General features: G+C 72.6%; 208 protein-coding genes and 4 pseudogenes (2 of these 212 running past the window's edge). 99 read left to right on the top strand and 113 right to left on the bottom strand.

Translation table 11 applies throughout. The annotated features are described in order from the left end of the window. From EJC51_RS04860 to EJC51_RS04845, 4 genes are all read left to right on the top strand, one after another. Positions 1-440, top strand: the end of a protein-coding gene (locus EJC51_RS04860) for an alpha/beta hydrolase (RefSeq protein WP_244362497.1). Its footprint begins 1,048 nt before the window's first position; 440 of the gene's 1,488 nt are visible here — the last part of the coding sequence; its start codon lies off the left edge, out of view; its stop codon occupies positions 438-440. Positions 441-607: 167 nt separating this feature from the next. Then, positions 608-1,420 (top strand): SDR family NAD(P)-dependent oxidoreductase, encoded by an 813-nt coding sequence (locus EJC51_RS04855; protein ID WP_126269864.1) that lies wholly within the window; start codon positions 608-610, stop codon positions 1,418-1,420. A gap of 120 nt (positions 1,421-1,540) precedes the next feature. Then, positions 1,541-1,981, top strand: a complete 441-nt coding sequence (locus EJC51_RS04850; RefSeq protein ID WP_126269863.1) for a pyridoxamine 5'-phosphate oxidase family protein — start codon at positions 1,541-1,543, stop codon at positions 1,979-1,981. A 121-nt stretch (positions 1,982-2,102) separates the two neighbouring features. Then, positions 2,103-2,933 (top strand): universal stress protein, encoded by an 831-nt coding sequence (locus tag EJC51_RS04845; RefSeq protein ID WP_126269862.1) that lies wholly within the window; start codon positions 2,103-2,105, stop codon positions 2,931-2,933. Positions 2,934-3,003: 70 nt separating this feature from the next. On the opposite strand, the gene EJC51_RS04840 is transcribed toward EJC51_RS04845, so the two are convergent. Then, a complete protein-coding gene (locus EJC51_RS04840) occupies positions 3,004-3,378 on the bottom strand; it encodes a hypothetical protein (protein WP_244362495.1) in 375 nt (124 codons plus the stop codon). A 177-nt stretch (positions 3,379-3,555) separates the two neighbouring features. Here EJC51_RS04840 and gap (EJC51_RS04835) point away from each other — a divergent pair, with 177 nt between their 5' ends. Further along, complete coding sequence (gap, locus tag EJC51_RS04835; protein ID WP_126269861.1) at positions 3,556-4,584, top strand: type I glyceraldehyde-3-phosphate dehydrogenase; 1,029 nt, start codon at positions 3,556-3,558, stop codon at positions 4,582-4,584. Positions 4,585-4,708: 124 nt separating this feature from the next. Continuing rightward, positions 4,709-6,439 (top strand): sensor histidine kinase, encoded by a 1,731-nt coding sequence (locus tag EJC51_RS04830; RefSeq protein ID WP_126269860.1) that lies wholly within the window; start codon positions 4,709-4,711, stop codon positions 6,437-6,439. Positions 6,440-6,460: 21 nt separating this feature from the next. On the opposite strand, the gene EJC51_RS04825 is transcribed toward EJC51_RS04830, so the two are convergent. The 5 genes from EJC51_RS04825 to EJC51_RS04805 form a co-directional block, all read right to left on the bottom strand. Next, positions 6,461-8,086 carry an NAD(P)-binding protein gene (locus EJC51_RS04825; protein ID WP_126269859.1) on the bottom strand — a complete coding sequence of 542 codons (1,626 nt, stop codon included), beginning with the start codon at positions 8,084-8,086 and terminating at the stop codon, positions 6,461-6,463. Next, positions 8,083-9,087 carry a thiamine pyrophosphate-dependent enzyme gene (locus tag EJC51_RS04820; RefSeq protein WP_126269858.1) on the bottom strand — a complete coding sequence of 335 codons (1,005 nt, stop codon included), beginning with the start codon at positions 9,085-9,087 and terminating at the stop codon, positions 8,083-8,085. Before EJC51_RS04820 ends, EJC51_RS04825 begins: the two co-directional genes overlap by 4 nt. Beyond that, positions 9,084-10,325 carry a pyruvate ferredoxin oxidoreductase gene (porA, locus tag EJC51_RS04815; protein ID WP_126269857.1) on the bottom strand — a complete coding sequence of 414 codons (1,242 nt, stop codon included), beginning with the start codon at positions 10,323-10,325 and terminating at the stop codon, positions 9,084-9,086. The genes EJC51_RS04820 and porA overlap by 4 nt, the downstream gene beginning before the upstream one ends. Continuing rightward, on the bottom strand, positions 10,309-10,884 hold the full coding sequence (locus EJC51_RS04810; protein ID WP_126269856.1) for a 2-oxoacid:acceptor oxidoreductase family protein: 576 nt from the start codon (positions 10,882-10,884) through the stop codon (positions 10,309-10,311). Before EJC51_RS04810 ends, porA begins: the two co-directional genes overlap by 17 nt. A 237-nt stretch (positions 10,885-11,121) precedes the next feature. Further along, positions 11,122-12,015 carry a universal stress protein gene (locus tag EJC51_RS04805; RefSeq protein WP_126269855.1) on the bottom strand — a complete coding sequence of 298 codons (894 nt, stop codon included), beginning with the start codon at positions 12,013-12,015 and terminating at the stop codon, positions 11,122-11,124. Positions 12,016-12,291: 276 nt separating this feature from the next. Here EJC51_RS04805 and EJC51_RS04800 point away from each other — a divergent pair, with 276 nt between their 5' ends. From EJC51_RS04800 to EJC51_RS04790, 3 genes are all read left to right on the top strand, one after another. Beyond that, on the top strand, positions 12,292-12,978 hold the full coding sequence (locus EJC51_RS04800; RefSeq protein ID WP_126269854.1) for a CBS domain-containing protein: 687 nt from the start codon (positions 12,292-12,294) through the stop codon (positions 12,976-12,978). Positions 12,979-13,183: 205 nt separating this feature from the next. Beyond that, a complete protein-coding gene (locus tag EJC51_RS04795; protein ID WP_126269853.1) occupies positions 13,184-14,620 on the top strand; it encodes an MBL fold metallo-hydrolase RNA specificity domain-containing protein in 1,437 nt (478 codons plus the stop codon). Positions 14,621-15,021: 401 nt separating this feature from the next. Further along, a complete protein-coding gene (locus tag EJC51_RS04790; protein ID WP_126269852.1) occupies positions 15,022-15,228 on the top strand; it encodes a hypothetical protein in 207 nt (68 codons plus the stop codon). Positions 15,229-15,270: 42 nt separating this feature from the next. On the opposite strand, the gene EJC51_RS04785 is transcribed toward EJC51_RS04790, so the two are convergent. Both EJC51_RS04785 and EJC51_RS04780 read right to left on the bottom strand, forming a co-directional pair. After that, the gene (locus EJC51_RS04785) at positions 15,271-15,549 is read right to left on the bottom strand and encodes a hypothetical protein (RefSeq protein ID WP_126269851.1); all 279 of its coding nucleotides are present in this window, start codon (positions 15,547-15,549) and stop codon (positions 15,271-15,273) included. 86 nt (positions 15,550-15,635) lie between these two features. Next, complete coding sequence (locus EJC51_RS04780; protein WP_126269850.1) at positions 15,636-15,857, bottom strand: hypothetical protein; 222 nt, start codon at positions 15,855-15,857, stop codon at positions 15,636-15,638. Between the two features lie 218 nt (positions 15,858-16,075). Between EJC51_RS04780 and EJC51_RS04775 the strand changes: the two genes are divergently transcribed. The 3 genes from EJC51_RS04775 to EJC51_RS04765 are packed head-to-tail and all read left to right on the top strand — an operon-like array spanning position 16,076 to position 20,093. Continuing rightward, positions 16,076-16,951, top strand: a complete 876-nt coding sequence (locus EJC51_RS04775) for a universal stress protein (RefSeq protein WP_126269849.1) — start codon at positions 16,076-16,078, stop codon at positions 16,949-16,951. 2 nt (positions 16,952-16,953) lie between these two features. Further along, positions 16,954-17,727 (top strand): HAD family hydrolase, encoded by a 774-nt coding sequence (locus tag EJC51_RS04770; RefSeq protein WP_126269848.1) that lies wholly within the window; start codon positions 16,954-16,956, stop codon positions 17,725-17,727. Next, positions 17,724-20,093: a glycoside hydrolase family 65 protein gene (locus tag EJC51_RS04765; RefSeq protein ID WP_126269847.1), complete on the top strand. Its 2,370-nt coding sequence runs from the start codon at positions 17,724-17,726 to the stop codon at positions 20,091-20,093. Before EJC51_RS04770 ends, EJC51_RS04765 begins: the two co-directional genes overlap by 4 nt. Before the next feature lie 42 nt (positions 20,094-20,135). Here the strand turns inward: EJC51_RS04765 and EJC51_RS04760 are convergent, their stop codons facing one another. From EJC51_RS04760 to EJC51_RS04735, 6 genes are all read right to left on the bottom strand, one after another. Beyond that, a complete protein-coding gene (locus EJC51_RS04760) occupies positions 20,136-20,633 on the bottom strand; it encodes a hypothetical protein (protein WP_244362493.1) in 498 nt (165 codons plus the stop codon). Positions 20,634-20,746: 113 nt separating this feature from the next. Further along, positions 20,747-21,922 carry an ABC transporter permease gene (locus EJC51_RS04755; protein ID WP_126269846.1) on the bottom strand — a complete coding sequence of 392 codons (1,176 nt, stop codon included), beginning with the start codon at positions 21,920-21,922 and terminating at the stop codon, positions 20,747-20,749. After that, positions 21,919-23,088, bottom strand: coding sequence for an ABC transporter permease (locus EJC51_RS04750; protein WP_126269845.1), 1,170 nt, complete (start codon positions 23,086-23,088; stop codon positions 21,919-21,921). Before EJC51_RS04750 ends, EJC51_RS04755 begins: the two co-directional genes overlap by 4 nt. A gap of 6 nt (positions 23,089-23,094) precedes the next feature. Further along, positions 23,095-24,063, bottom strand: coding sequence for an ABC transporter ATP-binding protein (locus EJC51_RS04745; RefSeq protein ID WP_126269844.1), 969 nt, complete (start codon positions 24,061-24,063; stop codon positions 23,095-23,097). Positions 24,064-24,094: 31 nt separating this feature from the next. Next, positions 24,095-26,428 carry a heavy metal translocating P-type ATPase gene (locus EJC51_RS04740; protein ID WP_208870687.1) on the bottom strand — a complete coding sequence of 778 codons (2,334 nt, stop codon included), beginning with the start codon at positions 26,426-26,428 and terminating at the stop codon, positions 24,095-24,097. A gap of 27 nt (positions 26,429-26,455) precedes the next feature. Then, a complete protein-coding gene (locus tag EJC51_RS04735) occupies positions 26,456-27,340 on the bottom strand; it encodes a universal stress protein (RefSeq protein ID WP_126269843.1) in 885 nt (294 codons plus the stop codon). Positions 27,341-27,611: 271 nt separating this feature from the next. On the opposite strand from EJC51_RS04735, the gene EJC51_RS04730 reads away from it, so the two are divergent. Together EJC51_RS04730 and EJC51_RS04725 are read left to right on the top strand one after the other, a co-directional pair. Further along, on the top strand, positions 27,612-28,499 hold the full coding sequence (locus EJC51_RS04730; protein WP_126269842.1) for a universal stress protein: 888 nt from the start codon (positions 27,612-27,614) through the stop codon (positions 28,497-28,499). Beyond that, positions 28,496-31,156, top strand: a complete 2,661-nt coding sequence (locus EJC51_RS04725) for a cation-translocating P-type ATPase (protein ID WP_126269841.1) — start codon at positions 28,496-28,498, stop codon at positions 31,154-31,156. Before EJC51_RS04730 ends, EJC51_RS04725 begins: the two co-directional genes overlap by 4 nt. Before the next feature lie 12 nt (positions 31,157-31,168). Here the strand turns inward: EJC51_RS04725 and EJC51_RS04720 are convergent, their stop codons facing one another. The 3 genes from EJC51_RS04720 to EJC51_RS04710 form a co-directional block, all read right to left on the bottom strand. After that, positions 31,169-31,873, bottom strand: a complete 705-nt coding sequence (locus EJC51_RS04720; RefSeq protein ID WP_126269840.1) for a response regulator — start codon at positions 31,871-31,873, stop codon at positions 31,169-31,171. Positions 31,874-31,985: 112 nt separating this feature from the next. Beyond that, complete coding sequence (locus EJC51_RS04715) at positions 31,986-32,648, bottom strand: CBS domain-containing protein (RefSeq protein ID WP_126269839.1); 663 nt, start codon at positions 32,646-32,648, stop codon at positions 31,986-31,988. A 37-nt stretch (positions 32,649-32,685) separates the two neighbouring features. Then, entirely contained in the window at positions 32,686-33,150 is a 465-nt protein-coding gene (locus EJC51_RS04710; protein WP_126269838.1) for a cyclic nucleotide-binding domain-containing protein, read from the bottom strand. A gap of 244 nt (positions 33,151-33,394) precedes the next feature. On the opposite strand from EJC51_RS04710, the gene EJC51_RS04705 reads away from it, so the two are divergent. Then, the gene (locus EJC51_RS04705) at positions 33,395-34,318 is read left to right on the top strand and encodes a carbamate kinase (protein ID WP_126269837.1); all 924 of its coding nucleotides are present in this window, start codon (positions 33,395-33,397) and stop codon (positions 34,316-34,318) included. 7 nt (positions 34,319-34,325) lie between these two features. Here EJC51_RS04705 and EJC51_RS04700 read toward each other — a convergent pair whose 3' ends face one another. Next, positions 34,326-36,038 carry a SulP family inorganic anion transporter gene (locus EJC51_RS04700; protein ID WP_126269836.1) on the bottom strand — a complete coding sequence of 571 codons (1,713 nt, stop codon included), beginning with the start codon at positions 36,036-36,038 and terminating at the stop codon, positions 34,326-34,328. Between the two features lie 177 nt (positions 36,039-36,215). Here EJC51_RS04700 and EJC51_RS04695 point away from each other — a divergent pair, with 177 nt between their 5' ends. From EJC51_RS04695 to EJC51_RS04685, 3 genes are read left to right on the top strand one after another with little or no spacing between them, the layout of a single operon-like run. Further along, a complete protein-coding gene (locus EJC51_RS04695) occupies positions 36,216-37,121 on the top strand; it encodes a universal stress protein (protein WP_126269835.1) in 906 nt (301 codons plus the stop codon). Between the two features lie 25 nt (positions 37,122-37,146). Continuing rightward, a complete protein-coding gene (locus tag EJC51_RS04690; protein ID WP_126269834.1) occupies positions 37,147-38,169 on the top strand; it encodes a zinc-dependent alcohol dehydrogenase in 1,023 nt (340 codons plus the stop codon). A gap of 5 nt (positions 38,170-38,174) precedes the next feature. After that, entirely contained in the window at positions 38,175-39,050 is an 876-nt protein-coding gene (locus tag EJC51_RS04685) for a universal stress protein (RefSeq protein ID WP_126269833.1), read from the top strand. A 61-nt stretch (positions 39,051-39,111) separates the two neighbouring features. Here the strand turns inward: EJC51_RS04685 and EJC51_RS04680 are convergent, their stop codons facing one another. Together EJC51_RS04680 and EJC51_RS04675 are read right to left on the bottom strand one after the other, a co-directional pair. Further along, positions 39,112-39,357 carry a hypothetical protein gene (locus EJC51_RS04680; protein WP_126269832.1) on the bottom strand — a complete coding sequence of 82 codons (246 nt, stop codon included), beginning with the start codon at positions 39,355-39,357 and terminating at the stop codon, positions 39,112-39,114. Then, a complete protein-coding gene (locus tag EJC51_RS04675; protein ID WP_126269831.1) occupies positions 39,348-39,680 on the bottom strand; it encodes a hypothetical protein in 333 nt (110 codons plus the stop codon). Before EJC51_RS04675 ends, EJC51_RS04680 begins: the two co-directional genes overlap by 10 nt. 185 nt (positions 39,681-39,865) lie before the next feature. Here EJC51_RS04675 and EJC51_RS04670 point away from each other — a divergent pair, with 185 nt between their 5' ends. The 11 genes from EJC51_RS04670 (at position 39,866) to EJC51_RS04620 (ending at position 51,210) form a co-directional block, all read left to right on the top strand. Next, complete coding sequence (locus tag EJC51_RS04670) at positions 39,866-42,571, top strand: bifunctional acetate--CoA ligase family protein/GNAT family N-acetyltransferase (RefSeq protein ID WP_126269830.1); 2,706 nt, start codon at positions 39,866-39,868, stop codon at positions 42,569-42,571. A 12-nt stretch (positions 42,572-42,583) separates the two neighbouring features. Then, entirely contained in the window at positions 42,584-43,315 is a 732-nt protein-coding gene (locus tag EJC51_RS04665; protein ID WP_126269829.1) for a CBS domain-containing protein, read from the top strand. Between the two features lie 37 nt (positions 43,316-43,352). Then, positions 43,353-43,862 (top strand): flavodoxin domain-containing protein, encoded by a 510-nt coding sequence (locus tag EJC51_RS04660; RefSeq protein ID WP_126269828.1) that lies wholly within the window; start codon positions 43,353-43,355, stop codon positions 43,860-43,862. 41 nt (positions 43,863-43,903) lie between these two features. Further along, complete coding sequence (locus EJC51_RS04655; protein ID WP_341870637.1) at positions 43,904-44,323, top strand: Hsp20/alpha crystallin family protein; 420 nt, start codon at positions 43,904-43,906, stop codon at positions 44,321-44,323. Positions 44,324-44,490: 167 nt separating this feature from the next. Further along, positions 44,491-45,561, top strand: coding sequence for a zinc-dependent alcohol dehydrogenase family protein (locus EJC51_RS04650; protein WP_126269827.1), 1,071 nt, complete (start codon positions 44,491-44,493; stop codon positions 45,559-45,561). Positions 45,562-45,878: 317 nt separating this feature from the next. Next, complete coding sequence (locus EJC51_RS04645) at positions 45,879-46,994, top strand: NAD(P) transhydrogenase subunit alpha (RefSeq protein ID WP_126269826.1); 1,116 nt, start codon at positions 45,879-45,881, stop codon at positions 46,992-46,994. Next, positions 46,991-47,302: an NAD(P) transhydrogenase subunit alpha part 2 gene (locus EJC51_RS04640; protein ID WP_126269825.1), complete on the top strand. Its 312-nt coding sequence runs from the start codon at positions 46,991-46,993 to the stop codon at positions 47,300-47,302. Before EJC51_RS04645 ends, EJC51_RS04640 begins: the two co-directional genes overlap by 4 nt. Positions 47,303-47,308: 6 nt before the next feature. Further along, on the top strand, positions 47,309-48,724 hold the full coding sequence (locus EJC51_RS04635) for an NAD(P)(+) transhydrogenase (Re/Si-specific) subunit beta (protein ID WP_126269824.1): 1,416 nt from the start codon (positions 47,309-47,311) through the stop codon (positions 48,722-48,724). A 118-nt stretch (positions 48,725-48,842) separates the two neighbouring features. Continuing rightward, the gene (locus EJC51_RS04630; RefSeq protein ID WP_126269823.1) at positions 48,843-49,265 is read left to right on the top strand and encodes an Hsp20/alpha crystallin family protein; all 423 of its coding nucleotides are present in this window, start codon (positions 48,843-48,845) and stop codon (positions 49,263-49,265) included. Positions 49,266-49,454: 189 nt separating this feature from the next. Continuing rightward, complete coding sequence (locus EJC51_RS04625; protein ID WP_126269822.1) at positions 49,455-49,901, top strand: DUF1579 family protein; 447 nt, start codon at positions 49,455-49,457, stop codon at positions 49,899-49,901. Between the two features lie 295 nt (positions 49,902-50,196). After that, entirely contained in the window at positions 50,197-51,210 is a 1,014-nt protein-coding gene (locus EJC51_RS04620) for a GerMN domain-containing protein (protein ID WP_244362491.1), read from the top strand. 113 nt (positions 51,211-51,323) lie between these two features. Here EJC51_RS04620 and EJC51_RS04615 read toward each other — a convergent pair whose 3' ends face one another. Beyond that, positions 51,324-51,593, bottom strand: a complete 270-nt coding sequence (locus EJC51_RS04615) for a DUF1876 domain-containing protein (RefSeq protein ID WP_126269821.1) — start codon at positions 51,591-51,593, stop codon at positions 51,324-51,326. Between the two features lie 94 nt (positions 51,594-51,687). Continuing rightward, on the bottom strand, positions 51,688-52,140 hold the full coding sequence (locus EJC51_RS04610) for an OsmC family protein (RefSeq protein WP_207924918.1): 453 nt from the start codon (positions 52,138-52,140) through the stop codon (positions 51,688-51,690). 163 nt (positions 52,141-52,303) lie between these two features. On the opposite strand from EJC51_RS04610, the gene sqr reads away from it, so the two are divergent. From sqr to EJC51_RS04595, 3 genes are read left to right on the top strand one after another with little or no spacing between them, the layout of a single operon-like run. Next, positions 52,304-53,545: a type III sulfide quinone reductase, selenoprotein subtype gene (gene sqr, locus EJC51_RS04605; protein ID WP_126269820.1), complete on the top strand. Its 1,242-nt coding sequence runs from the start codon at positions 52,304-52,306 to the stop codon at positions 53,543-53,545. Between the two features lie 31 nt (positions 53,546-53,576). Further along, the gene (locus tag EJC51_RS04600; protein ID WP_126269819.1) at positions 53,577-53,894 is read left to right on the top strand and encodes a TusE/DsrC/DsvC family sulfur relay protein; all 318 of its coding nucleotides are present in this window, start codon (positions 53,577-53,579) and stop codon (positions 53,892-53,894) included. A gap of 13 nt (positions 53,895-53,907) precedes the next feature. Further along, the gene (locus tag EJC51_RS04595; RefSeq protein ID WP_126269818.1) at positions 53,908-54,381 is read left to right on the top strand and encodes a DsrE/DsrF/DrsH-like family protein; all 474 of its coding nucleotides are present in this window, start codon (positions 53,908-53,910) and stop codon (positions 54,379-54,381) included. Here EJC51_RS04595 and EJC51_RS04590 read toward each other — a convergent pair. Both EJC51_RS04590 and EJC51_RS04585 read right to left on the bottom strand, forming a co-directional pair. Continuing rightward, the gene (locus tag EJC51_RS04590) at positions 54,372-54,641 is read right to left on the bottom strand and encodes a hypothetical protein (RefSeq protein WP_126269817.1); all 270 of its coding nucleotides are present in this window, start codon (positions 54,639-54,641) and stop codon (positions 54,372-54,374) included. The genes EJC51_RS04595 and EJC51_RS04590 overlap by 10 nt on opposite strands. A gap of 221 nt (positions 54,642-54,862) precedes the next feature. Then, complete coding sequence (locus EJC51_RS04585) at positions 54,863-55,525, bottom strand: CBS domain-containing protein (RefSeq protein ID WP_126269816.1); 663 nt, start codon at positions 55,523-55,525, stop codon at positions 54,863-54,865. 226 nt (positions 55,526-55,751) lie between these two features. On the opposite strand from EJC51_RS04585, the pseudogene EJC51_RS04580 reads away from it, so the two are divergent. Then, a pseudogene (locus EJC51_RS04580) lies at positions 55,752-55,940 on the top strand (DUF1918 domain-containing protein); the annotation flags it as partial. 131 nt (positions 55,941-56,071) lie between these two features. Here EJC51_RS04580 and EJC51_RS04575 read toward each other — a convergent pair. Next, positions 56,072-57,124 (bottom strand): class I fructose-bisphosphate aldolase, encoded by a 1,053-nt coding sequence (locus EJC51_RS04575; RefSeq protein ID WP_126269814.1) that lies wholly within the window; start codon positions 57,122-57,124, stop codon positions 56,072-56,074. Between the two features lie 645 nt (positions 57,125-57,769). Between EJC51_RS04575 and EJC51_RS04570 the strand changes: the two genes are divergently transcribed. Both EJC51_RS04570 and EJC51_RS04565 read left to right on the top strand, forming a co-directional pair. Then, positions 57,770-58,753, top strand: a complete 984-nt coding sequence (locus EJC51_RS04570; protein WP_166682825.1) for an ABC transporter ATP-binding protein — start codon at positions 57,770-57,772, stop codon at positions 58,751-58,753. After that, positions 58,750-60,345, top strand: coding sequence for an ABC transporter permease (locus EJC51_RS04565; protein WP_126269813.1), 1,596 nt, complete (start codon positions 58,750-58,752; stop codon positions 60,343-60,345). The genes EJC51_RS04570 and EJC51_RS04565 overlap by 4 nt, the downstream gene beginning before the upstream one ends. Positions 60,346-60,442: 97 nt before the next feature. On the opposite strand, the gene EJC51_RS04560 is transcribed toward EJC51_RS04565, so the two are convergent. From EJC51_RS04560 to EJC51_RS48575, 5 genes and pseudogenes are all read right to left on the bottom strand, one after another. Beyond that, positions 60,443-60,952, bottom strand: a complete 510-nt coding sequence (locus tag EJC51_RS04560) for a flavodoxin domain-containing protein (protein ID WP_126269812.1) — start codon at positions 60,950-60,952, stop codon at positions 60,443-60,445. A 95-nt stretch (positions 60,953-61,047) separates the two neighbouring features. After that, entirely contained in the window at positions 61,048-61,560 is a 513-nt protein-coding gene (locus EJC51_RS47640; RefSeq protein WP_166682824.1) for a universal stress protein, read from the bottom strand. Between the two features lie 727 nt (positions 61,561-62,287). Next, positions 62,288-63,622, bottom strand: a complete 1,335-nt coding sequence (locus EJC51_RS04550; protein ID WP_126269810.1) for a glycoside hydrolase domain-containing protein — start codon at positions 63,620-63,622, stop codon at positions 62,288-62,290. A gap of 97 nt (positions 63,623-63,719) precedes the next feature. Further along, positions 63,720-64,805, bottom strand: a pseudogene (locus EJC51_RS48580) (acyltransferase family protein); the annotation flags it as partial. A 141-nt stretch (positions 64,806-64,946) separates the two neighbouring features. Continuing rightward, positions 64,947-67,157, bottom strand: a pseudogene (locus tag EJC51_RS48575) (bifunctional polysaccharide deacetylase/glycosyltransferase family 2 protein); the annotation flags it as partial. 30 nt (positions 67,158-67,187) lie between these two features. On the opposite strand from EJC51_RS48575, the gene EJC51_RS04540 reads away from it, so the two are divergent. After that, a complete protein-coding gene (locus EJC51_RS04540; protein ID WP_126269809.1) occupies positions 67,188-67,556 on the top strand; it encodes a hypothetical protein in 369 nt (122 codons plus the stop codon). Between the two features lie 452 nt (positions 67,557-68,008). Next, a pseudogene (locus EJC51_RS04535) lies at positions 68,009-69,109 on the top strand (ABC transporter ATP-binding protein); the annotation flags it as partial. Between the two features lie 267 nt (positions 69,110-69,376). On the opposite strand, the gene EJC51_RS04530 reads toward EJC51_RS04535, so the two are convergent. The 4 genes from EJC51_RS04530 to EJC51_RS04515 form a co-directional block, all read right to left on the bottom strand. After that, the gene (locus EJC51_RS04530; RefSeq protein WP_126269807.1) at positions 69,377-70,033 is read right to left on the bottom strand and encodes a potassium channel family protein; all 657 of its coding nucleotides are present in this window, start codon (positions 70,031-70,033) and stop codon (positions 69,377-69,379) included. Then, positions 70,030-70,689, bottom strand: a complete 660-nt coding sequence (locus EJC51_RS04525) for a potassium channel family protein (protein WP_126269806.1) — start codon at positions 70,687-70,689, stop codon at positions 70,030-70,032. Before EJC51_RS04525 ends, EJC51_RS04530 begins: the two co-directional genes overlap by 4 nt. Then, positions 70,686-73,532 (bottom strand): cation-translocating P-type ATPase, encoded by a 2,847-nt coding sequence (locus EJC51_RS04520; protein ID WP_244362486.1) that lies wholly within the window; start codon positions 73,530-73,532, stop codon positions 70,686-70,688. The genes EJC51_RS04525 and EJC51_RS04520 overlap by 4 nt, the downstream gene beginning before the upstream one ends. 149 nt (positions 73,533-73,681) lie before the next feature. Continuing rightward, positions 73,682-74,548, bottom strand: a complete 867-nt coding sequence (locus EJC51_RS04515) for a CBS domain-containing protein (RefSeq protein WP_165951376.1) — start codon at positions 74,546-74,548, stop codon at positions 73,682-73,684. A gap of 184 nt (positions 74,549-74,732) precedes the next feature. Between EJC51_RS04515 and EJC51_RS04510 the strand changes: the two genes are divergently transcribed. Genes EJC51_RS04510 through EJC51_RS04470 form a run of 9 tightly spaced genes read left to right on the top strand, consistent with a single transcriptional unit; the run spans position 74,733 to position 82,471 of the window. Continuing rightward, complete coding sequence (locus tag EJC51_RS04510; RefSeq protein ID WP_126269804.1) at positions 74,733-75,227, top strand: hypothetical protein; 495 nt, start codon at positions 74,733-74,735, stop codon at positions 75,225-75,227. Further along, positions 75,200-76,126, top strand: coding sequence for a V-type ATPase subunit (locus EJC51_RS04505; RefSeq protein ID WP_126269803.1), 927 nt, complete (start codon positions 75,200-75,202; stop codon positions 76,124-76,126). The genes EJC51_RS04510 and EJC51_RS04505 overlap by 28 nt, the downstream gene beginning before the upstream one ends. Next, positions 76,110-77,549 carry a V-type ATPase 116kDa subunit family protein gene (locus EJC51_RS04500; RefSeq protein ID WP_208870685.1) on the top strand — a complete coding sequence of 480 codons (1,440 nt, stop codon included), beginning with the start codon at positions 76,110-76,112 and terminating at the stop codon, positions 77,547-77,549. The genes EJC51_RS04505 and EJC51_RS04500 overlap by 17 nt, the downstream gene beginning before the upstream one ends. After that, complete coding sequence (locus EJC51_RS04495; RefSeq protein ID WP_126269802.1) at positions 77,546-77,971, top strand: ATP synthase subunit C; 426 nt, start codon at positions 77,546-77,548, stop codon at positions 77,969-77,971. The genes EJC51_RS04500 and EJC51_RS04495 overlap by 4 nt, the downstream gene beginning before the upstream one ends. A gap of 2 nt (positions 77,972-77,973) precedes the next feature. Next, positions 77,974-78,195 (top strand): V-type proton ATPase subunit F family protein, encoded by a 222-nt coding sequence (locus EJC51_RS04490; protein WP_207924915.1) that lies wholly within the window; start codon positions 77,974-77,976, stop codon positions 78,193-78,195. Continuing rightward, positions 78,192-78,719 (top strand): V-type ATP synthase subunit E family protein, encoded by a 528-nt coding sequence (locus tag EJC51_RS04485; RefSeq protein WP_126269800.1) that lies wholly within the window; start codon positions 78,192-78,194, stop codon positions 78,717-78,719. Before EJC51_RS04490 ends, EJC51_RS04485 begins: the two co-directional genes overlap by 4 nt. After that, positions 78,707-80,455: a V-type ATP synthase subunit A gene (locus tag EJC51_RS04480; protein ID WP_126269799.1), complete on the top strand. Its 1,749-nt coding sequence runs from the start codon at positions 78,707-78,709 to the stop codon at positions 80,453-80,455. The genes EJC51_RS04485 and EJC51_RS04480 overlap by 13 nt, the downstream gene beginning before the upstream one ends. Next, on the top strand, positions 80,452-81,846 hold the full coding sequence (locus EJC51_RS04475) for a V-type ATP synthase subunit B (RefSeq protein ID WP_126269798.1): 1,395 nt from the start codon (positions 80,452-80,454) through the stop codon (positions 81,844-81,846). The genes EJC51_RS04480 and EJC51_RS04475 overlap by 4 nt, the downstream gene beginning before the upstream one ends. 4 nt (positions 81,847-81,850) lie before the next feature. Then, positions 81,851-82,471, top strand: a complete 621-nt coding sequence (locus EJC51_RS04470) for a V-type ATP synthase subunit D (RefSeq protein ID WP_126269797.1) — start codon at positions 81,851-81,853, stop codon at positions 82,469-82,471. Positions 82,472-82,637: 166 nt separating this feature from the next. Here the strand turns inward: EJC51_RS04470 and EJC51_RS04465 are convergent, their stop codons facing one another. Beyond that, positions 82,638-83,075 carry a universal stress protein gene (locus tag EJC51_RS04465; protein WP_126269796.1) on the bottom strand — a complete coding sequence of 146 codons (438 nt, stop codon included), beginning with the start codon at positions 83,073-83,075 and terminating at the stop codon, positions 82,638-82,640. A 160-nt stretch (positions 83,076-83,235) separates the two neighbouring features. Here EJC51_RS04465 and EJC51_RS04460 point away from each other — a divergent pair, with 160 nt between their 5' ends. The 3 genes from EJC51_RS04460 (at position 83,236) to EJC51_RS04450 (ending at position 85,769) form a co-directional block, all read left to right on the top strand. Then, complete coding sequence (locus EJC51_RS04460; protein WP_126269795.1) at positions 83,236-83,643, top strand: hypothetical protein; 408 nt, start codon at positions 83,236-83,238, stop codon at positions 83,641-83,643. 162 nt (positions 83,644-83,805) lie between these two features. Then, entirely contained in the window at positions 83,806-84,675 is an 870-nt protein-coding gene (locus tag EJC51_RS04455) for a CBS domain-containing protein (RefSeq protein ID WP_126269794.1), read from the top strand. Positions 84,676-84,773: 98 nt separating this feature from the next. Continuing rightward, positions 84,774-85,769: an Acg family FMN-binding oxidoreductase gene (locus EJC51_RS04450; RefSeq protein WP_126269793.1), complete on the top strand. Its 996-nt coding sequence runs from the start codon at positions 84,774-84,776 to the stop codon at positions 85,767-85,769. A 54-nt stretch (positions 85,770-85,823) separates the two neighbouring features. Here EJC51_RS04450 and EJC51_RS04445 read toward each other — a convergent pair whose 3' ends face one another. After that, positions 85,824-86,819: an Acg family FMN-binding oxidoreductase gene (locus EJC51_RS04445; RefSeq protein WP_126269792.1), complete on the bottom strand. Its 996-nt coding sequence runs from the start codon at positions 86,817-86,819 to the stop codon at positions 85,824-85,826. Positions 86,820-87,163: 344 nt separating this feature from the next. Between EJC51_RS04445 and EJC51_RS04440 the strand changes: the two genes are divergently transcribed. The 3 genes from EJC51_RS04440 to EJC51_RS04430 all read left to right on the top strand — a co-directional run bounded on the left by EJC51_RS04440 (position 87,164) and on the right by EJC51_RS04430 (position 90,011). Further along, positions 87,164-88,069, top strand: a complete 906-nt coding sequence (locus EJC51_RS04440; RefSeq protein WP_126269791.1) for a universal stress protein — start codon at positions 87,164-87,166, stop codon at positions 88,067-88,069. Between the two features lie 156 nt (positions 88,070-88,225). Continuing rightward, complete coding sequence (locus EJC51_RS04435) at positions 88,226-89,278, top strand: Acg family FMN-binding oxidoreductase (RefSeq protein WP_126269790.1); 1,053 nt, start codon at positions 88,226-88,228, stop codon at positions 89,276-89,278. Positions 89,279-89,420: 142 nt separating this feature from the next. Next, positions 89,421-90,011, top strand: a complete 591-nt coding sequence (locus EJC51_RS04430) for an Rv1733c family protein (RefSeq protein WP_126269789.1) — start codon at positions 89,421-89,423, stop codon at positions 90,009-90,011. Between the two features lie 58 nt (positions 90,012-90,069). On the opposite strand, the gene hypE is transcribed toward EJC51_RS04430, so the two are convergent. The 12 genes from hypE to EJC51_RS04370 form a co-directional block, all read right to left on the bottom strand. Next, positions 90,070-91,104, bottom strand: coding sequence for a hydrogenase expression/formation protein HypE (gene hypE / locus EJC51_RS04425; RefSeq protein ID WP_126269788.1), 1,035 nt, complete (start codon positions 91,102-91,104; stop codon positions 90,070-90,072). Further along, positions 91,101-92,198 carry a hydrogenase formation protein HypD gene (hypD, locus tag EJC51_RS04420; RefSeq protein WP_126269787.1) on the bottom strand — a complete coding sequence of 366 codons (1,098 nt, stop codon included), beginning with the start codon at positions 92,196-92,198 and terminating at the stop codon, positions 91,101-91,103. The genes hypE and hypD overlap by 4 nt, the downstream gene beginning before the upstream one ends. After that, positions 92,195-92,821: a CBS domain-containing protein gene (locus EJC51_RS04415; protein WP_126269786.1), complete on the bottom strand. Its 627-nt coding sequence runs from the start codon at positions 92,819-92,821 to the stop codon at positions 92,195-92,197. Before EJC51_RS04415 ends, hypD begins: the two co-directional genes overlap by 4 nt. Beyond that, complete coding sequence (locus tag EJC51_RS04410) at positions 92,814-94,175, bottom strand: Ni/Fe hydrogenase subunit alpha (RefSeq protein ID WP_126269785.1); 1,362 nt, start codon at positions 94,173-94,175, stop codon at positions 92,814-92,816. The genes EJC51_RS04415 and EJC51_RS04410 overlap by 8 nt, the downstream gene beginning before the upstream one ends. Continuing rightward, the gene (locus tag EJC51_RS04405) at positions 94,172-94,924 is read right to left on the bottom strand and encodes an NADH-quinone oxidoreductase subunit B family protein (RefSeq protein ID WP_126269784.1); all 753 of its coding nucleotides are present in this window, start codon (positions 94,922-94,924) and stop codon (positions 94,172-94,174) included. Before EJC51_RS04405 ends, EJC51_RS04410 begins: the two co-directional genes overlap by 4 nt. Continuing rightward, the gene (locus EJC51_RS04400) at positions 94,924-95,730 is read right to left on the bottom strand and encodes an FAD/NAD(P)-binding protein (protein ID WP_126269783.1); all 807 of its coding nucleotides are present in this window, start codon (positions 95,728-95,730) and stop codon (positions 94,924-94,926) included. Before EJC51_RS04400 ends, EJC51_RS04405 begins: the two co-directional genes overlap by 1 nt. Further along, positions 95,727-96,191: a Crp/Fnr family transcriptional regulator gene (locus EJC51_RS04395; RefSeq protein WP_126269782.1), complete on the bottom strand. Its 465-nt coding sequence runs from the start codon at positions 96,189-96,191 to the stop codon at positions 95,727-95,729. Before EJC51_RS04395 ends, EJC51_RS04400 begins: the two co-directional genes overlap by 4 nt. Further along, the gene (locus tag EJC51_RS04390; protein WP_126269781.1) at positions 96,191-97,324 is read right to left on the bottom strand and encodes a 4Fe-4S dicluster domain-containing protein; all 1,134 of its coding nucleotides are present in this window, start codon (positions 97,322-97,324) and stop codon (positions 96,191-96,193) included. Before EJC51_RS04390 ends, EJC51_RS04395 begins: the two co-directional genes overlap by 1 nt. A 118-nt stretch (positions 97,325-97,442) precedes the next feature. Continuing rightward, entirely contained in the window at positions 97,443-97,700 is a 258-nt protein-coding gene (locus tag EJC51_RS04385; RefSeq protein ID WP_126269780.1) for a HypC/HybG/HupF family hydrogenase formation chaperone, read from the bottom strand. A 6-nt stretch (positions 97,701-97,706) separates the two neighbouring features. After that, positions 97,707-99,998 (bottom strand): carbamoyltransferase HypF, encoded by a 2,292-nt coding sequence (hypF, locus tag EJC51_RS04380; protein ID WP_126269779.1) that lies wholly within the window; start codon positions 99,996-99,998, stop codon positions 97,707-97,709. Next, on the bottom strand, positions 99,995-100,483 hold the full coding sequence (locus EJC51_RS04375) for a hydrogenase maturation protease (RefSeq protein ID WP_126269778.1): 489 nt from the start codon (positions 100,481-100,483) through the stop codon (positions 99,995-99,997). The genes hypF and EJC51_RS04375 overlap by 4 nt, the downstream gene beginning before the upstream one ends. A 154-nt stretch (positions 100,484-100,637) precedes the next feature. Beyond that, entirely contained in the window at positions 100,638-101,435 is a 798-nt protein-coding gene (locus EJC51_RS04370) for a universal stress protein (protein ID WP_244362483.1), read from the bottom strand. Positions 101,436-101,608: 173 nt separating this feature from the next. On the opposite strand from EJC51_RS04370, the gene EJC51_RS04365 reads away from it, so the two are divergent. Together EJC51_RS04365 and ppdK are read left to right on the top strand one after the other, a co-directional pair. After that, positions 101,609-102,508, top strand: a complete 900-nt coding sequence (locus tag EJC51_RS04365) for a universal stress protein (RefSeq protein ID WP_126269776.1) — start codon at positions 101,609-101,611, stop codon at positions 102,506-102,508. Positions 102,509-102,517: 9 nt separating this feature from the next. Then, entirely contained in the window at positions 102,518-105,205 is a 2,688-nt protein-coding gene (gene ppdK, locus EJC51_RS04360; protein WP_126269775.1) for a pyruvate, phosphate dikinase, read from the top strand. A gap of 19 nt (positions 105,206-105,224) precedes the next feature. On the opposite strand, the gene EJC51_RS04355 is transcribed toward ppdK, so the two are convergent. After that, positions 105,225-105,911, bottom strand: a complete 687-nt coding sequence (locus EJC51_RS04355) for a GNAT family N-acetyltransferase (RefSeq protein WP_126269774.1) — start codon at positions 105,909-105,911, stop codon at positions 105,225-105,227. Positions 105,912-106,027: 116 nt separating this feature from the next. Next, the gene (locus EJC51_RS04350) at positions 106,028-106,873 is read right to left on the bottom strand and encodes a class I SAM-dependent methyltransferase (protein WP_126269773.1); all 846 of its coding nucleotides are present in this window, start codon (positions 106,871-106,873) and stop codon (positions 106,028-106,030) included. 95 nt (positions 106,874-106,968) lie between these two features. Here EJC51_RS04350 and EJC51_RS04345 point away from each other — a divergent pair, with 95 nt between their 5' ends. Then, positions 106,969-107,400, top strand: coding sequence for a helix-turn-helix domain-containing protein (locus EJC51_RS04345; protein WP_126269772.1), 432 nt, complete (start codon positions 106,969-106,971; stop codon positions 107,398-107,400). A gap of 11 nt (positions 107,401-107,411) precedes the next feature. Here EJC51_RS04345 and EJC51_RS04340 read toward each other — a convergent pair whose 3' ends face one another. Together EJC51_RS04340 and EJC51_RS04335 are read right to left on the bottom strand one after the other, a co-directional pair. Further along, entirely contained in the window at positions 107,412-108,008 is a 597-nt protein-coding gene (locus EJC51_RS04340) for a phosphatase PAP2 family protein (RefSeq protein WP_126269771.1), read from the bottom strand. Beyond that, the gene (locus EJC51_RS04335) at positions 108,001-109,371 is read right to left on the bottom strand and encodes a diacylglycerol/lipid kinase family protein (RefSeq protein WP_126269770.1); all 1,371 of its coding nucleotides are present in this window, start codon (positions 109,369-109,371) and stop codon (positions 108,001-108,003) included. Before EJC51_RS04335 ends, EJC51_RS04340 begins: the two co-directional genes overlap by 8 nt. Before the next feature lie 444 nt (positions 109,372-109,815). Between EJC51_RS04335 and EJC51_RS04330 the strand changes: the two genes are divergently transcribed. After that, positions 109,816-110,640 (top strand): hypothetical protein, encoded by an 825-nt coding sequence (locus EJC51_RS04330; RefSeq protein ID WP_126269769.1) that lies wholly within the window; start codon positions 109,816-109,818, stop codon positions 110,638-110,640. A 30-nt stretch (positions 110,641-110,670) separates the two neighbouring features. Here the strand turns inward: EJC51_RS04330 and EJC51_RS04325 are convergent, their stop codons facing one another. Further along, complete coding sequence (locus EJC51_RS04325) at positions 110,671-111,369, bottom strand: 2-phosphosulfolactate phosphatase (protein WP_126269768.1); 699 nt, start codon at positions 111,367-111,369, stop codon at positions 110,671-110,673. 147 nt (positions 111,370-111,516) lie between these two features. Between EJC51_RS04325 and lexA the strand changes: the two genes are divergently transcribed. Next, entirely contained in the window at positions 111,517-112,188 is a 672-nt protein-coding gene (gene lexA / locus EJC51_RS04320; protein ID WP_126269767.1) for a transcriptional repressor LexA, read from the top strand. A gap of 69 nt (positions 112,189-112,257) precedes the next feature. On the opposite strand, the gene EJC51_RS04315 is transcribed toward lexA, so the two are convergent. Beyond that, on the bottom strand, positions 112,258-112,749 hold the full coding sequence (locus tag EJC51_RS04315; RefSeq protein WP_126269766.1) for a MarR family winged helix-turn-helix transcriptional regulator: 492 nt from the start codon (positions 112,747-112,749) through the stop codon (positions 112,258-112,260). Between the two features lie 118 nt (positions 112,750-112,867). On the opposite strand from EJC51_RS04315, the gene EJC51_RS04310 reads away from it, so the two are divergent. Beyond that, entirely contained in the window at positions 112,868-114,232 is a 1,365-nt protein-coding gene (locus EJC51_RS04310) for a pyridoxal phosphate-dependent decarboxylase family protein (RefSeq protein WP_126269765.1), read from the top strand. 440 nt (positions 114,233-114,672) lie between these two features. On the opposite strand, the gene EJC51_RS04300 is transcribed toward EJC51_RS04310, so the two are convergent. The 3 genes from EJC51_RS04300 to EJC51_RS04290 all read right to left on the bottom strand — a co-directional run bounded on the left by EJC51_RS04300 (position 114,673) and on the right by EJC51_RS04290 (position 116,365). Further along, positions 114,673-114,894, bottom strand: coding sequence for a hypothetical protein (locus EJC51_RS04300; protein ID WP_126269764.1), 222 nt, complete (start codon positions 114,892-114,894; stop codon positions 114,673-114,675). A 169-nt stretch (positions 114,895-115,063) separates the two neighbouring features. Continuing rightward, positions 115,064-115,570, bottom strand: coding sequence for a cupin domain-containing protein (locus tag EJC51_RS04295; protein WP_126269763.1), 507 nt, complete (start codon positions 115,568-115,570; stop codon positions 115,064-115,066). A gap of 147 nt (positions 115,571-115,717) precedes the next feature. After that, a complete protein-coding gene (locus EJC51_RS04290; protein WP_126269762.1) occupies positions 115,718-116,365 on the bottom strand; it encodes a class I SAM-dependent methyltransferase in 648 nt (215 codons plus the stop codon). A 146-nt stretch (positions 116,366-116,511) separates the two neighbouring features. Between EJC51_RS04290 and pgm the strand changes: the two genes are divergently transcribed. After that, a complete protein-coding gene (pgm, locus tag EJC51_RS04285) occupies positions 116,512-118,152 on the top strand; it encodes a phosphoglucomutase (alpha-D-glucose-1,6-bisphosphate-dependent) (RefSeq protein ID WP_126269761.1) in 1,641 nt (546 codons plus the stop codon). 27 nt (positions 118,153-118,179) lie between these two features. Here the strand turns inward: pgm and EJC51_RS04280 are convergent, their stop codons facing one another. Beyond that, on the bottom strand, positions 118,180-118,821 hold the full coding sequence (locus EJC51_RS04280) for a dihydrofolate reductase family protein (RefSeq protein WP_126269760.1): 642 nt from the start codon (positions 118,819-118,821) through the stop codon (positions 118,180-118,182). A gap of 315 nt (positions 118,822-119,136) precedes the next feature. On the opposite strand from EJC51_RS04280, the gene EJC51_RS04275 reads away from it, so the two are divergent. Then, entirely contained in the window at positions 119,137-119,664 is a 528-nt protein-coding gene (locus tag EJC51_RS04275) for a DUF1062 domain-containing protein (RefSeq protein WP_166682823.1), read from the top strand. 141 nt (positions 119,665-119,805) lie between these two features. Here EJC51_RS04275 and EJC51_RS04270 read toward each other — a convergent pair whose 3' ends face one another. From EJC51_RS04270 to EJC51_RS04245, 6 genes are all read right to left on the bottom strand, one after another. Next, positions 119,806-120,522 (bottom strand): alpha/beta fold hydrolase, encoded by a 717-nt coding sequence (locus EJC51_RS04270; RefSeq protein ID WP_126269758.1) that lies wholly within the window; start codon positions 120,520-120,522, stop codon positions 119,806-119,808. Between the two features lie 20 nt (positions 120,523-120,542). Further along, entirely contained in the window at positions 120,543-121,511 is a 969-nt protein-coding gene (locus tag EJC51_RS04265; RefSeq protein ID WP_126269757.1) for an alpha/beta hydrolase, read from the bottom strand. A gap of 125 nt (positions 121,512-121,636) precedes the next feature. Beyond that, entirely contained in the window at positions 121,637-122,578 is a 942-nt protein-coding gene (locus EJC51_RS04260) for a helix-turn-helix domain-containing protein (RefSeq protein WP_244362481.1), read from the bottom strand. After that, the gene (locus EJC51_RS04255; protein WP_126269756.1) at positions 122,575-123,585 is read right to left on the bottom strand and encodes an AraC-like ligand-binding domain-containing protein; all 1,011 of its coding nucleotides are present in this window, start codon (positions 123,583-123,585) and stop codon (positions 122,575-122,577) included. Before EJC51_RS04255 ends, EJC51_RS04260 begins: the two co-directional genes overlap by 4 nt. Before the next feature lie 36 nt (positions 123,586-123,621). After that, the gene (locus EJC51_RS04250; protein ID WP_126269755.1) at positions 123,622-124,611 is read right to left on the bottom strand and encodes an alpha/beta hydrolase; all 990 of its coding nucleotides are present in this window, start codon (positions 124,609-124,611) and stop codon (positions 123,622-123,624) included. Positions 124,612-124,633: 22 nt separating this feature from the next. Beyond that, a complete protein-coding gene (locus tag EJC51_RS04245; protein ID WP_126269754.1) occupies positions 124,634-127,183 on the bottom strand; it encodes a helix-turn-helix transcriptional regulator in 2,550 nt (849 codons plus the stop codon). Between the two features lie 110 nt (positions 127,184-127,293). On the opposite strand from EJC51_RS04245, the gene EJC51_RS04240 reads away from it, so the two are divergent. Continuing rightward, complete coding sequence (locus EJC51_RS04240; RefSeq protein ID WP_341870636.1) at positions 127,294-130,140, top strand: helix-turn-helix transcriptional regulator; 2,847 nt, start codon at positions 127,294-127,296, stop codon at positions 130,138-130,140. Positions 130,141-130,154: 14 nt separating this feature from the next. Here EJC51_RS04240 and EJC51_RS04235 read toward each other — a convergent pair whose 3' ends face one another. Further along, complete coding sequence (locus EJC51_RS04235) at positions 130,155-130,466, bottom strand: hypothetical protein (RefSeq protein ID WP_126269753.1); 312 nt, start codon at positions 130,464-130,466, stop codon at positions 130,155-130,157. Next, positions 130,463-131,281 carry a phytanoyl-CoA dioxygenase family protein gene (locus EJC51_RS04230; protein ID WP_208870684.1) on the bottom strand — a complete coding sequence of 273 codons (819 nt, stop codon included), beginning with the start codon at positions 131,279-131,281 and terminating at the stop codon, positions 130,463-130,465. Before EJC51_RS04230 ends, EJC51_RS04235 begins: the two co-directional genes overlap by 4 nt. 70 nt (positions 131,282-131,351) lie before the next feature. Between EJC51_RS04230 and EJC51_RS04225 the strand changes: the two genes are divergently transcribed. Further along, positions 131,352-132,167 carry an AraC family transcriptional regulator gene (locus EJC51_RS04225; protein WP_126269752.1) on the top strand — a complete coding sequence of 272 codons (816 nt, stop codon included), beginning with the start codon at positions 131,352-131,354 and terminating at the stop codon, positions 132,165-132,167. On the opposite strand, the gene EJC51_RS04220 is transcribed toward EJC51_RS04225, so the two are convergent. Together EJC51_RS04220 and EJC51_RS04215 are read right to left on the bottom strand one after the other, a co-directional pair. Beyond that, on the bottom strand, positions 132,151-133,695 hold the full coding sequence (locus EJC51_RS04220) for a serine hydrolase (RefSeq protein ID WP_126269751.1): 1,545 nt from the start codon (positions 133,693-133,695) through the stop codon (positions 132,151-132,153). The genes EJC51_RS04225 and EJC51_RS04220 overlap by 17 nt on opposite strands. Before the next feature lie 45 nt (positions 133,696-133,740). Then, positions 133,741-134,937 (bottom strand): serine hydrolase domain-containing protein, encoded by a 1,197-nt coding sequence (locus tag EJC51_RS04215; protein ID WP_244362479.1) that lies wholly within the window; start codon positions 134,935-134,937, stop codon positions 133,741-133,743. A gap of 214 nt (positions 134,938-135,151) precedes the next feature. On the opposite strand from EJC51_RS04215, the gene denD reads away from it, so the two are divergent. After that, complete coding sequence (gene denD, locus EJC51_RS04210) at positions 135,152-136,183, top strand: D-erythronate dehydrogenase (RefSeq protein ID WP_126269749.1); 1,032 nt, start codon at positions 135,152-135,154, stop codon at positions 136,181-136,183. A gap of 74 nt (positions 136,184-136,257) precedes the next feature. Here the strand turns inward: denD and EJC51_RS04205 are convergent, their stop codons facing one another. Beyond that, complete coding sequence (locus EJC51_RS04205; RefSeq protein ID WP_126269748.1) at positions 136,258-136,725, bottom strand: nuclear transport factor 2 family protein; 468 nt, start codon at positions 136,723-136,725, stop codon at positions 136,258-136,260. A 104-nt stretch (positions 136,726-136,829) separates the two neighbouring features. Here EJC51_RS04205 and EJC51_RS04200 point away from each other — a divergent pair, with 104 nt between their 5' ends. Continuing rightward, complete coding sequence (locus EJC51_RS04200; RefSeq protein ID WP_126269747.1) at positions 136,830-137,402, top strand: TetR/AcrR family transcriptional regulator; 573 nt, start codon at positions 136,830-136,832, stop codon at positions 137,400-137,402. Positions 137,403-137,445: 43 nt separating this feature from the next. On the opposite strand, the gene EJC51_RS04195 is transcribed toward EJC51_RS04200, so the two are convergent. After that, complete coding sequence (locus EJC51_RS04195) at positions 137,446-137,964, bottom strand: P-loop NTPase family protein (RefSeq protein WP_126269746.1); 519 nt, start codon at positions 137,962-137,964, stop codon at positions 137,446-137,448. A gap of 204 nt (positions 137,965-138,168) precedes the next feature. Between EJC51_RS04195 and EJC51_RS04190 the strand changes: the two genes are divergently transcribed. From EJC51_RS04190 to EJC51_RS04180, 3 genes are all read left to right on the top strand, one after another. Then, a complete protein-coding gene (locus EJC51_RS04190; protein ID WP_126276805.1) occupies positions 138,169-139,101 on the top strand; it encodes an alpha/beta hydrolase in 933 nt (310 codons plus the stop codon). Positions 139,102-139,218: 117 nt separating this feature from the next. After that, positions 139,219-140,277 carry a beta propeller repeat protein gene (locus EJC51_RS04185; protein WP_126269745.1) on the top strand — a complete coding sequence of 353 codons (1,059 nt, stop codon included), beginning with the start codon at positions 139,219-139,221 and terminating at the stop codon, positions 140,275-140,277. A 2-nt stretch (positions 140,278-140,279) separates the two neighbouring features. Continuing rightward, positions 140,280-141,389: a beta propeller repeat protein gene (locus tag EJC51_RS04180; protein WP_126269744.1), complete on the top strand. Its 1,110-nt coding sequence runs from the start codon at positions 140,280-140,282 to the stop codon at positions 141,387-141,389. A gap of 92 nt (positions 141,390-141,481) precedes the next feature. On the opposite strand, the gene EJC51_RS04175 is transcribed toward EJC51_RS04180, so the two are convergent. The 3 genes from EJC51_RS04175 to EJC51_RS04170 form a co-directional block, all read right to left on the bottom strand. Then, positions 141,482-142,975, bottom strand: a complete 1,494-nt coding sequence (locus tag EJC51_RS04175) for an FG-GAP repeat protein (RefSeq protein WP_126269743.1) — start codon at positions 142,973-142,975, stop codon at positions 141,482-141,484. Positions 142,976-143,148: 173 nt separating this feature from the next. Further along, complete coding sequence (locus EJC51_RS47630) at positions 143,149-143,292, bottom strand: hypothetical protein (protein ID WP_165951325.1); 144 nt, start codon at positions 143,290-143,292, stop codon at positions 143,149-143,151. A 75-nt stretch (positions 143,293-143,367) separates the two neighbouring features. Beyond that, the gene (locus tag EJC51_RS04170; protein WP_244362477.1) at positions 143,368-144,363 is read right to left on the bottom strand and encodes a helix-turn-helix domain-containing protein; all 996 of its coding nucleotides are present in this window, start codon (positions 144,361-144,363) and stop codon (positions 143,368-143,370) included. Positions 144,364-144,573: 210 nt separating this feature from the next. Here EJC51_RS04170 and EJC51_RS04165 point away from each other — a divergent pair, with 210 nt between their 5' ends. Then, a complete protein-coding gene (locus tag EJC51_RS04165) occupies positions 144,574-145,563 on the top strand; it encodes a LysR family transcriptional regulator (RefSeq protein WP_126269742.1) in 990 nt (329 codons plus the stop codon). Here the strand turns inward: EJC51_RS04165 and EJC51_RS04160 are convergent. Together EJC51_RS04160 and EJC51_RS04155 are read right to left on the bottom strand one after the other, a co-directional pair. Further along, on the bottom strand, positions 145,529-146,536 hold the full coding sequence (locus tag EJC51_RS04160) for a threonine ammonia-lyase (RefSeq protein ID WP_126269741.1): 1,008 nt from the start codon (positions 146,534-146,536) through the stop codon (positions 145,529-145,531). The two genes, EJC51_RS04165 and EJC51_RS04160, sit on opposite strands and share 35 nt — an antisense overlap. A 94-nt stretch (positions 146,537-146,630) precedes the next feature. Continuing rightward, positions 146,631-147,200 carry a peptidase inhibitor family I36 protein gene (locus tag EJC51_RS04155; protein ID WP_244362475.1) on the bottom strand — a complete coding sequence of 190 codons (570 nt, stop codon included), beginning with the start codon at positions 147,198-147,200 and terminating at the stop codon, positions 146,631-146,633. 86 nt (positions 147,201-147,286) lie between these two features. Here EJC51_RS04155 and EJC51_RS04150 point away from each other — a divergent pair, with 86 nt between their 5' ends. Continuing rightward, on the top strand, positions 147,287-148,321 hold the full coding sequence (locus EJC51_RS04150) for a DUF5937 family protein (RefSeq protein WP_126269740.1): 1,035 nt from the start codon (positions 147,287-147,289) through the stop codon (positions 148,319-148,321). 7 nt (positions 148,322-148,328) lie between these two features. Here the strand turns inward: EJC51_RS04150 and EJC51_RS04145 are convergent, their stop codons facing one another. Then, the gene (locus tag EJC51_RS04145; protein WP_126269739.1) at positions 148,329-149,420 is read right to left on the bottom strand and encodes a sensor histidine kinase; all 1,092 of its coding nucleotides are present in this window, start codon (positions 149,418-149,420) and stop codon (positions 148,329-148,331) included. Between the two features lie 10 nt (positions 149,421-149,430). Further along, positions 149,431-150,126, bottom strand: a complete 696-nt coding sequence (locus EJC51_RS04140; RefSeq protein ID WP_126269738.1) for a response regulator transcription factor — start codon at positions 150,124-150,126, stop codon at positions 149,431-149,433. Positions 150,127-150,213: 87 nt separating this feature from the next. On the opposite strand from EJC51_RS04140, the gene EJC51_RS04135 reads away from it, so the two are divergent. The 5 genes from EJC51_RS04135 (at position 150,214) to EJC51_RS04115 (ending at position 157,841) form a co-directional block, all read left to right on the top strand. Then, positions 150,214-151,326 (top strand): endonuclease/exonuclease/phosphatase family protein, encoded by a 1,113-nt coding sequence (locus EJC51_RS04135; RefSeq protein WP_126269737.1) that lies wholly within the window; start codon positions 150,214-150,216, stop codon positions 151,324-151,326. A 122-nt stretch (positions 151,327-151,448) separates the two neighbouring features. Next, positions 151,449-152,768, top strand: coding sequence for an AMP-binding protein (locus tag EJC51_RS04130; protein ID WP_126269736.1), 1,320 nt, complete (start codon positions 151,449-151,451; stop codon positions 152,766-152,768). 856 nt (positions 152,769-153,624) lie between these two features. After that, the gene (locus EJC51_RS04125) at positions 153,625-154,671 is read left to right on the top strand and encodes a C40 family peptidase (RefSeq protein ID WP_244362473.1); all 1,047 of its coding nucleotides are present in this window, start codon (positions 153,625-153,627) and stop codon (positions 154,669-154,671) included. Between the two features lie 195 nt (positions 154,672-154,866). Then, positions 154,867-156,858: a hypothetical protein gene (locus tag EJC51_RS04120; protein ID WP_244362471.1), complete on the top strand. Its 1,992-nt coding sequence runs from the start codon at positions 154,867-154,869 to the stop codon at positions 156,856-156,858. Between the two features lie 182 nt (positions 156,859-157,040). Next, a complete protein-coding gene (locus EJC51_RS04115; RefSeq protein WP_126276801.1) occupies positions 157,041-157,841 on the top strand; it encodes an endonuclease/exonuclease/phosphatase family protein in 801 nt (266 codons plus the stop codon). A 44-nt stretch (positions 157,842-157,885) separates the two neighbouring features. On the opposite strand, the gene EJC51_RS04110 is transcribed toward EJC51_RS04115, so the two are convergent. The 9 genes from EJC51_RS04110 to EJC51_RS04070 form a co-directional block, all read right to left on the bottom strand. Next, positions 157,886-158,626, bottom strand: a complete 741-nt coding sequence (locus EJC51_RS04110) for a dienelactone hydrolase family protein (RefSeq protein ID WP_126269734.1) — start codon at positions 158,624-158,626, stop codon at positions 157,886-157,888. A 232-nt stretch (positions 158,627-158,858) separates the two neighbouring features. Then, a complete protein-coding gene (locus EJC51_RS04105; protein WP_126269733.1) occupies positions 158,859-159,500 on the bottom strand; it encodes a cutinase family protein in 642 nt (213 codons plus the stop codon). A gap of 135 nt (positions 159,501-159,635) precedes the next feature. Beyond that, positions 159,636-160,856 (bottom strand): PucR family transcriptional regulator, encoded by a 1,221-nt coding sequence (locus tag EJC51_RS04100; RefSeq protein WP_126269732.1) that lies wholly within the window; start codon positions 160,854-160,856, stop codon positions 159,636-159,638. 122 nt (positions 160,857-160,978) lie between these two features. Next, positions 160,979-161,923, bottom strand: coding sequence for an alpha/beta hydrolase (locus EJC51_RS04095; RefSeq protein ID WP_126269731.1), 945 nt, complete (start codon positions 161,921-161,923; stop codon positions 160,979-160,981). Positions 161,924-161,948: 25 nt separating this feature from the next. Beyond that, positions 161,949-165,986: a type I polyketide synthase gene (locus tag EJC51_RS04090; protein ID WP_126269730.1), complete on the bottom strand. Its 4,038-nt coding sequence runs from the start codon at positions 165,984-165,986 to the stop codon at positions 161,949-161,951. Continuing rightward, positions 165,983-167,851: a fatty acyl-AMP ligase gene (locus EJC51_RS04085; protein ID WP_126269729.1), complete on the bottom strand. Its 1,869-nt coding sequence runs from the start codon at positions 167,849-167,851 to the stop codon at positions 165,983-165,985. The genes EJC51_RS04090 and EJC51_RS04085 overlap by 4 nt, the downstream gene beginning before the upstream one ends. Before the next feature lie 69 nt (positions 167,852-167,920). Continuing rightward, entirely contained in the window at positions 167,921-169,450 is a 1,530-nt protein-coding gene (locus EJC51_RS04080; RefSeq protein ID WP_126269728.1) for an acyl-CoA carboxylase subunit beta, read from the bottom strand. Between the two features lie 246 nt (positions 169,451-169,696). After that, positions 169,697-170,695, bottom strand: coding sequence for a type I glyceraldehyde-3-phosphate dehydrogenase (gap, locus tag EJC51_RS04075; RefSeq protein ID WP_126269727.1), 999 nt, complete (start codon positions 170,693-170,695; stop codon positions 169,697-169,699). A 121-nt stretch (positions 170,696-170,816) separates the two neighbouring features. Continuing rightward, on the bottom strand, positions 170,817-171,773 hold the full coding sequence (locus EJC51_RS04070) for a GlxA family transcriptional regulator (protein ID WP_126269726.1): 957 nt from the start codon (positions 171,771-171,773) through the stop codon (positions 170,817-170,819). Between the two features lie 95 nt (positions 171,774-171,868). On the opposite strand from EJC51_RS04070, the gene EJC51_RS04065 reads away from it, so the two are divergent. Beyond that, the gene (locus EJC51_RS04065; protein ID WP_126269725.1) at positions 171,869-172,639 is read left to right on the top strand and encodes an aminoglycoside adenylyltransferase family protein; all 771 of its coding nucleotides are present in this window, start codon (positions 171,869-171,871) and stop codon (positions 172,637-172,639) included. A 27-nt stretch (positions 172,640-172,666) separates the two neighbouring features. On the opposite strand, the gene EJC51_RS04060 is transcribed toward EJC51_RS04065, so the two are convergent. Further along, positions 172,667-174,271, bottom strand: coding sequence for a M48 family metallopeptidase (locus EJC51_RS04060; RefSeq protein WP_126269724.1), 1,605 nt, complete (start codon positions 174,269-174,271; stop codon positions 172,667-172,669). Positions 174,272-174,459: 188 nt separating this feature from the next. Between EJC51_RS04060 and EJC51_RS04055 the strand changes: the two genes are divergently transcribed. Further along, on the top strand, positions 174,460-175,041 hold the full coding sequence (locus EJC51_RS04055; RefSeq protein WP_126269723.1) for a dihydrofolate reductase family protein: 582 nt from the start codon (positions 174,460-174,462) through the stop codon (positions 175,039-175,041). Positions 175,042-175,068: 27 nt separating this feature from the next. Here the strand turns inward: EJC51_RS04055 and EJC51_RS04050 are convergent, their stop codons facing one another. The 4 genes from EJC51_RS04050 to EJC51_RS04035 all read right to left on the bottom strand — a co-directional run bounded on the left by EJC51_RS04050 (position 175,069) and on the right by EJC51_RS04035 (position 178,331). After that, positions 175,069-175,455 (bottom strand): hypothetical protein, encoded by a 387-nt coding sequence (locus tag EJC51_RS04050; RefSeq protein ID WP_126269722.1) that lies wholly within the window; start codon positions 175,453-175,455, stop codon positions 175,069-175,071. Between the two features lie 73 nt (positions 175,456-175,528). Next, positions 175,529-176,674, bottom strand: a complete 1,146-nt coding sequence (locus EJC51_RS04045; RefSeq protein ID WP_126276800.1) for an RNA polymerase sigma factor — start codon at positions 176,672-176,674, stop codon at positions 175,529-175,531. 8 nt (positions 176,675-176,682) lie between these two features. Then, positions 176,683-177,090, bottom strand: coding sequence for a YciI family protein (locus EJC51_RS04040; protein ID WP_126269721.1), 408 nt, complete (start codon positions 177,088-177,090; stop codon positions 176,683-176,685). 107 nt (positions 177,091-177,197) lie between these two features. Then, entirely contained in the window at positions 177,198-178,331 is a 1,134-nt protein-coding gene (locus EJC51_RS04035; RefSeq protein ID WP_126269720.1) for an FAD-dependent oxidoreductase, read from the bottom strand. Positions 178,332-178,465: 134 nt separating this feature from the next. Here EJC51_RS04035 and EJC51_RS04025 point away from each other — a divergent pair, with 134 nt between their 5' ends. After that, positions 178,466-178,948 carry a hypothetical protein gene (locus EJC51_RS04025; RefSeq protein WP_244362469.1) on the top strand — a complete coding sequence of 161 codons (483 nt, stop codon included), beginning with the start codon at positions 178,466-178,468 and terminating at the stop codon, positions 178,946-178,948. Here EJC51_RS04025 and EJC51_RS04020 read toward each other — a convergent pair. From EJC51_RS04020 to EJC51_RS04000, 5 genes are all read right to left on the bottom strand, one after another. After that, positions 178,932-180,971 carry an RICIN domain-containing protein gene (locus tag EJC51_RS04020; protein ID WP_126269719.1) on the bottom strand — a complete coding sequence of 680 codons (2,040 nt, stop codon included), beginning with the start codon at positions 180,969-180,971 and terminating at the stop codon, positions 178,932-178,934. The two genes, EJC51_RS04025 and EJC51_RS04020, sit on opposite strands and share 17 nt — an antisense overlap. 114 nt (positions 180,972-181,085) lie before the next feature. Then, a complete protein-coding gene (locus EJC51_RS04015; RefSeq protein WP_126269718.1) occupies positions 181,086-183,125 on the bottom strand; it encodes a beta-galactosidase in 2,040 nt (679 codons plus the stop codon). 82 nt (positions 183,126-183,207) lie between these two features. Then, positions 183,208-184,545, bottom strand: a complete 1,338-nt coding sequence (locus tag EJC51_RS04010; protein WP_126269717.1) for an ABC transporter substrate-binding protein — start codon at positions 184,543-184,545, stop codon at positions 183,208-183,210. 102 nt (positions 184,546-184,647) lie between these two features. Further along, positions 184,648-185,568 (bottom strand): carbohydrate ABC transporter permease, encoded by a 921-nt coding sequence (locus EJC51_RS04005; RefSeq protein WP_126269716.1) that lies wholly within the window; start codon positions 185,566-185,568, stop codon positions 184,648-184,650. Between the two features lie 4 nt (positions 185,569-185,572). Continuing rightward, positions 185,573-186,499: a carbohydrate ABC transporter permease gene (locus tag EJC51_RS04000; protein WP_126269715.1), complete on the bottom strand. Its 927-nt coding sequence runs from the start codon at positions 186,497-186,499 to the stop codon at positions 185,573-185,575. Between the two features lie 230 nt (positions 186,500-186,729). Between EJC51_RS04000 and EJC51_RS03995 the strand changes: the two genes are divergently transcribed. Further along, a complete protein-coding gene (locus EJC51_RS03995; RefSeq protein WP_126269714.1) occupies positions 186,730-187,791 on the top strand; it encodes a LacI family DNA-binding transcriptional regulator in 1,062 nt (353 codons plus the stop codon). Between the two features lie 60 nt (positions 187,792-187,851). Here the strand turns inward: EJC51_RS03995 and EJC51_RS03990 are convergent, their stop codons facing one another. The 3 genes from EJC51_RS03990 to EJC51_RS03980 are packed head-to-tail and all read right to left on the bottom strand — an operon-like array spanning position 187,852 to position 192,041. Next, positions 187,852-188,532, bottom strand: coding sequence for a response regulator transcription factor (locus tag EJC51_RS03990; RefSeq protein WP_126269713.1), 681 nt, complete (start codon positions 188,530-188,532; stop codon positions 187,852-187,854). Further along, complete coding sequence (locus EJC51_RS03985) at positions 188,529-189,794, bottom strand: sensor histidine kinase (protein ID WP_126269712.1); 1,266 nt, start codon at positions 189,792-189,794, stop codon at positions 188,529-188,531. Before EJC51_RS03985 ends, EJC51_RS03990 begins: the two co-directional genes overlap by 4 nt. Before the next feature lie 6 nt (positions 189,795-189,800). Then, positions 189,801-192,041: an MMPL family transporter gene (locus EJC51_RS03980; protein ID WP_126269711.1), complete on the bottom strand. Its 2,241-nt coding sequence runs from the start codon at positions 192,039-192,041 to the stop codon at positions 189,801-189,803. A 260-nt stretch (positions 192,042-192,301) separates the two neighbouring features. Between EJC51_RS03980 and EJC51_RS03975 the strand changes: the two genes are divergently transcribed. From EJC51_RS03975 to EJC51_RS03965, 3 genes are all read left to right on the top strand, one after another. Next, complete coding sequence (locus tag EJC51_RS03975) at positions 192,302-193,525, top strand: serine hydrolase domain-containing protein (protein ID WP_126269710.1); 1,224 nt, start codon at positions 192,302-192,304, stop codon at positions 193,523-193,525. Further along, the gene (locus tag EJC51_RS03970) at positions 193,522-195,090 is read left to right on the top strand and encodes an alpha/beta hydrolase (RefSeq protein ID WP_126269709.1); all 1,569 of its coding nucleotides are present in this window, start codon (positions 193,522-193,524) and stop codon (positions 195,088-195,090) included. Before EJC51_RS03975 ends, EJC51_RS03970 begins: the two co-directional genes overlap by 4 nt. A 68-nt stretch (positions 195,091-195,158) precedes the next feature. Further along, positions 195,159-196,091 (top strand): amidohydrolase family protein, encoded by a 933-nt coding sequence (locus EJC51_RS03965; protein ID WP_126269708.1) that lies wholly within the window; start codon positions 195,159-195,161, stop codon positions 196,089-196,091. Between the two features lie 48 nt (positions 196,092-196,139). On the opposite strand, the gene EJC51_RS03960 is transcribed toward EJC51_RS03965, so the two are convergent. Continuing rightward, the gene (locus EJC51_RS03960) at positions 196,140-197,519 is read right to left on the bottom strand and encodes a DEAD/DEAH box helicase (protein WP_126269707.1); all 1,380 of its coding nucleotides are present in this window, start codon (positions 197,517-197,519) and stop codon (positions 196,140-196,142) included. Positions 197,520-197,748: 229 nt separating this feature from the next. Here EJC51_RS03960 and EJC51_RS03955 point away from each other — a divergent pair, with 229 nt between their 5' ends. Beyond that, positions 197,749-198,627: a PfkB family carbohydrate kinase gene (locus tag EJC51_RS03955; RefSeq protein WP_126269706.1), complete on the top strand. Its 879-nt coding sequence runs from the start codon at positions 197,749-197,751 to the stop codon at positions 198,625-198,627. A gap of 20 nt (positions 198,628-198,647) precedes the next feature. Here the strand turns inward: EJC51_RS03955 and EJC51_RS03950 are convergent, their stop codons facing one another. Both EJC51_RS03950 and EJC51_RS03945 read right to left on the bottom strand, forming a co-directional pair. Then, positions 198,648-199,754: a hypothetical protein gene (locus EJC51_RS03950; RefSeq protein WP_126269705.1), complete on the bottom strand. Its 1,107-nt coding sequence runs from the start codon at positions 199,752-199,754 to the stop codon at positions 198,648-198,650. 27 nt (positions 199,755-199,781) lie between these two features. Continuing rightward, the gene (locus EJC51_RS03945; protein ID WP_166682822.1) at positions 199,782-200,369 is read right to left on the bottom strand and encodes a TetR/AcrR family transcriptional regulator; all 588 of its coding nucleotides are present in this window, start codon (positions 200,367-200,369) and stop codon (positions 199,782-199,784) included. Positions 200,370-200,519: 150 nt separating this feature from the next. Here EJC51_RS03945 and EJC51_RS03940 point away from each other — a divergent pair, with 150 nt between their 5' ends. The 7 genes from EJC51_RS03940 (at position 200,520) to EJC51_RS03910 (ending at position 206,981) form a co-directional block, all read left to right on the top strand. Further along, entirely contained in the window at positions 200,520-201,398 is an 879-nt protein-coding gene (locus tag EJC51_RS03940) for an NAD(P)-dependent oxidoreductase (RefSeq protein ID WP_126269704.1), read from the top strand. A 47-nt stretch (positions 201,399-201,445) separates the two neighbouring features. Next, positions 201,446-202,402, top strand: a complete 957-nt coding sequence (locus EJC51_RS03935; protein ID WP_425276837.1) for an aminoglycoside phosphotransferase family protein — start codon at positions 201,446-201,448, stop codon at positions 202,400-202,402. Positions 202,403-202,488: 86 nt separating this feature from the next. After that, positions 202,489-203,055, top strand: a complete 567-nt coding sequence (locus EJC51_RS03930) for a hypothetical protein (protein ID WP_341870635.1) — start codon at positions 202,489-202,491, stop codon at positions 203,053-203,055. A gap of 40 nt (positions 203,056-203,095) precedes the next feature. Beyond that, the gene (locus EJC51_RS03925; RefSeq protein WP_126269702.1) at positions 203,096-203,824 is read left to right on the top strand and encodes a YcnI family copper-binding membrane protein; all 729 of its coding nucleotides are present in this window, start codon (positions 203,096-203,098) and stop codon (positions 203,822-203,824) included. A 108-nt stretch (positions 203,825-203,932) separates the two neighbouring features. Beyond that, a complete protein-coding gene (locus EJC51_RS03920; RefSeq protein ID WP_126269701.1) occupies positions 203,933-204,178 on the top strand; it encodes a hypothetical protein in 246 nt (81 codons plus the stop codon). Next, positions 204,175-206,442, top strand: a complete 2,268-nt coding sequence (locus EJC51_RS03915; protein ID WP_341870634.1) for a heavy metal translocating P-type ATPase — start codon at positions 204,175-204,177, stop codon at positions 206,440-206,442. The genes EJC51_RS03920 and EJC51_RS03915 overlap by 4 nt, the downstream gene beginning before the upstream one ends. Then, a complete protein-coding gene (locus tag EJC51_RS03910) occupies positions 206,439-206,981 on the top strand; it encodes a copper chaperone PCu(A)C (RefSeq protein ID WP_126269700.1) in 543 nt (180 codons plus the stop codon). Before EJC51_RS03915 ends, EJC51_RS03910 begins: the two co-directional genes overlap by 4 nt. Here the strand turns inward: EJC51_RS03910 and EJC51_RS03905 are convergent. The 6 genes from EJC51_RS03905 to EJC51_RS03880 form a co-directional block, all read right to left on the bottom strand. Further along, positions 206,962-208,200: a patatin-like phospholipase family protein gene (locus EJC51_RS03905; protein WP_126269699.1), complete on the bottom strand. Its 1,239-nt coding sequence runs from the start codon at positions 208,198-208,200 to the stop codon at positions 206,962-206,964. The two genes, EJC51_RS03910 and EJC51_RS03905, sit on opposite strands and share 20 nt — an antisense overlap. Beyond that, on the bottom strand, positions 208,197-209,273 hold the full coding sequence (locus EJC51_RS03900; RefSeq protein ID WP_126269698.1) for a ComEC/Rec2 family competence protein: 1,077 nt from the start codon (positions 209,271-209,273) through the stop codon (positions 208,197-208,199). Before EJC51_RS03900 ends, EJC51_RS03905 begins: the two co-directional genes overlap by 4 nt. Positions 209,274-209,301: 28 nt before the next feature. Further along, the gene (locus EJC51_RS03895; RefSeq protein ID WP_126269697.1) at positions 209,302-211,125 is read right to left on the bottom strand and encodes a S8 family serine peptidase; all 1,824 of its coding nucleotides are present in this window, start codon (positions 211,123-211,125) and stop codon (positions 209,302-209,304) included. A gap of 18 nt (positions 211,126-211,143) precedes the next feature. Beyond that, positions 211,144-213,042 carry a M6 family metalloprotease domain-containing protein gene (locus tag EJC51_RS47625; RefSeq protein ID WP_166682820.1) on the bottom strand — a complete coding sequence of 633 codons (1,899 nt, stop codon included), beginning with the start codon at positions 213,040-213,042 and terminating at the stop codon, positions 211,144-211,146. Between the two features lie 105 nt (positions 213,043-213,147). Then, positions 213,148-213,771, bottom strand: coding sequence for a response regulator transcription factor (locus EJC51_RS03885; RefSeq protein WP_126269696.1), 624 nt, complete (start codon positions 213,769-213,771; stop codon positions 213,148-213,150). Between the two features lie 131 nt (positions 213,772-213,902). Next, positions 213,903-215,162 (bottom strand): MFS transporter, encoded by a 1,260-nt coding sequence (locus EJC51_RS03880; RefSeq protein WP_126269695.1) that lies wholly within the window; start codon positions 215,160-215,162, stop codon positions 213,903-213,905. A gap of 123 nt (positions 215,163-215,285) precedes the next feature. On the opposite strand from EJC51_RS03880, the gene EJC51_RS03875 reads away from it, so the two are divergent. Further along, positions 215,286-216,170, top strand: a complete 885-nt coding sequence (locus tag EJC51_RS03875; protein ID WP_126269694.1) for a LysR family transcriptional regulator — start codon at positions 215,286-215,288, stop codon at positions 216,168-216,170. Between the two features lie 414 nt (positions 216,171-216,584). Here the strand turns inward: EJC51_RS03875 and EJC51_RS03870 are convergent, their stop codons facing one another. Both EJC51_RS03870 and EJC51_RS03865 read right to left on the bottom strand, forming a co-directional pair. Next, the gene (locus tag EJC51_RS03870; protein ID WP_244362467.1) at positions 216,585-216,875 is read right to left on the bottom strand and encodes a hypothetical protein; all 291 of its coding nucleotides are present in this window, start codon (positions 216,873-216,875) and stop codon (positions 216,585-216,587) included. Between the two features lie 104 nt (positions 216,876-216,979). Beyond that, the gene (locus tag EJC51_RS03865; protein WP_126269692.1) at positions 216,980-217,795 is read right to left on the bottom strand and encodes an SAM-dependent methyltransferase; all 816 of its coding nucleotides are present in this window, start codon (positions 217,793-217,795) and stop codon (positions 216,980-216,982) included. Between the two features lie 219 nt (positions 217,796-218,014). On the opposite strand from EJC51_RS03865, the gene EJC51_RS03860 reads away from it, so the two are divergent. Further along, complete coding sequence (locus tag EJC51_RS03860) at positions 218,015-218,926, top strand: phytoene/squalene synthase family protein (protein ID WP_126269691.1); 912 nt, start codon at positions 218,015-218,017, stop codon at positions 218,924-218,926. A 19-nt stretch (positions 218,927-218,945) separates the two neighbouring features. On the opposite strand, the gene EJC51_RS03855 is transcribed toward EJC51_RS03860, so the two are convergent. Beyond that, a complete protein-coding gene (locus tag EJC51_RS03855) occupies positions 218,946-219,404 on the bottom strand; it encodes a MarR family winged helix-turn-helix transcriptional regulator (RefSeq protein WP_126269690.1) in 459 nt (152 codons plus the stop codon). A gap of 149 nt (positions 219,405-219,553) precedes the next feature. Between EJC51_RS03855 and EJC51_RS03850 the strand changes: the two genes are divergently transcribed. From EJC51_RS03850 to ykgO, 7 genes are all read left to right on the top strand, one after another. Then, positions 219,554-220,120 carry a DUF4291 domain-containing protein gene (locus EJC51_RS03850; protein WP_126269689.1) on the top strand — a complete coding sequence of 189 codons (567 nt, stop codon included), beginning with the start codon at positions 219,554-219,556 and terminating at the stop codon, positions 220,118-220,120. 417 nt (positions 220,121-220,537) lie between these two features. Beyond that, positions 220,538-221,371: a PIG-L family deacetylase gene (locus tag EJC51_RS03845; protein ID WP_126269688.1), complete on the top strand. Its 834-nt coding sequence runs from the start codon at positions 220,538-220,540 to the stop codon at positions 221,369-221,371. A gap of 102 nt (positions 221,372-221,473) precedes the next feature. Continuing rightward, entirely contained in the window at positions 221,474-221,911 is a 438-nt protein-coding gene (locus tag EJC51_RS03840; protein WP_126269687.1) for an NfeD family protein, read from the top strand. Positions 221,912-221,940: 29 nt separating this feature from the next. Further along, positions 221,941-223,023, top strand: coding sequence for an SPFH domain-containing protein (locus EJC51_RS03835; RefSeq protein ID WP_126269686.1), 1,083 nt, complete (start codon positions 221,941-221,943; stop codon positions 223,021-223,023). A 113-nt stretch (positions 223,024-223,136) separates the two neighbouring features. Next, positions 223,137-223,301 carry a 50S ribosomal protein L33 gene (gene rpmG / locus EJC51_RS03830; RefSeq protein WP_059193627.1) on the top strand — a complete coding sequence of 55 codons (165 nt, stop codon included), beginning with the start codon at positions 223,137-223,139 and terminating at the stop codon, positions 223,299-223,301. Between the two features lie 46 nt (positions 223,302-223,347). Next, positions 223,348-223,608, top strand: a complete 261-nt coding sequence (locus EJC51_RS03825) for a type B 50S ribosomal protein L31 (protein ID WP_126269685.1) — start codon at positions 223,348-223,350, stop codon at positions 223,606-223,608. 39 nt (positions 223,609-223,647) lie between these two features. Then, complete coding sequence (ykgO, locus tag EJC51_RS03820; protein ID WP_014669332.1) at positions 223,648-223,770, top strand: type B 50S ribosomal protein L36; 123 nt, start codon at positions 223,648-223,650, stop codon at positions 223,768-223,770. Positions 223,771-223,865: 95 nt separating this feature from the next. Here the strand turns inward: ykgO and EJC51_RS03815 are convergent, their stop codons facing one another. Next, a complete protein-coding gene (locus EJC51_RS03815; RefSeq protein WP_126269684.1) occupies positions 223,866-224,765 on the bottom strand; it encodes an aminoglycoside phosphotransferase family protein in 900 nt (299 codons plus the stop codon). A gap of 177 nt (positions 224,766-224,942) precedes the next feature. Here EJC51_RS03815 and EJC51_RS03810 point away from each other — a divergent pair, with 177 nt between their 5' ends. After that, complete coding sequence (locus EJC51_RS03810; protein WP_126269683.1) at positions 224,943-225,383, top strand: VOC family protein; 441 nt, start codon at positions 224,943-224,945, stop codon at positions 225,381-225,383. A gap of 18 nt (positions 225,384-225,401) precedes the next feature. Here the strand turns inward: EJC51_RS03810 and EJC51_RS03805 are convergent, their stop codons facing one another. Continuing rightward, positions 225,402-225,882: the 3' portion of an alpha/beta hydrolase gene (locus tag EJC51_RS03805; RefSeq protein WP_126269682.1), read on the bottom strand. It continues 368 nt past the right edge of the window; the window shows 481 of its 849 coding nt (coding positions 369-849); its start codon lies off the right edge, out of view; the stop codon is at positions 225,402-225,404.

The raw sequence follows: 225,882 nt of genomic DNA, 5'->3' as shown, positions 1-225,882 counted from the left end.
CACGCACCTACGAGGCCGCCAACCGCCTCACCAAATGCGCGGACGGCCCCGGCCCCACCCCCCAGCGCATCCTGGCCGACATCCACGAGACCCGGCGCGCGGACCCCCATCCCGTCCTGACCGGCATGGAGGCGTCCACCTGCGCCTACTGGCACCACCGCCCCGCCCACCGCACCCCGCTCGGCAGCCCTGACGCCCCGCCCCTCCTCCTGGTGGCCTCCGCGCACGACCCGGTCACCCCCATCGAGGGAGCCCGACAACTGCGTCACCTCCTGCCCGGCTCCCGTCTGATCACCCTCGACGACGACTATTCGCACGGCGTCTTCGCCAGCCGCGGCAACACCTGCGTGGACCAGACCGCGGCCGCCTACTTGATCGACGGGACGGTGCCGACGACGGACGTCCACTGCACGGGCCCCGGGCTGCCAGGAGTGTCGTGACAACACCACGCGGCGGCCCGGCCCACCCGAGCCGCCGCCAACGGCTCAACCTCGTCTCCGCGCTGTGGTGTTGGCGGCGTTGACCGCCGCGGCGCAGGCGAGGATTCTTCTGCGGGGCCGAGGTATGTCGCCTACGAACCCCCGCGAGCCATTCCCCGGGAGTCGACGTGACCGGAAGCAGGCAGGGCGGCACCACCGCGCACACCGTTCTCGTGACGGGGGCCGCCAGCGGCATCGGCAGACATGCGGCCCTCACCTACGCCCGCCGCGGCCATCCGGTGGCGGCCGTGGACATCGACGCCGGGCGCCTCGCCCAACTGCCCCAGCGGACAGGCCTGCACACCTTCGTCTGTGATGTCGCGGACGCCGATGCCCTGGAGCGAACCGTTGAGGACGTCGAGGCCGCAGTAGGAACACCGACGCGTGTCGTCCACAGTGCCGGCATCGCCCGCGTGGGGCGGCTCCTTGACCAACCCCTTGCCGACATCGAGCAGTTGGTGCGCGTCAACTACCTCGGCAGCGTCCAGGTGGCCCGAGCCGTCGTGCCCCGCATGGCCGCCGGCGGTGGCGGCGCCCTGATCCTCGTGGCGTCCATCGCCGGATGGGTGCCGATGACATCGGTGGGGGCCTACTCCGCGTCCAAGGCCGCCGTCGTCGCGATGGCCGAGGTGCTCGCCCGGGAGTGCGCCGACAGTGGCGTGCGGGTGGTGTGCGTCTGTCCGCCCGCCGTGGAGACACCGATGCTCACCGCGATGCAGCGCGACCACCCCGACCTCATCAGCGACGCACCGGGCATCCACCCCGACGTCGTGCTGCGCGCCGCCGAGCGGGCCCTGGCCAGGCGGCGCATCCTGGCGTTCCCCGGCCGCGGCACGACCACCCTGTGGCGGGCCCGGCGACTGGCCCCGCTGCGGGTCACCAGCCTGCTGGAGGCGGTCCTGCTCAAACAGCTGAGCAAGGAGCGCCGGGCAGCCGAGTGACAGGGCCGTTGTCCGGAACATCCGGGACTGACGGCCCTTCGCGCTCGATGCCCGTTCGCCGACCATGGATGGACGACGTGCGGCGCACGCCCGCCGTTTCCGGCGAAAGACGGTCTGGCCATGTACCCCAACGACGGATTCCGCGAACTCGAACGGCAGGAATGCCTGCGGCTGCTGGCCGAGGTGCCCGTGGGCCGGATCGTCCACACCCGCCAGGCCCTGCCCGCCGTGCTGCCGGTCAACTTCTGTCTGGACGGCGACGGCGCCGTGCTGCTGCGCACCGCGGCCGCGTCGGAGCTGGTGCGCGCCATCGACGGCGCGGTCGTGGCCTTCGAGGCCGACCAGGTCGACGCCGGCACGCACTCCGGCTGGAGCGTCGTCGTCACCGGCGCCGCCTCGGTCGTCAGGGACCCGGCCGAGCACGACCGTCTGACCCGCACCGGTCCGCGCTCCTGGGTGCCCTCGCCCGAGGAGGTCTTCGTCCGGATCGAGCCCGACCTCGTCACCGGCCGCGCACTCGTCGGCGGCCGCACGCTCTACGGCCTCCCCCTGGCGGACTGACACCGGCCCGTATGGCCTTGCGAAGGGGGCCGAACGGGCGCCCCACCGGGTGCGCGTGGCCCCTGCCGGGGACGCTGCGGGCGGACCAGCATCGGGACCACAGAGCAGAGGAGGAGAGGACATGACCCCCCAGCAAGTAGTCGTGGGAACGGACGGATCATTGATCGCCGTACGGGCGCTGGACTGGGCCTCGGACGAAGCGGTGCGGCGCGGTGCCGAGCTGCGGATCGTCTACGCCGTGCCCGACCGCGACGAGGCCGGACCGGTCCTCGCCTCGGCCGTCGCCCGCATACGTGAACGCCACCCGGGCCTGACGGTGACGTCCCGGGCCGTCGCGGGCAGCCCCGTGCGGGCGCTCGCGCAGGAAAGCGAGGGCGCGGCCCTCACGGTCGTGGGCACTCGCGATCACAACGGCCTCAGCGGCCTCATGGCCGGTTCCGTGAGCATGCGGCTGGCCGCACGGGTGCGGGGCCCGCTGCTCGTCGTACGCGGTGACCACCCGTGCGACGGCGAGCGGGAGGTGCTGCTGGGCCTGGCGGACGACTCCGACGCCGAGGCCGCCGCGTACGCCTTCGACGAGGCGGAGCGACGCGCCGTCCGGCTGCGCGTCGTGCACGCCCGCATCCACCGGCACATCACACCCGAGCTGCCCTCGCCGATCCCCGCCACCAGCCCCGGGCAACGGCGCCGCGAGCGCGAGGACCGGGCCGAGGAAGCCGTACCCCGCTTCAGCCTGGCCCGGCTGGAGGAGCAGCACCCCGGCGTGGGTGTGGAGGCCCGCACGGTGCGCACCGGACCGGCGCATGCCTTGCTGGCGGCCACGGGCGACTCGGCCGTCGTCGTCATCGGCGTCCACCGCCGTGCCGGTCACCTCGGTCCCCGGCTCGGCCCGGTGGCCCACACCCTGCTGCACCGATCGCACTGCCCGGTGGTGCTGGTGCCGACGACCTGACGACCGTCCGCACGACGTGGAAGGGGTGAGGCCCATCCGGCCTCACCCCTTCTCCACCCCTTCTTCCCCGTCACTCAGCCGCGTCGGTCTCCGTGCCCGGCCCCCCGCGCCACGGCGGCGGCGTCGCCGCCTTGCGCGCCTCGTCGCCGCGATGGGCCACACGGTCGGCGCGCCCACGCAGCCGGTCCTGCAACCGGTCGGCGAGCTCGGTCGCGCTGGCCTCCTGGGCGTGTACGACGACGAGGGCGTCGCCCACCCGGATCTCGGCCGCCGCCGACCAGGGCTGCGCCACGTGCTGTGCCGTCGCGTGGGCGACCCGCACCTCGCCACTGACGTCCGGGAGCCCGGGCCGCTCGAAGGCCGCGACGACCTTCGCCCGCACGTACCCGAGCGCCTCGGCGTCGACATCGCCCGTCGCCCGCACCTGGATGCCGCTGAAAGCCATGTGCCCCATCTCCCTCTGATCTTTTGCCACGGCTCCACCCTCCCGCCCACGGGCGCCCGCTCCCAGGGCCGGGTGGCCCGGACCTCGTCCCCGTACGGCCCCTCCCGCCGCGGGCGGCCGGGTCGGAGGCTGGCAGCGCACCGCAACCAGCGGACACCGATCGGGAGGACGACGGACATGAGCGTGCGCGTGGGCATCAACGGATTCGGCCGTATCGGCCGCAACTACCTGCGCCTCGTGCTGGAGCGCGCGGAGCGGGCGGCCGGCACGCCCGTGGAGGTCGTGGCGGTCAACGACATCACCTCCCCGGCGGCACTGGCGCACCTGCTGGCGTACGACTCGACGTACGGCCGTATCGGCCGCACCGTCGAACACGACGAGCACTCCCTCACGGTGGACGGCCGGCGGATCGTGGTGACCGCCGAGCGGGACCCGGCCGCGCTGGCCTGGGGCGACCTGGGCGTCGACATCGTCATCGAGTCCACCGGACGCTTCCGCACCCGCGAGGACGCCGGCCTGCACCTGAAGTCGGGCGCCCGCAAGGTGCTGCTCTCCGTACCGGGCAAGGGCGTCGACGCCACCGTCGTGATGGGGGTCAACGAGGGTACCTACGACCCGGAGAGCGACCACGTCGTCTCCAACGCCTCCTGCACCACCAACTGCGTGGCCCCCATGGTGAAGGTGCTGGACGAGTCCTTCGGTATCGACAAGGGACTCATGACGACCATCCACGGCTACACCAACGACCAGGTCGTCCTCGACGGACCGCACAAGGACCCGCGCCGCGGCCGCAGCGCCGCCGTCAACATCATCCCGACCAGCACCGGGGCCGCCCGCGCCGTCGGCCTGGTGCTGCCGGAACTGGCGGGCACCCTGGACGGCATCGCCGTGCGCGTGCCGGTGGAGGACGGCTCGCTGACCGACCTGACCGTGGTGCTGGAGCGGCCGGTGACCGCGGACGAGGTCAACGCGGCGTTCCGGGAGGCGGCCGACGGGGCCCTGAAGGGCGTGCTGCGGGTCTCCGACGCGCCGATCGTCTCCCGGGACATCGTGGGCGACCCCGCCTCCTGCGTCCTGGACGCGCCGCTCACCCAGGCACACGGCGAGCTGGTCAAGGTGTTCGGCTGGTACGACAACGAGTGGGGGTACACCAACCGCCTCCTGGACCTGACCGAGTACGTCGCCGCACGCCTGCCCCGCGACTGACGGGAGTCTTCCTGGTCGCTTCCACCTGGCCGGATCCCGTATCGCTCTGCGCGCCGGAGCATTACCGTGGCACTTGACCGCGATGGTCGCCCGGGACGTGCCGAGCAGACGTGGAGGAGCACGGGTGGGAAGCCATGAGCGGGCCGGGGAGGCCCGCGTCCGGCTGCCGCAGCTCAAGCTCGACGAGTTGCTGGAAGAGCTGCAGGCCCGGCTGGACGCGGCCCGAGGCACGCGCGACCGGGTGCACAGCCTCCTGGAGGCGGTGCTCTCGGTCGGCCGGGAACTCGACCTCGAACAGGCCCTGCACAGCATCGTGGAGGCCGCGGCGGTGCTGGTGGACGCGCGGTACGCGGCGCTGGGCGTGATCGGCTCCGACGGCAAGCGCTTGTCGGCCTTCCACACGGTCGGTGTGGACGAGGAGCAGATCGCCCGGATCGGGCCGTATCCGGAGGGCCACGGCATCCTCGGTGAGCTCATCACCCATCCGGAGCCGCTGCGGCTGGTGAAGATCTCCGGGCATCCCGCGTCCTACGGGTTCCCGGCCCACCATCCGCCGATGAACACCTTCCTCGGCGTCCCGATCCGGGTGCGTGACCAGGTGTTCGGCAATCTGTACCTGACGGAGAAGCGGGGCGGGGTGCAGTTCGACGAGGAGGACGAGTCGGTCCTGTCGACGCTCGCCGTCGCCGCGGGCGTAGCCATCGACAACGCCCGGCTCTACGAGGAGTCCCGGCTCAGGGAGCGCTGGCTGCGGGCCACCGCGGACATCACCCAGAGCCTGATGTCCGGCAGCGAACGCGGCACGGCCCTCGCCCTGATCGCCGAGAGCGCCCGGGAGATCACCGGCGCGGCCCTCGCCGTGATCGCCATGCCCCTGGAGGGCACCGACTCACTGCGGGTGGAGCTGGCCGTCGGGACGGGCGCCGAGGCGCATCGCGGGCTCGTCCTCCCCGTGGACGACAGCCTGATCGGGCAGGCTTTCGCCGATGGCGCCCCGGTGACCAGCCCGGACGTCTCCCGCGATCAGCGGGTGCCGAACGCCGAGCCGCGCTTCGCCGGTCTCGGCGCGGCCGTGGCCGTGCCCATCGGCGCGGGGGAGGGCCTGCGGGGTGTGCTGCTGCTGGTGCGGGAGGCGGGCCGTACGGTGTTCTCCGAGAAGGAGACCGAACCTCTGCACGGATTCGCCGCACAGGCCGCGATCGCGCTGGAGCTGGCCGAGCGCCGCCAGGACGCCGAGCAGATCGCCCTGCTGAAGGACCGCGACCGGATCGCCCGCGACCTGCACGACCTGGCCATCCAGCGGCTCTTCGCCACCGGTATGACCCTGCAGAGCGCGGGCCGCTTCATCGACCACCGGGAGGCCTCCGAGCGGGTGGTCCGGGCCGTCGACGACCTCGACGAGACCATCAAGATCATCCGGTCGACCATCTTCGGTCTGCGGGCCCGCGACGGCGCCTCTGGCACCGGCCTGCGTGCCCGTGTCGTCCGGGCGGCGGGCGAGGCCGCCACCGTGCTGGGTTTCGCGCCCAGCGTCCGCATGGTCGGCCTCGTCGACACCGACGTCCCGCGCGAGATCGCCGACCAGGTCGCTGCCGTCCTGACCGAGGCACTGACCAACGTCGCCCGGCACGCCAAGGCCGACCGTGCCGAGGTGTCCCTGGAGACCGACGGGCGCATGGTGCGGCTGACGGTCACGGACAACGGGGTGGGTGTCCCGCCCGGCGGGCGGCGCAGCGGCCTCGGGAACATGGCCGAGCGGGCCCGCCAGTTGGGCGGCGCGTTCGAGATCCGCACGCCGGAGGGTGGGGGAACCAGGCTGGAATGGCGGGTGCCGGTGCCCCGCGACGAGGACTAGGCACTCCCGTCCGCACCACCGCTACTCCTCCGGAACCATCTCCATGGACCCGGAGGGGCACTCGGTCACGCACAGCCCGCACCCCTTGCAGTAGTCCAGGTCGATCGCGAACCCCTTCCCCGGGCCCAGCTTCGTGATCGCGTTGTCCGGGCAGACGCCGTAGCAGTTGTCGCACTCGAAGCAGTTCCCGCACGACATGCAGCGGCGCGCCTCGAACAGCGCCGTGGACTCGTCGAGCCCCTGCACCACCTCGTCGAACGTGGAGACGCGGCGGGCGAGTTCGAGGCGCGGGCGCACCGAGGCGGGGGCGTCGGCGTAGTACCAGGTGTTGAGCCGGTCGAAGGCGGCCGGCGCGTGTTTCGGGTCCGGCTGGTACGAGGTGCCCCGCAGATAGGCGTCGATGTGCCGTGCAGCCTTCTTGCCGTGCCCCACGGCCACGGTCGCGGTGCGCTCGGCGGGCACCATGTCGCCTCCGGCGAAGATGCCCGGACGGCCCGTCATCAGCCCGTCGGCGACCTGGACCGTGCCGTGGTCCACGGCGAGCTCCGGGACGCCCTCCACCAGGGACAGGTCGGAGTCCTGGCCGAGGGCGAGCACCACCGTGTCGGCGTCCAGTTCCTCGAACTCGCCGGTGGGCTGCGGGAATCCGGTCTCGTCGAGCGCCATCCGCTCGATGGTGATCCGTCCGCCGTCGGCGTGCTTGATGGTCGACAGCCATTTCATCCGCACGCCCTCCTCCAGGGCCTCCGTCACCTCCTCGTCGTGAGCCGGCATCCGGTCACGGGTGCGCCGGTAGACCACCACGGCGTCGGTGGCGCCGAGCCTGCGGGCGGTACGTGCCGCGTCCATCGCCGTGTTGCCGCCGCCGTAGACGGCGACCCTGCGGCCCAGCAGCGGCGGGCCTTCGCCCTCCACGCCGCCCAGCAGCGTCACGGCGTCGAGGACGCGGGCGGTGTCGCCCGCCGGGATGTAGGCGCGACGGCCGATGCCGGCGCCCACGGCCAGGAACACGGCGTCGAAGCCGCCGTCCCGCTGCGCCGCGAGGACGTCCTCCACGCGGGTACCGAGCTCCAGGGTGACGCCGAGCGCCAGGACGCGGTCGATCTCCGCGTCCAGCACCTCGCGCGGCAGCCGGTAGCGCGGGATGCCGTAGCGCATCATGCCGCCGGGCCGGTCCTGGGCCTCACGGATCGTCACCTCGTGGCCCAGCAGCCGCAGATGGTACGCGGCGGACAGGCCGGCGGGACCGGAGCCGACGACCAGGATGCGCTTGCCGGAGGTGACCGGCGGGGCCTCGACCGTCCAGCCGTGCCGGATCGCCTCGTCGCCCAGGAAGCGTTCGACGGCGTTGATGCCGACCGCGTCGTCGACCTGGACGCGGTTGCAGGCCGTCTCGCAGGGGTGGTAACAGATCCGGCCCATCACGGCGGGCAGCGGGTTGTCCCGCATCAACTCCCGCCACGCGGACTCGTAGTCGCCGCTCTCCGCGTGGAACAGCCACTGCTGGATGTTCTCGCCGGCCGGGCAGGCCCCGTTGCACGGCGGCAACCGGTGGACGTACTCGGGGCGTTCGGAGCGCCAGGCGCCGGTCCGGTTGGCCAGACTGGAGCCCACGTCCAGGGTGATCGCGAACGGTTTCTCCTTCACGACACGACCTCCTCGGCCAGGTCGAAGCGCGCGATATTGCGGTCGGCCGCCCGCTGGAGGCGGGCGATGACGTCCGTGCGAACCTCCGGGGTGAACAGATGCGCGTACCGCTTCTGCGGGCGCAGGTACTCCTCGACCGGGACGCGTCGCCGGATCTTCGTCACCTCGGTGACCTCACCGCCGGCGGCCTCGAAGACCGGGAAGAGACCGCTCTGTTCGGCCAGCCGCGCGATGCGGACCGTGTCGCAGGACGCCGTGCCCCAGCCGAGCGGGCAGGGCACCAGGACGTGCAGATAGCGGGCGCCGCGCAGGCCCATCGCCCGGTGCACCTTGGCCTCCAGGTCGCGCAGTCCCGCGACGGTGGCGGTGGCGACGTACGGGATCTCGTGCGCCATCGCGATCAACGGCAGGCTCTTGCCCTGGCCGAAGGGGGCGCCGGGCTCCTCGCCGACCGCCTGGGTGGTCGCCGTGCGCGCGGTCGGGGGAGTGGCCCCGGAGCGCTGCACGCCGGTGTTCATGTACGCCTCGTTGTCGTAACACACGTACAGGACATCGTCGTTGCGCTCGAACATGCCGGACAGACAGCCCAGGCCGATGTCGACCGTGCCGCCGTCCCCGCCCTGCCCGACCACGCGGATGTCCGTGCGGCCCTTGGCGCGCAGCGCCGCCGCGACACCCGAGGCGACGGCCGGGGCGTTGCCGAACAGGGAATGCAGCCAGGGCAGTTGCCAGGACGTCTGCGGGTAGGGCGTCGAGAACACCTCCAGGCAGCCGGTCGCGTTGACGGCGATCACTTTGCCGCCGCTCGCCCGCTGTGCCGCGTCCAGGACGTACCGGGCGCCCAGCGCCTCGCCGCAGCCCTGGCAGGCGCGGTGGCCGCAGGTGAGCGCGTTGGAACGGGCCGGGTCGGCCTGGTCGGACCGCAACTCCGGGTCCAGCAGCCGGTTTCCGGCGGCGAGACTGCCCACCTGGTAGAACTTCACCTGCTGAGCGGCGTTCATCGGTTGCTCCCCACATCGCGCAGGATGTTCTCCGCCGACGGCCCCGACCTGCGGGACTGCGCCATCCGCGCCAACTCCCGCTCCACCAGACCGGTGTCGAGGTCCAGGAACTCCAGATGCCCGAGCCGCCCCGCGATCGCGTCGGCGAACAGCCGGTGCAGTGACTCCTTGGTGATCGGGCGCCCGCCCAGCCCGGCGACCACGGTGTGTCCGTCCAGCCGGATACCGGACAGCGCGGTGCGCACGTTCTGCGAGACGATCCCGCCGACACCGACGGCGAGCGCGCGCTCCAGGACCACCACCCGGCGGGCGTGGCCGAGCACGGTCCGTACCGCCTCCAGCGGGAACGGCCGGAAGGAGGTGATCCCCAGCGCGCCGATCCGCACCCCGTCCGCGCGCATCTCGTCGACGACGTCGCAGACCGTGCCCAGCACCGAGCCGAGGGCCACGACGATCGTGTCCGCGAACTCGCACGCGTACGGATGGATCAGGCCCCCGGAATCCCTCGCGAACGCCTGCCGGAACTCCCGCGCGATGTCCGGGATCGCCTCCAGCGCCTGCATCTGCTTGGCGTGCGCGAGATACCTGACCTCGGTGAACGCCTCCGGGCCGACCATCGCGCCGATCGACACCGGCTCGTCGGGGTCGAGCACCTGCCGGGGCTCGTACGGCGCCAGGAACGCGTCGACCTGCGCCTGCTCCGGCACCTCGATCCGCTCCCAGGCGTGCGTCAGCACGAAGCCGTCCATGCACACCATCACCGGCAGCGACAGCTCCTCCGCCAGCCGGAAGGCCTGCGGATGCAGATCGGCGGCCTCCTGGTTGTCGCGGGCATAGAGCTGAATCCAGCCGGAGTCGCGCTGGGACATGGAGTCGCTGTGGTCGTTCCAGATGTTGATGGGCGCGCCGATCGCCCGGTTGGCGACCGTCATCACGATCGGCAGCCCGAGCCCCGCGGCGTTGTAGAGGGCCTCCACCATGTACAGCAGGCCCTGGCTCGCCGTCGCCGTGTAGGTACGGGCGCCGGCCGCCGAGGCGCCGATGCACAGCGACATCGCCGCGAACTCCGACTCGACGTTGACGTACTCGCACGGCTTCAGCGCACCGGACTTCACCAGGCGGCTGAGTTCCTCGACGATGTGGGTCTGCGGGGAGATCGGGTAGGCGGCGATCACTTCCGGGCGGCAGTACGCGACGGTCTCGGCGACCGCGCGCGAGCCCTCAGTCTGCTTCAGCATGAGCGCGCTCCTTGCACAGCACCTCGACGTAGTCGTAGGCCTCTCGGGCGGCCGCCGCGTTGTTCGTGCCCAGCACGCCGGGGAACCGGCCGCGGATCGCGGCCTCCAGCGACTCGACGCGCACACAGCCCGTCAGCGCGGCCAGGCCGCCGAGCAGGACCGCGCTCGGCACCGGGCGGCCCACGTGGCGCAGGGCGAGCGCGGTGGCGGGGACGGTGAGGACCGGGCCGGTCAGGGTCTCCAGGCCCAGATCCTCGGCCCCGCGCGGGGAGTTGACCAGGACCGGGCCGCCAGGGCGCAGCCCCTCGAAGACGTTCACCTGGTGCAGCAGTGTCGCGTCCTGGATCACCAGGGCGTCAGGACGGGTGACCGGCTCACGCACCCGGATCGGCCGGTCGTCGATCCGGCAGAACGCCATGACCGGCGCCCCCGTCCGCTCCGATCCGAAACTCGGGAACGCCTGCGCGTGGCGGCCCTCGACGAACGCCGCGACCGACAGCAACTCCGCCGCCGTGACGGCCCCCTGGCCGCCCCGGCCGTGGATACGTACCTGGAACACGGCACCCTCCTCATGTACGGGCCTGAGATCCGTCGTAGTGCTCTCGGGGGTGTTTCCGGAGGGGCCGAACGTCCCTCGGGCGAGGCCGAGGGTCTCCGGGTGCGGTCCTTTCGGTGTGGACCGCGCTGCCCCGGGTGCGATCCTCTCGGTGCCGACCCCGCCGCCGTGGGTGCGGCCCTTCCCGGTCCGGCCTCCTGCTGTCCGGACCGGGAAGGACGATCTCTGCCGCCCCGTGACTCACGTGTGGGGCACGACAGCGACCGGGCAGCGGACGTGGTGCATGACCGCGTGCGCCACGGGCCCGGTGTGCGTACCGATGCGGGCCGACCGGGCCTTGCGGCCGACGACCAGCAGACCGGCGTCCCCGGCGGCCTGCGTCAGCTGCACGGCTGGACGGCCTTCCAGCGCCAGCGCGTGCACCTCCACGGTGGGGAACTTCTCCCGCCACCGCTCCAGCACCGTCCGCAGAGCGTGCTCCGCGGCTCCGCCCACGGCCTTGCGGGCCTTGGCCTCGGCCGCGGCGGGCAGGAACGGAAGCTGCCAGGTGTACACCGCCCGCAGCGGAGCGGCACGCAGCATCGCGCTCTCGAAGGCGAAGGCGAGCAACTCCTCACAACGGTGCGCGGGATCGACGCCGACCACCACCTCGCGGTACGGCGTGCCGACCGAGGGCCGGCCCTCGGCGTCCGGCAGGTGCTCGGACTCGGGGCGCTGATGGGCTCGTACGAGCACCACCGGCCGGGTCGCCCGGGCCACCGTCGCCAGTGCCACCGAACCGGCCATGAAACCGCCGAAGCCGCTGAACGCGCGGCTGCCCAGCACCAGCAGCTCCGCCTCGTCGGCCACGGCCACCAAGGCCTCGGGCGCCGAGTTGGGCACCTGATCGGCGCTGAGCTGCACCTGCGGGTAGCTCTCACCGAGCCGGTCCAGGCCACCGCGGAGAATCCGCTGCGACCAGTAGCGGGGCGCCGCCAGTTCGGGCAACCCCGGCTCGCCGGCCGACGTCCCGCCCTCCCACGCGTGCACCAGGCGCAACGGCAGGCCGCGCCGCAGTGCTTCCCGGGCCGCCCAGTCGGCGGCGGCGAGACTCTCGCGCGATCCGTCCAGTCCTACGACAACGGGGCGAGGCACGGACCTCACCTCCCCGCATCAGTGGCCGCGCGCCGGTGCGCGGATCCCTTCGTCACCAGCCTCGCCGGGCCGACACGGTGCGGGCAGGGGCTGACCCGGCCCGGCAGGGGGCCGAACGGCCCCTGTGGGCAGCGCCGGAGCGGCCACGCCGGGGAGATTGCCCTGTCGGGGCCCTTGACGAGGGCCGGTCGGCCCAAGCCCGCGGACGGTCGCTCGCCCCAGTCTGGAGACAGACGTCGTCCCCGCGACGACGGCCGAGCTCCGCCGGAGGCCCCCATGCACAGCACCCCCAGCCTCGTGAGCGACGTGATGACCCGCACCGTCGTCGCCCTCGGGAGCACCGTGACGTTCAAGGACATCGTGAAGGCCATGCGGCTCCGGCAGATCAGCGCGCTGCCCGTGGTCGACGACGGGCACCGGGTCGTGGGTGTGGTGTCCGAGGCCGACCTGCTGCCCAAGGAGGAGTTCCGTGCGCACGACCCCGACGCGGACGTCCGCCGGCGCCGTCCCGAAGCCCTCGCACGGGCCCAGGCGCGCACCGCGAGCGAGCTCATGACGGCACCCGCCATCACCGTCGGCGCGGACGCGAGCCTCGCCCGGGCCGCCCGGATCATGGCACGGCACCAGGTCAAGCATCTGCCGGTCGTCGACGACGCCGGTGTCCTGACGGGCATCGTCAGCCGCACCGACCTGCTCAAGGTCTTTCTGCGCACGGACGCCGACCTCGCGGAGGAAGTGCGCCGCGAGGTCGTCGAGCCGCTCTTCCCCGACCCGCTGGAACCGGTCAGGGTGGACGTGCGCGACGGCGTCGTCACCCTGACCGGCCGCGTCTGGGACACCGGGCTCGTCCCCATCGCCGTACGGCTCACGCGGGCCGTGGAGGGCGTGGTGGACGTGGACAGTGCGCTCATGGGCCCGCCGCGGCGGCCGGTCCTCGACCCGGATCTCGCGGAGGAGACCTGAGCACGAGGGACCCGCGGGAGGGGGCGAGACCCGAGCACGACAGAGCGGAAAGGACCCATCCGCTTCTCGCGGATCCAGATTGCGCGGTGCGCGGCTCAGGGCCGCTTCCCCGCGTCTTCGTCGGGTCCTTTCCTGCCTTCAGCAGACCACACCGTTCGCAGTGTCAACAGGGCCGAACGGCCCAGTCCCGAAGGAGAGCGACCTCATGATCACAGTGGTGCCAGGACCGGAGGAGACCACCCCGACGCGCTCGCGGCCGGCGCTGCTGACGTTCCTGGGCGGAGTGGGCACGGTCACCGGCAGCAAGTTCCTCGTCGAGAGCGACCACGCCCGGGTCCTCGTCGACTGCGGCCTCTTCCAGGGCGTGGCCGACCTGCGCCGGCGCAACTGGCGCGAGCTGCCCTGCGACGGGGCCGACATCGAGTCGGTGGTCGTCACGCACGCCCACCTGGACCACTGCGGCTACCTGCCGCGGCTGGTCCGGCACGGCTTCCGCGGCCGGATCGTGACGACGGAGTTCACCGCACGCCTGATGGAGATCGTGCTGCGCGACAGCGCCAAGCTCCAGCTGGAGGCCGCGCACCACGCCAACGAGCACGGCTGGTCCAAGCACCACCCCGCCCAGCCCCTGTACGACGACTCGGACGTGGACCGCACCCTGAAGCTGATCGACCCCGTCCCCGTGCACACCCCGGTCGACATCGCCCCCGGCACCCGGCTGACCCTGCACCCCGCCGGGCACATCCTCGGCTCGGCCTGGGCCCACCTCACCCTGGAGGACGGGCACACCCTCGCCGTCAGCGGCGACCTCGGCCGTCCCGGCCATCCGCTGCTGCTGCCGCCGGAGCCGTTCTCCGGGGCGGACGTCCTGCTCATGGAGTCCACCTACGGCAACCGGTGGCACGAGGAGGAGGCGGGCCGGACGCGCTTCGCCGAGGTGCTGGGCCGCACCCTCGCCCGCGGCGGAACCGTCGTCATCCCGGCGTTCGCCCTGGACCGCACCGAGGTGCTCCTGCACGAGCTCGCCGAGCTGCGACGCGCCGGGGCGCTCCCGACCGCCGTACCGGTCTACGTCGACAGCCCGATGGCCCTGGCCGCCCTCGACGTCTACCGGGACGCCGTCCTCGCCAAGGCGCCCGAACTCCGCCCCGAGGTGATCCTGGCGGGCACGTCGGCGCTCGGCCCGGAGCCGTTCCGCCCGGTCCGCTCCCTCCAGGAGTCCGTCGAGCTCAGCCGCACGGGCGGACCGGCCGTCATCGTCTCCGCGTCCGGCATGGCCACCGGCGGGCGGGTCCTGCACCATCTGCGGCGGCTGCTGCCCGACCCGCGCAACGCGGTCGTCGTGGTCGGCTTCGCCGCGCAGGGCACGCGGGCCCGGGACCTCGTCGAGGGCGCTCAGGTGCTGAAGATGTTCGGGGAGTACGTTCCGGTGCGGGCCCAGGTCGCGAACCTGCCGCATTTCTCGGCCCACGCCGATGCCGGGCAGATCGTCGACTGGCTGCGGGACGCTCCCGCCCCGCACGCCACCTACCTGGTGCACGGGGAGCCGGACGCGGCCACCGCCCTGCGGGACCGGATCGACCGGATGCTGGGCTGGACGGCGGTCGTACCGCGGTCGGGGGAGCGGGTGCTCGTCCGCTGACCCTGCCGGGGGCCGTTCAGTAGGGCATGGGGCGCCCGGAAGGGGTGCGCAGGTCCTGCGGCTCCGGCCGACGCGGAGTCCGGGGGCGCCTGGCCTCTTGTATCCGCTTCATGATCGTCGCCTCCTGGAGCGTCACCCGCGATGTTCCGGCTGCGCCGGCACCGCGCGTACCAGGAATCCTCGTCGTCCTGCGGCGCGGGGACCATGAGGCCACCGACCCCCGATCAGGGGCCGGGCGGTACCGGGCGCAAGGGGCCGATCGGCCTTTCGACACGCATCGTCCGGGAGCAAGGGACGCGCGGACCCCGGGTCCGGGCCGGTCGGCTCATGTGCCCGGTGTCGTGACGGAGTTTGCTGGAGGCGTGAGGGAAACGACGCCGACCGAGGAGGGGGCGAGGACAGTGGGTACGAGTCTGACACCGGAGTTCTGGGAGAGGTTCACCCTGTTGCTGTTCGCGGCGATGGGCCTGACCTTCGCGCTCGCCGCGCTCTTCGACGAGCTGTGGCTGCGCCGTATCAACCGCCGCACCCACCGCCCGCCGACGGCACCGCGGCCGACCCCGCCGCGTACCGGCACCACGGACCACCGCACCTCTGTCTCCTGCTGACCGACCGGGGCGCCGCACCCGCCTCGGCCCTCGCGGCCCGGCTCAACGCCACTGCTCGGGGATGTTCGCCAGCTGGCTCAGCAGGTCCCAGCCCCGGCTCTTGTGCCGGCGTTCCGCGCTCGGACTGCGCCACGGGGCGCCCTGCCCGACCCAGTAACCGCGGTAGGTGCGCAGGCCCATGACGCTTTCGTCACCGACATCCGACTCGTTGCCGCAGCAGGAACAGATCTCCGCCGTCGGCCAGCCGTCCGCCCAGAAGACGTCATCGTCGTCGTACCCGCACACCCTGCAGACGGTCTCCCAGGTCTCGGTGTCGTCCATACGGTCAGTCTATGAGCCGGTCAGGGACGCGGCCTCGGCTTTTGCGTGTCCGGGCAGGGCCGCCACGGGGATGGAGCCGTGGGTGGTCACGCGCGGTAGTTGCGGTGATCGTCGTGGTTGCCCATGTAGCGCCGCTCGACGACCGTTTCCCGATCGCCCGGACGCCGGACCGCGCCCGGCGTGGACATGAAGGCCGTGAGGCCGATGAGGCCGGCGAGCATCAGCACCAGGCCGACGATGACGGAGCTGTAGCCGAAGACCATGCCCGCGCCCAGTACGACCGCGCCGATCAGGATGAGCGGAATCATGACCGTCCCCCTTGATTGCCCGGACGAGCCTTCTCCACGGTGGAGAGCACTCTCTCCGGTTCTCACCTTCAGTTTCTCGGGCCGGCGGAGCCCGGCCCAGGGGCCGATCGGCCCCGGCCAGGGCCGATCCACCCCTCCTGTCGTGCGCCCGCGCATGGGACGGTGAGAGTGGAGTTCCGCGCTGCAACGGTGCGGCCCGACACAAGGCGGTGGAAGCCATGGAGCTGCCCCTGGTCGTGGGCGTAGACGGATCGGAATCGAGTCTGCTGGCGGTCGACTGGGCCGCGGACGAGGCGGCCCGGCACGGCCTGCCGCTGCGCCTGGTGTACGCCTCCCTGTGGGAGCGCTACGAGGGCGCCCTGCCGTCGACGAGCCCGGACCGGCCGTCGGAGCAGGTGATGGCCGACAACATCGTCGCCGGCGCGGCGGAACGGGCCGGCCGGCGCAACCCCGAGGTCAAGGTGTCCACCGAGGTGATCGCCGACGAGGCCGCCGATGCGCTGCTGCGCGAGGGCTACGGCGCCTCCGCCCTGGTCACGGGCAACCGTGGCCGCGGTGAGCTCCAGGGCCTGCTCCTCGGCTCGGTCGGGCTGACCGTCGCGGCCCGCGCCCACTGCCCGGTGATCGTCGTCCGCGGCGACCGCGCGGGCCGGGAGGGCACCCACGAGCGGATCCTCCTGGGCGCCGGTGAACCCGCCACGTCCGGCGAGGCCGTCCGCTTCGCCTTCCGCGAGGCGGAGGCACGCCGGTGCACCCTGGACGTCGTGCGCGCCTGGCGCTGCCCCGAGCACGAGACGGCCGATCATCCGCTGCTGGCCGGACACACCGTCCACGAGCACTCCGAACAGGCCTCCGCCCTGCTGGACGCGGTGCTCCACGACGCCGCCGCCGACCATCCGGGAGTCCCCGTGCGCCGGGCCACCGTGGAAGGGCCGGCCCGCAAGGTGCTGCTGAACCGGTCGGCCGCCGCGGATCTGGTGATCATCGGGGCGCGCCGCAGGACCGGTCACTTCGGTCTCCAGCTGGGCCGCGTCGGACACACGCTGCTGCACCACGCGGACTGCCCGGTCGCCATCGTCCCGCAGCAGGTGTGACCGTGCGCCGCCCCGGCACCCGCGCGGACCTCGGCGAGGAACTCGCGCCCGCCCTGCATGACATCCGGGCCGTCGTCTTCGACACCGACGGCGTGATCACCGACTCGGCCCGGGTGCACGCCGCGGCGTGGAAGACGGCCTTCGACGCCTTCCTGCGCGCGCACCCGCCCGACGACCCCGCCCTGCGGCGCCCGTTCGACGTCCGCGACGACTATCTGCGCCACGTGGACGGAAAGTCCCGCCTCGACGGCGCCGCCGCCTTCCTCGCCTCCCGTGGCCTCGACACCTCGGACGCCACCGTGCGGGCCGTCGCCGCCGACAAGGAGCGACTGTTCACCGAGCGGCTGCGCGCGCACGGCGTCGACGCCTACCCGGGCACGGTCCGCCTGGTGCGCGCCCTGCGCCGTGCGCAGGTGCCCGTCGCGGCGGCCTCCGCGTCCCGTCACGCCGGTGAACTGCTCGACCACGCCGGGGTGTCGGACCTCTTCGACGTCCTCGTGGACGGCGGCGAGGCCGCGCGGCTCCGACTGCCCGGCAAACCCCGGCCCGACCTGTTCCTGGAGGCGGTACGACGCCTCGGCGTCCCCGCCGCTCGCGCCGCCGTCGTGGAGGACGCCCTGGCCGGTGTGTCGGCGGGCCGCAACGGCGGATTCGCCCTGGTGGTCGGTGTGGACCGCGCCGCCACGGGGGACTCGGGTGACCGGCTGCTGCACAGCGGTGCCGACATCGTCGTACGGGATCTCGCGGAACTGGTCGGGGCAGGGGAGACGCAGTGACGGGCTGGACCTGGGAGTACGAGGGCTACGCGCCCGCCGACGAGCGGCTCCGCGAGTCGCTGTGCACGCTGGGCAACGGCTACTTCGCCACCCGGGGCGCGCTGCCGGAGTGCGCTGCCGACGACGTGCACTACCCGGGCACCTATGTCGCCGGCTGTTACAACCGGCTCACCTCCGAGGTGGCGGGCCGCAGCGTCGAGAACGAGGACATGGTCAACGTCCCCAACTGGCTTCCGCTGCGCTTCCGTCTCCCCGGCGGGCCCTGGCTGACCCCGGAGAGCACCAAGGTGCTCGACCACCGGCTCACCCTGCATACGGCCTCCGGCATGCTGGAGCGGCGCACCCGCTACGACCTGGGTGGAGAACGGGTATTGACGGTGCGTCAGCAGCGGGTCGTGCACATGGCAGACCCTCATCTGGCCGCCCTGCGCACCGAGTTCACGGCCGAGGGCTTCGCCGGGCCGCTGGAGGTCGAGGCGGCGCTCGACGGGGGTGTCACCAACGCGGGCGTGCCGCGCTACCGCGACCTCGACGGCCGCCATCTCACGCATGTGCACACCGGCACCGCCGATCCGGACACCGTGTGGCTGCGCTGCCGCACCCGCACCTCGGACATCCGCATCGGCATGGCGGCCCGGCTGACCGCCGACGCGCACGTCACCGTACGGCACGCATCGCCGTATGCGATCCAGGAGTTGAGCCTCGACCTGGAACCCGGACGTCCCGCGACCGTCGACAAGACCGTCGCCCTGCACACCTCCCGCGACCCGGCGATCAGTGACCCCCTCTACGCCGCGGTCGACCGGGTGGGCCGGGCACCGGGCTTCGACGACCTCCTGGAGTCACACCTCACCGCCTGGGACCAGCTGTGGCGCCGGGCCGCGCTGGACGTGGCGGGCGAGGCGGGCCGCATCCTGCGGCTGCACCTCTTCCACGTCCTGCAGACCCTCTCCCCGCACACCGCCGACCTCGACGTCGGCGTGCCCGCCCGCGGGCTGCACGGCGAGGCCTATCGCGGCCATGTCTTCTGGGACGAGCTGTTCGTCCTGCCCTACCTCAACCTGCACTTCCCCGAGGTCTCCCGCGCCCTGCTGCGCTACCGCCACCGCCGCCTGGAACAGGCCTGCACGGCCGCGCGCGAGGCGGGCCGCAAGGGGGCGATGTACCCCTGGCAGAGCGGCAGCGACGGACGCGAGGAGACCCAGCAGCTCCACCTCAACCCGCGCTCCGGGCGCTGGCTGCCCGACCACTCCCGGCTCCAGCACCACGTCGGCTCGGCCGTCGCCTACAACGTCTGGCAGTACTGCCAGGCCAGCGGCGACACGGAGTTCCTGCACACCAAGGGCGCCGAGACGCTGCTCCAGATCGCCCGCTTCTGGGCCGACTCCGCCGTCTACGACGACAGTCTCGGCCGGCACCGCATCAAGGGCGTGGTCGGCCCCGACGAGTACCACGAGGCCTACCCCGACGCGAGCACACCCGGCCTCGACGACAACGCCTACACCAATGTCACCGCCGCCTGGGTCCTCACCCGCACCCTGGAACTGCTGCGCACCCTGCCCGAACCACGTCGCCGCGAACTCGTCGAGCGCACCGGCCTGGACGGGGGCGAGCTGGAGCTGTGGGAGGACGTCTCGCGCACCCTGCACGTGCCCTTCCATGCCGGAGTCATCAGCCAGTTCGAGGGCTACGGCGACCTCGAAGAGCTCGACTGGGACGGCTACCGCGGGCGCTACGGCGACATCAGGCGCCTGGACCGGATCCTGGAGGCCGAGGGGGACAGCGTCAACCGCTACCAGGCGTCCAAGCAGGCCGACGTGCTGATGCTCGGCTACCTCTTCTCGCCGGCCGAACTGCACGGCCTGTTCGACCGGTTGGGGCTGCGGCTCGACGACGAGACGTGGCGCCGTACCGTCGACCACTACCTGCACCGCACCAGCCACGGCTCCACCCTCAGCGGCCTGGTGCACGGCTGGGTGCTGGCCCGGGCGAGGCGGGCCGAGGCCTGGAAGTACTGCCAGGAGGCCCTCCAGGGCGACATCGCCGACATCCAGGGCGGCACCACCGGCGAGGGCATCCACCTCGGTGCCATGGCCGGCACGCTCGACCTGGTCCAGCGCGGACTGACCGGCCTGGAGACACGGCGCGGGGCTTTGTGGCTCGACCCGGTGCCGCTGCCGGAGCTCTCCTCGTACGGCTTCAACCTCCGCTACCAGGGCCACTGGGGCGTACGGCTGCACCTGGAGCGCGGCCGACTGGAGATCTCGGTGCCGTCGTCCGACGCCACCCCCATCGATGTGAGGCTGCCGGACCGTGCGGTGCGTCTCGCGCCGGGGGAGACGGGGCAACTGGACCTGCCGGACTGAATCCCGGCCCACCGGCCCCCTTCGCCCGGGGGCCGTGTGCCGTCACGAGGCGATCCGGATACCGGAGATCAGCTGCGTATCGAGGTCGGAGCGGACCAGCAGCCGCATGTGGTGGACCCGGTTGCCGGAGTCCTCCCAGGTGAGCGTGACCCTGGTCCAGCAGTGGCCCATCCCGCTGTCGTTGTAGACGACCTTCCAGGCTGCCGGGACACCCTTGCCGCGCAGCACGCCGTCCTTGTGGTGCGCCTTCTCCCAGCGAGCCAGGTCCTCGCGCAGCCGCGCGGTGAGATAGTGCCCGCGCAGCGCTTCGGCCAGCTTGTCGCGGCCGGAGTCGGCCAGCACGTCGATGTAGGCGCCGTAGAAGTCGGCGACCCGGTCGACCGTCGACCTCGGACTCCCGCTGCGGACGGGGTCGTTGACGGTCGAGACCTTGGCCGTGGGGTGGGTACGGATGCCGGTCGCGGTCGTCGGCAGTGTGGCGCCGACGGCCAGTACCGCACCGACGAGTGCGATGCGCCGCAGTGTGCGGGTCGGTGTCATGCCCTGACTCCTCTCCGGAGTTGAGGAACCGGCGGTTCCTCAACTCCAGTACACCGCAAATCGGTTGACGCTCGCGGGGGCCGGTCGGCCCGAGGTTCCGGGCCGGTCGGGGGTCAACTGCCGGGGCTCGTCACGAGCCTGTGGCGCAGGGCCAGGGAAGCCAGCGTGACGAGCGCGACGGCGAAGCCGGCCAGGACGGTGAGGTCGCCCAGAATGGCGGGCAGGTCCCCGTCGCGGGACAGCAGCGTCGTCCACGCGTCGACGGCCCATGCCTGCGGCACCGCGTGCCCGGCGGTGCGCAGCCAGTCCGGCACCAGCGCCAGCGGCCACATGCAACCGCCCAGCATGCCCATCCCGATTCCGAGGGCGGGACCGATCGCGTGCACCTGCTCCGGCGTGCGGAACAGGGCCCCGGCCAGCACCCCCGCCCCGGTGCCCACCAGCGCCCACACCGCGATCAGGACACCGGCGGCCAACGGGTCGCCCCACGCGACGTCGAAGGCCACCGCCCCGATCCCGACGATCAGCAGGGACTGCAGGACGGCGAGCAGGAAGTAGGCCAGCGTCTCGCCGAGAACGAGCGTGCGGGCGGGGACGGGCGCCGCCAGTGCCCGCGCGTACACGCCCGTGCGGCGGGTCGCCACGATGGCCGCGCCACCCGCCAGCGCGTTGATGAACACGAACAGCACCAGCATGGTCGGGGTGCTGTAGCTGTAACCGAGCGGCAGATAGTCGCTTTCGCCGTTGACGGTCTGTGCCTGGACGACGAGTGGTGAGGACGCCCGCTCGGCGCCGCGGGCGAGCGCGAGGTTCTCGTCGAAGGTGCCGCCCGCCTGATCGCCGGCGAAGGCGGCGGCCTGAAGCCGCGCCCCGTGCCCCGCCACCACCGCCGACACCGAGGACACGGCCCCGTGCCCGGCGCTCCCGGTCGGTTCCACCAACACCCGCACGCCGACGGTGCGTCCGGCCCGCACATCGGCGTCGAGACCCGCCGGCACCAGCACGACCGCGTCCAGTTCGGCGCGGCGCAGCGCGGTACGGGCGTCCTCAGCGGACTCGTACGTACGGGTCCGCAGGCCGGGCGCGCTCCGGAGCTCCGAGACCAGCTCCTGGGCCACGGGGCCGCTGCGGGCGGCGGGGACCAGGCCGATCCGGAACTGGTCGAAGCCGCTGACGGTCACCCCGATGACGACGATGATGGCGACCGGCAGCAGCACCATGAAGAACAGGGCGGTGCGGTCGCGCAGGACGCGGGTCAGCGTCGCCCGGGTCACCGCGAGTGCGGTCATGCCGTCCTCCTCAGCCGAAGGAGCAGAGCGGTCACCAGGGCCACGGCCGCCGAGAACGCGGCGATGCCCAGCAGCGGGGCGCCGACCGCCGCCCAGCCGCGTACCCCGGTGCCCAGGTCGGTGAAGCCGCGCAGGGCCCAGCCGTTCGGCGTGAACAGGGCGAGGCGGCGGATCAGCGGCGTGCTGCCGGAGGCGAAGACGAAGTTGCCGCCGAGCAGCACCAGCGCGAAGACGAGGATCGAGGCGAGCCCCTGAGCCTGCTGCTCGGTCCGTACCAGCGCGATGACCAGTGCGGTCAGACACACCACGCACACGGCCATCGCCACGCTCAGGGCCGCCACGCCGAGCGGGTCCGCCCAGCTCGCCCCGAACGCGAGCCACGACACGAGCGTGACGGTGGCGAGCCCGGCCAGGCTGTACACGAACGTCGACACCGACTTGCCGAGCAACAGCGCGCCCCGCCCGACAGGCGCCGCCGCGATCCGGTCGAGGGTGCCCTGCTGCTGCTCGATGAAGTAGCCGCGTGCGCCGAAGCCGACCGTGAACAGCACGAAGAACATGCCCATGCTCGGCCCGAAGTAGCTGATCACCTTCAGCGCGTCGTCGGGCAGTCCCTCAGCCCGCACCTCTTCGGGCAGCCGCAGCAGGGCGGCCTTCGCGGCGAGTTCCGGGACGTCCCGCTGCGGGGCACCCGCGGCGACGGCCGTGGCGACGGACAGCCGGTCGGCGTTGACCTGGGCGACGTAGGACTCGGTGACCGCCCGGGCGAGCTGGGCCTGCAGCCCGAAGTCGACGCTGTCCAGGACCTTCACGGGCGCGGCGGTGCCACCGTGCAGGGCCTGGGTGAAGCCCCTGGGCACGACGATCGCGGCATGCACGCCGCCGGCGTCCACCGCCCGGCGGGCGGCGCTCTCGTCGTCGTAGGACCGCACGTGGACGGTGCCTTCGAGCTCCGGGCTCGTCAGCACCCGCGTGAGCCCGGCGGCGGCCGGGCCGCGGTCCAGGTCGACGACGCCGATGTTCGCGCGGAACTCGGAGTTGTTGTTGAACGCCAGGGCCATCAGCGCGGAGATGAGGACCGGGGCCAGGAACACGATCACCCAGGCCGACCGGTCCCGCAGCCGCTGCCGCAGGTCCTTGGCGGCGATGGCGAGGACGACGCCCACGGCTCCTCACTCCCTCAGCGCGGTGCCGGTCAGATGGAGGAAGACCGCCTCCAGGTCGGGTTCGTCGATCTCCACGCTGCGGATGTCGACGTGCTGCGCGTGGGCGAGGTCGAGGAGGTCGGGCAACAGGCTGCGCGCGTCCTTGACGACCAGTTCCACCACCTCGCCGTGGTCGCCGGTGCGGGCAGCGCCCTCGACGCGGCCCAGCCGGCCGCAGGCCGCCGCGTACGCGGCGAGGTTGCCGGCGGCGGACAGCCGGACCCGGTCGCGTTCGGCGACCAGCGCCACCAGTGCCCGGGGACTGCCCTCGGCGACGAGCCGGCCGCGGTCGATGATGCCGACCCGGTCGCAGAGCCGCTCGGCCTCCTCCATGTAGTGCGTGGTGTAGAGGACGGCCATGCCCTCCTCGCCGAACCGCGTGACGCTCTCCAGGATCGCGTGCCGGCTCTGCGGGTCGACGCCGACGGTCGGCTCGTCCAGCACCAGCAGCGTCGGTGAATGCACAAGGCCGGCACCGATGTTGAGGCGTCGGCGCATGCCGCCGGACAGCGAGTCCACCCGGTCGCCCGCGCGGTCGCGGAGTTCGATGAGGTCGAGGACCTCGTCGACGCGACGCTCCAGGGCGCGGCGGGAGAGCCGGTACAGACGTCCGAAGAATCGGAGGTTCTCCCGGACGCTGAGGTCCGGGTAGAGGGCCACGTCCTGCGGGACGAAGCCGATGAGCTTCTTGGCCGGTCCGGCGGCCGTGGTCACCGCCAGGCCCGCGACGCGCACCGTCCCGGCGTCGGGGCGCAGCAGCCCGCAGGCCATCCTGATCGTCGTCGTCTTCCCCGCGCCGTTGGGTCCGAGCAGGCCGTACGTCTCGCCGGGCGCGATGCGCAGGCTCACGTCGTCGACGGCGGTGCGCTCGCCGAACCGCCGCACCAGGTGCGCGCAGTCGAGCACGGCGTCCGGGTTGCCCACGGGGGCGTTCATGGCATCACCTCGGGGGACAGAGCGGGATGGGTCAGGGGGCGAGGGAGAAGTAGTTCTCCTCCTCCTGCGTGAAGTGCAGCCGCAGGACGGTGTGCAGCCCGTACAGACAGGCCCGCAGGTCGTCCAGCTGCTCCGGCGTCAGGCGGCCGTCGGGTTCCGCCAGGGCCAGATGCGTGGCGATGCGGTGGGCGAGGCGGTCGATCTCGGCATGGGCACGGCTCATCGGGGCCGTGGCCTCCAGGCCGCCGAGCGTCGGCGCGAGCGCCGGATAGAGCTGGTGCTCCTCGGCGTGCTCGTGCGGCAGCAGCCGCTCGGTGAGCAGCCGGTGCACCTCGGCCACCGCGGCCAGGGACTGCGGGCCCGGGCCGTCGGAAAGACGGTCGGCGGCGGCGCGTACGGCCTCCAGCACGTCCTGGAGGTCGTCGTGTTCGGCGGCGAAGCGATGGATCAGCGTCTCCGCGGACGGGGTGAGCGCCGGCCTGGCCGATCTGTCGTCGCCCAGGGCGCGCAGCGCGTTGAGGATCACCGCGGCGTCGATGCCCTCCTGGAGCAGCGCCCCGACGGCCGGTGTCAGCAGCCCGGCCGCGGCCGCCGCCATCGCAGCGAGCGACAGCAGCATCCCGCCGAGCGCGCTCTGCACGGCGATGCGCCGCGACCGTACGGCGATGGCGACCGCGTCGGCCAGCCGGTCCACCCGGTCGGTGGTCAGCACGATGTCCGCGGCCTCGGAGGACGCGGTGGAGCCGAACGCCCCCATGGCCACGCCGATGTCCGCGGCGGCCAGGGCGGGGGCGTCGTTGGCGCCGTCGCCGACCATCACGGTGACCGCGCGGCGGCGTTCGGTACGCACCACGTCGACCTTGCCGGCCGGGGACAGCCCGGCCCGCACGTCGTCGAGCCCGAGAACGGCACCGACCTCGCGGGCGGGCTCGGCACGGTCACCGGTGAGCATCACCAGTCGCCCGATGCCCGCCGCCCGCAGCCGGCGCAGGGTGCGCGGCGCGTCGGGGCGGAGCGGGTCGCGCAGCAGCACGGCACCGACCGGGCGGGAGTCGACGGTGAGCCAGACGACGGTCGCCCCGTCGAGGAGGGCCCGGTTGTCGGCCGCGCGCGCCCAACCGGGCTTGTCGGCGCGGCCGTCCAGCCGGCCCACGGCCATCCGCCGGCCCGCAACCGTGCCGACGGCGCCGCGGCCCGGCTCCTCCGACACGTCGGCCGGCACCGACAGCCGCAGCCCGCGTTCGCGGGCGGCGTTCACGACGGCCCGGGCGAGGACGTGCGGCGAGTACTGGTCGAGTGAGGCCGCGAGCCGCAGCACCTGGGACGGCTGCCAGCCGGGCGCCGCCACCACGTCGAGCACCCGCGGACGGCCCACGGTGAGGGTGCCGGTCTTGTCGAGCAGCAGGGTGCGGGCGCGTCCGAGGTTCTCCAGCGCGCCGCCGTCGCGGACGACCACGCCGAGCCGTGAGGCCCGCGACAGCCCGGAGACGACGGCCACCGGCGCGGCCAGCAGCAGCGGACACGGCGTGGCGACCACCAGGACCGCCACCGCCCGCACCGCGGAACCGCTCACCAGCCACGCCAGCGCGGCCACCGCCAGGGCCAGCGGCAGGAACCAGGCCGCGTACCGGTCGGCCAGCCGCACCACGGGTGCCGACTCCGCCCCGGCGTGCCGGGCCAGCCGGACGATCTCGGCGTAGGTGCTGTCCTGCGCGGTCGCCGTGGCGCGCAGTTCGAAGGCGCCGCCCGCGTTCACGACACCGCTGCGCACCGGCTCGCCCGGCGGCCGGTGCACCGCGAGGGGCTCGCCGGTGAGCATCGACTCGTCGAGCTCGGCCGCGGCGCCGACCACGCGTCCGTCCACGGGGACGACCTCGCCGGGACCGACGACCAGCAGATCACCGACGACGACCTCGTCGAGTGCCACCATTCGCACATCCGTGCCGGTGCGGCGCCGGGCGGTGCGCGGCGCGTGCTCCAGCAGGGCGCGCAGATCGCGCGAGGCCCGCTGCCGCGCCGCGGCCTCCAGGGTGCGGCCGGTGGCCAGCATCAGCGCGATCAGGGCACCGGCCAGGTACTCGCCCACGGCCAGGGTGCCGCCCAGGGCCAGCACCGCGATCAGGTCCACGCCGGTCTGTCGGCGTCGCAGCGACGCCAGCACCCAGCCCACCGCCGGCACGACGGCGACCACCGTGCCCAGCGCCCAGCACAGGTCGGCGAGTCGGGCGGCACCCGCCAGCCGGAAGATCCCGCCGGCCGCAAGCGCCACGGCCGTGTCGGCGAACAGCATCGCCTCGACGGTCGGCACACCGGACAGGGCCGCTCGCAGCCGGAGCGGCCGGTCGCGCCAAGAGGTGCGGTCCATGACGGCTCTCCCCGGGTCCATCGGAGGTCAGTCGTGCGGCACTACGGCGACCGGGCACGGCATGTGGTGCAGAGCCGCGTGGGCGACGGGCCCGAGCTTCCACGCCAGGTGGGACGGGTGCCGACGACGTCCCACCACGGTCAACCGGCTGTGGGCGGAGGCGGACAGCAGCACCTGGGCCGCGGCGCCCCGGGTGACCCGCGGCACGAGCTCCACGTCCGGGAACTTCTCCCGCCACGGTGCGAGTTCGGCGGCGAGCCGGCCGTGTTCCTCCGCCTGCCAGGCCTCGTCGCCCGGTTCGGTCAGCGCGTGCGGATGCGTCACCAGGGAGGACACCGGCAGTGCCCGAACCGCGAGTACGCGGGTCCCGTGGAGCTGGGCGGCGGTGAGGGCGAACTCCAGCAGTGGAGCGATGGTCGGTCCGTTGTGCTGCATGCCGACGACGATGTCGCCCCGGATCTCCGCGGGCGGCTGCCATCCCTCGGGGACGGTGGGATCACCGGTGCGGACGACCACGGTGGGGCACCGGGCGAGTCCCAGCACGTGCAGGCTGATCGAGCCGAGCAGGAAACCGGCCACCGAGCCGTGGCCGCGGGAGCCCAGCACCATCAGGGACGCCGTCTGTCCGAGGTCCAGCAGGGCCTGGGCCGCCGGCTCGGACACCAGCTCCGTGGTGACGGTGAGGTCCGGGTGGCGATGCAGCAGCTCCGCCTCCATGCGCTGCAGCACCTGACCGCCGTAGCGCTGCTTGCTCAGCGCCTCCTGCGGGACGGGCACGTTCAGCGGCTGGGTGGTCCAGGAGTGGAGCAGCAGCAGCGGGAGGCGCCGGTCCGCGGCCTCGCGGGCGGCCCACCACGCGGCGGTCACGCTCGCGGGCGATCCGTCCAGCCCTACGACGACAGGTCCGGTCATGACGCACCTCCGGTTGTCGGCGCGGCGCCCCGTGCCGACGCTGCCGCGCGCGTGCTCTCCCTCCTTTCAGCGTCCGGGCGCGGCGCCGGGCGGGCGAGGGCCGGATGGGGCGCTCCGGTGGCCCGGACGGCCCTGTGCCCGGCGTGGGCCGGAGGACCAGCCTGGAAGTCGGACACGCGGCGAGGACCGCCCGGCGGTCACGCGCCGGGCGCCCGGCCGTGCGGTGCTGCCCGCGCCGGAGAGTACGCAGAGCACGGAGGAGGGGAGCACGATGAACAGTCCTGTCGTGGTCGGCGTGGACGGTTCACCGTCCGGCCTGACGGCCGTGGCGGTCGCGGCACGCGAGGCCGCGCTGCGCGGCGTGGGGCTCCGGCTGGTGCATGCCTTCGGCTGGCCCTCGGCGCACGTGCCTCCCGCCGTGGCACCCTGGACCCCGGCCGCCCCCGGCCTGCACGAACTGGTCGACGGCACGCTCACCGAGGCCGAGCGCCGGGCCCGCAAAGCCGCGCCCGGGATCGACGTGCGGCGCGAAGTCGTCGTCGGCGAACCGGTGATGGTCCTGGAGAGCGAGTCCCGCACGGCGTCGCTGGCCGTCGTCGGCAGCCGGGGCCGGAGCCGTTTCGGCAGCCTGCTCCTCGGCTCCACCGCGGGGCACCTCGCCGCGCACGCCGCCTGCCCCGTGCTGGTGGTGCGCGGCCGGCCCGACCCGGCCGGCCCGGTGCTCCTCGCCGTCGACGGGTCCCCCGCGTCCCGCGGCGCCGTCGAGTTCGCCTTCGCGCAGGCCTCCCTGCACGGCGTCGACATCGTCGCCGTGCACGTCTGGAACACGCACACCGAACGCGCCTACGACGGTCCCGGCGACCCGCCCTTCGTGACGTACGACGAGGACCGGCTGCGCGACGAGGAGCAGCGGGTGCTCTCCGAAGCGCTGGGCGGACTGCGGGAGAAGTACCCCGACGTCGGCGTCCGTCCCAGGCTGGTGCGCGGCCGCGTCCGGCACAGCCTCATCGAGGCGACCACGGAGGCCGGGCTCCTGGTGCTCGGTGCGCGGGGCCACGGCGGATTCGCCGGGCTGCTCCTCGGCTCGGTCAGTCAGGCCCTGCTCCACCACGCCGACTGCCCGGTCGCCGTCGTGCGGTCGGCGGAGGAGCGGCCGTGAGCGCCCCCTCGACCGTCCCGGCCCTCCCCGAGGTCCACCAACTGGACGTCGCGGAAGCGGCCGCCCGCCTGCGGGTGGAACCGGCGACGGGTCTGAGCGCGCGCGAGGTCACCGAACGCGCCGCCGTCTTCGGGCCGAACCGGCTGGCCGAACCCGCCCGGCGGCCCGAATGGCTGAAGTTCCTCGACCAGTTCCGCAACTGGCTCATCGGCATCCTGCTCATCGCCGCCGTCGTCGCCGGGGCCATCGGGGACATCAAGGACGCCCTCGTCATCACCGTCGTCCTGCAGATCAACGCCGTCCTCGGCTACCTCCAGGAACGGCGCGCCGAGCGCAGCCTGGAGGCGCTGCGCCGGATGCTCGTGCCGACCGCCCGGGTCCGCCGCGACGGCGCGGAACGGATCGTCGAGGCGGACACCCTCGTCCCCGGTGACGTGGTGCTGCTGGAGGCGGGCGACCGGGTGCCGGCCGACGGACGGCTGACCGTCGCCGAGTCCGTCGAGGTCGCCGAGGCGGCCCTGACCGGCGAGTCCCAGCCGGTCGCCAAGAGCACCGCCGCGACCGGCCCGGTGCCCCTCGCGGAGCGCACCGGCATGCTGTTCATGAACACGGCCGTCACCCGGGGTCGCGCCGAGATGGTCGTCACGGCCACTGGCATGCGCACCCAACTCGGCGCGATCGCGGAGGCGTTGCGCACCGGGCCCGAACCGGCGAGTCCCCTTCAGATCCAACTGGACAGCCTGGGGCGCCGCTTGGCGCTGCTCAGCGGCATCGCCGTCGCTCTCTACGTGCTCGTCGCCCTCGTCGAGGGCGAGTCGCTCGCCGACCTCGCGCTGCGGGCCGTGGCCCTGGCCGTCGCCGCGATCCCCGAGGGCCTGCCCGCCGTGCTGGCGCTCACCCTCGCCCTCGGCGTGCACCGGATGGCCCGCCGCGGGGCCATCGTCAAACGCCTGGCGTCCGTGGAGTCGCTCGGCTCGGCGACGGTCGTGTGCAGCGACAAGACCGGCACACTGACACTCAACGAGATGACCGTACGGGCCCTGTGGACGGCCGGTCGGCTCCACGAGGTGACCGGCGAGGGGTACGGCACCCAGGGCACCGTCCGTGGTGCCGAGGGCCGCGCCGGCCGGCTCCTCGACGCGATCCTGCCGTTCGCCCTGTGCAACGACGCCCGCCTCACCGGCGACGGCTACGTCGGCGACCCCACGGAGGCCGCGCTCGTCGTCCTCGCCGCGAAGGCGGGCATGGACGCGGACGGACTGCGGGCCGAGCTGCCGCGCACCGGTGAGCTGCCCTTCGACGCGGCCACGAAGTTCATGGCCACCTTCCACACCGGCCCCGAGGGCCGCACCCGCGTCCAGGTCAAGGGTGCCGTGGACGTCCTGCTGGAACGCTGCACCGAGATCCTCACCGAGGACGGCGTGCGCCCGCTGGACGCCGGTCAGCGGGCCAGGGTCCTGGCCGTCACCACCGAGCTCGGCGGCTCGGGCCTGCGCGTGCTCGGCGCGGCCACCGCGCTCACCGACGGCCCGCCGGACGCGACGGCACTGCCGCCGCTGACCCTGGTGTCGGTCGCCGGGATCGCCGACCCGCCGCGCCCCCAGGCCCGGGACGCGATGGCGCTGTGCCGCTCGGCGGGCGTCGCCGTGAAGATGGTCACCGGCGACCACGCCGACACCGCGGCCGCGATCGCCCGCGAACTGGACATCACCGGGGAGGTCGTCACCGGCGCCGAGCTGGACCGTATGACGGAGGAGGAGCTCGCCGCGCGCATCGACGGCATCGGCGTCTTCGCCCGGGTCGCCCCGGAGCACAAGGTCGTGATCGTGCGGGCCCTGTCGAGCCGCGGGCACATCGTCGCCATGACCGGCGACGGCGTCAACGACGCCGCCGCGCTGCGGGCCGCCCACATCGGCGTGGCGATGGGGCGCGCGGGCACGGACGTGGCCAAGGAGGCCGCCGACGTGGTCCTCACCGACGACGACTTCTCCACCATCGTGCGGGCCGTCCGTGAGGGGCGGGCCATCTACGACAACATCGTCAAGTTCGTCCGCTTCCAGCTCGCCACCAACATCGGCGCCATCCTGACCCTGCTCGGCGCCTCGCTGGCGGGCCTGCCCGCCCCGCTGACCGCGGCCCAGCTGCTGTGGATCAACATCATCATGGACGGGCCGCCCGCGATGGCCCTGGCCGTCGACCCGGCCCGCGACGACGTGATGCGGCATCCGCCGCGCGACCCGGGGGAGCGCATCCTGGACGTCCGTCGCCTCACGGCCATCACCCGGGCCGGTGCCGTCATGGCCCTCGGCACGGTGGGGCTGCTCGCCCTGGCCCGCGACCGGGTCGGCACGGACACCGCGCTGACCATGGCCTTCACCACGTTCGTGCTGTTCCAGCTCTTCAACTCGCTGTGCGCCCGCGCGGACGACGGCCCCCTGCTGGGCCGCCACCAGCTGCGCAACCGCACCTTGTGGCTGTGCCTGGCCGGCATGCTCGCCGTGCAGGTCGTCGCCGTCCACGCGGCGTGGGCGCGCTCGGTGTTCGGCACGGTCCCGCTGGACGCGGGGCAGTGGGCGCTGTGCCTGGCGACGGCGGCGACGGTGCTGCCGGTGGAGCTGGCGGCACGGGTGGCGCGGCGGCTGGCGGGGCGTGGCTGAGAGAGCGGTCGGTCAGCGGGCCGGGTGGTCCTCCGCCGCCTCCGGATGCTCCAGATGGGTGGCGAGGACCGCCGCCTGCACCCGCCGCTGGACACCGAGCTTGGCCAGCAGCCGGGAGATGTGGTTCTTGACGGTCTTCTCCGACAGGTACAGCCGCTTGCCGATCTCCCGGTTGGTCAGTCCGTCGCCGATCAACGCGAGGATCTCCCGCTCGCGTGGGGACAGTCCCGCCAGCTCGGGCGGCTCCGCCGGGGCCTCGACGGGCTCGGTGCGCAGCGAACGCATCAGGCGGGCCGTGGTCGCGGGATCGAGCATCGACTGCCCGGTGGCGACGGTGCGCACGGCGGACACCAGGTCCGAGCCTTTGATCTGCTTGAGGACGTAGCCGGACGCGCCGGCCATGATCGCGTCGAGCAGGGCTTCTTCGTCGTCGAACGACGTCAGCATCAGCACCGCGAGCTCCGGCATCCGGCTGCGCAGCTCGCGGCAGACGGTGATGCCGTCGCCGTCCGGCAGGCGTACGTCGAGAACGGCCACGTGCGGCCGTACGGCCGGGGCGCGGACCAGGGCGTGTTCGGCGTTCGCGGCGTCGCCGACGACGGAGATGTCCGGCTCGGCGTCCAGCATGTCCGCCACGCCGCGCCGGACGACCTCGTGGTCATCGAGGAGGAAGACACGGATCGGGTCCTGTGCCGAAAAGGTGCGTACCTCGGTCATGTCGACCCCTGGTTTCCCGGTGAGTGACGGACTGCGGGGTGTCCCGTGCCAACGATCGTCACCCGTCGGGGCCGACTGCACCAGGGCCGACCGGCCCCAGTCGCGCGCAGGATCAGTGAAGATCCGCTTGCTCACCGTGGTCGAGCCGGAACTCGATGTCCACGACCCCCTCCACCGCGCGGACCAACCGCGCCGCCACCGGGACCAGGGACGTGTCACGGACCCGGCCGCCCAGCCGCACGACACCGTCGCGGACCTCGACGCGCACCGCGTCCGCCTGGGTCGGGAACAGATAGGCGACGACCTCCCGCCGCACCTCCTCCGCGATGTCCTCGTCGCCGCGCAGGAACACCTTGAGCAGATCGGCCCGGCTGACGATCCCGGTCGGCCGGCCCTCGGCGTCGACGACCGGCAGCCGCTTGACCCTGGCCCGCGCCATCGTCCGTGCCGCCTGGGCGAGCGTCACGTCGGGCGTGACGGTCAGGGCGGGGGAGGTCATCAGCTCGCCGGCCGTGACCGAACCGGCCTTCGCCAGGTCGGCCAGCCGGCGCAACTGGGTGTACCGGTCGGGGTCGCTGTCGCGGAACTCCTCCTTCGGCAGCAGATCGGCCTCGGAGACCACCCCGACGATCCGGCCGCGGCCGTCCACCACGGGCAGCGCGCTGACCTTGCGGTCCTGCATGGTCCGCACGATGTCCTTGAAGGCGGCGCCGCGATCCACGCAGGCCACGTCGCGCGTCATGACGTCACTGACGATGTGCGGTGTTCCGGGCACGGTGACTCCTTGGTACGAGATCGGTACGGGACTCGGGTCAGCGCAGTCCGCCGCTGCCATAGGGGGCGTACAGGTCGAGCAGCCGGGTACGGGCCGCCTGCAGGCGATGGGCGACGACCTCGGCGACCCACCGGGCGATCGTCCGGCCGAACTCGGGGTCGTCCTCGCACATCCGGCGCACGGCGGCCGCGTCGAACTCGTACGCCCGCAGCGGCGACGATGTGCCGGCGCCCAGGTGCCAGACGTACGGCGGGAACAGCCAGGACCAGCCGACGAGTTCGTTGTGTCCCAGGGACTCGATGACCGCGGCCCGCCGGCCCGGCACCCGGATGTCCAGGTCGACCGTTCCGGTGCGGACGATCCAGAAACGGTCGGCGTGAGAGCCCTCCTCGAAGAGCCGGACGCCCTCGGGGAAGGAGACCTCACGGCCGATCCGCATCAGGCGCTCGCGGTGTGCGGCAGGCAGCGCCCGCGGCATGCTCGTCGTTGCGGGTGCGTTCATGGCGTGCCTCCAGAGGGTCGCGTGCCGCACGGACCCGGGGACGGGGAGCCACGGGCGTCCGGGACGGCATACGGAGCTACCACCACCAGCGTGGACGTCCGGACACGCCCCGGCCATGGGCCACCCGGCCCCGCCCCAGGGCCGGCCGGCGGTGCGTCGATGCCCTTCAGCACCCTGCGTACGGGGTACGGGACGTCGTTCGATGGGGACCAGCTCCAGCGGCCCCGGATCGAGGAGTCCAGCCATGCGCATCGTCGTCGCCCTCGGCGGCAACGCCCTGCTCCGCCGCGGCGACCGGCCGGACGCGGACGTCCAGCGGGCGAACGTCGTCCGCGTCGCCACCGCCGTCGCGGCCCTCGCCCATGAACACGACCTCGTCATCACCCACGGCAACACCCCCCAGCTGGGGCTACTGGCCCACGAGAGCGTGGCGAACCGGTCGCTCGCCGCGCCCTACCCGCTGGACCTGCTCGGCGCCCAGACCCAAGGCCTGATCGGCACCCTCCTGGTGCGCGGCCTGCGCGACGCGCTGCCCGGGCGCCGGGTCGTCGCCCTGCTCACCCACACTCAGGTGCGAGGCGACGACCCGGCCTTCGAGCGGCCCACGGAACCCGTCGGACCGGCCTACCCGGACAAGATCGCCGACTTCCTGGCGGCCGAGCACGGCTGGGTCATGGCCAGGACGCGGGGCGGCCGACGCCGGATGGTCCCGGCACCGCAGCCCGAGCGAGTTCTGGAGTGCGACTCGGTCCGGGTGCTGCTGGAGACGGGCAGTGTGGTGGTGTGCGCGGGCGGTGGCGGCGTACCCGTCGTCTCCGACGGGGCCACCGGAGCGCTGCGCGGCGTGGAGGCGGTCGTCGACAAGGACCTCGCCGCCGCCCGGCTCGCCGAGGACGTGAAGGCCGACTTCCTGCTCGTCCTCACCGACGTCCCCAACGTCTACGCCGGACACGGCACCCCCGACCGGCGGCCGGTGCTCGACGTCACCCCCGCCGAACTCCGTGCCGCCGCCTACGACCCCGCCACCATGGGGCCGAAGGCGGAGGCCGCCGCCCGGTTCGTGGAGCACACCGGTCAACTGGCCGCGATCGGGGCGCTGGACGCGGCGTACGAGATCGTGCACGGTCGCTCGGGGACGCTGGTGCGGCCCGATCTGCCGGGCGCCTGACCGGGCTTCAGCGCGCGGCCGACCAGGCCCGGTACGCCGCCACCGCCGTCGGCAGCGTCGGGAAGATCAGCTGTCGGCCCACCGACTCGACGAGCCCGTACGCCTCCAGGTCGTCCAGCAGATCCTGCTTCACCCGGGCCAGGGCGAACACGACGCCGCGGCGGGTGAGTTCGCGCCGCAGGTCGTCGACCGCGTCGAGGGCGGTGATGTCGACCTCGACGTTCGCCTCCGTGTTGAGGACGAACCAGCGGACCGGCTCGGCCTGTTCGTCGACGGCTGCCAGGGCGCGGCGGTGGAAGTCCTGGGCGTTGGCGAAGAACAGCGGGGAGTCGTAGCGGTAGATGAGCAGCCCGGGGATGGTGCGGGCCGAGGGGTAGTCGTCCACGTCGTGCATGCCGGCCACGCCGGGCACCAGCCCCTCCACCGCGTCGTGCGGCCGGGCCACCCGGCTGAGCAGCTCGGCGACCGACAGACCGACGGCGACCAGCACGCCGTACAGCAGGTCCAGCGTGAGCACACCGGCCAGGCAGCCGAGCGCCAGCAGCAGTTCGCGGCGGCGGAAGGAGGCGAGGCGGGCGAAGCCGGCCAGGTCCGTCATGCGGACCGCGGCGTAGGCGACGAGCGCGCCGAGCACCGCCGACGGGGTGCGGGCCAGCAGCGGGCTGAGGAACAGCAGCACGGCGAGCACCGCTACGCCGGCCACCAGGGAGTACGCCGGGCTGCGGGCGCCCGCAGAGGAGGCGAGCGCGGTACGGCTGGCGCTGCTGCTGACCGGGAAGCCCCGCAGAAAGCCGGAGCCCAGGTTGACCGCGCCCAGCGCGAGGAACTCCTGGTCGGCGTCGAGCCCCGGCCCACTGTCGTCGCGGGGGTCGAAGGCGCGGGCGGTGAGGATGAAGTCCGTGTAGGCGACCAGCAGGACACCCAGGGCGGGCAGCACCAGCCGTGGCAGCTCGGTGAGGTCGGGAGCCGCGACGGAGGGCAGGCCCGAGGGGACCTCGCCGATCACCTTCAGGCCGTGGGTGTGGTCGAGGTCGAACACGGCCACGGTCGCGGTGCCGAGGACCACCGCGAGCAGCGGACCGGGGACCGTGCGGAACAGGCGTGCCACCGTGAACAGGAACGCGAGCGCGACGGCGGAGAAGATCGTGGTGGCCGGGTCGAGCTGCTTCAAGTGGCTGAAGAAGGACCAGAGTTGGGGGAAGAAGCCCTCGCCCGAGGTGTCGACGCCCGTCAGCTTCGGCAGCTGGTCCACGATCATGATCAGGGCCACGCCCGCCAAGTACCCGATGAGGACCGGGCGGGACAGCAGATCGGCGACGAAACCCAGGCGCAGCAGCCGGGCCGCCAGACACAGCAGGCCGACCGTCACCGCGAGCGTCGCGGCCAGCGTGGCGTAACGGTCCGGGTCCGCGCCCGCGAGGGGTGCCACCACGGTCGCCGTCATCAGCGCGGTCGTCGACTCCGGGCCCACCGACAGCAGGCGTGACGACCCCAGCACCGCGTACAGGCCGAGGGCGGGCAGGATCGCCCACAGCCCGGCCACCGGCGGCAGCCCGGCCACGCCCGCGTACGCCATCACCTGGGGCACGAGATAGGCCGCCACGGTGACCCCGGCCAGCAGGTCTCCGCGCCACCAGGCCCGGCGATAGCCCGCGAGCGCGGCCAGTCCGGGCGTGAGACGGCGCCATCGCGGGGCGCGTCCGCCCGAGCCGTGTGACATGCGGTTCCCTTCGCCGGCTGCCTTCAGATTCGGCGACGGTACGCCCTGCGGCAAAGGGTCCTTCAGACCCCCGCCCGAGGGTGGGCCGTTCGGCCCCGCGCGGGGACCTGCGGCCCCTGCTGCACCGGCGTCACCAGGCGCGACGCTGAACACAGACACCGACAGGAGGCAGAACTCATGGTGCGCACCGTTGTCGCAGGTCTCGACGGCTCCTCCGAGAGCCGGGCCGCCGCCGAATGGGCGGCCCGCGAGGCGAGGCTGCGCGGCCTGCCGTTGAAGATCGTCAATGTCTGGGAGCCCGTCCCGGACCCCATGGCCCAGGCCCCGCTCCTCGGCGCGGAGACCCAGCAGCACTGGAGCGAGCGCATTCCCCGCGAGGCCGCCGAGGGACTGCGGCTGCGGCACCCCGGTGTCGAGGTGACCGTGGAGCAGCTGACCGGCGGCGCGGCCGAGGTGCTCACCAAGGCCGCCGAGGACGCCGAACTGCTCGTCCTCGGCTCACGCGGGCTGAGCGGACTCGGCGGATTCCTGGTGGGCTCCGTCGGCCTGTCCGTCATCGCCCACGCCGAACGGCCCGTCGTCCTGGTCCGCGCCGGGGAACAGGCCGCCGACGAGCACGAGGCGGACCCGGTCGGCATCCCCTCGGCCGCCACCCCCTTCAAGCCGGTGGTCCTCGGACTGGATCCGCACAGCCCCGACGACACCGTCATCGGCTTCGCCTTCGAGACGGCCGCCCGGCGCGGTACCGGCCTGCGGGCCGTGTACGGCTGGAACCTGCCGCCGTACTACGTCTACGGCCTGTCCGCCGACCCGTATCTGCACGACGAGATCACACGTCAGCAAGCCGCGGCCCTGGCCGAGGCGCTCAAGCCCTGGCGGCAGAAGTACCCGGACGTCGAGGTCACCGAGGCACCCGCCTCCGGCAGCCCCGGCAACCGGCTGGTGGACGCCGCCCGGGACGCCAGCCTGGTCGTCGTCGGCCGCCGCATCCGGCGCAGCGCCCTCGGGGCCCATGTCGGGCCCGTCGTGCATGCCGTCCTGCACCACGCCACCGCGCCTGTCGCCGTGGTCGCCCACAACTGACGTCACCAACAGAGGAGTTGACCCCATGAAGGCAGCCGTCGTACGGGCCTTCGGCGAGCCCCTGGTCATCGAGGAGCGCCCCGACCCCGCACCCGGCCCCGGACAGGTCCGCATCCGGGTCGAGGCCTCCGGGCTGTGCCACACCGACATCCACGCCGCGCACGGCGACTGGCCCGTCAAACCCAGCCCCCCGTTCGTGCCCGGGCACGAGGGTGTCGGCATCGTCGAGGAACTCGGCGCCGGCGTCGCCCACCTGAGCCTCGGACAGCGGGTCGCGGTGCCGTGGCTCGGCAAGGCCTGCGGGCGGTGCGAGCACTGCCTGTCCGGCTGGGAGACGCTGTGCGAGCAGCAGATCAACACCGGGTACGGCTGCGACGGCGGCTACGCCGAGAAGATGCTCGCCTGGGCCGACTTCGCCCAGCCGGTGCCCGACGGCGTCAGCGCCGTCGACGCCGCCCCGCTGACCTGCGCGGGCGTGACGACGTACAAGGCGCTCAAGGTCGCGGGAGTGCGCCCGAGCCAGCTGGTCGCGATCTCCGGCGTCGGCGGACTCGGTCATCTCGCCGTGCAGTACGCGAAGATCGCCGGTGCCACCGTCGCCGCGATCGACGTCACCGACGACAAGCTCGAACTCGCCGCGGAACTCGGTGCCGACCTCGTCATCGACGCCCGCAAGCAGGACGTCGCCGAGGTCCTCAAGGAACACGGCGGGGCCCACGCGGCGATCGCCCTCGCCGTGAACGAGGCCGCCTTCACGGCAGTCAACGCCGGGCTGCGGCGCGGCGGGAAGCTCGTCATGGTCGCGCTGCCCGCGCACGGCACGATCCAGGTCCCGATCTTCGACACCGTCCTGAACGGGACGAGCGTGATCGGCTCCATCGTCGGCACCCGGCAGGACCTCGCCGAGGTGTTCGACCTGCACGCGGCCGGCCGCACGAAGGTCATCAGCGAGACCCGGCCGCTGTCGTCCGTCAACGAGTCGATCGAGGACGTCCTGCGCGGCCAGGTCAAGGCCCGCATCGTCTTCGACCTCGCCCTGGGGAGGTGAACGTGATGGAACTGCCCGTCGTCGTAGGCGTCGACGGCTCCGAACCGAGCCTGCGCGCCGCGGACTGGGCGGCCGACGAGGCCGCGCTGCGAGGAGTGCCGCTGCGGGTGGTGTACGCCTGCCGGTGGGACCGCTACGAGGGCGCCGCCCTCGCCCATGACCTCGGCAAGCCCGACGCCGAGGTGCTGCCGCAGGACGTCGTCGCCGGCGCCGCCCGACGCGCCCGCAGTCGGCAGCCCGAGCTGAAGGTGACCACCGACGTCGTCTTCGAAGAACCCGAGTACACCCTCGTGCACGAGGGCCGCAACGCCTCCGTGCTGGTCGTGGGCACCCGCGGCCGCAGCGGCATCGCCGAAGCGCTGCTCGGGTCGGTCAGCCTGACGGTCGCCGCCCACGCCCACTGCCCGGTCATCGTGCTGCGCGGCAACCACGACACCAAGGCCGCGCACGGCACCCACGGCCGCGTCGTCGTGGGCATCGGCGAGGACCCCGACGAGGCGGCGGCCGTCCGGCGGTTCGCCTACGAGGAGGCCCGGCGGCGCGGGGTGGTCCTGGACGCCGTGAAGGCCTGGCGATGCCCCGCGCACGAGACCACCGACCACCCCCTGCTGGCCGACGCCCCCGCCCGGCTGCACGCGGAGGAGGCCGAGAAGTCCCTGACCGAGGCCCTGCGCGACGCCCCGCCGGACGTCGAGGTACGTCCCCGCACGCTGGAGGGCCCCGCCCACCACGTCCTGGTGACCACCTCGCACGGCGCCGACCTGCTGGTGGTGGGCGCGAAGCGACGCAAAGGCCACCTCGGCCTGCAACTCGGCCGGGTCGCCCACGCCGCCCTGCACCACTCGGCGTGCCCGGTGGCGGTCGTACCGCATCCGGCGTGAACAGCACCGGTACCGCGCGATCCCGGGCTCCGGCCCGCGGACCGCGCGGCGGGCACCCGGGTCACGAGGAGAGTTCGGCGCGCCACGGCCGTGGCCACTCGCCGGCCGGGGGAGGAGCCCCCGCAATGCCCAGATCACACCGGGCGCACGCGTAGAAGGCGTCCTGCGCGGCGCTCGCCTGTCCGAGGGCGAGGGTCCAGTCCTGCGGGGTCGCACACCCTTCCCGCACCAGCAACTCGATCGTCCACACCATTTCGTGCCAACGCCGCGCGGCCGCGATGGTGGCGGCGTCCCCGATCAGCAGCACCGACTCCCTCCCCCACTGCCCAAAAGGCGTGGGAGGTGCCCCCACGCCGTCCGCCGCGACTCCGCCTCCGCGAGTTGCGGCAGCCCCTCGGCCGGCGGCAGGGGATCGGCGACGTCGGGATACCCCAGGGCCGCGCCGATCCGCTGGGCGATGCGCAGTTGCGCCTTGAGGACGTTGCCGTAGGAGCCGTAGATCTCGAAGCGTTTCTCGTCCCACCGTTCCTCGCGCTGCCGCTTCCACTTCCTGCGCTCGGTGAGGCTCTGCGCCGCGTACGACCCCACCGAGCCGACGACCACGCCGAGCAGTGCCGGCAGTTGATCCATGAGCGGCATCGTCCCCCCTGTCATCCACCCCGCCCGTGCTTGCCCCGGAGCCCCTACCCACCCTTCGGGCCGGTCCCTCCCATGAGGGCCGACCGGCCCAGCGGAGCCGCCCGGGCGGCCCATGGGAGCGGTGCCGGATCCGCTGGACGCTCTAGGTGACGAGAAGACCCGTAAGGAGATCCGTCATGACGGACGACACACTCGACCAGCCCTCGGTCCACGCCCTGCTCGCGGACGGCCGCACGGTCCGCATCCGCCCGGTGCGGCGCGACGACCACGACCAGCTCCAGGGGCTGTACGAGGAGATGTCCCCGGAGAACCTGCGCCTGCGGTTCTTCGCCGCGAGCCGCCGATCGGCCGCGAGGGCCGCCGACCGGGCCTGCGCCCCGCGCCACTTCGGCTACCGGGCGCTGCTGGCCGAGACGGAGGGCCAGGTCATCGGCCTCGCCGAATACGACACCGGCGGCACCGAACCAGACGCCCGCACGGCCGAGATCTCCATCGCGGTCGCCGACGGACTGCACCACCGCGGCGTCGGCACCCTGCTCATCGAACATCTCGTCTCGGCCGCCCGCGCCGAGGGCATCACGACCTTCACCGCCGACGCGCTCAGCGAGAACCACGAGGTGCTGCGGCTCTTCGCCGACCTCGGCCTGCGCACCGCCCGCCGCTTCGAGGGCCCGGAGGTGCGCTGCACCATCGCCCTCGACGACAGCGACACCTACCTCACCGCGGTCGAGGAACGCGGCCGGGGCGCCGACATCGCCAGCATGGAACCGCTGCTGCGACCGCGTGCGGTCGCCGTCGTCGGCGCCGGACGCAAGGCCGGCTCGGTGGGCCGGGCCGTGCTGCACCAGCTGCGCACGGGCGGCTACACCGGGCAGCTCTTCGCGGTGAACCCCGGCGCGCACGCCATCCTCGGCGTGCCCTGCCACCCTTCCGTCACCGCGCTGCCCAGGACGCCGGACCTCGCGGTGCTCGCCGTACCGGCCGCCGCCGTCCCCGCGACCGCCGAGGAGTGCGGCAAGGCGGGCGTGCGCGCCCTCCTCGTCGTCACCGCGGGTCTGGACGCGGGCCAGGCCAAGGCCCTGCTGGCGGCCTGCCGCGAGCACGGCATGCGCCTCGTCGGCCCCAACTGCCTCGGCCTGTCGAACACCGACCCCGCCCTGCACCTCGACGCCACCTTCGCCGCCGGCCACCCGCGCCCCGGCACCGCGGGCGTCGCCGTGCAGTCCGGCGGCGTCGGCATCGCCCTGCTCGACGGGATGTCCCGGCTCGGCATCGGCGTCTCCTCCTTCGTCTCCCTCGGCGACAAGTACGACGTCAGCGGCAACGACATGCTCCAGTGGTGGGAGAGCGACGGCCGCACCGACCTCGCCCTGCTGCACCTGGAGTCCTTCGGCAGCCCCCGCGCCTTCTCCCGCACCGCCCGCCGCGTCACCCGCCGGATGCCGGTCCTCACGGTCGACGCCGGCCGTACCGAGGCCGGACGACGCGCCGCCGCCTCGCACACCGCGGCCGCCGCCACCCGCACCATGACCCGCGGCGCCCTGTTCACCCAGGCCGGCGTCACCGCCACCCGCTCGGTCGGCGAACTCCTCGAAGCCGCCGCCCTGTTGCACTCCCAGCCGCTGCCCGCCGGACCCCGCGTCCTGATCGTCACCAACGCGGGCGGCGCGGGCGTCCTCGCGGCCGACGCCTGCGCCGAGGCCGGGCTCACGCTGCCGACGCCCACCCCCGAACTCATCGACGCACTGCTCGCCGTACTCCCCGAGGGCGCCGCCGTCGGCAACCCCGTCGACGCCACCGCGGCCGTCTCGGAGGGGCAGCTCATGGACTGTGTGGACCGGATCATGCGGTACGGCGGGATCGACGCCGTCCTCGTGGCCCTGGTCCCCACGGCGGTCGCCGCGGCGACCGGCGACGACCTCGTCCGGGCTCTCACCGGCGCCCCCGGGCGGAGGACGAAGCCGGTCGCCGCGGTCCGGCTGGAGCAGGCCCTGCCCGTCGAGCTGCTGCCCACCGCGCAGGGCGACGGCACCGTGCCGTCGTACTCCGAACCCCAGGCGGCGGCACGGGCGTTGGCCCACGCGGCCCGCCGTGCGGCCTGGCTCGCGCGCCCGGCCGGTACGGTCCCCGACCTCGACGGCGTGGAGACGGAACGCGCCCACGCCGCCGTGGAGGCCTGGCTGCAGGCCCATCCGGACGGCGGCTGGCTCGACCCGCGCGACTGCGCCGAACTCCTCGACTGCTACGGCATCCCCCAGCTGTCCTGGGCATGGGCCGACACCGAGGACGCCGCCGTCCTCGCCGCCCAGCGGCTGCGCGGTGCCGACGGCCGGGTCGTGATGAAGGCCCACTGGCCGGGACTGCTGCACAAGAGCGCCGAGCACGCGGTCCACCTCGACCTGCGCGGCGACGCCCAAGTACGCGCCGCCTACCGCGACTTGGAGACCCGGTTCGCCGGCCTGCTGACCGGAGTCGTCGTGCAGCCGCTCGCCGACCGCGGCACCGAGCTGTTCGCGGGGGTCGTGCAGGACGAGGTGTTCGGACCACTCGTCCTCTTCGGGCTCGGCGGCACCGCCACCGAGATCCTCGCCGACCACGCCGCCCGCCTCGCCCCGCTCACCGACCACGACGTGCACGACCTGATCACGGCACCGCGCTGCGCCCCGCTCCTCTTCGGAGCCGGCGGCGCCCGGCCCGTGGACCTCGCAGGCCTCGAACAACTGCTGCTGCGGCTGTCCCGCATGGCGAGCGACCTGCCGCAGCTCGCCGAGGCCGACTTCAACCCCGTTCTCGCGACACCGGGCGGAGCCAGTGTGCTCGATGCGCGCCTACGCCTGCTGCCCCGCAGGCCCCACGACCCGTATCTGCGCCGTCTCCGCTGAGGAGGGACAACGATGAAGCACAACAAGGTCGGCTCCGTCATGACCACGGACGTCGTCCGCGCCCAGTACGGCACGCCGTTCAAGGAAGTGGCCCGGCTGCTGGGCGAGCACCGCATCAGCGGACTGCCGGTGGTCGACGAGGACGAGAAGGTCGTCGGCGTCATCTCCGAGACCGATCTCATGGTTCGGCAGGCCGACGCCCCGGACCCCTACGAACCGAAGAAGCGCTTCCGGTTCGCCGCGCTCACCCGCCGGGGCCGTGCGCGGGCCGTGAAGGCCAGGGCCCGTACGGCAGGCCAGTTGATGACCACGCCGCCCGTCACGGTCCTCGCCGACGACACCATCGTCGAGGCCGCCCGCACCATGGCCGAGCACCACATCGAGCGGCTGCCCGTCCTGGACGAGGAGCAGCGCCTGGTCGGCATCGTCACCCGCCGCGACCTCCTCCAGGTCTTCCTGCGGCCCGACGCCGAGATCCGTGCCGCGGTCATCGACGAGGTTCTGATCCGCGCCCTGTGGCTGCCGCCGAGGAGTGTCGAGGTGGCCGTGGTCGAGGGCGTCGTCACGCTCTCCGGACACATGGAACGCAAGAGCGAGACGGAGATCGCCGTCTCGATGACCCGCCAGATCGACGGCGTGGTCGATGTCGTCAGCAAGCTCACCTACCGCCTCGACGACTCCCGTGTGGAGCCCGCGGCACAGGCGCTGCACGGCATCGGCGACGACTGGCTGCGCAAGCTGTGAACTCACGAACCCAAAGGTCGAAAGGAGGTGGGCCGTCATGTCGGGTGGCGTGCTGGTCGCCTACGGGACGACGAACGGATCCACCGCACAGATCGCGGAGACCGTCGCCGAAGTGCTGAACAAGGCGGGCCTGCAGGCATGGGCCCGGCCGGCCGCCTCCGTCGCGAGCGTGGCCGACTACGACGCCGTGGTGGTGGGGGGAGGCTTGTACGCGGGGCGCTGGCACCGGCACGCACGCCGCTTCGTCCGCCGCCATCACCGCGCACTCGCCGAGAAGCCGCTGTGGCTGTTCAGCAGCGGACCGCTGGACGCCTCGGCGTCGGAGAAGGACATCCCGCCGGTGCCCGGTGTCCGGCGGGCCATGACCCGGCTCGACGCCCGCGGCCATGTCACCTTCGGCGGCCGCCTGGTGGAGGGCGCCCGGGGGCGCATCGCCAAGATGATCGTCCGCAACGGAAAGGGCGGCGACTTCCGGGACTTCGCCCGCATCGAGGAGTGGGCCCAGGGCATCGCCGACGAGCTGACGAAGGACGCGACAGGGAGCTGAACGGGCGGCGAGAGAGCCGATCCGCCAAGGAGTGAGGAGAGATGGGAATGATCGAGCTGCTGCACGGCCGGCCGACCCTGCCCGACCTGTTCGGCTGGGTCGAGGCCGGGCACCCCGGGACGCACGGCGTCCCCGGACTGCACGCGATCCGCGTCGAGGAGCACCTCACGGACGAGGCGTACGTGCTGCGGGCCGAGCTCCCCGGCCTCGACCCCGCGCGGGACGTCGAGATCACCGTCGAGGGAGGGCTGCTGACGCTGCGCGCCGAGCGCGCCGCGGAGCTCACCGAGAAGCACCGCACCGAGTTCCGGTACGGCACCTTCGCCCGCTGCGTCCGGCTGCCGGCCGGGGCGAAGGGCGACAAGGCGACCGCCGTGTACCAGGACGGCGTGCTGACGATCACGGTCCCGGTGCCCAGGGCGAAGTCGGGCACCACGACCATTCCGGTGCGGCACGGCTGATCGGGGTCCGTGCCGCCACGTCCGCGCACCCGGACAGGGGAGGCCCGGGTGCGCGGACGCCTGTCGGCTGAAGGAACCCTCCGGCAGGCCCGCGGGGCCGACCGGCCCATGCGTGGCACGGTCCGGAGGGCCAGGCTGGAGCTGAGGGGGAGAAAGGCAGGCATGTCATGAAGGGCTTCGTCTTCCACGGGCCCGGACAGTCCTCCTGGGAGGACGTCCCGGACCCCGGTGTCAAGGAACCCACGGACGCGATCGTCCGCGTCGACACCGTCACCATCTGCGGAACGGACCTGCACATCCTCAAGGGCGACGTGCCCGAGGTCCGCCCCGGGACCGTCCTCGGGCACGAGGCGGTCGGCGAGATCGTCGAGGTCGGCGGAGACGTCCGCACCGTGCGCCCGGGGGACCGCGTCCTCGTCTCCTGCATCACCGCCTGCGGGCGCTGCCGCTACTGCCGTGAGGGCGGCTACGGCCAGTGCCGGGGCGGCGGGGGCTGGATCCTCGGCCACCTCATCGACGGCACTCAGGCCGAGTACGTACGGGTCCCGTACGCCGACCTGTCCGTCCACCCGCTGCCCAGCACCCTGGAGAGCCAGGACGCCGTGTTGCTGGCCGACATCTTCCCGACGGCCTACGAGGTGGGCGTGCTCAACGGGCGGGTTCGGCCCGGGGACACCGTCGCTGTCGTCGGTGCCGGTCCCATCGGGCTGGCGGCCGTGGCCACGGCCCGGCTGTTCGCCCCCGAGCGGATCGTCGTCGTGGACCTGGCCGCGTCCCGGCTGGAGGCCGCCCGGTCGTTCGGCGCCGACGCGGTGGCCTTCGCCGGCGAGTCTCCCGAGCAGCTGATCGCCGACCTCACCGACGGACTCGGCGCGGACGTGGCCATCGAGGCCGTCGGCGTGCCGGAGACCTTCGAGCTGTGCACCCGCATGGTGCGGCCCGGCGGGCACGTGGCCAACGTCGGCGTGCACGGCAGGCCGGCCACCCTGCACCTCGAAGAACTGTGGATCAAGAACCTGACCATCACCACCGGTCTCGTCGACACCCACTCCACACCCACCCTGCTGCGGATGGCGGCCGCCGGTCGGCTGCCGACCTCGTCGCTGGTCACCCACACCTTCCCGTTGGACGCCATGGAAGAGGCGTACGACGTCTTCGCCCGCGCCGCTGACACCGGCGCGCTCAAGGTGGTGCTGGGCGGGCCGCGGCACGACGTCGTCGCCGTACCGGCGGCCTGACGGCCCAAGGGGCCCTGGCGCAGGGGACGTTCGGCCTCTGCGGCGGGGTCCCGGCGCGGCGTGAGCGTGAGGCTGACGGGGAGGACCACTGAACGGGCGCGCGGGAGGTGCCATGGACGCGTCCAACCACCCTTTGCCGTCCGCACTGCGCGCCGTGCACGACCGGACGGCGGCTGCCTGCCACGGTTGCGCCGGACGGCCGGGGACGGCTCCGTCGTCGGCACCCGCAGGACCCCGCCGAGGCACGGCTCGTCTTCCAGTTCTGACCAGTTCCCTGGGCCCGGGCGCCCCGGGTCCAGGGGGAGAGGCAGCAGATCATGGCCACCGTCACCGTGGGAGCCGTACGGGAAAGGGCGCCCGGCGAACGCCGCGTCGCCCTCGTCCCCGAGACCGTCACCCTGCTGCGCCGAGTGGGCCTCGACGTCCTCGTCGAGACGGGGGCGGGGTCCGGCGCCTGGTTCACCGACGCCGACTACACCGCCACCGGCGCCGAGACCGTGGCGGCCGAGGACCTGTACGCGCGGGCCGACGTAGTGCTGTGCGTGGGGCCGCCGGACGCGGCGACCACCGCCTCCCTGCGCTCCGGGCAGACCCTGGCCGGGCTGCTGGAGCCGCTGCGCCACCCCGATCTGGTGGCGGACCTCCACCGGCGCGGCGTACGCACCCTGAGCCTCGACCTGCTGCCGCGCACCCTCAGTCGCGCCCAGTCCATGGACGCGCTGACCTCGCAGGCCTCCGTCGCCGGGTACAAGGCGGCGCTGCTGGCCGCCGAGTCCTACGACCGGTTCTTCCCGATGCTGACCACCGCGGCGGGCACCATGCGCCCCGCCCAGGTGCTGGTCCTCGGCGCCGGAGTGGCCGGGCTCCAGGCGATCGCCACCGCCCGCCGCCTCGGCGCCGTGGTCACGGCGTACGACGTACGCCCCGAGTCACGAGGGGAGGTGGAATCGCTGGGTGCCCGGTTCCTCGATGTCAAGAGCCCTCCGCACGCGGGACCGGGCGCCGGACTCGGCGGTTACGCAAGGGAGTTGACGGACCAGGAGCAGCGGGACCAGCGCGAGGCGACGGACGCGCACATCGCGCGCTCCGACGTCGTGATCACCACCGCCCAGGTCCCCGGCCACCGCCCCCCGCTGCTGGTGAGCACGGCGGCGCTGGAGCGGATGAAGCCGGGCTCGGTCGTCGTCGACCTGGCGACGGGTGAACTCGGCGGGAACGTCGAGGGCTCCGAGCCCGACAAGACCGACGTCCTCGACAACGGGGTCACCGTGATCGGGGCCGGCCGGCTGCCGTCCGCGATGGCCACCGCCGCGTCCACCGCGTACGCCCGCAACCTCGTCGCACTCCTGCGCCACCTGGTGCGTGAAGGCGAACTCGTCCTCGACCCGGCCGACGAGATCACGGGAGCCCTGATGGGAGGCGGACCGTCATGAACGACCTCGACCTGCTCACCGCGATCACGGTGTTCGTGCTGAGTGTGCTGGTCGGTATCGAAGTCATCAGCAAGGTCCCCGCGACCCTCCACACCCCGCTGATGTCCGGCTCCAACGCCGTGCACGGCATCGTCGTCGTCGGCGCCATGCTGATCGCGGCCGAGTCGCACAGCTGGCTCGGCTACACGCTGGCCTTCGTGGCGATGGTCTTCGGCGCCATGAACGTCGTCGGCGGATACGTCGTCACGGACCGGATGCTGAGGATGTTCAGGACCAAGCCACCGGCCCACGAGAAGACGGAGGTGTGAGCCGCCATGACCACTGTCTCCGACACCGTCCACTACGTCTTCCTGGCCGCGGCCGCCTGCTTCGTGCTCGGCCTGCACCTGATGAACCATCCGCGCACGGCACGCCGCGGCAACACCCTGTCCGGCACGGCCATGAGCGTCGCTGTCGCCGCCACCGTGTGGCTCGTGGCCGACGAGGGCGCCATCAGCCGCACCGGCTGGCTGGTGCTGGCCGGTGGTGGGCTCCTCGGCGCGGCGCTCGGGCTGTGGGCCGCGCGCGAGGTGCGGATGACCGCCATGCCCCAACTGGTCAGCCTCTTCAACGCCGTCGGCGGCGGGGCCGCCGCGCTGATCGCCGTCAACGACCTGCTTCAGGCCGACACCCCGGCTGCGATCGGAGCCCGGGTCTCGGTCCCCGCGGCACTCGACATCGTCATCGGCGCGGTCACGTTCTCCGGCTCACTGATCGCCGCGGGCAAGCTCCAGGGCGTCGTCTCCGGCGCGCCGGTGGTGTTCCCGGGGGCACGGCTGCTGAACGTACTGCTGCCCGCCTCCTTCGTCGCCGGCACGGCCTGGCTGGTGCTGGCTCCGGAGTCCCGCACCGCGCTGTACGGACTCACCGTGGTGGCACTGCTGTTCGGCGTGACGATGGTGCTGCCGATCGGCGGGGCCGACATGCCGGTCGTCATCGCCCTGCTGAACGCCTTCACCGGCTCCGCGGTCGCGATGGCGGGCTTCGTCCTCGACGAGACCGCGCTGATCATCGCGGGCATGCTCGTCAGCTCCTCCGGCGGCATTCTCACCAAGCTGATGGCCGACGCCATGAACCGGTCCGTCGCCAACATCGTGGTCGGCGGCTTCGGCACCGGCGACGGTGCCCCCACGGCAACCGGATCCGGCGTCCCGGCTCAGGTGCGCTCGGTCTCCGCCGACGACGTGGCGATCCAGCTGGCCTACGCGAGCAAGGTCGTGCTCGTCCCCGGTTACGGTCTCGCCGCCGCGCAGGCCCAGCACGAACTGGGCGACCTGGCCGAGCTGCTGACCGATCATGGCGTCGACGTCAGCTACGCCGTCCACCCGGTCGCCGGCCGGATGCCGGGCCACATGAACGTGCTGCTGGCCGAGGCGAACGTGCCGTACACGCAGCTCAAGGAGATGGACGAGATCAACCCCGAGTTCCCGCAGGCGGACGTCGCCCTGGTGATCGGCGCGAACGACGTGACGAATCCCATCGCCCGCCGCCCCGGCAACGCGATCTCCGGGATGCCGATCCTCGACGTGGACAAGGCGAAGAGCGTCGTCGTCATCAAGCGCTCCATGGGGCACGGCTACGCGGGCGTCGACAACGAGCTCTACACCGACCCGAGGACCGGCATGTTCTTCACCGACGCGAAGAAGGGGCTGGCCGAACTCAAGTCGTCGGTGGCGGAGTTCGTCACCTGAGCGTGGCGCCAGGGCCGAGCGGCTCCCCGACGGGACCGGTCGGCCCACGCGCGGCGGGGTCGCGCGGCGGGACGCTGGAAGTGACGAGAAGTCATGAGGCACGAAGAAGGAGGGAGACATGAGCGGCATGATCGAGCGGCTGCCCCTCTGGCCCACGCTGCCCGACCTGTTCGGCTGGGTCGAGGGCGGGTTGCCCGGGGCGCACATGGCCGTCGGTACGCACGGCATCCGGATCGAGGAGCACCTCGCGGGCGAGACGTACGTGCTGCGGGCGGAGCTGCCGGGGATCGACCCCGCCAAGGACGTCGAGATCACTGTCACGGAAGGCGTCCTGACCTTGCGGGCCGAGCGCGGTGAGGAGACCGCGGAGAAGCACCGCACGGAGTTCCGGTACGGGACCTTCACCCGTTCCGTCCGGCTGCCCGCCGGAGCCAACGGCGACGAAGCGACCGCGGAGTACAAGGACGGCGTCCTGACCATCACGGTCCCGGTGCCCGAGGCGAAGGCAGGCACCCGGACCATCCCGGTGCGGCACGGCTGAGCACGGGTTCCCCCAGGCCGCACCCTGTGCGCAGCCGGCGTTTCCATCCGGCTGCGCACACGTATTCCCCCTGTCGGCGAGACGCTCGGCAACGGAGGGACCACCACGCCCGCCACCGCGCACGACGCGATTCCCCGGCCCGTCACGCCGGGACCCGAGACGGCGGCCCTCGCCCGCTTCTGCCGGGACATGACCTGGACCGGCCGCGTCGAAGCGGGCGGGACGGGACCCGGCACACCGGCGATGACCGCACGCGGCCGGGGCAGCCACGAGTCCGTCCAGGACGGCCGCTGGATCGTCGGCACCTACGAGCAGGACCAGTACCTGCTCGACGGCACCCCCGTCCTGACCTGGCAGCTCCTCTGGGTGGTCGGCTGGGCCCCGCAGACCGGTGACTACCGGGCCACCCTCGCCGACGACTACGGCCGCGTCGGCGTGATGCGAGGCCGTATCGACGGCGACCGGCTGACGTTCGAGCAGATCGGCGGCGAGTCGCTCCGGCTGCGCCTGGTGTGGGACGCGACCGACCCGCAGGACCTGGTGTGGAGCAACGAGATGTCGGCCGACGGCGGACCCTGGACGCTCGTCGAGGCGTACCACTGCACACCGGTGGGGCACCGACCGCAGGACGTATGAGACGCCCATGCGCAGGCGGCCTGGTGCCCGTCCGATTCGGCCATCCCTCACCGGGCACCTCACCCGCCCGGAGAAGGGCAGTTGCGGTAGGTGCGACGACGTCGGAGCGCAACTCACGTCACCGGTGGGGCGGTTGCACGGGAGGCGGAGGGGGTTCGGCTGTGCCTCCGACGGTGTGTCAACCGTGGCCGAACGGTCCTCCGGTCGGTGCCGGACGGCCCATCCACGGGGAGCCGTACGGCACTTGGGGCGCCCCGACGGACGGAGTTGGCTGGAAGTGTCGTAGGAGGCTGTCATGAGTGCCGAGAACGCGACCATGAACAGGCCGTACCGGCTTCGCCGCACGCTGGTCCTCGCCACGGCCGTCGTGTTGGCGTCGTCCCTGGCCACCGCGTGTGGACAGGACGACGGCAGTGGGGCCACCACGCCCGCCGGGGCCGACCGGACGAGCGCGCCGGGCACGGACGGCACGGAAGGGGCGACCGGGAACGGCGACACCACCCCGGGCGAGGGCGGCGCGACCGCTCCCACCATGCCCGGAACGCCGAACGGCCCGACCATGCCGTCGGTGCCGACCATGCCGGGCCAGGGCCACCGTCAGATCCGTACCTCCGTGTACTTCCTGCACGGGGAGCAGGTCTCGCCGGCGCCGCGGACCGTGGCCGCGCCGACCACCGCGGCCGGTGCCCTGCGTGCCTTGCTGGCCGGGCCCAGCAAGTACGAAGCCCGCAACGGTCGCACCACGGCCATTCCCTCGGGAACGGCACTTCGCTCGATCGTGGTCCGCCGGCACGTGGCGACGATCGACCTTTCCGGGCGCTACGACGACGGCGGGGGAAGCCTGTCGATGCAGGCCCGGCTCGCGCAGGTCGTCTTCACCGCGACCCGGTTCCCGTCGATCGAGAAGGTGCGGTTCGAGCTGGACGGCAAGCCGGTGACGTCCTTCGGCGGCGAGGGCATCGTCCTCAACCACCCCGTTGGCCGTGCCGACTTCGAGGACCTGGCCCCGCAGATCCTCGTGGAGTCGCCGCTGATCGGCGACTCCGTCCGGACCCCGGTGCGGGTGTGGGGCAGCGCCAACACCTTCGAGGCGACGTTCAAGCTGAAGATCACCGACGCGGCCGGGCGTACCGCCGCCGACGTCTACGTCACGGCCACCTCCGGCACCGGTACCCGTGGCACGTTCGACGTCACGATCCCCTACCGGGCGACCCGGTCCGGCGCCGGGACGCTGACCGCGTACTGGAACTCGCTGGAGGACGGTCACGCCGTGGTCGAGGACACGATTCCGCTGACGCTGCAGCGGTGACGGGAGGAAGCACAGCGCCGGGCGCGGGCGCCGAGGGGCGGGGCACGGTCCGTGCCCCGCCTCTCGGGTGGCGGCGTGGTGAGCGGGCACGGCGGAATGCCGTCCCGCTTCGGTCACGCCTGGATCCATGCCTGGAGCGGCCTGGCCGGCTCCGCGATGTCGTCGGCGGCGACGTCGCGCAGCCGGATGGCGAGGTCCTCCAGGGCGCGGCTCGCCGCGAGCTCGTCACCGATCTCCGGAACGGGCCGGTCGATCGGGTTGCGGCGGGCCAGTCCCCGACCCGTGAGGTTCGAGGTGTCCCGCGTGGCCAGGACGGCGCGCGCATGCGTCTCGTCGCCTTCCTCGCTGATGTAGATGTGAACGGTCCACTGCTTCGCTTCCATCGTGATCACTTCCGTCCCGCTTCTCGTCCTCCGTTTCCAGCCTGCGCCCGCCCCGGCAGCCGGTCCAGGAGTCGAACGGCCCTCAGCACCGGGATCAGGGCTCCAGCTCCACGCTGACCTCGGGCGGCTCGTGCAACGTGTTGTGGACGGTGCAGTGCGAGGCGACGGCCAGCAGGGCGGCCCGGCGCTGCTCGGACAGGGCGGGCGGCAGGGAGATGACCACCCGGACGGAACCGACGCGGGCCGGCCGGTCGGTGGACATGGCGAACTCCGCGTGCACCCGCAGGCCCGCGTGGTGCAGACCGTGCCGCTTGAGGTACCGGCCCGCGTAGAAGGCGACGCAGGTGGCCAAGGAGGCGGCGAAGAGCTCGGTCGGCGTGGGTGCGGTGTCCGTGCCACCCGCCTGCGTGGGCTGGTCGACCAGCAGCTGGTGACCGCGGACCTCCACCGTGTACGCGTCACCGTGGACGTGCGTGACGTCCAGGCTGTGCACCTCCACCTCCGACGGCCGGGCCGTGGAAGGAGTCTGTTGCGCCGTACCGGTCATGATCGAGCCTCCCTGCTCCGTGCTCCGTGTCGGCACTTCCAGTGGAGCTCGCGCGTGAGGGCCGGGGGAGGGGCCGACAGGCCGAAGCCATACCCGGGTGGGTACCTGTGCCAGGGACCTGCGGCCCATGCCCCCGACATGCCGCCGACACGACAGTGAAGACATGAGCACACACATCGTGGTTCTCGGCGGGGGCACCGCCGGTACGCTCACGGCCAACCGGCTGCGGCGGATGTACGACGCGGGCGAGTGCCGGATCACGGTCGTCGACCAGGACGACGACCACGTGTACCAACCGGGCCTGCTGTTCGTGCCGTTCGGTCTCGCCCAGCCGCACCATCTCGTGCGCTCCCGGCCCCGCCAGCTGCATGCCGGCATCGACTACCAGCGCGCCCGCATCGACCGCGTCGACCTCGACGCACGCACGGTCCACTTCGCGGTCGGCGGCTGGGTGTCGTACGACGTCCTGGTGGTCGCGACCGGAGCCCGGCTGCTGCCGGAGGAGACCGAGGGGCTGACCGGTCCGGGCTGGGGCGAGAACGTCTTCACCTTCTACGACCTGCCGGGCGCCGTGGGCCTGCATCACGCGCTGGAGCGCTTCCAGGGCGGCCGAGTCGTGGTGAACGTGGCGGATCTGCCGTTCAAGTGCCCCGTCGCGCCTTTGGAGTTCACCTTCCTCGCCGACTGGTACTTCCGGCGCTGCGGTGTCCGCGACCGCGTGCAGCTGACGTACGCCACCCCGCTGGACGCCGCGTTCACCAAGCCGGCCGCGGCGAAGGCGCTGGGCGGACTCCTGGCGGACAAGGGCGTCGAACTGGTCACCGAGTTCACGCTCGGCGAGGTCGACGGTGCGGGCGGGCGGCTGGTGTCGTACGACGAACGCGAGGTCCCCTTCGACCTGGCCGTGGTCGTGCCGCTGCACGGCGGCGCGGCCTACGTGGACCGCTCCCCGGGACTCGGCGACGAACTCGGCTTCGTCCCCGTCGACCCGCACACCCTCCAGCACCCCGACCACCCCGAGGTCTTCGCCATCGGCGACGCGGCCGGACTGCCCGCCTCCAAGGCGGGCTCGGTGGCCCACTTCGAGGGTGCGACGCTCACCGGCAACATCGCCCGCCTCCTGGCCGGGCGGCCCGTGGAGCCCTCCTACGACGGCCACACCAACTGCTTCGTCGAGACCGGCTTCCACAAGGCCCTGCTGATCGACTTCAACTACGACACCGAACCGCTGCCCGGCCACTTCCCGGGCGCCGTCGGCCTGCCGCTGCTGAAGGAGTCGTACGCCAACCACCTCGGCAAGCTGGCCTTCGAGTGGCTGTACTGGCACACCCTGCTGCCTGGCCGGGAACTGCCCGGTATCGGCGCGGAGATGCCCGAGCAGGGCAAGTCGCACAGCCTCGCCTGAGCCCCGCCGACTTCGAGGAGAGGACCCGACCATGCCCACCGCCACCTACGCCGACACGGCCGTCCCGGTCGACGACGAGGGCTTCTTCACCGACCCCGGCCGCTGGAGCGAGCCGATGGCCGAACAGATCGCCCACGAGCAGGGCATCACCGAACTCACCGACCGGCACTGGACGGTGATCCGCTTCATGCGCGAGCAGTACGCCGCCAAGGGCACCGGCCCCACGGTGCGCGTCCTCGGCAAGACCTCCGGTGTGAGTGTCAAGGAGCTGTACCAGCTCTTCCCCAAGGGCCCGGCGAAGACCGCCGCGAAGATCGCCGGGATTCCCAAGCCGCGCGGCTGCATCTGAGAAGGGGTCCGCGATGGCCGCCACCGCCACGATCGAGAAGGTCTCGATCATCGTCTCGAAGGGGTCCCTGGAGGGGATCTACCCGGCCCTGATCATGGCCAACGGCGCGCGCGCCGAGGGCATCGAGGCCGATCTGTTCTTCACCTTCTTCGGGCTGGACGCGATCACGAAGAAGCGCTGGGAGCACATCAAGCTGGCCACGGTCGGCAACCCCGGTCTGCACCTGCCGACCCTGCTGGGCGGCCTGCCCGGGGTCCCCGACCTGGTCACCCGGTACATGGAACGCAAGATGGAGACGCTCGACATCCCGCCGATCCCCGAGTTCATCGAGATGATCGCCGACACCGGCGCGGGCATCTACGCGTGCAAGGCGTCCGTCGACCTCTTCGAACTCGACAAGGACGACCTCGTGGAGCAGGTCCAGGGCATCATCACCGTCGGCGAGTTCTACGAGCACGCGGCCGGCGGGCAGATCATCTACACCTGACTGCCGTCTTCGGTGCCGCTCTCGGTCAGGGTGGCCTGCGCCAGGAGGAGGTGCGCCAGGGTGCGTGCCTCCTCCGCGGTGAGGGCCGCCCACACGCCCGGTTCGCCGCCCTGGTCGCGGCCCACGTCCAGGGCGATCCGCCGGATGGGGCGACCCACGGGCGGCAGCCGCAGGCCGTGCACGGAGATCCTGCGCCCGCAGGCGGTCACCAGGGAATCGCTCTCGCCGGCCGGACGCCGGTCAGGTCCTGACGTCGCCATGATGCTCACGCGCCTCCTTGCGGCCGGTAGGCCCAGGTGGATGTCGCCCTTGCCGGGCAGGGCATCAGGAACAGCGTCGGCCGAGGCCGGATTGTTCCTCGTCGATGTCTGCCCGTGCCCTGTTCGCCGCCGCGAGGGCGGTGGGCGGGACATCCCTCGACGAGACCCTCTGCACGCTCGGTGGCGCTACGTACATCGAGCACCCGAGGCAGCTCGCCGACTCACCGACGCAGCTGCTCGCCGGTCAGCCGGCTCGCCGGCGCCGCTGTGATCGGACCCGCGTGGCCGGCATCGATGCGGTGCCCGATGTGCGCGGAGACCGAGACCACGCCGTCGACGCTGCGGCACAGCCGCTCGATGACGGGGACGAGGCTGCTCACCTCCACGGATCCCCGCAGGGTCACTTGTCCTTCGCGTACCTCCACGGTCACCTCCGAGGGCGCGAGGCTCAACGTCCGCTCCAGCACGTCCCGGGTGATCTCGTCACGGATCGCGTCGTCACGGCGCAGGAAGATCCGCAACAGGTCGCTCCGGCTGACGACTCCCGTGAGCCGGCCCGCCTCGTCCACCACGGGCAGCCGTTTGACGTTCCGCTCCGCCATGAGCCGGGCCGCCTCCACCACGCTCCACTCCGGACCCGCGCACACGGCCGGAGCCGACATCAGCTCCTCGGCCCTGGTGCCGTCGGCCGTGGGGCCCGCGGAGCACTTGCGCAGCAGATCGGCCTCGGACACCACGCCCAGCGGGCGGTCCATCTCGTCCACCACGGGCACGGCGGTGATGTCGTGATCGGCCAGCAGCTTCACGATCTCCTTGAACGACGTGTCGTACCGGACCCGGACGACACCGTGGGTCATCAGATCGGCGACAGTACGGTGCTGCATGTCGCTCCTCCCTTTCCCGAGGGGACGGCCCGACGGCCGTCACATGTCCAGCGTGTCAGGAGCCGACCGTCCTCAGCAGAGCCGCTCAGGACCGTTCGAGGGCCGGACGGCCCGGAAACCGGGCTGTTCGGCCCCCCGGGATCAGGGTTCTCGACCCCATGCGCCGGGGCGCCGCGCGTGCCACGGTGGGTTCAGGAGCCGACCTCTGAAGAAGCGGGTGGAGATCATGCGAGCTCAACTGGGTGATGTCCTCGTCGTCGAGAGCCCCACCACCGGCGTGACCAAGCGCGACGGGGAGATCGTCGGGCTGCACCACGAGGACGGCACACCCCCTTACGACGTGTGCTGGTCGGACACCGACCGGGTCACGCTCGTCTTCCCCGGGCCCGACGCGCACATCCGCCACGTCGTCCACAGTCAGGAGAACCCGGCCGTCGAACGGGGGACGACCGGCACGAACTGAACCCCGCCGCGACACCGGCGCGTCCCGGCTGCGGAGCCATGGAACCGGTGGGGCACCGAATCGCGTCGGCCCGGCAGCTTGCGTCAGGCGATGGTGACGCTGTCGTCGAGGTAGACGTCCTGGACGGCGTGGAGGAGGTCGATGCCTTCGCCGGTGGGCCGTTGGAAGGCTTTGCGGCCGGTGATGAGGCCGGTGCCGCCGGCCCGCTTGTTGATGACCGCGGTGCGCACGGCCTGAGCGAGGTCCCCCTGGCCGCCCGACGCGCCGCCGCTGTTGATCAACCCGACGCGGCCCATGTAGCAGTTGGCCACCTGCCAGCGGGTGAGGTCGATGGGGTGGTCGGTGGTGAGCCTGTCGTACAGCAGGTCGTCGGTCCTGCCGAAGCCCAGCGCGCGGTAACCGCCGTTGTTCTCCGCCTGCTTCTGCTTGACGATGTCGGCCTCGATGGTCACGCCGAGGTGGTTGGCCTGGCCGGTGAGGTCGGCCGATGCCGAGTAGTCCACACCGTCCTTTTTGAACGCCGAGTTGCGCAGGTAACACCACAGGACCGTGAACATGCCCAGTTGGTGGGCGCGTGCGAAGACCTCGCTGACCTCCTGCAACTGACGGTCCGACTGCTGTGAGCCGAAGTAGACCGTGGCGCCGACCCCGACCGCGCCGAGGTCGAAGCACTGCTCGACATCGCCGAACATGATCTGGTCGTAGTGGTTCGGGTGGGTCAGCAGTTCGTTGTGGTTGAGCTTGACGATGAAGGGGATCCGGTGCGCGTGGCGCCGGGAGACCGCCCCGAGCACGCCCAGCGTGCTGGCGACCGCGTTGCAGCCGCCCTCGACGGCGAGTTCGACGATGTTCGCCGGGTCGAGGTAGCGGGGGTTGGCGGCGAACGCCGACGCCGCCGAGTGCTCGATGCCCTGGTCGACCGGCAGGATCGACACGTATCCGGTGCCGGCCAGGCGGCCGTGGTCGAAGAGCGACTGCAGGCTGCGCAGCACGCGGGGTGAGCGGTCGGTCGCCGCCACGACCCGGTCGACGAAGTCGCGACCCGGAAGGACCAGATCCTCGCGCGGGATCCCTCGAACGGTGTGGGTGAGCAGGTCCTTGGCCTCGTCGCCCAGCAAACCCTGGATGTCGGTCATCACTCCACCTCTCCTGTCGCCCGGAAGCGCGGCTCCCGGTCAACCCTGGGGCGCGGCGCCGCCGTCCGGCAGAGCCCGTCGGGCCCTCGTCGAGGCCGAACGGCCCTGTGGCGGCAGCAGGGTGAACCCTCGAACCCCTCGTACAGCGACGGGGGCCGCCAAGTCGGTCCTCGCCTTCGCGCCGGTGAGAGGCGCACGGACGATCTCCGTGCCGCGCAGGCCACCACCGTGCCGAGGCCGCCGTGGCCGACCGCGTCCACGGCGTGCAACCGGAAGCGCGATGCGGGCGTCCGCCCGGGTGCGCGCGGTGCTCGCTGCGGCACCGGCGCGGGACTCACTGACGTTCGCGCCCCCCCGCGCGGCGTGACCGGGCCAGCGCCCCCTGACCCTGCGGGGCGCGCTCACCACGGCCCCGGGGAGAACACCAAGGGGGTGCAGTACGACGTGGCTGCCCGGCGGCCGGGCCGTCATGCGCGGTGAGCGCGACGGCCCTGATCACGAGCCGATCGAGCAGGCCCAGGACTGCTCGGGTACTGCCCAGGGCCCCGCGGCACGTCGTTCGGGCCGGGTGAGGGGACCATCGGCCCCTACTCGCGCCGAACGACGTGCGGCAGCGTCGGTGGTAACCGAGTGGGGAGGCCCGCCATGGCCGTCACCGATGCGCAGCAACGGTCCGGCTCGCCACGGGGCGGCAACATCGCGGCGATCTCCGTCTCCGGACTGGTGAAGACGTTCGGCCGGACGCGCGCCCTGGACGGCCTCGACCTGACCGTGGCCACCGGTGAGGTGCACGGCTTCCTCGGCCCCAACGGCTCCGGCAAGACCACCACCATCCGGGTACTGCTGGGCCTGCTGCGGCCGGATGCCGGCGAGGTGCGGCTGCTGGGCGCCGACCCCTGGCGCGACGCGGTCGCCCTGCACCGGCGACTGGCCTACGTGCCCGGCGACGTCAGCCTGTGGCCGAAGCTGACCGGCGGCGAGATCATCGACGTCTTCGGGCGGATGCGTGGCGACCTCGACCGGGCCAGGCGGGACGAGCTGCTGGAGCGGTTCGAGCTGGACCCCACCAAGAAAGCGCGCACCTACTCCAAGGGCAACCGGCAGAAGACCGGCCTGGTGGCGGCGCTGGCATCCCGTGCCGAGCTGCTCATCCTCGACGAACCGACCTCCGGCCTGGACCCGCTGATGGAGACGGTCTTCCAGGACTGCATCCGCGAGGTGAAGGCCGAGGGGCGCACCGTGCTGCTGTCCAGCCACATCCTCGCCGAGGTCGAGACGCTCTGCGACCGGGTCGACATCATCCGGTCCGGCCGCACGGTGGAGAGCGGCAGCCTCGCCGAACTGCGCCACCTGACCCGCACCTCCATCGATGTCTCCACCACCCGGCCGCTGACGGGGCTGCGGGAGCTGCCGGGCGTGCACGACATGCGCGCCGACGGCGACCGGGCCCGCTTCGACGTCGACACCGACCGTCTCGACGAGGCTGTACGCCACCTCACCGGCTTCGGGATCCGTACCCTCACCAGCCGGCCGCCCACGTTGGAGGAGTTGTTCCTGCGCCACTACGGCGACGAGCCGGCCGAGGAGCGCAAGCCGGCGGACGGTCATCTGAACGGGGCCGGGCGATGACGGCCCTGCCGGTGGAACTGACCGGCACCGGCAGACTCACCCGGCTCCTCCTGCGTCGCGAACGTGTCCGCGTCGCCGTCTGGATCGTGGCGACACCGCTGCTGGTGCTGCTGACCGCGGCCGGCGTCAAGGAGCTCTATCCCACGCAGCACGACCTCGACGTGGCGGCCCGGGGCACTGAGGGCAACGCCGCGGCCATCGCCTTCAACGGACCGCCCCTGGCCCTGGACACACTCGGCGGCGAAGTGGCCTTCCAGACCGGCACCCTCGGCCTGGTCGTCGTCGCTCTGATGAGCATGTTCACGGTTGGGCGCAACACCAGGGGCGAGGAGGAGGCCGGCCGCACCGAGCTGATCCGTGCCCTGCCGGTCGGCCGCCACGCGGGCACCGCCGCCGCCCTCATGGCCGCGACCGGCATGAGCGTGGCTGTCGGCGCCGCGGTGGCGCTCGGCCTGGTCGCCATGGACCTGCCCACGACCGGATCGCTCGTCCTCGGGGCTTCCTTCTGCGCACTCGGGATCGTCTTCGCCGCGATCACCACCGCCGCGGCCCAGATCAGCGAGAACACCCGCGTGGTCCACGGCGGCACCGGTGCGGTGCTGGGCGTGGCCTTCGTGCTGCGCGCGGTCGGGGACATGGGCGACGGCAGGCTCTCGTGGCTCTCGCCCATCGGCTGGGTGCAGAAGACCCGTCCCTACGCGGGCGAACGCTGGTGGCCCCTGCTGGTCGCGGCCGCCAGCGCAGCCGGGGCGATCGTGGTGGCGGCACGGCTCGCCGCCCGGCGCGACCTCGGGGCGGGCCTCGTGCAGCCCCGCCCCGGCCCGCCGCGTGCCGCCCCCGCCCTGGGCCGCCCGCTGGGCCTGGCCCTGCGGCTGCAGCGAGGCGGCCTCATCGGCTGGAGCAGCGCCGTGTTCCTCGCGGGGCTCGCCTACGGATGGGTCGCGGACGACGTCGAGGACTTCGTCGGCGACAACGACACCGTGCGGGACCTCATCGCCAGCTTCGGCGGGGCCAGTCTCACCGACGCCTTCCTCACTCGCTCACTGCTCACCGTGGCGCTCGTCGCCACCGGCTACGCCGTCCAGTCCGCGCTGCGGCCGCGCGGTGAGGAGAGCGCACTGCGTGCCGAACCCGTGCTGGCCACCCCGATCTCACGGCGCCGCTGGGTCTCCGGTCACCTGACCGTCTCTCTGCTGGGCAGCGTGCTGGTCCTCGCCGCGGCGGGATTGGGAACCGGTCTCGCCTACGGTCTGGTCAGCCACGACCTGCGTCAGATCCCCCGCCTGCTGGGCGCCGCACTTGTCTACGCCCCGGCGTTGTGGGTGCTCACAGGGCTCACGACCGCGCTGTTCGGACTGCTCCCGCGGGCCGGCGCCATCGCCTGGGCGATGCTCGGCCTCTGCCTTGTCGTCGGTGTCCTCGGCGATGTCCTCGACCTGCCCGGCTGGGTCGCCGCCCTCTCACCGTTCGAGCACGTCCCGCAGTTGCCCGCCGATCATCTGACCGCCACGCCACCCGCGATCCTGACAGCGATCGCGGCCGCCCTGGTCACGGCGGGCCTGACCGGCTTCCGTCGACGTGACGTGGGATAGGCGCGCGAGCGATCATGCTGGGTGGGAAACGTGTCAAAGGCGCTCCACGGGTGATCCGTGGGGTCCGCAGTGCGGTTCAGCACACGGATGTCGCCGCTCATGTGTGAGCCAGTTCGGCGGCGATACCGGCCGCCCACGCGTCCATTGCGTCCCAGTCGCGGTAGTCGCCGAACCGGCCGCCCACCAGGTGGAACAGGAAACGTCCGGTGCGGGGCAGCTGGTCTCGGGTGACGACACCGGAGAACAGCCGGTGGTCCCGGTACGACAGCTCCCCCGGCAGGCTCTCGACGATCACCGGGATCTCTTTGGCCGCCAGGCGCTTCCAGGGCCCGCGCAGGGCGCCCGGCATCCCGACGCTGAAGATCCACACGGGTCGGCCTCCCAGGACGTCGGAGTTGTCGCGGACGAAGTCCTTGGCCGCGTCCAGCCAGGCCTGCCCGTGCACGGCGCTGCCCAGGACGAACGCCCGGTACGCGTCGGCGTCGTCCACCGTCTCCAGGGCCCTCGCCTCGGCCTTGAGTCCTGCCTCGCCGAGCCTGGCGGCCAGTCGCTCGGCGATCTCGCGGGTCGAACCGTGGGAGGTTGCGTATCCCACCAGGATGTCCATGACGTCCCTCGCCCTTCCTCGAACTCTTGTGACAGGGCCGCACGGGCCAGCACGGGATGGTCGACTGCGGCAGCCCGCTTCCCGTTGCCCACGGACTACGGGGTTCCCCTCGTGGCGCGCGGAGCAGTCTCGGCGGCGCGCGCTGCAGGTGCGGGCCGGCCGGTGGCCGGCACCGTGACCACGGGCACCGTGGCCTGCCGCAGGCACGCGCGGCCCACCGCACCCATCGCGGGCAGGCCGTGCTCTGCGTGGGCCGTGCGGCCGAGCGCGAGCAGCAGGGCGCCGCTCGCCTGCTGGGTCAGCACCCGCGCGGGCGCGCCCTCCACCACGACGACGCGTACGGCATCGTCGATCCGCGGCCCCGAGACTTCTCTCACCGTCGAGGCGAGCAATCGCGCGGCCCGGGCCCGCTGTTCGGGGACGGAGGGTCGAACGGAGGCGGGAGCGTAGGGGGCGAAGCCGTTCCCGGCCGGTTCCCAGGCATGCACGGCGATGACGTCCGCGTGCAGCGCGTGGGCCTGCCGGGTGGCCCAGCGCAGTGCGGCCCTGGATGCCTCGGACCCGTCGATGCCCACCACGATGCTGTTGCCTGCGGAGTGTTCGGTCATGACACCCTCCTCGGATGTGCCTTCTCGATGGCCGCGGCCTCGTCGGTGAACTTGCGGGTGATCCGGCGAGGAAGTGGAGCACTTCGTGCCAGAAGTACGCTCTCCCGCGATGAGGAGTCCGGTGATCGTGGTGGCGATGGTGTCGTTGCTCACGGCGAGGTTCCAGGCCCCGAAGAGGTCGACGTCCGGTGTGGAGAAGGCCGGGGCGTGCTCGGGTTCGAGCTGTCCTCGGTTCGCCTCCGCTTCCACTGCCAGCGTGGCGCGCGAGGCAGCCCCTCTCCAGGGGCCGTTCGGCCCGGTTGCGGGGCAAGGTGGACCAGGCCGATGAGAGCGACGCAGCTGAGGCATGACCCGGGCGGGACGGTGCCGGACAGCTGCGGAGCCAGGGATCGTGCCCCTCGTGGGCCAGGCCTTCCGGGCCCCCACCCCTGCCAGGAGGCGGAGGCCCGCGGGCGGGGACGTGCCCGCCGGGGGGAGCGCAGTGCTCACGGGCACGTGGCCGACGACCCACGTACGGCCACCGCTTCGCCCGAAAGCGGTCCCCTGGGCAAGGATGTCCTCCCGCGGGGGACGGTGGCGATGAGGTCGCCGTAACATCCTTGCTCGATTACAGTTTCGCGCACCGGAGGCAGCGGGGTCAGGACCAAGTGACCTGTCCTGAGGGCCGGTGGGCCCCTGTCCCGTGCGCCGCTCGTGGCCGCGAGACCCGCGAGCGAGCGAGGCCCCCTCAGCAGCGCGGGACGGGCTTGCTGTAGGTGGTTCTGCTGGGCGAGGCCACGTAGTGGTCCGAGACGTAGTGGCCGTTGTCGAGCCGGTCCCAGACCTTCGTGGTGCCGACCGTCGAGCCGGCCCGCTGGCAAGTGACCCAGGCCAGGGCCCCGTTGGGAGAGGAACCGACCGCGGCGTACGAGGCGCCGGGCCCGCTGCGCTCGGTGAGGCCGTTGCTCGCGGTGACCTGGTAGGGGTACGTGCAGCGGGGCAGCGGTGAACTGTAGCCGGTGTTGGAGGGGGTGCTGACGTAGTAGTCGGTGACGTAGCTGCCGTCGGTGAGTCTGTCCCACACGGTGGTGGTGCCCACCTTGAGTCCGGGAGCCTGGCACACGACCGCGAGGGACGAGCCGGGTGCGTACGTCTTGGCGACGGGATAGCTCGTCGACGGCCCTGTACGGGCGTTGAGGGCGGTGGCGCTGGTCACCGAGTACGTGTACGCGACGGTGGCGACCGGGGCGTCGAGGCGGTCGGTGTCGATGTTGACGGTGACGCCGCCGTATGTCTCGTCGTGGCCGCCGCGGTACTGCTTGGCGCGTTGGTGGACGGCCCACCTGGAATCGGCAATACCGGTCCAGCCCTTCAGGGAGTCGATGCCGTCGTAGCGGGCGATCCACAGGGCGTCCGGGCGGGCGTAGGACGTGGATGTGAAGACGTCGGAGAGCTGTTTGGCGCCGAGGTTGAGGTTCATGTAGACGCCGGAGAGGTAGCCGCGCCGGTGCAGTTCCTTGGTCCAGGCGGAGAGGTGGCTCAGTACGGCGGTCCGGCACGTGGCGTCTGTCTGTGCGTAGTTCTCGATGTCGTTGTAGAAGGCGCTGCCGGGCCGCATGCCGAGCGCCTTCGCCGCGGTGACGGCGTCGGCTGCGGCGGTGGTTCCCTGAGCCCTGGCGGTCGCCGGGTCGGTGCTGATCTTGGCGTCGGTGGGCCGGGCTCCGCACGGCGGCTGCAGCCCTTTGTAGATGGGCAGCAGACGCCATTTCAGCGTCGAGACGGAGACCACCCATGACGCCGTCAACTGCGGCTGCGCGCAAGTGCGGTTGACCCCGCCGATGTAGACGCCGAGGGCGCGGTACGGCGAGGCGTTCCACGCCCGGATCGTGGCGAGCGGCGGAGCCGAGCAGGCGTCGAAGGCGAGCCCCGCGTACCGGGTCGCGCTCGCACCGGCCGGGTAGCCGACCGGCGTGGCCGGTTCGGCGGCGGCCTCGGGGGCGAGGAACAGGCAGGTGCCGGCGCCCAGAAGGCAGGTGGACGAGGCGGCGAGCAGTCTTCGCAGGACGAAGAATCGGTGCGACATGGCGATCCCCCCTTGAGCGGGTCGACGCAGATGGCGCCATGTTCGCCGGACCTCCGTCGTCGACGCCCTGGGCCGGTCGACCCGGCGTATGAGCCGATCAGCCCTCAAATGGCCCCGCACGGCGGACCTGGTGAGGCGGTCGGGGCCACAGTCGTACCGCGCGTTGGGCCGCGCGGTCCTCGCACCAGCCGACCATGATGACCGCCAGGGCGATGAGCGGCCAGGCGACGAGATAGAGGAACCAAGTGGCGCCCAGGGGCAGGGAGTTCTCCAGCGCGGGCACGCGCCACATCCGGTCGATCAGCAGCACCCCGAGCACGAGCGCCACCTCGTGCCACAGATACACGGTCACGGCGCGGGCGTTGAGCAGCACGACCGCGGCGTGCACCGGTCGCAGGCGCCTCACCCACTGGTCGCCGGTCGGCCCGAACCGCAGCAGCAGGAGGACGAAGCCGAAGGACCACAAGGCCTGGGCGAGCGGGATCGACCCGAGGTCGTAGCCCTCCTCGGTCGGGTGGGTCAGGGCGAACCAGCCGCCCGCGGCCATGACGGCCGTCGCCACCGTCGCCAGGCGCGCGGTCGCCGTTCGGCGTACGAGTCCGTCGCGGTACGCGAAACCCAGCAGCCAACAGGCCCCGAACGTCGAGAGATCGGTGAACGGCTCCGCGGCACGCGCGGGCAGGGGCAGCAGCTCGCTCTGGGCCAGGGCCGCGAGCCCCAGGAACACGGCCACCGAGATCCACGGGATCTTGCGGAAGACGCGCAGCAGCATCGGTGACAGGAGGACGAACAGCAGGTAGGCGCGGATGTACCAGAGCGGTGCGACGATCTGCCAGGCCCAGTCGGTGGGGGCGAACGGAGGCTCGCCGACCGGCACGATCCAGAAGGCCATCCTCGCCCACGCGGCCGCCTTGGAGCCACTGCCCTCGTCCGGCCGCCAACCGGTCAGCAGCATGGCGGTGACGACGGCCGCGCCGAACAGCCACACCGGTGGCAGCAGCCGGCGCATGCGGGCGCGCACCACCGCGGCGGCGGAGCGGTCGCCGCGGTCGAGCGAACGGGCCATCAGCGAGCCGGCCAGGGCGAACATCACGCCCATGGCGGGGAAGGCCAGAGTGAGCCAGGCCCAGTTGAAGGCGTGGTACGTCACCACGCGGATCAGCGCCACGGCGCGCAGGAAGTCCAGGTAGAGGTTGCGGCCGCCCGGGCGGGGAGCCCGTGGCACGGCCTCGGCGGCGGCCGCGCCCGGGTCCTTCGCCGGGGGTGCGGTGCCGAGGGCGACGGTGGCCCGTTCCTCCGTCGGCGGCGCGGTCTCGACGCCGGCCGGGACCCGTTCCTCGACCGGCGGCCTCCCTGCCCCGCCGACCGGCAGCGGTGGCGCCGTGACCTGGCCCGTGCGCCGCAGCTTGTGCCAGCGCAGCCGGGCGCCGGTGAGCGCGGTGGTGCAGGACTGCAGGAGAACGGTGTAGAGGAGCTGACGGTAGAAGAACTGCTGCAGCGGCAGCGCCCACAGCGCGCGCTGCTTCTCGCCGTCGAGTCGCAGCGCGTAGGCGGCGCACAGGAGTTGGACGACGAGCAGGGCGCCCCAGGCCGACGCGGTACGTGCCGGGTCCTGGAAGAACAGCCCGTAGAGCAGGAACAGGTCGATCAGCGGGGCCAGCAGCGGGGTGAGGACCGTGAACAGCACTACCAGCGCCAGGCCGTAGCGACCGAAGTGGCCCGCGTGTCCCCGTTCGACGACGGCGTGGCGGTGCTTCCACATCGCCTGCAGGGTGCCGTAGCTCCACCGGTAACGCTGCCGCCACAACTGACCGACGCCGGTGGGCGTCTCGGTCCAGGCGCGGGCACGTTCGTCGTACACCACGTGCCAGCCCGCCCGGTGCAGGGCCATGGTGAGGTCGGTGTCCTCGGCGAGGGTGTCGTCGCTCAGGCCGCCGACGTGCCGCAGGGCGGTGCGGCGGTAGGCGCCGACGGCTCCGGGCACGGTGGGGATGCAGTCGAGGACGTCGTACATGCGGCGGTCGAGGTTGAGGCCCATCACGTATTCGAGATGCTGCCATCTGCCCAGCATGCGGCCGCGGTTGCCGACCTTGGTGTTGCCGGCCACCGCCCCGACCCGGCGGTCGGCGAAGGGCTGCACGAGGTGGCGTACGGTGCCCGGTTCGAAGACGGTGTCGCCGTCCATCATCACGATCAGCCGGTGCGAGGCATACGCCATACCGGTGTTGAGGGCAGCCGCCTTGCCGCGGTTGGGCTGCCGTACGACGGTGACGCCGGGCAGCGCGAGCGACTGCACGACCTCGGCGGTGCCGTCGGTGGAGCCGTCGTCCACCACGACGACCTGGACCGGGTGGTCGCTCTTGACCACGGACAGCACGGTCTGGGCGATGCATTCGTGCTCGTTGTAGGCGGGGATCACCACACTGACCGGTTCGGCGACCTCCGGTCCCCAGGAGAAGTGCGGGGCCCGGCGGCGCCGGGCATGGTGGTGGGCGAGCACCAGCATGGCGGCGAACCGGACCAGCATCAGTCCGCCCACCAGGGCCGTCAGCGCGGCCAGGGCAGGCGCGATGCGGTCGCCGACCGTCACGGCCGTCACGAAGATCCGCCCGCTCCACAACGCGGTTCCGGAGACCGGCTGGTGGGCGCCGGTGGCTCCGAGCCCCGCGGTGACGGTGGTGAACCGGTAGCCGCGGGCGCGCAGTTCGGGGATGAGGGTCCGCAGCGCGCGGACGGTCTGCGAACGATCGCCGCCGGCGTCGTGCAGCAGCACCACGGCGCCCTGTCCGGTCAGTTTCTCTGTGACACGGGCGGCGATGGCGGCGGCGCCCGGCCGCCGCCAGTCCTCGGTGTCGATGTCGACGAGCGTGGTGATGTACCCCTTCGTCCCGAGCCGCTGGACCACCGGCCAGGACAGGTCGTCCAGGTCCGCGGCGTGCGCCGAGTAGGGCGGTCGGACGAGCGAGCTGTGGACACCGGCGGCTCCGGCCAACGCGAGCTGGGTCTGTGCCAGTTCGCGTTCCAGCCGGGACTCGGACTGGTACACCAGGTCGGGGTGGGTGAAGGTGTGCACGCCGACCTCGTGTCCGGAGCCGACCATCCGCCGCACGAGCCCGGGCTCCCGGGCGACCGCCGCCCCGGTCACGAAGAACGTGCCCTTGGCGTCGTAGCGGTCGAGGGTGTCGAGGACCTGGGGAGTCCAGGCCGGGTCCGGGCCGTCGTCGAAGGTCAGGGCGACGGTGCGGTCCGGGAGCGTGTGGCTGCTCGGGTGGGAGCCGGTGGTGTCGATCACCGGTCCGCCGCGCAGGACCTCCCGCGGCACATGGTCGGCCGCCGCCGGCGGATGGACGCGGTGGTCGGCGGCGAACTCCCCGTGCACATAGCCGTGCAGCAGCAGGACACCCGCCATCACGGCCAGTACGAGGAGCAGGACCGCGACCTTGGGGCGGGACGTGGCGCGGCGTGCGCGCAAGGCGCCGTCACGGGGACGGGTGACGTGTGCTGAGGCGGGGTGCCCCGGCTGCGGCGCGGACATCGTCAAGTTCCCGGGAGGACACTGGCGGTGGTGGGTGACGCCCCACCGGTCGGCGCCGCGTCACCGGCGCCCGGCGACCCGCTCGGTGTGCTGCCGGAGGTCTCGGGGCTCGTGCTCGGGGTGCCACCGGAGGGGCTGGGGGAGGTCGTGGGGCTGGTGCCGGAAGGGCTGCCGGAGCTCGTCGGGGTGGGGGTCGGAGACGGGCCGCCCGTCGGGGTGGACGAGGGGCCGGGGCTCGTGACCGGGGCGGAGGGGGGTTCGCCGGGGGACGAACCCGTGGGAGAGGCGGACGCTCCGGGGAGGCCCGACGGAGAGGCGGACGGGCCGCCCGACGGGGGAGTGACGGACGCAACCGGCAGGTCGTCGCGCGGAACGTCCCGCACGGTGCCCGGCTCCTGAGACGGCACGCCCGGCACGGGCAGAACGGTCCTCGGCGCGAACGGTGTCGCGCCCATGAAGCTGAGTACCAGCACGACGGTGTACGCGGCACAGCTCGCGCCAACCGCGCAGGCGACCCGCCGGACGCGCCGGCTTCGGCGCCCGGTGGAGTCGACGAAGACGGGATCGGCACCGTCCTCATGCGTGGCCGGGCTCGCGGCCTGCGGTGGAACCAACGGCACGGTGGCGGTGTTGTCCGCCCGGCTCCTGCCCGGATGTCCGGGCCGAAGCCCCCTTGTGCGGGGCCGAAGCATGGCGTCCCCCCTTCAACGCCGGTCACCTCCAGGCTTGTCGGGGATGTCCCGGTTCCCAAGGGGCCGACCGGCACCGAGGGCGGGTCGATCGGGTCCTGCCGACGGGAGCGGCATGCGTTCCAGCCTGGATACGAGAGTCGTTCCAGGGAGGGGGCAGTGATGGCGTCCGTCATCTTCGACAAGGCCACCCGATGGTTCGCGGGCATGGAGCGCCCAGCCGTCTGCGAGCTCGATCTGGCCATCGCCGACGGCGAGTTCATGGTCCTGGTGGGCCCGTCCGGCTGCGGCAAGTCGACCAGCCTGCGGATGCTCGCCGGGCTTGAGGAGGTCGACTCCGGAACCATCCGCATCGGCAACCGGGACGTGACACATCTGCCGCCCAAGGACCGCGACATCGCGATGGTGTTCCAGAACTACGCGCTCTATCCGCACATGACGACGGCCGACAACATGGGCTTCGCCCTGAAGATCGCGCGTATGCCCAGGCCGCGCATCCGGGACCGGGTCCAGGAGGCCGCCGCCATCCTCGACCTGCACGACTACCTCGACCGCAAGCCCAAGTCCCTCTCCGGCGGCCAGCGCCAGCGCGTCGCGATGGGGCGCGCCATCGTCCGCGAGCCGCAGGTGTTCCTCATGGACGAGCCGCTGTCCAACCTCGACGCCAAACTGCGCGTCCAGACCCGTACCCAGATCGCCGTGCTGCAGCGCCGCCTCGGCACCACCACCGTCTACGTCACCCACGACCAGACCGAGGCCATGACCATGGGGGACCGGCTGGCCGTCCTCAAGGACGGCGCGCTGCAACAAGTGGGCACGCCCAAGGAGGTGTTCGCCCGCCCCGCCAACACCTTCGTCGCCGGCTTCATCGGGTCACCCGCGATGAACCTCTTCCAGCTTCCGCTCACCGCCGACGGCGTCCGGCTCGGCGGGCTGGACCTGCCGTTGCCCCGCGTCATGCTGGAGGCCGCCGGAGCCGAGGGCGCCACCGAACTCATGCTCGGCGTCCGGCCCGAGCGGTTCGAGGTCCACTCGCCCCACGACCTGGAAACCCCCGCGCTCGATCTCGTGATCGACGCGGTCGAGGACACCGGCGCCGTCGCCTACCTGCACACGACCGCGAAGATCGGCCGGCAGCTCGTCCCGGTGGTCGTCCGCCTTCCGGGACGTCCCACCCAGGGCAAGGGGGATCAGCTGCGCGTGTCGGTACGCCCGGGCGCCGTGCACTGTTTCTCGGTCGGGACCGGCCTGCGGTTGGGCGAGGCTCAGGACGCGACCCGCATCCATGTACGGCTCCCCGAGGACGCGGCCCAGGACCGGACGGACGCCCGGCTTCCCGAGGACACGGTGGCGGACTGAGCCCGGGGGCGACGGCTTGCCGCGGCCCACGGTTCGGTACGGCCCACGGCCGAGCCCCGGGAGAACGTGGTGAACGGCGGCTGCTCCTGGGACCCGCGGCGCCGCCCGTACGCCCGTCGGGGCTGTCGGCGAGGTGACCGGCCGCGCTCACGCCGTCTTCTCGCGAATGGGTCACTGGAAGACGGCGTGGACCTCGCTCTCGGTGGCCGTGTGGGACACGACGAGGAGTTCGTCGCCCTCCCGTAGCCGCAGGTCCGGGGCCGGGGCCACGGGGTCCCCGTCGCGGACGACGGTGGTGACCACGATGCCCGCAGGGACGGCGAGTTCCGTGAGGGTGCGGCCCGCGGCACGGGACTGAGGGGTGATGGTCGTCTCGATCACATTGACTCCCGCCTTGCTCAGACGCAGCAGGGCGACGGTGTCGGTGGCGCTGGTCGCCTCCTCGATGAGGGAGACGAGGGGCGCGGCGGCCGGCACCGCGGTGTCGACGCCCCAGTGAGAGGTGAACAGCCAGGTGTTCTCGTCGTCGTTGACGCGGGCGATGACGCGGGCGACCTTGAACTGGCGTTTGGCGAGCAGACTGATCACGAGGTTGTCCTCGTCCTCGCCGGTGGTGGCGACGACGAGGTCGGCGGTGTGGGCGCCCGCGTCCTCCAGGACGCCGGGTTCGCAGGCGTCGCCGATGCGCAGATCGGCGGGGACGCGGCCGTGCAGCGCGTCGATGCGGCTGTCGTCCTGGTCGATGAGGGTGACCTGGTTGCGGGCGGCGCTCAGGACGTGGGCGACCTGGGTGCCGAGGCGTCCGGCTCCGGCGACGATGACCTTCATGTGCCGAGCTCCTTGTCTAGGAAGCCGCGCAGCCGGCCGAGGGCGTCCGCGGCGACGGCGAAGGTGACGAGGTCGTCCACCTCGGCGGGTGTGTGGTGCGTGGGCAGGAACGACCGGCCACCGCGGGTCACTTCGACGATCCGGATCTCGCCGTCGACCTCCAGCTCGCCGAGGTGCCGCCCGGTGAGGTAGGCGGGCAGCCGGGAGCGGAGCAGCAGGGTTTCCCCGTTGCCGAAGTCGAGTTCCGGGGTGAGATGGCGGTGCAGCAGCAGCTGGTGCAGCTGGTGCACGGTCCAACGGACGCTGGTGATGGTGGGGATGCCGAGGCCGCGGTAGATGTCGGCGCGCCGGGGGTCGTAGATGCGGGCCAGCACGATCGGCACCCGGTAGGTCTCCTTCGCCGTGCGGGCGCTGACGATGTTGGTGTTGTCACCGGAGGTCACGGCGACGAACGCGTCGGCGAGTTCGATGCCGGCGGACTCCAGCAGCGTGCGGCTGAAGCCGTTGCCGTGCAGGACCTGGCCCGAGAAGTCGGCGGGCAGCAGGCGTCGGGTCTTCGGGTTGCGGTCGATGATGCGGACGTCGTGGTCTTCGCCCGCGAGCTGTGCGGCGAGCGCGGAACCGACCCGGCCGCAGCCCACCACGATGACTCTCATGGTGTTGCCTCCTTCTCCTTCTCGACGGCGGCCTTCTCGATGGTGGCCGGGGTGCGGCGCACCCACCACTTGCGGGCCTCCTCCGCGGCCAGCAGCAGTACGCCGAAGGCGGTCAGGACCGCCCAGTCGGCGAGTGCGAGGGGGGCCGTGTGGAACACCTCCTGCAAGGGGGGTGCGTAGCTGATGGCGGCCATCAGGCCGATGCCGAAGCAGCCGGCCGCGATGAGCCGGGGGTTGGAGAACAGCCCGGCGGCGAAGATGCTCTGCCGGTCGGTGCGTACGGCCAGGGCGTTGAAGAACTGGCCCACCACGATCGCGGCCTGGGTGAGGGTGATGGCCTTGCGGTAGGCCGGATCGTCGGCGGTGAAGTCGGCGTACGGAATCCCGGAGCGGTGCACCTGCCAGAAGAAGACCGCGCACACCCCGAGGGACATCACGGCTCCCAGGAAGAGGAACCGGCGCACGAGCTCGGCGGAGAACAGCCGTTCGCGGCGGGAGCGGGGCGGACGCTCCATGGTGTCGGCCTCGGGCGGCTCGGCGCCGAGCGCCAGCGCGGGCAGCACATCGGAGCCGAGGTCGATGGCGAGGATCTGCACCGCGGTCAGCGGCACCAACGGGAAGCCGGCGAAGGCCGCGGCGAGGATCGGGGCGAGTTCGGCGATGTTGTGGCTGAAGAGGTAGGCGAGGAACTTACGGATGTTGCGGTAGACCGACCGGCCGAGCTCCACCGCGGCGGTGATGGAGGCGAAGGAGTCGTCGAGCAGCACCATCACGGAGGCCTCACGGGCGACGTCCGTACCGCCCGCTCCCATGGACACACCGATGTCGGCGTGTTTGAGCGCGGGTGCGTCGTTGGCCCCGTCCCCGGTGACCGCGACGACCTCTCCGCGCTCCTGCAGGGCCGCGACGACACGCATCTTGTGCTCCGGGCTGACCCGGCACAGCAGCAGCTGCCCGTCGGCCGCGAGCAGCGCGTCGAGCGCGGCCGCGTTCATGGCGTTGAGCCGGGAGCCGGTCACCACGGTGGGGGAGGGGCCGGTGACGATGCCGACCCGGCGGGCGATCGCCTCTGCCGTCAGCGGGTGGTCCCCGGTCAGCATCACGATCCGGATGCCGGCCCGGCGACAGGCCCGTACCGCCTCGGAGACCTCGGGCCTGGGCGGGTCGAGCATGCCGAGCAGGCCGAGGAAGGTCAGACCGGATTCGGCCTGCTCCATGCTGCCCGGCACCGCGTCCACCGGACGCACCGCGACGCCCAGGACGCGCAGCCCTCGGCCGGCCATGGTGTCGTTGGCGTCGGCGACACTCTTCCGCAGCTCCCCGGTGAGTGGCTGCTCGACCTCGTTCGCGCGAAGGTGGGTGCACCGGGCGAGCAGCTCCTGCGGTGCGCCCTTCACGCACAGCACGTCTCCTTCGGCCGTCCGGTGGACGGTGCTCATCAACTTGCGCACGGGATCGAACGGGAACTCCCCGATCCGCGGGGCCGCGTCCTTCTCCGCGGCCGGGTCCAGGCCGGCCTTGGCCGCCGCGACGAGCAGGGCACCCTCCGTGGTGTCACCGAGCACCCGCCAGCTCTCGGCGTCGGAGGGCGGCACCAGCCGGGCGTCCGTGCACAGCACCGCGGTGCGCAGCAGGTCACGGACGGCCTGCGCGTCGGCCACCTCGCCGACCGGGGCGTATCCCACGCCGGAGACGGCGTGCCACGCCCCCTCGCTCCAGACCTGGGTGACGGTCATCTCGGCCTGGGTGAGCGTGCCGGTCTTGTCCGTACAGATGACGGTGGTGGAGCCCAGGGCCTCCACCGCGAGCAGCCGCTTGACCAGGGCCTGCCGACGGGCCATCCGCCGTACGCCGATGGCCAGTGACACCGACAGCGTCGCGGGCAGCCCCTCGGGCACCAGCGCGACCATCACTCCGAGCGCGAAGACGAAGGCCGACACCAGGGGCTGACCGGTCTGCAGGCGCAGTGCGAACATGCCCGCGCCGATTGCGACGGCCAGCGCGGCGACCCGTCGCGCCATCACGGCCACCTCGCGCTGCAGCGGCGTCCTCTGCTGCGGCGCCTGGTCGGTGAGCCGGAAGATCCGGCCGAACTCCGTGGCCGCGCCGGTGGCGTGGACGACGGCCTTGCCGGAACCGGCGACCACCGTGGTACCCATGAAGACGCAGTTGCGGGACTCCAGCGCGGTGGTGGTCCCGGTCGGGTCGGACACCCGGCCGACGGCCGCGCTCTCCCCGGTCAGCGGCGCGTTGTTCACCGAGAGGCTGTGGGCCTCGACGACCCGGCAGTCCGCGGACACCGCGTCCCCGGCCTCCAGCACGACGAGATCACCAGGCACCAGCGCACCCGACGGCAGCTCCAGCCGCTCCCCGTCCCGTAGTACCCGGCTGGTGTGGGGCACCATCGCCTGCAGTGTCTGGGAGGTGCGCTCGGCCGAGTACTCCTGGAAGAAGCCGATCACCGCGTTGAGCACCACGACGCCCAGGATCGCGAAGGCCAGTTGCAGGTTCCCGACGTCGCGCGGGTCCTGCAGGCCGTAGGCGAGGAACGTCAGGGCCGAGGCGGCGAGCAGGACGAGGGCGAACAGGTCGGTGAACTGGGCCGCGAAGCGCCGCCACAGACCCTTGCGGCGGGGCTGCGGCAGTTCGTTGGGGCCGTATCGTTCCCGGCGTGCGTCCGCTTCCTGGGAGGACAGCCCACGCGGTGAGGTGCCGAACGCGCCGAACACCTCGTCCAGGCGCATCTGCTGTACCGGTGTGCCCGAATCGCCGAGGGGCGGGGCCGCGGCCACCGCCGCTCGGGCATGCCCGGGCGGAGCGCTCGCGGCGAGACGGCCTGCCATGGGACCCCCAGGCTGGATGACTGCTCTCCGCTCCAGCCTCAGCCACGGGCGGCGGGGCTGCCATGGGCCACCCGGCCCCCCGGCGGGACGGATCGCCCCTCACCTCGCGGGACTGTTCGGTCCCGTTCCCCGGCGTGTGCGGCGCCTCGTCAGACCACGGTGAGGCGGTTCACCACCTCGACCACGTCCGGGATCCCCGCCACCGCCTCGTTGAGCCGTGGGACCAGGGCCGAGTCGAGTTTCCCGCTCAGCGTGACGGTGCCGTTCCGCACCCGCACGTCCACGGTCTCGGGTGCGATCCCCAGGTCGTCCCGGAGGATGTGGGAGAGGACCTCCTCGCGGATCGCCGTGTCGTCACGGACGAGGGCTTGCAACAGCTCGCTGCGGCTCACGACGCCCACGAGACCGCCCTTGGGATCGGTCACGAAGATCTGCCGGATCCGGGAGTGGGCAGCTGTGCGAGCCGCCTCAAGGACGGGAGTCCAGGGGTGGACGGTGAAGGCCGGCGCCGACATCAGTGTGGCCGCTGTGCCACCCGTGTCTGCGGCAGGCTGCCGTCGGCCGAGCAGCCCGGCGAACCGGCCGTGATGCTCCTCCGACGAGGCGAGCGAGGCGGCCCGGGCGAGGAGGTCGGACTCCGCGATCACGCCGATGACGCGCCGGGCGTCGTCGACCACAGGTGCGGCTCCGATCTGGCGGCGGGCCAGCATCCGTGCGATGTCCAGGAACGGTGTGTCGGCGGTGATCTCGGTGACGGACCGGTTCATGATGTCGCGCACCTGAAGCTCCGCGAGGGTGGTCGCTCGCGCAGGGGAACGCGAAGGCGTGCCGGGGGCGACGCGTCCGGTGGACGGCTCCTCGGCTGCGGCCGCCGCCGAGCTGGAGGCCATGGCCTGCAGGTAGCGCACCATCAGGTCCTGGCGAAACTCCTCGGTCGGCCGCGGGGCGTGGTGCGGCACGGCATGGCGTGCCTCTCCCGCCGCCGTACCGGCCTCTCGTGCCTGTCGGTCGTCCATGGCAACCTCCCAAGAAGCGCGCGGACGCATGACTCCCATGGTGATGGTCTCGCCGGCTCGACGGGAGGGACAGGGCCGCCCGGCCCCTTCCGCAGGTCGAAGGACCCCTGTGGGGTTCCGGGCCGCGCTTCGTAGCGTGGAGTGAGGTCACCGTGGGCACCGGAATTCGGTCCGGGAGGTCTTCATGCCTGGCTTTCGCGAGTTCCTCGCGCGTTTCCGGCCGGCCGGTTCGCCTGGTCCGGCGGTCGGTGGGGCCGTACCCGCCGATCGGTCCGCCGAGCTGGCGGCCGAGCTGGAGCCTCCGCTGACCTTGCTGGACGACACCGCCCGTGAGGCCGCGGCGATACGTGAGGCCGCCACCCGCGATGCCGCGGCACGCCGTGCGGCCGCGGCGGAGCGGGCCGACCGGACCGTGCGGGCGGCGCGGGCGCGTGCCCTGGACGTGCGGAGCGAGACCGCGGCCCGGGGCAGGGACGAGGCCCTCACCGAGGCCGCCCGCGCGGAGAGCGCCGCGCGGCGCGCCGTGGAGGCACTGCGGGAGCGGGCCCGTGCGCGCACTCCGGACCTGGCGGCGCGCCTGGTGGCCGAGGTGGCCGACGAACTCAGCGCTCTCGCGGAGGCGGAGCCGCCCGGAGCACGTCAGGAGGCGTCATGGGTGCGGGATGGGTCGCAGGAGTGACCCGGGCCCGGGCCATGGCCGCCGGGCGCGCCGGGCCCGACACCGCGCGTGCTCTGGCGACCGCGACGAGCCTGTCCGATTCCCTGCGTGTGCTGGCGAGCACTCCGTACCGGCGCGGACTCGATGTGGAGGCCGAGGCCGCCGCGGCACAGCGGGCGGTCTTCGACGCCCTGGTGTGGCAGCTGCGGGTCCTGGCCGGTTGGCAGCCACGGCCCGGTGCCGCCGCCGTACGCCTGTTGGCATCGGGTTTCGAGATCGCGAACACCCGCAACCGTCTACGGGCCCTGGCCGGCTCGCCGCAGCCTCCGCCGTACCGGCTGGGGGCGTTGTCGACGGCCTGGCCGCGACTGTCCCGAGCCACCTCCCCGGCCGAGGTGCGGGCCGTGCTGGCTTCCTCGCAGTGGGGCGATCCCGGGGCCGAGACCCCGGCGGCGGTGATCACCGGGATGTGCCTGTCGGCGGCCGCCCGCACCGCGGCGAACCTTCCGCCGGCCGCGCGGTGGGCGGCGGGAGACGCCGCGCTGCTGGTGGCCCGGGAGGTCTACTTGATGAGCCGTCGCCTGACCGGGGCGGCCACGCGGGACGCCGTGCGGCTGCTCGGTACGGCAGCCGTACGTGCCCCGTCCTTCGGCGACTTCCGCACCCGGTTGTCGCCGGCGGCCCGCTGGGCGCTGGCAGGTGTCGAACGGCCGGAGGACCTGTGGCGCGCCGAGGCCCGCTGGTGGCCGACGGTCGAACGCGACGCCTTGTCCATGCTGAGCGGGGCACGCTTCGACGTGTCGCCGGTCGTCGGTGCGGCCGCGGTGCTGAGCACCGACGCCTGGCGGGTCCGCGCCGGTCTGGAGTGCGCCGCGCACGGCGGCCTGGCACGGGAGGTCTTCGATGAACTCGTGGGCTGACTCCTTGACGCCGGCCCGTATGCAGCGGGTGGCCGTGGTCGCCCCGCGCGACGCCCTGAGAGACGCCCTGGTGCGCATCGCCGACACGGGCTGCGTCGAACTGGACCGCCCCGACGGCGCCGGGCACGGAACGCTGGGGCCGGCCGCCCGACGGCTGCAGTCGCTCGGGGCAGGACTCGCCCGCCCCCTGCTGTCCACCGCGGAGCCCGATCTCGACGCACTCCAGCGGGAGGGCCGAGCCGACCTGCTGGCCGGCGAGGCACAGCTGGAGACGTACCGGGACGCGGCAGTGCGGCACGACCCCGTGGCCGCGCTCGCCGGATGGTGCCCCGCGACCGAGGTGCCCCGGCTCGGCGGCCGTCTGGCGGACATCGGGGGCGCCGTGGTGCCGCTGCGGGCACCGCGGGGAGTCGACCCGCCGACCCGGCTGTACGACTCCGGCACGGTACGACGCTCCCTGGTGCCGCTCGTGCGCACCTACGGAACCGTGCCGTACGCCGACGTCGATCCCACCGTGCCCGCGGGCATCGCCTACGTCGTCATGTTCGGGATGATGTTCGGTGACGCGGGCCACGGCGTCCTGCTGCTCGTCGGAGCGCTGCTGCTGCGCTCCGGCCGACCGCGCCGATGGGCGTCCCTGCGCCCGCTGTGGCCCTTTCTGGTCGGCGCGGGCGCGACGAGCATGTCGGCCGGCGTCGCCTACGGGGAGTTCTTCGGTCCCACCGGAGTGCTGCCGGTCCTGTGGCTCAACCCCCTGGATTCGCCCATGCGACTGCTGGGCAGCGCCATCGCGCTGGGCGCGGTCCTGCTGGCCCTGGCCTACGCGGCGGGCATCGTCAACCGGTGGCGGGAGGGCGGCCCGAGCCGGGCGCTGTACGCGGCGTCCGGCATCGCCGGGGCGACGGTCTTCCTCGGCCTCGCGGTGCTGGCGGCCGGGGTCGCCCTGCACGCCCCGGCGTTCGCGGTGAGCGGTTCGCTGATCGCGCTCGCCGGGCTGGCGCTGGCCGGTACGGGCCTGTTCGCGGCGTCGGGAGGGGGCGCCTCGGGCGCCCTGCAGACCGGCGTCCAGCTCTTCGACGTGCTGGTCCGGATCGGCTCCAACACGGTCTCCTTCACCCGGCTGGCCGCGTTCGGACTGACGCACGCCGCCCTGGGCGCCATCGTCTGGCAGGGCACCACGGCCCTGGCCGGATCCGGAACCCTCGCGGTGGTCGGCGCGGCGCTCCTCTTCGTCCTCGGCAACGCGCTCGCCTTCGCCCTGGAGGCGCTGGTGGTCGGCGTACAGGCCCTGCGCCTGGAGTTCTACGAGCTGTTCTCCCGTGTTTTCGACACCGAGGGGCGGCCCTTCCGCCCCTGGCACGTACCCACGCAGACCGAGCACGCGCACGTGCTCACATCGCACAGCACGGAGGTGACGACATGATCGCCTGGCTGATCGCACTGCCAGTACTGGTCGCGGCCTTCGCCGCCACTCGCCGACTGCTGCGGCGCCGCGGCAAGGCCGTGCTCCGGTCGATCCTCGCGGCGGACGCGGCACTGTTCGCGGGAGCCCTGGCGCTTCTGCTGGTCGCGCTGAGTGGCGGTTCGGCGCAGGCGGACGCGGCCACGGCCGCGGCCGCCCAGAGCTCCGGCTCGAACTCGGCGGCCCTCATCGGCGCCGCCATCGCGGTCGCCGGCGCCTCGATCGGCGCGGCGATCGCCGTCGCCTACACGGGAGCCGCGGCCCTGGCAGCGATGAGTGAACGGCCCGAACTGTTCGGCCGGGCCATGGTCATCGTCGGCCTGGCCGAGGGCATCGCCATTTACGGCCTGGTCGTCGCCATCATCCTGATCGGAAAGAGTTGACCATGACGCACATCGCGGCCATCGGGGAACGGCTGCGCGTCGTCGGGCTGGCGACAGCCGGCGTCGTCACGTTCCCCGCGGAGGACCCGGAGGCCGTGCGGGCCGCCTGGCGCGGGCTCCCTCCGGAGGTGGGGCTCGTCATCGTCACCCCTGCCGCGGCCGCCGCCCTCGGCCCGGGACCGCTCGACGCAGAGGATCCGCTCACCGCGGTGATGCCACCATGAGGACCTCGACGCCCGCCGGAACCACGGCGGCACTCGAACCCGTACGAAACCGGCTGCTCCGGGACGCCAGGGCCGACGCCGAGGCCGTACTGGCCGCGGCGGCCGCGGACGCCGCCGGCGTGCTCGAGAACGCCGAGAACCGTGCCGCGGAGATCCTCGCCGAGGCCCGCGGGCAGGGCACGTCCGACGCCGCGGCCGCCCGCCGCGCGATACGCGCCCGATCTCGCCGGGCTGCCCGCACCCAGGAGCTCGCCGCCCGCCGGGAGTGCTGGGAGGAACTGCGCCGACAGGTCGTGCGGGGCGTCGAGGAACTGCGCGGCACCGAGGCCTACCCGCGCGTGCGCGAGCAACTGGCGACGTGCGTGAGGCGGTTGGTGGGGCCGGGTGCCCGGATCACCGAGGCCCCGGGCGGAGGTGTCATCGGCGAAGCCCCGGGCCGCCGGATCGACTGCAGTCTGGCCTCGTTCGCGCACCGGGCCCTCGACCGGATCGGCACGGAGATGGAGGAGCTGTGGGCACCCTGACGCACGCCCCGCACGACACCGGACGCATCCTGCGGGTCACCGGACCGCTCGTCGAGGCCGAAGGCATGACCGGTACCGCCATGTACGACTTGGTCGCCCTGGGCCAGACAGGACTGCCCGGGGAGGTCGTCGCGATCCGTGACACCGTCGTCACCGTGCAGGCGTACGAGTACACCGGCGGTCTCGCCCCCGGCATGCCGGTGCGCCCACTGCACAGGCCGCTCTCGGCGGCTCTGGGCCCCGGCCTGCTGGGCGGGATCTTCGACGGACTGCTGCGCCCGCTGTCGGCGGCGGGCGCCTGGCTGAAGCCCGGTGCCGGCGGCGCCGAGGGAGACGGGCCCCGGCCCATGCGGGAGTTCGCGCCGAAAGTGGCGGAGGGCGACGGCGTCGCGCCGGGAGACGTCCTCGGTGAGATCCGGGACGCGGGGCCGGTGCCGCTGCGGGTGCTCGTGCCACCCGGCTGCACAGGACCGGTGCAGGGGATCGCCAGGGCGGGCCCACAAGCGGAGGACGCCGTCCTCGCGACGGTGACGGGTACCCCGATCCGGATGGTGAGCCACTGGCCCGTGCGCACACCCCGCCCGGTCCGCGAGCGCCTGGCCGCCGGCCGGGCACTGCACTCCGGCCAGCGGGCCATCGACCTGCTCTTCCCGGTCGCGCTGGGCAGCACCGTCGCCGTACCGGGCGGCTTCGGAACCGGCAAGACCGTGCTGCTGCAGCAGATCGCCAAGTGGTGCGACGCGGACGTCATCGTCTACGTCGGCTGCGGTGAACGCGGCAACGAGATGGCCGACGTCATCGACGAGTTCACGGCACTGACGGACCCGCGCACCGGCGGCCGCCTCGCCGACCGGACCGTGATCGTCGCCAACACCTCCAACATGCCGATGATGGCGAGGGAGGCCAGCGTCTACACCGGCGTCACGGTCGCCGAGTACTTCCGCGACATGGGCCTGGACGTGGTCGTCATCGCCGACTCGACCTCCCGCTGGGCCGAGGCGCTGCGCGAGTTCGCCTCCCGCACCGGGGCGCTGCCCGCGGAGGAGGGCTATCCGGCGGGCCTGGCCTCGGCGATCGCGGCGTTCTACGAGCGGGCCGGGGCGGTGACCACACTCGGCGGCCGCACCGGCTCGGTCACCGTGATCGGCGCGGTCTCCCCGCCCGGCGGCGACATGGCGGAGCCGGTCACCGCCCACACGCAGCGCTTCGTGCGATGTCTGTGGACCCTCGACCGGGACCTCGCCTACGCCCGCCACTACCCGGCCGTCTCCTGGGCCGAGTCGTTCTCCCGGGATGCCGAGGCGCTCGACGCCCGGCACGCCGCCACGGACACCTCGGGCCGGTCCGCACGGCGGTCCCGGGTGGCCGGCCTGCTCGCCGAGGCCGACCGGCTCGCCGACCTCGTGGATCTGCTCGGTATCACGGCGTTGCCCGACCAGGAGCGCGTCAGCGTCCTGGGCGGACGGCTGGTGCGCGAAGGCGTGCTGCAGCAGAGCGCCCTGTCCGACCGGGACGCCTACAGCGGCGAGGAGAAGACCGCGGCGCTGGCCGAGGCGGTGCTGGCGGTCGTCGCCCGCTGTCGCGAACTGGCCGACGCCGGCGTGCCCGCGGCACGCATCGAGGAAGTCGACTTCTCGCCCGTGCTGCGGGCCCGCGAGGAGGCGGGACCGCACGACGCGGCGACTGTGGACGCCCTGCGCGAGACCATGCTCGCCAGGCTCGGGGAGGCGCCGTGAACGGCACACCGGACTGGGGCCGCGTCGAGTACACCTCGGTGCGTGAACTGCGCGGTCCGCTCGCGGTCGTCGACAAGGTCGAGGGCGTCGGCTGGGACGAGTTCGTGCTGCTCACCCCCGACTCGGGCGAGCGACGCCACGGTCTCGTGCTGGAAGTGGACCGTGGCACGGCCGTGGTGCAGGTGCTGGAGGACACCGCGGGCCTGGACCCGGCTCGGCTGCGCGCCGCCTTCACCGGGTCGCCGCTGCGCATCCCGGTGGGCCCCGGCTGGCTGGGCCGGGTGTGCAACGGCCGTGGTGAGCCGCTCGACGCGGGACCGCCCGTCTTCGGCGAGTCGACCGTGGCGGTCGGCGGCAACCCTGTCAACCCGGTGCGCCGCGAACCGCCCGCCGAACCGGTTCTGACCGGCGTCAGCACCATCGACGCGCTCACCACGCTCGTACGGGGCCAAAAGCTCCCGGTGTTCTCGGCGGCGGGCCTTCCCCACCTGGAGCTGGCCGCGCAGATCGCCGCTCAGTCGACGGCCGGAGGGGAGCCCTTCTGTGTGGTCTTCGCCGCGATGGGAGTGACCCACGCGGACGCTCGCTTCGTCCGCGACGCGCTGGAGGAGCGTTCCGCCGCCGACGAACTGGTCCTCCTGCTCAACACCGCCGACGATCCCGTGATCGAGCGCCTCCTCACCCCGCGCATCGCGCTCACCGTCGCCGAACAGCTCGCCTTCACCGAGGGCCGGCACGTCCTCGTGGTGATGACGGACATGACGAGCTACGCCGAGGCGCTGCGTGAGGTCTCCGCGGCCCGCGGTGAGATCCCGGCTCGCCGGGCCTACCCCGGCTACCTCTACAGCGACCTCGCATCCCTGTACGAGCGTTGCGGGCGCATTCGCGGCCTGCCGGGATCCGTCACCGTGCTCCCCGTGCTCACCATGCCCGCGGGTGACATCACCCATCCCGTGCCGGACCTCACCGGGTACATCACGGAGGGCCAGATCGTGCTGTCCCGCCAGATGCACGCCAAGGGCGTCTATCCGCCGGTGGACGCGCTGTCCTCGCTGTCCCGCCTGATGCGCAAGGGGGCGGGCCCCGGTCGCACCCGCGACGACCACCTCGACGTCGCGGCCCAGATCCTCTCCGCGCTGGCACGCGCGCGCCAGGTCAAGGAACTCGCCGACCTCGTCGGGCAGGCGGCACTCAGCAGCACCGACCGCTGCTACCTGGATTTCGACGAGGCGTTCGCCCGCGGCCTTGTGGACCAGGGACAGGGCGAACTGCGCACGCTGGAGCAGACGCTGGAGCGCGCCTGGCGGGTGCTGCTCACCCTGCCGCGCAGTCAACTGGCCATGCTGCCGGCCGAGTTCCTGGACGCCCGCCGAGTACCGGAGGGTGGGTGAGCCCATGCCAGAACCGCGCGTTCCGCCCGGCCGCGCCGGCCGGATGCGACTGCGGCGCAGCCTGGAGGTCGCCCGGCGCGGGGCCGGCCTGCTCGACCAGAAGCTGCGCATCCTGCGCACCCGCCACGAGGACCTGCTGCGCGCCGAGCACACCGCACAGGAGCGCTGGCACGAGCGACTGCGGGAGGCAGAGCTCTGGCTGCGGCGCGGCCTGCTCCTCGGCGGCGAAGAGGCGCTCGCATCTCTGGAATGCACACGTCCCGCAGAACTGGAGATCGCCTGGACGTCCACGATGGGTGTACGACACCCCCGTACCGCCTCGTGCGCACTGCCGGCGCGGGACCCGGACGCGCTTGTGCCCGCGAACACCGCACTGCTTCATGCCGAGGCCGCCTACCAGGAGGCCGTGCGGGCGGCCGCCGCGTACGCCGCCGCCGGTGCGGCGGCGCGCGCGGTCGGGGCCGAAGTCCTCGCCACCGGCCGGCGGGTACGGGCTCTGCAGCGCCACTGGATCCCCCGGCTGGAGACGGCGCTGGCCCACGCGGACCTGGTGCTGGAGCAGGGCGAACACGAGGATGCGGTCCGCAGGCGATGGGCCGCGGCCGAGTCCCGCGGCGGCATGTGACAGCGGCGAGGGACCGGCGGGTTCGCCGACGGCTCCGCGGCGTGGCCCGGTGGCACGGCCACGGGCGTGGCCATCGACGCACCGGCGGTCCCGGCATCGGTGCGATCGCGTCCGGGCCCGACGACTCACACAGCCACAGCGGGCTCCGCCACTCCGGACCGGCCGGTCACGCTTCCTCGGGAGGGACGATGACGACGGGACAGGGCGCGTGCTGCGCCACCCGGTGGCTGATCGAGCCCAGCACGGTGCGCGCGAATCCGCCGTGGCCCCGGCGGCCGACGACCAGGACCTGCGCCCCCTCGGCAGCTCTGAACAGGATGTCGGAGGTGTCACCGCGAACCAGGTGTGCCCGTACGGAAGCCGCCGCTTCTTCGTCGAGCGCGTCCCTGATCTCCCGGGCCTGCCGGTCCCGGGCGCTCTCGAGATCGAAGTCGGCGTCCACGGCGGGCGCGGACCAGCCATGGGGCATGTCCCAAGCGGTCACCGCGTCCACTTGGCCGCCGATCAGCCTGGCGTACCGGACCGCCCAGCGCAGTGCGTCGAACGATGACGAGGACCCGTCGACACCCACCACGACACGTGGCGCGGGCGAGTTTTCCTCCATGCTGTCCTTCTCTCGCGCAGATCCGAAGGCTGCTCCCACTCCAGCCTGCGGCAGCACAGGGCCGTCCGCCATGGGAACGCCTGCGGCATTCGGCAAGCCTTGAGCGTTCCGGCGCTGATCCCGAGCACGAGGACGCGGTCGGTGGCGTCGGAACCGGCCGGTGACGACGCCGGCACCGCGACGTTCGACGTGCTCGCCGTCCGGCAGCCGCGCCACCGCCGGCGGCCTGGCCGACGAGGAGTTCCTGCGCGAGCGGGCCGCCGGCCTGCTGGACGACTACCCGTCCCACCGCGTCGCGGAGATCACCGGAATGCCTGCCTCGGACCTGGTCGGCGCCCGGCTGTACGGCCGTGCCCGGCAGCCGGGCATCTGTTCCGCAGGCGCGCGAGGTGAGCGGCCGTCCGTCAGGACTCACCCCTCCGGCGTGCTGGTCGGGCCCGTCGGTCCAGTCGGTACGAGGTCCAGGAGCACCTCGCCGGGCGCCGCCCACCTCAGGTCCGGGCACGCCGGTGGACCGGAAACGGGCGAGACGGTCGCGAAGCCCGGTCATGCCCGGACAGCCGGATGACGGGGTCCGGTCTGATGATTCTCACGCCGGTGATCTGCCGCTTCTGCCCACAGAGGGCTGCCCGTCCCGGGAGAGGGGGCCGTACGGCCCTGCCAGGATCGGGCCGTACGGAGCGACCGTGGAGATGAAGCATCCAGCCCTCGCACGCCCTGGGAGGCTGCCATGGACGAACGAGAGACACGGGAACGCCGGAGCGCGTCGGTCGAAGCCCGGCGAGAGGTGCCCACCCGGGCCACGAGGGCGGCCGAAGGCCATCGCGCCGACCTGATGGTGCGCTACCTCCAGGCCATGGCCTCCCACTCGGCACGGGCCGCCACGAAGGACGCGACAGCATCCGCCGGGCCGGCACACATCAGGAGGGCAGGTCGCGCGGGACACGGTTCCGTCCCCGTGACGGATCTGCAGGTGCGCGACATCATGAAGCGGCCGGTCACCGGCATCCGTGCCGACACCTCGTTCCTGGACATCGCCCGGATGCTGGCCAGGCGGCAGACCGGTGCCGCGCCCGTGGTCGATGGCGAGCGGCACGTGATCGGTGTGATCGCCGAGTCCGACCTGCTCGCGAAGGCGGCCTCTCTCGCCGCAGCCGAGCGCCCGGGTGCGCTCGCCGGCCTGCTGCACCGCTGCTCGCACGGGGGCGGGGACGAGACGGCGGCCACGTTGATGACCGCGCCGGCGCTCACCGTGCAACCCGGGACCCTGGTGGTGGAAGCGGCGCGCACGGCCGCCCACTCGCGGATCAGGCAGCTGTTCGTCACGGACTACCAGGGCCGGCTGGTGGGCGTCGTCAGCCGCAGTGAGCTGTTGCAGGCTCTCGTCCGGGACGACGCGGCGATCCGGGCCGAGGTGGTCGCCCGCGTGATCGAGGGCGGATTCGGCCTGGACGCGGCCGCTGTCCACGTCGAGGTCGAGAACGGCACGGTGACCCTGGCCGGTTCGCTGAACGCGGCGCGGATCCCGCAACTGATCGGAGCCGTCGCCCAGATCGCGGACGTGGTCGAGGTGGAGGACCACCTCGTCGCGACCGCGTGAGCAGCCCACTGCGGTGGGACCAGGAACGGCCCGGCCCGCTCGGCCGGGCGATCCCGTTGAGGCCCGTGCGTGATCGCGCCGGGGCCGAAGAGGTGGCGATGACCATGCGGAAGCTGGACACGAGGACAGTGACCTCGCTGATCGCCGACGCGACGACCGCGCCGTCGATGCACAACGCCCAGCCCTGGAGGTTCCGCTTCGTGACCGGCGAACGCCTCCTGCTGCTGAGGGCCGACCTGGGCAGGGCCATGCCCCGCTCCGACCCCGGCAACCGGGCGCTGCACATCGGCTGCGGGGCGGCGTTGTTCAACCTGCGCGTCGCCGCCGTGCACGCCGGCCTGTCCCCGCGGGTCCGGTTGCTGCCGGATGCGGACGACCCGCAGTCGCTGGCCGCCGTCCACCTGGCCGATGCCACCGGGACCGGACCGGGGGAGGACGACCTGGAGCGGCTGTATGCGGCGATCCGGGAACGGCACACCAGCCGCTACCCCTTCGAGGAGAAGGACGTTCCCGAGGACACGCGGGAGACGCTCCGGGCGGCAGCCGCCCAGGAGGGGGCCGAGCTGCTGTTCGCGGGGCCCTGGCATGTCGAGACCGTTCTGGAACTGGTCCGTGACGCCGAGAGCCGCGACGCCCTCGACCCGGCAAGCCGGGAGGACCTGGACCGGTGGACCCGGCTCGGTCCGGAGGCCGACATCGCCCGCGACGGCGTTCCCGAGTACGCCTTCGGGCCGCATCAGCGGGACGGCCGGGCACCGTTGCGTGACTTCGCCGGCCGGCGACCGGTGGCCGACCGCGGCACCACCTCGTTCGAGAGCAGTCCGCACCTGGCGCTGCTGTCCACGCGGGCGGACACGCCGGTCGACTGGCTGCGTGCCGGGCAGGCCCTCGAACGGGTCCTGCTGGAGGCCACGTCGGCAGGCCTGGCCGGTTCGCTCACCTCGCATCCGCTGGAGAGCGCCGACCTGCGCACGCTCGCCCGCGATCCGGTGACGGGCCGGGGACATGTCCAGATGGTGTTGCGCCTCGGCTACGGTCCGTGGGGCCCGGCCACACCCCGCCGTCCGGTGCGGGACGTCCTGGATGTCAGCTGAGCCGAGAAGCGGCTGAGGAGCTGCTGGGGAGACCGGGGTGCGGCGCGTCGCACCTCACCGGTGCACGGACAGCGCCCCCTCGTCCACCATCTGCCGCGCCGAACGCCGCGGCGTGGCCGGGCCCTCGGGGCCGTAGCCGAGGCGGATCACCATCTGGGCGTGGGCCCTGCGGTCGTCCGCCGTCGATGCGGACTGCTCGCGCAGATCCGGCCACTCCAACGCCTGGTGCAGCAAGGACGCCCGGACCCCGTGGGCGGTGGCGACCAGCAGAACCCGTTCGAGGGCCTGTCCGGCACGCAGCCAGTCGGTCCTGCGGTCGTGCGCGGTCGACAGTACGACGATCGCCGGCCGTTGCTCGAAAGGGCGGCCGGACAGGACGGACGGGTGCCGGTGGGCGCCGAAGTCCCGCATGGGCATACGCTCCAGGATGTCCTGCGGGCCCAGCGCCTCCGGCGGTATCCCCAGGGACGCCTCGGTCGGTTCATGCACCCAGCGACGGCTCTCAGCGGCCCTGTCGGCGTCCACCGTGGTGCGCCGTTCCGCATCCCGGGTGAGCCGCAGCAACCGCTCGGTCTCGCCAGGACCGGGGCGGCTCAGCTGCGCGCCCTCGCTGTGTGCGGCTTCGGCGAGTTCGGTCAGCACCGACGTGGGCAGCGGCAGGTCGGAGAACGGGAACCGGCTGCTGTGCCGGTGCCACAGGGCTGTGTACAGCTGGTGAGCCGTCCCGCTGCGCACACGGCCGCCGAGCCGTACGGCCGCCAGCAGATCCGGCTCCTCGGGCCTGGGCAGCAGGCGTGTCACCGGTTCCCGCCCGAAGTGGGCCACCGCCACCCGGAGGTTGAGGACCGCGCAGCCGACCGAGACATGCAGGGCACGGCCCGTCGGATCGATCTGGCGCAGGGCACGGTCCGCCACGGCCCGGACCTCCAGTGTCGCGGTGTCCGGATCGAGCCGGAACCGCCAGGGCTGAGTGTTGTGAATCGACGGCGCGGCCGCGGCGGCGGAGATCAGCGTCTCCAGCGGCGGCGGAGCGAGGGCTGCGGTCGGCATCGGAACTCCTCCCCGCCCCGTGGGCCGGAGCCCTCGGAGCTCGCTGCGGACGCTGCCCAGTGTGCTGCTCCCGCACGGGACCGTGCAGGGGCCGTACGGCCCCGAGAGGCACCGGACGGCCCGCGAAGGTCCGCCCTCCGGCCGTGCCGCACGATCGCGTCGAGGACGCTCCCGGTGCCGCGGTGTGCCTGGAAGGACGGTCTCATCGCTTCGGCACCGAAGTCTGCGCCGCTCCGCCGACCCGGTGGGGCCGGTCGGCCCGGCTCGGGGACGAGCGGCCCCTGCACCCCGAATGCCGCGACCGCGACGCTGGAGTCATCAGACCGAATGGGGAGGTGGAGATCATGCCCCGCACCCTGATCGTGGGCCTTGACGGCTCGTCGGAGAGCCGGGCCGCCGCCGACTGGGCGGCGAGGGAGGCGCGGCTGCGTGGGTCACCCTTGCGGCTGGTCCATGTGTGGGAGGGGGTGCCCGAGGCCATGGCGGAGTCCCCGACGCCGGGGGCGGAGTCCTTCCAGCACTGGGTCGAACGGATTCCTCGCGAGGCCGCGGCAGGCCTGCGCGCGCGACACCCCGGTGTCGACGTCACCACGGAGCAGATCGTCGGCCGTGCCTACGAAGTCCTCCCCGGCCTGGCCGAGGAGGCAGATCTCCTCGCCCTCGGATCCCGTGGCCTCAGCGGCATCGGCGGCTTCATGATCGGATCCGTCGGCCTTGCGGTCGTCGCCCACGCCGAGTGTCCCGTCGTCCTCGTCCGGGCCGGCGAACAGGCGGCCGACGAGCACACGAGCGACCCGACGGGCATGCCGTCCGTGACGACGCCGTACCGGCCCGTCGTGCTCGGACTCGACACCGACAGCCCCGACGAGGCGGTCATCGGGTTCGCCTTCGACGCCGCGGCCCGACGGCAGACCTCCCTGCGGGTCGTCCACGGCTGGAACCCGCCGCCCTACTACGCCTACCGGCTCCCCGCGGACCTGGAGTACCACGGCGAGCTGAGCACACAGCAGGCCAAGGCCCTGACCGAGACCGTGCTCCCGTGGCGACGGAAATACCCCACCGTCGAGGTCGTCGAGGAGTCACACTGGGGCCGGGCCGGCAACTTCCTGATGGACGCCTCCCGTGACGCGTCCCTGGTCGTCGTCGGCCGGCGCATCCGCCGCTCTCCGTTCGGCGCGCACATCGGCCCCGTCACACATGCCGTCCTGCATCACTCCGCGGCCCCCGTCGCCGTCGTCCCGCACCCATGACGCGGTCCGCGGACCGCGGCGAACGCAGACAGCAGTCGTACGCCTCGCCGTGCGCACCGACTTGTCGAGGAACGTCTCCACAAGGCGTCGAGGGTCAGGCGCCGGGCCCCTCGACCGGGCCACCGGAGGCGGACGGCATCCGAAGGGTGGCACACCATGTCCCTGACGTACGAAGCCTCCGCACCCCCGGAGCACGCCCTCCTCGGCCGGGCGGCCTTCCATCTCGCCCGCGCTGCCACCCGGGCGCCCTCGCTCCACAACACCCAGCCCTGGTTCTTCGTGGACGAGGGGCGCGACCACGGGTTCGAGGTGCACGCCGACGGCGGGCGGCGGCTTCCCCTGACCGACCCGGCCGGCCGGGAGCTGGTGATCAGCTGCGGGGCGGCCCTCTTCAATGTGCGGGTCGCCGTGCGGAACCTTGGCTTCCGCCCCGTCGTGACGCCGCTTCCGGTACCCGCGCAGCCGGCGTTCTTGGCCCATGTGGCCTGGGGCGCGCACGCCGTGGCCACCACTCGGGCGAAGGAGATGGAGCGCGCGCTGTCCCGCCGGCACACGCACCGGGGGCTGTTCGCACCCACACCCGTGTCGTGGTCGCTGATGGAGGAGCTGCGCGACCAGGCCCGCGCGGAAGGCGCGCTGCTGCACACGGTCGACAATCCGGAGAAGCTGCGCATGCTGGCGCAATGGGTGCGGGCGGCGGAGTCCGTGCACCGCGCCGACCCCGGTCATGCCTCGGAGGTCTCCGGCTGGTCCGGGCACGCCCGGCGGGACTGGTGGGAGCGGGTGTCCCCCGACGCGTGCCGCCTCCCGCCGGACGGTTCGCTGCTCGCCGGGCGGGACTACACGGGCCTGGTCGGGCAGTGCGAGGGCCGGGCCCGGCGATGGACGGCCCGGACGGGCACCGTCGTGGTGCTGAGCACCCCGCACGACACCCGGCTGGACTGGCTGCGGGCCGGCCAGGCCCTGCAGCGGGTCCTGCTGTACGCCGCGAGCCACGATGTCACGGCGGCTTTCCACACCCAGCCGCTCGAACTGCCGGAGTTGCGTCCGGAGTTGCAGGCACGCCTCACCGGAGACCGGTTTCCGCAGATGATCCTGCGCCTGGGACACACCACGCAGGTCTCGGCCTCACCGCGCCGACCCGCTGCCACCGTGCTGCACGCGAGCCGATCCGGCCCGGTGGCGACCGTCTCCGCACCCGCGTCGTGAACCGGGCCGGTCGGGTGCCGAACGGACCCGGAGGTCCCTGGCGGACACCCCATCGGCCCCTGCCCCGCCCGGCGCCGACCCGGGACATTGGCGGTAGGAGCGGCTTTCGGGCTGCGGCTCGCCCGCCAGGAGGTGTCGGACGATGACACGCACGGTTCACAGGAAGGCGCGGAAGGTACGGCTGTGGCGGTGGCGGTCCAACCCGCTCAGGCGCCGCACCGACGTGGTCGAGGCTTGGCTGCTGCTCGGGCTGTGGTGCTTGGCCGCCGCGGGGGGAGCCGTCGTCGGCATGGTGACCGCCCACGGGGTGGAGCAGAGCCTCGACGACCGGCGGGCGCAGCGCCACCCCGTCTCGGCCGTGCTCACCCAGGACGCCTCCGACGAGGCCGTCAAGGCAACCTCTTCGGACGACTACGCCTGGGCCAAGGTGCGCTGGACGGCTGCCGACGGATCGTCCCGTACGGGGCTGGCCCGGGTCGAGCCCGGCATCAAGGCCGGCAGCGTGACCCGGATATGGCTGGACCGGCACGGCAACCTCGCCCCTGCGCCGGTGAGCGACGAAGAGGCCGAGCTCCAGGGCGTCGTACTGGGGGCCGCGACCGCGGTGTTCGTGTGCGTGGTCGCCCTGCCCCTGGGCTGGGTCCTCCACGAGCGTGTGGACCGGCGGCGCATGGCGCAGTGGGACTCGGAGTGGGCGAAGGTCGGCCCGCAGTGGGGTCACAAGACCGGTTGACCCGCGGCAGGTCACCGCCCCTCAACAGATCCGTCGACCCGCGGCAGTCACCGACCCCTCAGCAGATCCGCGGCAGTTGCTCCCCCAGCGGCATCTCCACGATCCGCCGCGCCCCCACCAGCGTCCGCAGCACCACCCGCCCTCGCGGCTCCCGCGCCGCCACCTCGCCGATCCGCACCGCCTGGGCCCCCTCCGGCAGCGATCGCATCGCGGCGAGGACGTCGTCGGCCGCGTCCGCGGTGACGAAGGCGACCAGGCAGCCCTCGTTGGCGACGATCAGCGGATCGAGGCCGAGCAGGTCGCAGGCGGCGGCCACCGCCTCCGGAACCGGCACCGCGCTCTCCTCGATCTCGACGGTGACGGCGGAGTCGCGAGCGATCTCGTTCAGGGCAGCGGCCAGGCCGCCTCGCGTCGGATCGCGCAGGACGTGGACGTCGGGGCCGTAGGGGGTGAGCGCCCGCACGAGGCGGTGCAGGGGCCGGCTGTCCGAGGCGATGTCACCCTCGAATCCGAGGCCTTCCCGGGTGCTCAGCACGGTCGTGCCGTGCAGCCCGATCGGCCCGGACAGCAGCACCGCGTCGCCGGGCCGGGCGAGGGCCGCGGACGGGTGCAGCGAACCGTGCCGCTGTCCGACGCCGGTGGTGTTGACGAACAGCCGGTCGGCCGCGCCCCGCCCCACCACCTTGGTGTCCCCGGTGACGACCGGCACCCCGGCCTCCTGCGCGGCCTTTCCCAACGACTCCATGACGGCCCGCAGTTCGGCCAGCGCCAGCCCCTCCTCGACGATGAGGGACACGGACAGCGCGATCGGCCACGCACCCCGCATCGCGAGGTCGTTGACGGTCCCGTGCACGGCGAGGGAACCGATGTCCCCGCCGGGGAAGAACAGCGGACTGACGACGAAACTGTCCGTGCTGATCACCAGTTCCCGGTAGCCGGGCAGCAGCGCCGCGTCCTCCAGCGGACCGGGCTCGCCGTTCAAGGACGGCAGGATCAGCCGGTCCAGCAGCTCCGCGGTGAGGCGTCCCCCGGCGCCGTGGCCGAGCAGCACGACCTCGTCCTCGTGACGGGGGGTGGGGCACTCGATGGTCATGACGTACTCCTGACACGTCCGGCCGCGTGGAAGGCGGCACAGGTGCCCTCGGACGACACCATGGGCGCGCCCAGGGGATGGCGGGGGGTGCAACGGGTGCCGTACGCGGGGCAGTCCGTGGGCAGCCGGGCCCCGGTGAGGATCGAGCCCGCGATGCATTCCGGGTCCTCGACCGGGCTGAGCCCGCCCACGTCGAAGCGGCGGGCCGCGTCGAACCGCGCGTACTCCTCGGTGAGTTCGAGCCCGCTGCCGGGCAGCTTGCCGATGCCGCGCCAGGCCCGGTCGGTGACCCGGAAGACCTCGCGCACGGCATCCTGCGCCTCGGTGTTCCCGGCCCGCCGCACGGCGCGCGCGTACTGGTTCTCCACCTCGCACCGGCCGGACTCCAGCTGCCGCACGGCCAGCAGGATGCCCTCCAGCAGATCCAGCGGCTCGAACCCGGTCACCACGATCGGCACCCGGTACCGGGCGGCGATCGGCTCGTACTCCCGCCAGCCCATCACCGCGCAGACATGCCCGGCCGCGAGGAACGCCTGCACCTCGCAGTCGGGATCGTCGAGCAGGGCGGTCATGGCGGGCGGTACGAGGACATGGCTGACCAGCATCGAGAAGTTCGTCAGGCCGAGGCGGGCCGCGTGCAGCACGGCCGTCGCGTTGGCGGGGGCCGTCGTCTCGAACCCGACGGCCAGGAAGACGACGTCACGCTCAGGGTGCTCGGCGGCCAGCCGCACGGCGTCCATCGGGGCGTACACGACCCGTACGTCCGCCCCGCGCGCCCGCAGCGACAGCAGGTCGGTGGCGGTGCCCGGTACGCGCAGCATGTCGCCGAAGCTGGTGAGGATCACGCCGGGCCGGGCGGCGACGGCCATGGCCCGGTCCAGGGTCTCCAGCGGGGTGACGCAGACCGGGCAGCCCGGGCCGTGGATCATCCGCATCCCGGCCGGCAGCAGCTCGTCGATGCCCTGCCGGACGAGGGTGTGGGTCTGGCCGCCGCACACCTCCATGATCCGCCAGGGGCGCGTGGCCGTCCGCCGCAGCTCGTCCAGCAGCCGCCGGGCGAGCACCGGGTCGCGGTACTCGTCGAGATACTTCATCGGTGGGTGAGCTCCAGCCGGACGTCGACGACCCCTTCGACCGCCCGCACCGCCCGCGCCACGATGGGCATGTAGGTGCGCTCGGCCGCGGAGCCGGTCAGTGTGGCCACGCCGTCGGCGACGGTGACCGACAGGGGAGTGGTGACCGGCAGTTTCGTCAGCACGGAGTGGACGATCTCGCCGGCGATCTCCTCATCGGGCCGCAGGAACACCTTCAGCAGGTCGCTGCGGCTGACCACGCCTTGGAGCATGCCGATCGCGTCCACCACGGGCAGCCGCTTCACACGCCGTCGTGCCATGATGCGGGCTGCCTCGGCGACCGAGGCGTCCGCGTGCACGGTCACGGCGGGCGTGCTCATCAGCTCCCCGGCGGTCAGTCCCTCGGACTTGGCCCGCTCGGCGAGGTCGAGGGCCTGCTCGTTGGCGCCCTTGACGCCCTCCTTGGCCAGCAGGTCGGCCTCGGAGACCACGCCGACGACCCGTCCCTCGCCTTCGAGGACCGGCAGCGCGCTGACCTTCCACTGGTCGATCAGGCCGACGATCTCCTTGAAGGACGCGTCGCGTCCGACGGCGACGACCGTGTGGGTCATCACATCGCTCACGGTGTACGGGGATTCAGACATCGCAGCCTCCCGCAGTGTCTCCTGCGGTCCTCACGACCGTCAGGTCGAGGAAATGGGTGGAACACGAGATGCACGGGTCGTGGTTGCGGATCGCCCGCTCGCACAGATGCGTCAACTCATCGTCGTCCGCGTCCTGTTCGGCGATGGCGGACTGGGTGATCCGGCGCAGGTCGTCCTCGATCGCGCCCTGGTTCTGCGCGGTCGGAGGCACCATCCGGGCGTCGGCGACCAGGCCGTCGGCGTCCAGTTCGTAGCGGTGGTAGAGCACCCCGCGCGGCGCCTCGGTGGCGCCGTGCCCGACCCCCGCGACCGGCGGCACCTCCACGTACGGGTGCTCGGGCGGCTCGTACGAGCCGATGATCCGCAGGGCCTCGTCGACGGCGTACAGCGTCTCCACGGCCCGCACCAGGATCGACCGGAACGGATTGCGGCACACGGCGCCCTCGCGGGGATCGCCCAGTCCGGCCGCCACGGCCGCCTCCCGTGCCACCGGCGACAGATGCGCCCCGCTGATCGCGAACCGGGCGAGGGAGCCGGTGAGATGGAGCCGCCCGTCCAGCCGGGAGTGCAGCGCGGTGGAGTGCGGCACGTGGGTCTCGACGACGTGCGCGGTGAAGTCCCGTACGGGAAAGGCGGTTTCGGTCCCGTCGGCGCGCAACACGGTGGGTGTGCCACCCTCGATGGCGTACGTGTCCGGCTCGGCCAGCGCCAACAGGTCGGCCTCGACGCGCGCGTCCGGGAAGTCGAAGCCCGCCACCCAGCGAACAGTGTCCCAGGCGTCGTCGAGCGCCCGCTTCAACTCCTCTTGCAACGGACGAAGTTCCTGTCGCGTCGGCACCCGGTGGAAGCCGCCGAGGCGGACGTTCACGGGATGCACCGCCCGCCCGCCGAGCAGCTCCATCAGCGAGTTGCCCGCCTTCTTCAGCCGCAGCCCGCGCTCGACCTCGGCCCGGTGCGTGCGGGCCAGGTCGATCGCGCTCGCACGGCCCAGGAAGTCGGGGGCGTGCAGGAGGTAGATGTGCAGGGCCTGGCTCTCGATCCACTCGCCGCAGTACAGCAGCCGCCGCAGCGCGCGGATCACCGGATCGACGGTCACACCGCAGGCGTCCTCGATGGCCGCGCAGGCGCTCATCTGGTAGGCCACCGGGCAGATCCCGCACACCCGGGCGGTGATGTCGGGCGGTTCGGTGTACGAGCGGCCGCGCAGGAACGCCTCGAAGAACCGCGGCGGTTCGTAGATCTCCAGCCGCGCCTCGGTGACTGTCCCGTCGTGCACCCGCAGGTGCAGCGCGCCCTCCCCCTCGACCCGGGACAGCGAGCCGACGTGCAGCACACGGGATCCACGGTGGGTCACGGCGACAACTCCTCGTCGAAAGCGGCGGCGTTGAAGGTGTGCAGGAAGCGCTGGACGTCGTCCTCGTCGAGGCCGTCGCGGCGCAGCACCGGGATGAGCGCGGGCAGGTTCACCGACCCGGAGGGCCCGAAGCAGCCGAAGCACCCCCGCTGGTACGCCGGGCACAGGGCCCCGCACCCGGCGTGCGTGACCGGTCCCAGGCAGGGGGTGCCGTGGGCGACGGTGACGCAGACCGTGCCGCGGCGCTTGCACTCGAAGCAGACGCTGTGGTTCGGCACGTCCGGCTTGCGTCCGGCGAGGAAGGCGGTGATCACCTCGATGAGCTGCCGCCTGTCGATGGGGCAGCCGCGCAGCTCGAAGTCGACGTCCACATGGGCCGACACGGGCGTGGAGGTGGCGAGCGTGTCGATGTACTCGGGATGCGCGTACACCACGCGCCGGTAGGCGTCGACGTCCGCGAAGTTCCGCAGAGCCTGGATGCCGCCGGCCGTCGCGCACGCCCCGATCGTCACCAGATGACGGGAGGCGGCACGGATCGCGCGGACCCGTTCGGCGTCGGCGGCCGTGGTGACCGAGCCCTCGACGAGCGTCAGGTCGTACGGTCCGCTCGCCACCGAGCTGGAGGCCTCCAGGAAGTGCGAGATCTCCACCTGGCCCGCGAGCGCCAGGAGTTCGTCCTCGCAGTCCAGCAGAGTGAGCTGACAGCCGTCACAGGAGGCCAGCTTGAACACGGCGAGGGTCGGTGTCATCACAACTCCCTTACCGACAGCAGGGGTTCGGCGCAGCTCCAGTCCACGACCGGGCCGGCCTGGCACAGCAGCAGCGGCCCGAGCTGACAGTGGCCGCAGTGCCCGGTCGCGCAGCGCATGTTCCGTTCCAGGGAGACCCTGATCCGCTCCGGGGGCACGCCCCGGAAGGCCAGGTCACGGGCCGTGGCCCGGATCATCGGTTCGGGCCCGCAGACGAAGGCCGTGGCCCGCGCGGGGGCGAAGTCCGCCCGGTCGAGCAGTGTGGTGACGAGCCCGACGTCCCCGCGCCACTCCCGGTCGGGCCGGTCCACGGTGACGCCGGTGTACGAGGTCGGCCAGCGTTCGATCTCCTTGCGGGACATCAGATCGGCCGGTGTCCGCGCCCCGATCAGCACATTGACCCGCCCGTACGCCTCCGGTTCGGCCAGCGCCCGCAGGATCAGCGGCCGGAGCGGGGCCAGCCCGATGCCGCCCGCGACCACGACCACGTCCCGCCGGCGCGCCCGCTCCAGCTCCCAGCCGTTGCCGTACGGTCCCCGGACGCCCAGCACGTCACCGGCCTGTGCCGCGCACAGCCCCGCCGACACCGCTCCCACCGCGCGGATCGTGTGGGCGAGCCCGCCGGTGGCCTGTACGGAGCTCACCGAGACGGGGATCTCGCCGCGGCCGAAGCAGTGCACCATCGCGAACTGCCCCGGCGTGAAGTCGGCCAGGGGCGCGGTGACCGGTTCCAGGCGCAGGGTGACCGTGTCGGTGGTCTCCGGCCTGCGGGCGACCACGCGGTACGGGACCGGGACGTCCGTCATCGGGCACCACCGCTTCCGTAGGGGCCGTACAGGTCCAGCAGCCGGGTGCGGGCCGCCTGGAGCCGGTGGGCGAGCACCCGGCCCACCCAGTGCTCCACGGCCCGGCCGAACTCGGGGTCGTTCAGACACATCAGCCGCACGGCGACGGCGTCGAACTCGTAGGCCCGCACCGGGGTCACGGTCTCGGCGCCCAGCTGCCACACGTAGGGCTCGTACAGCCACGACCAGCCGACCAGGTCACCGACGCCGAGCGTCTCGACGACCGGGGCGCGGCGGCCGGGCACATGCAGGTCGAGGGCGGCGGTGCCGTCCCGGAGGATCCAGAAGCGGTCCGCGTGGCCGCCCTCCTCGAACAGGCGGGTGCCCTGCGGGAAGTGGGCCTCGCGGGCGACACGCAGCAGCCGGTCGCGATGCTCGGCGGGCAGGGCGTGGTTCATGCGCAGGGCGATCGAGGGAGGCATCAGTCCGTCTCCGTTTCCCGGGCCGCCCGCTCGGCGTCGAGCGCGGCCACTTCCTCCGTGATGTCGATGCCGACCGGGCACCAGGCGATGCAGCGTCCGCAGCCGACGCACCCGGACGTGTCGAACTGGTCGTGCCAGGTGCCGAGTTTGTGGGTCAGCCACTGGCGGTAGCGGCTGCGCGGCGAGGAGCGGACCGGGCCGCCGTGCAGATACGAGAAGTCCAGGTCGAAGCAGGAGTCCCAGTGCTGCCACCGCTCGGTGTGGTCGCCGGTGAGGTCGGTGACCTCCTCCGTGGTGGTGCAGAAGCAGGTCGGGCAGACCATCGTGCAGTTGCCGCAGGTCAGACAGCGGGCGGCGACGTCGTCCCAGCGCTCGGCGGCCAGGCTCGCGCCCATCAGGTCCCGCAGGTCGACCGGCGGCAGCGCCCGGCCCATGCGCTCGCGGGCCGCGTCGACGGTGGCACGGGCGGTCTCCTCGACGTCCGGACGGGCGTCCCGGTGCGGGACCTGCTCCAGCAGCGCGGCGCCCTCGTCACTCCCCACCCGGACCAGGAACCGGCCGTCCACCTCGGTGAGCGCCAGGTCGTAGCCGGGATCGGCGGCGGGACCGCCGCCGGTGGAGACACAGAAGCAGGTCGCGCCCGGCTCGGTGCACTCCACCGCGATGAGCAGCGCCCGCTCCCGACGTCCGGCGTAACCGCTGTCGGTGTGCCGTCCGCCGGTCAGCACCCGGTCCTGGATCGCGATGGCCCGCAGGTCGCAGGGCCGGACGCCGAGGAAGGCGTACGACGGGACGGCGGGCTCCTCGGCGGTGAAGGAGACGTCCCCCTCCGGCGTCCGCTCGGCGCTCCACAGCCGCTCCCGTGCCGGGTGCAGGAAGTTCTTCCAGGACTGCGGCCCCGCGCTGTGCGCGAAGGCGGCCCCGTCCTCGCGCCGCACCAGCCGATAGCGCCCCGCGTCCAGTTCGACGCCCCAGCCGAAGGGGAGCGCGTCCGCCGAGTCCAGCTCCGCGAGCACGATCGCACCGTCGCGGACGGTCGGCCCGATCACGGTCCGCCCCTGCGCCACCAGCGCCGAGACCAGCGCGTTCAGACCGTCCCGGTCGAGCAGGGCGGGGGCTGCGGTGACGCTCATGCGATCCTCCAGCTGGCAGATGGCCTGCGTGCTCGTCCACTGTCAGACTCCGGCCGCTCGGACCCTCGGCAACAGGGGCTGACCGGCCCCCTTGACGGGCCGACCGGTTCCTGCCGGCTCACGGCAGCGGCTCGCCCAGCTCGCCCTCCACCGCCCCCGCCATCGCCCGCAGCACGTCGAGCGTCCGCCGGGCCTCCGTCTCGTCGACGAGGGTGATCGCGAAGCCGACATGGACGATGACGTACGACCCGACCTCCGCCTCGGGTGTGCAGCTCAGGCACACCTCGCGCCGTATCCCGCCGAAATCGACCGTCGCCATGCGCAGCCCGGCGTCGTCGTGGACCTCCACCACCCGGCCCGGAATGCCCAGACACATGCGCGCTCACCTCTCCCCGGCCAGCCGCGCGGCCGCGACCGCCGCCTGGCCGTAGCTGATGCCGCCGTCCCCGACCGGGACCTGACCGCCGACCAGCACCCGCAGCCCCTGCGCGCGCAGCCGGCGTGTGACCTCGGTGAGCAGCCGCCGGTTGACGAAGCAGCCGCCACCCAGGCAGACCGTGCGGGGCGCGCCCTCGGCCACGGCCCGGGCCACGAGCTCCCCGGTGACGGCCGCGAGCGTCGAGTGGAAGGCGGCGGCCAGCATCCCCACCGGTTCCCCGTCCAGACGTCTGCGCAGCAGGTCGGCCAGGGTCGGCGCGGGGTCGTACACCCACAGGCCCCGCTCCCGTACGACGCGATGGGCCAGCGGCACGGCACGCACGCCGCCCGCCGCGGCTTCCAGCAGGACGGCGGCCTCGCCCTCGTAACTCACCCGGTCGCACAGCCCCAGCAGCGAGGCCACCGTGTCGAAGAGCCGGCCCGCGCTCGATGCCCGCGGGCAGTTGACGTCCCGCGCGACCATCGCGCTCACGGCGGCGACCTCGACCGGGTCGAGCCGGTCGGTGAAGGGCCGGGTGAGCCACGGGTACGGGTGCGGGAAGCCCAGGGTCTCGCCGCCGAGCAGATGGCCGAGCGCGGTGCGGGAGGGGTGGCGCACCGCCGCGTCGCCGCCGGGCAGGGGCGCGGTCGCGAACCTGCCCACGCGGCGGTAGCCGCTCAGATCGGCGACGAGGATCTCGCCGCCCCACAGGGTGCCGTCGTCACCGAGCCCCAGGCCGTCGTAGGCGACGCCGAGAAACGGCCCCCGCACCCCGTGCTCGGCCGCGGCCGCCGCCACGTGCGCGTGATGGTGCTGTACCGGCATGCGGCGCAGCGACTGCGCCTCGGCCCACTGCGTGGACAGGTAGCCGGGATGCGGATCGTGGGCCAGGACGCGCGGCTCGATGCCGGTGAGTCGCTTGAGATGCTCGTACGACGCCACGAACGCGTCGTACGTCGCCAGGTCGGCCAGATCCCCGGTGTGCGGCCCGAGATGGGCGCGGCCGTCGGCGGCCAGGGTGACCGTGTGCTTCAGCTGGGCGCCCACGCCCGCGACCGGCTCCCGCACGGCGAGCCGCAGCGGAGCGGGGGCCAGCCCGCGCGCCCGGCGGACGGTGATCCGGGTCCGGCCGGTGAACTGCACCACGGAGTCGTCGTAGCGGGAGCGGATCGGCCGGTCGTGGGTGAGGAAGCCGTCCGCGACCGAGGCCAGCGTGCGGGCCGCCTCCGTGTCGTCGACGGCGATCGGCTCGTCGGTGAGATTGCCGCTGGTGACGACCAGCGGCCGGGTGAGTTCGTCGAGGAGAAGGTGGTGAAGTCCGGTCGTCGGCAGGAAGAGGCCGACCTGGTGCAGCCCTGGATGCACCTCGTCGGCGAGCGGTGGGACGGCCTCGCGCCGACGGCGCCGGGCGAGCAGCACGACGGGCCGCTCGGGTGAGGTGAGGGCCGCACGCTCACTGGCGCCGCATCGGGCCAGCGGGGCCACCGCCTCGATGCCGCCGACCATCACGGCGAATGGTTTCGCCGGACGGCGTTTGCGTCGCCGCAGCTCCGCCACCGCCGCCGGGTCGCCCGCGTCGCACGCCAGTTGATAGCCGCCGAGCCCTTTGATCGCGACGATCCCGCCCTCGTCGATCGTCTTCACGGCCGCCCGCAGCGCCTGCTCGCCGCGCAGCTCTCCCCAGGCCAGCCGGGGGCCGCAGGCGGGGCAGGCGACGGGCTCGGCGTGGAAGCGCCGGTCGCCGGGGTCGGCGTACTCGGCGGCGCACGCCGGGCACATCGGGAAGCGGCGCATGGTCGTGCGGACCCGGTCGTAGGGCAGGTCCTCGATGATCGTGGCGCGCGGGCCGCAGTCCGTGCAGTTGATGAACGGGTAGCGGTGGCGTCGGTCGTGCGGGTCGCGCAGTTCGGCCAGGCAGGCGGCGCAGATCGCCGCGTCCGGCGGGATCTCGCGCGGGGTGGTGTCGGTGGGGCGCGGCGCGCTGTGCCGTACCCGGAAACCCTTCCGGTACGACATCCTGCCGGTTCCGTCGGTCAGCCGGACGCGCCGCACCCGGGCGAGGGCCGGGGCGTCGGTGCGCAGCCGCGCCGCGAACTCCTCGACGGCATGCGGCGGTCCGGCGACCTCGCCCTCCACATGACCGTTGACGTTGGCCACCCAGCCGTCGAGGCCCAGTTCCGCCGCGGTGCGGTAGACGAAGGGGCGGAAGCCGACGCCCTGCACGATCCCCTCCACCCGGAAGCGGCGCACGGTCATGCCGGCCCCCTCGCCGCCGCGCTCCGTGCGATCTCGCCCTCGACGGCCTCGACGAGGGGGGCGACGGCGTCCGCCACGGCAGGGGAGAGGCCGGTGCCCAGCGTGCTGTCGGCGCCTTCCACGGCGTAGGCGACCAGATGCTGCGGCAACAGGCCGAGGACGCGGGCCAGTTCGACGGCCTCGCCGAGGCCCAGGCCGTGCGAGCTGGTCGTGGGCGGCCGGTCGAGGAGCCCGGCGTCGAGTTCCAGGCGGTGGACGCGGCCCGGGGTGCCGGGGTGGGCGTGGGCGGCGTCGACGACGACGGCGAGCCGGGCACCCTCCCACAGGCCGATCAGCCGGCCGGGGTCGCCGTCGCAGGTGGCGAGGTGGGCCTCCGGCGGCAAGGACCGCTCGGACAGCCGGGCCAGCACGGCCCAGCCCACGCCGTCGTCGCGCCGGAACTCGTTCCCGACGCCGATGACGGCGATGCGACCAGGCCTCTGCATGTCTCTCACGGTGCGATGCGGCCGCTGTGCCCCACAGGGGCCGAAGGGCCCCGGCGCGAGGGCCGACCGGGTCTCGGGCGGGTGGGACGGCGACCGGGACTCACGCGGGCACGACGGTGAACGGGGCTCACTCGGGTGCGACGGCGACCGCGGCTCACGCGGGCACCACGGCCACCGGGCAGCGCGCGTGTTCCAACAGGGCGAGCGCCGTTTCGCCCGAGCGGCGTCCGGTGACCACCAGGCCCGAGTTGCGGGCCGTGTGGGCGAGCGCCTCGGCCGGCGTGAACAGCACCACGTCCTCCAGGACGTCGACGTGCGGGTACTTACCGCGCCACGGCCGCAGCGCGTCCGCCAGCGTCTGCACCTCCTGGTCCTCCCAGGTCGCCCGGTCCTCCTCCAGCACCGGGAAGGGCGAGCGCGCCGCCTGCGCCGGAAACCTCCAGGCGTGGACGGCGTGCAGCCGTACACCCCGCAGCCGGGCGGCCTCGAAGGCCAGGTCCACCGCGGGGCCCACCGGGTCGCGGGCGTCGATCCCCAGGGTCACCCCGTCGGCCCGGCCCGGCGGCTCCTCGCCGGCGAGGGTGCCGGGCACCAGGACGACTGGCCCGGGGCAGGACACGGTCAGCACCGCAGCCGTCGTCCCGACGGTGACTCCGGCGTGACCGCCTTCGCCGCGCAGGCCGACCACCAGCAACTCGGCCTCCTCCGCGAGGGCGCGCAACACGTCCGCGGGCTTTCCGGGGAGGGTGCTGCCGTGGCCCTCCAGCTCCGGGTGTCGCCGGAGGAGTTCGGCGAACACCCGGTCCGCCACCATGTCCGGGCGGTGCGGCCACTCGTCCGACGCCGTCACGTGGACCACGTGCAGTGGCATGCCCCGCAGCAGCGCCTCACGCGCCGCCCAGTCGGCCGCCGTCCTGCTGCGGGCGGACCGGTCGACGCCGGTGATGATCATTCGGCCCATCGTCTGCCGCCTTTCGGAGCCGTGGTCTCCACCCTCGCCGCGGGCCCACCTCCCGCACACGGGGCCGAACGGACCCGGAACAGGCCCCTCGGGCCCATACCTGCCGGTAGCGCGCGGGACGACGCTGGAGTGGAGCAGTGGACGACCACAGGGAGGTGCGCGCCATGCTTCTGCCCGTCATCGCCGCAGTCGACGGATCCGCCGAGAGCCTCGCCGCAGCCGAATGGGCCGCCCGGGAGGCGGCTCGGCGCAGTCGGCCGCTGAAACTGCTGCATGCCTGGAGCTGGCATCCCCGTCAGAACGGCGAACTCGCCACGGCCGCCCAACGGCACCTGGCCCGCCGCTGCCTGCGCCAGGCCGAGGAACGCATCCAGCGCACCTGCCCCGGCATCCGCCTCGAAGAGGAACAGGTCGAGGGGCCGGCGACCGCCGCCCTGCTGCGCGCGGCCGACCAGGCCGATCTGCTCGTGCTGGGCTCGCGCGGTCTGAGCGGTTTCACGGGCTTCGTGGTCGGATCCGTCGCCCTCGGCGTGGTGGCCAGGGCCGCCCGGCCCGTCGTGCTCGTCCGCGCGGAGGAGACCGCGCCGGACGAGCACGTTCCGGACATCGACGGCCATGACTCCACCCGCACCCCCTACCGGGACGTCGTCCTCGCCCTCGACCTCGGCGACCCCTGCGACGAGGTGATCGAGTTCGCCTTCGAGGCCGCCCGGCTGCGCCACGCCCGGCTGCGCGTCGTGCACGCCTGGCAGCAGCCCTCCGCGTTCGCGCTCGGCCCCGGGGACATCGGCCTGGTGCAGGAGCCGCAGCGCGCGGACGAATGGCTCGGCTTCATGACCGCCGTCCTGCAGGTGTGGCGCGACAAGTACCCCGAGGTCGAGGTCGTCGAGACCGTCACCGAGGGCCGCGCCCAGTCCGTGCTGGTCCGCGCCGCGTCCGGGGCGAGCCTGCTCGTCGTGGGCCGCCGCGACACCGACCGCCCGGCGGGCCCGCGCACCGGGCCCGTCGCCCACGCCGCCATCCACCACGTCGGCTGCCCCGTGGCCGTCGTACCCCACGCCTGAGAGGCCACGATGAACGCGCCGGTCAAGTACGTCTACGCATTCGCCGAGGGCAGCCGTGACCTGGCCGGCCTGCTCGGCGGCAAGGGAGCCGGGCTCGCCGAGATGACCCGGCTCGGGCTGCCCGTCCCGCCCGGGTTCACCGTGACCACCGAGGCCTGCAAGGTCTACCTGGCCACCGGCGAGGAGCCGCCCGAGCTCGCCGTCGAGGCCGCCACCGCCCTCGCCGCCCTGGAGCGCGCGATGGGCCGGACCCTCGGCGCCCCCGACGACCCCCTGCTGGTGTCCGTGCGCTCGGGCGCCCGCTTCTCCATGCCCGGCATGATGGAGACCATCCTCGACATCGGCCTCAACGACCGGTCCGTCACCGGGCTCGCCAAGGCGTCGGGGCAGGAGCGGTTCGCCTGGGACTCCTACCGCAGGCTCATCCAGATGTTCGGCCACACCGTGATGGGCGTGGACGGCGACCTGTTCGAGCAGGCCATCGCCGCCCACAAGGCCCGGCGCGGCACCACGGACGACCACGGCCTCGACACCGGCGAACTCGTCGAACTCACCGAGGAGTTCAAGGGCCTCATCCGCCGCGAGACCGGCGAGGACTTCCCGCAGGACCCCGCCGACCAGCTCGCCCGCGCCATCCGCGCGGTCTTCGACTCCTGGAACGGCGAACGCGCCCGCGTCTACCGCCGCCGCGAACACATCGCGGAGGATCTCGGCACCGCCGTCAACGTCCAGGCGATGGTCTTCGGCAACCTCGGCCCCGACTCCGGCACCGGCGTCACCTTCACCCGCGACCCGGCCACCGGCCGCCGCGGCATGTACGGCGACTACCTGCCCGACGCCCAGGGCGAGGACGTCGTCGCGGGCGTCCGCGACGCCCTGCCGCTCAGCGCGCTGAAGTCGATCGACCCGCGCGCCTACGTCGAACTCCGCGACCACCTGGGCACGTTGGAGGACCACTACCGCGACCTGTGCGACGTGGAGTTCACCATCGAACGCGGAAAGCTGTGGATCCTGCAGACCCGCGTCGGCAAGCGCACCGCCGAGGCCGCCTTCCGTATCGCCCACGACCTGCGGGTGGACGGCACCATCAGCTCCGACGAGGCCCTGATGCGGGTCGACGGCACCGAACTGACCCGGCTGATGTTCCCCCGCTTCGCCACCACCTCGACCGACGTACCCATCGCCCACGGCGTGCCCGCCTCACCGGGTGCGGCGGTCGGCGCCGCGGTCTTCGACTCCGCCGAGGCCGTACGACGGGCCGCCGCCGGCGAGAGGACGGTCCTGGTCCGCCGCGAGACCACCCCTGACGACCTGCCCGGCATGATCGCCGCCGAGGCGGTCCTGACCAGCCGGGGCGGCAAGACCAGCCACGCGGCCGTCGTGGCCCGCGGCATGGGCAAGGTCTGTGTGTGCGGCGCGGACGGACTGGCCGTCGACCCGGTGGCCCGCCGGTTCACGACCGCCGAGGGTGTCGTCGTACACGAGGGAGACACCGTCTCCGTCGACGGCACCGCGGGCACCGTCCACCAGGGCGCGCTGCCGCTCGCCGCGTCCGAGGTCGGCAGCGCTCTGGAGAACGGCACCGGGAGCGGGTCGCTGACACGAGCCGTGCTGGGCGCCCTCGCTCACGCCGACTCCGTGCGCCGCCTCCAGGTCCGGGCCAACGCCGACACTCCGCGGGACGCCGCCCGCGCCCGCGCTCTCGGCGCCCAGGGCATCGGCCTGTGCCGTACCGAGCACATGTTCCTCGGCGAACGCCGCAGTCTGGTCGAGGCGATGATCCTGGCCCGCGACGACGCGGCGAGGGAGCAGGCGCTCGCCGCTCTCCTGCCGCTCCAGCGCGCCGACTTCACCGGCATCCTCGCGGCGATGGACGGCCTGCCCGTGACCATCCGGCTGCTCGACCCGCCGCTGCACGAGTTTCTGCCCGACCGCACCGAACTCGCTGTCCGCCTCGCCTCCCGCGCGCACCCGGACCCGCACGACCGGGCCCTGCTGCACGCCGTCGAGCGCATGCACGAGCAGAACCCCATGCTGGGTCTGCGGGGTGTCCGCCTCGGGCTCGCCGTGCCGGGTCTGATGGCGATGCAGGTGCGGGCCGTGGCGGAGGCCGTGATCCGGCGGCTGCGCGACGGCGGTGATCCACGTGCCGAGATCATGATCCCGCTCGTCGCCACGGTCGAGGAACTCCGCCTGGCCAGGACGGAGACGGAGCGTGTCCTCGCCGAGGTCGCGGCCCAGACCGGCACCCCGCTCGATCTGCCCATCGGCACGATGATCGAACTCCCGCGCGCCGCCCTCACCGCCGGACGCATCGCCGAGGCCGCCGACTTCTTCTCCTTCGGCACCAACGACCTCACCCAGACGACCTGGGGCCTGTCCCGCGACGATGCCGAGGCCTCGTTCTTCCCGCTCTACCTGAACAAGGGCGTGTTCACGACCTCGCCGTTCGAGACGATCGACCAGGAAGGCGTCGGCCGCCTGGTGGAGCTGGCCGCGCAGGCCGGCCGCGCCGTCAACCCCCGTCTGGAGACGGGCGTGTGCGGCGAGCACGGCGGCGACCCGGACTCGATCCACTTCTTCCACCGGGCCGGTCTGGACTACGTCTCCTGCTCGCCGTTCCGCATCCCCGCGGCCCGGCTGGAGGCGGGCCGGGCGGCCGTGGCGGACCGCACCGGGAACAGCGACAGCAGGTGACGTCTCTCCCCGGTGAGCCTCACGGCGTACGGAACCCGCGGAACGTCACCGGCTTCCGGCTCTCGAAGCCGAGCCGTTCGTAGAGCGCGAGAGCTCCGGTGTTGCTCTCGGCCACGTGCAGGAAGGGGCGCTCGCCGCGGGCGGTGATGCGGGCGGTGAGCGCACCGATCAGACGCCCGGCGTGGCCGCGCCCGCGTGCCTCGGGCGCGGTGCAGACCGCGCTGATCTCGGTCCAGCCCGGCGGCCGCAGCCGTTCGCCCGCCATGGCCACGAGTCGGCCGCCGTCGCGGATGCCGAGATAGGTGCCGAGTTCATGGGTGCGCGGCCAGAACGGGCCCGGTTCGGTCCGCGTGACGAGGTCGAGCATCTCGGGCACATCGGCCGCGCCCAGCTCCACGACATCGGTCTGCTCGACCGGGCCGCCATGGGGTCCGATCAGCTGCCGGCCTTCCAGGACGAAGACCGGTTCCCAGTCGGACGGCGGGGTGGCGGTGCCGCTGAACAGATCGGCGAACTGGCCGCCCCCGAGCAGCTGGGCCAGATCCGCCCAGTCCGCCGCCCCCGCGTCGGCGGGCACCGCCGAGAAGGTCGCCACCCCTGGCACATAGGTCGCGGCCCGGCCGAGCCGCCGGCCGAGATGAGCGTGGTGACCGCGCAGCGACGAGCCCACCGGGTCGTCGAGTGCGGTGACATCGCTGTACGTCATCGTGCGGGGCCTTTCGTGACATGCCGGGGTGGCCGCAACGGCCCGGGCATCGTACGTCCTGGCCGGTAGGAAACGGCCCAAATGCCGCGCCGCGCAAGCGGGGAGACGGGCCCTGGCTACGCCGCCGCGCGGGCCTCCGCCAGCCAACAGGCCGCCGTGAAACGGACCTCGGGACCCTGCACGAACGGCTCGAACGCGGCACGGACCGTCTCGACGACACGCTGCCGGGTGTCCTCGTCCACGTCGGGCAGGACCAGCCCGAGCGGGCCGAGGTTGGTGAAGTAACCCACCAGCTCGCTCGTCGGCAGCGTGCACGGCAGCTCGACCGGCCGGATGTCGACCTCGCCCCACCCGCTCTTCGTCAGGATGCCGCGGACCGCGTCGGCGTCCGCGAAGGCGAACTGGCCCGGCCCGTCCGGCCGTCGGGGCGGAAGCTGCGGGAGCAGTGGCGCGGCGGCCTGTTCGGCGGTCGTCATGAACGGGTTCTCGGCGGCGCCGCGCCAGGCGACGAACCGCAGCGGTGCCCGGTCCTTGGCCGCGCGCCGCAGCCGGGTGAAGGCGTGGACCGGGTCGTCGAAGAACATCACGCCGAGGCGTGAGACGACGGCGTCGAAGCTCGCGGGCTCGAACGGATGGTCCGCCGCGTCGGCCACCACGAACGACGCCGCCACGCCCGCCCGCGCCGCCCGGTCCCGGGCGGCGGCGATCATCGGCTCGGACAGGTCGACGCCGACGCAGTGCCCTTCCGGGCCGAGCCGCCGGGCGACGGCGACCGTAGTGCTGCCGGTGCCGCAGCCGACGTCTAGCACCCGGTCCCCGGTGCCGCTGGGCAGCCCCTCGACGAGCACCTCCTCCAGGGGCCTGAGCAGCCCGTCCAGCAACTCCTGCTTCTCGACCCAGACATGGCCGGCGCGACCCCAGCGGGCGGCCTGGTCGTCCTCGGGTGACTGCTTGAACTCCATGAGCGTCTCCTGTGCTTGCGTGCCATCGACGGGTTCTTGCCATCGGCGGGCTCGAATGACAGCGTGCTACTTCAAGTCGACTTGAGGTCAAGAAGATGACAGTGCTGGACATCGGCGAGGTGGCGCGACGCGCGGGCGTCCCCGCCTCCACCCTGCGGTACTACGAGGAGAAGGGGCTGATCACCTCCTCCGGCAGGCGTGGTCTGCGCCGGCAGTACGACCCCGGGGTCCTCGAACGCCTCGCGCTGATCGCGCTGGGGCGTACCGCGGGATTCTCGCTCGACGAGATCGGACGCATGTTCGCGCCGGACGGGCGGCCAGACCTCGACCGGGAGAAGCTCGCGGCCAAGGCGGACGAACTGGAGGCGCGGATGCGGGAACTGGCCGTCCTGCGCGACTCCCTGCGACACGCCGCCGCCTGCCCCGCCCCGAGCCACATGGAATGCCCCACCTTCCGCGGCCTCCTGAGGGCCGCGGCGACGGGAGTGGTGGCCGTACCGCCGAAGCGGACCCCGGGGCCGCCCTGATCCGACCGGCATCAGGGACAACGCGTGCGGTGGGGGCCGTCCCAGTTGCGGGCGGCGAGGACGGCGGCCGCCGCGCCGGTGCCCAGGACAGCGCCCGCGATGACGTCACCCGGGTAGTGCACCCCGGTGTGGATGCGGGAGTAGCCCACCGCGCAGGCCAGCAGCCCGAGCGGAAGCGTGGCGACGGGGAGGACCGGGCCCACGGCGGCGGCGAAGGCGACGGCCGACGCGGTGTGACCTGAGGGGAACGACGCCGACTTCGGCATGGGCACATGCCGGCCGGGGAAGGGCGAGTCCTCCGCGCGGTGCGGGCGGCGTCGGCGTACCAGCCGCTTGCCCAGCAGGTTCGCGGTCGTCGAGGCGACACCGATGGCCGCGACACCCAGGACCGCCGCGCGGCGGGGCCGCCCGGGGCACAGAGCGAGCAGACCGGCGACCGCGAACGAGATCTTGGAGTGGTCCGCCGCCGCGGACAGCCTGCGCAGGGCATGGTCCAGGGTCGGCGTGTCGGTGACCGTCACGGCCTCGTACAGCGCCTGGTCGAGGGCGGCGAGATCGCGCAACAGTGCTCGGGAGGCGCGGGGGTCACGCTGCGGGCGGTCAGGCATCGTTGTGCTCCTGCGGTGTGCTGGTGGTGGGGGAGGGACGGTCGAGAGCGAGGCGGACGATGTGCCGCCAGTCGACGGACGGGGCCGTGTAGGGCGCACCGGGCCGATGCCGGGGCACGCGGACCCGCAGCGCGCCGGGCCGTATGGTCACGACCACCGGCGGCGGCAGGGTGAGCGCCTCGCCGTCCACGGCCACCGCGATCTGGTCCGCGTCCGACTCGACGGTCACCTGACGTGCGGTCAGCGAGGTGATGCCGCTGGCCCGTTCCCCCCGGAACGCCAGCTCGGCGGCCTGGGCCGCCCCCTCGATCCGGATGGCGACCACCCCCAGCCGGCCGGTGTCGAGCCGGGCCCGCCGCCCCGCGCCGAGCGGGTCGGCGAGGACGTAGGGGTTGTTGCTCACCAGGAGCGCCTGCGGCACCGGCAGCGGGTCGCCGTCGGCCCGGGCCTGAAGCTTCGTGGCCGCGTCGCCGGCGAGCAGGTCCGGCAGCTGGTCGAGCGCGGTGACGGCCTTGGCGTCGCGGTAGTCGGGGGACTGCACGATCTCGGCGTACGCCCCGAAGGAGACCGTGTTCACGAACGGCAGCCCGGCCACGTCGCCGAGGTCGACGCGCAGCTCCACGCCGTCCGTGAGGGCGTCCAGGCCGGTCGCCGGGTCGGTGCGGTCCAGGCCCAGGTCCATGGCGAAGTGGTTGCGGGTCCCGGCGGACAGGACCATGAACGGCACGTCGTGCGCGGCGGCCACCTGCGCGACGAGGGCCTGGGTGCCGTCGCCGCCGGCCACGCCGAGCAGATCCGCGCCCTCGGCGACGGCCTGCCGTGCGATCGCCGCCGGGTCGGGCCGGGCGTCGAGGTCGAGCAGGATCACCCGGGCGCCGAGCGCCTCGGCCCGCTCCACCAGCGCGTGCCGGCCGACCTTCCCGCCTCCCGACCGCGGATTCATGATCAGCACGGGCCGGACGGGCCGCCGTACGGAACGCGAACGCATGCCGTGCGGTCTGCGGCGCCGACGCAGCGCGCTCCGGGCGCAGGCCAGCGCCGCGGTCCAGGCCCCCAGCGCCGCCACCGCGACCAGCCACAGGCCCGAGACGGCGTACAGGACGAGGACGCCGACCGGCGCGGACACGGCCAGCAGCGCGCCGCACAGACGCGCCGGTCCGCGATGCGCCAGCGCCCACCACAGGCCCGCCCCGGCCAGCCCCAGCCCGCCCAGGCCCGCCAGCAGGATCAGGAACTGGCTCGCACCGGCCGCCACGGCCGCGACGGCACCCGCGAGACACAGCAGGGCGAGCCGGGCCAGCGCCCGCGCCCGTCTGTCGAAGCCGTTCGGCTCCGTTCGGGTCGTCGATGAGGCCGTGTTCATGACGCTCCGGGCGAGTCGCGAGGTCCCAGGGGTGGGGTGGTCGCTGCCATTGTCCCCGCAAAGATCGCCCGACGGCAGTCCTTTGCTCCGCCGGGTGCCGTCGGGGCGGTCCGCACGGCACGATGGGGAGGCGCGGGAGCGCGGACCGGCACCTGGGGCCGCCGGTCCTGGGCCTGCCTTACGGGGGAGTGGCGGGGCATGGGCGAAGACGGGCGGGGGAGCGGGGCGAACGGCTCCGGGGGCGACAGTTCTCGGAACGGGGGCGACGACTCCAGGAACGGGGGAGATGGCTCCCTAAGCGGGGGCGACGACCCCAGGAACGGAGACGACGGCTCCAGGCGCGCGCACGGCGGGTCTCAGAACGGCGGCGACAGCGCCCGGCGCAGCGGCGACGCCTCCCGGAGCGCGGCCGACGGCTGGCGGACCAGTTTGACGGCGCTGGGGATGGCGTCCGTACTGGCGTTCGTCACGGTGTTCTTCGGCTGGCTGCCCAACCCGTTCGCGCCCGGTGAGGACGCCCCGGCGAGCGGCGCCGCGCGGTCGACCCCCACGAGCCCGGCGGCGCCGTCGAAGTCGGCCCGGGTCGAGGTCATCGCCCGGGAGTTCCCGGCGCCGCAGAAGATTCCGGCGAAGTTCCGTGCCGGCACGCGCTCGCTCGCCGGCACCGTCCTCGCGACGAGACTCACCCTCACCCTCCGCAACCCGGGCGAACTGAAGGCGGCGATCGGCGAGTTCCGGTTCACCCTGCGCGACGTGCGGAACCTGGACCCCCCGGGTGCGGCACCGCCCTGCCTGCCCAGGACGGGCGGCATCACGGAGATCACCGCCGACTACGACATAGATCTCTCTTCGACGGGGGATCGGGACCTCCCGGCGACCGTGGCCGTCGACGCGGACTACGACCTCGCGGCGGGAGAGGTGGAACGCGTCCTGTTCACGATGGGTGACGCCCCTGACGTGCGCCCACGCCTGTACCTCATGGACATCGCACTGCTGGAGGGGCCTGACAGGACGCCCGTCCCGGCAGGTTCGGTCGCCTTCCTCGGTCCTCTCGGCTACCACCCTCCGGCCGGGGTCGGCGCCGAACTGGAGACCGCGGACGACTACCTGCGCCGGCTGCGCACCCTCTCGGACCGCGGCGTCTGCGACGACGCCCTGATCGCGGACGCGGACCGGATCCTCACGGCCGCCGACGACCTCAGCCCCGAAGCGGAACGCCTCAGGACCGAGATCGAGGAGCTGCGGCAACGCCCGGAGTCAGCCCCCTGACGGACAACCTCTCCGGAAGGCTGCGGCCGGTCACGGACCGTCGTGCTCCCCGACGGGGCGCAGCACCATGAGGGACGCGTCCCGTCGCGCCACCATCGCGAAGGAGAACCGGTCGACCTCCAGGCAGAGTTCGACGTCGTCCCGATGAACTCCCCGGTATCCGAGCCGCACTCCGTCGACGAGATCGGCCGCGGCCCGGGAAGCCCGCGCCCGGCGAAGGTACGGGGCTGCCTCGGCATCATCCTCCCCGTCGATCCGCCGGCCGATGTACTCGGCGCAGGCCAGATCCTCGTCGGCCCGGCCCTCCTCGCCGGTGACGACGAAGGTCACCGGGCCATGACCCTCGGCCCGCAGCAACCGCGCCGTCGCCCCTGCCACCACGAAGCTCGCGCACAGCACCAGCGGAGCGTCGGCGACGGCCAGCGCGCCCACGGTGCCGGCGGTCGTCTTCTGCACCACCGTACGACCGCTGAGGTCGGCCGACTTGACCAGACCCGGGGAGTTCACCGCGTCGAAGCCCGCCGCAGGGGGACCGTCCTTCAGCGCCAGCCAACCCGGGCGGCTCTCCTTCAAGGCCAGTGCCTCCTCCTCCGACGAGGCCAGGACGATCCGCTCGGCACCGCGCGCGAAGGCCCAGGCGGCCACGGTGAAGGCCCGCATCACATCGACGACGACCGCGACGCGCGGAACCTCGCCCAACTCCCCGATGCCGACAAGACGTTGATCCACCGGTGACTCCCTCTCCGCCTGAGCATCCTCGGCGGCACCGCCGTCTTCCCGCACTGAACCCGCCCTCCCGATCGAAACGGTGTTCCCATCAAGAGAAGCGTGGGATATGGTCACATTCCGTAAGGATCTTGTACGGAGGTGCCCCGGATGGAGAACACAGCGCCCGCCCGCCGGGGCCGTCCCCCAGGCGCGAAGGTCGCCGAAGGCGAGCTGACGAACCGCCAGGCGGCCATCGTGCGCTACATCACGGAGACGGTCGCGCGGCAGGGCTACCCGCCGTCGATGCGGGAGATCGGCCAGGCCGTGGAGCTCGCCAGCACCTCCTCGGTCGCCCATCAGCTGATGGTGCTGGAGCGCAAGGGCGTCCTCTACCGCGACCCCCACACGCCCCGTGCCTACCAGGTCCGGCCCTCCTGGGCGCCCGACCTGGGGCATCGCGGCGCCGTACCCGTCGAGGTGCCGCTCGTCGGCCGGATCGCCGCCGGTGCCCCGCTGCTCGCCGAAGAGATGGTCGAGGACGTCTACTCCATGCCCCGGCAGGTCGTCGGTGAGGGAGACCTGTTCGCGCTGACGGTGTCCGGCGACTCGATGATCGAGGCGGCGATCTGCGACGGCGACATCGTGACCGTCCGCCGCCAGGACAGCGCCGACCACGGCGACATCGTCGCCGCGCTCCTGGAGGACGAGGCCACCGTCAAGGTGCTGCGCCGCCAGGACGGACAGGTGTGGCTGATGCCCCGCAATCCCGCCTACGAGCCGATCCCCGGCGACCAGGCCCAGATCCTCGGCAAGGTCGTCGGAGTCCTGCGCGTTCTCTGACCCGCCCCACCGGCAGGTCGACCCCGCGACCACCGTCCGCCGAGGTGGTGCGGATCGTGCCCGGGACCCTCATGTGGCTTCCGCGCGAAGCGCCTTGTCGATCTGGCTCAGTGCACTGGTCAAGCGCGTGTAGTCGTCGGCTGCCAGCGGCTTGACGAAGTACTCCTCCACCACCTCGGTGTGAATGGCCGCGGCCCGCAGGAACGCTCCACGTCCCTCATCGGTCGGTTCCACCAGGGCCACCCTCCGGTCCCCGGGAGAGGGGACCCGGCGGACCAGGCCGGCTTCCTCCATGCGGTCGATCAGGCGGGTGGTCCCGCTGCTGGTGAGCGTGAGGTCGTCGGCCAGCTGCCGCTGGGAGATTTCCTCGCCGGGCCGGCGGCAGAGCCGTATCAGCACCTCCAGCATGGTGTGACTGATCCCGCACTCCCGTCGCAGCGCGCTGTCGATGCGCTGTTCCAGACGAGTGGCGGACGTGATCAGCAGGCCGAAATCCCGAACGTGCCGACTGTTGGCGGCGCGGGCGGCGGCTTCGTCGCTGTGCTGAGGCGTGGTGTTCATCGTCGTCGACTCTACTGCCCCCACACCTACTGCCGTCTCAACTACTGAGCAATCAATTGCTGACTACTCAGCTAAATTCTATGGTGGGACGCACACCCGTGAGCGAGAGGGAGACGCAGTGGATCTGGAGCACTGGCTCGGCCGAGCCACCCGTGCGATACAGGACTGGGCGGACACTTTCGGCCCCTATCGACCCCACCCGTCCCTGCTGGTGGACGACGACCGCCTCGCATCGGTCTTCGCAGGGTTCACCGAGCGGCTGAAGGACAACTACCCCTTCTTCCACCCGCACTACGCGGGCCAGATGCTCAAGCCCCCGCACCCCGCGGCAGTGGTCGGCTACCTCACCGCCATGCTGATCAACCCCAACAATCACGCCTTGGACGGCGGCCCGGCCACCGCGGCAATGGAACGCGAGGTCGTCGCCCAGCTCGCCACGATGTTCGGCTACGAGACCCACCTCGGCCATCTCACCACCAGCGGCACGATCGCCAACCTCGAAGCCCTCTTCGTCGCCCGCGAACTCCACCCCGGCCGGGGCGTCGCCCACAGCGCCGAGGCCCACTACACCCACGGCCGCATGTGTCACGTCCTGGGCATGACGAGCCACCCGGTCCGCACCGACAGCCAGGGCCGCATGGACCTCGACGCCCTGGAGGACGTACTGCGCACCGGTCAGGTGGGCACCGTCGTCCTCACCACGGGTACTACCGGATTGGGCGCCGTCGACCCCGTCCACGAAGCTCTGCCCCTGGCCCGGCGCTACGGCGTCCGCATCCACGTCGATGCCGCATACGGCGGCTTCTTCACTCTCCTCGCGGGCACTGGTGGCTCCGAGGCCCTGCCGCCCGAGCCGTGGCGGGCCGTCGCGCAGGCGGACTCGGTCGTGGTCGACCCGCACAAGCACGGCCTCCAGCCCTACGGCTGCGGCGCCGTTCTCTTCCGCGACCCGGAGGTGGGCCGTTTCTACCTCCACGACTCGCCCTACACCTACTTCACCTCCACCGAGCTGCACCTCGGCGAAATCAGCCTGGAATGCTCCCGTGCCGGCGCCTCCGCGGCGGCCCTGTGGCTCACCTTCCAGCTCCTCCCGCCCACCCCCGACGGCCTCGGCCAGGTCCTGGCGGCCGGCCGCCGAGCCGCCCTGAGATGGGCGGACCTGATCAACGCATCCGACGCCCTGGAGCTCTACCAGCCGCCCCAGCTGGACATCGTCACGTACTTCCCCACCGTCGAGCCCGCGACCCTGACCGCCATCGACGCGGTCTCCGCCCGCATCCTCGCCGACGGCATGAACAGCGCCGAACCCGTCTACCTCAGCACCCTCAAAGCCGGCCACGAGGCCTTCACCGCCCGGCATCCCAAGATCACTGCCGACACCGACGGTGCCCGCATCCTGCGCAGTGTCCTGATGAAGCCGGAATCCGAACACCACGTCGAGCATCTGCACAAGCGAGTCGAGCAACTGGCCCACGCCGACTGACGCGAGACGGCCGTCCCCATGACGCCCACCGCACCGCCGCGACCGTCCTCCCGGCGACGCCCTCCGGGGGCTGCCGAAGACGGACCGGGACGGACCACGTCGAAGGGCCCCACCGCGGACGGTGGGGCCCTTCGACATCGTGCCCGGTGAGGCACTGGTGGCGGACGCGAGATTCGAACCAGCCGGGGACCGCTAGGCGGCCTTGGGTCGCGCCGGACCCGTGCCCGGGGCGGGCGCCTGCGCATCCTCGGACCAGAAGGCCTCGGCGTCTCCGAAATCCGGGGCTTGGAAGGGGCTGATCGTCGGAGGCGGCGACACAGCGGTGGAACGGCTGGGCTGCCCTTCCGGGGCGGAGAACAGCGACGTGGGGTCGATGAGAGGTCTGCCTTTCGTTGCAGGTCCCGTACGGGACCTGGAGCGCCCTGACGGGCACCGTGGTCCTACAGCTTGGTCATCTTGGCGTACGGGCTCAAGATCCGCATCTGCGTCGAGCCGAAATCCACGAGCGCCGCGATCCCTTCCTCCATGCCGATCACCCGGCCGAGGCCGTACATGTCGTGGGTGACCTGGTCGCCCTCGGCGAAGTGCTTCGGAGCCGGTGCGACCGGGGTTTTGAAGGGGCTGGTGGGCAAATGACGCGTTCGTGCCGCAGGCTTTGTCATGGCTCAGTATGCGCCTCCGCGCAGCCTGCTTGCTGTGGCTGTCGACACAGATCTGGACGGAAATCTTCGCATTTCATGACAAACCGCATCATCGAACCGCACCCTCACCTGGGGAGGCTCTCGACGCGATTGCGCAGGTCAGGGCCGGCGGTGGCCGCCGCCTCGGCTGCTAGAGCCCGGAATCGAAGTCCTCCTCGAAGTAGCTGTCGTGCCGGACGCGGAACTCCTTGAGCTCCTCGCGGCTGCGCCGGGTCATCTCCGCGACCTGCTCGAAGTACTCCTCGCGGGGAGCGCCGGGGGAGAACAGCATCAGCATGGACATCGGCTCGTCGGTCACGTTCTTGAAGGCGTGCAGTCCGCCGACGGGGACGTAGAGGAAGTCGCCCTCGCGGCCGGTGACCCACTTCTCGCCGTTGTAGAGCTCCAGCTCGCCGGAGAGGATGTAGAAGGACTCCGACATCGCCTTGTGGAAATGCGTCTGGGCGCCGGCCGCCCGTGCCCCCAAGTCGACTTTGTAGAGCCCGAATTCACCGCCGGTCGAGGCGTGTGTGGCGAGGTAGTGGGTGGCGGCGCCGGGGGAGGAGATGTCCGGTGGGGTGTCGGCCGGGCGGAAGGCCGCGTTCACCTCGCCCTTGTCTCCGTGGTAGCGGGGCTCCGGGTAGGCGATGTTCGACATGCTGCGCTCCTTCGGCGGGGTGACACCGAAAGCGTGGCGCCCGCGCCGGGAGGCCGCATCGGGCTCCCGGACGATCTTCAGGAGGAGCCCGCCTCGTGCCGCGGACCTACTACCGCGGCACCAGGCATGGCCTGGAAGGCCGGGGCGTCAGGGCCGCTCCGCGTCGCGGCGGCAGTACAGGAACAGGTGGGGCTCGGGGGCGGCGTCCGGGTGGTCCGGGGTGAAGGTGGGGTGCTGCCGGGCCAGCACCGTCAGGCCCGCCTCCGCCACCGCGGCGGCGACGCCCTCCTCGGCGAAGCTCGTCGCGCGGACCGCCCGCCCCATGAAGACCACCTCGACGTCCTCCACGTCCGCCGCCACGGTGGCCAGCACCAGATACCCGCCCGGCCTGAGAGCCCCGGCCAGCCGCCGCAGCAGAGCCGACTGCTCGGCCCGGCTCATCTGCAACAGCGAGAAGAACACGCACACCCCGTCGAACGACTCCGACTCCAGCGGGAGTTCACGGATGTCGGCATGGCGGAACTCGGCCTCGGGCACCTGACGGCCGGCCAGTTCGACCATGACGGGGGAGACGTCGACACCCAGTACCGAGTGGCCCGCCGCGACGAGCGCGGCCGCGGTGGGCCGTCCCGTGCCGCTGCCGACGTCCAGGACGCGCGCGGGGGGCGGCAGCCGCTCGACCAGCCACTCCAGCGCCGCCAGATGCGCGGGCGCGTGGGCGAACGCCTTCTCGTAGTCGGCGCCCAGCGCGTCGAACAGCACTGCGGCAGGCGGCCGTTGATCCTCGCGCGTCACGTCGATGCTCCCCCTCGCTCGCCGACCTGCATCGTCGCATCCGCCGTACACGGGCCACAACGGCCGCCCGGTGCGCGCCCCCACGGCCCGCACAGGGGAGAATGAGCGCCGTACGCAGTGGTCGACTCATGCGGAGGTGCGGGGAAATGCAGGACGCGCGAGCGGGACAGGTCGCCGGTCCCGAGGACCTCATCGACGTGGCCCGGCTGGTCACGGCGTACTACGCGCTCCACCCCGACCCGGCCGAGCCAGGGCAGCGCGTGGCGTTCGGCACCTCGGGACACCGCGGCTCGTCCCTCGCGGCGGCCTTCAACGAGGACCACATCGCCGCCACCAGCCAGGCCATCTGCGAGTACCGGGCCGCCCAGGGCACCGACGGCCCCCTCTTCCTCGGCGCCGACACCCACGCCCTGTCCGAGCCCGCCCGGATCACGGCCCTGGAGGTGTTCGCCGCCAACGACGTCACCGTCCTGATCGACGAGGCCGACGGCTACACGCCCACCCCGGCCGTCTCGCTCGCGATCCTCACCCACAACCGGGGCCGCACCTCCGGTCTCGCCGACGGCGTGGTCGTCACCCCCTCGCACAACCCGCCCGCCGACGGCGGCTTCAAGTACAACCCGCCGAGCGGCGGCCCGGCCGGCTCCGAGGCGACCTCCTGGATCCAGGACCGCGCCAACGAGATCATCATGGGCGGCCTGAAGGACGTACGCCGCATCCCGTACACCCGCGCCCTGGCCGCCGCCGGCACCGGACGCCACGACTTCCTCGGCGCGTACGTCGCCGACCTGCCGAGCGTGCTCGACCTGGACGCCATCCGGTCCGCCGGTGTGCGCATCGGCGCCGACCCGCTCGGCGGCGCCTCGGTCGCCTACTGGGGCCGGATCGCCGAGCAGCACGGCCTCGACCTCACGGTGGTGAACCCGCTCACCGACCCCACCTGGCGGTTCATGACCCTGGACTGGGACGGCAAGATCCGCATGGACTGCTCCTCCCCGTACGCCATGGCCTCCCTCATCGAGCGACGCGACCGCTTCGACATCGCCACCGGCAACGACGCCGACGCCGACCGGCACGGCATCGTCACGCCGGACGGGGGCCTGATGAACCCCAACCACTACCTGGCCGTGGCGATCTCGTACCTGTTCTCGCACCGGCAGCAGTGGCCGTCCGGCGCCGGGATCGGCAAGACCCTGGTGTCGTCGAGCATGATCGACCGGGTCGCGGCCGACGTCGGCCGGCCGCTGGTCGAGGTCCCGGTCGGCTTCAAGTGGTTCGTGGACGGCCTCTCCGACGGCTCGCTCGGCTTCGGCGGCGAGGAGTCGGCCGGCGCCTCCTTCCTGCGCCGCGACGGCTCGGTGTGGACCACCGACAAGGACGGCATCCTGCTGGCCCTGCTCGCCTCCGAGATCACGGCCGTCACCGGCAAGACCCCCTCCCAGCACTACGCCGAGCTCACCGACCGCTTCGGCGCCCCCGCCTACGCCCGCGTCGACGCCCCGGCCTCCCGCGAGGAGAAGGCCCTGCTCGCCAAGCTGTCCCCGCGCCAGGTCACCGCCGACACCCTCGCCGGCGAGCCGGTCACCACGGTCCTCACCGAGGCGCCCGGCAACGGCGCCGCCCTCGGCGGCATCAAGGTCGGCACCGCCAACGCCTGGTTCGCGGCCCGCCCTTCGGGCACCGAGGACGTCTACAAGATCTACGGGGAGTCCTTCCTGGGCGCCGACCATCTGCGCCAGGTCCAGGAGGAGGCCAGGGCCGTGGTGCTCAACGCGCTCGGGAGCTGACGCGTCGGTCGCCGACGCGCGGCGGGTTCACCTGCGCGTCAGCGTCAGATGCGTGACCCCGCTCGGCGAGGAGACGGCCTCGATGGCGTACGCCGTCTCCAGTTCCTCCAGCCCGTCCCACAGGCGCACGCCCCGGCCGAGAAGGATCGGTACGACCACCACGTGCAGGTGGTCGATGAGCCCGGCGGCGAGGAAGTCACGGATGACGGTGGGGCCCCCGCCGATGCGGACGTCCAGGCCGCCCGCGGCCTCGCGGGCGGTCTCCAGCGCCTCGGCGGGCGAGGTGTCGAGGAAGTGGAAGGTCGTGCCTCCCTCCATCTCGATCGACGGACGCGTGTGGTGGGTGAGGACGAACGTCGGTGTGTGGAAGGGCGGGTTGGGTCCCCACCAGCCCTTCCAGTCCGCGTCCTTGTGCCACCCGGGGTAGCCGAACTTCCCGGCGCCCATGACCTCGGCGCCGATCCCGGGGTCGAAGCGCCGCACGAAGACGTCGTCCAGGCCGCTGCTTCCGCCGTTCCCGCCGGTGGTCTCCTTCCACCACCGGGTGGCGAACATCCACTCGTGCAGCCGTTCACCCGCGTGGCCGAACGGTGCCTCGAGACTCAGGTCCTCGCCGGTGGCGAAGCCGTCGAGCGAGACGGAGAAGTTGTGGACGCGGGCGAGTGACATGACGGGCGCCTCCTGGTGCGTTTGCGGGGGTTTTCCGGTCGTCGAGCCGGCGGAGAACCCGAAGTGCTGCCCACCGGCGCCCCGTCAGTCCACCAGATCCTCGGCGGAGGCGTCGGAAAACCAGTGGAACGGCGTCACCGAATGGCCCTACGGTGCTGCCGGACCGAGTCGTCTGGCAAAGGACGTGCCGTTGTACACCGTGTGAGACCCCCCGAGAGCTGATCTGTCGCGCGTCGCACCTGTGCGCCGCGCTGCTTCTTGCTGCGGACTTCTCACTGAAACCGGTGTATCTCTGTGCTCAACACCTGGGTCGTCATGCCCACTTGCCTGCCGACCGTCCTGCGCCGCTGCCCTGCGTGCGCGTCCCCGCGCTTCCGGGCCAACGGCAAATTCCGTGTCAACGCCCACCACAAGCGCCTCGACGCCTGGCTCCTCGTGCTCTGCGCCGGGTGCGGCGACACGGCGAAGCTCACCGTCTGGGAGCGGATGAACGTCCGCTCCGTCCGGCCCGACCTGCTGGACCGGATGCACGCCAACGACCCCTCCCTGGCAGCCGAGTTGCTCCAGGAGCCGGTCGTGCAGCGCCGTAACCGCATCGCCCTCGACTGGGACGGCGCCTGGCGTCTGGACACCGGTGGATCGGATCACCTGGAGTGCGAGGTGCTCGACGTGTCGGTCCGTTTCGCGGCGCGGATCCCGGTCCGGCCGGTGCGACTGATCGCCGAAGCGTGTGGTCTCTCGCGGGCCGAGGCCGAGCGACTGATCGCGGACGGAAAGCTGGTCTCGGCGGTCCGGCTGGCCGGCAAGGTGTCGGACGACTTCACGTTCACGCTGAAGCGCTGAAGCGCTGAAGCGCTGAAGCGCCGAAGCGCTGAAGCGCCGAAGCGCTGATGACCGCTGGGTACCGCTGAGTACCTGTCCCCTCTGAGACGGCGCGGCCGGACATCGCGATGATGTCCGGCCGCGCCACCCACCAAGGGCTTGTCAGCTCGTCGCGCGCACCGCGTCGCGGATCAGGTCGGCGACCTGCTCGGGCTGGGATACCGCCACCGCGTGCGAGGCGCCCTCCAACTCGACGATCGTGGCCCCGGCCCGCTTGGCACCGAACCGCTCGACCTCGGGGTTGATCGCCTCGTCCGCGCCGGCGACGAGCGCCCAGGACGGCTTGGACTTCCACGCGGCCGCGGGCGCGGTCTCCTCGAACGCCGAGGCGGCCAGCGGGCGTTGGGCCGCGGCGAGGACCTTGGTGAGGTCCGCGGGCACGTCCGCGGCGAACACCGACGGGAAGGCGCCCTCGTCGATGGTCACCTCGACACCCGGGTCGGCGCCAGGGACCGGGTAGGTCCACTGCTTGAGGTTGCTGACGAGCGGGGAGAGCGGGAAGCGCCCCTGCAACTCGCCCAGGCTCTCGCCCTCTTCGAGGACGTAGGCGGCCACGTAGACCAGACCGACCACGTTCTCCGTGACACCGGCGACGGTGATGACGGCACCGCCGTAGGAGTGGCCGACGAGGACGACGGGGCCGTCGATCTGGGACGCCAGGGAGGCGATGTAGGCGGAGTCCGAGGCGAGGCCGCGCAGCGGGTTGGGCGGCGCGATCACGGGGATGCCGTGGCTCTGGAGTTCCTCGATCACGCCGGACCAGCTGCCGGCGTCCGCGAAGGCGCCGTGCACGAGGACGACGGTGGGAGTGGTGGACATGGGTGGTTCTCCTTCTCGGGTCAGCCGTGCAGCGCGGTTCGCAGGGTGGTGACGGCTTGGGTGATGGCGGCTTCGGCGGCGTGGGTGTCGCGCAGGGCGTTGAGCATGACGAAGTCGTGGATGATGCCTTGGTAGCGGACGGCGGTGACGGGGACGCCGGCGGTGCGGAGTTTGTTGGCGTAGGCCTCGCCTTCGTCGCGCAGGACGTCGGCCTCGCCGGTGATGACCAGGGCCGGGGGCAGGCCGGTGAGCTGGTCGGTGGTGGCGCGCAGCGGGGAGGCGGTGATCTGGGCGCGTTCGGCGGCGTCGGTCGTGTACTGGTCCCAGAACCACTGCATGGCGTCGCGGCGCAGGAAGTAGCCGGTGGCGAACTGGTGGTAGGAGGGGGTGTCGAAGTTCGCGTCGGTGACCGGGTAGAACAGCACCTGGTGCACCAGGGGGAGGGTGCCGCGCTGCTTGGCCATCAGGGTCAGGGCGGCGGCCATGTTGCCGCCCACCGAGTCCCCGGCCACCGCGATCCGGCCGGCGTCCAGGCCCTTGGAGGTGCCCTGTTCGGCGACCCATTGGGCGACGGCGTAGTTCTGCTCGATGGCGATGGGGTAGCGGGCTTCGGGGGAGAGGTCGTAGTCGGGGAAGACGACGGCGGCGTTCGCGCCGACGGCGAGTTCGCGGACCAGGCGGTCGTGGGTGTGGGCGTTGCCGAAGACCCAGCCCGCGCCGTGGATGTAGACGATCACGGGAAGGCTGCCGGTGGCGCCTTCGGGCTTGACGATGCGGGTGCGGACGCTGCCGGTGGGGCCGCCGGTGACGGTGATCCACTCCTCGTCGACGGCGGGCTTGGCGATGTCCCCGGACTGCACCTCGTCGACCGTCTTACGGCCCTCCACCGGGCCGAGATCGAAGAGATAGGGCGGGTTGGCGGTCGCCTCGGCGAAGGCCTGGGCGGCCGGCTCCAGCACCGGCTGGACCGGCTCGGCGGCGTCGGACATGGGGGTTCTCCTCGGTCTGGGAAATGCGCTGTGCGGGCGCCTCGGTGAGGACGCTAGAACCGCGAGGCGGGGGTCGATTGCTCGTCAGTGCACCGGTGCCGGTCCGGTAGTGCACGGCAGGCCCGTCAGACACCGTGGCGCCGGCCCCGGTACTGCACGGGAGACACTCCGTACGTCTTGCGGAAGGCGTGGCTGAAGTGGGTGGGGCTGGCGAAACCCCAGCGGGCGGCCACGGCGGCGATGGTTCGGTCGGCCGCCGAGGGGCGGGCGAGTTCGGCTCGGCACGCCTCCAGCCGGCGTCGGCGGATCCAGCCGCCGACCGTGGTGCCCCGCTCCTGGAAGAGCTTGTGCAGATAGCGCAGGGAGATGCCGTGCTCCGCGGCGAGGACGCCGGGGGAGAGCTCGGGTTCTGCCAGGCGGGCGTCGATGGTGGCCTTGACGCGGTCCAGCATCGCGGCCTGCCCGGTCCCGGCCGACGGCCCCGCGCCGGCCGACTCCGTACTGGTCGACCGGGTGGCGGCCAGGGCCGCGAGGAGATCGGCGACGGCACGCGCGAGGTCCTCGCGGGCGGCCGGGCCGACCGCGTCGATCTCGCGCACCAGCCCCTCCAGCAGCGGAAGGAGCAACCCGGCCGGGCTGTCGGGCGTGCCGTCGACGACCTTCGCGGTGATCCGGCCCAGCTCCGCCTCGCTCAGCCTCAGCAGCGGGCGGGGGACCATCAGGACCCGCGCCCGCTGCTCCTCCGGCAGCACCACGCTGAACGGCCGGCCGGCGTCGTAGAAGATCAGGCCCCCCGGGCGCAGGCGGGCCCGGCGGCCGTCCTGGAACACCAGGGCGGTGCCCTGGAGTTGGAGGCGGGCGAACAGATGCGTGCGGCCGTCCGCCGTCGTGTCCCGCGTGGTCCGTACGACCTCCACGGCGTCCGTGTCCTCGCTCGCGACCTGGAGCACACCCAGGTGCAGCAGGCGCAGGGAGCCCCGCCAGGAGGCCGGGTCGGTACGGGTGACCAGTTCGACGTCGCCGTACGCGCGCGAGAAGGACCGCTGCTCGCACGCGGGCCCGTTCACGACGGCTCCAGGCGGCGGCGGTCGCGTTCGCCGAGCAGCCAGTCGGTGGGCGAGGTGCCGTACTCCCGGCGGAACGCCCGGGCGAAGTGCGCGGTGCCGCTGAACCCCCAGCGGCGGGCGGCGGCGCCCAGCCCGGCGGTGTCGGTCAGTTCCCTGCGGCACTCCTGGAGCCGCAGCCGGCGGATCCACTGGCCGAGCGTCGTGCCCTCCTGCTCGAACAGCCGGTGCAGATAGCGCACCGAGATGCCGTGGGCCCGGGCGATGACCGCGGGCGTGAGGCCGGGGTCCGCCAGGTTCCAGCGGACGAACCGCTGGACGCGCAGCAGCAGCACCCGCTCGGCGCCGGGCAACTCGGCCGGTTCCGCGCCCAGTTGCTCGGCGGCTGCCGCGGCCAGCAGGCCGACGGCGCTCTCGGCGATCCGGTCGGCCACCGGCCCCGAGTAGGACTCGGAGGTGTCCGCCAGCCGTGACAGGAACGGCGACAGCAACGCGGCGAGGCCGCCTCGCGGGCGGACGGCCCGTGCCGTGATCCGTCCGAGGGCCGCCTCCGGCTGACCGAGGAGGCCGCGGGGCACGGCGAAGATCTTCAACTGGAACCGCTGCGGGAAACGCGTGCGGTACGGGCGTACGGTCTCGAAGAACGCGATGTCACCGGGCCGCAGCTCCGTGTACCGGCCGTCCTGCTCGACCTGGGCGGTGCCGCTGGTCTGGACGGCGACGAACACCTGGGTGCCGTCCCCGCGGGCCACGCGGTCCGCGTTGCGGTGCACCTCTCCCGGGTCGCAGTCGACCGTCGTGATCCGCAGGTCGCCCAGGCGGTCCGTGCGCATCGTGGCGTCGTACGTCCCGCTCTCCGTGCGGATGTCCATCCCCACCAGCGTGGCGAACACCGCGTCGTGCCAGAACTCCAGGCTCTCGCGGGGCGGCACCGAACGGGTGCAGAACACCTGGCCGCGCCCCCGCGCCGCGCAGTCGTCTTCCGTGAAGGAATCGTAGAAGGCTGACATACCCGTCAGCCTGCCTGGGAGCGGGCACTCCAGGCATCAGTCGGTCGACTGGTTCGCGCCCCGGAGCCGCTCGCGCAGGAAGGCGGCGCCCTGTCGCACGGCCGCCCTGGTCGAGGGACTGTCGCGCAGGCCGGTGAGGGAGACGAAGTCGTGGACGGTGCCCAGATAGCGGGCCGCGGTCACTGCGACGCCCGCCCGGCGCAACCGGCGCGCGTACTGCTCCGCCTCGTCGCGCGTCACGTCCGCCTCCGCCGTGATCACCAACGCCGGTGGCAGTCCCGCCAGTTGGGCGGTGCTCGCCCGTGACGGGGACGCGGTCGGTTCGGCCAGCCGCCGGGGATCGTCGCTGTAGTGACGCCAATAGGCGCGCAGGGCCTGCCGGGTGAGCAGGTACCCATCGGCGAACTGCCGTTGGGAGGCGCTGGCGCAACGGGCGTCGGTGATCGGGTAGTAGAGCAGCTGGGCGCTGAGGTCCGGGCCGCCGCGCGACTTCGCCAGCAGCGTGAGCGCGATGGCCAGGGTGGCGCCGGCACAGTCCCCGGCGACCGCCAACCGCCCCGCGTCCAGCCCCAGTTCGGCGGCGTGCCCGGTCACCCAGGACAGCAGGGCGTAGCACTCCTCGACGGCCACCGGGTAGCGCGCCTCCGGGGTGCGGCTGTACTCGGGGACGACGGCGGCCACCCCCGCGCCGACCACGAGGTCGCTGATCAGCCGCGCGTGCGTGTGCGCGTCGCCCAGCATCCACCGGCCGCCGTGGGCGTAGAGCAGGGCGGGCAGCGGCCCTTGGGAGCCGGCGGGTCTGAACAGCCAGAACCCCACCAGCCCGGACGGCCCCACGGGCGCCACCTGGAACACGGCGTCCACCGCGAAGTCCTCGATCCGCTCGACCTGGGACTCCCTCAGGACCTGACGGCCGGCCGCCGGCGACAGCTCGTGGAGGAACGGCGGCGCCGAGGACGCGTCGAGCAGGCGCTGCGCCAGCGGCTCCAGAACCAGCGGGGACGGCTGCTGCCCGTCCGGCTCCATGCGATGTCCGCCTCTCGCCCGGTCACTTCTCGCACACGAGGAGATCACGCAGCTGATGGCGGCTGCTGACGCCGAGTTTGGGATAGACGTTGTAGAGGTGCGAGCCCACCGTACGCGGCGACAGGAAGAGCTGTTCGCCGATCTCCCGGTTCGACAGGCCCTTCGCGGCCAACCGGACGATCTGCCGTTGCTGGGCGGTCAGTTCGGCCAGCGGATGCTCCGCGGCGGGAGCCTCGGCCACCCCGCTCGCGCGCAGCTCGCCGCGCGCCGACTCGGCCAGCTGCCGGGCACCGAGCCGGACGGCGGTCTCCAGTACGACGGTCAGCTGGGCGCGCGCCTCCAACGGCCGCCTGCGGCGGCGCAGCCACCGGGCGAGGTCCAGCCGGGCCAGGGCCCGTTCCAGCGGCCAGTGGGCCGCCTCGGAGTTGACCACCGCCAGCTGGAAGTGGTGCTCGGGGTCCGCGTCCTCGTCGACCAGGGCCGCCGCGTGGTGCATGAGCAGCGTCATCCGGGTCGTCGGGCGGTCACCTTGACGGTGCCGGACCCGGGCCAGGACATGGGCCGCCTCCCGCTGCCGGCCCGTGCGGTGCGCGGCGACGGCGAGTTCGGCGACGCACCGCGGCGAGAGGAAGGGGTCGAGGGGCTCGCCGTCGTCCGCGAACAGCGTCCGCAGCTGCCGGAACGCGCCCTCCGCGTCCCCGAGGGCGAGAGCGGTCAGGCCGCCCGCCCGCAGCATCCGGGCATGGGTGGCCCGGTTCTCGTGGAGGCTGACGGAGCGCCCGTCGGGGCCGGCGACGGCGGTGCCCGGGTCGCTCTCGCCGCGCAGGGCCCGCAACGTGGTGCGCAGGGCCTGGAGGTCCAATTCGACGCGGGTCCAGCGGTGGACGGCGGCGTGGTCGAGGCCCTCCTCGATCAGCGACTCGGCCTCCGCCCACCGTCCGAGACCCAGCAGAGCGTCCACCTGGTCCGGCAGCGCCCAGGCCAGCGGGCCCAAGGCGCCCTCGGCGCGCAGCAGTTCGCCCGCCTGTCGGTACTGCTCCGCGCACCGGTCGGACTCGTCGGTGCGATGGGCGAGCGAGGCCGCCGCGAGCAGCTGGACCGGCCGGCTCGACCCCGGTGCGGCCGAGGCTCGCGCGGTCAGCGACGCGAGGACGTCGTCAGCGTGCACGCCGGCCGCCCGCCCGACCTCCCGCCAGTGCTCCGGAAGCCCCGACTGACGGGCGACGGCGGCCGCGAGGCCCAAGAGCATCGAGGGGTCGTCCGTCAGCGGTACGACCCCCATCACCAGGTCGAACGCCTCGCGCTGGTACGACTGGAGCGACAGCGCCCCGCTCAGGGCGCGGACCGCGGCGCCCGACCCCGCCGCACCGGGACACGCCTCAGCCAGTGCCGCGTACAGCTCGCGCACCCATTCCGGGTCGCCGAGGTCGCTCGCGGCGGTCAGGGCCGCGGTGAGCCGGCGGACCCGGTCGACGGCGCGGGGGCTGAGCTGTGCGGCCCGCTCCAGTGCGCGGGCCGCGGTGAAGCGGTCGGCCCGGTCGGCGGCCTCTTCGAGTGCCGCCGCCACCGACTCGTCAGGGCCGACAGCCGCCGTGGCCAGATATCCGGCGCGGTGGACGGACCGGGCGGCCAGGTCCCGGCAGGCCTGCTGGCGCAGTTTCGCCGGCTGCCGTTGCAGGGCCGCGAGGCGCGTCAGCGCGTTGCGGAAGACGACACGGCCGTCGGCGACGGTGACCAGTCCGGCCGCCTCGGCCGGCGCCCACACCCGCAGGTCGTCGGTGCCCAACGCGGCCATCAGGACGGCGAGTTCCTCCTGCGGTTCGGTGAGGGCCGCGTACAGCAGGGCGCGCCGGGTGTCCTCCGGCAGCGCGTCGACAGACGCGGCGACCGCGCGCGGGATGCGCCCGGGCCGGTCCGCGGCACGGCTGAGCTCGATGACCGCCAGCGGATTCCCCGCCGCCCGCCGGAGCAGCTCCAGCCTGGCCCGCCCGGTGGGCGCACCGGGCTGCGCGTCCACCAGCCGGGCCGCCGCCTTCGGGGACAGGGGGCGCAGTGACCGTACGGCGATGTCGGCGGGGAGACCGGGAGGGGGCGTGTCACCGCACGCCGTGAACAGCGCGGTGACCGCCCGGCCGGTGAGCCGCCGGGCCACGAAAGCCAGTACGGCCGCGGAGGCGCGGTCGCAGTCCTGGAGATCGTCGACCGCCAGCAGCACGGGACCCGACCGTGCCAGGTGGGCCAGCAGAGCCAGGACCGCGGTGGCCAGGTCCCGGTCCCGGGGCGGGGCGGCGCAGGCCGCGAACAGGCCCTGGAACACCCGGCGTTCGTCCTCCGCCAACGCCTCGCACTCGTCCCGGACCGGCAGCAGGAGCTGGTGCAGACAGGCGTACGACTCCCGCGCCTCCGACGGGCAGGCACGCGCCGCCAGCACACGTGCCCCCTGGGCCGTGGCCCTCCGCGCGGCGATCCGCAGCAGCCGGGTCTTGCCGCTGCCGGGTTCGCCGATCACCAGCAGGGACCGCGGTGCGTCGGCATCCGTCAGGAGCCGGTCGACGTCCGCTTCCCCACCCACTGCCGCTCCCGCCTCTGTGCCCTGCCCGGTGCTCGCAGGCTGCCAGCGAGGTGGCGGGCCGCGCTTCTGTCATGTGACCGGTCATGTACGGCCACCTGGCAGGATGGGGCGTGAGCGGTGGCGGGCGGGAACGGGTTTTCATGGACTTCGGCGGGATCAGCGGCTTCGACGACTTCGGAGCCGGACAGGGGGACGGACCCGCACTGCTCGGCCGGGAGCGAGAACTGTCCCGGATCGCCCGCCTGATCGACGCGGCGGACGGCGACGGCCCCCGTGTGCTGGTGCTGACCGGTGAGCCGGGAGCGGGCAAGAGCGCCCTGGTCGACCGGGCCGCCGCACAGGCCACCGAGCGCGGCCGCCGGGTGCTGCGGGTGCGGGGCTGCGAGGGCGAGCAGGATCTCGGCTTCGCAGGGGCTCACCAGCTGCTGCGCCCCGTCCTCGGCGGCGTGGACCGGCTGCCCGCCCACCAGCGCGACGCCCTGCGCCAGGCGCTCGGCATGGACCCGGCCGGCGGAGCGGCGGCGCCGGACCCGCTGACCATCAGGGCCGCCGTGCTGGCGCTGCTGCTGGACGCGGCGGCCCGGCGGCCGCTGCTCATCGCCGTCGACGACGCCCAGTGGCTGGACGTCGGCTCACTGGACGTCCTCGCCTTCGCCGCCCGGCGCCTCGACGGGGAACCCGTGGCCTTGCTGCTCGCCGCCCGTGAGGCGGCCGTACCGGCGCGCTTCGACCGCGACTTCCCGCACCTGACCGCCGACCCGCTGGACCGGGCCGCCGCCGGGCGGCTGCTGGACGCGCAGCCGCAGCCCCCGACGGGCCGGATGCGCTCCCGCATCCTCGCGCAGGCGGCGGGCAACCCGCTCGCCCTGATCGAGCTCACGCGCGCCTTCGCCCGCGACCCGGGCGGCGCACCGCCCATGACCGACCGCGCCCTCGGTTCCGCCGCCGACGCCCTGCCGCTGACCGCCCGCCTGGAGAACCTGTTCGCCGCCGACCTGCCCGCCCTTCCGGCCGCCACGCGACGAGCCCTGCTCCTGGCGGCGGTCGCGGGCACCGCCCAGCTCTCGGACGTCCCGGACCTCGGCGACCCGGAGATCTGGGCACCGGCCGAGCAGGCCGGACTGGTCCGGGTCGAGGGCGGCCAGGTGAGGCTGCGGCACCCGCTGGTCCGCTCGGCCGTCCAGCAGGCGGCCACCTTCGCCGAACGCCGCGCCGCCCACCTCACCCTCGCCGCCGCGCTCGCCCACGAACCCGACCGCCGCGCCTGGCACCTCGCCGCGGCCGCCCTCGGTCCCGACGCGGAGATCGCCGCCGCCCTCGCCGAGAGCGCGCTCCGCTTCCGCCACCGAGGCGGACACGCCGCCGCGGCGACCGCCCTGGAACGCGCCGCGGAACTCACCCCCGACCCGGGCGAACGCGCCCGCCGGCTGCTCGCCGCGGCCGAGTCCGCCATGTACGCGGGGCACCCGCAATGGGTCGGAGAGATCGCGGGCCGCGTCACCACGCTGACCGAAGACCCCCAACTCCTCGCCGAAGCCTCCCTGCGGGCGGGCTGGTCCCTCGCCGTCACCCTGCGCCACGACGACGCCCTGGCCTTCCTGATCCCCGTCGCGGAATCCATGGCCACGCCCGCACCGGCCCTCGCCCTGAGCGCCCTGGGAACGGCGGCGACCCCCGCGTACAACTCCGGGGACCCCCGCCACCGGCACGACATCCAGCGCATCGACGGCCTCGTCGCACCGCAGCCGGACGGCACCGACCGTGTCTGGACCCGCGCGGCGGTCCACCCGTTCACCGACCGGCCGCAGCTGCTGAAGCACCTCACCGCCGCCGTCGACACCCTGCCGGACGACTCGGAGCGCACCCTGCCAGGACTCGTCACCCTCGGCGGCGCGGCCTGGATCCTGGACGAGACCGAGCAGGCCGTACGTCTCCTCGGTCGCGCCCGGGACCACCTGCGCAGCGCCGCCACCGCCGGCGCCAACTGCACCGTCGCCCAGGCCCTGGCCCTGGCGCACTTCGAGAGCGGGTCCTGGGACGCGGCGCAGGCCGCCGCCGAGGAGGCCTTCTGGATGGCGACCGAGGCGGGCGCGGACAACGTCGCCGTCGGCTCACCGATCCTCCAGGCCACCCTGCGCGCCGCCCGCGGCGACCACATCGGCGCGCGGGCCCGGGTGGCGGAGGCCGTCCGCGGCCGGGACCTGCGCGGCTCCCGCAGTCTGTACGTGCGTCACCGCCACGCGCTCGCCCTGGCGGCGACGGCGGAGGGCGACCACGAGACGGCGTACGGCCAGCTCCGCGCCACCTTCACCGACGAGGCGCGCCCCGCCCCCGTCCACTACCACGCCTCCCTCTACCACCTCGCCGATCTCGCCGCCGCGGCCGTCCGCGCCGGGCGGGCGGACGACGCCCGGACCGTGCTCGGCGCCGTGCGGCGCACCCTCGAACAGCCCCGCTCCGCCCGGCTGGCCGCGCTCGTGCACCGCGCCTCGGCCCTGCTGTGCGAACCCGAGGACGCCGAACCCCACTTCCGTGCGGCGACCGAGGACCCGGCGGCGGCCCGCTGGCCCTTCGAACTCGCCCTCGCCCGCCTGGACTTCGCGGAGTGGCTGCGCCGCCGCCGGCGCACCGCGGAAGCCCGCCCCCAGCTGACCGCCGCCCACGACACCTTCGTACGACTGGACGCGCGCCCCTGGACCCAACGCGCCGCCGCCGAACTCCGCGCGGCGGGCGTGACCTTGACCCCCGCCGACGCCACCGTGGCCGACCTGACCCCGCAGGAGTTGCAGATCGCCCGGCTGGCGGCGGAGGGCCTGACCAACCGGGACATCGGCGCCCGGCTCTACCTCTCCCCGCGCACCGTCGGCTACCACCTGCACAAGATCTTCCCCAAGCTCGGCGTCACCGGCCGCGCTCAACTGCGCGATGCCCTCGGCCGGTTGCCGGACCCGGACTGACGACCCCTCAGCGCCTACAGCTGAACGAGCTTCTCGAAGAAGAACTCGTGCTTGAGGAACGACGTTTCGTGCTCCGCGCCCGGATAGGGCGGGATGAGCTGGGCGGCCTGGAACAGCCGCCAGCCGTCCTCCAGCGCGGCGACGCCGGTGGCGTACGGAGGTTCGTCGCTGTCGCCGGTGGTGGGGCGGGTGGTGCCGGTGCCGTCGTAGCGGGCCCAGCCGACCACCTGCGCGTCGAGCGCGGACGTGGACAGGTACAGGACGAGGACCTGCTGCCGGGTGACGCCCGCGGGAATCCGGGTCGTCTCGTGTTCCGCGAGGGTCATGCCTGGCTCCTCAGGGCGGGCCGGTTGGCGATACGGGTGGCCCAGTAGTCGATGTCGAAGTCGGCGTCGCCGCTCAGGGTGCGCCACAGCTGGATCCGGTTGTGGATCTCCAGTCGGCCGGTGGCGCCCTCGTACCAGGGGAAGGTACGCCCCAACTCCTCCGACACGGCAGGGGAGTTCAGATCCGTCACGTCCCACAAGCGCACCTGCGGCACGGTCGGGTTGAAGCGGATCTTGTACATGTGGCGGACGGTGTCGCTGTCGTTGCGCCGCCCGCCGTGCCAGATGCCGTGGTGCAGCAGCATGACCGTGCCTGCGGTGCAGGTCAGCCGGGTCTGGCCGAGCAGGTTCTGGTAGCGGCCGGTGTCGGACTCGTTGATCCGGCGCAGATGGCTGCCCGGCACGACGAGGGTGCCGCCCATGTCCGCGGTGACGTCCTGCGGGTAGTACATGAGCTGCACGTCGAAGGCGTCCGGGCGCACGTCGATGAGGGCGTCGGCGTGCAGTGGCTGTGCGCTGCCCTCGTGCGGCTGGCGCGTGTGCACGAAGTGGTGGTCGACGGTCGGGTCGGGGCCGACCAGGCTGCGCAACGCCCCGGCCACGGAGGGCAGTTCGACGAGCCTGCGGGCGAACGAGTCCTCGGGGAACGCCTTCGGCACGGGTGTGCCGTACGGCACGACGGGCAGATCCCCGGCGAAGACGCCCAGCGCCTCCGTGTTCATCTCCGCCGGTACGACGCCGTCGAGACGCAGGAAACCGTGCGCCACGAACCGCGCCACCTGGACGCTGCTCAGCAGCTGAGGTGTGGTTGACATACGGCGAGCCTAGGATCGGATGTAGCTCTCGCAATGGGCTGTAATCGACGACCACTGGTAATTTTCCACCATGCGGCACGACGTGGAACTGGCCCTGGATCTCCCGCCCCAGGTGGCGAACGCCGGTGTGGGCGTGCACGGCGCGGCCGGGCCGCACGAGGTGTTCCGGCTGCCCCGGCTGTGGCAGCTCCATCTCTACGGCTACTCCGGCACCTTGGAGTTCGGCGGGGTGTCGCATCCCATCCGGCCGGGGCATCTGAGCCTGGTCCCGCCCGACACCGAGGTGCACTTCCACTACGACGCCCCGCGCTGCGAGCACCTGTACGCCCACTTCCGGCTGCCGGGCGAGGGCGAGCGGCGCCGGCTTCCGGCGATGCAGGACACCGGAGCCGACGCGACCGCGCTGAGCGGGCTGCTGCGGCAGACGGTCGCGGCGATCGCGCAGTCCCCGCTGCGCGCCTCGGCGGAACTGTGGACCGTGCTGTGGCGCACGACCACCCTGACCGGCTCCGCCGAGAACAGCCCGAGCCCCCGGCACCCCGCGCTGCGGACCGCCATGGCACACATCGAGGAACACCTGGCCGGGCCCCTGACCATCCCGGCCGTCGCCCGCGCCGCCGGTGTCTCGCACACCCACCTCACCCGGTTGTTCCGCGAGGACACCGGGTACACGGTCGTCGGCTACATCAGACACCGGCGCATGGCGCGCGCCCGGCACCTCCTCAACGCCTCCACCCTGGCCATTCCGGCGATCGCGGCCGCCGTCGGCATCCCCGACCTCCAGGCCTTCAACAAGACCTGCCGCAAGGAACTGGGCGCCTCACCACGGGCGGTGCGGCAGGCGGCGAGCGGGGGAGCGCCCGGCCCGTCTAGTCGGCCCGAGTGAAGGTGCCCAGGCCCTCGGCATCGAGGTACTCGACGGTGAAGGTCTTCCTGCCCGGATCGAAGGTGACGCCGGTCCGGCCGACCGCGTTCTCGCCGGCCGTCTCGAAGCTGAACGTGTCGCCGTCGTAGTGCGTGAGCCGGTACGACTGGGGCTCCGGGCCCAGCCGCAGCGTCAGCCGGCCCTTGGCGTCGGCGACGACCTGCGCCCGTCCGTAGTAGTCGCTCGCGTATGTGCCGGTGTAGGTGTCGGCCGCCTTCGCGGGCGCGGCACCGGAGGGCGGGTGGGCGTAGTCGGTCTTCGACCGGCCCGCGTCCTCCTGCTGCTGGTACAGACCGTCCACGAGCGGGATCCAGTCGCGGCTGACCTTCCCGGTCTGCGCGATGTCGAAGAAGTCCAGGGCCACGGCGTCGGCGACCCCGGCCGGTGCGGTGTTGGTGAGGACGACGATGCCGAGCTCCTCGCCGGGCAGCATCGTGACGTTGGTGTGCGCGCCGAGCGCGAACGCCCCGGTGTGCGAGAGCCTGAGGCGGCCCTCGTCGTCGTAACTCACGTTCCAGCCCAGGCCGTAGAAGCCGGTCCGGCCGGCCGCGGCGTGCGGTGGACTGGCGACCGCCTCGGGCCAGTGGGTGCGTTCCAGGGCCTCGGCGTCGATGATCTGCTTGCCGTCCAGCTTGCCCTCGCCGAGCTGGAGCCGCAGCCACCGCGCCATGTCCCGGGCGCTGGAGCTGACGCCGCCGGCGGGGGACTGCGCGTCGGGATCGCGTACGGACTCGGCCTTCCAGTCGCCGTCGGCGTCCTTGACGTGGCCCCAGGCCCGGTCCTCGGCCTTCGCGTAGTCCTCGAAGCGGGAACTGGTGGACTCCATGCCGGCCGGCTTGTAGAGGGTGTCGGCGGCGAGCTTCTCCCAGGACACGCCCTTCTCGTCGGCGACGGCCTGGGCGGCGGCCGTCAGACCGAAGTTGGTGTAGGCGTAGCTCGCGCGGAACGGGGTCAGCGGCTCGTAGCGCAGGTGGGACAGGATGTAGTCGCGGTCGTAGCCGAGGTCCTCCAGCAGATCCCCGGCGTGGTCGGGCAGGCCACTGCGGTGCGAGAAGAGGTCGGCGACCGTCACATGGGAGGTGACCCACGGGTCCTTCAGCCGGAAGTCCGGCACGTTCGGGGCGACCGGCTCGGCCCAGCCGTCCACACCGACCGCGCCGGCGACGACGGTGGAGGCGATCGGCTTCGACACGGACGCCAGCTGGAAGACGGTGTCGGCGTCGACGGCGGCCTTCTCGCCGGCCTTGCGGACCCCGTAGCCCTTGAGATGGATCACCTTGCCGTCATGCACCACGGCGACGGCCACGCCCGGGGTCCCGGTGCGTTTCATGGCCGCCTCGACCACACCGTCCAGCTGGTCGACGGCCCGCTGCACCTCCGCGTCGTCGAGCTGGGGCGGGGGCTGCGGAGGGGGCGGCGAGGGTCCTGGTGCGGCGGCGCCCAGCAGCGCCGACAACCCGGCTGCGGTGATCCACCCAAGAGTGTTCACTCCTCCATTGAAAGACGCCCGCCGCCGTCTGTCGCGCGCTGCCCGCTACCTCGGGGGGATCGGACGGGCGTACACGTGGTCCGGCGTCACGATCTCGGTGATCGCCCGGGCGAGCAGGGTGGACGGCTCCTGGCCCTGGGAGAAGATGTCGGTGTTGATCATCAGTACCAGGGTGGCCTTCTTCGCGGGCAGGTAGACGGTGACCGTCTCGTATCCGGGGATGGACCCGTTGTGCCCGATCCAGCCGCCGCTCTCGAAGATGCCCAGGCCGTAGTTGGTGCCGGGGAAGCCGGTGGGGAGCATCTTCAGCCGTTGTGCCTGGGTCTCGGGCCGTAGCAGCGTCCCGGTGGCGACGATCTTCGCCCAGCGGCGCAGGTCGTGCAGGTCGGAGATCATCGCCCCGGCCGCCCAGGCCCAACTGGGGTTCCAGTCCGTGCTGTCGGCGACCTCACCGGTCAGCGTCTGGTTGGTGTAGCCGCGCGGATGCGGCCGCGGGAACTCGAAGCCTCGCGGGAGCAGTGTGCGGGACAGCCGGGCGGGCCGCAGCACCCGCTCCTCCAGGAAGTCCGCCAGGGGCCGCCCGCTGACCTTCTCCACCACCAGACCGAGGAGCACGAGGTTGGTGTTGGAGTACTCGAACTTCTCGCCCGGCGCGAAGGTGTTCTTGTGCTTGAAGCCGTACGCCAGGACCTCCCGCGGGGTGAAGAACCGCGTCGGGTCGCTCAGCAGATCGTGCTGGAAGTCAGCGTCGGCGGTGTAGGGGTAGAGGCCGCTGCGCATCTCGGCGAGCTGGCGCAGCGTGATCCGATGCCCTCGGGGCACGCCGTGGACGTAACGGGAGATCGGGTCGTCGAGCCCGATCAGGCCGTCGTCGACGAGTTCGAGCAGCGCGGTGACCGTGAACGTCTTGGTCTCGCTGCCGATGCGCACGAACACGTCCGAGGTCATCGGCCGGCCGGTGGCCTTGTCGGCGACGCCGGTGGCGCGGACGTAGCTGCCCTTGCCCGGCATCCACAGCCCGGCGACGACACCGGGGATGCCGGCCTGCCGGCGGACCTTCTCGATGGCCGCGTCGAGCCGGGCGGCCAGCTTCGGGTCGAGTTCGTGCGGGGGACAGTCGTCACCAGCGCTGCTGCGGGGCGCCTGGGCGGCGGTGGCGGGGGCCGCCGCCAGCGGGGTCAGCAGGGACGCCACGAGCAGCGCCGCGGCGAGGGCACGGCGGGCGGGGATACGTCGTCTCACGTCTCGGTGCCTCTTCCAGGTCTGGGGCGAGGCAGTCACGTCACCATCCGCGCCGTGAGCGAGGGTTGTCCGTACGGGCGCCCACCGTACGAGTCCACCCGTTCGCGCCGCGCGCATCGCTCTGACGTACGTATCGCCTCGGGCGCACTGGCGGACCGGCGACGGGGTGGGCCATCGTGTGAGCCGCCGACCGTCTGGTGAGGGGGAGAGGCGAGTGAGGATCGTCGTGACGGGCGCGTCCGGGTTCGTGGGACGCCTGCTGGTCAGGGAACTCCTGCGCGGCCGGTCGTTCAGCGGGGTACCGATCAGTCGGCTGGTGCTGGTCGATCGGGTGGCTCCGCCCGACGAGGAGCCGACCGCTGACGCGCTGGCGCAGGTGGTGACCGGCGACCTGGTCGACCGCCTCGCCGAGGTGTTCGCCGAGCCGGTGGACGTGGTGTTCCATCTCGCCGCGGCGGTGTCCGCCGAGTGCGAGGCCGACTTCGACCTCGGTATGCGCGTCAACGTGGACGCCACCCGGGCCCTGCTCGATGCGGCGCGGACGCAGTCGGCGACGGGCGGCCCGACGGTACGGGTGGTGTTCACGAGCAGCATCGCCGTCTACGGCCGGCCCGCCGCGGGGGACCTCTCTCAGCCGGTCAGCGAGACGACCCTGCCCACACCGCGATCGAGCTACGGCACGCAGAAGTTGGTGTGCGAGCACCTCATCGCGGACATGAGCCGCCGCGGCTACGTCGACGGGCGCGTGGTCCGGCTGATGACCGTGGCGGTACGACCGGGACGGCCCAACGCGGCCGCGTCCGGTTTCGTCTCCGCGATCATCCGCGAGCCGCTCGCCGGCCGGCCGGCCGTCTGCCCGGTCGCCCCGGAGCTGACCCTGGCCGTGGCCTCCCCGCGGACCACGGTCCAGGCCCTGCTGTGCGTCGCGGAAGCCGGGCACGGCGACGGGCCGGGCCGGATCCGGGGAGCGACCCCCGTCAACGTGCCCGCCCTCACCGTCTCGGTCGCCGACATGCTCGACACGCTGCGACGGCTGGCCGGGCCGCAGACCGCCGACCTCGTGACGTTCAGCCCCGATCCGTTCGTGGAGTCCGTCGTGGCCTCCTGGCCCGCCGACTTCGACAACACCCGCGGCGCGCACCTGGGCCTGAGGCCCGACGCGAGCTTCGAAGCGGTCGTACGGGACTATGCGGCCGACCACCCGGAGGCACTCGCGGACCGGCCGCGCCTACGGCAACTCGGATGAAGGGCAGACCTGTTGGAGGTCGACGGGTGAAAGCCTTCCGTCACGGCCGGCCCCGGTGTGTGCGCTGCCGACCGTCATCCGGTCTCGCCGGCGCTGTGCAGCGCCGCGAAGAGCGGGTCCAGGCCTCCGCGGACCCTGGCCGCGGCGAGGTGGTCGAAGTAGTCGCGGGAACTCACGATCTGCCCGTCGCGCACCCGTAGGACGAAGATGCCGGGGAGGGCGAACTCCTCGCCGCTCTCGGCGACGTGGCCCCGGTACTCGAACTCCGCGACGATGACCTCGGGGTCGGCGGTCTCGTGGATGGTGATGTTCGCCGGGCGGCGGATCAGGAGCGGGCCCGTGCCCGTGGGAGCGAAGTGTGCGCGCAGTTCCTCGCGGGTGCGCAGGGCCGGGGCGCGCAGGGGGTGGAAGGGGTGGACGACGTCGGTGTGCTCGGCGTAGAGCTCGGGGAGTTCCTCCCAGCGGCCCTCCGCGACACCGTTCACCAGGGCGAGGAAGACGTCACGCGGGCTGCGGTGCTCGGGCTCGGGGTCCTCGGACATGGGCTCTCCTCTGGCGTGCGGTCGGCTATGATCCGGAGTGGCGACTCCGAATATATGGAGTCGTCACTCCGGTAGTCAACGGACTTGTGAGGAAGCGATGTTGGATGGCACGGCGAGCTGACGCGCAGGCCAATCGTGAGCGTGTCCTCGATGTCGCCGAGGACGTTTTCGGGCACGGCGGAAAGTCGGCGTCCACCGAGGAGGTGGCGCGCCTCGCCGGGGTCGGCATCGCGACCGTCTTCCGGAACTTCCCCACCAAGGCCGCCCTGTTGGAGGCCGTGCTCGTCCGGCACTTCGAGCGGCTCACGGCGGAGGCCGAGGCGCGGCTCGACGCCCGGGAGCCGGGGGAGGCGTTCTTCGGCTTCTTCCGGCATCTCGTTGCCGACGCGACGAAGAAGATCGCCCTCGCGGAGGCCTTGTCGGAGGCGGGTGGCGCCGCCGACAGCCGGGCCACCGAAGCCGCGCAGGCCCTGCGCCGAGCGGTGGGCGGACTCCTCGACCGCGCCCAACAGGCCGGCGCGGTACGCGACGACGTCGAACTGCCCGAGGTCTACGCCCTGTTGGTCGGTGCGTCCCGCGCCGCCGCCCACGCGCCGCTGGACGACGAGGTGCGCTCCCGCATGCTCGGCATCGTGTTCGCGGGCCTCGCGCCGACCGCGGTCCCGCGTAACCCGTGATCCCAGGGCCCGGCACCGGATGCCAACCAGGGCCCGGCGCCGGTCAGACGGATGCCAACCAGGCCGCGGTGTCCTCAGGACGGGTGAAGCGGAGGGTCTTCAGCGGGGCGAAGCGGGGATCGTGGACCCGGCGTTCGATCTCGCGCCGGCGGGGCCCGTGCTGGGACCAGGCCCACCAGGCCGGATGCTCCCGGCTCAGCCAGCCCCTCCAGGTCTCCCTGTTGCCGCCGAAGAGGGACTCGCGGGTGACGCTGCGCCGGAGGGAGCGGCGGAGTACGCGCGGCATGACGACCCGCTTGGGATAGTCCAGCCAGACCACGCTGTCGGCCCGGTCCCACAGCAGGTCACGCACCTCCGGGTAGCCGAGGGAGTCGATGACCCACCCGCCTTCGGCGGTCAGCCGTGACACGTCCTCGGCCAGGTTGCCGTTGACCGCCCACCCGGGGCCGTTGAAGTACAGCGCGTCCATCTCGTGGTAGCGCAGCCCCAGTCGACCGCCGAGGGCTCGCGCGAGCGTCGACTTGCCCGCGCCGGTGACACCCACCACCAAGATCCGGTTCAAGAGTGCACGCCTTGCTCCCGACTGCCGCTGGAACGCTGTCGTCCGTCTGACTTCAGCAGTATGGCGTAGTGACCCATACCCCACCGATCCGTACGCTCCCCGGTGGTACCGATCCCTGACCGAGCGGTTCGCTCGAAGTGGAGGCTCGCTGTGCACCCTGGTCGTGTCCGTCTGTTGCTCTGGACAGCCCTGGTCGCCTTGGTCATGGCGGTCCTGCCGGGGACCGCGACCGCGGCGGCCGGTGGGGCGGGAGGCGGCGGAAGCGGCCGCGCCAAGGTGGTGGCGGAGGAGAAGGTGGGCAACCGCCTGGTCGACCTGACCGTCTCTTCGCCCGCCCTCGGCCGCACGGCCAAGGTGCGGCTGCTCACCCCGGACGGCTGGGACGAGCGGCGCACGCACCAGCGCTGGCCGGTGCTGTTGCTGCTGCACGGCTGCTGCGACACGTACGACAGCTGGACCCGCCAGACCGACGTCGCGACACTGCCCGAGCTGCGCGGCACCCTGGTCGTCATGCCCGAGGGCGGTGAGTACGGCTGGTACAGCGACTGGTGGAACCACGGCAAGGGGGGTTCGCCGGCCTGGGAGACCTTCCATCTGCGGGAGCTGCTCCCGCTGCTGGAGCACGGCTACGGCGCCGGCCACCGCCGGGTCGTCGCGGGCCTCTCCATGGGCGGCCTCGGCACCCTGCTCTACGCCGCCCACCACCCCGGCATGTTCCGGGCGGCCGCGAGCTACAGCGGCGTGGTGCATCCGCTCTACGGCGACTTCCCGAACGGACTGATGGGCCTGTTGCGGGACTACGGTCAGGACCCGCTCGCGATGTGGGGCGACCCGGTGGCCCAGCGCGCCATCTGGGAGGAGCACGACCCGTACTACCTCGCGAAGCGGCTGCGCTCGACCCCCGTCTTCCTGTCGAGCGGCGACGGCACCGCCGGCCCCTTCGACCCGCCCGGCGCCTACGACGACCTGGAGGCGACGCTGAACGAGATGAACCACGCGGTCGCCGACCGGCTGAAGGCGGCCGGAGTGCGGCTCACCACCGATTTCTACGGCCCCGGCACCCACGACTGGCCCTACTGGGAGCGCGAACTCCACCGCTCCCTGCCCCTGTTGCTGGGAGCCCTGGGGTCGGCGTAGCCGCGCAGGACCCGGGCGCGTCGAGCGTTCAGCGGGGCCCGTGATGGCCGAATGCCGTCTGTTCACGGGTGGGTGAACGCCCGTACCGTGTGCGGGCTTCGCAGCCTGGGAGGTCTCGTGAACGGTCTCCGCGCGATCATCATCTGCCTTGTCGTCACCTGTGCCGCGGCCGTGTCACCGGCCGCGGTCGCGACGCCGGCCACGACGAGCTGGTCGGTGCTGTCGGTGCCGGCGGCCGCTCCGCCGGTGACGGTGTCCGATCTCGCCGCCCGCGGGCCGGGGGAGGCGTGGGCGACGGGGTACGAGCAGGCCGCCGACGGACCGCGGCCGATGCTGTACCGGTGGGACGGCACCGCATGGAGCCGGGACACCGGCTTCCCCGGCGCCACCGAGCCGGGCTGGCTCGGGAAGGTGCAGTTCGTCGGCGACGAGGTGTGGTTCCTCCACGACCGCGAGGGGGCGGGGGAGATCCTGCGCCGGTCCGCGAACGGGTGGAGTGCCGTGCCGTTGCCGCAGACGCTGTGGACCTACCAGGACTTCGCCGCGGTGCCGGGCGCCGCCTGGGTGGTCGGTGAGGACGACACCGGGCTGAAGGTGCTGCACTACGACGGTTCCGCCTGGACGGCCCAGGCCACCCCGGACGGGGTGCTGTTCCTGATGGGGATCACCGCACGCTCCGCCGGCGACGCCTGGGCCTGGGCGGACACCAGCACCGGCACGGCCGTCCTGCGCTGGGACGGCACGGCCTGGCGGGACGCGAAGGTGCCGCTGCCGCCGGACAGCAATGTGCACACGATCCTGCTCGAACCGTCCGGCAGGATGACGATCGGCGGCAGCCAGTACACCGACGGCGTGTCCCGCACCTACCTGATGACCTTCAACGGGCATGCCTGGCGCACCACTCACCCACCCCTGGGCGACACCCACACCGAGGGCATGGTGCGCGGCCCGGACGGCGCGCTGTGGCTCCCGATGCGCAGCGACCGCGCGTTCCAGTCGAAGTACGCACGCGTGGACGGCTCGCGCACGAGCTTCTCCTACGGTCCGGAGCGCACGAACGCGATCGACGTCAAGCCGAGTGTCCTGGCGAGGGCCGGGGCCGTGCTGCTGTCCTTCGGAACCGTCGAGATCTACGGCTCGAAACCGAACCTGATGAGCGAGCGGCTGGGAGGCTGACCATGGCACGCCGACTTCTCGTCGCCGCTCTCGCCGTCGTCATGACCGTCATGACGCTCATGACCCCGGCCGCGGCGGACACCACGTCCTGGCAGCACGTTCCGCTCCCGGCGCAGGTGCGCCCGCAGGCCGCGCTGAACGAGGCCGTGGCCTTCGGGCCGGACCGGGCATGGGCGGTGGGCGCCGACGCCGTGGGGCGCGAGGCGCCGGGCTTCCCGCTGGTGCTGCGCTGGGACGGCACCGCGTGGCAGCGGCAGAGCCTGCCCGGGATCGGCTGGCAGGGAGAACTGCTGTCCGTCGCCGCGGCCTCGCCGAACGCCGTCTGGGCGGTCGGCCGCGACGCGGCGGGCGGCACCCGGCTGCTGCACTGCGACGGCACCACCTGGTCCGAGACCCGGCCGCCGAGCGGGGTCGTCCTGACGAAGGCCGTCGCCGGCGGCGGCGAGACCTGGCTGATCGGTACACGGGACGGCGCGCAGGCGCTGCTGCGCCGGGACGGGCACGGCTGGCGGGACGTGCCGGTGCCGCCGGGGTCGGTGTACGGCCTGCACATCCTGGCGGCCGACGACGTGTGGGCCGCGGGCGAGACCAACTCGGGGGCGGCGGTGTCCCATTGGGACGGCCAGGCATGGCGGCAGACCGTCGTCGACGGGTTCCCGCGCTCCGCCGTGGGCAGTGTGCTGGCCGTCTCGCCGACGGAGGTGTGGGCGGGCGGCACGGCCGGGTTCGTAGGCGGTCCGCCGGGGCGGCCGATCCCGCCGCTGCTGGTCCGCTTCGACGGGCAGACGTGGAACAAGGTGGCCGTGCCCACCGACTTCGGCGGGATCACGTCTCTGACGCCCACCACCTCCGGTGCGCTGGGCTGGATCTCGGTGGCCCGCTCCCAGAAGTGGGGCCCACCGGGCAGCACGCCCCCGCTGGTTCCAGGACCGGACTTCCTCGCCTGGGACGGACAGTCGTTCGCCGGGTACGAGGAACCGGCGGTGCCCGGTGAGGGGGACTCCCGGACGCTGCGGCTGGCGCCGGTGCCGGGTACGGCGACGGTGTGGTCGGTCGGCCGCGCCGACGGCCCCGAGGGCACCTTCGCGCCGCGCGTCCTGCGGTTCGGCTGAAGCGAGAACCAGCGGACGACGAACAACGAGCCGCACAGGGCGGCTCGTTGATCGTCAGGGGCCGGCAGCGGCCCGGGGATGCGGCGGTCGGTCTACTCATCGATCACCGAGCCGAAGTGCGCGCCGTGGGCGGCGCCGCCGAGGGCGGAGGCCCCGTAGGACCGGGAGCCGTCGGCGAGGAGGCCGTTGCCGCTCGCGGGCAGCAGCCACACCGCGCCGTCACCGGCGTTCTCGTCGGGCGCGGCGGCCACCAGCTCGGCGCGGCCGTCACCGTCGGTGTCCACGAGCCGTACCTGGGCGCCCCAGGCGTCGCCGGCCTCGGCGGTACCGGGGATGCTGGCGGTGTTCTGGTCGAAGGACTGTGAGCCGGTGCCGGTCAGTCCCGTCCGCGAGCCGCGCAGCAGCCAGACCGCTCCCGCGTCGGCGACGGTGCCCACGTCCTCGCCGGGTGCGCCGACCGCCACATCGGCGCGGCCGTCACCGTCGACGTCGGCCACGGAGAGGTCGTTGCCCCAGGCGTCGCCGCGCTCGGCCGCACCGGGCACGCCGGGGGAGTTCTGCGACCACCACTGCGGCGTGCCGGCGGGGCCGTGCTCGCCGCCGTAGTACACGCCGACGAGGCCGCCGGGCGCGTCCGCGTCGCCCGTGGTGTCGTCGACGCCGCTGAGCTGGCCGACGACGAGGTCGTCGTACCCGTCGCCGTTGATGTCGCCGGAGGCCGAGCCCAGACCGCCGTGCAGGTCCCGCTGGTAGGCCAGGCCCTCGGGGCCGCCGGCGTAGAGGGCCGACCAGCCCTTGGCGTAGTCGTCGTCGGGGCTGTAGCCGGAGACGACGAGGTCGGCGAAGCCGTTGTGGTCGTAGTCGCCCGTCGTCAGATAGGCGCCGTTGAGGGCGTGGCCGGTGGAGTGCGGGGTGCCGACCTGGCGCAGGACGCCCGCGTGGTACGTGAAGACGTTCAGGCCCGTCTGGTCGAGCACGGTGAGCTGGTCGGCGTCGATGTCCCCGGTGAACCGGGCGGCGGCGACCGCGAGGCCGAAGCGGGCGTCGGCGGTGGGGCGGGCGGCGGTGATGCTCGACGTGCGCCCGGTGTCGAGGCCCTGGGCGGAGCCGTACACCACGGTCACCCGGCCGGCGTCCTCGACGCTGCCCTCGTCCTCGCCGGGCGTGCCGACGACCAGGTCGTCGTAGCCGTCGCCGTCGAGGTCGCCGGTGGCGATCGCCTGCCCGAAGCGGTCGCCGAACTCGGAGGTGCCGGGCACGCCGGCGGTGGACTGGCTGAGGAGCTGGACCTCGCCCCTCGGCACGGTGTTGTTGGTGCCGATCCCGTTGGGCGCGCCGTACTGCACGGTGACGTACCCGGCGCTTTCCTTGCCGTCGACGGTGCCGTCCGGGGCGCCGGTGACGACGTCGTTGTAACCGTCGCCGTTGAAGTCGCTGTTGCGGTCGGCGGCGGCGGTGCCGCCGGGGACGCCCGCGAACGCGGTGGGCGCGGCCAGGATGCCGGCGCCCGCCAGCACCAGGAAGGAGGCCGCGGCGACGGCGGCCGAGCCCGCGGTGCGGCGGGTGCTGCGCAGGGTGAAGCTCATGTCTGTTTCCCCCGTGGAAGGTTGATGGTCAGTCAGTGATGACGTCCGTCGGCTGGTCTGGGCCGACGCGGTGTTCGACACGGGTGCCACGCATCAGGTTGTGAGGCCCGGGAGGGCTGTGACACGCCGGTGACATCTGTTGCGGCGCCCCGACACGCGGCCGGGGTGCCGGGTTACTGGTAGCAGCCCGCCGCGCACAGGACGGAAACGGTTCCGGCCTTGCTGGGCATCGGCGCCGCCAGGGCCGGAGCGGTCAGGCCGGCCAGTCCGGTGATGGTCAGGAAGGTCACGGCCAACAGGCGCTTGCGGAGGTTCATTTGTTTCCCCTGTTCCCCTTGGTGGTCACCTGGACAGTGCCATCGGACCAGCGGGTGCGGCCATGCTTTCGAGCCTCATCGAATCGTCGCCCCGGTGCCGGACAGGAGGTTGTGCGCCAACGCCGTGGCCGAGTGCTCCACGTGTTTGCCGTCGCGGTGGCTCACGATCAGGCCCGCCTCGCGCAGGACGCCGATCTGGTAGCTCGCGCTGGCGGGTGCCAGCCGCAGGCGCCGCGCCACCTCGCTCGTCGTACGGGTGCGGTGGCCCGCCACGTCGGCGAGGACGGCGCTGCGGGTCCGGCCCAGCAGCCGGTCCAGCCGTTCCCCACCGGTGCGCAGGATCTCGATCGGCTGCTTGGGGACGGGGTACACCAGCACCGGATCGAGGCCGGGGTCCGCGAGCGCGGTGGGTCTGCGCCAGCAGAAGTACGAGGGCACGAGCACCAGCCCGCGGCCCTCCAGCCGTAACTCCCGGTCGACGGGATAGTCGACGTCGAGGTACGGCGGGTTCCAGCGGGCGAACGGGCGCAGACCGCTCAGGAGGGCGGCGGTTCCGCCGTCCAGCAGGGTCCGGGTGCGCAGGGCGACGTCGTCGCTCACCGCGGACCGCACATGCCCCCAGTACGGCTCCAGCAGGGTGCGGAACGAGTGCCGCATGACGTCCGCCACGAGCATGAGTGAGCCGTACGTCGGCTCGTACAGTCCTCTCGCGCGTCGCGGCAAGGGCGTGGACACGGCGAGGCGGGTCAGTTCGGTCACCAGCCGGTCGCGGGGTGTCGCCCGGACCGACTCCAGCCCCGCCTCCAGCCCTTCGCCCGTGAGCGGCGGCGTGAGGAAGTCGGGGATGTAGCCGGTGGTTGGGACGTAGCTGCGCAGGGTGCGCAGGGCACGAGCGGCGCGGACGTCGAGCGACAGCCGCTGTGTGGTCTCTCTGCGCCAGTGGCCGAAGGACAGGGGGCCCTGGCGGGTCTGCCAACGGCAGATCGCGCACATCAACTCCCACAGCGGGTCGGGCTGTTGAGCGATCCGCACGTTCTGCAGGTCGCTCCAGTCGAAGTGGATGCGAAGCACTGATGGTCCTCGACGGCGATGAGATTCGGATCGGCTCGGGCCGCCGGCGACCGGTGGGACGGCGGGTCCTTGCCGTCCCCTCGCCGCGGCAAGGACCCCGCCATCGCCTGCGGGTCCGCCCGGCAGCTGTGTCGATCCTGTCCAGACCGCCCCGCACCGGAAAGATCAGAAGGCGGAGAGGATCGGCTCCTTCTCGATAAACTTCCCTGTATGAGTCCTGGTCGTGGGCTCGGCGGCACACGGGAGCCGAGCATCCACCAACTCCGTCTGCTGCTGGTCCTCGCGGAGGAGCTCCACTTCGGGAGAGCCGCGGCGCGCGTCTACGTCACCCAGCCCGCGTTCAGCCAGCAGATCAGGTCCCTGGAACAGCGGTTGGGCGTCGAACTGGTCGAACGCGGCGGCCGCGCCGTGCGGCTCACCCCCGCCGGTCAGGGGCTCGTCCACGAGGCGAGGGCGGTGGTCGACGCCATGGCCCGGCTGCTCCAGGCCGCCGACGTCCATGCCGGAACCACCCGCGGACGCCTACGGATCGGCAGTCTCGGCGCCGAGGCCGCGATGCCGTACGCCCAGGCCATCCTCGCCCGACTCCGCGGCGGCCACCCGGACTTGGAGATCGAGGTCCGCAACCTCACCTTCGTCGACATGTTCAGCAGGCTCGGCACCGGCGAGGTCGACGCCGCCTTCCTGCGCGGCCCGCTGCCGCCGGGCATCCAGTCCCTGCACCTGGCCACGGAGACCCGCGTGGCCTGCCTACCCGCCGACGACCCGCTCGCCGACCGGGACGTGCTCACCCTCGCCCAGCTCGCCGACCGCGTCGTCGTCGACATGCCTCCGGAAGTACCGCGCGCGTGGTGGGACCACCTCACGGTCAACCCGCGCCCCGACGGGACGCCCGTCCGGTTCGGGCCGGTGGTCCGGGACACCGAGAGCATGGTCCTCGCCGTCACCCAGCAACAGGCGATCACCTTCCTGCCCTCCGCCGCCCGCCGGTTGTATCCGCGCGCCGGCCTCACCTACGTCGACGTCCCGGAGCTGGGCGTCTCCACCGCCGAACTCGCCTGGCTCCCCGAGAACCGGGACAAGCCCGCCGTGGCCGCGCTGCGCGAAGTGGCCCGCCAGGTCCTGCAACAGGCGCGGACCACGGAACCCGCGGCACCCTCCGGTGTCACAGGCGCGGCCGAGCATCCTGACGGGGCGTGAGCGCCGTACCGGTCCAGCGGTGGTACGCCGTCATGTCCACGTTGCTGCCGCACACGATCGTGACCACATGCCGGCCCGCGAAACGGTCGCGGTCCTCCAGGATCGCCGCGATGCCGAGCGCGGCCGACGGCTCGACGACGAGCCCGGCGTGGTGCAGGAGCAGCCGCATGCCGGCCGTGATCGACGACTCCTCGACCAGGACGGCGTCGTCGGCGACCAGCAGGAGGTCGTCCAGGACGGCGGGAATGGGGTGCCGGCCGGCGACACCGTCGGCGATGGTGTCGGCCGACTCGGTGCTGACGACGCGTCGGGCACGCCAGGACAGGGTCAGCGCCGGAGCGCCCCGCGGCTGGACGCAGATCACCTCGACGCCGGGCGCCAGGGCCTTGAGCACATGCCCCACGCCGGTCGCCAGCGCCCCGCCCCCGAGAGCGATCAGGACGGCGTCGTACGCCGGGACGGCGGTCTGCTGGGCCACGAGTTCCAGGCCGATGGTCGCCGCGCCCTCGCAGGTCTCGATGTCGAGGCTGTCCTCCAGCAGTCTGCTGCCGTCGTGCCGGGCGATGGCCGCCGCGCGCTCGCGGGCCGCCTCGTGGTCGCCGTCCACCAACTCCAGCCGGGCGCCCAGCGCGCGGATGCGGTCGACTTTGGCCGCGGTCGCGAAGCGCGAGGCCACGACGGTGACATCGAGGCCGCGGTCGCGGGCGGACCAGGCGAGAGCCTGACCGAGGTTGCCCGCGCTGGCGCACACCACGGCTCCGGGTCCGTGGTCGGCGAGCCGGCTCGCGACCAGTTCGGTGCCGCGGCCCTTGAAGCTGCGGACCGGGTTCGCCGTCTCCAGCTTGACGCTCACCGCGCAGCCGAGTACGGGGTCGAGCGCGTCGCAACGGTACAGCGGGGTGTCGAGGAACGCCGGGTCGATCACCTGGCGGGCCGCCCGGATGCGGGCGGTGTCGAGGCGTGTGGGCCGCATGGCGCACGAGCGTAGCGACGTCCGCGATGACCTGGCGGAGTCGAATTCCTGAGGGCCGGCCTCGGCGAGGCCGGCCCCCTTCGGCAGGGCGGGGTCAGCAGGAGGTGACCCAGCGGTGGGAGCGGATTCTGACGTTGAAGTCGTCGTCCCAGCCACCGTTCTGGGACAGGCAGCCGAGGTAGCCGCTGTAGTTGGCGCCCGAGTAGAAGGCGACGCCGGCGTAGGAGGAGGACGTGCCGCGGTTGTAGGCCGAGCGGGCGTTCTGTGTGTCGGACCAGGAACACTGGATGGAGCCGCTCCACCAGTCCGGGTCGGCGTTGGTCCACGAGCACCGGCTGCCGGTGCCGTTGGTGGCGTTCCAGACGCACACGTCGCCGCTGCTGCACTCCCACGCCTGTGCGGAGGCGTTGGCCGTGCCGGGCACGACCAGGCTCAGGGCGGCCAGGGCGCCGGTGAGGACGGCGACCGCGAGGGGCCGGCGGAACCGGCGCGGCCGACGTGGTTCGGGGGTGCTCTCGTGCTCGTGCGAGGACATACGGATCCCCTTCTGGTGGTCGGTGCCGTGATCCGCCGTGGGCGCCGCGTCGACCGCGGTCCTGCGACGGCGGTGCCGGGCGCCCCGTAGCCCCGTTTCACCCGGCGGATCCGGCTGGCGTGAACTCATGTTCCGCGCACCTCCCGTCGCTGTCATGCTCATGCGACCGAGGTGAAACATCGCAGGTGACAGACGGGGAGAGAGGGGGGAATGGGATGCTCCGCTTTCATTTCACGCCCGAGGACCTGACCCGCCTCACCGTGGCGGCCGGGCCTCACCCGCTGTGGGAGGTGGCGGCCAGCCTGCACCGTTTCCAGACCCGCGACGGCCGCTGGGCGCACGCGCTCTGGTACCGCACCGCCCGCTCGACGCTCCACCGGAGCGGCCTGGACCGCACCGTCATGCCGCTGCTCCTGCCGCTCTTCCCACGGGCCAGCTACTTCCCGGACTTCCTCACCCCGACCGAGGGCGTCGACGGTCTGGACGCCGGTCTGGAGAGCATTCTCGCGACCCCGCGCCACCGGGTGACCGACGAGGTGACGCGGCTCCGCGGGACGGTGGGCGGCCCGGCCTGGGCGCACCGGGTGGCCGAGCGGGAGACCCGGGGAGAGCTCGTGCACGCCCTGCGCGCCTACCACCACGCCGTGATCGCCCCGCACGAGGAGGACATCCACGAGCGCCTGTACGCCGAGAGGGCACGGCACACCCGGACGCTGTTGCGCGCCGGGACCGAGGCCATGCTCGCCGGCCTGTCGCCCGCGATCCGCTGGCGCCACCCGATCCTGGAGATCCCGGGGTACCCGCGGCGCCGCGACGTCCACCTCGACGGGCGCGGACTGCTGCTGATCCCCTCCTACTTCTGCTGGAACGCGCCCGTCGCGCTGGCGGATCCCGACCTCCCGCCCGTCCTGCTCTACCCCGTCCAGCACATCCCGACGACCGTCCCCCGTACCGCCGCCGCGCCCCTGAACGGCCTGCTCGGGCCCACCCGCGCCGCCGTCCTGCGCGCGGCCGCGACCGGTGCCACGACGACCGAGGCCGCCCGGTACGCCGGGGTCACCCCCGCCACGGCCAGCCACCACACCACGCTGCTCCGCGACGCCGGCCTCATCACCAGCCACCGGTACGCCAACACGGTCGTGCACACCCTGACCCCGCTCGGCGCGGCCCTGCTCCAACGCGACGAGCGCGGCGAAGAACGTCTGCGGCGCCTCCGGAAGACGGAGTCCGGCGGTGCGCCGCTTCCCTGACGCTCCGTCATCCGCCGATCCGCGCGACGAACGCCGGCAGTTCCACCGCGATGCGGATCCCGCCCGCGGCGCGCGGAGTCAGCGTGAGCGTTCCGCCGTGGGCCTGCGTGATGGTCTTGATGATGGCCAGCCCCAGGCCGACACCGGCGTGGTCGGCATGGATGCGTTCGGTGCCGCGCTGGAACGGTTCGGTGAGGGTCGCGGCCAGCTCCGGGGTGAGCCGCTCGCCGGTGTTCTCCACCGTGAGCACCGCCGTCTCGCCACGGACACCGGTGGTGACCCGCACGGTGCCCCGCTCCGGCAGGTTGTGGACGATCGCGTTGTGCACCAGGTTCGTCGTCAGCTGGAGCAGCAGCGCCGGGGATCCGCTCGTCAGGGCGAGGTCGGCGTCGGTCTCGATGGTCACCCCGTGCTTCTCCGCGAGGGGCAGCAGTGTCTCGGTGGCCTCCTCCGCGAGCAGGGAGAGGTCGACGGGTTCCCGCACGAAGGACCGCTGGTTGGCGCGGCTGAGCAGAAGCAGCGCCTCGGTGAGGTCGATCGCCCGGGCGTTGACGGCGTGGAGGCGTTCGACGAGCTCGCCGGTGTCGGCGTGCGGGTCGCCGCGCGCCACGTCGAGCAGCGTCTTCGAGATCGCCAGCGGGGTGCGCAGCTCGTGCGAGGCGTTCGCCGCGAACCGCTGCTGCTCGGCGACGTGGGCCTCCAGCCGGGCGAGCATCGCGTCGAAGGCGTCGGCGAGTTCACGGAACTCGTCCCCGCGGCCCGGCAGCCGGATGCGGTGGGACAGCGAGCCGTGGGTGGCCAGGCGGGCGGCGTCCGTGATGCGGGTCAGCGGGGCGAGCATGCGGCCCGCCAGGAGCCATCCGCCCACGAGCCCGAACACCAGCAGGAACGCCAGCACCGCGGCAGCCCGCGGAGCGAAGACGTGCTGGAGGGCGCCCCGGACGGGAAAGATGCCGTTCAGCTTGTCGTCGGGGTTGTAGAGCATCGCCCGGTCGGGGACGTACCGCAGCAGGAACAGCCACACCGCGGCGAGCAGCAGAAGACCGGCGACCATGAGGAATCCGGCATAGCTGAGCGTGAGCTTGAGGCGGACACTCACCCCGGGCTGCCTATCCACGGTGCCCTCCCGCGCCCCCGGCCCCCGGCTGCCCGTCGATGCGATAGCCGACGCCCGGCACGGTGGCGATGATCCACGGCTCGCCGAGCCGCTTGCGCAGCGCCGAGACGGTGATGCGCACGGCGTTGGTGAACGGGTCGGCGTTCTCGTCCCACGCCCGCTCCAGGAGCTCCTCGGCGCTGACGACCCCGCCCTCGGCGGCGACGAGGACCTCCAGCACGGCGAACTGTTTCCTGGTCAGCGCGACGAACCGGCCGTCCCGGTAGACCTCCCGGCGGAACGGGTCGAGGCGCAGCCCCGCGATCTCCCGCACCGGCGGCCTGCTGTGCGCCCGTCTGCGGTCCAGCGCCCTGAGCCGGAGCGCGAGTTCGCGCAGTTCGAAGGGTTTCGTGAGGTAGTCGTCCGCGCCGAGTTCGAAGCCGGAGGCCTTGTCGTCGAGGCGGTCGGCCGCGGTGAGCATGAGGATCGGCATCCCGCTGCCGGAGGCGACGATGCGCTTGGCGACCTCGTCACCGGACGGCCCGGGGATGTCACGGTCGAGGACGGCGATGTCGTAGGAGTTGACACTCAGCAGCTCCAGCGCGGCGTCGCCGTCACCCGCGATGTCGGCCGCGATCGCTTCGAGGCGCAGTCCGTCGCGGACGGCTTCTGCCAGATACGGTTCGTCCTCGACGATCAGCACACGCATGCACTCAAGGCTACGAGCCCCCGCATATCGTCGGCATATCGAAAACCGCATACGGCCCGGCAACACCACCCGGCCTTGACTGGCCGTATGACGCGAACCACCCCACCTCCACCGCCACGGACATCGGTGCAGGTCGACACCCCGGAACGGCCCCAGGAGGACGCCGTACGGCCGGACGCCGGCACCGCCACCTGGCGTGCGGGCATCCGCCGGGCGCTCCGCGGCGGCCTGCGGCCGGGGCCCTGGAAGCGCGGGCCGGTCCTCGCGGCGCTGGCGCTGCTGCTCGGCCTGGTCATGCTGCTGCACGCGGGGATCACCGACCGCGGGGGCCTCGGCAGCCTGGTGGAGACCTTCCTTCCCTGGCTCGGGCTGTTCGTCCCGCTGCTGCTCGCCGGAGCACTGTGGCGCCGCTCCGCCGCGGCCGTCGTGGCGCTGCTGCTGCCGACGACGGTGTGGCTGAGCCTCTTCGGCGGGCTGCTCACCGACAAGTCCCACGGCGGCGGCGATCTCACCCTCGTCAGTCACAACGTCGGCGCCGACAACCCCGACCCGGCGGGCACCGCCCGGGACCTCGCCGCGTCCGGCGCGGACGTGCTGGCACTGGAGGAGCTGGCCGAGCACGCCAAGGGGACGTACGAGAAGGAACTGGCGAGGACCTACCGCTACCACGCGGTGCTGGGCACCGTCGGACTGTGGAGCAGGCTCCCGCTGTCGGACACCCGGCCGGTCGACATCAGGCAGGACGCCGGGCCGCTGGGCGCCACCAAGTCGATGGACGAGAAGATGGGCTACCAACGGGCACTGCGCACCACCGTCGCCACGGACCACGGCCCGCTCACGGTGTACGTCGCCCACCTCGGCTCCGTACGCGTGATGCCCAGGGGCGGCTTCTGGACCGAGTCGCGGGACCGGGGCGCACAGGCGCTCGGCGAGGCCCTCGCCGCCGACCGCAGTGAGCGGGTCGTCCTCCTCGGCGACCTGAACGGCACCACGGACGACCGCGCCCTCGACTCCATCACCTCACGGCTCCGCTCCGTCCAGGAGACGGCCGGGGACGGCTTCGGCTTCACCTGGCCGGCGTCGTTCCCGGTGGCCCGGATCGACCAGATCATGGTCAGGGGAGTGGCGGCCGAGAGCTCCTGGGTGCTGGCGGCCACGGGCAGTGACCATCTGCCGGTGGCGGCCGGAATCAGCTGGTGAACACCCCGTTCGTAGGGGAGGCCCGAGCGCCGTACCGATCTTCGTGGGTTCCGCCAGTACGAGGGCCGGCCGCAGGGCGGGGAGACTGCGGCGACCGGCACCCGAGACCGCGAAGGACCGCCATGCTCGACGGCTGTACGCCCTGGCCCCACGTGTTCGCCGAGCGCTACCGGGCGGCCGGACACTGGCGTGGTCACACACTGGACGACCTGTTGCGCGGCTGCGCCCTGCGGTACGGGCCCCGGACCGCGCTCGTGCAGGGCGACACCCGCCTCACCTATGGGCAGCTGAACCGGCGGGTCGAGCGCATGGCCGCCGGCTTCCGGCTGCGCGGTCTGCGGCCCGGCCAACGGGTCGTCGTGCAGTTGCCGAACGTGCCCGAGCTCGTCATCACGGCGTTCGCGCTGATGCGCGCCGGCACGATCCCCGTGTTCTGTCCCGTCACGCACCGCGAGCCCCAGGTGTCCCACGCCGCCCGGGTCACCGAGGCCGCCGGCTATGTCGGTCCCTCGGTGCACGACGGCTTCGACCACCGGGGCCTGGCCGCGGACATCGCCGCCCGATGGCCCTTCCTGCGGCGGGTGTTCAGCTACGAGCCGCCCGGTACCGCCTCCCCTTACGGCGGCCTGGCGACCGATGCGTCAGGCTGCCACTACTTCCCGCTGGCCTCCGTCGACGCCCCGCCCGACCGCCCCCTCGTGCGGAGCGCCGACGAGGTGGCGTTCTTCCTGCTCGCCGCCGACACCACCGACACGCCCCGACTCGTCCCCCGCACCCACGACGACTACGCCTGCCAGGCGCGGGCGGCCGCCGAGGCGGCAGCGCTCGCCGAGGACGACGTGTATCTGGCGGCGCCGTCCGCCGAATTCACCCTCACGCTCGGCTGCCCCGGCATCATCGGCACCCTCATGGCCGGCGGCACCGTCGTCCAGGCCGAGACCGGGACACCGGCGGAATGCCTCACGCTCATCGAACGGGAGCGGGTCACCCACGCTTCGCTCGCCCCCGCTGACGCCCGGCACTGGCTCCGTGAACTCCCCGCAAACGGAGCCGACTTGGGAAGCCTGCGACTCGTCCAGCTGGGCGTCGGGCCCGCGGAGGGGGCCACCGCGGAAGAGCTGGGGACGGCATCGGCCTGCCGCGTGCAGCGGGTCCAGGCCATGCCGGAGGGGCCGCTCATCCTCACCTCGGCGTCCGAGCCGCACGGCCGGCCGCTCTCGCCCGACGACGAGGTCCGGATCGTCGACGCCGAGGGCAAGGGCGTACCCGAGGGCGAGCCCGGTGAACTCCTGGTCCGTGGGCCGTACACGGTGCGCGGCTACTATCGGGCACCGGACCTCGACGCGCGTTCCTTCACCGACGACGGCTACTTCCGTACGGGAGTCGTCGCGCGCCTCACGCCGGGAAGGGACGAAGGTCACAGAAGCGTATCGGGCATTTAACCCTTCAACCTTCACTAAAGAATCACAAGTTGGTTAGGTTGGTCGCTGCCCGCACGACTTCCTCCGCAAGGCAGGCCGTCTCGTGCGCTCTCGTACGGAAGGAGCCCGTCCCATGTCGCCGGAACCCCTGCTCTCGCAGTCCCCAGGTGGTGCGTCGACAGACGGGGGCGAGGCGCCGAGCCGTGACGAGGTCCGCCGGCGGATCAACAGCCTTTACGACAGGGCCGAGAGCGACACGGGCACCTTCAACGCGACCCGCGCGGCGGCGATTCCGCGGCAACGGGGCACGGCCGGCCGGGGGCGGTCCCAGGGGCCCGCGGAACCCGCGCTGCGGGATCTGACCCGCCAGTGGTTCGACGTGGCCCGGGCCAAGTTGGGCCCGACCGTGCCGGCGACCCAGCCGGAGGGGCGTGGGCCGGACCGCCTCGACCGCCCGAGCCGCCCGGCCCGCGCGCCGCAATCCGCCCGCCCCGTGGAACGCCCTGTCGAGCCGCGGGCCCTTGAGGCGCCTGCGGCTGCCGCGGGAGCGTCCTCGACGCCGGCCGCCCTGCCGTCCGCCGCGCGATCCGCCAGGCCGGTAGCCGAGTTGACCGCCGGACCAGTCCCGGAGCCGCCGACCGGACCTGTCCCGGAGACCACTGCATGGCCTGCCCCGGAGCGAGTGTCCGGGGCTGTTCCGGAGACCACTGCATGGCCTGTTCCGGAGCGGGCGGGCGGGCCTGTCTCGGAGACCACCGCGTGGCCTGTCGCGGAGCGGGTGTCCGGGGCTGTTCCGGAGACCACTGCATGGCCTGTTCCGGAGGCCACCGCATGGCCCGCCCCGCAGCCGACCGCCGCGCCCGTTCCGGAGCTGCCCGTGGCGTCCGTCCCGCCATGGAACGCCGCGCCTGTTCCCGAGTGGAACGCCGGGGGCTCGCCGGAGCCGGCCGCCGGTGCCGTCACGGAGTGGAACGCCGGGCCGGCTCCCGAGCTGGCCGGCGGGCCCGCCGCGCCCTTCCCGCCGGTCGAGGCCGTCGAGGCCTTCGGGACCCGGGCGGAGGAAGAGGTCTGGCGCACAGGGCCGCTGCCGGTCCTCGGTGACAACCGGGCCCAGTGGCCGCTCACCGAGCCCATGGCGTTCCCCGACCCTGAGCCCGCTGCGGCGACACCGCCGACCGCTCAGGACCCGCTCGCCGGTTCGTACGACGCGGGCCTCCCCGTGACCGTGGCCACGCCTTACGGCGCCGCACCGGCAACCGGCCCGATCGCCCCGTATCTCACCGGTGTGCCCACCGATCCGACCGCCTCCTACGCCACCGACTGGCCGACCGGCACGACCACGGCGACCTATGGCGCCGGACTGCCGTCGGTCGCCGCGCCGCCGGCCGCTGAATCGCCGGTCACGCAACTGCCCGTCACTGAACCGCCGGTCACGCAACTGCCGGTCGCTGAACCGCCGGTCACGCCGCTGCCGATCGCCCAATCCCCTCAACCGCCGGTGGCCCTGCCCCCTCAACCGACGGGCGCCGCACCGGCGTTCACCGGCGCGGTCGGTGCGGGGCACACCACCAAGGCCGAGCGCGTGATCGCCTTCGCCCGTGCGCAGATCGGCCGCCCGTGCGTGTGGGGAGCGGCCGGGCCGGGGTCGTTCGACGCGCCCGGTCTCTCCCAGGCCGCCTGGAAGGTGGCCGGGGTGACGCTCCCGCGAACCGCTCAGGAACAGGCCGGGGTCGGCACGCCGGTCGCCCTCGCCGAAGTGGAGGCGGGGGACCTGGTCTTCTTCCACGACGACCTCGGCCACGTCGGTATCTGGACCGGCAACGGCATGATGATCCACGCGCCGGGTCCGGGAGCGGCGGTCCGCGAGGAGTCGGTGTTCTTCGCCGGTCAGTCGGCGATCAAGGGAGCGATCCGTCCGGCCTGACCCATCTCGCCCCGTCGTGTGCCACGACTTCTCAAACCTCTGATGAATCACAGTTGAACATTTTGTGATCTCAGGGTGCGCAACCATGCGAGGCCCTCCCGGGTCGAACTGGCGACCAACGGTGATACAGCCGTGCACAGTTCCGTGGGGGGAACCTTGTCGATGATGGTGCGTCAGTTGTGTGGTGCTCTGAGAGTGCGCGGGACGACTGACCTGTTTCTTGCTCTGTTGCTGGCGGCGGGTTTCGTGGCGCTGCCGGTGTTCGCTCTGCTGCCGTGGCTGGGGGGCTTCGCGGTGGCGTCCTTGGTGAGTTACGTCGCGGACGAGGCGCTGCATGTCCGCTCGCCGGGGTTCGTGCGCCGGCTGGCGACGCTTCAGCTGGACCGCACGCTGCGGTTCGCCGTCCGGACGGTGATGCTGCTGGCCCTGGCCGAGCGGATGGACGCGCCGGATGCGATGCTGGTCGCCGCGCTCGCCGTGTTCAGCGTCCACTTCGCGCTGGTGATGCTGTACACCGCGCTGCATCACGCGATACGGCGCCGCCGGGTGCTGCCGCTGGTGGTGCGCAACCTGGACATGAGCGCGCTGCCGCTCCCGCAGCAGCCGCCGGCGCTGCTGTTCCGGCGCTTTCTGCGCAAGCTCCTGCACCTCGACCTCCTGGCCCACGCGGGCTTCCTGGTGGCGCTGGCCACCGGGACCCGGGCGTGGGCGTACGCCGGCTTCGCGCTGACCGTCGGCAGCACCGCCCTGGCGGTGCTCGCGCTGGCGGTGCAGTACCTGAGGGCACGTGGCATGCCCGCGCGGGAGGACGTGTTCGCCGAGGTCAATCGTCAACTGGCCGCGTACGGGCCCGAGGTGGCGCTCTACTTCAGCTTCGCCGCGGTGTCGCGGGACTTCATGTACCAGGTGAACATGTGGATCGAGACGCTGGAGCGGCTGGAGCGGCGTCCGCTGATCATCCTGCGCGAGCGGGCCTCGTTCCGTCACCTCAGCCGCACCCGGCTGCCCGTCCTGTGCGTGCCCAAGGCCGACGACCTGGCGGAGCTGGACCTGTCCGGCGTACGGGTCGTCCTCTACCCGGGCAACGCCGGCAAGAACGTGCACATGCTGCGCATCGCCGAGGCCAAGCACGTCTTCATCGGACACGGCGACAGCGACAAACTGGCCAGCAGCAACCGGGTCAGCAAGGTCCACGACGAGATCTGGGTGGCCGGGCGGGCCGGGCGCGACCGCTACCGCCGGGTGCGGCACGCCATCAGCGACGCGGCCATCGTCGAGGTGGGCCGACCGCAGCTGGCGCCGATCCAGCTCCACGCCGACCGCCTGCCCGGCCCGCGTCCGGTCGTCATGTACGCCCCCACCTGGGAGGGGTGGAGCGACGACGACTGCCACACGTCCCTCATCCCGATGGGCACGCGGCTGATCGAGAAGCTCCTGACCGAGGACGTACGGATCATCTACAAGCCGCACCCGCTCACCGGCAAGCGCTCGGCCGAGGCCGCGGCCGCCGACCAGGCCATCCGCGACCTGCTGCACGCCGACAACGAACGCCGCCAGGCCGTCCGGACGCAGTCCGACCTCGCCGCCGTCCGCCCGCGGCTGACGGAGATCCGGTCCCGGCTGGACGAGTTGGCCGGACGGCTCAAGGGCGACGACGCCCAGCAGACCCGCGAGGCGCGGCTGCCCGAGCACGACGACGCGGGCGAGTGGCGCAGCCTGCACGCCGAGTGGCACCGCCTGTTCTGGGAGAGCCACGGCACCAGCCGCCACCACGTCATCCTGGAGCAACTGCCCACGCTGTACGAGTGCTTCAACCAGGCGGACATCCTCGTCAGCGACGTCTCCTCGGTGGTCGCCGACTTCGTCGCCAGCCTCAAGCCGTACGTCCTGACCAACGCCCACGACCTGCCCGACGACGAGTTCCGCGCCGCCTACACCACGGCCGGGGGCGCCTATCTCCTCGACCGTGACTGCACCCGCCTGCCGGAGATCCTCGGTTCGGTGCGCACGCCGGCGAACGATCTGATGGCACCGTACCGCCGCACCCTGAAGGAGTACGTCCTGGGCCCGGACCACCCCACCTCCATGGAACGCTTCAACTCGGCCGTCAACGCCCTGGCCGACAAGGGCGCTGCCGAACTGGCCGAGGACCGCTTGCTCCTGGAACAGACCGACCTCGTCGGATGACCCCGGCGGCCCGCCCTGCCCGGCAGGCGAGGGCGGGCCGTGAAGGCGCAGGGAGCGTCGGCGCCAGGCGTCGCCGACAGGTTGCCGACAGGAGCGTCGCATAGCCTCTGGTACGGAGTGTTCGTAGCTCGTGCGGGGAGGCGTCGGTGTTCGGAAGGGGCGCGCGGCTGGGGGCGAGCGCGATGATCGTGGTCAGCGTGCTGCTCCTCGGCCCCAGTACACCGGGCGATGCCCTCGTCGGCAGGCCGCTGCCGGCGGGCGCCGCCGCGGAGGTGGTGCCGAACCGGGTGATGACCTGGAACCTCTGCAACCCCTGCGAGAAGAGCAACGTCGACCGGGCGGCGGAGATCGCCACCTACGCGCCCCAGGTGATCGGGTTGCAGGAGGCGTGCACCGGTGACGTGAAGCGGATCCGGGACCTTCTGGAGAGCCTGTACGGGCTGGTGTACCACGTCGAGTACGGGGCGGTTCTGCAGAACTGGGGCCGCTGCGGGGGAGTGCCGTGGAGTCCGGGAGGCTTCGGTCAGGCGCTGCTCTCTGCTGCGCCGATGACCGACCGGGTCCTGGTGGAGTATCCCGACGGCGGCTCCGAGGACCGCGGATATCTGGCGGTCACCACCACGGTGGACGGCCGGAGGGTCCGGGTCTTCAACACCCATCTCGCCCAGCGACAGCAGGAATCGGTGCGCGTCGGTCAGGTGCGGGTGCTCGCGGCGGCGGTCGCCGAGTACGACCGCGCGATCGTGATCGGCGACTTCAACGCCACGCCGGAAACCCCCGAACTGGCCCCGATGTGGGCCCTGGCCGCGGACACCGACCCGCAGTGCCACCCCCAGACCTCCGGCACCTGCGACACGACCACCGACTGGTACAGCAAGTTCGACTACGTCTTCCTGCGAGGCATCGCCTCGCTCCGCCACCAGGTGCACCCCACCGCGTACTCGGACCACGACCTGCTCCAGGCCGACGTCGATCTGACCTAGGGCGCCCGGGGAGCCCGCCCCGATGGCTCGGGGCGGGCTCGGGCTCACTTCAGGTGCCGGGTGAAGAACTGGCCCGCCGCGTCCGCCGCGTGCTGCGGGACGCCGGCGTGTCCGCCCATGTTGGCGTGCAGGGACTTCTCCTTGGAGGCGAAGGCGTCGAACAGGTCCAGGGCCGCCTGCCGGTCGTTTCCTTCGTCGTCCCACTGCAACAGGACGTGCAGCGGAATGGTGACCTGGCGGGCCTCCTCGAAGATCGCCCGGGGCACGAAGCTCCCGGCGAAGAGAGCGGCGGCCACGATGCGCGGCTCGACGACCGCGAGGCGGACGCCGATGGAGATGATCCCGCCCGAGTACCCGACCGGGCCGTCGATCTCGGGCAGTGCCAGGAGGGCGTCCAGGGCGGCCCGCCATTCCGGGACCGCTGTGTCGACGAGGGGGAGGACGAGGGGATCGATGATCTCCGGGCCGACCGGCTCGCCGGCTCGCAGGGCCCGGCGCAGCTCGGCGCGGGCCTCTTCGAGGGCGGGCCAGAGGGGGCGGTCGCCGTTCCCGGGCAGTTCGATGGTGGCCGTGGCGAAGCCGTCGGCGGCGGCGTGCCGGGCTCGCGCCACCAACCGGGGGTACATCGTGTGCAGTCCGATCGGAGGGTGGCCGAGCAGGATGAGCGGCGTCGGTGCGGCCGCGGAGGAGGGCGTCCAGAGGAAGCCGGGGATCTCGCCAAGGGTGAATCCGCGTTCGAGGACACGGTCGTCGAGACGCTGTTCGGAAGTGAAGCGAAGGGCCATGGTCGTGCCTTTCGGGAGTGCGCTGGAACGGCGCTCCCGGACGACCTATCGCCCGACCGTGACCCCGGAGGAGAGCACCCACGTCGATACGTTCACGGGTACCACCTCCTCGTTCTCTCGCACGGCCTCCGGAAAGCTAGCAGCGGCCGCGGAGCCTCGCCAACGGGTTTTCCGCGAGCGGCTCCGTGGCCGGCCGCCACGGAGCCGCTCGCCGGAACAGCCCTTCGCGCACTCAGACCTTGCCCGCGGCGAAAGCGGCCGCCGCGTCGGCGTTCGCCGTGTAGCCGAGGTGCGCCCCCACGTCGGTTCCGCCGCTCTGGCAGACGGGGTCGCCCGTGGCGCAGAAGTCGATGGTGCGGCTCTGGTACACGCCGGTGACGCTCTTGCCGAGGGCCCGGATCGGATTGCCGAACAGCAGCACGGCCGCGACGCGCGGTTCGACCGCGGCCGGCAGGGTGGCGACGATGGGACTGCCGACCACCGCGCCCTCGCTGCTGATGCCGAGGGAGTTGTCGACGACGTTCGCCCCCTGCGAATAGCCGACCAGAATGAAACGCTGGTTCGGGCAGGCGGCGGCCTGCTGATTGACGTGATTCACCAGATCCGCGTTGCCCTGCGCGGCCGACGTCAGGGAGAGGTCGGCCGGGTAGTTCACCTTGTAGCTGGAGAGGGTCTTTCCGCTGATTTTCCGCTGGAGTGCCGAATACACGGGGTCTCCGACGATGAAACCGAGCGTGCCCGGTTCGAACGTGCCGCGGGCCGCGACGACGTCTACGTCCGTGCAGGCCGCGGCGGACGCCGTGGGTGTGGCGAGGGTGGCGACGCCGGCTCCGCCGACGAGCGAGAGCGCGGCCAGGCATAAACGGATACGCATGGAATCCTCCGCGATGGGGGCGCGGGAAGCGCCTGCGAAAGGGGACTTCGTCAACGTATTCGCGATGCCTGAAGGGGTGTTATGAACGCGATGATGGAAATGCCGCGCTTTTTCGTTCTGTGGTGAGTGCCGATGTCATTCCTGTTGTGGCTGCGCGGATTCCGCGCGCAGCGCCAGGATCATCTCCAGACGGGCGTCCGGATCGCGCAGCGCGTCGCCGAACAGCTTCTCCAGCTGCCGGAGTCGGTAGCGGACGGTCTGCGGATGGAGGTGCAGCCGGGCGGCGACGTCCGGGACGTTGCTGCCGTTGAGCAGCCAGACCAGCAGGGTCTCGGTGAGCCGGGCGCGCTGCCCCGCCGACACCGCGTCGAGCGGGGCGAGGGCGCGGGCCCGCAACCGGCCGAGCAGCGGCTCGTCCGCGTGGAGCAGCAGCGTCGACAGATGATCGGCGCACCGCACCACCTCCTGCCGGGGAAGGACACCGCGCCCCATCAGGCCCAGGGCTCGCGTGGCCCACCGCAGGGACTGCGCCGCCTCGGCGAGCGGCACCGTCGGCCCGATCGCGGCCGGCCGGCCCCGCAACGCGAGCGTGAAGCTGCGCCCGGCCCACCGCCCGGAGCCGTCGGGATCGGGCACCAGCATGCGGGGCGGCCGGGACTCCATGTCCACCAGCGCCCCCGACGAGGCCAGCGGCCGGTCCTCCTCACCCCGGTCGGGGCCGCCCGCGAGGGCGACGACGGCGACCTGCCGCGGCACCGTCCACCGTGCGCCGTGTGCCAGCTTCCGCACCGCCTCCGGAGCCGGCGGGTCCGCACCCAGCAGCAGGTCGAGCAGCCGGCGACGGCGCCGCTCCAGCTCGTCGGAGCTGCGCAGCTGCGCTTCCGCGTACCCGGCGGCAGCGGCCTCGGCGACCTCGTGCACCGTCTGGAACGCCAGTTCGCCCAGGGCGGCCACGACCGTCGAGTCCAGCCCGAGCGTCTCCGCGGTGCGGCCCATGCACCGCCAGGCGTGCATGCCGCCCACCCGCAGCGCGGACTGGAGCACCTCCAGGCTGCGGCCCTCCTGGGCCACGCCGCGCCCGAGGGCGTAGTACGTCGCGGCGATCGACTCCCCGTCGTCGCCCGGGTCGGCGATGTGGTCCACGAACAGGGTCAGCGCCTGCACCACACCGGCCCGGAGATTCCTGCCGTACGGACCGTCGCGCGGCACGGCGTACTCGGGCACCTGGCGGCGGACCTCCTCCTCCACCTGGTCGGCGACGGCGGCGAGTTGGGCGCGCAGCAGCTCGGCCAGTTCGGCCGGGACCGTGGTGGGTCCGGGGCCGCCGGTCAGACCGCGCGGAGTGGGGAACGCCATCGCGGACACTCCTTTCGCCCGGAGTCGGCTCGCCCGCGCGGGGTTGCCCGTGGGGCGGGTGGGGCGTCCCTGGTTGGACGGGCGTCCCCTCCGCTCCGTTCCGTGCCCCCACGGCACCGACGTCACTCCGGTACGCCCAGGGCACGGGCGAGCATCGGCCACGACCGGGCGAACTCGCCTTTCCAGTAAGCCCAGTTGTGCCCTCCTCCCGCGTAGAAGTGGCTGTCCACGGAGATGCCGAGGCGCGCGAGCGCGTCGGTGAACCCGTGCGCGGAGGGCCACAGCGCGCTCTCCAGCACCCCGGGCAGCGGATCGCCGCCGCCCCCGAGCAGACCGCTGCCCTGGGAGACGTACAACGGTGTGCCGCGCAACCCCTCGGCCCGGGCCCGGGGATTGAACTCCCGCCAGGTGAGGAGGTTCAGGATCGGATGGCCCCACAGGGAGCCGGGGGGCAGGTTCTCCCGGGCCACGATCGCGTCCACGATGGCGGGCACGCCGAGCGCCGTGGTGTCCAGGACCCCGCTGTAGGAGGCCGCGGCGGCGAACACGCCCGGATGCCGGGCCGCGTGCGCCATCGCCCCGTACCCCCCGGTCGACACCCCGGCGACGGCCATGACGCCGGAGGCCCGGTAGTCCCGGGCCAGCAGCGCGGGGACCTCTCTCACCTGGAACGTCTCGTAGTCGACGCCGTCGCGCCAGACGCTGGGAATCCCGGTCGGCCCCGCGTCCGGCATCGCCACGATCAGGTCGCGGCCCGCCGTGAAGGCCTCGATGTCCGTCTCACGCGTCCAGGACGTGTAGTCGTCGTGGGCGCCGTGCAGCAGGCACAGCACCGGATACCTCCGGGTCGGCGTCGCGTCGAAGCTCGTCGGCAGGATCAGCCGCACCGGCGCGCTGCGGCGCAGGGCGGCCGAGGCCACGGACACGTCGAACGTGCGCGCCCCCACCCGCGTCGCCGCCCGGGCACGGCCGACGCCGGTGGCGGTGCCGAACAGCGCGGCCAGACCGGCGGCGGTCGCCGCCTTGGCGACAGTGCGCCGGGACATTCTGGTGATGCGGTCGGGCATGGCGGCTCCTCGCGGTCGGGTCGGTTCAGGGAGCGGGGACGCGTGCGGCGAGCGCTCGGCCGAGGCGGGCGGCGATCTCGTCGACGTACGGCGGGTCGAGCAGCGCCAGATGATGGCCGGGCACCCGGACGACCTCCAGCCGCGGGCACACCTCGTCCCAGCCCAGCGCCTCGTCGTCGCGTTCGTACGCCGGATCGCGGACCGTGTGCGGCGCGGGTTCGGTGGCGCGGCAGAGCAGCACGCGGCCGTCGTACCGTTCCGGCCGATGCGCCTCGCCGATCCTCAGGTCCAGGTAGGAGGCCCGCTGGTGCTCCAGGGCGGCACGCGGCACGTCGGCGGCCTCCCGTACGGTGGCCAGCACGGCGTCGATACGGTCCCTGTCGTCGTCCATCGCCACCAGCTCGTCGTACGGCAACTCAAGGCGTACGCCGTAGGTTTCGGCGACGTAGCGCGCGAAGCCCTCGAAGTGGGCCCGTATCCGATCGCCCGGTGTCTGCCCGGGCCGGGGGAGGGGTCGTACGGAGTCGATGAGCACCACGAGCGGTATGTCCCGTCCCGTGGCGGCCAGTTGCCGTGCCGTCTCCTGGGCGACGAAGCCGCCGAAGGACCAACCACCCAGCAGGAGCGGCCCGGTGGGGTGGCTGGAACGGATCGCGTCGGCGTAGCGGCGGGCCTTGTCCGTGACCGTGCGGGACTCGTCGAGCCGGTCGAGGCCGAACACCGGTTGGTCGGCGCCGAGTCGTTCGGCGAGTGGCTGATACACGGTGCTCCGACCGCCGGCCGCGTGCACGAGGAACAGCGGTGGCCGGGAGCCGGTGGCGCGCAAGGGACGCGGGGTCGCGCCACCGGCCGACCGAGGGAGGGCCCGCTCGATGCGGACGGCCGCGTCGGCGACGGTGCCGGCACCGAGCAGGTCACGCAGCGGCAGTTCGACGCCGAACTCCCGCTCGACGGCCGTACGGACACGGACCGCCATGAGGGAGTCCAGGCCGAGATCGGCGAGCGCGGCCGTGGGGACCACGCGGGTCGGGGAGTGGCCGGACACCGTGGCGATGTGGTGGCTCAGGCGGGCCAGGACGGGGGAGTGCTCGGGCGGGTGCGCCTGGCCTCCGGCGGCCGGGGCGGCGGCGAACTGCCCCTGGCCTCGGCCATGTTCGACCGGACCCGCGTCGGCAGTCGCGTGCCGTCGGGCTGAGTCCCCGGCCCTTCCGTCCGTCCACCAGTGCCGCACATGCCGCCACCGCGGCCTCGGCAGGTCGATGACCCGGCCGGGTGGCAGCGGCAGTCGTTGGCCCGCCGCGTACAGGGCGCCCAACTGGCCCAAGAACGCGGCCGGTCCGTCCGCGTCACGCCGCAGCGTGGCCGACGCGAGCGCGTCCGGCACGGTGTCGGCGACGGCGCCCGTGAGCACCGGATGGGGTGAGATCTCGACGAACGCGGTGTGACCGTCGGCGGCCGCCGCGGCGACGGCCCGGTCGAGGCGGACGGGTCTGCGCAGGTTGGCCGCCCAGTGCGCGGCGTCGAACGCGCTGGTGCCGCGCGGGTCGTCGAGGACGGTGGAGTACACGGGCACGCGTGCCCGCCGCCCCCGCACCCCGGCCAGCGCCTCGGTCAGCCCCGGCAGCAGCGGGTCGACCTGCGGGGAGTGCCCGGCGCCCACGACCCGCATCGCCCGCGCCACCCGGCCCTCCTCCCGCAGACGGTCGACCAGACGGCCCACCGCCGCCTCCGTCCCCGTGACGACCTTCTGCCGCGGCGAGGAGTGAACAGCCACCCGCACGTCCGGGAAGTCCCTTTCCAGGTCGGCGAGTTGCCGGTCCTCCAGATCCACGACGGCCATCGCGCCGCCCCGCAGTCCGCTCAGCAACCGAGCCCGTACGGCGATGACCCGCGCCCCGTCCGCCACGTCCAGGGCGCCGGCGCACACACTTGCCGCCACCTCGCCCATGGAGTGACCGATCACGGCCGCCGGTTCCACGCCGTACGCGCGCCACAGTTCGGCGAGCGCCAACTGCATGCCGAACAGCAGGGGTTGCGCGGTGTCGAGACGGTCCAGGCCGGTGCCGGCCGCGAGGTGGTCGTACAGGGACAGGCCGTCGCACTCGGCCGCGAGTTGCGGGTCGAGCTTCTCCACCGCCGCGGCGAACGCCGGTTCCTCGGCGAGCAGCCGGCGTCCCATGCCGGGCCACTGGGTGCCGTATCCGGAGAAGACCCACACGGTGCCGGGCCCGACGAGGTCCCGGTCGCCGATCGTGACGCGCCCGTCCGGGCGGCCGGCGGCCAACTCGTCGAGGGAGGTGGCGAGTTCGTCGCGGTCGCGGGCCACGATCGCGGCCCGCACCGGGCCGCGGCCGGTACGTCCGGCGAGTGTCCGCGCCACGTCGGCGGGGTGCGCCGCGCCTCCCTCTGGCATGCGCAACCAGGTGGCGAGGCGGCCCGCGGTGTCGCGGAGGCGCTCGGGGTCGGTGTCGGAGAGGAGGTGCAGACGGGCGGCGGGATCGTCGTGCGGCGCGGGCAGCGGGGTTCGCCATTCCTCCAGCACCGCATGGGCGTTGGTCCCGCCGAAGCCGAATCCGGAGACTCCGGCGGTGGCCGTGCCGCTGTAGCGGGGCCACGGCTCGGGTTCGCTCACGACCCGCAGCCGGGGGCCGGGCAGGGTGCTGCCGTCCGCGCAGTGCAGGGACGGAGGGATCAGGTCGTGGTGCAGGGCGAGCACGGTCTTCACCAGCCCGGCGACCCCCGCGGCGGCTTCCAGATGGCCGAGGTTGCCTTTCACCGAGCCCAGCAGCAGCGGCTGATCGGGATCGCGACCCTGTCCGAGGACCGCGTCGAGCGCGGCCGCCTCGATCGGGTCGCCGAGCGGGGTGCCGGTGCCGTGCGCCTCGACGAGGTCCACGTGTGCGGGGGCGATCCCGGCTCGCGCGTAGGCCGTCTCCAACAGGGCGCGCTGGGCGGCCGGGTTGGGGGCCATGAGGCCGTTGGACCGTCCGTCGGAGTTGACGGCCGTCGTACGGATCACCGCCAGCACCCGGTCGCCGTCCCGCTCGGCGTGCGACAGCCGCTTGAGGACCACGGCCGCGCAGCCCTCGGCGCGTCCGATGCCGTCGGCCGCCGTGGAGAACGGTTTGCACCGGCCGTCCGGCGCGAGGGCGCCCGCCCGCCGGAAGGCGACGGTGACGGCGGGCGACAGCAGCAGGTTGACCCCGGCGGCGATCGCCATGTCGCTCTCGCCCGCCCGCAGACTGACACACGCGTGGTGCACCGCGACCAGCGAGGACGAACAGGCGGTGTCCACCGCCAGGCTCGGCCCGCGCGTGTCCAGGACGTACGCCAACCGACCTGCCGTGACGCTCAGCGCCGCACCGGCCGGCGCCCAGGGATCGACGGCGTCGGGGTCCGCGCCGGTCAACTGCCCGTACTCCGGGGCGGAGACGCCGACGAAGACACCCGTGGCGGTGCCGGCGAGGGAGGAGGCCGGGACGGCGGCGTGGTCGAGTGCCTCGTGGGCGACCTCCAGCAGCATCCGCTGCTGCGGGTCCATCACGGCGGCCTCGCGCGGCGTGATACGGAAGAAGTCCGCGTCGAACCCGGCGATGTCGTCGAGATAACCGCCGTAAGGGTGGGCGTCGGCGGGCGGGAACGCGGTGAAGTCCCGCCACCGGTCCTCGGGCACCCGCCGGATCGCGTCCCCGCCCTCGCAGAGCAGCCGCCAGTAGTCCTCCGGGCCGTGCACTCCGCCGGGCAGCCGGCAGCCGACGCCGATGACCGCCACCGGCTCACCAGGGGCGCCCGGCGCCCGCATCAGCGGCGCGGGACCGGGAGCCGTGCCGCACAGCCGCGCCACCAGCGCCTGCCCGGTCGGTGCCTCCCACAGCAGGGTCGGGGGCAGTTCGCAGCCCGTGACCCGGGACAACTCCGCGGTCAGGGCGATCGCGTCCCGCGACGACATGCCGAGCTCCGCGAGCTGCCGGTCCATCGGCACGTCCTCCGGGGCGGTGCCGAGCCAGGAAGCCACCCGCTCGGCGATGAGCCGCCGCAACACCGCCGCGTCGACGCCCCTCACCCGACGGCCCTCGACGTGATGTGGGCCGAGGCACCGGGGGCCGCACCCGGGGTGTCGCCGGCCGCGTCATCAGACGCGGCGCCACCCCCTGACCCGCTGCCCGTCTCCCCTCCGCCCTCCCGCCCGTACGCCCCCTCCAAATACCGCGCCCGAGTAAGCGCCCGGGACACCTTCCCGCTGGACGTGCGGGCGACCGCCCCCGGTGGCACCAGCACGACTTCGGCGAGCCGCAGCCCGTGCCGTGTGGAGACCGCGCCGCGCACCGCCCGTACCACGGCCGGTACATCGAGCGAGGCGAGGGAGGTGGCCCGTACGTGCTCGGCCACCAGGACCACCCGTTCGCCCGTCCCACTCGTCCCGCCCGGCACGGCGAACGCCGCGAGCCGGTCGCGCCGCACCGCCGGATGCGCGTCCTGGGCGGTGGCCTCCAGGTCCTGCGGATAGTGGTTGCGGCCGTCGACGATGACGAGATCCTTCAGCCGCCCCGTGACGATCAACTGCCCGTCCAGCACCGCCCCCAGGTCGCCGGTGCGCAGCCACCGCCCGTCCGGTGCGTCGGCCCCACCGGCGAAGGCGGCGCCGAAGACCCGCTCGCTCTCCTCCCGCCGGTTCCAGTAGCCGCGCCCGACGTTGGGCCCCTGCACCCAGACCTCCCCGACCTCCCCCTCGGGCAGGACGGTCCGGCTGACGGGGTCGGCGATCCGTACCCGCTGACCCGCCGGGGTGCCGCAGCCCGCCAGCAGGACGGCTCTCGGGTCGTCGGGCCGTGCGGGCAGGGCCTTCCCGGCGGCGAGCGCGTCCCGGTCGAGCGCGAACCGGCCGAGCGGCTGCCCGGGCCGGGCGGCGCTGACGAAGACCGTGGCCTCGGCGAGCCCGTACGAGGGGCAGTGCGCGGTGACCGGCAGACCCCGGTCGGCGAAGGCCGCCTGGAAACGGTCGACGGTGCCCGGGCGCACCGGTTCGCTCCCGTTGATCAGCGCGATGACCCCGTCGAGACGCAGGTCCGCCTTCTGGCCGTCGGTGACGGCGCCGGCGCAGTAGTCGTACGCGAAGTTCGGCGCGGCCCCGATGGCCCGCGGATGGGCGGCGAGCAGCCGCAGCCACCGTGCGGGCTCGGTGAGGAAGGCGGCCGGGTCCATCAGCACCGACAGCGCCCCGCGCACCACGGGCGCGGCGACACTGAGCACCAGCCCCATGTCGTGGTAGAGCGGCAGCCAGCCCACACAGGTCACCGGACCGGTGTCGGCGCCGTACGCCGCCAGGGCCTGCCCGGCGTTGGCGACGACGTTCGCGTGGGTGATCTCCACGCCCGCCGGGGCACGTGTCGAACCGGACGTGTACTGGAGGTAGGCGAGCGCTTCGGCGTCCACGTCGACCGGCGGCCGGTCGCCGGCCTCGTCGTCGGGCACCTCGTCGGCGCAGACGATCCGCGTCCCGCTCCCGGCCACCAGTTCCCGCACCTCGTTCGCCACCCGGCTCGTGGTCACGACGGCCGTGGGACGGGCGTCGGCCAGGACAGCCGAGAGCCGGTCGCCGTGCCCGGGCAGGCCGGGCGGATACAGCGGTACGGCGACCAGTCCCGCGGTGAGCGCGGCCAGGAACCCGGTGACGTACTCCGTGCCCTGCGGGCACAACACCACGACGCGCGAACCCGGTTCGGCCTGTGCGGCGAGCCGGGCGGCGATCGCCCGCACCCGCAGGTCCAGGCGCCGCCAGGTCAGCGTCCGGTGGACGCCGCGGGAGCCCGGCGCCGGGAAGTCGACGAAGGTGAGGGCGCGCCGGTCGGGGATGGTGTCGGCCCAGTGCCGTACGTACTGGGGCAGGGTCCGGCACGCGGGGGAGAGCGGGGGGTGGCGGCGGTCCATGGGATGTGGCTCCTGACGTCGCGGGGGAGGGATGTGCCTCGGTGCGGATCGCTGGGAGGGCCTCAGGGCTCAGAGCGGGATGTTGCCGTGCCTGCGCTGCGGCAGCGGCGCGCGTTTGCCGCGCAGGGCGGCCAGGGCGCGGCGGATGTGGTCGCGGGTGTCGCGCGGGGCGATGACGGCGTCGACGTATCCGCGTTCGGCGGCGAGATAGGGCGTGCCGTGGGTGCGCTCGTACGCGGCGACCAGGCGGGCGCGCAGCGCGACGGGATCGTCGGCGGCGGCCAGTTCGCGTCGGTGCAGGACCCCCACCGCACCCTCGGCGCCCATCACGGCGATACGGGCGCTGGGCCAGGCGAGGTTGATGTCGGCGCCGAGGTGCTTGGACCCCATCACCGCGTACCCGCCGCCGTACGCCTTGCGGACCACGACCGTGACCTTGGGGACGGTGGCCTCGGCGTAGGCGTACAGCAGCTTGGCGCCGCGGCGGATGATGCCGCCCCGCTCCTGCCGTACGCCGGACAGATAGCCGGGGACGTCGGCGAACGTCAGCAGCGGAATGCCGAACGCGTCGCAGAACCGTACGAATCGCGCGGCCTTCTCGGACGCGTCGATGTCGAGGACTCCGGCGGCGTGCAGCGGCTGGTTGGCGACGACCCCGACCGACCGGCCTTCGACACGCCCCAGGGCGCAGAGGATGTTCGGCGCGAACAGCTCCTGGACGTAGAGCAGTTCACCGTCGTCGACGACCGCGCGCAGGATCTCCCGCATGTCGTAGGCCTGCCCGAGCCGGTCCGGTACGACGGCGTCCAGAACGTCTCCGGCCGGGGCGTCGCCGGGGGCGTACTCCGGTGGCGGTTCCAGGTTGTTGGCCGGCAGATACGACAGCAGCTCGCGTACGACGTCCAGGGCGTCCTCCTCGTCGGCGGCGAGGAAGTGTGCGTTGCCGTTGACGGCGTTGCTGGTGCGGGCGCCGCCCAGCTCCTCGGCGGTGGCCCGCTCGCCGGTGACGGCCTCGATGACGTCGGGGCCGGTGACGAACATGTGCGAGGCGCCGTCGACCATCACCGTGAAGTCGGTGATCGCGGGGGAGTAGGCGGCCCCGCCGGCGCAGGGGCCCAGCACGACGGAGAGCTGTGGGATCACGCCGGACGCCTGGACGTTGCGGCGTACCAGTTCGGCGTAGAGGGCGAGAGAGGCGACGCCCTCCTGGATGCGGGCACCGCCGGAGTCGTTGAGCCCGACGACCGGGCAGCCGGTCTTCAGGGCGAGGTCCATCAGCGCGACGGTCTTCTCGCCGAACGCCTCGCCCATGCTGCCGCCGAAGACCGTGGAGTCCTGGGCGAACACGCAGACCCGGCGGCCGTCGACCGTACCGAAGCCGGTGACCACGCCGTCGCCGTGGGGGCGTCGGCCACCGCTCCCGTCGGCCCGGGCCCGCACGAACAGCCCGGTCTCGGTGAAGGACCCCTTGTCCACCAGCCGCTCGACCCGCTCCCGGGCCCCGAACTCCCCCCGTCCGCGCGGCCCGCCCGCCGTCAGCGCCTGCTCACGGCGCCGGTGCAGGTCGTCGATGCGTTCCGCGGTGCTGCGCCGGGGCACGTGCGCACCCGCCTGCGGCGGGCCGGATGTCGTCGCCTCTTGAGTCACAACCACCTCCGAAGTGGTTGTCGAATATGGCAGTCCGGCGACGAATGTTTGAGCGAATCACCTTCGGCTGTGGGGGAGTTGAGTCCTCCGGATCCCGAATTCATCCCCGCGTGACAAGGGGCGGTGGGCCGCCGGCCGGTCAGGCGGCGAAGCCGGCCGGGGCGGTCGCGGCTCGGCCTGTACCGCCCCGGCGACCGGTCAACTGGCCGCGAGCAGCGTGAGGGTGTCGATCACGCGGTGGGAGAAGCCCCACTCGTTGTCGTACCAGGCGACCACCTTCACATGGCGGCCGTCGACGCGGGTGAGAGCCGAGTCGAAGATCGACGAGGCGGGGTTGCCCACGATGTCGGACGAGACCAGCGCGTCCTCCGAGTACTCCAGGACGCCGGCGAGCGGCCCCTCCGCCGCGGCGCGGTACGCCGCCAGCACCTCGTCGCGCGTCACGTCACGGGCGACGGTCGTGTTCAGCTCGACGATCGAACCCACCGGCACCGGTACGCGGATCGAGTCGCCCGACAGCTTGCCGTCGAGGTTCGGCAGCACCAGGCCGATCGCCTTGGCGGCACCGGTCGTGGTCGGCACGATGTTGACACCGGCGGCCCGGGCACGCCGGGCGTCGCGGTGCGGCCCGTCCTGGAGGTTCTGCTCCTGCGTATAGGCGTGCACCGTCGTCATGAACCCGTGCTCGATACCGGCGAGTTCGTCCAGGACCGAGGCGAGCGGCGCGAGCGCGTTGGTGGTGCACGAGGCGTTCGAGACGATCGTGTGCACGGCCGGGTCGTAGGCGTCGGTGTTGACCCCGTACGCGAGCGTGACGTCGGCACCGTCGGACGGCGCGCTGACGAGCACCTTCTTCGCGCCCGCGTCGAGGTGGGCGGCGGCCGCCTTGGCCGAGGTGAAGCGGCCGGTGGCCTCCAGGACGATGTCGACGCCGAGTTCGGCCCAGGGCAGCTGCGCCGGCTCCCGCTCGGCCGTCACCTTGATGCGCCGGCCGTCGACGACGAGGGTGTCCCCGTCGACGGTGACCGGGCGTCCGAGCCGGCCGGCCGTGCTGTCGTAGGCGAGGAGTCGGGCGAGCGTGGCGGGCTCGGTGAGGTCGTTGACGGCGACGACCTCGAGGTCACTGTCGCGCTCCAGCAGTGCGCGCAGCACGTTGCGTCCGATGCGGCCGAATCCGTTGATGGCGATGCGAGTCATGTGTGGGGTCCCTTCCCTTTGCCCCCAGGTTCGCGCGCGGCACGGCCCGCGGACAGTGGCGTGATCGCCATGGTTCAAAAGGATCCCGCCAGGCCCTTGAGGGATGCTTTTGAGGGGCGGGTCACTCGCCCTTGGTGAAGGTGCGCCGGTACTCGCTCGGGGTCGTCCCGAGGATGCGCTGGAAGTGCAGGCGCAGATTCGCACCCGTGCCGAGCCCCACGTCGGCGGCGATCTGCTCGACGCTGCGCTCGGAGCGTTCCAGCAGCTCGCGGGCCAGGTCGATGCGGGCGCGCATCACCCACTGCATCGGCGTGTACCCGGTCTCCTCGACGAAGCGCCGGGAGAACGTGCGCGCCGAGACCCCGGCCTGCGCGGCCAGCGTGTCGAGGGTGAGGGGTTCGCCGAGCCGGTGCAGCGCCCACTCGCGCGTCTCGGCGAACCGCTCACCGAGCGGCTCGGGCACGCTGCGCGGCACGTACTGGGCCTGGCCGCCGCTGCGGTAGGGGGCGGCCACGAGCCGTCGGGCCGCATGGTTCGAGGCGGCCACTCCGAGGTCCCCGCGCAGGATGTGCAGGCACAGGTCGATCCCGGAGGCGGCACCGGCGGAGGTGAGCACGCTGCCCTCGTCGACGAACAGCACGTTCTCGTCGACCTGGACGAGGGGGTGCCTGGCGGCGAGGGCGCGTGTGTAGTGCCAGTGCGTCGTGGCGCGCCGGCCGTCGAGCAGGCCCGTCGCGGCGAGCGCGAAGGCGCCGGTCGAGATGGCGGCGAGCCGCGCGCCCCGGTCGTGGGCGGCGACCAGCGCGTCGACGACGGTCGGCGGCGGGTCGTCGCGGTCCGGGTGCCGGTAGCCGGGGACGAAGACGACGTCGGCCCACGCGAGGGCGTCGAGGCCGTGTTCGACGTAGTACGCGAGGCCGTCGCCGCCGGTCACGAGCCCCGGCGTCGCCCCGCACACCCGCACCTCGTACGGCATGCTCGCGCGGGTCGTGAAGACCTGCGCCGGGATTCCGACGTCGAGCGGCTTCGCACCCTCGAGCACGAGGACGGCGACGCGATGCAGGCGGGAGGCGGGCACAGGGAGAGATTACGTGGGGTCCGACCTCGGCACCTGCGCCGGTCGCAGCGGTAAATCGCTGGGCGCGGCGCGGGGCCGGGGGAGAGGCTGGGGCGGTGGATCAGGTGCGGGAGATCGTGGCGCTGGTGGACCGTGTGCTGGGGCGAGACGCCCTCGGCAGCTATCTCCACGGCTCGGCCGTGCTGGGCGGCCTCCGACCGGCCAGCGACGTGGACATCCTGGTCGTCATCCGGCAGCCCATGGAGGAAGGACAGCGCCGGTCACTCCTCGACGGCCTGCTACGGATCTCCGGCACCGGGAACGGCACCCGCCCCGTCGAGCTCACCGCCGTCGTCCAGTCCCAGGTCCGGCCCTGGCGGTACCCGCCGACCGGCGACTTCCTCTACGGCGAATGGCTGCGCGCCGCCTACGAGGCCGGGGAGGTCCCCCGGCCGGAGCCGATGCCCGACCTGAGCCTGCTCATCACCACCACACTGACCGGCGACCACCCGCTGACCGGCCCGCGCCCGGCGCAGCTCCTCGACCCGGTGCCGCCGACGGACCTGGCCCGGGCGAGCCTGGCGGGCATCCCCGCCCTGCTCGCCGACCTGGACGGCGACACCCGCAACGTCCTGCTGACCCTCGCCCGAATCTGGACCACGCTCGCCACCGGCCGGATCAGCTCCAAGGACACGGCCGCCGACTGGGCCCTCCCCCGACTCCCGCCGGACCACCGCCCCGTCCTCGAACACGCCAGGCACCTCTATCTCAACGCCCCCTACTCAGAGGAGAGTTGGAGCACCGCCTTGCGGGCGCGGGTACGTCCGCACGTGGACCGCGTGCTCGCCGAGATCGACCGGCTGCGAACGGCGGGGCCGGCGCCTTGACCGTGCCCAGGGGGATCGACGTATCGATCATCCGGTCCCGGACCCGGACCCTTCCGCGAGCAGGGTGCGCAGGGGAGCGGTGTCGGGTGTGTCGGCGACGGCCGCGTCGATGGCGTCGTCCATGCCCTTCTCCCACGACTCGGGCAGGATCAGCCCCGGCTGCCCCGACCAGGCGATGTCCGGTACGGCGTCACCGGACTCGGCGAGCCGCAGGTGGATCAGGCCCGCGATGCCGTCGAAGATCCTGGGCCGGATGAAGTTGCGGGCCGACTGCCCGGTCAGCCGAGCCGCCTGATACGGCTTGGGCATGCGGTCGGCGATCTCCATCCACAGCAGACCGCGGTCGAAGGCGTCGAGTATCTCCTCCAGGCCGGGCAGCAGGCCGTCGGCCGTCTCCCCGGACGTGGTCTCACGGACTGCGTCCGCCTCCGAGCGCAGCGTTCTGGCCACGGCGAGCCGCAACGGCCCGGACCATTCCTCGGCGTCGGCGACCGCTCGGGCCATGGTGAGGTCGTCCCAGCTCATGCGCCGCAGCAGTGCCGCCTCCGGCGCCGACGTGCGCGTCTCCAGCTCGGCGAACACCCGGTCCGCGTTCCGCAGCAGCGTCAGGGAAGCCGGCTCGTCGGTCGGGTCAGCGGGCGACTGCTCGGGCCGGTCATCGGCGGGCAACCCCTCGATCAGCGCGATCCGCTCCGCCAGCGGGGGGTGGGAGTCGTACGGGTGTGGCCGCGGCGGCCGCTGACCGGCGCGCAGCGCGGCGAGCTGCTCCCCGCTCCGGGCGGCCAGCAACCGGCGGAAACCGCCGTGGACCTCGCCGACCGGCGGCAGCGCTTTCCACGCGCTGCCCATCGCGGCGTACGTCTCCATGTAGTGGGTGTGCGCGGCGTCGAGCACCGGCAGCGTCCGCAGTGCGGCGGCCGTCACGTCACGGCCGGCGTACCGGGCGGCCGTCCGGTCCGCGGCGAGTTCCTGGTGCCGGGCTGCGGACTGGGTGATGCGCAGGAACATCCTGGCGTAGCCGACGTACAGGACACCGATGACGTAGTGCAGCCGGGTGCCGCCCTCCTGGAAGGCCTCCACCGTGTGGATCAGCGCCTGCCGGCCGCGCGTCGTGACGCCGCCGAGCCGGGTGTCGCGGTTGCCGTAGTGCCCGAACTCGTGGGCGAGGACGGACTGCAGCTGCGGGACCGTCAGCCCGGCGAGCAGCGGCAGGCCCAGGAACATCCGGCGTCGGCCCCGCAGCAGTCCCAGCAGCCGGCTCTGCTCGGCCACGCCCGCGTTGACCTCGGCGTTCAGATACAGCTCGTCCGGCGGCCGCTGCCCCGTCACTTCGGCCGCGGCCCGCACCTGTTCCCACAGCTCGGGCTGGTCGTCAGGGGTGACCGCCACCGCGTCGGTCACCGGCCCCAGCCGGCCGGCCCGCAGGAAGGCGAACATGCCGCGCAGGATCGCCACCGCCAGCAGGAAGGTGACGGACACGGCCGTGGGCTCGATCCAGGCCGCCTTCTCGGTGACCAGCCGTGTGATCACCAGCCAGTCGAACACCACCATGGCCGACAGCAGGACTCCGCCCATGAGGAAGAAACCGACCAGGAGCACGAACGCGCGGACTGCGCGCAGTCGGAACGACATCGAGAAACCCCCACCCACGTGCCGCGACTGCACGAGAAGTTCACAAAGTGTGCGCGGATCTTACCCACAGGGTGCGTGGCGGCTCCGCGGCGCCCCCTCGACGAAGGAGGCCTCGTTCCCGCGCGTCGCGATGAGTTCGGCGGTGTGCGGCAGTCGTACTGTCGAAGCCGCCCCGAGGAGGATTGCTGATGCGCAGCGTGACGTACTCGATGAACGTCTCACTTGACGGCTACATCGCCGGACCTGGCGGTGACTTCGCGTGGTCGGAGCCGGACGACGAGGTCTTCCGGTTCTGGATCGACGAGATCCGCGGGGTCGACGTCCATGTGCTCGGACGCCGGCTGTACGAGACGATGCTGTACTGGGAGACCGTCGACCCGGACGACCCGACCCTCGACGAGGCGACGCGTGAGTGGACCGCGCTGTGGAATCCGCTCCCGAAGGTGGTCTTCTCCCGGACGCTGTCGTCGGTCCAGGGGAAGAACGTCCGGCTCGTCTCCGGGGATCTGGTGGAGGAGATCGAGCGGTTGCGGGCCGAGCCGGGGGACGGTGAGATCGCGATCGGCGGCGCGACGCTCGCCGCCCAGGCGTCCGCGGCGGGACTGATCGACGAGTACCGGAGCATCGTCCACCCGGTGCTGGTCGGCGGCGGAAACCCGTTCTTTCCCCGGCATGAGCAGCGCGTGGACCTCGAACTGGTCGAGACCCGCACCTTCAGGTCGAAGTTCGTCTACCTGCGCCACCGCGTGGTCCGCGGCGCCGCGACGTAGCCCTCGCCCAGAGGCCTTCAGCCCCGGTCATGCGGGGATGAAGCCCGGCCACCAGGGCGGCACGTTTCCCGGGCACAGCGGGTCGGGATAGGAGTCCGGCATGCCGAGCCACGTCACCAGGTACCAGGCCAGGCACAGGGTGAGGACGAGCCCCGCGGCCCGGGCGCTCTTGCGGTGCCGTCTTCCGAGCGTGTTCCGTACGGCGATCCACGGAACGGCGGCGGCGATCCAGAGGAGAGGAGTCAGGAACAGCAAGGTCATGGCGTTGGCCGCCGCACCGTTGCCGGTGTCGCACGTGGCCCAGGCCCTCCCGATCGCGGTGACGGACACCACCGCGGTCACCCCGCCGAGGATGACCCCGACGCCGACTCCCGTGAGCCGAGGGCCCGAAGGCCCCGCTGACCCTGCTTCCATGCCTGTCTCCCCCTGTCGGTACGGCCCGTTGGTTGTGTCGGTCGTCTCGGCCTGGTCGTATGCGGCGGCCCCGTCAATGATGCAGGTGGGTGTTGAGGCGGGCCGCCTGGCGGGTGAGGTGGTCGCGTTCGGCGAGGTTGGGGGCCTTGTGGGCGGCCTCGGCGTACAGGCGGGCCGCGGTCTTGAGGTCCCCGTCGCGTTCGTGGAGGTAGGCCGCCACCGCGGTGTGCCGGGGCAGTGCGGCGTCCAGCTCGGCGAGGGCGGACAGGCCCGCGCGCGGTCCGTCGGCCTCCGCCACGGCGACGGCGCGGTTGAGCCGGACCACGGGGCTGTCGGTCAGGCGCACCAGCTCGTCGTACCACTCCACGATCTGCACCCAGTCCGTCTCCTCGGCGCGGGGCGCGTCGGCGTGCAGGGCGGCGATGGCGGCCTGGGCCTGGTACTCGCCCAGCCGGTCGCGCGCGAGGGCCGCCTGGAGGATCTCCACGCCCTCGGCGATCAGGCGCGTGTCCCACCGGCCGCGGTCCTGCTCGGCGAGCGGCACCAGGCTTCCGTCGGGCGCCGTCCGGGCGGCGCGGCGGGCGTGGTGGAGCAGCATGAGAGCGAGCAGCCCGGCCGCCTCGGGATGGTCGATGACGGCCGTGAGCTGCCGGGTGAGACGGATCGCCTCGGCGGCCAGGTCGACGTCGCCGGAGTAGCCCTCGTTGAAGACGAGGTAGAGGACGCGCAGGACGGTGGCGACATCGCCCGCCCGGTCGAGGCGGACGCCGGAGACGGTGCGCTTGGCGCGGCTGATGCGCTGCGCCATGGTCGCCTCGGGCACCAGGTAGGCCTGGGCGATCTGCCGGGTGGTGAGGCCGCCGACGGCGCGCAGGGTGAGCGCGACGGCGGACGACGGGGTGAGGGAGGGGTGGGCGCACAGGAAGTACAGCTGGAGGGTGTCGTCGACCGTGGGCGCGGGACCGGGCGCCGGTTCCTCCTCGAAGCGGTCCTCGCGGCGGCGGCGTGCGGTCTCGGCGCGGGTCGCGTCGAGGAACTTGCGCCAGGCCACGGTGACCAGCCAGCCCTTGGCGTCCCGCGGCGGATCGGCGGGCCACACACGCAGCGCCTCGACGAGCGCGTCCTGCACGGCGTCCTCGGCCGCCGCGAAGTCTGCTCCGCGGCGGACGAGGACGGTCAGCACGCTCGGGGTGAGGCTGCGCAGCAGGGCCTCGTCCATCGGTGGGGTCACTCCGTGACCGTGCAGTGCGCGCTCATGACCGGCCGGACCTCCAGCCACTCGTGGATCGGCCTGCCGCCCGCCCCCGGCGCGGCGGACAGCTCCGCGGCCAGCTCCAGGGCCCGCTCGTGACTGTCGACGTCGATGATCGTCCAGCCGGCGATGAGGTCCTTGGTCTCGGCGAACGGTCCGTCGGTGACCGGCGGGCGCCCTTCACCGCCGTAGCGGACCCACGACCCCTCCGGGGCGAGCGCCTGACCGTCGACGTACTCGCCGGACTTCTCCAGCCGTTCCGCGAAGTCGTTCATGTACTGCATGTGCGCCGAGATCTCCTCCGGCGTCCACTGGTCCATCGGCACGTCGTTCACCGCCGCAGGGGCGCCGCGGTAGTGCTTGAGCAGCAGGTACTTGGCCATGATCGCTCTCCTCGGTGCTGGTGCGGCCCATTGTGGCCGCGTACACCCCGGGGACGGAGCCGGACGCGGGATCTCGACATCACCGGCAGGACGTTTTCTTCTCGGTCTCACCTGGTCGGCTCGTCCTCGGTGAACGCGCTGATCAGGCCGTGGGGTGTGGTGTCGCCGAAGAGGAGCTCATGGAGGCGGGTGCCGTCGGCGGCGGCCCGGGCGCTGCGGGGGAACAGGGACCGCTCGTACTCGGCGAGGGCGGCCTCGACGTCGTCGGGGTGCGCGGCGAGGGCCTTGCCGAGTTCGGCGCCGTCGTACATGGCGAGGTTGGCGCCCTCGCCGTTCGGGGCCGAGAGGTGGGCCGCGTCGCCGAGCAGAGTGACCCCGGGCACGCGCTCCCACCGGTGGTCGACGGGCAGCGCGTGCAGGGGGCGCAGGAGGGGAGCGGTGTCGCTGTCCGTGAGAAGGGCGGTGAGCTCCGGCGCCCAGCCGTCGAACTCTCGTACGATCCGTGCGGTGGCCGCGACGGGATCACCGAAGTCGACGGCGGCGAACCACTCCTGCGGCCGCGTCAGCGCCACGTACGTGTGCAGGGTGTCGCCCTTCTCCCGGTGGGCCTGGATGCCCTTGCCGGGGGCGAGCGCGAGCAGCGAACCCCCGCCGACCGCTTTCGCCGCGGCCGGGTGCCGGGTGTCGGCGTCGAAGAGATACGTCTCCACGAACGACATGCCGATGTAGCGGGGCTCGGCACCCGACAGCAGCGGCCGCACCCGGGACCAGGCGCCGTCAGCGCCGACCAGCAGGCTGGTGATGACGGTGTCGCCGTCGGCGAAGGTCACCTCGTGCCGGCCCTCGCCCAGGGCACGCGTGCCCGTCACCTTGTGACCCCACCGGACGGTCCCGGCCGGGAGCGAGTCGAGCAGCGTCCGGCGCAGCTCGCCGCGCAGCACCTCGGGGCGCCCACCCGAACCGTCGTCGGCCTCCTCGAACAGGACGGCCCCACCCTCGTCGAGGAGCCGCATCGCCTGCCGGCCCTCCAGGACGAGAGCGCGGAACTCGTCCATCAGCCCCGCCGCCTCCAGAGCCGCCTGGCCGTCGTGGTCATGGATGTCGAGCATCCCGCCCTGCGCCCGCGCGGCGGGGGAGGCCTCCGCCTCGTGGACCGTGGCCGGGATGCCGTGGACATGCAGGACACGGGCGAGGGTCAGCCCGCCGAGGCCGGCGCCGATGATCGTGACATGCGTGGTCATGACGACTCCTTGCTGCCGTACGCCTGCCGACCGGGCGCCGGCAGGACCTCCGGAAAGCCTCCGGTCCCCCGCCGACAGACCCCCGACACCGCACCGACAGTCCCGACAGGACACCGACACGGGACACTTGAGCGGTGCTGCTGACATGGATCGCCGAAGTGGCGGACGAACCGCTGGTGCTGGACCCCGCCGACCGGCGGGCGGAGTGCGACACCAACACCTGGTGGCTGGGGGCGGCCGACGGGGACAGGGAGTCGCTTTCCGTCTCCGCGGTGGTCGCCGCGTTCGAACGGACGGCTGCGGTGATCCGGGCCCGAATCCGTGAGCTGGGGTTCTCCGGTCCGGTGACGTTCTATGTGTGGCACGACGCGCAGGCGGGGCAGCTCAGGTGCTCGACCGGGTCCGTGACCGCGGACCAGCTGCCGTTCCTCGGCGCCCACCTCCCGTCCGGAGATCTCGAGCCGATCATCGAGGAGTTCTTGGCGGACGGGGAGCCGGAGCCGGGGCCGCTCCGCGTCTGGGTGAGCGGTGTGGGGACAGCCGAACGCCCGGCCGGGGAGGCCCGGCCGGGCGTTGGGTCCGATCCCGATCAGGGGCTGATCAGCTCACCTCGGTGATCCGCCAGCGCTGGTTGGAACCGGAGTTGGCCTGCCATGTCGTGACGGCCGCGCCCTCGTTCGTCGCCTGGCCGCCGACCTCGAGGAGGCGCCCGGTCGCCTGGTTCACCAGCGTCCAGGTGCCGTCGCCCGTGGTCGAGAGGATCCACTCCGTCGCCGGGTCGCGGTCGCCGGTGTCGGGCTCGATCACCGGCACGTTGTCCCGTACGGCGAGCCGCTTGCCCTCGGCCGGGTTGGCGAAGACGTAGCGGGCCCGGTTGCTGCCCTTCTTGCCGTACTTGGCCTCAAGGCGCCACTCCTGCGCGACCGTGCCGTTCGCCGAGTTGATGACCAGGTTCGTGCCGTTCGCGCCGACGGTCACCGCCTTGCCGCTCTGCACACCGGTCAGCGTGTAGGACGCGCCCTTGCTGAACAGGCTCGCGTCCTTGGCGACACCGGAGACGCCCTTGACGGTGAAGGAGGTCACGGACTGCGCGGGGACGGTGTACGTCGCCTTGCCGTCGACGACCTCGACCGGGGCCTGCTGCACCAGCTTGCCGGCCGCGTCGGTCACGGTCGGGGTGACGGTCGCGTTGTCCTTGATCTTCCCGAACTTGGACAGGTCGATCGTCACCGCGCGAGGCGCGGTCGTGGAGTTGACGTGGACCAGCGAGGCGCCCTTGCCGTCCTTGGTGACCGCGGCGGCGCTGGAGGTGTCGTTCACCTTGATCAGGCGGTCGCCGGGCTTGATGAAGTGCGTGAAGTTACGGGCCGTGTCGAACTTGGTGTTGGTGTAGATCGGGCAGGACTTCAGGGTGTCCGTCGAGGTGCAGCTGAACGGGAGCTGGACGGAACCCCAGTTGCCGCCCTTGGCGGACTCGCCGCCCGGCTTCATGTTGTCGTAGTCCTCGACCGGCTGCCAGAACACCCAGGCCTTGGGCTCCAGTTCGCGCAGGTCGTTCACCATCTGCTGGGCCAGGCCCAGACCGGGGCGCATGTCGGTGAAGCTCTGTCCGTCGCCCCAGTCGCCCTCGACCTCGCTCATCCACAGCGGCTTGTCGGCCGCCTTGGCCAGGTCGCGGACCGTGGTGCGCTGACCGGTGCCGTAGGTGTGGACGTTCATCTGGCCGACGAGGTCCTTGGACGCCTGGGAGTAGGAGTTCCAGTTGGTCGCGAACAGACCGGGGTTGGTCTCGTCCATCGCCGATATGCCGGCCTTGACCTTGGCCTTCTTCAGCGCGGGCGCGAGCGCGGCCAGCACCTTCTCCTGCATCGCGGGCCCGATGTGCGCACCCTCCTGACGGCCGCCCACCGGCTGGCCGTTCGCGTCCAGACGGGTGCCCCAGTAGCCGGTGTTGGGCTCGTTGAACGGGTCGACGGTGTCGACCTCGATGCCCTCGGACTTCTCCAGCCGCTTCGTCGCCCCGGCGAGGTAGGCGGCGAAGTCGCCGACCGAACTCTCCTTCAGCTGCTCGGCGTTGGCGTTGAACCCGCCCGAGACGTAGCCGCTCTCGGTCATGAACCAGGGCGGGGAGTTGGAGAACGTCTCCCAGTGGTCGATGTCGTGCTTGATCCGCTCGACCCACCAGCGCTGTGTGGCGTCCGCGTCCGGGTTCCAGTCGGCGGGGTCGTCGGCGCTCCACCAGTCGGTGTCGGTACGGGTCGTGCCCGCCGGAGCCTTCCACCAGCCCTCGACCGCGCCACCGGCGCGCAGGTAGTCCTTCACGTCGGGGGCGTTGCCGCCGCCGATGTTGTAGCGCGCGATGTTCAGCGCCAGACCGTCGTCCCCGAAGAGCAGGTCGGCGAGCTTCTCGCGGATCTCCTTGGGGTAGTCGCCGGTGGCGTTGGCGAACCAGACCAGGCTGGTGCCCCAGCCCTCGAACTTGTCCTGCTTGTACGACGGATCGGGCTGCACGGTGACCGACGCGGTGACCGTGTCGGCCTGCGCGAGCGGCGCGGGCCCCGAGAGCAGTGCCGCTCCGGTCGCCAGCGCGGTCATCGACGCGGCCCCGAGGAGCCGTCTGCTGCGGGTGAGTCCTGCCATCGTGTGCTCCCAGCTTTCATAGGTGGAAACGCTGCGGTGGTCCCTCCCGCCGGACCTTCGGGGAGGGGGGTGCCCCCGGGCGGGGCCATGTGCCGCCCGGGGGGACAACTGCGGTCAGGCCGACGGCCGGCGCACCACGCCGACCTCGCGCGGGCCGAGGACGAGCCCGCCGTCGCCGCTCGTGCCGTACAGCACGTCACCGGCGAATCCCGGCAGCGGCACCGTGTCGTCGGTGCGGTTGACCAGGAACAGGAACTGTTCGTCGTCGTTCCTGCGGACGGCCAGCTCGACCCGTCCGCGCGCCTCGGCGGGGAGTTCGCTGTGCACGCCCGCCGGCTCCAGGAGGCGGGGCAGCAGCGCGGTGAGCCCCGCGACGCCGAGGCGCGTGGAGACGTACGACGCCGAACCGGCCGCCGCCGTACGGCGGGTCACGGCGGGCCGCCCGGCCTGGTCGCCGGAGTCGTAGCGGGCGAGGACCTCGGTCCGGTCGTCGGCCAGGGTGATGCGGTCGGTCCACAGGGTGCCGGTCGAGCCGTCGTCCAGGGACACCGACTCGTCGGCGAGCAGCGGGCCGAACTCCTCGACCCGGATGCCGAGCAGCTCGCGCAGGGCGCCGGGGTAGCCGCCGAGCCAGATGTGGTCGTTCTGGTCGACGACGCCGGAGAAGTAGGTGGTGACCAGGTGGCCGCCCTGTTCGGCGTAGCGGGTCAGCTCCTTGGCGAGCTCCGCCGGGACCACGTGCAGGACCGGCGCGATCAGCACGTCGTAGCGCGTGAAGTCGCTCTTGGTGGTGATCAGGTCGGCGCGCACGCCGAGCGCGAGGAGCGCGGAGTACCAGTCCAGGCCCTCCTGGCGGTAGTTGAGCAGCGAGGTGGGGTGGGAGTCCTGCTCGCTCGCCCACCAGGAGTCCCAGTCGAAGACGATGCCGACCTTGGCGCTCTCCCGGGTCGAACCGGCCACCGGGGCCAGCGTCTTGAGGGTGGCGCCGAGTTCGACGACCGCGCGGAACAGCTCGCTGTCGGCGCCGGCGTGCGGGACCATCGCCGAGTGGTACTTCTCGGCGCCGGCCGCCGACTGCCGCCACTGGAAGTAGCAGACGGCGTCGGCGCCGTGCGCCACGTGCAGCAGCGCGTCACGGGCCAGCTCGCCGGGCCGCTTGGCCACGTTCACCGGCTGCCAGTTGACCGCGCTGGTGGAGTGCTCCATCAGGAACCAGGGCCGGCCGCTCGCGATGCCGCTGGTGAGGTTCGCGGAGAAGGAGAGCTCGTCGCGGGACTGCGGGCCGGGGTGGACGTAGTGGTCGTTGGAGACGAAGTCGATCTCCTCGGCCCAGTCCGCGTAGTTCATGCCCTTCGTCTCGCCCATCACCATGAAGTTGGTGGTGACCGGGACGTTGGGGGTGATCTCCTTCAGCAGGTCCCGCTCGGCCCGCAGATAGTCCTTGAGGACGTCGGAGGAGAACCGCTTGAAGTCCAGCTGCTGCGTCGGGTTCGGGTGCGAGGCCGCCAGCCGCGGGGGCAGGATCTGCTCCCAGTCGCTGTAGCGCTGCGACCAGAAGGCCGTGCCCCAGGCGTGGTTGAGGGCCTCCAGCGTGCCGTAGCGGGCGCGCAGCCAGTCGCGGAAGGCGCGGGCCGCGTCGTCGGAGTAGTCGTAGACGTTGTGGCAGCCCAGCTCGTTGGAGACGTGCCAGGCGACCAGCGCGGGGTGGTCGGCGTAGCGGGTGGCCATCTCGCGGACCAGGCGCAGGGCGTGCTCGCGGAAGACGGGGGAGGTGGGCCGCCAGTGCTGGCGGGCGCCCGGCCACAGGGTCTCGCCGGTCGCGGTGACCGGCAGGATCTCCGGGTGGGCCGTGGTCAGCCACGGCGGCGGGGAGGCGGTGGCGGTCGCGAGGTCGACGCCTATGCCGCCCGCGTGCAGCAGGTCCATGACCTCGTCGAGCCAGCCGAAGTCCCAGGTGTCGGCGGTCGGTTGCAGGCGCGCCCAGGAGAAGATCGCCACCGAGACGACGGTGACACCGGCCTCCCGCATCAGCCGGACGTCCTCCTCCCACACCTCCCGTGGCCACTGCTCGGGGTTGTAGTCGGCGCCGAAGGCGAGACGCGGGGTGAGGTCACCGTCCGCCCCGCGGCGGCGGGAGTGGAGGGTGGAGATCATGGCGGTCCTTCCGAAGGGGTGGTGCACGGGGGCGGCGCGGCCCGGGAGCCGTGCCGCCCGGCGTTCGTTGCTTCCGCGAGAACTACTTCTCGATGGTGAAGCCCTGCTCCTCGCCGTACTTGACCGAGGCGTCCTGCCAGGCCTTCAGGCCGTCCGCCAGCGTGGTGCTGGAGACGTACGCCTTGCCGACCGTGTCGTTGAAGATCGAGTTCGCGTACTGCTGGAACGGCAGGTAGGACCAGTCGCTCGCCACGTTCGCCGCGGACTCGGCGAAGATCTTGTTCGCCTCCTGGCCGTCGAAGTAGTCGAACTTCTTGCTCTGGAACGCGGGGTCCTCCAGCTGCGCCTTGGTGGCCGGGAAGGCGCCCTCGGAGACGCGGGTGGCGACACCGGCGCCGGAGTTGGCGTACTCGGTGAAGGCGTAGGCGAGTTCCTTGTTCTTGGCCAGCTCCGGGACGGTCAGCGAGGAGCCGCCGTTCTCCGCGCTCGCCTTGTCACCCTTGGTCCAGGCCGGGAGCGGCGCGGCACGCCACTGACCCTTGGCGCCGGGGACACCGGTCTCGAAGTTGGCGGGCATCCAGGCGCCGCTGGCCAGGGTGGCGATGCTGCCGTCGCCGAGGCCCTTGTACCAGTCGTCGGTCCAGCCGTTGATCGGGGCGAGCAGCTTCTCGTCGATCAGCTTCTGCCAGACGGTCTCGAACTTCTTGGCGCCCGCGTCGTCGAAGTTGATGCCGACCTTGGTGCCGTCGACCTTGTACGGGCGCGAACCGGCCTGCCACAGCATGGAGGTGGTGAAGCCCGCGTCACCGGCGTCGTTGGCGATGTAGACCTTCGGGTCGGCCTTGTGGAGCTTGCGGGCCGCGTCCAGGTACTCGTCCCAGGTGGTGGGGACGGCGATCTTGTACTTGTCGAAGACCTTCTTGTTGTAGAACAGCGCCATCGGGCCCGAGTCCATCGGCAGGCCGTAGACCTTGTCGCCGTCGCTGACCGCGTTCCACGGACCGGGCGTGTACTTCGAGGCGAGCTTGTCGGCGCCGTACGGGGCCAGGTTGGTCAGGCCCTTGGTGAGGGAGTACTGACCGAGCGCGAAGTACTCGACCTGGGCGACGTCCGGGACGCCCTTGCCGGCCGAGATCGCGTTGGACAGCGCGGTGTAGTGCTTGTCGCCGGAGCGCTCGCTGACCAGGTTGACCTTGACCTTCGGGTACTTCTTCTGGAAGTCGGCGGCCACGGTCTTCAGGGTGGGCTCCCAGGCCCAGACCGTGATGGAGCCGCCCTTGTCCAGGGCCGCCTTGATGTCGGCGGCGGAGACGGCCTTGGTGTCGGAGTCGTCGTCCGAGCTTCCGCACGCGGTGGCGCCGAGGGCGAGGGTGGAGACGAGGGCGATGCCGCGCAGGATGCGGCTCGTTGTTCTGCGCATGGAGGTGCTTCCACTTCTTCGTGGGTGGGACAGTGAGGGTGGTGGTGCTTCGACGGGTGTTTCAGGGGTGCTGCATTGGGGGGTTCGGGGGCGTCGCCGAGGTCACTCCTTGACGCTTCCGGCGGCGAGGCCGGACTGCCAGTACTTCTGGAGGAACAGGAAGGCGGCGATGAGGGGGATGATCGTGATCAGGGAGCCGGTGATGACCAGGTTGAAGATCACGTCTCCGCCGATGGTCTCCGCCTGGGAGTTCCAGGCGCTGAGCCCCAGGGTCAGCGGGTACCAGTTCGGATCCTTGAGCATGATCAGCGGCAGGAAGTAGTTGTTCCAGGTGGCGACCGTGGTGAACAGCAGCACGGTGACGATGCCCGGGGCCAGCAGCGGCAGCGCGACCTGGAAGAAGGTGCGCACCTCGTTCGCCCCGTCCATCCGGGCCGCTTCCAGCAGCTCGGTCGGGATCGCCTCGGCGGCGAACACCCACATCAGATAGAGGCCGAAGGGCGAGACCAGCGACGGGATGATCACGGCCCAGGGGGTGTCGGTGAGCCCCATCTTGCTGAACATCAGGAAGGTCGGCACCGCGAGGGCCGTACCCGGCACGGCCACCGCGCCGATGACGACGGCGAAGATCCCGCGCTTGCCGGGGAAGTCGAACTTCGCCAGCGCGTACCCGCCGAGCACCGCAAGGAGCGTCGCGCCGCCCGCGCCGAGCACCACGTACAGCAGGGTGTTGAGCAGCCAGCGGACGAAGATGCCGTCGTGGTAGGTGAAGGTGGTCCGGATGTTGTCCCACAGGGCGAAGTCGTGGGCGAACCACAGCCCGTTGGAGGAGCCCAGACCCGCCTGGGTCTTGGTGGAGTTGATGACCAGCCAGATCAGCGGCGCCACGGTGTAGAGGACCATCAGGGCCATCAGCCCCGTGAGCAGCAGGCTGCGCTTCGGCTTGCCCGGGGTGTGCTTCTTGCGCGGAGTGCGCAGCGGGGACGCGCTCTTGGCGGGGGGAGCGGCGACAGAGGTGCTCATCGGGTCACGCTCCCTTGCGCATGCCGCGCAGCTGGACGGCGTAGGCCACGATCATCGTGATGACGCCCATGATGATGGCCACCGTCGCGGAGTAGTTGTGCTGCTGGCCGTTGAAGGACAGCGAGTACGTGTAGAAGTTCGGCGTGTAGTCGGTGGTGATGGCGTTGCGCGCCAGCGGGCGCAGGATGTTCGGCTCGTTGAAGAGCTGGAAGCTGCCGATGATCGAGAAGATCGTCGCGATGACGATCGCGCCCCGGATCGCGGGCAGCTTGATCGAGCTGATGATCCGCCACTGACCGGCGCCGTCGATCTCCGCCGCCTCGTACAGCGAGGTCGGGATGACCCGCAGCGCGGAGTAGAAGATCAGCATGTTGTAGCCGACGAACTCCCAGGTCACGATGTTGCCGATGGAGGCGAGGACCCAGTCGGGGGAGAGCAGGTCGGGCAGCGAGGTGCCGAACGCCTCGTTGATGTCGCCGACCAGGCCGTACTTGGTGCCGTACATGAAGCCCCACATCAGGGTGGCGACCACGGCGGGCACGGCGTACGGCAGGAAGATCGTGATCCGGAAGAAGCTCTTGCCGTAGAGCCGGCCGCTGTCCAGGGCCAGCGCCACCAGCAGGGCGATGCCCAGCATGATCGGCACCTGGATGGCCAGGAAGAGCCCCACCCGGGCGACGGCCTGCCAGAACTGGTCGTCCTTGAGGGCCTGGGAGTAGTTGTCCAGGCCGACGAAGTGGTTGCCGCCGATGAGCTGGTCGCGGAAGAGGCTCAGGTAGATCGAGTACGCGATGGGCGCGAGGAAGACCAGTGCGAAGACCGCCACGAACGGGCCGATGAAGCCCCATCCCGTCCACGAGCGTCGGTCCCGTTTCGCCGGAGGCGGTGCCGGGCGCGGCTCGGCGGCTGCCGGCGGTTGCAACGTTGTCATGATCGTTCCTCGCTCGTTCACTCATGGAACCCCCGCCCCGCACCGGTTTCCCGGGCACAGGGCGGCCGGGATGTTTGCGTAAACACCGATCAGCAGAAAAAGTGACTTGAGCTGTTATGTTTACGTAAACATCCGATGGCGGCATGTCTACACTCCTCCGATGACACAGGTCAAGGGTCTCCCCGGAGGATCGTGATCAAAGCGATGCAAGGAGAGGCAGGAGGTAGCAAATGGACGCGACACACGACTCGCCGCCGCAGGCGCCGCGCCGGGGTCGCCGCGTGAGCCGTTCCTCGGCCTCGATGGCCGACGTGGCACGGCTGGCCGGAGTGTCCTCCCAGACCGTCTCCCGCGTGTCGAACGGCTACGCGGGCGTCAACGAGGAGACCCGCCGCCAGGTCCTCGACGCCATGCGCGAGCTGGGCTACCGCCCCAACAGCGCCGCCCGCGCCCTCAAACGCGGCGAGTTCCGCACCCTCGGCGTCATCACCTTCTCCCTCTCCACGACCGGCAACGTCCGCACCCTGGAGGCGATCGCCACCGCGGCGGCCGCCGAGGGCTACGCCGTGACCCTGCTGCCCCTCGCCGTCCCCACCCAGGACGAGGTGCGCGGCGCCTTCTCCCGGCTTCAGGAACTCGCCGTCGACGCGGTGATCGTCATCATGGAGGTGCACCTCCTGGACGCGGCCACCATCAACATGCCGCCCCGCGTCCAGGTGGTCGTCGCCGACTCCGACGCGGGGGACCGGTACACGGTCGTCGACACCGACCAGGCCGGCGGGTCCCGTACCGCCGTCGAGCACCTCCTCGGGCTCGGCCACCACACCGTCTGGCACCTCGCCGGCCCGGAGGACTCCTACGCGGCCCAGCGCCGCAGCGACGCCTGGCAGGCCACGCTCACCGAGGCGGGCCGTCCGGTGCCGCCGCTGGTGCGCGGCGACTGGTCGGCGGAGTCCGGCTACCGGGCGGGCCTGGAACTGGCCGCGCGGGAGGAGTGCACGGCGGTCTTCACGGCCAACGACCAGATGGCCCTGGGCCTGCTGCGCGCCCTGCACGAGAGCGGCCGACGCGTCCCGCAGGACGTCAGCGTCATCGGCTTCGACGACATCGCCGAGGCGTCGTCCTTCCTGCCGCCCTTGACCACGGTCCACCAGGACTTCGCCGAGGTCGGCCGGCTCTGCGTCCAGGCGGTGCTGCGCAAGCTGCGCCATGACGACACTCCGCACGGCACGACGCTGGTGCCGACGCGTCTGATCATCCGGGAGAGCGCGGCGCCGCCGGGCGCGCAGTGAGCGCGGGGGCGCGGGTTCGGTTACGGCTGTCTGTCAGGGGTGGGCCAGGCTGACGTTCGGTTACGGCTGCTCGTCCTGGGTGGGCCGGGCCAGTCCCGTCCGGTAGGCGATGACGACGAGTTGGGCCCGGTCACGGGCCTCCAGCTTCGTCATGGCGCGCTGCACATGGGCGCGGACGGTGAACGGGCTGAGGAACAGCCGCTCGGCGATCTCCTGGTTGGACAGGCCGGTCGCGACGAGGGCCACCATCTCGCGTTCGCGCGGCGTGAGCCGGTCGAGCCGCTCGGGGTGCTGCGGCGGGACGGTGTCCGGCGTGGCGAGGAAACGGGCGACCAGGGAGCGCGTGGCGGCGGGGGACAGGAGCGTGTCGCCGTCGGCGATCGTCCGCACGGCGTTGAGCAGGTCGTCGGCCCCGATGCCCTTGCCGATGAACCCGCCGGCTCCCGCGCGCAGCGCCTGGGCGACGTATTCGTCGGTCTCGTAGGTGGTCAGGACGAGGATGCGGCTCGCGCGCAGGTCCGGGTCCGCGCAGATCTCCGTCGTGGCGGCGAGGCCGTCCATCTCGGGCATGCGGATGTCCATGATGACCACGTCCGGGCGCAGCTCCCGGGTGAGCCGCACCGCCTCTCTGCCGTCGCCGGCCTCGCCGACCACGGTGATGTCGTCGGCGGAGTCGAGCAGCAGGCGGAAGGCCTGACGCAGCAGCGCCTGGTCGTCGGCGAGCAGTACCCGGAGCGTCATGACGCCTCCCCGGCTTCCTGGTGGTCCGTGCTGTGCGCCGTGTCCTTGGCGGGCGGCAGGGGCAACCGGGCGGAAACGAGGAAGCCGCCCTCGGGGCGTCTGCCCGCGGACAGGTGCCCGCCGACCGCGGTGGCCCGTTCGCGCATCCCGATCAGACCGTAGCCGGGCGGCCGGTCGGCCCGCGTGGACGCACCCGGTCCGGCGGACGGCTCCGGCGTCGTGGGATTGCCCCGTCCGTCGTCGGCGACGGTGACGGTCAAGTAGTCGGTGTCCCAGGTGAGTTGGACCCTGGCGTCGGAGGTGCCGGCGTGCTTGGTCACGTTGGTCAGGGCCTCCTGGATGATGCGGTAGGCGGTGAGGTCCACCCCTGGCGGCAGCGGCCGGACAATGCCCTGCTGATGTGCCGTCACCTGAAGCCCCGCGCGGCCGAAGGACTCCAGGAGCGCCGGAAGCCGGGCCAGCCCCGGCGCCGGTTCCGCGGGCGCCGCCGCGTCCCCGCTCTGGCGCAACAGCCCTACGGTGGCGCGCAGTTCGTCGAGCGCGTGGGCGGTGGTCTCCACAAGCTCCTTCAGGCTCTTACGAGTCTGCTCCGGGCGGGCGTCGAAGAGGTGGGCGGCGACCGTGGCCTGCGCGTTGGCCAGGGTGATCTGATGGGCCACGAGGTCGTGCAACTCCCGGGCGATGCGCACCCGTTCCTCGGCCACCCTCCGGCGCGCCTCGCCCTCCCGGCTCTCCTCGGCGCGCTTGGCCCGCTCCTCCACGGCCGCCAGATAGGCCCGCCGGTTGTGCGCCGAGTGGCCGAGCACGCCGGCCACCAGGGGGAACGCCGCCACCACCCCGATCCTGCTCGCGTCCTTCCAGGACAGGGCTCCGAGCAGCGGGGTGGAGGCGACCAGCAGGGCCACGGAGGTGAGCGACACCGCGCTCACCGCGTGCCGTTCGGTGCGCGCGGTGAGCGAGTGGGCGGTGATCACGGCGGGGGCCACGATGAGCGGGCTCAACAGGAGGCCCAGGGCCGGCGCGAGCACGCCGGCCGCCGTCGTGACCGCCATGGCGGCCAGGGGTGCCCGGTGCCGCAGCGGCAGTACGGCACAGGACACCACGGCGACGACGTAGGCGGCGGCGGACGGCGCCGCCAGGGTGCGGCCGTCGTCGTGGAGGACGCCGCCGAGCAGACAGAGCGCGAACGCCGTCCCCGTGATCGCCGCTTCCCGCCACCCCGTGCCGGGTGGACGCGGTCCCTCAACACCCCTGTGCGTCATGACCGTTCAGTCCCGGCCGACCGGGAGTCGCCGTACCGCGGGGTCCGACTCGGTTGCGCGGTCCGGGACTTGACGGCTCAGAGCCTCCCCCTCGATGTCCACGTTCGGCAGCACACGGTCGAGGATACGGGGCAGCCACCAGGCCCGGCGGCCGAGCAGCGCCAGGACCGCGGGCGCGATCGCCATCCGCACCACGAAGGCGTCGAAGGCGACGGCGGCGGCCAGTCCGACGCCCATCGTCTGGATCGTCGGGCTGCTCATCCCGATGAATCCGGCGAACACGCTGATCATGATGATCGCGGCGGCGGCCACCACCCGGCCGCTGTGCCGGAAGCCGTTGACGACCGCGTCGCCGGGCGCGGCGCCATGGACGTACGCCTCCCGCATACGGGTCAGGAGGAAGACCTCGTAGTCCATGGCGAGACCGAAGACGATGCCGATGATCAGAATCGGCATCAACGACATGACCGGCCCGGTCTGTTCGATGCCGATCAGGTCCGCCGCCCACCCCCACTGGAAGACGGCCACGAGGACGCCGAAGGCGGCACCCACCGACAGCAGGAACCCGAGCGCCGCCTTGACCGGGACCAGGACCGAGCGGAAGACCACCGTCAACAGGAGCACGGCCAGGCCGATGACGACGGTCAGGTAAGGGAGCAAGGCGTCGGACATGGCCTGGGAGATGTCGATGTTCATCGCGGTGCTGCCGGTCACCAGGACGTCGGCCCCCGTGTCGGCCTCGACATCGGAGGCCGCGCTGCGGATCGTGTGCACGAGGTCCTTAGTCGTACCGCTGTTGGGCGCGGTCTCCGGGACGGCGGTCAGGACGGCCGTGTCCGCGCCCCGGCTGAGCACCGGATCGCCGACCGACGCGACCCCGTCGACGTCGCGTACGGTCTTGACGACCAGGTCGGTGGTGGCCCGCACGTCCCCGGACCCCGCCGTGTCGACGACCACGGTCAACGGGCCGTTGAAACCGGGGCCGAAGCCTTCCGACAACAGGTCGTAGGCGCGGCGCTGCGTGGTCTCCACCGACTTCGACTCGTCTCCGGGCAGCCCGAGTTCGAGGCTGAGGGCGGGAAGAGCCACGGCCCCGAGACCGAGCCCGGCGATCATCAGCACGGGCACCGGACGGCGCAGCACGAACCGCGCCCAGCGGGCGCCGAGTCCGGGCCGGCCGGTGTCGGGCACCGGACGCGGGGACACGTCGCCCGACCGCATCGCCTTGCGGACGGCGCGGGGCAGCATCCGCCGGCCGAAGAACCCGAACAGCGCGGGGACCAGGGTGAGGGCGACGAGGACGGCGAGGGCCACGGCGCCCGCGCCGCCCAGACCCATCTTGGTGAGTTCGGGGATGCCGACCACCCCCAGGCCGACCAGGGCGATGAAGACGGTCGCGCCGGCGAAGACGACGGCGGAGCCGGCCGTGCCCACGGCCCGTCCCGCGGCCTCCTCGGGTGCCCGGCCCAGGGCGGACTCGTGGCGGAAGCGGGAGGTGATGAACAGCGCGTAGTCGATGCCGACCGCCAGCCCCAGCATCAGGGCGAGGATCGCGACGGTGGAGGTCAGCCCCAGCGGCGCGGCGAGCGCCGAGACCAGGCCGAAGGCGATGGCCACGCCCACGAAGGCGGTCAGCAGCGACAGCCCGGCCGCGACCAGCGACCCGAGGGCGAGCACCAGCACCACCGCCGCGACCGCCACGCCGACGAGCTCCGTCGTACCGCCCGGCTCCTCCTCCGCGTCCAGCGCGGAGCCACCGATCTCCACGGTCAGCCCCGTCTCCCGGGCCCCTCGCGCGGCGTTCGCCAGGTCGTCCTTCGACGCCTCGGTGAGGTCCACGGCGTCCGCGGTGTACGTGATCGTGGAGTAGGCGATGGTGCCGTCCTCGCTGACGGCGCCGCTCTCGTAGGGATCGGTGGCCGACGCGACCTGAGCGCCCCGGTCCAGTGAGCCGACCGCGTCCTCGACCGCCGCCCTGTTGTCCCTGGCCGTCACCCGCTCGCCGTCCGGCGCCCGGAACACCAGACGGGCCTCCGCCCCCTGGGAGTTGCTCTGCGGGAACCGTTCGTCCAGCAAATCGAACGCCTTCTGCGACTCGGTGCCGGGCATGGAGAGGTCCTCCTCCTCTCCGGCCGGCGCCAGCGCGGCGGCGGCGACGGCCAGCACCAGGGCACCCAGCCACACACCGCCCACGAGCCGACGCCGCCGGAAGGCCCACCGTCCGATCCGGTACAGCAACACAGCCACTTCTGATCACTCCAGACACCGCTAGGCAAGGGGAAACACGCGGATCTCACGCGCCTTCCACCCTTCCTTCCGGTGCCGCGCCGGACATCGTCCCCCGCTGCCGTCCGCCTCTGGTGCACCTGGACCAGTAGCCGGGGTCGCCTGGTGCCGACGCACTACAAGGGGGGAAGGCCCCCGCCGCCCGCTGGGGCTGCCCCCACCCGTGATCCGGCGGTCAGCCCGAGTGACCCGGCCTCGGCGCCTGCCTAGCGTGGTGGCGCATGGCATCCTTCCGCACCACTTCGACGCTGGGCAGACGCGCAGGCGTGGCGGCTCTGTTGGCGGCCATGGTCGTACCGGCGGCACCCGCCGCCGCGCGCCAACTCCCCACGGGGCACGACGCCGTGTGCGGACCCCACGGCGAACTGCGCCAGGCGCTGCGCACGCTCACCGATCGCGACCGGATCACCGGCGCCGCGGTCCTCGTGACCGACCCCACCGCGGGGGCGCCCTGCGGGAGTTGGGCCGAGACCGCGGGGACGGCGGACCTGCGCACGGGCCGCGCCATGAACGCCACCGACCGCTTGCGCGTCGGCAGCGTCACCAAGACGTTCACCGCGACCGTCGTGCTCCAACTCGCCGCCGAGCGACGGATCGCGCTCGACGCTCCCGTCGACCACTACCTGCCCGGGCTGATCCGGCGGGGCGGCTACGACGGCCGACACATCACCGTACGCCAACTGCTGCGCCACACCAGCGGGTTGCCCGACTACCTCGACGCCCCCGAATGGGAACACCCCGAACGCCTGCGCCACCGGCACTTCGAGCCGCGCGAACTCGTCGCCCGCGCCCTCGACCTGCCAGGACCGACAAACCCCTGGCACTACGCGACCACCAACTACCTTCTCGCGGGCCTGATCATCGGCAAGGTCACCGGCCGCTCCCCGGAGGAGGAGATCACCCGGCGCGTGATCCGGCCTCTCGGGCTGCGCGACACGTACTGGCCCGGCGACGACACCCGCATCCACGGACCGCACTCGCGCAGCTACGTCAGCACCGAGGGTGGCGGCCTCGTCGACGGCACCGACTGGAACATGACCTTCGGGGGCGTCGGCGGCGCCCTGGTCTCCACCCCCGCCGACCTGACCCGGTTCATCACCGCGCTGTTCGGCGGCCGGCTGCTGCCCGCGGGCCAACTCGCCGAGATGCGGCGGACGGTGGCCGCCGACCCGGACCGGCTGTGGCCCGGCGCCCGCTACGGGCTCGGCCTGATCGCCTCCCCGCTGCGCTGCGGCGGGGAGTGGTGGGGCCACGCGGGGACCGTGCCGGGTGGCCACCGGGCGCTGACCGCCGTCGGCCCCGGCGGGCGGAGCGTGGCCGTCGCGCTCAACAAGGTGCCCGACACCCTGCAAGCCGAAGAGGACTTCCTGGCCACGGTGCAGACCGCCTTCTGCGAAGAGCGGCCTGCCGAAGGAACAGCACGAACAGAAGGGACCCCCAAGTGATCCGCTCAGTCCGCTCGCCGCAGGGCGCTTCGCGTACGACGAGAAAGGCCGCCCTCGGCCTGGCCGCCACCGCTCTCGCCGTCAGCGCGCTGCCCGCCACCGCCCTCCCGGCCCAGGCGGCCTCCGACCCCCTCGCCCGCTATCACCACCAGCACCTCGACTGGAAGAGCTGTGTGCGCGGTCAGGACGACACGACCGGCAAGGAGTTGGAGCAGGCGGGCGCCCAATGCGCCGACGTGACCGTGCCGTTGGACTACACAGCCCCCGACGGCCGGACGATCACCGTCGCGATCTCCCGGATCCGCGCCACCGACACCGCCCACCGCGTCGGCCCGCTGCTCCTCAACGGCGGCGGCCCCGGCGGGCAGACCCTCGGCGACCCGCCGTGGGTGCGCCAGGCGATGAAGGACGTCGGCGCACGCTACGACGTGGTGGGCGTGGACCCCCGCTTCGTCGGCCGCAGCACCCCGCTGGACTGCCACTGGCCGACCGGCTCCGCCTTCCGCAGCCCCGGCTTCGACCGCGCCGGCTTCGACCGCATGACGGCCTTCTCCGCGGACCTCGCCCAGCGCTGCCGCCAACACGCGGCGGACGTGCTGCCGTACGCCACCACCCGCAACACCGCCCGCGACATGGACGTCATCCGTGCCGCGCTCGGTGAGCGGCGGATCTCCTACCTGGGCTACTCCTACGGCAGTTACCTGGGCGAGGTGTACACGACGATGTTCCCCACCCGCGTCGACCGGGTCGTCCTGGACGGTGTCATCGACCCGGACCGGTACAGCCCCCGGCTGCTGCGGGGCACCGAGCAGGCCAACCGGCACGCACTGAAGGGCTGGGCCTCGTGGGCCGCCGCCCGGGACGCGACGTACGGCCTGGGCCGCAGTCGTGGGGCGGTGCTGGCGGCCGTGGACCGCGTCCAGGCGGCAGCGGCCCGCACCCCTCTCCGTATCGGGGACCACCGGGTGGACGAGCACGTCGTCCCCCTCATCGTCTTCAACGGCCTCTCGCAGGACAACGACTCCGCCTACGGCGACTTCGCCCAGGCGATGCGCGACCTGTCGCGCGCGGCGGACGGACACCGGGTCACCGCGTCCCCGTGGCTGGCCGACGCCCTCGCGTTCCTGCTCACCGGGAACGACTCCCCCTACGGCAGCGTCCAGACGGCGATCCTGTGCGGGGACGTCGCCGCACCGCGGGACCCGGAGGTCTACTGGCGTGACATCCAGAAGGCCCGCGCGCGGGACCCGCTGCTGGCCCCCGTCACGAACAACCTGAACCCCTGCGCCTTCTGGGACCCGCCCCGCGAGCGCCCGACCACCGTCAGGGACGACCTCCCCGCCCTCCTCGTCAACGCCACCGGAGACCCGCGCAGCACCTACGAGGGCGCCGCCGCGGTACGCCGGGCATGGCCCTCCTCCCGCCTGGTCACCCTGCGAGGCGCCGACCAGCACGCGGTCTACGGCGTCTACGGCACCCCGTGCGTCGACGACACGGTCAACGCCTACCTCGCCACCGGCCGCCTTCCGGCCACGGACATCACCTGCGCCGCGCGGGTGCCGTGACGGATCACTCACACGACCCGGCGTCAAACGGCTGGACCCGCCCCGCGCCAGGGCCGATCGTGGGAGACGTGAACGATCACCGTCCGGCCCCCGACCGTCCGCGAACCGCCGGTGACGCGTCCTGGGAGGCGGAAGCCGCCGAGGTCCGCCGTTTCTGGGAGGGGCTCGGCCTTCCGGGACTGGTCGACGTCCACACGCACTTCATGCCCGAACGCGTCCTCGACAAGGTCTGGGCGTACTTCGACGCCCAGGGGGACCTGACCGGCGGCCTGGAGTGGCCGATCACCTACCGGCGGCAGGAGGCGGAACGGGCGGATGTGCTGCGCCGGTTCGGCGTGCGGGCGTTCACCTCGATGCTCTACCCGCACAAGCCCGGCATGGCCCGGTGGCTGAACGGCTGGGCGGCCGACTTCGCCCACCGCACCCCGGAGTGCCTGCACACCGCCACCCTGTATCCCGAGCCGGGCGTCGAGGCCTACGTCCGCGAGGCGGTCGAAGCGGGCGCGCGCGTGTTCAAGGCGCATGTGCAGGTAGGGGCGTACGACCCGGCCGACGAGCTGCTCCGGCCCGCGTGGGGCGTGCTGGCCGAGGCCCGGATCCCGGTGGTGATCCACTGCGGCTCCGGGCCCGCGCCGGGCAAGCACACCGGCCCCGAGCCGATCGCACGGGTGCTGGCGCGCCACCCGGGGCTGCGGCTGATCGTGGCGCACATGGGGATGCCCGAGCACGAGGACTTCCTGAGCCTCGCCGAGCGGTATCCGGAGGTGCGGCTGGACACCACCATGGCGTTCACCGACTTCACCGAGGCCTTCATGCCGTTCCCGCGCGGTGCCCTGCCCCGGCTCGCCGGGCTCGGCGACCGCGTCCTGCTGGGCTCCGACTTCCCCAACATCCCCTACCCGTACGTCCATCAGCTGCACGCCCTGGAGCGGCTGGGCCTCGGAGCGGAGTGGCTGCGCGGTGTGTGCCACGACAACGCGGCGGCGTTGTTCGGGGTGTGAGGATCAGCCTCTCGGCAGCCTCTCCCCGCTTGCCGCCGGACTCCGCCTTCAGCGCCCCTTGCGCACTCGGGCGGCCGCGCGGGCCTCCGCGATCTTGCGGGCCTCGGTCGTCTTGCGGGACTCCTTCGCGGGGCGGCCGGTGCGGGAGCCGAGGCCGCGGAAGGGGGCGTTGCCGCCGGACGTCTTCGTCCCGGCCGGCGGGCGCCGCGCGCCGGTGATGGCGGTCAGCTGCGCCTCGCCGGAACGCACCTGGGTGACGGTGGGGCGGATCCCGGCCTCGGACATCATCCGGTTCACGTCGCGCCGCTGGTTGGGCGTGACCAGGGTGACCACGGTCCCGGACTCCCCGGCGCGTGCCGTACGTCCACCGCGGTGCAGGTAGTCCTTGGCGTCGGCCGGCGGGTCGACGTTGACGACGAGGTCGAGCGTGTCGATGTGAATGCCCCGGGCGGCGACGTTGGTGGCCACCAGCACGGTGATCTCACCGTCCTTGAACTGGCCCAGGGTGTGCGTGCGCTGCGGTTGCGACTTCCCGCTGTGCAGGGCACCGGCCCGGATGCCACTGGCCCGCAGATGGCGGGTGAACTGGTCCACGCCGGCCTTGGTGTCGAGGAACATCAGGACCCGCCCGTCGCGCGCGGCGATCTCGGTCGCGGTCGCGTACTTGTCGGCGGCGTGGATGTTCAGCACGTGGTGTTCCATCGTGGTGACCGAGCCCGCCGCCGGGTCGACCGACGCGAGTACCGGGTCGTGCAGATAGCCCTGCACCAATTGGTCCACGTTCTTGTCCAGCGTGGCGGAGAACAGCAGCCGCTGACCGTCCGGGCGCACCTGGTCCAGGGTCTGTGTCACCTGCGGCAGGAAACCCAGGTCGCACATCTGGTCCGCCTCGTCCAGCACCGTGATCCGCACCTGGTCGAGGTGGCAGTCCCGGCGCTCCACGAGGTCGGTCAGCCGGCCCGGCGTCGCGATGAGCACCTCGACGCCGGCCCGCAGCGCCGCCTGCTGCCGGTTGATCGACAGCCCGCCGACCACCGTCGCCAGCCGCACCTTCAGCGTCTGCGCGTACGGGGTGAGCGCGTCGCTCACCTGCTGCGCGAGTTCCCGGGTCGGCACCAGCACCAGCGCGAGCGGCCGCTTGGAGTCCGCCCGCAGACCCGCGGTCCGGACGAGGAGCGCCAGCCCGAAGGCCAGCGTCTTGCCGGAGCCGGTCCGCGCACGGCCCAGGACGTCGCGGCCGGCCAGCGCGTTGGGAAGGGTGGCGGCCTGGATCGGGAACGGCTCGGTCACCCCGAGCGCCGTCATCGCCGTCACCAGCTCCGACGGCAGCCCGAGCGCGTCGAAGGACACGGCCGGAGGCAGGCCGGGGGAGACCGGCTGAGGCGCACCGGCATCGGAGTGTCCGGGGTTCGACGGCTTCGCGTTCATCGGGAGAACCTTCCTGATCAGGCGCCCCGGAACGGCCCGGGGCCCGTACCCCTCGGTACGGGCCCCGGCGAAGTCGAAGCGTGCGGACATTTTATCAGCGGACACGCGCACGCCCCGCTGCTCGCCGCCAGATGATCAGGAGGTGGCTGCCCACGCGATCAGGTGCCGGGTTGCTGGGTAAGGTGCCCGTGCCACTGCGCCACCGCACACATCGGGACGGTCGACTGACGTGTCACAACGCCCTGAGGGACTGTTCGTCGGCCTGTGCACGTTCGACGTCGTCCAACTCGTCGACCACCTGCCGGGCCCGGACGAGAAGGTGACGGCCCGTCGGCAGACGGTGGCCGCGGGCGGTCCGGCCGCCAACGCGGCCGCGGCATTCGCCCACCTCGGCGGCGCCGCCACGCTGCTCACGTCGATCGGCTCCCATCCGCTGGGCGTCGCGGCCGCGGCGGACCTGGAAGGGCTCGGCGTGACGGTGCGGGACCTGTCGGCCGACTCGACCGAGCCACCCTCCGTGTCCTCGATCCTGGTGACCGCGTCCAGCGGTGACCGGGCCGTGGCGTCGACCAACGCGGTGGGACGCCGGATCGCGCTGCCCGCCGACCTGACCGCTCTGGTGGCGGGCTACGACGTCGTCGAGTTCGACGGACATCACATGGACCTCGCGCTGGCCGTCGCACGCGCCGCACGGGACGCCGGATGCCGGACCGTCCTCGACGGCGGCAGCTGGAAGGCGGGAACGGAACAACTGCTGCCCTCCATCGACGTGGCCGTCTGCGCCGACTCCTTCCGCCCACCCGGCACCACGGGTCCCGAGGAGGTCCTGCGGTTCCTGCGCGACCATCACGTCCCGTGGAGAGCGGTGAGCCGGGGCGGGCGGCCCCTCGTGTGGGAGGGGCCGCACGGCGGCGGCACGGTGGACGTCCCGGCCGTACGGGTGGTGGACACGCTCGGCGCGGGCGACGTACTGCACGGCACGCTCGCTCACCGATTGTCCCTACAGACCGAGTTGACCGAGCCGGCATTCGCCGGGGCGCTGCGGGCGGCGACGGAGTGGGCGTCACGGGCGTGCACGTCGTTCGGCACGCGGGACTGGATGAAGTAGCCGGGTCGGCCCGGGGCCCGTCAGAAGATGTCGGCCCGTCCGGCGCGCATGGCGTTCTCGAGAACGCCCCTCATCCACGGCCTGCGCACAGCGGGCAGCCGGACCAAGGTGTTCAGGAACGTTCCCCGGTCGGCCCGGAACAGGCGGTCGGGGCGGGGCGGGACCGGGTGGTCGCGGAGGACGTCCCGCGGGATGCCGCCCGAGGCGGGGACCGGCAGGTACGTCCGAGGAGAGACCAGCCACCACCACACACCCAGCGGGAGCGGCACCAGGTGTGCCGATGCCGCCGGGCCCGTGGGGGTCCAGATCTGGCCCGTCTGGGGGTGGATCGGTACGAGGAGGATGTCGACGCCGGTGCCGGGGGCTGGTCGTCCGGGGCCGGCCAGGACGGCGTGTCGACGTGGTGGGCCTGCGGGCAGCAGGGTGTCGAGCGCGCGTTGGAAGACGTCCGCGGTCAGCCCTTCGGGAACCTGAACCGGATGCCCTTCGGAAGCCACCAGCAGGTGGGCGAGCGCATGGCCGGCCGCCGCCTCCCAGCGTGGACTCCACGACCAGTAGTGCCCCGATCCGGACCGCCCGCCCCAGGTGGCCACCGGCTCGAACGGAGACATGCCCTCCGCGCTCTGGACCAACTCGGTCCAGGACAACGGCTCCGCGTCGGCACCGCCGACGAGCACCTGGCGTACCGCGTCCGAACCGAGCCGCGTCGTCTGCCAGAGGGAGCAGTCGTCGACTCTCGTCGCCACGGGCAGATCGCACGTCGCGCAGGCCGTGTTGGGCCCGTCGGCCCCGTCGAGACCACAACAGGAACCGCCGCGCTTCTCAGGGATGAGCCGGGTGCCGCGGATGTCGCCGGGCGCGATGACGACCGCCCCGGGCGTCCCGTCGGACACTCTGGGGACCGGCGCGTAGATGCCGCGCGCTTCCGCCTCACCCGGATCGACCTCGTCCCACCCGCGCCACGGCCCTCCCCAGGGCTCCGGGTCCACGGCGAACGTCCCCGCCTCCATGAGGACCGGGAGCTGGGCCCCGTTCCCGTACGTCTGCCGGGCATGGAGCGGGAGGGCGACCTGCGACAAGGGAGCGGTCAGCGCGGCGTCACACCGTGCACAGACGAAAACGAACAAGGGCGACCTCCAGCGGGGAAACAGAGTTCATCGTGTGCGCGCGGCGGCGTCGAGCAGCGGGGCCAGTTCCCGGGCCGCGGTCGTCAAGGCCCGTACGTCCTGTTCGGCGCGGGCGATGAGGAGCGCTCCTTCCAGGGTGCTGATCATGAGCGTGGCCAGGTCGGTGGTCCGCTCCTCGGGTACGCCCAGGTCGGCCAGGGCCCGGGCCACCGGGCCGGTCCAGGCGGCGAACGCCGCCGCTGCCGCCTCGCGTGTGGACGTGGTGGACTCCGCGCAGTCCACCGTGGCGGCGGCCACGGGGCAGCCGCCCGCGAAGCCGACGCGTTCGTACTCGTCGGTCCATTGGCGCACCATTGCGGCGAACAGCCCGCCGGGTGTCGGCTCGGGAAGCGCGGCCAGGAAACGGGCGACACGGTTGCCCGCGTAGCTGCCCGCCCAGGCCACCGCCTCGTTGACCAACTGTTCCTTGCCGCCGGGGAAGTAGTGCTGCAACGAGCCGCGCGGCGCCTCGGCGTGGGCGGCGACCTCGCGCATGCCGGTGGAGGCGACTCCGTCGCGCCGGATGAGCTGGGCCGCGCTGAAGACCATCCGCTCACGCGGTCCTCGTTCGGACATCCCGGCCTCCTGGGTCGTCGAGCCTCACGCCGCACGCCATCCTATGACGGCGGTCATAGAAGTCGGTTGCCACGGCTATTATGACCGCTGTCATAATGGGCATGCCCGCCGTCCTGGGCAGTCCCTCGCCGACCTGGGTGGTGGTGCCTCGTGTACGTCGGTTTCGTCGGCCTCGGGGTCATGGGGCAGCCCATGGCGCTCAACCTCGCCCGCGCCGGCACCCCCCTCGTCGTCTGGAACCGCACCCCGGACCGCTGCGATCCCGTGCGTGCCGCCGGAGCGGAGGTCGCGGCAAGCCCGGACGAGCTCTTCGCCCGGGCACGGACCGTGATCCTCATGCTGGCCGACGAGCACGCCATGGACGAGGTCCTCGGCCGCGGCACCGCGGCCTTCGCCCCCCGCGTCGCCGACCGCACCCTCGTCCACATGGGCACCACCTCGCCCGAGTACTCGGCCGGCCTGGAGGACGCCGTCCGCGGCGCGGGCGGACGATACGTCGAGGCCCCGGTCTCCGGCTCCCGAGTGCCCGCGGAACAGGGCGAGTTGGTCGGCATGCTGGCCGGGGACGAGGAGACAGTGGAGGCCGTACGTCCGCTGCTCGCGCCCCTGTGCCGGGAGACGTTCGGCTGCGGTCCCGTACCCGGGGCGCTGCTGATGAAGTTCTCGGTGAACCTCTTCCTGATCACCCTGGTCACCGGCCTCGCCGAGGCGTTCCACTTCGCCGACCGGCACGGGCTCGATCGGCGGCTGCTGCGGGACGTGCTGGACGCCGGCCCGATGGCCAGTGCCGTCTCCCGGGTGAAGGCGGCCAAGCTGGTGGCCGGTGACTTCGGTGTGCAGGCCGGCGCCGCGGACGTCCTCAAGAACAACCGGCTCATCGCGCAGGCCGCCCGCAAGGCCGACCTGGCTTCCCCGCTCCTCGACGTCTGCCACGCCCTCTACGACGAGACCGTGGCGCAGGGGCATGGCGCCGAGGACATGGTGGCCGTACTGCACGCGCTGCGGGCCCGGACCGACGGCGAGCGGTAGCGTCCGCGTCCCCGGGTACCGTTTGTTTCGTGGACGACGACCGGGGCATGTCACACCATCCACGCCGAAGGGCCCACTACTTGAGTCCATTGGAAGCGGTCGAGATCCCGACGTCCTTGGTGGCTTCGTACGACAGAGCCTTCGGTGCGGAAGGACGGGCCTGGATCGCCGGACTGCCCGCCCTGGCCGCGGAACTCCTGGAGCGCTGGGAGCTGCGGCGGGACGGCGCGGTGGCAGCCGGAGAAGCCTCCCTGGTGCTGCCGGTGCTGCGCAGGGACGGCACGCGCGCGGTGCTCAAGCTGCACCTGCCCAGGGAGGAGACCACCGCCGCGCTCATCGGGCTGCGCACCTGGAACGGCGTGGGGACGGTGCGGCTCCTCGGCCACGATCCCGACAGCGGCGGCATGGTGCTGGAGCGGCTGGACGCCACCCGCACTCTGACCTCGGTCGAGGACGACGACGTGGCGATCGGCATCCTCGCCGACGTGCAGGCCCGGCTGGTGAGCGTCCCCGCCCCACCCGGACTGCGCGGCCTCGGGGACATCGCCACCGAGATGCTGGAGCAGGTTCCCCAGGCGGTCACGGCGCTGGCCGACCCCGCGCAACGGCAGCTCCTGCGCGGCTGGGCGGCGGCGGTGGCCGAGTTGGTCGCAGAACCCGGGGACCGGCTGCTGCACTGGGATCTGCACTACGGCAACGTGCTGGCCGCGCAGCGTGAACCCTGGCTCGCCATCGACCCCGAGCCGCTCGCCGGGGACCCCGGCTTCGACCTCTGGCCCGCTCTGGACAGCGGCTGGGACGACGTCGTGGCCAAGGGCGACGCCCCGCGCGTGGTGCGGCGCCGCTTCGACCTTCTCACCGAGGTCCTCTGTCTGGACCGGGCACGCGCGACCGGCTGGACACTCGGGCGACTGCTGCAGAACTCGCTCTGGGACATCGAGGACGGTCGGACCGCCCTCGCCTCGTCCTCCGTCACGATCGCCCGGTCGCTGCCCAAGTCGTGATCGCCGGGGATGCTTGCGGCCGTATTCCCGGGCGGAGGGAGCGGCCTACCGGCGGCATGACAGCATCGGGTGCGATGAGAGGGTCGGTGGCGGTCCGGAGTGTGCGCGCGGCGGTGTTCGCCGTGCTGTGCGTGCTGCTCGCCACCGGAGGGCATGCGCTGGCCACGGGTGAGGCACCGCCGGTGTGGGTCCAGATCGCCGCGGCCGTTCCCGTCTTCGCGGTCGGCTGTCTGCTCGGCGGCCGGGAACGCTCGCTGACCGGCATCGGCACGGTGACGCTCACCGCCCAGGGCGCCCTGCACGTCGCCTTCCACTCCGTCCGTCCGCAGCACACCGCGATGGCCCTGCACGGCATGCGGATGACCGCCCACTCCCACGCCCTGACCCCGCACGCCACCGCCGTCCACGTCGGAGCGGCGCTCACCCTCACCTGGTGGCTGCGGCGGGGCGAGGCCGCGCTGTGGTCGCTGCTGCGCTGGGCCGTCGCGTTCGTGCCGGGGCTCGTCGCGTGGTGGCGGGCGGACGGGGGAGTGCCGGACAGGCCGCTGCCCGGACCGCGGACCCGGGTGGCGTCCCGGTCGCTGAGGGGCGCGCGGTTGCGGTACGCCGTACGTCGACGCGGGCCGCCGACCGGGATGCCGTACGCCGTCTGAACCCCGACATCCCTTCCGCAGTACGGAGATTCACTCAGCCATGTCCACCACCCTGCGCCGCGTCGGCGCCGTCACCACCCTTGCCGCCGTGGGCGTCCTGGCCGCCGCGGGCGTCGCCTCCGCGCACGTCACCGTCCACCCCGAGAGCTACGCCAAGGGCGCCACGGACGGCGTCCTGACGTTCCGTGTCCCCAACGAGGAGGACACCGCGAGCACCACGGAGGTGCAGGTCTTCCTGCCCACCGACCACCCCGTCCTCGGCGTCCTCGTCTCCCCGCACGACGGCTGGACCGCCAAGGTCACCACCACCAAGCTCAAGACGCCGGTGAAGACCGACGACGGGACGATCACCGACGCCGTCTCCGAGATCACCTGGACGGGGGGGAAGATCACGGCCGGGCAGTACGAGGACTTCGACGTGGCCTTCGGTCAACTGCCCGACGACACCGGCCAGTTGACCTTCAAGACGCTACAGACGTACTCCGACGGCAAGACCGTCCGCTGGATCGAGAAGGCCACGCAGGGCGACGAGGAACCGGAGAACCCGGCACCGGCCCTCAAGCTCACCGCCGAAGGCGCCGAAGGCGCCGAGGGCACCGAGACCTCCGGTACGGCGGCAGGCGCCAAGAGCCCCGCGAGCACGGAGTCCACGGCGTCGAACAGCGACTCGACCGCCCGCGGACTCGGCATCGCCGGGCTCGTCGTGGGCGTGCTCGGACTGGCGGCGGCGGTGTTCGCCGTGCGGCGCGCTCCATCGCAGCGCCAGTGAGGTGAATCACACGGGGACTGCGGAACTTGACGCCCCGTCGACCCGACTCCTGAACCGGTGCGGCCCGATCCGACCGGCGCCGTGCGATGTGATCTGGAGTCGCGGTTGATGGACGAGTTCCGGCATTCCTCCTCCGGCGTGGGCGCGGTGCTGCGGAGATGCGTGCCGCCGCCCGCGCTCTGCGGCTTCCTCCTGCTGCTGGCGCTGATGTTCACCGTGTCGTACGCCGTCGGCGCGGCCTCGGGCCCGGTGGCGCCCGGCATGCACGGCACCGGCACGGGTCGCGCAGGCGCGGGCGGCTCGGACCTGGACGACATGGACATGGACGGCGGTCCACACGGGGGCGACCGGTGACGGGCACGGATTCCGTGACCGCCCTCGTCACCACCGACCTCACCGTCGGCGGCATGACCTGCGCGGCCTGCGTGAAACGCGTGGAGAAGAAGCTCGGCAGGCTGGACGGCGTCACGGCGACCGTCAACCTCGCCACCGGCCGCGCCCGCGTCAGCCATCCGGCGTGGATCAGCCCACGGGAACTCGTCGAGACCGTCGAGAAAGCCGGCTACACGGCCGCGCTCCCCGAGCCACCGCACCCCGAGCCACCGAAGGGGCAGCTGCGCGAGGCCGACGCGTTCCGCGAGGAGCGTCAACGGCTGCTGACCACCGCGCTGCTCGCGGCGCCGGTGCTCGTGCTGTCGATGGTGCCGGATCTGCAGTTCCGCAACTGGCAGTGGCTGTGCTTCGTCCTCGCCGCGCCCGTCGCCGTGTGGGGTGCCTGGCCGTTCCACACGCGGGCGGCACGGGGGTTGCGGCACTCGGCGGCCACCATGGACACCCTCGTCTCGCTGGGGGTCATCGCCTCCTTCTCCTGGTCGGCGTACGCGCTGTTCCTCGGCGGTGCGGGCGACCCCGGCATGCGGATGCCGTTCAGCCTGGTGCCCTCCGCCGCGGATGACGGCGTGGTGCACGTCTACCTCGAAGCGGCCGTCGGCGTACCCCTGTTCGTGCTGGCCGGACGCTTCCTGGAGACGCGGGCCCGCCGTGGGACCGGGGCGGCGCTGCGCTCGCTCGCGCGACTCGCCGCCAAGGAAGTCGCCGTACGGGAGGGTGGCGCCGAACGGCTCGTCTCCGTCGAGGAGTTGAGGGTGGGGCAGGTCTTCGTCGTGCGACCCGGCGAGCGGGTCGCCACTGACGGGGAGGTGACGGAGGGGAGTTCGGCCGTCGACCTGTCCCTGGTCACCGGGGAGAGCGAGCCCGTGGAGGTCGGGCCCGGCTCGGCCGTCGTCGGCGGGGCCGTCAACGCGGGCGGGCTGCTCCTCGTACGCGCCACCGCGGTCGGCGCTGACACCCAACTCGCCCGGATCACAAGGCTGGTGACCGAGGCGCAGGCGGGCAAGGCGAAGGCGCAGCGGCTCGCCGACTCGGTGGCCGGGGTCTTCGTACCGGTCGTGCTGGCGCTGGCCGTGACCACGCTCGGCTTCTGGCTCGGCGCCGGAGCCGACCCCCAGGCGGCGATCACCGCGTGCGTGGCCGTCCTGGTGGTGGCCTGTCCGTGCGCGCTCGGCCTCGCGACGCCGACCGCGTTGATGGCCGCCACCGGGCGCGGGGCCCAACTGGGCGTCCTCGTCACCGGTCCACAGGCCCTGGAAGGCCTCCGGCGCCTGGACGCCGTGGTCCTCGACAAGACCGGCACCCTCACCACCGGCCATATGACCGTCGCCCGCGTCACGGCCGTACCCGGAGGTCTCGGCCGCGACGCCGTACTGCGGCTGGCGGGCGCGGTGGAGCAGGGGTCGGAGCATCCGGTGGGACGGGCGATCGCCGCACAGGCCCGGCGGGAGCTGGGGGAGCGGCTCCCAGCAGTGGGTGAGTTCAGGGCGCTCCCGGGCCGCGGGGTGTGCGGACGGGTCGAGGGGCACCTCGTCGAAGTCCGGGCCCCCGACGAGGAGTTGCCCGCCGGGCTCGCCGTCACGGAAGGCGCCGCCCACACGCCGGTCCTCGTGACCGTGGACGACGTCGCCCAGGCGGTCGTCGAGGTCGGGGACGTCGTACGGCCCGGCAGCTACCGTGCCGTGGACCGGCTGCGGCGTCTCGGCGTACGACCCGTGCTCGCCACCGGCGACCGCGAGGCCCCCGCCCGGGCCGTCGCCCGGGCGCTCGGCATCGACGAGGCGTACGCCCGCTGCACCCCCGAGGAGAAGGCCGACCTCGTGCGCGGTCTCCAGGGCGAGGGCCACCGGGTCGCCGTCATCGGCGACGGCGTGAACGACGCCGCCGCCCTCGCGGTCGCCGACCTCGGCATCGCCATGGGCACCGGCACCGACGTGGCCATCGGTGCCGCCGACGTCACCCTCGTACGCGGCGACATCGAGGCCCTCGCGGACGCCGTCCGGCTCGCCCGGCGCACCCTCGGCACGATCCGCGCCAACCTCGTCTGGGCGTTCGGCTACAACGCCGTCACCGTCCCGCTGGCCATGGTCGGTCTGCTGAACCCCATGCTCGCCGCCGCGGCGATGTCGGCCAGCTCGGTCCTGGTGGTCGCCAACAGCCTGCGGCTGCGCGCCTGGCAGCCCTCACCCGCGCACCCCTCCCCGTCCGCCCGGAGCCGCACCCGATGACCGCACCGAACCCGTGGCGACCGACCCGACGCCGCCTCACCGACACCCTGAACTCCGCGCTCGCGCCCATCGCCGCGTGCAGCCTCGCCCTCGGCGGACTGACGACCTGGGTCACGGCGGGGAAGGCGGGCGACCCGCCCCGGATCGCCGTGTCCCCCGGGCGGGTCCTCCTGCCGTACGGCGACACGACACGGACCGCGGCCTTCTTCGACATCGCCAACACCGGCGACGCGGACGACCGGCTGCTCCGGGTGACGTCCGCCGAGACCGGGGGAGACCTGGAGCTCAGCCGCCACGTCATGACCGGGAAGGCGGCCGCCTCCCGGCAGACGGTGACCTCGGTCGCCGTCCGGGCGGGCGGCGCGCTGTCCATGTCGCCGCAGGACGTGGCTGTCACCCTGCGGCCGAAGGCGGGATGGCGGGAAGGCGAACTCATCGCCTTCACCCTCCACTTCGAGCACAGCGGGGCGGTCAGGACCCTCGCCCTGGTGGTCCGCCCGGGAAGCCGCTCCCGCGCGGTCACAGGGGTGGGGGAGTGAGCGCGGTGAGGTTCGGGAGGCGGTGCGGGTGGTGGGCGGCCAGGCCCGCGCCGGCGAGCCACCAGCCGCGGTACACCAGGGCGCGGCACAGGGGCTGCGGCAACCGGTCGAAGACGGTCGGGACGAGGGCCAGGTCACGGCCGTCGTAGGTGCGGTGCTCGGGGAAGGCCGCCCGCCACTTGTCCAGCTGTCCGGCGCCGTGCTCGGCGAAGTCGGTGGCCAGGGCCACCAGGACGCCCCTGCGGGTGCCGGGAGGCAGGATGCCGTCGGGGCCCGCCGCGTGACCCCGCTCGAACCGCTCGACGATCAACCGGGTGCGCAGGGCCGTGCTCTGCCGGTACAGCAGGGAGTTGGCGCGCGCCAGGTCGCGGACGACGGGTATGCCGCGGTACGGGCCGGGGCGCAGCAGGCCGCCGGAGTTGAGGACGAGCAGGAAGACGTCGCGGTAGCGCTCGCCGTCGACGGACTCGGTGCCGGTGTTGTCGTAGACGCCGCCGTCCAGCAGGGCGGGTGCGTCGGTGCCGCACGGGAAGTTCGTCCGTTTGAGGACCAGGGGCGGGAAGGCGCCCGGCACCGCGGCGGAGGCGGCGACCGCGACGCACAGCTTCAGCCCTGTGCCGGGCGTGGGCGCGAGACCGATGGCGTAGTCGCCGTACACGTCCCGTTCGAAGGTGAACCGGGTGCCGGTCGTCAGGTTGGCGGCATTGAGGATCCAGCGGACCTGCGGGTCCAGGTCGGCGAGCCCGGTGCCGTGGAAGAACCACTCGTCCAGGCGCCGGGCGAGCAGGTCGGTGCGGGTCGAGGGGCCCAGGGTGCGCCACAGGCCTCGCAGGAGCGCCTTCTTGAGCGAGTGCGAGGTGATCCTGTCGAGGGTGGGTTCGACGAGGAGTTCGTCAACGGCCGTGGTCGTGAAGCCCTGTTGGCGCAGGGCGGGCCACTGGGTGGCGAGCAGGCCGTTGGCAATCGAGCCGCCGGACACCGAGGAGGCGTATCTGAGCTCCCGCAGCATCCCCGCGTCGGCGAGGAGCCGGATCACGCCCAGTGCGGACAGCGTGGCCCGGAAGCCGCCTCCGGACAGGGCGAGGGCGACCGGGCCGGCGGCGGGCGCGGGTGCCGCGGGGCGCAGGGTGTCGCCGCAGGGCCGGGCCTGGAGGCCGGTGCCGAGGGCGGGTGAGTCCACGGCCCAGCGGTGGTCCTTCCGGTCGTGCGACGGGGTCATGGCTCATCACCGATCTCTATGACCAGGGCCGGGTCCTCCGGCGAGCGCTCGTTGACCGTGAAGCTCCGGTGGGCGTGCAGCTCCGCGAGGGTGTCGTCGGCGAAGCCGATCCGGTTCGTCAGATGGATGGTGTACGGGTCGTCGCGGTCGCGGGAGTCGACCAGCATGCGCAGGGTGTCCTCGCTGGGGTGATGGTGTTTCACGCCGTCGGCCGAGATCACGTAGTGGTCGGCGTGGATCTGCTCGAAGAAGTCGCTCTCCACGTTGCGGTCGCTGCCGTGGTGGGGGAGTTTCAGCAGGTCCACATGGAGCGGACCCGTGTCGTCCAGGAGTCCGGTGGCGCGCAGCCCGTCGAGGATGCGGTCGCCGCGGGCGTCCCCGGTGAGCAGGGCCGTCCGGCCCTGGTGTGTCAGCAGCAGGACGATGCTGGAGAGGTTGGGTATGGAGCCGTCGGAGTAGGCCGAGGTGATGACACCCGGGTCCTGGAGCTCGCGTGCCTTGAGCCAGCGTTCCGTCAGCTCCTCCAGTGCGGTCGCGTCCGGGGCGACCACGGTGACGTGCAGGTGGTCGAGGGTCGTCTCCTCGCCGGTGATCAGGGGGCCGTCGATGGGCCGGTTGCCCGCAAGGCCCAGCTTGGCCGCCGCGTCCCGCAGCGCCCGGCCCTGGTTGTAGCTGGCCCGCACCGCGCTGCTCTCGGTGCTAGCGCGGTCGACGAGTTCCTGGGCGGAGGCGCTGAGCCCCGGCTCGTCCCGGTCGACCAGTTCCTCCACGGAGTTGAACCAGACCCGCTGCACGGCGAAGGGATCGGGTTCCTGGTCCTCGCGGGCGTGCTGGATCTGACCGAGCAGCTTGAGCAGCCCGACCGCGTGGTCGTCGTCGACGTGGGAGAGGCAGACGACGTCGATGCGCGGGGCGCCCGCGCCGTCCGGCGGCAGGTGTGTCAGACGGTCGCGCAGGGACGTCTCGTAGACCTGGCTCGGCCCGCCGTCGACGAGCATGACCCGCTCGTTCGCCCCCCACCGGACCAGGAAGGAGTCGCCGTGCCGGGCGTTGAGGAAGTCGAAGGTGAACATGGCGTCCTTCCTTGGGGGTTCGGCCGTCTCAGACGGACTGCATGGCACGCAGGACGTCGACCAGGCCGGACCCCTGGTAGTGCCGTTCCCGGCCCAGGTCCGTCGCCGTCCCGCACAGGATCCGCTTGACCTGCTCCGGGCGCCCGATCAGCTCCCGGTTGCGGGCCAGCAGCATCGCGGCCGCCCCGCTCACATGGGCCGCCGCCTGACTGGTGCCGTGCAGCGCGGCGATGCCCTGGTCGGGCACGGGCCCGTCGATGTCCTCGCCCGGCGCCAGCAGGTCGGGCTTCGGGCGGCCGTCGCCGGTGGGGCCGCGGCTGGAGAAGTAACTGACGCCGTGGCGGTGCGGATTGCTGCGGTGCGTGGAGCCGACCGTGATGACGGACTCGGCGTTCCCGGGATCGGAGATGCTGGCACCGCGGTAGTCCTTGCCCAGGGTGTGCACGGCTCCCGCGTATCCGGAGTTGCCGGCCGCGGCGACGACCACGACACCGGAGCGGACCAGGCGGTCGCACTCGATGCACACCGGGGTCCAGCCGGTGGAGTGGCTCGCCACGTCGTGCGGCACCGACAGGCTGAGATTGACCCCCGCGATGACGAACCTTCCGGCCTGTTCGTTGATGTACCGCACGGCCTGAAGGGCCGTCACGATGGAGAACTCGTCCCCCGTCCCCGTATCGCCCAGGACCCGGAAGTCGTACAGCTGGATCCTCGGGCAGATGCCGCGGAACTCCTCCTCGGGACGCGGCCACCAGCCGCCGATGATCCCGGCGATGTGGGTGCCGTGCGGGTCGACCGGGGTCGTGTACTGCTGGTAGCGCGGCACCACGGAAGGCTGTGCCGTGGCGGTGACCTGGGCGAGGTCGATCTCGGCGTACGGCAGGGCCTCGGGCCAGTCGATCCGTCCGTCGTTCAACGCGTCGAGGGACAGGGTCCTGCGGACGCCGACGAAGTTGAAGGCGCGCGGGATGCGGGAGCGCAGCGGCATCGGCTCCGGCTTGGTCGTGGTGTCCCAGTCGTAGAAGGCGGGGTGCCTGGCGTCGATGCCGCTGTCGACGACGGCCCAGCCGATCGCGCTGCAGTCCACGGAGAAGACCTGCTCGGCGGCGTCGGCCTTGATGGTGGCCCGGGAGCGCACGACGGCCGAGGACGCCTGCCGGTTGGCCGTCACGGAGAGGATGGGATACCGCTGCCGGCGGTCGAGGACGCCGTGGGCCCCCGGGTCCACGGAGGGTTCGGTGTCCGCCTCCTCCAGACGGACGCCGGTCAGCATCCCGGCCACTTCGGCGCAGACCGCCTTGTCCGACGGCCGTTTGCCGACCAGCGCCGGGTTCGACTCCGCGACGATGGCGGCCAGCAGCCTGAGGAACCACCGCTGGTGCCGGGTGCGCTCCTGGCGCCTGGCAGAGTTGTCGTGCACGTCGCTGGCCCGCTGCCGGACCGCGCCGGGCCCTGCGGTGCCCGGGTCGTCCTCCCGCAGCGCGTCCGCGACGCCGGCGCCGCCCAGCTTCCTCGCCAGCTTGTTCACATCGCGGATGACACGGTTGAGGTTGGTCTTCGGCAGCACGGTCTGGACGACCTCGCGCAGCGTCAGCTTCGCCGCGATGAAGCTGCCGGACGCGATCGGCTGGGTGTCGCCCATGATGTGCAGGTCCCGGAAGCTCTGAAGGATCTGCTGGACACCGTGTTCCTCGTTGATGGCGAGGATCAGGTCCTCGCGTGGCTCCGTCGCGTCCTCGGGCGGGTGCGCGAGGGCCAGCAGGGCGTCGAACCTTATGGGACAGTCCGTCGCCCAGGGAACGGGCCGGGGACCTTTGCCGTAGAAGAGCTCTTCGAGCTTCTTTCGGTCCATCGGGGGCCTCACCAGGGGTCAGGTGCCGGTGCGGATGCCGATCTCCCAGCTGCGCAGCATGCCCGCGGAGCCCTCGACCGCGTCCGTGACCTTGAGCTGCCAGCTGCCGGTCACGGCGTCGCCGATCAGCGGCGCCAGCAGCGACGGCGGTTGTGAGGTCAGGGTGAGACGAAGGTTCTTGGTGTCGCCGCCCGTACGGTTGTGGATCACGGCCCGGCGGCCCGACGGCGCCAGCAGCACCACCCGCAGATCGCCGATGCGGGCGTGCTCGATGTCGATCGAGACGGTCAGGTCGCGGACCGTGCCCGCGCCGTCCAGGACGATCGAGTCGGTCAGTCCGCCGGTGTTCTCGTCCGGGATCTCGGCGCCCGGGGCCGACCGTCCCGTGATCTGCGCGCCCGAGACGCCCTGTTCGCCGGTGCTGAAGGTGATGACCTCGCCCGGGGCGCCGATCCGGGAGAGGGTGAGACCGGATTCGCTGCCGTCCCACCACAGGGACGCGGGGTGGCTGCCGTGCGAGAGCGCGGTGCCCGCGATCGGCCCGTACAGGTCGCCGCCGTCACCGAAGTTCAGCCCGGTCTCCAGGTCCAGGTGGCCGTCCGCCTGGAGCAGCGCGCACTGGTAGTGGCGTACCTGGTTGCCCTGCTGGAACTCGTTCGACCCCTTGATGTCGCAGTGGTAGACCGCGAGTCCGCTGGAGGTCAGCCGGGAGTCGAAGCCGAGCCTGCTGCGGTTCTCGACCAGGTAGTACTCGACGTTCTTGCGCTGTGGGTTGTGGTAGATGAGCGCCTTGTCGTACTCGCCCTGCACGGCTTCGTACTCGCCGGGTGCGGAGATGTCGACGTCCTTCGTCCAGCCCACGAGCCGGCGCAGGTACACGCAGACCGCGGACGGCAGGAACCCGTCGCCCAGATGGTCCCCGGCCGACATGGCGCAGTAGGTGCCCATGCCCGCGCTGGTGAAGTCGTCTCCCTCGCGCTCGACGGTTCCGTAGTCGTAGAGGTCGGGCCAGCGGCACAGCAGGTGTCCGCTCTCGTGGCAGAAGGTGCCGATGCTCAGGTCGGCGGCCGTGTCGCCGATGCTGGTGACGGTGTAGAAGTCCGTGCGCACATCGCCGATCTGGGCGGGGAAGCGGGAGTTGTGCGGCCACAGGTCCTCGCGGAACTCCGTCTGCCCGGCGTACATGATGCACACCGAGTCGACGATGCCGCGGTCGAGGGAGTCGAAGCGGCTGAAGTCCACGCCGGCGTCCGCGGCCGCCTGTAGTGCCTCCGGCACGAGTTCGCCCCGGTGCTGCTTGAGTCCGTACGCCAGCCTCGGCCGGCTCATGCGGAACGGGCCGACGACCGTGTTGGTGAAGCGGAGCTTGCCCGTCGACATGGTGCGGAAGAACTCCTTGACGGAGCAACGGTTGCCGTTCGCCGTGAAGTTCGGGCTGTTGAGGAGGGCGGAGACGTCGTCCACCGTGACGTCCGTCGCCGTGTCCGGGAAGTCGACCAGGATCGTCAGGCCCTGTACGTCGCCCGCCGTCAGGGCGTCGCCGGGCAGCAGGCCCTTGACGGGGCCGAAGGTGAGCAGGGTGTCGGGATCGAGGTGGGCCCGCTCCTCCTCCGGGATCGTCCGCAGCACCCGGTCCTTGAAGACCTCCCGCCGGTAGACCTGGCCCTCCCGCAGATGCCGGGGCAGGCCCTCGGGCGGGGGCTGGGACAGCGGAACGCCGCTGGAGACGAACCGGCGTCCGGGGCCGGCGCTGTCGGTCTCCGCGTAGCAGTAGGCGCCCCGGTCGGCGTCGTAGACGACCGAGTAGCCGTCGACGGTCTCGTACCGCGCGTACTTGTCGTCACCGAAGGCGACGAGCTCGACGGCGCCGCCCTCCTCCTGGTGGAAGGTGAGCGTGTCACCGAAGATGCCACTCATCGCACAAGACCTCCCGAAGCGGCGCACGAAGGTTCTCGACCTCAGTGTGGAGCGCGGGGGAGAAGCCCCACAGGGCAGAAGCACCCACATCCGGCAGGGGTAGCGTTACCCCTGCCAGGAGGCCGCGGGGATGATGTCGTGCGTGAGGGCGAAGCGGGTCAGGTCGGCCCGGCGCCGGGAGCCGACCTTGTCGCGCAGCCGGTCCAGATGGGAATGGACGGTGTGCTCGCTGATGCCGAGCCGGGCGGCGATGGCGTGGTCGGTCTCGCCGTGCGCGATCAGTTCCAGGATCTGCCGCTCGCGATGCGTGACATGGCACGAGGGCTCGGTGTCCGGTCGTACGGCGAGATCAGCGGAGACGTACGAGCAGCCGTCGGCCACCAGCCGGACGGCGGCCAGCAGTTCGGGCTCGTCGGCCTGACGGCTGAGGCAGCCGCGGGCGCCCGCGCGCATCGCGGGCACGGCGTTGTTCTCCCGCGCGGAGCAGAACACCAGGACCGCCACGCCGCCGCCGGCGAGCCGCCCCACCACCTGGGCCAGGCAGACGGGCGTCAGCTGGAGGTCCACGAGAGCGACGTCACCGGCGGTGAGGACACGCGCCGCCTCGTCGGCGGACCGGGTGGCGAGGACGAGCGTGAGCCCGTCGGCGCCTTCGATCGCCTGGGCCACGCCGCTGCGGAGGAGCGGACAGTCGCCTACGACGGCGACCTTCCTCGCTTCCGCCCGCATCGCCACCTCACTCCGCCCGGGCCGCCGCCCCCGGCGGCGGGCATGGCCTCAGAGCTCCAGTGTTGTGCCTCCGGGGCGGACCGGCATGCGGAGGAGCCGGACGGCCCCGGAGGCGCTGCGAGCGACCCGGGTCACCGAGCGCTCGCGCGGCGGCCCGACAGGGCGAGCACGGCGAGCACGGCGAGGAGGATGCCGGCGAACCAGGTCATGACCGTGACCGAGGAGAAGCCGAGGGTGGCCACCCCGATGCCGATCGCCGGGAGGGTCAGTCCGAGGTAGGCGATGAGGAACAGACCGGCCAGCGCCTCGCCGCGGTGCTCCGGCACGGCCAGGGCGGCGACGGTGCCGAGGGAGGCCTTGAACAGCACGCCTGCCCCGATCCCGGCGATCACACCGCCCGCGAGGAAGGCGGCCAGGTCGGCGGTGTGCATACCGGCGACGAGCGTCACCACGCCGACCGCCTGTGCGGCCTGCCCGAGCCGGCTCTTCGCCGCGGTGGACAGGCGTGAGGTCAGGCTCTGCGCGGTGGCCGCGCCGCCGAAGACCATGAAGACGATCGCTCCGGCCAGCGCCCGGGAGGGGTGGTGCAGGCTGCCGGCCACGAAACCGGGGGCGACGGAGGTGAACAGGCCGAAGACCGCGAAGGAGGCGAAGGCACCCGCGGCGGCGACGAGGTAGCCGGCCCGGTCGCCGTGGTCGAGGCTGATGCGCTGCGGGCGGTAGGAGGGCCGCACGAACTGCTCCTCGACCGTCTCGGGCGCCAGCGCGACGGCGACCAGCGCGAGCACCAGCAGGACGGCGAAGACGAGGTACGGGGTGTGCAGGGGCACGGCGACGAACTGGGCGAGGAGTCCGGCGACGAGGGCGCCGACACCGAGGCCGCCGATGTTCGCGCCGGTCGACACCAGCTCGAAGCGCTGGGTCGATGCCTGCGGACGGTGAGCGGCGTGCAGTTCCTGGAGGTGGGCGGTGGCGGTGGCGGTGATCATCCCGACCCCCAGCCCGGTGATGAAGCGGGCGGCCAGCAGTACCGGAAGCGCGGTGCCGGTGAGGAAGAGGACCGCGGCGAGCAGTTCCAGCGCGAGCGCCGGCAGCAGGATCTTCTTGCGGCCCACCCAGTCGGAGACATGTCCGGCCAGCAGCAGACTGACGACGACGCCGACCGCGTAGACGGCGAACACGACGGTGACCATGAAGGTGGAGAAGCCGTCGCGTGCCATGTACAGCGGGTACAGCGGGGTGGGAACGGTGGAGAACGCCATCGCGGTGAGGAAGGCGAAGGCGACGAGGCCGAAGCCGATGCCGTGGCGCCGGGCGCCGGCCTGGGGCCGCATCGCCGTGCGGCGGGCCGGGGTGACGGGCCGGTGCTGGGTGGACGCCGTGTGGCTCATGGGAGCCTCCAACCGAAGAAACCGAAGAAGGTGGGTGAACGCTCAACAGTGTTGCGCGGCCCGATCATCGCGTCCAACGCAAGTAGAAGACAGTCACCATCTCTCTGAGAGATAGTTGTGCGTATGGAACTGCGCCAGCTCGAGTACTTCGTCGCCGTCGCCGAGGAGAAGAACTTCACCCGCGCCGCCGCCCGGCTGCACATCGTGCAGTCCGCGGTCTCCGCCACGATCAAGGCCCTGGAGCGCGAACTGGGCGCCCCGCTGCTCGACCGCAACTCCAAGCGGGTGCTGCTCACCGACGCCGGCGCCGCCCTGCTGCCGCGGGCCCGCGCCACCCTCGACGCCGCGCGCGAGGCCGCCGATGCCGTCGCCGAGGTCCACGGCGGACTACGGGGCACGCTCCGCCTGGGCACGCTGACCTCGGTCCGCCTCATCGACCTCCCGGCACTGCTCGGCGAGTTCCACCGACGGCACCCCGGTGTGCTGCTCCAGACCTCCGCGGCGCAATCCGGCTCCCAGGGCCTGGTCGACGCCTTGCTGGACCGGCGCCTGGACCTCGCCTTCGTCTCCCTGCCCGGTCCGCCGCCGGCCGGCCTCACCCTGATCGACCTGGCCTCCTCGGTGCTCGACCTCGTCGTCCCGGTGGGCCATCCGCTGGCGGAGCGCGACAGCGTGCCGCTCGCCGAACTGGCCGGCCTGGACTTCGTCGACTCCCCGGCGGGCTACGGCAACCGGGCGGTGGTCGACCGCGCCTTCGCCGCCGCCTCGCTGGCCCGCCGCGTCGCCGTCGAGATCACCGACATCGGCACCGGCGTCGACTTCGTCCGCAACGGACTGGGGGTCGCCCTGCTGCCCCGCTTCATCCTGGGCGACGCCCCCGGGGTGGTCACCCTGACCGTCGACGACGCGGACCTGGAGTGGCCACTGTCCCTCGCCGCCGCGGCCGACCGCCGCCCCGGGGCAGCGGCCCGTGCGATGGTCGCGCTGGCCCGCGAACAGGTCGCCTGACCGGCGCCGGGGGCGCTCCGCGCCCGGTTGGCGGCTCTGGCCGCGCCGCGTCACCCATGGGACTCTGACCTTCGCCCACGACGGGGAGGCTGTCGCATGGTCTACGAGGTGCCATGGCGAGAAGCACGGTGCAGCCGGCCGTCCGTGAGCTGATGGCACAGCGCCCCCCGGCCCGTGAGCTCGACACCACGGTGACTCGGGTGGCGACGGCTTCACGTTGTGCGCCCACGTCCGTGTACGACCGCTGACGCACGACCAGGTGAAGGTCGCGCCGGCCTGCTGGGTCGTCAACACGGACGCGGCTCGCCTCGTGGGCTGACGCGGACGGCCACCTCGCCATCACCGTCCCCCGCACCGCTGCCTGAGAGGTGTGCGACTGATCGGCGGCTCCTGGCGGGGCAGGCTCGGCAACGCCTACGGCGTTGCCGAGCCGTCCGTCGTGTCGAGGGGGTCGACGCCGGCGTCGCGCGCCAGGTCGAGGAAGCGCCGGAGGCTATCGGCCGGCATGTCGAGGCCCTCGCACGCGGACTGCTCGTCGCCGAAGACACGGACCGCCTCGGCGACGGCGACGGCCAGTTCGGACTCCGCCTTGCGGACCTTGCCCTCGGCCTTGTCCACCACGTCGACGGCGAGCAGCTGGCGGCGCTGCCGTTCCTGAAGCCGCTGCTTGCGAGAGAGGGACTTTTCGGGGTTGTGCACTGTCATGACCAAGATCATAGTGGCACGCGGCGACGGCATCCCGCCCCCCAACTCACGTCCGCCGCAATCGTGTTGAGGCGCACACGGGGACGGCTTACGCGCTTACGCGCTCACGGCTTTCGTGCGAGGCCGCCGTGCTCGGCCACGACCTCCGGAGTCGCGGTACCGGGCTCCGGCCGCCACTGCGTGACCGAGACAACGGCGGGCTCGATCAGTTCCAGGCCGTCGAAGAACGCGGTGATCTCGTCGACGGTGCGCAGGTTGTACGGCACCGCGCCGCTGCTGTTGTAGGCGTCCTGGGCCTGCTCGAAGACCGGGTCGATGCCGCGCGAGCCGTCGTTGATGGACAGGTAACTGCCCGAGGGCAGTGCGCTCATGAGCCGGGTGACGATGGAGCGGGCCTGGTCGAGGTCGGCGACATGGCCCAGGATGTTGCTGAGGATCAGTCCGGTGGGCCGGTCGAAGTCCAGCGTCTTCGCGGCGTCGGCGAGGATGCGGTCGGGGTCCGTGACGTCGGCGTCGATGTAGGCGGTCGCCCCCTCGTGGGTGGAGTAGAGCAGGGCACGCGCGTGTGCCAGGACCATCGGGTCGTTGTCGACGTAGACGATCCGCGCCTCGGGGACGATGCTCTGGGCCACCTCGTGGGTGTTCTGCGCGGTCGGCAGCCCGGTGCCGACGTCGAGGAACTGCCGGATGCCCGCCTCGGAGACCAGGTACGTGATGTTGCGGCGCAGGAAGGCGCGGCTGCTGCGGGCGATGGTGACGATGCCGGGGAAGACGGCGGTGTAGGCGTCGCCGGCCTCCTCGTCGACGGGGTAGTTGTCCTTGCCGCCGAGCCAGTAGTTCCAGATCCGGGCGGAGTGCGGCACCGACGTGTCGATCTTGTGATGCTCTGCGGGTTCGGGTGCCGTCACGGGGTCAGTCATGAGTCGCGTCAGTCTTTCAGCCGAGGTATGGACCTTCCAGGGCCCAACCTACGACTGAACACCCGCTGCTCGCCTGCCTGTTCGGGCATCCTGTTCGATCGGACCGAGTGACGTGGTCGGAAACCCCTCGATTTGCATCCCGTGGTGGCCCGCGATCAAGGTGAGGCCCCCAGACGCTCCCGACGAACCAGCGACCGTGCACACAACCCGAGGAGAGCAGTGACCCGTTGGTCCGCCGCCCTGACCCAGGCCGGCATCACCGACCCGCGGCTGAGGCGTTCCTACGACGCCCAGCGCAAGCTCGTGCGGCGCAACCGCCGTGAGGAGTACCTGGCGGTCAGACTGCTGCTCCCGGCCCGGATCCACCCGGCTGTCATCGCGGCGGTCGCCTTCATGGACGAGACCGACAGACGCATCGACTCCGGAGACATCCCCGTACGCCAGGACGCGCTCCGCACCTGGGACCGACAGACGACGGACGCCCTGGCCGGCGGCCCCACCGAGAACGAAACCCTGCGAGCCCTGGCGGACACCGCGCGGCGTCACCCGGTCCTGGGCGTACAGGTACGGCACTTCCTGGACGGCGCACCGGTGGAAGCCACCTGGTCCGGCTTCGCGACCGATGCGGACTTCCAGGACTACGTCGACCGCTACTCCCTGCCGGCCCTGATGCTGACGGCCTCGCTGATCGGCCCGGAGCAGGGCAGCGAGCACCACGAACGGTTCCGGCACGGATGCCGCCGCCTCATCGAGGCGATGCAACGCACCGATTTCCTGGCCGACCTGGCCGAGGACGTCGGCCAAGGGCGCGTCGGCATCCCCAAGGACGAACTGGAGCGGCACGGGCTGGACGTCGACGGACTGCGCGACCGGCCAGAGCAGTGCGCACCGGCGCTGGCGCGCCTTGTCGACGAACAGGCGGCGCGCGCGGACGCCATGCTCCCGGAGTGCCGACGCCTGCCGGACCTGGTCGCCCCGCCGTACCGGCCCTTCCTGGCCGCGCTGATTTCGGTGCAGGTACTGCGACTTGATGCCGTGAAGGCCCATCGCGCCACTCTCCTGCGAACCGGGGCAAGCCCGGCGACCTTGGCAGCGCTGCGCATTCTGTGGCGGGGTTACCGGACGAGGTGAGTCAGTCGGGTCAGTGGCGTCAGTGGTGCCACGCCTTTCCGCCCGTGTTGTGGATGAACCGCTGCAACACCTGGAGGGTGGTCAGGTATTCCTCGTCGGAGACGCCCGCGTGGCGTTCCGTCCAGAGTTCGTCCTGAAGGGCGGCAGCCTTGTCGTAGAAGGCCCTGCCCCGAGTCGTGAGGGCCAGGTGTCCGTCCGTGTCCTCGGTGATCCAGCCCTGGGCGATGGTGGTGTCGATCTCCGACTCCATCGTTTCCGGGCCGGTCTCCAGGTAGTTCTGGAGGAGGCGGGACACTTCCTCGCGGGTCTTGGGGGTGTCCGCGCGTGCGACCTGGGCGAGGACCCACCACTGCGGCTGGGTGGTGCCGATGCCGGCGAGCGCGGCCCGGATGCGGGTGACGACGGCCTTGTAGGCCGCCCAACTCCAGTATCCGATGGGCTGCTTGATCAGTTCGGTGTCGCTGTGCGAGTACTCCATGTCCTCGGCCCCTTCGTCGGCTGGGTCGGTTCGACGGGATCGACCGTAGAAGCTCGACTTGACTTGAGGTCAAGGGGCGCCTGGCCAGTCCCACGCGTTGCCGGAAAATACTTCGCCGTCCGAATCGAGCGGATGGCAAGGTGCGCCGCATGGCACCCCAGTTCCAGATCCGTGCGGACTACGACGCTGACACGATCGTGGTCTACCAGGCGTACGCGCCTGCCATAGCCGACGCCGCGCTGCGCGCCGGGCGCTTCGTCGCGCCCTACTCGTTCCACCGTATGACCTGGATCAAGCCCTCGTTGCCGTGGCTGATGCACCGCAGCAACTGGGCCCGCAAACCGGGCCAGGAGCGCGTTCTCGCCGTGCGGATCACCCGGCAGGGCTGGGAGGAGGCGCTGTTCCGGGCCGTGCTCACGACCGCGGATCCGGCAGCCGTGGCCCGGGCGGCCGTACACGTCCAGTGGGACCCGGAACGCTCGCTGCGCGGAGCCCCGCTGAACCACTACAGCATCCAGGTCGGCATCGGCCGCGACCTGATCCGCACCTTCACCGACGACTGGATCGTCGGCCTCACGGACCTCACTTCCCAGGTCCGCAAGGCCGCGACGCTGACACAGAGCGGGCACGCGGCCAAAGCCCAGCGGCTGCTCCCGGCGGAGCGCCCGTACCCGCTGTCACGGGCGCTGGAAAGTCGCCTGTGCCAGGGGAGATGACGGTCCACCGGCGCACGGCGGTGATGCCCGACCTGATCACCACCGACATACGCACGGGCCGGTGGCCTCAGGCGGTCGATCCGAGGTCTCCCACCCGGCCCCTCGCTTTGCGGGGCCCCGCAGCGATGAGTTCTGCCGTGCCGTCCCGTCTGAATCCGTGCACCCGCTCCACCACACCCGAGGAGAGCACCGTGACCGCCACCTACACCTTCGACGGGCCGCGCCGGGAACACCCGGTCCGGTCGACGAGGTTGCACCGACCGAGGGACCGGCGCCGCGCGGACGGGGAACACGGAGACCACGAGGTCGTCCGCCCCACATGGATCCGGCCCCCAGGACCGCGGCACACCCGCCGCACTGCTTGGATGATCCGCACATATTGATGATCCACACATATTTCTGCAGGAGGACTCCTTCATGACCGACCGACCCTTGACGCTCATGGCAGTGCACGCCCACCCCGACGACGAGGCCACCGGGACCGGGGGCGTCCTCGCGCAATACGCGGCGGAAGGAATCCGCACGGTGCTCGTCACCTGTACCGACGGCAGTTGCGGTGACGGACCGGGGGGCGTGAAGCCGGGCGATCCCGGGCACGATCCGGCGGCGGTCGCCGAGATGCGCCGACAGGAACTTCACGCGAGCTGCGAGGTCCTCAAGGTCAGCGACCTGGAGATGCTGGACTACGCCGACTCCGGAATGATGGGCTGGCCGAGCAACGACGCCCCGGGATCCTTCTGGCGGACCCCCGTCGAGGAAGGCGCGGCCCGGCTCGCTGAGCTCATGCGTCATTACCGCCCTGATGTGGTCGTCACCTATGACGAGAACGGTTTCTACGGCCACCCCGACCACATCCAGGCCCACCGCATCACGATGGCGGCACTGGAGATGACCGAGCTGACACCGAAGGTGTACTGGACGACGGCGCCGCGCTCGATGATGCAGCGGTTCGGCGAGCTGATGCGCGAGTTCGGTGCGGACCTGCCGGAACCGGACCCCGAGGAGGCGGCGGCTCTCGCCGAGATCGGTCTCCCCGATGACGAGGTCACCACGTGGGTGGACACGACCGGGTTCAGCGACCAGAAGTTCGACGCCCTGGCCGCGCACGCCAGCCAGGGGGAGAACATCTTCTTCCTCAAGATGGGTAAGGAGAGGTTCGGCGAGTTGATGGGTGTGGAGACCTTCGTCCGCGTCCGGGACACCACCGGGGCGGCCGTACCGGAGAACGACCTTTTCGCCGGGCTGCGCTGATCCGCCCGAGCCTCGCTTCGAGAAGCGCTGCCGCCGTGCTGGTCCTGTCCGCTGGGGTGGGAGGTAGCTTGGTGGAGGAGGCCTTCGAAGGAGGGCGATGGGATGCCATGGTTCGTGTGGCTGCTCCTTGCCGCGGCGCTGGGCGTCGCGGAGTTCTTCACCCTGACACTGGTTCTGGGGCTGTTCGCGGGCGCGGCGCTGGTCGCCGCCGTGGTCGCCGGTGTGGGCGTCGGGACCCTCGGACAGCTCGTGGCGCTCGGCGTGACGGCGGCGGCGGGGCTGCTCCTGGCCCGCCCCGCCGCCCTGCGGTACATGGCACAGCCGCCGGTGATGCGTGACGGCAGCGACGCGCTGATCGGCCGACGCGCCGAGGTCGTGCAGGAGGTCACCGCGACCCGTGGCCTGGTCAGACTCGGTGGCGAGGAATGGACCGCGCGGGCCTTCGACGAGACTCACGTCATCCCGGTGGGGGCCCTGGTCGACGTCATGGAGATCCAGGGCGCCACCGCCGTCGTCTACCCTCGCGAGCTTCTTCCCTGAGCGGCTGAACGCAGAGCTATGGAGGCACTGTGGAACCAGTTGTCATCAGCATCGTCGTGGCGGCCATCGTCATCATCTTCCTGGTCGCCTCCTCGGTGCGGATCGTCCCGCAGGCGCGCCGCTACAACGTCGAGCGGTTCGGCCGGTACCGGCGCACGCTGCAACCGGGGCTGAACCTGGTGCTGCCGATGGCGGACCGCATCAACACCAAACTCGACGTGCGGGAACAGGTCTATTCGTCCGACCCGCGGCCGGTCATCACCGAGGACAACCTCGTGGTGAACATCGACACCGTGCTCTACTACCAGATCACGGATCCGCGGGCGGCGGCCTACGAGGTCGCCGACTATCTGCAGGCGATCGACCAGCTCACCGTGACCACGCTGCGCAACGTCATCGGCAGCATGGACCTGGAGGAGACGCTCACCTCGCGCGAGGAGATCAACTCCCGGCTGCGGGCCGTCCTCGACGACGCCACCGGCAAGTGGGGCATCCGGGTCAACCGCGTGGAGATCAAGGCCATCGACCCTCCGCACACCATCAAGGAGGCGATGGAGAAGCAGATGCGGGCCGAGCGGGACAAGCGCGCGGCCATCCTGCACGCCGAAGGGGAGCGGCAGGCCAAGATCCTCACGGCGGAGGGCACGAAACAGAAGGACATCCTGGAGGCGCAGGGTGCGCAGCAGGCCATGATCCTGCGGGCGGACGGCGAGGCGAAGGCGGTGGAGCTGGTCTTCCAGGCCGTGCACCGCAACAACGCCGACCCCAAGGTCCTGGCCTACAAGTACCTGGAGACGCTGCCGCACCTGGCGAGCAGCGACAACAACACGTTCTGGGTGATCCCGGGGGAGCTGACCGAGGCGGTACGGACCGTCACCCGCGCCTTCGGGGACGACGGGGCGTCGGCTCCCGCTCCCTCCGCCGAGCCTTCCGCCGGTGCCGAGCAGGCGCCGCACGAGGCCCGCGGTCCCGAGCTGGAGGCGGGCTCCTCGGTGCTGCTCGACGCCGCCGCGGCCGCCGACGAGGCCGAGAAACAGGCGGCCGCGGCGGTGAGCGACGCCAAGGCGGAGGCCGAGGCCGCACAGTCGCCGCAGGTGCCGCGCCGGGCGTAGCGGTACGGCGATCCGGCGCACCGGAGCGGGAATGAACGGCTGGGGGGCCGCGTTACAGACACTGCATGACATGACCGGGTCAATCGGCCCGGTGATGGTGGAAGGAGAACCTCATGGCACGCAGCACCGCGCGGCCCGTGGTCAAGCTCAGGTCGACAGCCGGTACCGGAGTGACCTACGTGACCCGCAAGAGCCGTCTGAACGACCCCGACCGGCTCGTTCTGCGCAAGTACGACCCGGTGGCCGGCCGGCACCTGCTGTTCCGCGAAGAACGATGACAACCGCCTCGGCCGCCGACCGAGGCACACCAAGGAGGCACCACCCATGAGGCCCGGCATCCACCCCGTCTCCCGCCCCGTCGTCTTCCGCGACCGCGCGGCGGACTTCCGACTGCTCACCCACTCCACGCTCGACGCGCAGGACACCGTCGAGTGGGAGGACGGCACCGTGTACCCGGTCGTCGACGTGGACATCTCGTCCGCGAGCCACCCGTTCTACACCGGCACCTCGCGGGTCGTGGACACCGCGGGCCGCGTGGAGCGCTTCGAGCGGCGCTACGGCCGTACGACTTCCGCCCGTCACTGACGGCGCCCAAGCCCTCCCACCCATTGGAAGGAGACCACTGTGAAGGTGCGTAACTCCCTTCGCTCCCTGAAGGCCAAGCCCGGAGCCCAGGTGGTCCGCCGACGCGGGGTGACCTTCGTGATCAACAAGAAGGACCCCCGCTTCAAGGCCCGCCAGGGCTGACACCTCGGCTCTCCGCTCCACAGCGGCCCGGCACCGTCCAGACGGTGCCGGGCCGCGCTGTCACCGACGCGAGCCCCGATCCCCGAAAACCCGCTTCAGACGCCCTGCAGAACGCGATCAAGCGCCGCCCGGCCCACCGGCCCCCAGTGCGGCTTGCCGCCAGGAAGGCCCCGATCTCCGTTCTGTCCCATGAGCATCAGGAACAGGCACTTCATCGCGGCCAGTCCGCGGGCGCGCCGGATCGCGGCGTCGTCCGCCCGCGCGTACGTGTCGAAGAACCGTGCGGCCGCGCCCGCGGGCAGCAGCACCCATGCGGCGGTGAGATCCCATGCCGGATCGCCGGCGAACATGTCGCCGAAGTCGACGATGCCCGAGAGCGTTCCGTCCGAGACGACGACGTTCGCGGGATGGAGGTCGCCGTGCACCCACACCGCCGGGCCTTCCCACGCGGGAGCCGCGACGGCGTCGTCCCAGACGACCCGGACGTCGGCGGCGAGGTCGTCCTCGGGGGCGACGGCCTGGAGGAAGTTCTCGAAGCCGTCCGTGCAGTCCCGGGGATGCGCGCCGCGATCCCTGGCGACCGGCGCATCGGCCGGCGCCTGCCCATGGAGCGCCCGCAGGAAGCCCGCCAGGGTGTCGGCCGCGTGGGCCCCGCGGCTGATCGCGCCGAGGTCCAGCGGCTCACCGGGAACCCACGTCATCACGGTCCAGTGCTTCGGGAACCGCGCGGACGGCTCGCCGAACCGCACCGGAGTCGGCACCGGCAGCGGCAGGCGCGGAGCCAGCACCGGCAGCCACCGCCGCTCCTTGAGTTGCAGCTCAGGGGTGGGGTCCATGCGCTGCATACGTACGGCCAACTCGTCCCCGAGGCGCCACATCTGGTTCCCCCAGCCGCCCGCCACCTCACGGACGGCCAGCCCCGCCAGGTCTGGATGCTGCTCCCGCAGCAGGTCGCGGACCAGGTCCGCGGTGATCTCGATCTCCGTGTCGGTCATGCGAAGTGACAGTACCGAGGCGGCACGCCAAGCGGCGCCCCCTGTCCGGAACGGCCGACCGCACGTGCCTAGGGTCGGCACGACAACCGGCCGCGGATGTCGAGAACGTGCCACCGGCTCCGTCCCAGGGACATCAGCGGCCACCACCGGCCGCACGACGAAGGAGAAGGAACCGTCATGGCGATTCAGCGGATGGACAACGTCGGCATCGTCGTCGAGGACATGGACGCCGCCATCGCGTTCTTCGTGGAACTCGGCATGGAACTGGAGGGCAGGGCGGAGGTCGAGGGCCTCTTCGCCGATCAGTGCACCGGACTCGACGGCGTCCGCTGCGAGATCGCGATGGTACGGACCCCTGACGGTCACAGCAGACTGGAGCTGGCGAAGTACCGCAGCCCGGCAGTGATCAAAGACGGGCCGCGCAACCGGCCGCACAACGTCCTGGGCACGCACCGCGTGATGTTCGCCGTCGACGACATCGAGGACACCGTCGCCCGCCTGCGCCCGCACGGCGCCGAACTCCTCGGTGAGATCGCCCGGTTCGAGGACATGTACCTGCTCTGCTACGTCCGCGGCCCGGAGGGCATCATCGTGGGACTGGCCGAGCAACTGGGCTGAATCCTCCGGTGCCGCTGCTCAGCCTCCGGCGGGCCGCCACAGCCAGCGCAGGGCGTCGGGGAGCAGCACACCGCCGTGGTTGGGGCTGTGGCCGCCGTCGCCCAGGACGAGCCGGAAGTCGTATCCGGCTTCGGCGAGCGCGGCCGCGACGCGCAGGTTGTGGGCCAGCCAGTTCGCATCCGGTGCGTTCCAGCGCAGGTCGCGATGGCCGGCTTGGAGGAAGACGCGCAGCGGTTTGCGGGGGGTGCGCGGGATCAGCTCGGGGTAGGGGTTGCCGCCGGGCATCTGCGGAAAGCTGGACAGGTACCCGATGACGCGGCGGAACCTGTCCGGGCGCAGCCACGCCGCGGTGAAAGCGCAGTTGCCGCCGCTGCTGCCACCGCAGATGCCCCACCGGTCCGGGTCCGCGGCGATCCTGTACCGCCGCGTGACCTCGGGGACGATCTCGTCCAGGAGGAAACGGGCGTAGCGGTCGTCGAAGGCGTCGTACTCGGTGTTG

The organism is Streptomyces aquilus, from assembly GCF_003955715.1.
GTDB classification, from domain to species: Bacteria; Actinomycetota; Actinomycetes; order Streptomycetales; family Streptomycetaceae; genus Streptomyces; species Streptomyces aquilus.
This window is presented reverse-complemented; position numbering and strand designations above follow the sequence as displayed.

Excerpts from the sequence above, each read along its gene's own strand:
- EJC51_RS04600 (WP_126269819.1), top strand. The coding sequence starts at position 53,577 with ATGCCCACCGCCACCTACGCCGACACGGCCGTCCCGGTCGACGACGAG.
- EJC51_RS04780 (WP_126269850.1), bottom strand. The coding sequence starts at position 15,857 with ATGATTCCGCTCATCCTGATCGGCGCGGTCGTACTGGGCGCGGGCATG.
- EJC51_RS04230 (WP_208870684.1), bottom strand. The coding sequence starts at position 131,281 with ATGTCAACCACACCTCAGCTGCTGAGCAGCGTCCAGGTGGCGCGGTTC.
- EJC51_RS04530 (WP_126269807.1), bottom strand. The coding sequence starts at position 70,033 with ATGAAGGTCATCGTCGCCGGAGCCGGACGCCTCGGCACCCAGGTCGCC.
- EJC51_RS04415 (WP_126269786.1), bottom strand. The coding sequence starts at position 92,821 with ATGTCTGAATCCCCGTACACCGTGAGCGATGTGATGACCCACACGGTC.
- lexA (WP_126269767.1), top strand. The coding sequence starts at position 111,517 with ATGGAGAACACAGCGCCCGCCCGCCGGGGCCGTCCCCCAGGCGCGAAG.
- EJC51_RS04100 (WP_126269732.1), bottom strand. The coding sequence starts at position 160,856 with ATGGCGTTCCCCACTCCGCGCGGTCTGACCGGCGGCCCCGGACCCACC.
- EJC51_RS04595 (WP_126269818.1), top strand. The coding sequence starts at position 53,908 with ATGGCCGCCACCGCCACGATCGAGAAGGTCTCGATCATCGTCTCGAAG.
- EJC51_RS04110 (WP_126269734.1), bottom strand. The coding sequence starts at position 158,626 with ATGGCCCTTCGCTTCACTTCCGAACAGCGTCTCGACGACCGTGTCCTC.
- EJC51_RS04520 (WP_244362486.1), bottom strand. The coding sequence starts at position 73,532 with ATGGCAGGCCGTCTCGCCGCGAGCGCTCCGCCCGGGCATGCCCGAGCG.
- EJC51_RS04430 (WP_126269789.1), top strand. The coding sequence starts at position 89,421 with ATGACACGCACGGTTCACAGGAAGGCGCGGAAGGTACGGCTGTGGCGG.
- EJC51_RS04505 (WP_126269803.1), top strand. The coding sequence starts at position 75,200 with ATGGGTGCGGGATGGGTCGCAGGAGTGACCCGGGCCCGGGCCATGGCC.
- EJC51_RS04105 (WP_126269733.1), bottom strand. The coding sequence starts at position 159,500 with ATGCGTATCCGTTTATGCCTGGCCGCGCTCTCGCTCGTCGGCGGAGCC.
- EJC51_RS04490 (WP_207924915.1), top strand. The coding sequence starts at position 77,974 with ATGACGCACATCGCGGCCATCGGGGAACGGCTGCGCGTCGTCGGGCTG.
- EJC51_RS47630 (WP_165951325.1), bottom strand. The coding sequence starts at position 143,292 with ATGAACCTCCGCAAGCGCCTGTTGGCCGTGACCTTCCTGACCATCACC.
- EJC51_RS04840 (WP_244362495.1), bottom strand. The coding sequence starts at position 3,378 with ATGGCTTTCAGCGGCATCCAGGTGCGGGCGACGGGCGATGTCGACGCC.
- EJC51_RS04730 (WP_126269842.1), top strand. The coding sequence starts at position 27,612 with ATGAACAGTCCTGTCGTGGTCGGCGTGGACGGTTCACCGTCCGGCCTG.
- sqr (WP_126269820.1), top strand. The coding sequence starts at position 52,304 with ATGAGCACACACATCGTGGTTCTCGGCGGGGGCACCGCCGGTACGCTC.
- EJC51_RS04095 (WP_126269731.1), bottom strand. The coding sequence starts at position 161,923 with ATGCCCGACCGCATCACCAGAATGTCCCGGCGCACTGTCGCCAAGGCG.
- EJC51_RS03825 (WP_126269685.1), top strand. The coding sequence starts at position 223,348 with ATGAGGCCCGGCATCCACCCCGTCTCCCGCCCCGTCGTCTTCCGCGAC.
- EJC51_RS04630 (WP_126269823.1), top strand. The coding sequence starts at position 48,843 with ATGAGCGGCATGATCGAGCGGCTGCCCCTCTGGCCCACGCTGCCCGAC.
- EJC51_RS04800 (WP_126269854.1), top strand. The coding sequence starts at position 12,292 with ATGCACAGCACCCCCAGCCTCGTGAGCGACGTGATGACCCGCACCGTC.
- EJC51_RS03850 (WP_126269689.1), top strand. The coding sequence starts at position 219,554 with ATGGCACCCCAGTTCCAGATCCGTGCGGACTACGACGCTGACACGATC.
- EJC51_RS04850 (WP_126269863.1), top strand. The coding sequence starts at position 1,541 with ATGTACCCCAACGACGGATTCCGCGAACTCGAACGGCAGGAATGCCTG.
- EJC51_RS03995 (WP_126269714.1), top strand. The coding sequence starts at position 186,730 with ATGGACGCGACACACGACTCGCCGCCGCAGGCGCCGCGCCGGGGTCGC.
- EJC51_RS04570 (WP_166682825.1), top strand. The coding sequence starts at position 57,770 with ATGGCCGTCACCGATGCGCAGCAACGGTCCGGCTCGCCACGGGGCGGC.
- EJC51_RS04590 (WP_126269817.1), bottom strand. The coding sequence starts at position 54,641 with ATGGCGACGTCAGGACCTGACCGGCGTCCGGCCGGCGAGAGCGATTCC.
- EJC51_RS03855 (WP_126269690.1), bottom strand. The coding sequence starts at position 219,404 with ATGGAGTACTCGCACAGCGACACCGAACTGATCAAGCAGCCCATCGGA.
- EJC51_RS04575 (WP_126269814.1), bottom strand. The coding sequence starts at position 57,124 with ATGACCGACATCCAGGGTTTGCTGGGCGACGAGGCCAAGGACCTGCTC.
- EJC51_RS04455 (WP_126269794.1), top strand. The coding sequence starts at position 83,806 with ATGGACGAACGAGAGACACGGGAACGCCGGAGCGCGTCGGTCGAAGCC.
- EJC51_RS04845 (WP_126269862.1), top strand. The coding sequence starts at position 2,103 with ATGACCCCCCAGCAAGTAGTCGTGGGAACGGACGGATCATTGATCGCC.
- EJC51_RS04710 (WP_126269838.1), bottom strand. The coding sequence starts at position 33,150 with ATGAACGCACCCGCAACGACGAGCATGCCGCGGGCGCTGCCTGCCGCA.
- EJC51_RS03925 (WP_126269702.1), top strand. The coding sequence starts at position 203,096 with ATGTCCACCACCCTGCGCCGCGTCGGCGCCGTCACCACCCTTGCCGCC.
- EJC51_RS04620 (WP_244362491.1), top strand. The coding sequence starts at position 50,197 with ATGAGTGCCGAGAACGCGACCATGAACAGGCCGTACCGGCTTCGCCGC.
- EJC51_RS04525 (WP_126269806.1), bottom strand. The coding sequence starts at position 70,689 with ATGAGAGTCATCGTGGTGGGCTGCGGCCGGGTCGGTTCCGCGCTCGCC.
- EJC51_RS04550 (WP_126269810.1), bottom strand. The coding sequence starts at position 63,622 with ATGTCGCACCGATTCTTCGTCCTGCGAAGACTGCTCGCCGCCTCGTCC.
- EJC51_RS04000 (WP_126269715.1), bottom strand. The coding sequence starts at position 186,499 with ATGACAACGTTGCAACCGCCGGCAGCCGCCGAGCCGCGCCCGGCACCG.
- EJC51_RS04135 (WP_126269737.1), top strand. The coding sequence starts at position 150,214 with ATGACGCGAACCACCCCACCTCCACCGCCACGGACATCGGTGCAGGTC.
- EJC51_RS04785 (WP_126269851.1), bottom strand. The coding sequence starts at position 15,549 with ATGGACGACACCGAGACCTGGGAGACCGTCTGCAGGGTGTGCGGGTAC.
- gap (WP_126269861.1), top strand. The coding sequence starts at position 3,556 with ATGAGCGTGCGCGTGGGCATCAACGGATTCGGCCGTATCGGCCGCAAC.
- EJC51_RS04405 (WP_126269784.1), bottom strand. The coding sequence starts at position 94,924 with ATGACACCGACCCTCGCCGTGTTCAAGCTGGCCTCCTGTGACGGCTGT.
- EJC51_RS03960 (WP_126269707.1), bottom strand. The coding sequence starts at position 197,519 with ATGAACGCGAAGCCGTCGAACCCCGGACACTCCGATGCCGGTGCGCCT.
- EJC51_RS47625 (WP_166682820.1), bottom strand. The coding sequence starts at position 213,042 with ATGAGTGGCATCTTCGGTGACACGCTCACCTTCCACCAGGAGGAGGGC.
- EJC51_RS04250 (WP_126269755.1), bottom strand. The coding sequence starts at position 124,611 with ATGGAGCCGGACGGGCAGCAGCCGTCCCCGCTGGTTCTGGAGCCGCTG.
- EJC51_RS04465 (WP_126269796.1), bottom strand. The coding sequence starts at position 83,075 with ATGGAGGAAAACTCGCCCGCGCCACGTGTCGTGGTGGGTGTCGACGGG.
- hypD (WP_126269787.1), bottom strand. The coding sequence starts at position 92,198 with ATGAAGTATCTCGACGAGTACCGCGACCCGGTGCTCGCCCGGCGGCTG.
- EJC51_RS04400 (WP_126269783.1), bottom strand. The coding sequence starts at position 95,730 with ATGACGGACGTCCCGGTCCCGTACCGCGTGGTCGCCCGCAGGCCGGAG.
- EJC51_RS04015 (WP_126269718.1), bottom strand. The coding sequence starts at position 183,125 with ATGATCTCCACCCTCCACTCCCGCCGCCGCGGGGCGGACGGTGACCTC.
- EJC51_RS04040 (WP_126269721.1), bottom strand. The coding sequence starts at position 177,090 with ATGGCCAAGTACCTGCTGCTCAAGCACTACCGCGGCGCCCCTGCGGCG.
- EJC51_RS04645 (WP_126269826.1), top strand. The coding sequence starts at position 45,879 with ATGGCCACCGTCACCGTGGGAGCCGTACGGGAAAGGGCGCCCGGCGAA.
- EJC51_RS03920 (WP_126269701.1), top strand. The coding sequence starts at position 203,933 with ATGGACGAGTTCCGGCATTCCTCCTCCGGCGTGGGCGCGGTGCTGCGG.
- EJC51_RS04385 (WP_126269780.1), bottom strand. The coding sequence starts at position 97,700 with ATGTGTCTGGGCATTCCGGGCCGGGTGGTGGAGGTCCACGACGACGCC.
- EJC51_RS04340 (WP_126269771.1), bottom strand. The coding sequence starts at position 108,008 with ATGCCTGACCGCCCGCAGCGTGACCCCCGCGCCTCCCGAGCACTGTTG.
- EJC51_RS04470 (WP_126269797.1), top strand. The coding sequence starts at position 81,851 with ATGCCAGAACCGCGCGTTCCGCCCGGCCGCGCCGGCCGGATGCGACTG.
- EJC51_RS04660 (WP_126269828.1), top strand. The coding sequence starts at position 43,353 with ATGTCGGGTGGCGTGCTGGTCGCCTACGGGACGACGAACGGATCCACC.
- EJC51_RS03910 (WP_126269700.1), top strand. The coding sequence starts at position 206,439 with ATGACCGCACCGAACCCGTGGCGACCGACCCGACGCCGCCTCACCGAC.
- EJC51_RS03845 (WP_126269688.1), top strand. The coding sequence starts at position 220,538 with ATGACCGACCGACCCTTGACGCTCATGGCAGTGCACGCCCACCCCGAC.
- EJC51_RS04720 (WP_126269840.1), bottom strand. The coding sequence starts at position 31,873 with ATGACCGAGGTACGCACCTTTTCGGCACAGGACCCGATCCGTGTCTTC.
- EJC51_RS04115 (WP_126276801.1), top strand. The coding sequence starts at position 157,041 with ATGATCGTGGTCAGCGTGCTGCTCCTCGGCCCCAGTACACCGGGCGAT.
- EJC51_RS04155 (WP_244362475.1), bottom strand. The coding sequence starts at position 147,200 with ATGAGTTCACGCCAGCCGGATCCGCCGGGTGAAACGGGGCTACGGGGC.
- EJC51_RS04560 (WP_126269812.1), bottom strand. The coding sequence starts at position 60,952 with ATGGACATCCTGGTGGGATACGCAACCTCCCACGGTTCGACCCGCGAG.
- EJC51_RS04175 (WP_126269743.1), bottom strand. The coding sequence starts at position 142,975 with ATGAGCTTCACCCTGCGCAGCACCCGCCGCACCGCGGGCTCGGCCGCC.
- EJC51_RS04435 (WP_126269790.1), top strand. The coding sequence starts at position 88,226 with ATGTCCCTGACGTACGAAGCCTCCGCACCCCCGGAGCACGCCCTCCTC.
- EJC51_RS04275 (WP_166682823.1), top strand. The coding sequence starts at position 119,137 with ATGCCCACTTGCCTGCCGACCGTCCTGCGCCGCTGCCCTGCGTGCGCG.
- EJC51_RS03815 (WP_126269684.1), bottom strand. The coding sequence starts at position 224,765 with ATGACCGACACGGAGATCGAGATCACCGCGGACCTGGTCCGCGACCTG.
- EJC51_RS04160 (WP_126269741.1), bottom strand. The coding sequence starts at position 146,536 with ATGCGGCCCACACGCCTCGACACCGCCCGCATCCGGGCGGCCCGCCAG.
- EJC51_RS04235 (WP_126269753.1), bottom strand. The coding sequence starts at position 130,466 with ATGACCCTCGCGGAACACGAGACGACCCGGATTCCCGCGGGCGTCACC.
- hypF (WP_126269779.1), bottom strand. The coding sequence starts at position 99,998 with ATGACCGTGCGCCGCTTCCGGGTGGAGGGGATCGTGCAGGGCGTCGGC.
- EJC51_RS03935 (WP_425276837.1), top strand. The coding sequence starts at position 201,446 with ATGTCACACCATCCACGCCGAAGGGCCCACTACTTGAGTCCATTGGAA.
- EJC51_RS04010 (WP_126269717.1), bottom strand. The coding sequence starts at position 184,545 with ATGCGCAGAACAACGAGCCGCATCCTGCGCGGCATCGCCCTCGTCTCC.
- EJC51_RS04665 (WP_126269829.1), top strand. The coding sequence starts at position 42,584 with ATGAAGCACAACAAGGTCGGCTCCGTCATGACCACGGACGTCGTCCGC.
- EJC51_RS04670 (WP_126269830.1), top strand. The coding sequence starts at position 39,866 with ATGACGGACGACACACTCGACCAGCCCTCGGTCCACGCCCTGCTCGCG.
- EJC51_RS04565 (WP_126269813.1), top strand. The coding sequence starts at position 58,750 with ATGACGGCCCTGCCGGTGGAACTGACCGGCACCGGCAGACTCACCCGG.
- EJC51_RS04635 (WP_126269824.1), top strand. The coding sequence starts at position 47,309 with ATGACCACTGTCTCCGACACCGTCCACTACGTCTTCCTGGCCGCGGCC.
- EJC51_RS03840 (WP_126269687.1), top strand. The coding sequence starts at position 221,474 with ATGCCATGGTTCGTGTGGCTGCTCCTTGCCGCGGCGCTGGGCGTCGCG.
- EJC51_RS03975 (WP_126269710.1), top strand. The coding sequence starts at position 192,302 with ATGGCATCCTTCCGCACCACTTCGACGCTGGGCAGACGCGCAGGCGTG.
- EJC51_RS04685 (WP_126269833.1), top strand. The coding sequence starts at position 38,175 with ATGGAACTGCCCGTCGTCGTAGGCGTCGACGGCTCCGAACCGAGCCTG.
- EJC51_RS04140 (WP_126269738.1), bottom strand. The coding sequence starts at position 150,126 with ATGCGTGTGCTGATCGTCGAGGACGAACCGTATCTGGCAGAAGCCGTC.
- EJC51_RS04330 (WP_126269769.1), top strand. The coding sequence starts at position 109,816 with ATGGCGTCCGTACTGGCGTTCGTCACGGTGTTCTTCGGCTGGCTGCCC.
- EJC51_RS03885 (WP_126269696.1), bottom strand. The coding sequence starts at position 213,771 with ATGCGGGCGGAAGCGAGGAAGGTCGCCGTCGTAGGCGACTGTCCGCTC.
- EJC51_RS04190 (WP_126276805.1), top strand. The coding sequence starts at position 138,169 with ATGGCGGTCCTGCCGGGGACCGCGACCGCGGCGGCCGGTGGGGCGGGA.
- EJC51_RS04150 (WP_126269740.1), top strand. The coding sequence starts at position 147,287 with ATGCTCCGCTTTCATTTCACGCCCGAGGACCTGACCCGCCTCACCGTG.
- EJC51_RS04355 (WP_126269774.1), bottom strand. The coding sequence starts at position 105,911 with ATGACGTACAGCGATGTCACCGCACTCGACGACCCGGTGGGCTCGTCG.
- EJC51_RS04395 (WP_126269782.1), bottom strand. The coding sequence starts at position 96,191 with ATGCCTCCCTCGATCGCCCTGCGCATGAACCACGCCCTGCCCGCCGAG.
- EJC51_RS03985 (WP_126269712.1), bottom strand. The coding sequence starts at position 189,794 with ATGACGCACAGGGGTGTTGAGGGACCGCGTCCACCCGGCACGGGGTGG.
- EJC51_RS04280 (WP_126269760.1), bottom strand. The coding sequence starts at position 118,821 with ATGTCACTCGCCCGCGTCCACAACTTCTCCGTCTCGCTCGACGGCTTC.
- EJC51_RS04495 (WP_126269802.1), top strand. The coding sequence starts at position 77,546 with ATGATCGCCTGGCTGATCGCACTGCCAGTACTGGTCGCGGCCTTCGCC.
- EJC51_RS04675 (WP_126269831.1), bottom strand. The coding sequence starts at position 39,680 with ATGGATCAACTGCCGGCACTGCTCGGCGTGGTCGTCGGCTCGGTGGGG.
- rpmG (WP_059193627.1), top strand. The coding sequence starts at position 223,137 with ATGGCACGCAGCACCGCGCGGCCCGTGGTCAAGCTCAGGTCGACAGCC.
- EJC51_RS04225 (WP_126269752.1), top strand. The coding sequence starts at position 131,352 with ATGCGGCACGACGTGGAACTGGCCCTGGATCTCCCGCCCCAGGTGGCG.
- EJC51_RS04350 (WP_126269773.1), bottom strand. The coding sequence starts at position 106,873 with ATGGAGTTCAAGCAGTCACCCGAGGACGACCAGGCCGCCCGCTGGGGT.
- EJC51_RS04510 (WP_126269804.1), top strand. The coding sequence starts at position 74,733 with ATGCCTGGCTTTCGCGAGTTCCTCGCGCGTTTCCGGCCGGCCGGTTCG.
- EJC51_RS04440 (WP_126269791.1), top strand. The coding sequence starts at position 87,164 with ATGCCCCGCACCCTGATCGTGGGCCTTGACGGCTCGTCGGAGAGCCGG.
- EJC51_RS04200 (WP_126269747.1), top strand. The coding sequence starts at position 136,830 with ATGGCACGGCGAGCTGACGCGCAGGCCAATCGTGAGCGTGTCCTCGAT.
- EJC51_RS03990 (WP_126269713.1), bottom strand. The coding sequence starts at position 188,532 with ATGACGCTCCGGGTACTGCTCGCCGACGACCAGGCGCTGCTGCGTCAG.
- EJC51_RS04755 (WP_126269846.1), bottom strand. The coding sequence starts at position 21,922 with ATGACCGCACTCGCGGTGACCCGGGCGACGCTGACCCGCGTCCTGCGC.
- EJC51_RS04795 (WP_126269853.1), top strand. The coding sequence starts at position 13,184 with ATGATCACAGTGGTGCCAGGACCGGAGGAGACCACCCCGACGCGCTCG.
- hypE (WP_126269788.1), bottom strand. The coding sequence starts at position 91,104 with ATGACCATCGAGTGCCCCACCCCCCGTCACGAGGACGAGGTCGTGCTG.
- porA (WP_126269857.1), bottom strand. The coding sequence starts at position 10,325 with ATGCTGAAGCAGACTGAGGGCTCGCGCGCGGTCGCCGAGACCGTCGCG.
- EJC51_RS04255 (WP_126269756.1), bottom strand. The coding sequence starts at position 123,585 with ATGTCAGCCTTCTACGATTCCTTCACGGAAGACGACTGCGCGGCGCGG.
- EJC51_RS04585 (WP_126269816.1), bottom strand. The coding sequence starts at position 55,525 with ATGCAGCACCGTACTGTCGCCGATCTGATGACCCACGGTGTCGTCCGG.
- EJC51_RS04060 (WP_126269724.1), bottom strand. The coding sequence starts at position 174,271 with ATGTCGTTCCGACTGCGCGCAGTCCGCGCGTTCGTGCTCCTGGTCGGT.
- EJC51_RS03905 (WP_126269699.1), bottom strand. The coding sequence starts at position 208,200 with ATGACCCCGTCGCACGACCGGAAGGACCACCGCTGGGCCGTGGACTCA.
- EJC51_RS04515 (WP_165951376.1), bottom strand. The coding sequence starts at position 74,548 with ATGGACGACCGACAGGCACGAGAGGCCGGTACGGCGGCGGGAGAGGCA.
- EJC51_RS04335 (WP_126269770.1), bottom strand. The coding sequence starts at position 109,371 with ATGAACACGGCCTCATCGACGACCCGAACGGAGCCGAACGGCTTCGAC.
- EJC51_RS04265 (WP_126269757.1), bottom strand. The coding sequence starts at position 121,511 with ATGTCCGACGCCGCCGAGCCGGTCCAGCCGGTGCTGGAGCCGGCCGCC.
- EJC51_RS03810 (WP_126269683.1), top strand. The coding sequence starts at position 224,943 with ATGGCGATTCAGCGGATGGACAACGTCGGCATCGTCGTCGAGGACATG.
- EJC51_RS04295 (WP_126269763.1), bottom strand. The coding sequence starts at position 115,570 with ATGTCGAACATCGCCTACCCGGAGCCCCGCTACCACGGAGACAAGGGC.
- EJC51_RS04820 (WP_126269858.1), bottom strand. The coding sequence starts at position 9,087 with ATGAACGCCGCTCAGCAGGTGAAGTTCTACCAGGTGGGCAGTCTCGCC.
- EJC51_RS04690 (WP_126269834.1), top strand. The coding sequence starts at position 37,147 with ATGAAGGCAGCCGTCGTACGGGCCTTCGGCGAGCCCCTGGTCATCGAG.
- EJC51_RS04500 (WP_208870685.1), top strand. The coding sequence starts at position 76,110 with ATGAACTCGTGGGCTGACTCCTTGACGCCGGCCCGTATGCAGCGGGTG.
- EJC51_RS04615 (WP_126269821.1), bottom strand. The coding sequence starts at position 51,593 with ATGGAAGCGAAGCAGTGGACCGTTCACATCTACATCAGCGAGGAAGGC.
- EJC51_RS04270 (WP_126269758.1), bottom strand. The coding sequence starts at position 120,522 with ATGTCCACCACTCCCACCGTCGTCCTCGTGCACGGCGCCTTCGCGGAC.
- EJC51_RS04760 (WP_244362493.1), bottom strand. The coding sequence starts at position 20,633 with ATGACACCGACCCGCACACTGCGGCGCATCGCACTCGTCGGTGCGGTA.
- EJC51_RS04130 (WP_126269736.1), top strand. The coding sequence starts at position 151,449 with ATGCTCGACGGCTGTACGCCCTGGCCCCACGTGTTCGCCGAGCGCTAC.
- EJC51_RS04165 (WP_126269742.1), top strand. The coding sequence starts at position 144,574 with ATGAGTCCTGGTCGTGGGCTCGGCGGCACACGGGAGCCGAGCATCCAC.
- EJC51_RS03870 (WP_244362467.1), bottom strand. The coding sequence starts at position 216,875 with ATGACAGTGCACAACCCCGAAAAGTCCCTCTCTCGCAAGCAGCGGCTT.
- EJC51_RS03945 (WP_166682822.1), bottom strand. The coding sequence starts at position 200,369 with ATGTCCGAACGAGGACCGCGTGAGCGGATGGTCTTCAGCGCGGCCCAG.
- EJC51_RS04735 (WP_126269843.1), bottom strand. The coding sequence starts at position 27,340 with ATGACCGGACCTGTCGTCGTAGGGCTGGACGGATCGCCCGCGAGCGTG.
- EJC51_RS04740 (WP_208870687.1), bottom strand. The coding sequence starts at position 26,428 with ATGGACCGCACCTCTTGGCGCGACCGGCCGCTCCGGCTGCGAGCGGCC.
- EJC51_RS04020 (WP_126269719.1), bottom strand. The coding sequence starts at position 180,971 with ATGGCAGGACTCACCCGCAGCAGACGGCTCCTCGGGGCCGCGTCGATG.
- EJC51_RS04695 (WP_126269835.1), top strand. The coding sequence starts at position 36,216 with ATGGTGCGCACCGTTGTCGCAGGTCTCGACGGCTCCTCCGAGAGCCGG.
- EJC51_RS04205 (WP_126269748.1), bottom strand. The coding sequence starts at position 136,725 with ATGTCCGAGGACCCCGAGCCCGAGCACCGCAGCCCGCGTGACGTCTTC.
- EJC51_RS04315 (WP_126269766.1), bottom strand. The coding sequence starts at position 112,749 with ATGAACACCACGCCTCAGCACAGCGACGAAGCCGCCGCCCGCGCCGCC.
- EJC51_RS47640 (WP_166682824.1), bottom strand. The coding sequence starts at position 61,560 with ATGACCGAACACTCCGCAGGCAACAGCATCGTGGTGGGCATCGACGGG.
- EJC51_RS04775 (WP_126269849.1), top strand. The coding sequence starts at position 16,076 with ATGGAGCTGCCCCTGGTCGTGGGCGTAGACGGATCGGAATCGAGTCTG.
- EJC51_RS04445 (WP_126269792.1), bottom strand. The coding sequence starts at position 86,819 with ATGCCGACCGCAGCCCTCGCTCCGCCGCCGCTGGAGACGCTGATCTCC.
- EJC51_RS03880 (WP_126269695.1), bottom strand. The coding sequence starts at position 215,162 with ATGAGCCACACGGCGTCCACCCAGCACCGGCCCGTCACCCCGGCCCGC.
- EJC51_RS03875 (WP_126269694.1), top strand. The coding sequence starts at position 215,286 with ATGGAACTGCGCCAGCTCGAGTACTTCGTCGCCGTCGCCGAGGAGAAG.
- EJC51_RS04610 (WP_207924918.1), bottom strand. The coding sequence starts at position 52,140 with ATGACCGGTACGGCGCAACAGACTCCTTCCACGGCCCGGCCGTCGGAG.
- EJC51_RS04375 (WP_126269778.1), bottom strand. The coding sequence starts at position 100,483 with ATGCAGAGGCCTGGTCGCATCGCCGTCATCGGCGTCGGGAACGAGTTC.
- EJC51_RS04640 (WP_126269825.1), top strand. The coding sequence starts at position 46,991 with ATGAACGACCTCGACCTGCTCACCGCGATCACGGTGTTCGTGCTGAGT.
- EJC51_RS04085 (WP_126269729.1), bottom strand. The coding sequence starts at position 167,851 with ATGGACCGCCGCCACCCCCCGCTCTCCCCCGCGTGCCGGACCCTGCCC.
- EJC51_RS04035 (WP_126269720.1), bottom strand. The coding sequence starts at position 178,331 with ATGACCACGCATGTCACGATCATCGGCGCCGGCCTCGGCGGGCTGACC.
- EJC51_RS04650 (WP_126269827.1), top strand. The coding sequence starts at position 44,491 with ATGAAGGGCTTCGTCTTCCACGGGCCCGGACAGTCCTCCTGGGAGGAC.
- EJC51_RS04050 (WP_126269722.1), bottom strand. The coding sequence starts at position 175,455 with ATGGAAGCAGGGTCAGCGGGGCCTTCGGGCCCTCGGCTCACGGGAGTC.
- gap (WP_126269727.1), bottom strand. The coding sequence starts at position 170,695 with ATGACTCGCATCGCCATCAACGGATTCGGCCGCATCGGACGCAACGTG.
- EJC51_RS03900 (WP_126269698.1), bottom strand. The coding sequence starts at position 209,273 with ATGTTCACCTTCGACTTCCTCAACGCCCGGCACGGCGACTCCTTCCTG.
- EJC51_RS04700 (WP_126269836.1), bottom strand. The coding sequence starts at position 36,038 with ATGTCACACGGCTCGGGCGGACGCGCCCCGCGATGGCGCCGTCTCACG.
- EJC51_RS04005 (WP_126269716.1), bottom strand. The coding sequence starts at position 185,568 with ATGAGCACCTCTGTCGCCGCTCCCCCCGCCAAGAGCGCGTCCCCGCTG.
- EJC51_RS03865 (WP_126269692.1), bottom strand. The coding sequence starts at position 217,795 with ATGACTGACCCCGTGACGGCACCCGAACCCGCAGAGCATCACAAGATC.
- EJC51_RS04365 (WP_126269776.1), top strand. The coding sequence starts at position 101,609 with ATGCTTCTGCCCGTCATCGCCGCAGTCGACGGATCCGCCGAGAGCCTC.
- EJC51_RS04705 (WP_126269837.1), top strand. The coding sequence starts at position 33,395 with ATGCGCATCGTCGTCGCCCTCGGCGGCAACGCCCTGCTCCGCCGCGGC.
- ppdK (WP_126269775.1), top strand. The coding sequence starts at position 102,518 with ATGAACGCGCCGGTCAAGTACGTCTACGCATTCGCCGAGGGCAGCCGT.
- EJC51_RS04745 (WP_126269844.1), bottom strand. The coding sequence starts at position 24,063 with ATGAACGCCCCCGTGGGCAACCCGGACGCCGTGCTCGACTGCGCGCAC.
- EJC51_RS04370 (WP_244362483.1), bottom strand. The coding sequence starts at position 101,435 with ATGATCATCACCGGCGTCGACCGGTCCGCCCGCAGCAGGACGGCGGCC.
- EJC51_RS04345 (WP_126269772.1), top strand. The coding sequence starts at position 106,969 with ATGACAGTGCTGGACATCGGCGAGGTGGCGCGACGCGCGGGCGTCCCC.
- EJC51_RS04180 (WP_126269744.1), top strand. The coding sequence starts at position 140,280 with ATGGCACGCCGACTTCTCGTCGCCGCTCTCGCCGTCGTCATGACCGTC.
- EJC51_RS04655 (WP_341870637.1), top strand. The coding sequence starts at position 43,904 with ATGGGAATGATCGAGCTGCTGCACGGCCGGCCGACCCTGCCCGACCTG.
- EJC51_RS03895 (WP_126269697.1), bottom strand. The coding sequence starts at position 211,125 with ATGGACCGAAAGAAGCTCGAAGAGCTCTTCTACGGCAAAGGTCCCCGG.
- EJC51_RS04625 (WP_126269822.1), top strand. The coding sequence starts at position 49,455 with ATGACCTGGACCGGCCGCGTCGAAGCGGGCGGGACGGGACCCGGCACA.
- EJC51_RS04485 (WP_126269800.1), top strand. The coding sequence starts at position 78,192 with ATGAGGACCTCGACGCCCGCCGGAACCACGGCGGCACTCGAACCCGTA.
- EJC51_RS04300 (WP_126269764.1), bottom strand. The coding sequence starts at position 114,894 with ATGACAAAGCCTGCGGCACGAACGCGTCATTTGCCCACCAGCCCCTTC.
- EJC51_RS04390 (WP_126269781.1), bottom strand. The coding sequence starts at position 97,324 with ATGAGCGTCACCGCAGCCCCCGCCCTGCTCGACCGGGACGGTCTGAAC.
- EJC51_RS04055 (WP_126269723.1), top strand. The coding sequence starts at position 174,460 with ATGCGCAGCGTGACGTACTCGATGAACGTCTCACTTGACGGCTACATC.
- EJC51_RS04450 (WP_126269793.1), top strand. The coding sequence starts at position 84,774 with ATGACCATGCGGAAGCTGGACACGAGGACAGTGACCTCGCTGATCGCC.
- pgm (WP_126269761.1), top strand. The coding sequence starts at position 116,512 with ATGCAGGACGCGCGAGCGGGACAGGTCGCCGGTCCCGAGGACCTCATC.
- EJC51_RS04045 (WP_126276800.1), bottom strand. The coding sequence starts at position 176,674 with ATGGACGAGGCCCTGCTGCGCAGCCTCACCCCGAGCGTGCTGACCGTC.